The following is a 227,009-nucleotide window of genomic DNA, read 5'->3' on the forward strand; positions in this document are numbered from 1 at the left end:
CGTGATGCTCCCCGCCGGCAAGGCGTTGTTGGCTCCCGCTCGCTTGGCTTCTTCCGGAAGGGGGAATAACACGTTCTTCCCGTCCGGTCCGGTCAAGGGCGGTCCGAAGTGGGGGCGTCCTTTGGCGTCGAAAGTCACCGGCACCGCCACCGAGGGATAGTGCGTATTCGTGGGATCGGTGGGAGGACCGACTTGAGGTTTGCCGTATGAGTCCCCGAAGATCGCCACCTTTTTCCCGTTGGGCAGCGTAATGACCTCGCCGAGATCAGCTGCCTTTATTCCGGGGATGCCGGGTTTGCCGTCGGTGCCGGCGACCGGACCCCGGTTGCGCACCTCACCTGGTGCCAGGGGTCCATCGTTGGACACACCGAGCAAGTCCTCCAGCGAGGAGGCTGTGTGGACCGGACCCGGAAGGCCGGACGCCTTGGCGATCGCCCGAGCCACCTCGTCATCCACCGCGTCACCTTCATCGAGGACATCGGCGATGCGTGGCTCCACGTCTGCGACCTTCTGGGCAACCTCGGCTTTCGCTTCATCATCGAGGTAGTCGTAGCTGGGCGGAGGTGTCACCGTGTTGGTGCGGGTGTCCACGTCAACGGCGGGCTGCTCGGCGGCATAGTTGAGGACATCTTTGACCTTGTTCGCCAGAGCCCTCGGCATGCTGGTGGGCATTGTCCAGATCCGCAGCGCCTTGGCCTATCCGCTCCGCATGGTCGTCATGGTCGCCGATCGTCGCCCACATCGACGCGCGGGCGGTGTCACCCGCTTCGCCTTCCCATGTCGAGGCATTCACTACCCCTCGCAGGAACTCCGCTGAGTTGGCATGGTTGGACGCCGCATCATGGGCGGCTTTAGCCAGATCGCCGATTTCAGGAACCCAGTCCAGCAGTTCCTGCAACGTCATCGACACGGATCCACCTCACAGCGCGGACCCGGCGTCCTCGATCTGGTCAGCACCACGGTCATCGGCTTGGATGTACCTGTCGGCCGCTTCGCGGTGCCCGTCGGCGTGAAGGATGTGGCGTTCCTTGAAGCGAGTGCCGGAGTTGGCCCACTCGTCCAGCATCTGCGGCAACGCCGCGCGCGCCGCACCCGAGCCGATCGACACCTGAGACGCCCGCGAATGTGCTTGCTGATGTGCTGCCGAGAATTCATCAGCGTGTGCCTCCAGCTGCGTCGCGGTCAGGTGCAGCTCGGTTGGGTCGACCCGTAACTCAGCCACGCTGGCGTCCCTCTCGCCGGACACACGACTCCTGCGAGGAATTTTACCGTCGTCGCTGGTGGTGCATATGCACCAAATCACTACGGCGACCCTGGCGCTCTGCCATCGACACCGAGCCCGGCCGCGGTTGGTGGAGCTGGTCGATGCCCCGTTGGCTGCGTCTACCGACTGCTATGCGCCCACCTACCTCAACGGTTCCCGTCAATGCTGAGACACTCGAGGTCTATCGTACGCGCCTTCAATGAAATCCACTGCCGCACAACGGTTATCGGATGCTTTCCCGGCGAGACTCGTTGTATCAGCGTCACGTGGGTAGTACTCGAGCGTGCATCCGGCGGCTGGCGCGGATGGACGATGACTTCGGTTGGATTGCGCTCTCAGCCGAATCCACTAGCAGCACCGCCGGAAATGTCGGCCCCACCGCATAACCTCACGAAGCCTCCGGCCATCGATTTGTGCCGGACTCCGGATGACACCAATGGCCACCACGGCCGTAAGGAGGGCTCCATGAAGTTCATTTCGACCCGCATCATCACGGCCGACGTCAATCGGCTTGTCGAGTTCTATGAGATGGTCACCGAAATCTCCGCGGTGTGGGGAAACGAGCTGTTCGCTGAGATTCCGACGCCGGTTGGCACGCTGGCCATCGGTAGTGACAAGACCGTCCCGCTGTTCGGAGAAGGATCCGCCGAACCCGCAGCCAACCGCAGTGCGATTGTGGAGTTCATCGTCGAGGACGTGGATGCCGAGTACGAGCGACTTCGCGGACGGGTGGGCGAAGTGGTGACGGAGCCGACAACTATGCCGTGGGGGAACCGCGCGCTGTTATTTCGCGACCCCGACGGGAATCTCGTCAACCTGTTCACTCCGGTCACGGAGGAGGCTCGGGTCAAGTTCGGACTTTGACGATCGGCGAGCAGTTCTGAGCTTGGCGCAGGTCACGAGATCGACACTCCGCTGGCCCGGTCTGCCAGCCATAACCAGTCCGCATTCGGCCTGGACAACCGGGATGCAGCGCGCCGACGCCAGCCGCGACGCAAAGGCCCGGTCGTCTCCCGTGGGACCATGGTCGAAGGAAACATGGTCCAGGGGAGTATCAAGGGAGTTTCGTGTCGCCGGTGCGTTGGCTGCGGGCGGTTGCCGTCGTGGGGGCGACGGCGCTGCTGCTGGCATCGAGTTGCACCTGGCAGTTGGGCACACCGATTCCCAAGGGGGTGCCGCCGCCGGCGGGCGATCCGGTGCCGGCCGTGGACACCCACGCCAAAGGCCGGCCTGCCGATCAGCTCTACGAGTGGGCGGCCGAGCGCGCGTCGCGGCTGGAAATCCCGGTCGTCGCGCTCGAGGCCTACGCCTATGCGGCGCGGGTCGCCGAAGTCGAGAACCCCAACTGCCACATGTCGTGGACGACACTGGCCGGCATCGGTGAGATCGAGAGCCATCACGGCACCTATCGCCACGCGACGGTGGCGCCCAACGGCGATGTGCGTCCGCCGATCCGAGGCGTGCGCCTCGACGGCAGTGGCGGCACGTTGCATATCGTCGACAGTGAGGCCGGCGGCCTCGCCGACGACGACGGCACCGTTCGGGCCATGGGCCCCATGCAGTTCATTCCGGAAACCTGGCGCCTGTACGGGGTCGACGCCAACAACGACGGAATAGTCAGCGTCGACAACATCGACGACGCCGCCCTGTCTGCGGCCGGTTATTTATGTTGGCGCGGAAAGGATCTCGCCACACCGCGAGGGTGGATCACGGCGCTGCGGGCCTACAACAACTCTGACCAGTACGCCCGTGCGGTGCGCGATTGGGCCACCGCCTACGCGTCCGGCCGCCCCCTTTAGGCTCATGGTCGAGTCAGCTAGCAACGCAAGGAGAACCCAGTGCCCATAATCGAGCAGGTCGGGGCCCGCGAGATCCTCGATTCCCGCGGCAATCCGACTGTCGAGGTCGAGGTGGCCCTGATCGACGGGACATTCGCGCGGACAGCGGTGCCTTCCGGCGCGTCCACCGGCGAGCACGAGGCCGTGGAACTGCGCGACGGCGGCGACCGCTACGGCGGCAAGGGAGTGAAGAAGGCCGTGCAGGTGGTGCTCGACGAGATCGCCCCGGCCGTCATCGGGCTCAACGCCGACGACCAGCGGCTCGTCGACCAGGCCCTGGTGGACCTCGACGGCACCCCGGACAAGTCCCGGCTGGGCGCGAACGCGATCCTCGGTGTCTCGCTGGCCGTCGCCAAGGCGGCCGCCGACTCGGCGGAGTTGCCGCTGTTCCGCTACCTCGGCGGACCCAACGCGCACATCCTGCCGGTGCCGATGATGAACATCCTCAACGGCGGCGCGCACGCCGACACCGGCGTGGACATCCAGGAGTTCATGGTGGCCCCGATCGGCGCCCCGAGCTTCTCCGAGGCGCTGCGCTGGGGCGCAGAGGTCTACCACGCGCTCAAGGCGGAGCTGAAGAAGCAGGGCTTGTCCACCGGCTTGGGCGACGAGGGCGGCTTCGCCCCCGACGTGCCGGGCACCAAGGCGGCGCTGGACGTGATCAGCCTGGCGATCGAATCCGCGGGTTTCAAGCTCGGCGCCGACGTGGCACTGGCGCTCGACGCCGCCGCCACCGAGTTCTACGCCGACGGCACCGGCTACAACTTCGAGAACAACACCCGCAGCGCTGATGAGATGACCCGCTTCTACGCCGAGCTGCTCGACTCGTATCCGCTTGTGTCCATTGAGGATCCACTGTCCGAAGACGACTGGGACGGTTGGGTTGCGCTGACGACGGCGATCGGGGACCGGGTGCAGATTGTCGGCGACGACCTGTTCGTCACCAATCCCGAACGGCTGGAAGAGGGTATCGACAAAGGCGCGGCAAATGCGTTGCTGGTCAAGGTCAATCAGATCGGGACGTTGACCGAGACGCTGGACGCGGTGGTGCTGGCCCATCACAGCGGCTACCGCACGATGATGAGCCACCGCAGCGGCGAGACCGAGGACACCACGATCGCCGACCTGGCGGTGGCCGTCGGGTGCGGACAGATCAAGACCGGCGCGCCGGCGCGCAGCGAGCGGGTCGCCAAGTACAACCAATTGCTGCGCATCGAGGAAGCGCTCGGCGACGCCGCCCGCTACGCCGGCGACCTGGCATTCCCCCGATACGGCTTGGAAGCCAAGTAGCCGGCCGCTATGCCCGAAGCCAAACGGCCCGACCCCAAGCGGCGCTCACCGGCGCCGCGACCGGGTAAGGCCGGCGCTTCGGGCCAGGGCCGTCCACGTAAGTCGGCAGCCGGCCGTCGGGGCCCCAACGGGTCACGCGCCGCCCCCGAGCCCGCCGAACGACCGATCGTTGCGGCCGCCCAGGAAAAAGCCGAGGAGCGTTCCGAGCAGCGGCTGGGGCTGACCGCGCGCCGGGCCGCGATCCTCGCGGCAGTCGTCTGCGTGCTGACGCTGACCATCGCCGGGCCGGTGCGCACGTATTTCGCGCAGCGCACCGAGATGAAACAGCTGGCGGCGTCGGAAGCCGCGCTGCGGCGCCAGATCGCGGATCTCGAGCAGCAGAAGGCCAAGCTCGCCGATCCCGCTTACATTGCGGCGCAAGCCCGCGAGCGTCTCGGTTTCGTCATGCCCGGCGAGGTTCCCTATCAGGTGCAGCTGCCGCCGTCCGCGGCTGTGCCCACGCAGCCGGGCGCGCAAGGCCCGACCGCCGCGTCGGGGGATCCGTGGTATACGGCGTTGTGGCACACCATCGCCGACACCCCGCACGGGCCGCCGTCGCAGGCGCCGCCCGCGCCGCCGAGCCCCCCGCCGCCCGGTGGTTGACCGTGCCGACCTCGACGCGGTGGCGCGCCAGCTCGGCCGCGAACCGCGGGGAGTGCTCGAGATCGCGTACCGCTGTCCCAACGGTGAACCCGGTGTGGTGAAGACGGCGCCGAAACTCCCTGACGGCACACCGTTTCCGACGTTGTACTACCTGACCCATCCGGTGCTGACCGCCGCCGCGAGCCGGCTGGAGTCGTCGGGAATGATGCGGGAAATGACCGAGCGGCTGCGCCACGACCCCGATCTGGCGGCGGCGTACCGACGGGCCCACGATTCGTATCTGGCCGAGCGTGATGCGATCGAGCCGCTGGGCACCTCGTTTTCCGCCGGCGGCATGCCCGACCGGGTCAAATGCCTGCACGTGCTGATCGCGCACTCGCTGGCCAAGGGCCGCGGGGTGAATCCGCTCGGCGACGAGGCGCTGGCGGTGCTGGCCGACGAGCCGGCGATGGCCGGGATCCTGGTGGCGGAGCAGTGGCGATGACCCGGGTTGCGGCAATTGACTGCGGTACCAACTCGATTCGGCTGCTGATCGCTGAGCAGGTCGGCGCGCACCTGCGCGACGTGCATCGCGAGATGCGCATCGTGCGGCTGGGCCAAGGGGTCGACGCAACCGGCCGGTTCGCGCCCGACGCGCTGGAACGGACCCGCGCCGCGCTCGTCGACTACGCCGCGCTGTGCACCAAGCACGGCGCCGAGCGGGTGCGGATGGTCGCCACGTCGGCTGCCCGCGACGCCGCCAACCGCGACGTCTTTTTCGCGATGACCACTGAGGTGCTGGGTGTGAGCGCCGAAGTGATCAGCGGCGCCGAGGAAGCCGAGCTGTCCTTCCGCGGAGCCGTGGACGAATTGAATTCGGCCGGAGCGCCTTTCGTGGTGGTCGACCTCGGCGGCGGCTCCACGGAGATCGTGCTGGGCACCGACCGGGTAACCGCGAGCCATTCGGCGGACATCGGCTGCGTGCGGGTGACCGAACGCTGCCTGCACAGCGACCCGCCAACCCCCGACCAGGTAGCCGCCGCCCGTGAGTTGGTCCGCGAGCGGCTCGGCGAGGCGCTGCACGCCGTGCCTGTGCAGTCAGCCCGCACGTGGGTCGGCGTGGCCGGCACCATGACGACGCTGGCCGCGCTCGCCCATCGGATGACCACGTATGACTCTGCGGCCATTCATCTTTCGCGTGTCGGCATCGACCGGCTGCTGCAGGTATGCGACGGGTTGATCGCGATGACCCGCGCGCAGCGCGCCGCGTTGGGGCCGATGCACGAGGGCCGCGCCGACGTGATCGGGGCCGGGGCGATCGTGGTGGAGGAGTTGGCGTTGGCGCTGCGCGACCGTGCCGGCATCGAGGAGTTAGTCGTCAGCGAGCACGACATACTCGACGGGATCGCGCTCTCGCTATCGGGCCGGGTTGCGTAGCGCGTGCGGGGGGACGGTGGACGCCGCGAGTGATGGTGCATCGATGGTACGTGGCCGGTACCGAAGTGTGGGCAATCGACTTCTCATGACGCCGACCGGGTCGGCGAGGGGACCGGCGATGCCGGACAAGAAGGCCCACTCGTGCTCGTCGCTGCCGAAATACACGACACTGTGGAACGTTTCGGTGAAGTGCTGCCACGATCGATTCAAACCGTCGTTGCGCCAGATGGTGGGGCAGCCCGCCTGGCTCACGACGACGCCGCCGATGCTCTTGCATCGCCGCAGGAAATCGGCGCCGTAGAGCCGGTTGTGCTGAGCCGGTTCGGCGCCTTCGTCGGTACAGTCGAGCACCACGATGTCGTAGGGCTCGACGGTTTCCGCGACGAAGTCCCACCCGTCGCGGTAATGCATTTTGATCGGGCCGAGTCCGCGTTCGGCGCGCGACAACTCCGGCACGGTATATCCGTAGGGCAGATGCTCCGCGCACAGCCGCACCACCTCGCGATCGATGTCGACGTGATCGACATGGGTCGCGCCGGCGGCGACCGCGAGCTGGCTCACCACTCCTTCCCCTGAGCCGATGACCAGGACCCGTTGGAGCTGGGGTGCCAGCAGCAGCGCCGGCACCAGCAATGCCTCGTGATAGACGAGCTGGCTGACCTCGGTGCTTTGGCAGGCTCCGTCGATGAACAGCCCGATGCCCTGCGCTGTCTTGCCGATCATGACGTGCTGGAACTCGGTGTGCCGCTCGCACATGACGTCGGACAGTTGCCAATAGTGGGACAGGCCCGGCGCGATCGGGTCGAGCATCTGCTTGCCTGCACCACGAAATACCGTGCGGACGTTCGTCTTTGACGCGCCGACTCCCTGACCCAGCAATGCCACCGCACGTTCAGCGTCGGCGGTATCGCCGCAAGTGAAAACGTCGACGAACATTGCGCCGTACTCCGGATAGCTGTGAATCGACGCGTGTGATTCGGCAAGCAGCGCCAATATCGTCACCCCGTGAGGTTCAAAGCGCTTGTCGATCATGCCGCACACCGTGGCTCCGGAGCTCGTGAGGGCACCGGCCAGGATGTCGCGAAGCCGATCGGCATCGTCGGCGAGCGCTGGCTCGACCCCGCTGAATTCGGCCAGCACGTGGCGGCCGGCGAAGTGGCTACCCGGCCAGGTCTGCATCGGCCACTTCACACATCCTGGCGAGCGTCTCAGGCATCGCCGCAGACTACAGCGATCTGCCTGGTCACCGCCACAGCCGACACCTTGGAATTAGCTGCGTAATCGGCCGATTCGGCCATGTCGTCAGCGACCCAGGAGGCGGTCCTTTTGTCTGGTGAACTCCTCGTCGCTGAGCCTGCCCTCGTCGCGCAACCGGGCGAGCTGGCGTATGCGCGCCGCAATCCCGGTAACCACCGTTCGCGAATTTCGTTGCCCCGCCGAACCATTGCCGGCATTCGTTGCGGAGCAAGCCGTTGCCCGTTGACCGGTGGTCGTTTGGTCACCGCGCCCTTCCCGGCCGGTATCGGCGCCCAGCGTGTTGCCCATGGCCGGCCCCATCATCGCCGCCAGCCCCATCTGGCTGGTGCTGGAGCCGAATTTGACCGTGTCCGCCATCGCTGCTGCGGCGGTAGGGGTTTCGGGTAAGGGGGAAATCAGCGCGACCGGACGTAGCGCCGGTGCCTCGATAGTCCATGTCGGCGGCACGGATAACGCCCCGACTGCATTCGCCTGACCCAAACTCGCCGACATGGCCCGCGCGGACGTCGCGATAGGACCCGGGTTGGTGATGATCGCCGGGAACTCTTGTGGAGGCACCTGCGCTGTTCCCGGCCACGGCTCCACCCCGGCCCACCCGCTGACGTCGTCGTCGGTGTGCAGACCGGCCACGGTACCGACATAGTCGATGGGAAGGCTCACGGGCCCCGACAGGGTATCCAGCGGGAGCACACCGAACAAAAAGGTCGCGTTGGCGGGGCCGGTGAGAAAGACCGTGATGAGGTCGCTCAAAGTCCCCAGCGGGTCCGCGGGGTCCGCGGCGGCCGCCGGTGCGGCGGAGAACACTTGCGGCACAGTCGATACCGTGCTCTGCACGTTACCGGCATGAGTGCCGGCAGCCCGGCCGACTGCGACGGCTTGGGCGGCCGCCCCGCCCGGGTCGGTGTTCTGGCGGGGCGGGCGAAACGGTGTCAGCGCACTTGCCGATGCCGACGAACCCGCATAGCCGTACATTGCCGCGGCGTCCTGGGCCCACATTTCGGCATATTGGGCCTCGGTGGCCGCGATCGCCGGCGTGTTCTGCCCGAAGAAGTTCGTCGCCACCAGCGTCATCAGCAGGGTGCGGTTGGCGGCGATCACCGGCGGCGGCACCGTCATTGCGAACGCCGCCTCGTAGGCGGCAACTGCGGCGTTTGCTTGGGCCGCGGTCTGCTCAGCCTGTGCGGCGGTGGCGCCCAGCCATGTCACATAGGAAGCGGCCGCCGCCGCCATCGACGCCGAGGACGGACCCGACCACGGCCCGGCGGTCAGCCCTGCCACGACCGATTGATACGACGCGGCGGCGGTGTACAGCTCTTCGGCGAGTACATCCCAGGCACGTGCAGCGGCCAGCATCGGCCCGGCTCCCGGACCAGCATACATCCGGCCGGAGTTGATCTCCGGCGGATAAATCCCGAAATCCATTCCTGCCTCGTTTGGAAAGAACCGGCGGCCGCGTCGAAATGTGGTCTGAAATTTCAGCGCCCGAGCAGACGGTTTTTCTGTTCGGTGTATTCCTCGTCGGTCAGAATTCCCTCGTCGCGAAGTTTGGCGAATTCGCGTAGCTCGGCCGCGACGCCCGTCACCACGGTCCGGGGCTTGCTCTCCGATGCATCGGCGTCGATCACCGACCCCTCGCCCGAGCCCGCCGCGTCGGGGGGAGCCGGCTCGCGTGTGCCGCTGGTCTTGCCGCGGGTGCCGCCGGTGCCCAGCGTGCCGGCCATGGCTCGCCCGGCCATGCCTGCCAGCGCCATCTCACCGAGCGTGCTGCCCGAGCCAACCTCCGCGGCGGCCGCTGCGGGGATGGCGCCCACGCCGGCTTCCGGCAGCGCCGGCAACGTCACCGCCACGGGGCGTACTGCCGGCGTGGCGATGGTCCACGTCGGCGGTACAGACAACGCCCCAACGGTGTTGGCCTCACCCAGAGCCGCCGACGCGGCCGCCGCCGGGGCTGTTCCCGCAGGCGCGACGGGGCCGGTGATGATGCCTTTGAATTCGGTGGGAGGCCTCTCCCCGGTTCCCGGCCAGGGCTCTTGTCCGGCCCAGCCGCTGACGATCTCGTCGGTGTGTAAACCGGTCCCCGCGCCGATGATGCTCAAGGGAAGGGACACGACGCCCACCGTGCCGAGCGGTATGTCAGCAAAGAAGGTGGCGAGTGCGGCCGGTGCGTCGAGAAAGATACTGATCAGGTCGCTCAGCGTGCCCAGCGGGTCCGCAGGGGCGGCCGCCGGCGCGGCTAGGCTTTGCAGCGTGCCGGGCACTGCGGAAAACGCTTGCGGCACCGACGAAACGGTGCTTTGTACGTTGCCGGCCGACGTGCCCGCGGCATGAGCGACGGCGGCGGCTTGGCGCCCCGACGAGCCGGGGCTGGTGGTCTGCGGTGGATCGGTGAAGGGCGTCAGCGCTGTCGCGGACGCCGACGAACCCGCGTACCCGTACATCGCCGCGGCGTCCTGCGCCCACATCTCGGCGTACTGGGCCTCGGTGGCCGCGATCGCCGCGGTGTACTGCCCGAACACGTTCTTCGCCACCAGCGTCATCAGCCGGCTGCGGTTTGCCGCGATCAGTTGCGGCGGCACCGTCGATACATACGCCTCCTGGTAGGCGGCGACCGCCGCCTTGGCTTGTACGGCCGTCTCCTCGGCCTGCGCGGCGGTGGTCTGCAACCAGGTCACGTACGGGGCGGCTGCGGCTGCCATCGCAGCCGACGAAGGTCCAGACCATGGGCCGGCGGTCAATGCCGATATCACGGATCGATATGAACTGGCCGCCGAAGACAACTCGGCGGCCAGCGCATTCCAGGCCGTCGCAGCGGCCTGCAGCGATTTCGGCCCGGGGCCGGCATACATCCGGCCGGAATTGATCTCCGGCGGCAACATTGCGAAATCCATTGCGCACCAACTAATTAGCGTTGATTGTCGAGAGCTGCCGGTGAATGGTCACCAACAATAACAACGGGCTGCCTTTCCTCGATCCATTATCGGTGGGTGAATAAGGCTCCACGCGATCGTAACGGTTTTTTAACGCGACATTTTCCTGATCAACAGGAACGTCTCAGGGGGTCGGCAGGCAAGCCATTTACCGGCGGCTGGTTTCGAGTTCCTCGTCCTTGCGGGGGCGATTCTCGCCGGCACCCGTGCCTGCGGCGGGCGGTGGGGGCGGCTGGCCTTTGCGCAAGGTGGCCAGCAATTCGCGGTAGGGGCCCACAAGGTACACCGTGTCGCCGGCCCGAAGCCGCGCATCGCGGCGCGGGTGCAGAGTGACGGACTCGTCCGGCCGGGTGATCGCGATGACGCGGGTTTGGGTGGACATTTCGAACATCTGCAGACCGTCGAGCTCACTGCCCGCCGCGACGTGCATTCCGCCGACCATGAAGGAGCTCTGCCTGACCGAAAACGTGCCGAGCACCTGCAAGCCCATCGCCGCGCCGATAAACCACGGTGCCGCTAGGTCGACCGTCGAACGGACGTTGCGGAAATCGAACCGCTGCGCCACTGCCACGCCGAGCGCACGGTCGTAGACGCGCAGCACAATCGGGACCTCGAGCCAGCGGTTGACCTCGGGCATGAGCCGGGGGCCCAGCATCTCCCGCAGCACGATCCCGGTTTCAATGTTGACCATGTCATTGCGGGTCAGCACGGCCACCGCACGGGCAGTGTCCACGCGTGCCGATTCCAGGGTCTGGCGCAGTGTCGCATCCCCGAAGATCACCGGCACGTCGAGGTCGGCCACCGACTCCAGGAAGGGGTTGTTGTCGTCGCGTTCGATGACTGCGACGTCGCATCCGGCGGCGGTCAAGTCACTCACGACACGGCTGCCCAGCGCGCTCAGTCCCACGACGATGATGTGGTTACGCAGATGACGCACCCGGCGGCGTCCGGCTGACCGCACGAAGCGCCGCGACAGCAGCAGATCGGCGATGAACGCGACCAGCAGCGCGGTGGTGGTCACTCCCGCGAACATCATCATCGCGGCGAACAGCCGCAGCCAGACGGGCTGTTGCAGGAAGCTGTAGTCGCCGTAACCCGTGGTCGTGATGGTCTCGGTGCTGAAATACAACGCGTCGACCCAATTCATCCCCGGGCTTTGGTAGGTATAGCGCAACAACACCGTGGAGCTGACCAGCAGCACCAAAACGGCGACCATCGTGGGATAGAAAAGCGGGTTGAGCTCGTCGCGCAGGATCCGCACAGCGTCCAGCCCCCGCCGCAGCAAAGGCCGGCTGGCACGAGTTCCGGTCGGTCGCGGAACCTTGACGCCGCGAGCAGCCACCCCCTCGGCGGTGCCGACCATCGCTGTCCAGTCGCCGGCATGCACCCGCAGATCGCGGCCGGGGCAGACCACCACCTCGTCAGAATTGGCGGAGTTTTCGCCGCGAATCACGGCCACCGGGGCCAAGTCGTCGTAAAGCTCGCGCAGCGTTGCGTCACGCGAAGCCTCGGTGCCCGCGACCACGAATTCAATGCCGGCCGCTTCGAACGGATGCGTGGTCTGGGCCAGACACGCCTCGACGATCGCCGGCGCGGCAAGGTCGGCGACGGACAGGATTGCGCCGGGCCCGTTGTCGGTGGCCACCGCTTCGCGCAGCACGTCATTGGTCATCCGCGTGACGACCCGTGCCTCCGGGTTGGCTTTCCGCGCCAACAGCGCAATTTCGAGATTCGCCGCGTCGTCGTCTCCGGCGCAGACAACGGCGGCGGCTCGTGCCACCCCGGCGTTGGCGAGATTTGTCTCGGTGTTGGCGACGTTGACGCCGGCGAGCCTGACAATGGTCGCGCCGGCGCTTTTCAGCTCCTCGACAATTGTGGTGGCGAGCGCGTCGTCCCCACTGACAATGATGTGGTCCCGCATGCTTTCCTCCGTTACTCGGGAAAGCACAAACGCGATTGCGTCATCGAAATGCGTCGGTGCGCATGAGTGCCTTTGGTTCGGCCGTTCCGCTGTGGCGTGATGTCGTCCGGCATAATCGCCTACCTTTGCCGACGCTGATGTTCCCGTAACTATAAAGCGAGCAGCGAAAACGTGCCCGGTTTGCGCGACGGGAATGTCCGTCGCCGGGTCCGTCGCGGTTATGCCTCGAAGCGATAACCCATGCCGGCCTCGGTCAGCAAATGCCGGGGCCGCGACGGGTCGTCTTCGAGTTTGCGGCGCAGCTGCGCCAAATAGACCCGCAGATAATGGGTTTCGGTAGCGTATGCCGGCCCCCACACCTCTTTGAGCAGTTCCTCACGGCCGACCAGTTTGCCGCGGTTGCGGACGAGCACCTCGAGCATGCCCCATTCGGTCGGCGTCAGGTGGACTTCGCTGCCGTTCTTGGTGACCTTCTTGGCCGCCAAATCGACTGTGAACGACGGTGTTTCGATGACAGGCTCGCCGGCCTCGGATGCGGTATTGCGCCGCACCGCGGCCCGCAACCGGGCCAGGAACTCATCCATGCCGAACGGCTTTGTGACATAGTCGTCGGCGCCGGCGTCCAGCGCCTCCACCTTGTCCGACGAATCGGTTCGGGCCGACAGGACGATCACCGGCGCGTTGAGCCAGCCGCGCAGCCCGGCCAACACCTCGATGCCGGAAATGTCTGGCAGGCCCAGGTCGAGAATCACCACGTCCGGACGATGTTCGGCGGCAGCGCGCAGCGCACCGGCACCGGTGGCTGCGGTGGTGACCTCATAGCCGCGCACCGACAGGTTGATGCGCAGCGCCCGCAGGATGTGCGGCTCGTCGTCGATGACCAGTACCCGAGTCATTTGTTGCCCTCCGGCGCCGCCAAGTCCACGACGACGGTGAGCCCGCCGCCGGGCGTGTCGGTGGCCTGGATGGTGCCGCCCATCGCCTCGACGAAACCCCGCGCCACCGACAGTCCCAGGCCCACCCCGCTGGTGTTGTCGTGATCGCCCAGCCGCTGAAAGGCTTCGAAGAGTTGTTCCGCACTGCCATGCGGGATTCCGGGCCCTTCGTCGATGACGTTGATCAGTACCCGATCACCGACTTGTCCGGCATTGACTCGTATCACGCAGTTGGGCGCGTAGCGCAACGCGTTGTCGATGAGGTTGGCCAGCACACGCTCGAGTAATCCGGCGTCGGCCATCACCACCGTGCCGCCGACGTCGACCTTGACGCGGTCGAGCGCGGACCGGAAAAACCCGGTCGCGCCCTTCCCGATGCTGACCAGAGCGCGCTGCACGGTCTCCTCCAGGTACACCCGCCGCAACTCGGGCCGAACCACTCCGGCCGCCAGACGTGACGAGTCGAGAAGGTTGCCGACCAAGGCGGTGAGATGGTCGATCGACTCCTCGATGGTGGCCAGCAATTCGGCGGTGTCCTCGGGAGAAAAGTCGATGTCCTCGGCGCGCAGGCTTGACACCGCCACTTTGGCCGCCGCCAGCGGAGTGCGCAGGTCATGGCTGACCGCGGACAACAAGGACCGGCGCAACTCGTCGGCGCGCCCAATGGCCTCCGCCCGGCTGGCGTCTTCGGCGAGCTCGCGTTGGCGGATCAGCCCGGCGGCCTGCTTGGCCACGGCGGAGAGCACCCGGCGGTCGCGGGCGGCCAGCTTGCGGCCCGTCATCAGCATCCAGAACTCGTCGTCGCCGACCTCGATTGCGGTGTCCGCCGAATCGACTGTGGTGCAAGGGTCTTTGCCTACCGAGGCGACAATGCTCGACCGGAGCTGACCGTCCTCGCTTTGTTCGCGCAGAATGCTGACTGCACGCTGTGAGTAAGTTTCTCGCACCCGTTCGAGAAGTGTCTCGAGGTCCGCGCCGCGCAGGACCGAGCCCGCGAACAGCGTCAGCAGCTCTGCCTCCTGGGATGCGCGGCCGGCTTCTCGGGCTCGTTTGGCGGCACTGTCGACCAGAACCGCGACCGCCACCGCGACCACCAGCAGCACCAGTTCCGTGACGGCCGCGTCGGGTTCGGCGATGGTGAAGCTGTGCCGTGGCGCGGTCAGGTAGTAGTTCAACAGCAGTCCGGACAGCACCGCCGAAAGCGCCGCCGGGGCAACGCCTCCCAGCATCGCGACGGCCAGCACGCCGACGAAGAACATCGCGCTTTCCCCGCTGGTGTTGAGGACCCCGTCCAGCCAGGCCAGCGTGATCGCGCAGATCGCCGACGGGACCACGATCGCCGCCAGCCATGATCCGACGCGTCGCTGCCGGGGGGAGATCGGGTTTCGCCGGTATCCCCGGTTCGATTCACCATGGGTGACGATGTGCACGTCGATCTTGCCGGACCGCTGCACGATCCGCGCGCCGATGCCCTCGTCCACGATGCGTGCCCATCGTGATCGCCGAGAGGTCCCTATCACCAGCTGGGTGGCGTTGATTTCGCGGGCGAAATCGAGCAGCGCCGTGGCGACATCGTCGCCGACCACGATGTGCATGGAGGCGTCAAGGCTGGTCGCGAGTTCACGAACCTTGCCAATGCGTGGTGCAGACGCCCCGGACAGCCCGTCGCCGCGCAACACGTGCACCACCATCAATTCGGCGCTGGACTTCGTCGCGATCCGGGATGCCCGTCGCACCAACGTTTCCGATTCCGGTCCGCCGGTGACGGCGACGACGACTCGCTCGCGCGCCTCCCACGTATCGGTGATCCTTTTTTCCGCGCGGTATTTCGCCAGTGCGGCGTCGACTTGGTCGGCCAGCCACAGCAGCGCGAGTTCCCTTAGCGCGGTGAGGTTTCCGCTGCGGAAGTAGTTGGACAAGGCCGCGTCGATCTTCTCCGGCGCGTAGACATTGCCGTGGGAAAGCCTGCGTCGCAACGCCTCCGGGGTGATGTCGATGAGTTCGATCTGAGCGGCTTGCCGAACGACGGAATCCGGAACCGTTTCCTGCTGCACGATCCCGGTGATCTGCGCCACGACGTCGTTGAGGCTTTCCAGATGCTGGATGTTCACCGTGGAAATCACGGTGATACCGGCGTCTAGCAGCTCTTCGACGTCCTGCCAGCGTTTCTGGTTCTTGCTGCCGGGGACGTTGGTGTGCGCGAGCTCGTCGACCAATACCACCTGCGGGTTGCGGGCGAGCACGGCCGGGACGTCGAGCTCGGTGAAACGGCTGCCGCGATATTCGATGGTTCGGCGCGGAATGGTCTCGATACCTTCAAGGAGCTCAGCGACTTTGCGGCGCCCGTGCGTCTCGACCACGGCCGCCACCAGGTCGGTGCCGCGTTCCAGTCGGCGGTGCGCCTCGGACAGCATCGCGTACGTCTTGCCGACGCCGGGTGCCGCGCCGAGGTAGATACGCAGTTCTCCGCGTTTGCGCCGGTGGTCGACGACACTCACGTGATCATCATCCACCAGAGTTGTCATCGGATGACCGGATACTTGTGGTCGAGTTGCAGGTTGACAGCCAGCACGTTGACGCGAGGTTCACCGAAGAACCCGAGGTCGCGGCCACGGCAGTTCGCCCGCACGACCTCTCGGACCGCATCGGCACTGACGTGGCGCGCATGGGCGATCCGGGCCACCTGGATGTCGGCGTAGGCCTCGGAGATGTCGGGGTCCAGCCCGCTGCCGCTTGCGGTGACGGCGTCGGGCGGCACCCGCGGGCTACCCGGTGCGGCCCCGCGGATCGGCACTAGCTGGCCGAACGAGTAGTCCTCGCCGGACCGCGCGCACTCCACCCGAACCCCGTCGTAGCTGGTCAGGAAGGTCTGGGCCGTGCTCGAGCATGGCTCGTTGACGCTGACAACCCGCGTGGGGTGGACGACGTTGCCGCGTGCGTCGCGGGGACCGATCACCGACAGCACGGCGCCGACGCCGCCCGCGGTGCAGAACGGGCGCGACCCGTCCACACCCTCGCGCTCCCCGACGGCCTTGCTGCGCGAACACACCTGGGTGAGCAGGCTGGGTTTGTCCGGATCGTCGACGATGCTTTCCGGCCCGAGGTTGCCGGCGCCGCTGGCCGGGGGGTCATAACCGTCGCCGGCCGCCGACGGTCTGCTCTGGAGGTATTGCGGCAGCGGACGGCCGGCGGCGTCGGTGAACAACTGGCCGATCAGGCTGCTGCCGACCGGTTTGCCGTCGACCCGAACGATCGACCCTTGCGCCTTGTCGTGCAGGCCGGGCAGTTGCGCCACCGCCCAGATGAGCAGCGGGTAACCGGCGCCGAGGAGCACGGTGAAGACGAGCAGCGCCCGCAACGCGGCCCAGTGCTGGCGAACCAAATTCGCGAAGGTCATCTGTGCCGCTCCTCCCCATCGCTTCGTCCCCCTCGCCGCTGCGCGGCTGGGGGTGCCCCCACTGCATCGTCGCCGGCACGACTCATGTCAGCCCATCCCCGGGAGCAGTTGAACGATCAGGTCGATGAGTTTGATCCCGATGAACGGGCTGACGATCCCGCCCAGCCCGTAGACGTAGAGGTTGCGGCTGAGCAACTTCGCGGCGCTGCTCGGCGTGTAGCGAACACCGCGCAGCGCCAACGGAATCAGCGCGGCGATGATGATCGCGTTGAAGATGACCGCCGACAGGATCGCCGACTCGGGGCTGTGCAACCGCATCACGTTGACCAGGTCCAGCCCCGGGAAGATCGCGACGAACATCGCCGGGATGATCGCGAAATACTTGGCGATGTCGTTGGCGATCGAGAATGTCGTGAGCGCGCCGCGGGTGATCAACAGTTGCTTGCCGATCTCGACGATCTCGATGAGCTTGGTGGGATCGGAGTCCAGATCCACCATGTTGCCGGCTTCCTTGGCCGCGGTGGTTCCGGTGTTCATCGCCACCCCGACGTCGGCCTGGGCCAGCGCCGGCGCGTCGTTGGTGCCGTCTCCGGTCATCGCGACCAGCCGGCCGCCTTCCTGCTCGCGTTTGATCAGCACCATCTTGTCTTCGGGAGTGGCCTCGGCCAGGAAGTCGTCGACGCCGGCTTCCTCGGCAATCGCCTTGGCGGTCAACGGGTTATCGCCGGTGATCATCACCGTGCGGATGCCCATCCGGCGCATCGCGTCGAAGCGCTCACGCATGCCGTGCTTGACCACGTCCTTGAGGTAGATGACGCCCAGCACTTGGGCTTTCGTGCCGGCGGCGCCGTTGGATACCTGGCCCACCACCAACGGGGTGCCGCCGGCTGCGGCGATGCCGTCGACGATCTCGCCGAGGATGGCCGGAGGCGTCCCGCCGTTGAGCCGGATCCACTCCGCGACGGAGTTCGCCGCGCCCTTGCGCAGTTGCCGTCCCGCGATGTCCACCCCGGACATCCGGGTCACCGCAGTGAACTCCACCCAGGACGCGTTGGCCAGTTCGCCGGGCGTCCGCGCGCGCAATCCGTAAGCCTCTTTGGCGTAGACGACGACGGAGCGGCCCTCGGGTGTTTCGTCGGCGAGGCTGGACAGCTGAGCGGCGTCCGCAAGCTCCCGCTCGCTCACTCCGCTGACCGGAATGAACTCTGCCGCTTCGCGATTGCCGAGCGTGATCGTTCCGGTCTTGTCCAGCAGCAGGGTGTTGACGTCGCCGGCGGCCTCGACCGCACGCCCGGACATGGCTAATACGTTGCGCTGCACAAGCCGGTCCATGCCGGCGATCCCGATAGCCGACAGCAGCGCGCCGATGGTGGTGGGGATCAGGCAGACCAGCAACGCCACCAGCACGATGCCGGTGACCCCGTTGGTGTCCAGCGCCTGGGTGTCGGGCACACCGGGGTTGCCTGCCTTGGAGTAGATCGCCAGCGGCTGCAGTGTGGCCACCGCGAACACGAAGATGATCGTCAGCGCCGCCAGCAGGATGTTCAGCGCGAGTTCGTTCGGTGTCTTCTGCCGGTTGGCGCCCTCGACCAGTGCGATCATCCGGTCCACGAAGCTTTGGCCGGGCTTTTGCGTGATCCTGACGACGATGCGATCCGAGAGGACGGTGGTGCCGCCGGTCACTGCAGAGCGGTCGCCGCCGGACTCCCGGATCACCGGCGCCGACTCACCGGTGATGGCCGATTCGTCCACGGACGCAATGCCTTCCACGACGTCACCGTCGCCGGGGATGGTCTGGCCGGCCTCGACCACCACGATGTCGCCTTGTTGCAGCAGAGGTGCCGGCACCTTCTCCTCGACGCCGGGCGAGCCCGGGGTCCAATCCCGAAGGCGCCGCGCGACGGTGTCGGCTTTCGACTTGCGCAAGGCGTCGGCCTGGGCCTTGCCGCGCCCCTCGGCGACGGCCTCGGCCAGATTCGCGAAGAGCACCGTGAGCCACAGCCAGAACACGATCAGCCAGCCGAACCAACTCGGATCGCCGATCGCGAGCACGGTGGACCACGCGGCCCCGATTTCGACGATGAACATCACCGGGTTGCGCCACAGCGTGCGGGGATCGAGTTTTTTCAGCGCCCCGGGCAGCGACTTGCCCACCATCTTGGGGTCGAGCAGGCCGCCCTGGACCCGCTCCGCCGCTGCATGCGGTGTCCTGGCGAAATCCATTGCAGGCGAGACCATTTCAGTGGATCCCTTCGGCGAGCGGCCCCAGCGCCAGCGCAGGCAGGAAGGTGAGGGCAACCAGAATGAGGGTCACTCCCACCACCAGGCCGACGAATTGAGGCTTGTGGGTGGGCAGCGTGCCGGCCGATTCCGGCGTCATACCCTGCCGGGCCAGTGAGCCGGCCAGCGCAAGCAGCAGGATCATCGGCAGGAACCTGCCGAAGGCCATGGCCAGTCCCAAAGCCGTGTTATACCAGGTCGTATTGGCCGAAAGCCCGGCGAAGGCGGAGCCGTTGTTGTTGGCCGCCGAGGTGAATGCATACAACACCTCGGACAGGCCGTGTGGTCCGGTGTTGGCCATCCCTGCGCGCTCCGGCGGTAGCGCCATCGCGACCGCGGTGCCGAGCAGCACGATCAGCGGGGTCACCAAGAAGTAGCTTGCCGCGAACTTGATCTCACGCGGGGTGACCTTCTTGCCGAGGTATTCGGGGGTGCGGCCGACCATCAGCCCCGCCACGAACACGGTGATCACGGCGAGGACGAGGATGCCGTAGAGGCCCGATCCGGTGCCGCCGGGTGCGACCTCCCCGAGCTGCATGTTGAACATCGTCATCATGCCGCCGAGGCTGGTGTAGGAGTCGTGCGCGGAATCGACGGCGCCGGTTGACGTCAACGTCGTGGCGTCGGCGAAGATCGCGGAGTCGGCGACGCCGAACCGCTGCTCGACACCCTCCGACGCGGCGCCCGCCGCGGTGGGCACGGTTCCGTGGTGCTGCAACTGAACCAGCATCGTCACGGTGACGCTGATGGCGGCGATTACCCCCATCACCGCGGCTATCGCATAGCCCTGCTTTGTGTTGCCGACCATGCGGCCGAAGGTGCGCGGCAGCGAAAAGCTGATTACCACCAGCAGGAAGATCTCCACCCAGTTGGTCCACGTGGTCGGGTTCTCGAACGGGTGCGCGGAGGTGGCGTTGTAGAAGCCGCCGCCGTTGGTGCCCAGCAGCTTGATCGCTTCCTGGCTCGCGACCGGGCCGCCGGGAATGGTCTGCTGTGAGCCGGCCAGCGTGGTGACCACTTGGTCGTGCAGGTGGAAATTCTGGATGACGCCGCCTGCGACCAGCACCACCGCGCCGAGGATGGCGATCGGAAGCAGTATGCGCAGCGTGCCGCGGACCAGGTCCACCCAGAAGTTGCCGAGTTCACCGGTGCGGGTGCGGACGAATCCGCGGACGAATGCGACCGCGACCGCCATCCCGACCGCCGCGGACACGAAGTTCTGCACCGCCAAACCGGCCATCTGCACCAGATGTCCCTGGGTCGACTCGCCGGAGTAGGCCTGCCAATTCGTGTTGGTGACGAAGCTGACCGCGGTGTTCCAGGCCAGCGCCGGAGTCATCGGGGTCGCCGGATCGTGCAGGTGCAGCGGCAGCTTGCCCTGGATTAGCTGCAGGGCGAACAGGAACACGATGCTGACAGCGGAGAACGCGAGGACGCTGCGTGCATACCCTGGCCAGGACTGCTCGGAGCGCGGGTTGGCGCCGATCAGACGGTAGATGAATCGTTCGACGCGCCAATGCTTTTCCGCGCTGTAGACCCGGAACATGTAGTCGCCCAGCGGCACATGGACGAGCACCAGCGCCAGCACCAGAAGCGCAAGGAACAGCAGCCCGGCTGTGGTGGTGCTCATCAGAAACGTTCCGGAAAGAGCAGGGCCGCAACCAGTAACAGCGCGATGATGACGGCCAGTGCAAGGCCGATGGCGTTGGCGAGGTTCACAGCCCCTCGACTAGCTTGAGCACCATGCCGAGCACGGCGAAGACCGCCACCGTCAGCAGCAGATAGACCACTACAGACACACCATCTCCGTTTCACTACCCGCCCCGAGTCATGCTCGGTCGGCCGCGCAGCACCCACTGGGCCCTCGGGGATGAGGGCTGCAATGACGCTAAGCCCGTTCGGTATCCAGGGCAGCGGTCATTAACGCTTTCTTTACGGGTCGCGGTGCGGCCTTAACGGTCGGGCCGACAGTTAGCAGCCGCGCTGCGTGCGCCTTGCCGCGGTAGTACCGTTCGCCGTATGCGTGCCCAGGACATGGCCGAGGACTTCCCGGTTTTGACCACCGACTCCGCCGCACTCGAGGCGGTGCGCATGCTCGCTGAGCAACGCCTACCCGGCGTTTTGGTTGTTGACGCATCCGGCAGCCCGTACGCGGTGCTGCCGGCGTCGCAAGTGGTCCGTTTTATCGTGCCGGGTTACGTGCAGGACGACCCGCTGTTGTCGGGCGTACTCGAGGAATCGATGGCCGACCACGTCGCAGAGAGGTTGGAGGGCAAGACGGTCGGCGACATGCTGCCCGCGCACCTTTCCGACGTGCCGCCGGCCAACTTCGACGACACCATCATCGAGGTAGCCGCGGTAATGGCGCGGCTGCGAAGTCCGTTGGTCCCGGTCACCAAGGGTGGCAAATTGCTGGGTGTGATCACCGCATCACGCCTGCTGGCCGCGGTGCTCAAGTCTTGATCGCCCGCACGTGAACCTCTATGCGGTTATCGCAACCGCGATCTTCGTCATCGCCTACGCGTTGATCGCCAGCGACCGCGTCAACAAGACACTGGTAGCGCTCGGCGGCGCGGTCTTCGTCGTCATCTTGCCGGTGATCAACTCCGACGAGGTGTTCTTCTCGCGGGCGACCGGGATCGATTGGGACGTCATCTTTTTGCTGCTGGGCATGATGATCATTGTCAGCGTGGTACGCCAAACCGGCGTGTTCGAATACGTGGCGATCTGGGCGGCCAAGCGCGCCAACGGCTCACCGCTGCGCATCATGATCTTGCTGATGGGCGTCACCGCTGTTGCATCGGCCCTGCTGGACAACGTCACTACGGTGCTGTTGATCGCTCCGGTTACCCTGCTGGTGTGCGACCGTCTCCAGATCAGCCCGGCGCCATTCCTTATGGCCGAGGCGTTTTCGGCTAACATCGGTGGCACCGCCACGTTGGTCGGCGATCCGCCCAACATCATCATTGCGGACCGCGGCGGCGTGAGCTTCAACGACTTCCTGATTCACTTGGCACCGATCGTCGTCATCCTGATGGTCGTCCTCGCCGCGCTGCTCCCGCGCTTGTTCCCGGGCGCATTCACGGTCGACGGCGAACGGGTCGCCGATGTGATGGCATTGGACGAACGCGAAGCGATCCATGATCAACAGTTGCTGATCAAATGCGGGGCTGTGCTGGTGGCGGTGTTCGCCGGGTTCGTCGCGCATAAGGCAATTCACATGGAACCATCGCTGGTGGCGATGGTGGGCGCCGGTGTCCTCATCGTAATCTCCGGTCTGACAAGGGAATTCTATCTGCAGAGCGTGGAATGGGAGACGCTGCTGTTCTTCTCCGGGCTTTTCGTCATGGTCGGTGCGCTGGTGAGAACCGGGGTTATCGGGCAGTTGGCCAAGTTGGCGGGCCAAGCGACCGGTGGCAATGCGTTGGTGACGACGATGCTGGTCCTGGTGGTGTCCTTCGTCGCAAGCGGCTTCGTCAACAACGTGCCGTATGCCGCGACGATGACACCGATCGTCGCCGAGCTGATGTCATCCGTTCATCCACATCTCAACTCCGCGGTGCTGTGGTGGGCCTTGGCCTTGGGCACCGACCTCGGCGGCAACCTAACCGCCGTCGGAGCAAGCGCGAACGTCGTCGTCATCGGAATCGCCCAGCGCGCCGGCAGTCCCATCTCCTTTTGGGAGTTCACCCGCAAGGGTGTGGTGGTCAGCGCCGTCTCGCTGGTGCTGTGCGCCGGGTACCTTTCGCTACGCTATTTCGCCTGGGCTTGATTAGTGATTTAGTGGTGACCCGCCGCTCGGCCGGCTGTAACGACCGCAGCGCCGCGTTCGGACGTATCAGCGCCAATCAGCTTCCAGGGTAGGCCTGACCGTGCATTGGAAATCGTCAGCGTTCCTCGACGGGCAACAGCCGCGGCTCCATACCGCCGAATTGCGGTGCGGCCGTGTCCCCGAAGCCCTCGGGAGCCATCGGTGCTCTGCGGGACGTGACGTCGTACGGCACGATTATCGCGGTCGCGCCGGTAACCCGGCTGACCGCCCGGGCCATCTTGTCCGCGGTGCGGTCGTGAAGTAGCCGGCCCAGCAACGGCGAATATGTTCGGCGCGGCAACAGCACCGTGATTTTGGAGCCCGGATGATCCGTCAATTCCTTGAGGACCAGCTCCTGTGCGGCACGGCTGAGGTGACGATCCGGGCAGTCGACCACCCGCAGCCGGATGTCGTGATCGAAGTGCTCCCAGCGGTCCCGCAGTTCCGCGGCGTGATCCGCGTCCACCACGAAGTGCACCGCGATCAAGTAGTCGGCCTGTAGTCCCTTCGCGTAGCGCAGCGCCTCGATCTCGGCAAGATCGACCGAATCCACAAAGACGAAAACCCGAAGTCGCGCATGCCTGACCAATTCAGGATCATCGGGGCGAGACGCCTCGAGTACGGATGCCTCTGCGCGGTACTGCCGGTTGAGCCGCATCAAAGCGAATACCAGCACGGGGAACACCACGCCCACCAGCCAGGCACCCTGAGTGAACCTGGCCACGATGAAGATCCCCACCACGAGCGTCGACATGATCCCGGTGGCCAGGTTGATCCCCGCCTTGTATCGCCAGCCCCGGCCGCGATGCACGAAATGATGTTTGGTCATGCCGTATCCGGCCATCGCGAAGCCGGTGAACACACCGATCGCGAACAGCGGCACCAGTTCGTGGACCGAGCCGCCGGTCACCAGCAGCAGTGCCACCGCGAGCACAGCCAGTGCGATGATGCCGTTGGAGAACACCAATCGGTGACCGCGCTTGGTCAGTGGCCGTGGCAGAAATCGGTCCGTGGCAACGAAACTGGCCAGCGCGGGGAAACCGCCGAAGCCGGTATTGGCGCCGGCGAACAGAATCGCCGCGCTTGACGCCTGGACAAGAAAGTACAGGACGTTGCCGATCACCCCGTTGCCGAACACCGCCCGGGCGATTTCGGACAACATCGACGGATATTCCGCGACATACGGAGTGGCGCGGGTGACGTAGGCCAAGTAGGCGACACCCACCAGCAGGAACCCGAGGATGCAGGCCATCACCGTGAGGACGCGACGCGCATTGGGGCCTTGCGGCTCGCGAAAGACGTTGACGGTGTTGGAAATCGCTTCGACCCCGGTCAGCGATGAACCACCGTTGGCGAACCCGCGCAGCAACGCGAAAGCCGTGGCGCCCATCACCAGCGCACCACCCTGATGGATGGGCACCGCTCCGGCAATGTGCGCTGGATCGTATTTGGGTAAGCCCCAGAAGATTTCACGAACAACGCCGGTCGCAATGGTCAGCGTGATCATGCCCACGAAGGAGTACGTCGTGATCGCGAATGTCCGCCCCGACTGCCGCAATCCACGCAGGTTCGCATAACCGATGAGCACCACCGAGGCCACGGCTATTTCCAGACTGTAGGGACGAAGCGGGGGGAGTGCCGACACCACCGCCACCGTTCCGGCGGCAGTCTGCACGGCGACGGTGACCACATAGTCGATCAACAGTGCCGCGGCCGCGACCTGCGCCACTTTCAGCCCGAAGTTCTCCCGGGCGACCACATAAGAGCCGCCGGCCTGGGTATAGGCCATGACGACCTGCCGATACGACGCGGTGACCAGTGCAAGTATCAGCAGGACGACCCCGATGACAGGAAGCAACAAGGCGAATGCGGCCATCCCGACGCGCGGCAGCAAGGCGATCATGACCTGCTCGGGGCCGTAAGCGGTCGACGAGATCGCGTCCGGTGAAATCGCACCGAGCGCAACGGGATTCGACAGCCTTTCCGATGCCAGCTGCTCGCTGATCAGCGGTCGGCCCAGAGCGATCCGCTTACATACGTCTGAAGCGGACGGCGTTATCTTCTGCCCGCCAACCGATGTTGTCACGGCGCATCACTTCCCAGGCTTTTGTCAACCACATGACGGCGTGCGGGATGGACCATCGATGCGGGCCGGTCACCGTTCGGGGATGCGACCGTCGCGCTGCGCTGGTCCCGCGGGATCTGAGCTATCCGGGACTTGATGTCGTAGGGCACAATTTGCGCGCTCGCGCCCTCGATCCGGCTGATGACCTTGGCCATCTTGTCCGCGGTGCGGTCGTGAAGCAGCCGGCCCAGCAGCGGCGAATATGTTCTGCGCGGCAGCAGCACCGTCACCTTGGAGCTCGGATGGCGGTTCAACTCCTGCCTCACCAGCTCGTGTGCGGCCCGGCCGAGCTGTCGGTCGGGACAATCGATCACCCGCAATGGGGTGTCGTGATCGTAGCGCCCCCAACGCTTTTGCAACCGCGCGGCGTGCGCGGCGTCTATCACGAAGTGGACGGCGACCAACTGGTCGGCACGCAGCCCTTTCCCGTAGCGCAGTGCCTCGATCTCGGCGAGGTCGACCGAATCGACGAAGATGAACACCCGATGTCGTGCATGCCGGGCGAACTCGGGAGGTTCGGTGCGCGACATCTCGAGTGCGGAGGCCTCGTCGCGGTATTGCCGGTTGAGCCGCATCAGAGCGAACACCAGCACCGGGAAAATGACGACTACCAGCCAGGCTCCCTCGTTGAACTTCGCTACGGCGAAAATACCCACCACGACCGTCGACAAGATGCCCGCGGACAGGTTGATCGCCAGCTTGTACCGCCAGCCGGGTCCGCGGTGGGTGAGATGGTGTTTGGTCATGCCGCAACCGGCCATCGCGAATGCACTGAACACGCCCATCGCGAAAAGCGGCACCAGCGCATTGACCGAACCGCCGGTCACCAGCAGCAGTGCCAGCGCCAGCGCGGTGAGCGTGATGATGCCGTTGGAGAACACCAGCCGATGGCCGCGTTTCATCAGCGGCCGCGGCAGAAAGCGGTCCTCCGCAACGAAACTCGTCAGCGCCGGGAAACCGTTGAAGCTGGTATTCGCGCCGTTGAACAGGATGGCCGCGCTGGCCGTCTGGAGAAGCAGGTACAAGATGTTGCCGATCAGGCCGTTGCCGAATACCGCACGGCCGACCTCGGAAAGCATCGACGGATACCCCTCGACATAGGGGGTGGCGTGGGTGACATAGGTGAGCCACGCGACACCGGCCAACAAAAGCCCGAGAATGACCGACATTATGGTGAGTACCCGACGTGCGTTGGGGCCCACAGGTTTCCGGAACACGTTGACCGTGTTGGAGATGGCCTCCACTCCGGTCAGCGACGTGCCGCCGTTGGCGAATGCGCGCAGCAGCACGAGGATCGTCGCACCCATCACCAGCCCGCTGCCCTGGTGGACCGGCACCGCTCCGGCGATATGTGCCGGATCGTATTTCGGTAAACCCCAGAAGATTTCACGGACAATGCCCACTACGATCAGCAAAGTCAGCATAACGACGAACGAGTAGGTCGGCAGCGCGAACGAAATGCCCGCCTCCCGCATGCCGCGCAGGTTGCCGTAACAAAAGAGGAGCACCGCGGCTACGGTGATTTCCAAGTGGTAAGGGCCCAGCGAGGGTATCGCAGACACCACCGCCACCGTGCCGGCTGCGGTTTGCACTCCGACGGTGACCACATAGTCGATCAGCAGTGCGGCCGCGGCGATCTGCGCCACCCGGGGCCCGAAGTTGTCCCGCGCGACAATGTAGGAGCCGCCGACGCGGGTGTAGGCCATGACGACCTGGCGATACGACGCGGTCACCAAGACCAGGATCAGCAGGATGACGCCCGTGAGGGGAAGCAGCAGCGCGAACGCGGCCAGGCCGGCGGCCGGCAGCAGCTCGATCATGATCTGCTCGGGACCGTAGGCGGTCGACGAGATCGCGTCCGGTGAAATCGCGCCGAGCGCGACGGGATTCGACAATCGCTCGTGTTGGAGCTGGTTGGTGATCATCGGCTTGCCGAGAAAGGCGCGCTTGCACACGTCGCCAATCGACAGGGGGACGCTGAGCCGGCCGGCCGGTGATGTCATGGCCACGTTCCTTCGTCCGATTAGAGCGATATGCCCTTCTCGACCAGCCGATCGGATCGGTTGTCGACCGTGTGCAGGCATCCCGACTTGGCCCTCGACGGCGAAGGCTTGAAATGAAGGTAAGCGCGGGCTGGCGGGTTGCGCGTGTCGTTAACCCTTTCTTAACGACTGCCCAGCGACCGGTATGCGGGCTTGCGCTGCATAGTCACCCCGTGGTCGGATGCTCGAGCATCGGAAAACGCACGCGAAAGACCGTGCGTCCGTCGCCCGACTCCGCGGTGACCGAGCCGTGATGCGCCTTGACGATCGACGCGACGATCGGCAGGCCCAACCCGTTGCCCGTTGCGTTCGATCGCGCGGTGTCGCCCCGCACGAACCGCTCGAACAGATGTGGCAGCAGATCCGGCTCGATGTCGGGACCGTCGTCGGTCACGGTCAGCTCCACATACGGCCCGTCCTCGCCACCCGGGTGACGCGAGATCGCCGTCGTCACCGTCACGCCCGGCGGGGTATGCACGTGCGCGTTGCTCAAGAGGTTGCTGACCAGTTGGTGCAGCCGGTCGCGGTCGCCGCGCACCCACACCGGGTCCTCCGGCAGGTCGTTGACCCAATGGTGGGTCGGCGCCGCCACCGCCGCGTCGTTGACCGCGTTGATCACCACATCGGCCAGATCCACGTCCTCGGTGTCGAGATCCTCGCCTTCACCCAGCCGGGACAGCAGCAGTAACTCGTCGACCAGCGAGGTCATCCGCAACGCCTCGGACTCGATTCGGGCCAGCGCGTACTCGGTGGTCGGCGGCAGCGCAGAGCTGTCCTGGCGGGTGAGTTCGGCATAGCCCTGAATCGCGGCCAGCGGGGTGCGCAGTTCGTGGCTGGCGTCGGTCAGGAACTGCCGCATCCGCCGGTCGGATTCGGTGCGGTGGGCCAGCGCGCTGTCGACGTTGTCCAGCAACCGATTCAGCGTGTGCCCGACGATGCCGACCTCGTTGCCGGGATCGGTGTCGCCGGACCGCACGCGGGTGGTGATCCGGTGCTCGTCGCCGATCAGCGGCATGCCGGCGACTTCGGCGGCAGTCGCCGCCACGCGGCGCAGTGGACGCAGCGCGTAGCCGACCACCGTAATCGTGAGTGCCGCGGTCAGCAGCAGCGCGGCCACCAAAAGCACTGTGGCGGTGAGAGTTCGCCGCGCAATGGTCCGGTCCGCGAGCGCCAGCGAAACCCCGACCAGTAGCCGGTCCGATCCGGCGGCGCGGCTGTCCACCCGATAGGAGCCCAGGCTGCCCAGCACTTCGGTCCGGGGCGGCCCGTCGGTCCACGACCTCGATTGAATCGCGCGGACCACGTCGGAGGGAGCGGGCCGAGCTTCGTCCTCGGAGAAGACGGCCGAGCCCACCACCACACCGTCGTGCAGCACCGCGACGAGGTTGCCCGGTGTCTGGCCGGTGAACTCCAGCATCGCCTGCTCGATCGGTAAAGCGCTGTGCGAACTTTCGCCGGTGCGGTAGCGGCTATACGAATGCTCCAGTGCCTGAAGGGATTCGGCGACTTCGGCATCGTTCATCGTGGTGACGTACGCGCGCAGGCTCAGCACCGACACGACGTCGACCGCCACCAACACGACGCACACGACGGCACACACGCCCAGCACAAGCTGGCGGCGCAGGGATCGCGGCCACCACCGCGCGGCTCGGGGCGGGGTCATTCCGGCGGTCGCAGCATGTATCCGACACCTCGCACGGTGTGGATCATCGGGTCACGGCCCGCGTCGATCTTCTTCCGCAGATAGGAGATGTAGAGGTCGACGATGCTGGTGCGCCCCGCGAAGTCGTAATTCCAGACCCGGTCGAGTATTTCGGTGCGTGTCAGCGCCCGGCGTGGGTTGCGCATCAAGAAACGCAACAACTCGAACTCCGTCGACGTCAGCGACAGCGGCGTTCCGCCGCGGGTGACTTCGCGGCTAGTGCCGTCGAGGGTCAGATCGCCGACCCGCAGTTCTTCTTCGGCCGGGGGAGCAAGGTGATTGGAGCGGCGAAGCAGTCCGCGCAACCGGGCCACCAGTTCCTCGAGGCTGAACGGCTTGGTCATGTAGTCGTCGGCGCCGGCGGTCAAGCCGGTGACCCGGTCCATCACCGAGTCGCGGGCGGTGAGAAACAGCGTCGGGGTATAGGCGTCCGACTCGCGCACCCGTTGCAGAATCTGCAGGCCGTCCATGTCGGGCAGCATGATGTCGAGCACCAGCACGTCGGGGCCGACCTTGTCGAACTTGGCGACGGCCTCCCGGCCGTTGTGCGCGACGTCGACGACCCAGCCTTCGTAGTGCAGCGCCATCTTGACCAGGTTGGTCAGCGCCGGTTCGTCGTCGACCAGCAAAACCCGGATCGGTGATCCGTCGGCCCGGCTGATCCGGGGAAGTTGGCCGAGGATGGCCTGGCGTGGCCGCTGTTCGCGCGCGTAACCCGACCCATAACTCGACACAGCCGCCATATTCCTACATTTTCCCTGGCGCACATCGCCCTGTCATGAAGTTCATATCGTTCTCAAATGTTGCGGGCATCGGCCGAGGTGTCGCCCACACGATCAGATATGTGTTTTCTATGTAACTGATCAGCGAGCTTGATAGCGCTTTTGCTCGAAAAATATTGTGATACTTAGTCGTTGACCCGAGTTGGTGCTGCACACGAGATGTGCGCGTCTCAATACTCTTGTGTTTGAACAATTTTCGTCCACCGCGCAGTCCCGTCCGACGACAACGGTCGACGGCAGTGGCGTGGCTTCGATAAGCGGAAGGTAGGAGAAGGCAGTGACTTTCCCGACATTCGTCACGACGCATCCGGAGTTGCTCAGCGCCGCGGCCGGAGAGCTGGCGAGCATCGGTTCGGCAATGGCCGCCGGTAACGCGGCGGCGGCCGGACCGACCGGCGGCGTCGTCCCGGCGGCCGCAGACGAAGTGTCTGCCTTGACCGCGGCGCAGTTCGCCGCGCAGGCCGGCAGGTACCAGGCGATCAGCGCCCAGGCGGCGGCGGTCCACCAGCAGTTTGTGAGCACGATGGCGGCCAGCGCCGGTTCGTATGCGGCCACCGAGTCCGCCAACGCGATCGCGGCCGGTTAGGCGGAACGGATCATGTTGGACTTCGGACTGTTACCGCCGGAGGTCAACTCCGCGCGCATGTACGCCGGTGCCGGCCCCGGGTCGATGCTGGCGGCCGCGGCGGGCTGGGACGGGCTGGCAACCGAACTGCACTCCGGGGCGACGTCGTACCAATCGGTGGTGACCGGTCTGGTCACGGGACCGTGGCAGGGGCCGGCATCGGCGGCGATGGGCGCGGCGGCCGCACCTTACGTGGCCTGGTTGAGCGCGACCGCGGCCCAGTGCGAGCAGGTGGCCAACCAGGCCCGCGCAGCGGTGAGCGCCTATGAGGCCGCGTTCGCGATGACCGTGCCGCCGCCGGTGATCGCCGCCAACCGCGCGCAGCTGATGGCCTTGGTCGCCACCAACTTCCTGGGGCAGAACACTCCCGCGATCATGGCCACCGAGGCGCACTACGGCGAGATGTGGGCGCAGGACGCCGCGGCGATGTACGGCTACGCCGCCAGTTCGGCCGCCGCCGCAACGCTGGCCCCATTCAGTCCGCCGCCGCACAACACCAACCCGGCCGGGCTGGCCGGTCAGGCCGCGGCGGTGGCCCACTCCGCCGGCACCTCGGCGGGCAGCCACGCGCAGACCATGACGTCGTCGCTGTCGGCGGTGCCGCAGACACTGCAGAGCCTGGCATCGCCCACCGGGTCGGGGTCCGGGATGTCGCAGATGGTGATGGGCACGGGGACGTCAGCGGCGACGTCGGCGGCCTCCGCCCCGGCAAGCGCACTCACGGCCCTGACGGGCGCGTCGGGCAAGGGGGCGATCAAGGGTGCCAGCAAGACCGCCGACGTCGGCGGCGGCGCACTTTCCGGTCTGGCCGGCGCGTTTGGGGGCACCGAATCGCTGGGCCTGATCGAAGACACCGTCGGCCTCGAGATGGACGGCGTCGGGCTGGTCGGCCTGGACGGCGGCGGTGTCGGGCTGGACCTGATCGGCGTGGGCCTGGATTTCCTTGGCGCCGACGAGCTGACCGAGTCCGGAGGCCTGGGGCCGCTGGGCGGCCTGGGTGGCTTGGCGCCGCTGGGGGCGGGGCTGGGCCAGGTCGGTGGTTTGGGCGGTGCCGGCGCGTCGGCCAGCATCGGCCAGGCGGCGTCTCTCGGCGGGCTTTCGGTGCCGCAGAGCTGGGCCGCGTCGATGGGCCCGGCCAGCGCGATGCCGTTGCCTGGCACCGGCATGACTGCCGCGCCGACGATCTCGACCACTGCATCCGGGATGCCCAAGATCGCGTTCCCGAGCATGGCCATGCGTGAAGCCGATGGGGCTGTCAGGTCGGTCGGGTTGCGGTCCAGCGTGCTGCCGCACTCGCCCATGGCCGGGTAGGCCTCAACAATGTTGTGGCCCGCACACCGGGGGGTGTGCGGGCCACTGTTGGGATGGGGGGTTAGGCCCAGCTGGAGCCGACGGCGGAGTCGGTAGAGGCCATGTTGGATCCGGCGGTTTGGACTTTTTGGCCGTGGGCGTTGGCCTGCTCGTAGATCACCTGGAAGTTGCGGCCCAATTGGGTGATGAACTCCTGGCAGGCCGTCGAGCCGGCGCCGCCCCAAAAGTCGCCGGCGGCAAGGACATCGCGGATGATGGCCTGGTGCTCGGCCTCCAAAGAGGCGGCCTGGGCGCGAATCAGCGCGCCATGGGCGTCGACGTCGCCGAACTGGTAGTTGATGGTCATAGTCGTGTCTCCTAGGTTGTCTGGTCGGCGACCCGCTGCGCGCGGCTGCGCCGCGCTTGCGATCGCCTCTAGCTGGACAGGATCTGCTGGGAGGCCTGCTCTTGGGCCTCGTAGTTGTTGGCGTCGCGGATCAGCCCGTCGCGCACCCCGTGCAGCATGTTGACGATGTTGCGGAAGGCTTGATTCATCTGGCTCATGGTGTCGTAGGAGGTGGCCTGGGCGGTTCCGCTCCAGCCGGCTCCGGCGATGTTTTGGGACGAGGCCCACATCTTGCGGGCTTCGTCCTCCACGGTCTGGGCGTGCACGTCGAAACGGCCCGCCATGTCGCGCATCGCGTGCGGATCAGTCATAAACCGAGTAGGCATCGAACTCTCCTTCGTGGTTGACGGGTGGATGCTGCGCTGCTGTGCCTGGGTGACAGGTTACGACCTGCGTTTTAACAACCGGCTTCGAACATGTGACGAGTTATGTCCATTCCCCACCTAACCGGCCGCGATTGCGTTGGCGGCCTCGGTGGCCGCATACGATCCGGCGCTGGTGCCCAGTGTGTTGACGAACATTTCGTGGATTGCCTCGGCTTGGGCGCTGACCGACTGATACAGCGCAGCGTGCGCGGCGAACTGGGTTGCCGTTAGCGCCGAAACCTCGTCGGCGGCCGCGGGAACCACACCGGTGGTGGGCGCCGCCGCCGCAGCGTTTTGTGAGGCCATCACCGAGCCGATGCCCTGCAGGCTGGCGGCCGCAGCCGTCAGGTCCTCGGGCTGTGTGGTCACGAATGACATGGCTTCTCCTGGTGTCGCACTGCCGATTCCACACATCCACAGTGCCCCTGGACGGGGCCGGGTAGCACGCCGTTAACGGTTTCCTAACGCCGAGCCCCGAATTCTTGACGGAATGCTGCCTCGAAACGTGTTGTGGCCCGCACACCGGGGGGTGTGCGGGCCACTGTTGGGGTGTGGGGTTAGGCCCAGCTGGAGCCGACGGCGGAGTCGGTAGAGGCCATGTTGGAGCCGGCGGTTTGGACTTTTTGGCCGTGGGCGTTGGCCTGCTCGTAGATCACCTGGAAGTTGCGGCCCAATTGGGTGATGAACTCCTGGCAGGCCGTCGAGCCGGCGCCGCCCCAAAAGTCGCCGGCGGCAAGGACATCGCGGATGATGGCCTGGTGCTCGGCCTCCAAAGAGGCGGCCTGGGCGCGGATCAGCGCGCCGTGGGCGTCGACGTCGCCGAACTGGTAGCTGATCGTCATAGTCGTTTCGCTCCGTGTCTTTGTTAGCTGGACAGGATCTGCTGGGAGGCCTGCTCTTGGGCCTCGTAGTTGTTGGCGTCGCGGATCAGCCCGTCGCGCACCCCGTGCAGCATGTTGACGATGTTGCGGAAGGCTTGATTCATTTGGCTCATGGTGTCGTAGGAGGTGGCCTGGGCGGTTCCGCTCCAGCCGGCTCCGGCGATGTTTTGGGACGAGGCCCACATCTTGCGGGCCTCGTCCTCCACGGTCTGGGCGTGCACGTCGAAACGGCCCGCCATGTCCCGCATCGCGTGCGGATCAGTCATAAAGCGCGTGGTCATCGAAATCTCCTTCGTGGTTGACGGGGCGCGCTGCACTGGTCGCCTGGCGTACAGGCTACGACCTGCGTTTTAACAACCGGCTTCGAACATGTGACGAGTTGTGTCCAAAACTCGGCCTAACCGGCCACCACCGGCCGGCCCATCACGGTGGGCTTGAAGCCGTACCGCGGGGCGCCGAATCCGTAGCCACGGTTGGCGCCCGCATTGCCGATCGGCATGCCCGGCATCCCAGGGCTGCCCGGCGCGGCCTCCGGGGCGGCTGCCCAGCCGCTGGCCTGCAAGGCAGTGGTGCCGGTGCTTGCCGGCGTGGCCGAGGTCCAACTCGCCGGCACCGACAGGGCACCCACCGTGGATGCGTGGCCCATGGTGCCGGTGACCGCCGACGCGGCACTGGCCGCGCCGGTACTGGCGCCGCCCGCGATGCCGCCGCCCAATGCGCCGAGGTTGCCCAGTGGACCACCGGGGGCCAGCAGCGATCCCAAGCCGCTGCCGACCGTACCGCCGCCCGCGGCGTTGAAACCGGGACCGGCGAAGTAACCGATCATGCTCGGAATCAGCGTCGACGGGATATACATCACCGCCGTCGCGCCGCCGGACGAAATGCCGTTCAAAATCACCGACAGGTAGTCCGTCCCCGACCCCGCGCCGAGCGCGTTGGTGATTCCGCTGAGCGCCGACGACGCGGACGAGGCGGGCGCTAGCGGCGACGACATGCTCTGCAGCGCGCCGGGCACCGCCGACGTCAGTTGTGACAGCGCCGTCTGGGTGCCGCTGCCGCCCGCGGTACCGGCGGCGTTGGTGACCGCGGCGGCTTGCGCCGCCAGTCCACCCTCGTTGGTGTTTTTCGTCGGTGAGTTGAACGGCGTCAGCTGTGCGGCGACCGCCGAGGAGCCGGCGTACCCGTACATCGCCGCCGCGTCCTGGGCCCACATCTCGGAGTAGTGAGCCTCGGTGGCCATGATCGCCGGCGTGTTTTGCCCCAGCACGTTGGTCGCCACCAGTGCTGCCAGCTGAGCGCGGTTGGCCGCGATCACCGGCGGCGGCACCGTCATGGCATGAGCCGCCTCGTAGGCGGCGGCGGCCGCCTGGGCCTGGCTGGCCGCTTTCTGCGCTTGCGCGGCGGTGGTGTGCATCCACTCCACGTAGGGCGCGGCGGCGGTCGCCATCGACGCCGACGCCGGGCCCAGCCACTCCTCACCGGTCAGTTCCGCGATCACCGACTCATAGGCGGCGGCCGTCGAGCTCAACTCGGCGGCCAATGCATTCCACGCCGACGCGGCGGCCATCATCGGTCCCGATCCGGCGCCGGCATACATGCGCGCGGAGTTGACCTCCGGCGGTAACAGTCCGAAATCCAACATGATCCGTTCCGCCTAACCGGCCGCGATCGCGTTGGCGGCCTCGGTGGCCGCATACGATCCGGCGCTGGTGCCCAAAGTGTTGACGAACATCTCGTGAATCGCCTCGGCCTGGGCGCTGACCGACTGATACAAGGCGGCGTGCGCGGCGAACTGGGTTGCCGTGAGCGCCGAAACCTCGTCGGCGGCCGCGGGAACCACCCCAGTGGTGGGTCCGGCCGCGGCAGCGTTCTGTGAGGCCATCGCCGAGCCGATGCCCTGCAGGCTGGCGGCCGCAGCCGTCAACGCTTCGGGTTGAGTGGTCACGAATGACATGACTTCTCCTGGTGTCGCACTGCCGATTCCACGCATCCACAGTTGCCCAAAACAACACCGAAGTGATAGTTGGTTAACGGCTTCGTAACTGTTGGGCCGGAAGTCTTAACACGCTGCCGCTGCCGGATACACAGATGTCACGTGGCGAGCCGGCGAATAGTGGTTCCGGTACCGGCTGATCCGGCTGTGGCGTCGTCGCGCTACATTCGCCGCCGGGGCCCCCATAGCCCAATTGGCAGAGGCAGCGGACTTAAAATCCGTCCAGTGTCGGTTCGAATCCGACTGGGGGCACGAGCGAGGGTCGCGGTATTGCGTTGCAGCCGAAAGCATTCGGCGTGTGTGTAATCAGAGGTGTTCGGGGCAGTAAGCGCTCGCGGCTGTTATCGCAAACTTCGCGGCGTGCTCCACGGTGAATCCCGGGTTGGTGGTGTGTACCGCATTGACCGTGTCCATCGGGGAAAGTCCCTCGTCCATCAACTGGCACACCGCCCTGCCCGCCGCGACGGCCTGGCTGGCGCCGCGGTGGGTGATGCCCTGCTGGTCGAGCGCGGCAAGGAAGCTTGCATCGGCGCCGGAGGACTCGGCGTGCGCAGGCGCGGCGAGGCCGATGACGGCGGCGACGCCGGCTAGCGCGAGCACCACCTTCGGCGCGGTCACCGATTGACATCTCGCTGTGCGTGCGGGTTCCACGGATTCCAGCGTTACTCAACGCAGTTGAGAGGCCCACCCCATTAACGGCTTCTTTACGCCGGCACGCCAACTCTTAACACGTTGCGGCCGTTGGCCCGCCGGCAACGCAGAGCACCGCCCCTGACCAGCTCGGACCCAGGCACTGTTGCGCGTAACACCGAATTAACATTGTGTCGGACGACGCTAAAAACTCGGTAACACGTTCGTAACGGGTGCTGGGCAGCATAAGAGCCATGAAGCGCCTGCTCTTGCTGCTGGGTTTCGCCACCATGGTTGGTCTGGCTGCGCCGGCCCACGCCGACGAGACCAGCGGTGACGCGGCCTTCCTGGCCGCCCTCGACCAGCAGGGCATCACACACCGCGGCGCCAGCCAGGCCATCGCGGCCGGCAGGGCGGTGTGCGAGTTGATGGACGGCGGCCTGTCGCCCCTCGACACCGTCAACGCGGTGCGCAGCACCAACCCGGGATTCACCCCCGAGCACGCCGCACGATTCGCGGTGACGGCAGCGTCGGCGTACTGCCCTCAACACCTCTGACCAAGGGCCGCATCTCCGGCCAGGACACCCGATGGCAAGCGTCGTAAATGGTTGGGCACCAACAGGATTGCTCGGTACCTACCTAAAAAGCCTGACGCCGCAACGCATATGACACATCTGCCGGCCCGGTCCGACGTCGGCGACCCCTGCGCCGCCGACTAGCGGGAAACGGCGGGGATCGACCTGTTACGTGGTGCCCGGCCGACACGCCCGCGACAGAAAAAATGTGTGATGTTGACCGCTTTTGGTCGCCGAAGACTAAGAAATTCTTATTTTCGAACGGGATTGGACTCGGCGATTCCGGGTTAGCGGCTCATGGAAAGCCGCTGGACACACCAGCCGACCGGTTCGCTGTACCGGGAGCGGTCAAGGACGACGGGATCCTTGCCTAAGGGCAACCTGAGTTATTGACGTGATCTGCGCGGGTAGTTGACGAAAGACACACCTTTGGGTGCGAAACCCGCCACTAGACTCGGCCGGAAGCGCGCCCTAGGGTGCCGAATCCGATGATGTCGGGCTTGTGTTGCCACAGCAGGCCAACCGGCGTCCAGGTCCGGTCACTGCCGGACGAATGAGCAAAGGCAGGTGCCACTGTGGGCAGTGTTAACCGTGTCGACAGCGAGGTCGGCGTCGCGCCGGATTTCGCTGTCGTCGGCGAAATCGGCGTCCACCAGGGCGGCGTCAGCGGCATCGCGGTCAGCTCGGACGCCAACCGGCTGGTCGTGACGAATTGCGGAAGCGACAGCGTCTCGTCGATCGACACCCGCTCGGTTGCGCTGGAGCGCACCGTCGTCGGCATCTCCGAGCCGTTTGCCGTAGCGATCGCCGGGGACCGGGCCTACGTCAGCGCTGTGTCGACGGCCTATGACGTGATTCTGGCTCTTGACGTGGACACCAGCCGGGTCGTCGCAGTTCATCCGGTAGCCGAGAGCGTCTGCGACCTGGCAGTAAGCCCCGGCGGCCGGCACGTGTTTGCCGCCCGCACTGCGGCCGGCGGCGCCGACGTCGCGGTCCTGGACACCCGCACCGGCGAGGTCGACGGGATCACCATCGCCGCAACGCCGGGCACCGTCGCGGAATGTGTGCGCGCGCACGCGGATGGCAGCCGGCTGTACGTCGCGGCCAACAGTGCCGCCGGCGGAACGCTTGCCGTCGTCGACACCGAGCAGCGGCGTGTGGTCGGCAGCATCGAGATCGCCTCGCCGATCAGGGATATCGCGCTCAGCCCGAACGGCGGCACCGCGTATGTGGCCAGCTGCGGCCCGGACTTCGGCACGGTCCTCGACGTCGTCGACACCCGCACCAACGCGGTGGTCAGCACTCACAAGATCGCCGAGATCAGCGGTTTGCTCACCCAGCTGACGTTGAGCCGTGACGGTCGGCGCGCCTACCTGGTCGGCGACGACAGCGTCACCGTGCTGCGCACCGGGACCCACGAGGTCGTCGGCGCAATCAACGTGGGCCGTCAGCCGTCGTGCGTGATCGAAAGCCCACTGGGCAACTCGCTCTACATCGGCGACTACGCCGGTACCGTCACCGTCGTCTCCGTGGACATGGCGGACGACGAGCCCACCGCCCGGCACGAGTGGACCATGCCCGAGCTGTTTCGGCTCCAGCCGGCACTGACCTGAGCAGAACGCGCGGCGTCGCTGCGCTTGGAACCATAAGCTGTACGTCGATGTACAGCACAATGCAGAACTTCCCGCTGACGATCACCGCGATCCTGCGCCACGCCACCAGCGTGCACGGAGCCCGCCGGGTCACCACCGCTACCGGCAACGGCTACCGGCAGTGCAGCTACGCCGAACTGGGCCGACAAGCCGCGCAGCTGGCCCACGCCCTGCGCAAGCTGGGCATCACCGGAGACCAACGGGTCGGCACGTTCATGTGGAACAACGCCGAACACCTCGCCGCCTACATGGCGGTCCCGTCGATGGGCGCGGTGCTGCACACGCTGAACATCCGGCTTTTCCCCGAGCAGATCGTTTTCGTGACCAACGAAGCCGAAGACCAGGTGGTGCTGGTCGATATGTCGCTGGCCAAGCTGCTCGCCCCCGTCCTGGGCCGGCTAAAGACCGTGCACACACTCATCGCGGTGGGCGAGGGTGACACGGCGCCGCTGACCGAGTCGGGCAAGACCGTGCTGCGCTACGACGACGTACTGGGCGGCGAGCCGACCGAATTCGACTGGCCGGACGTCGACGAGAACTCGGCAGCCGCGATGTGCTACACCAGCGGCACCACCGGAAACCCCAAAGGCGTTGTCTACAGCCACCGTTCAAGCTATCTGCACACGATGGCGGCCTGTAGCAGCAACGGCATCGGCGTCGGGTCCAGCGATTGTGTGCTGCCGATCGTGCCGATGTTCCACGCCAACGCGTGGGGACTGCCGTACGCCGCGTTGATGGCCGGCGCCGACCTGGTGCTGCCCGACCGGCACCTGGACGCCAAGTCGTTGGTAGACATGGTCGAGAAGCTGCGGCCGACCGTGGCCGGCGCGGTGCCGACCATCTGGAACGACGTCCTGCACTACCTGGAGCGCGAGCCCGACCACGACATGTCGTCGCTGCGGCTGGTCGCCTGCGGCGGCTCGGCCGTCCCTGTGTCGCTGATGCGCACCTTCGAAGAAAAGCACGGCGTGCAGATCCGTCAGTTGTGGGGGATGACCGAGACATCGCCGATGGCCACCATGGCCTGGCCGCCGCCGGGAACGCCGGACGACCAGCATTGGCCGCTGCGAGCGACCCAGGGCCAGCCGGTGTGTGGCGTGGAAGCCCGGATCGTCGACGACGACAACAACGTGTTGCCCAACGACGGCGAGGCGGTGGGTGAGTTGGAGGTCCGCGGGCCGTGGATCACCGGCTCCTACTACCGCGGCGCCGACCAGTCGAAGTTCGAGTCGGGCTGGCTGCGCACCGGCGACGTGGGCCGTATCGACGAGCGCGGCTTCATCACGCTCACCGACCGCGCCAAGGACGTCATCAAGTCTGGTGGGGAATGGATCTCGTCGGTGGAGCTGGAGAACTGTCTGATCGCACACCCCGACGTCGTCGAGGCGGCGGTCGTCGGGGTGCCCGACGAGCGCTGGCAGGAGCGGCCGCTGGCCGTGGTCGTCCGCAAACAGGGCGCTTCGGTCGATGCGAGCGAGTTGCGAAACTACCTGTCCGACAAGGTTGCTCGCTGGTGGCTGCCCGAACGCTGGACATTTGTCGACGAGATTCCGCGGACCAGCGTCGGCAAATACGACAAGAAAACCATTCGCTCGCGATACGGCGAAAACCGCTACGAGGTCACCGAGGTGCGCGGCTAATGGGCTTGCGGGTCGTCCAATGGGCAACCGGGTCGGTGGGCGTGGCCGCGATCAAAGGCGTGCTCGAACATCCCGAACTCGAGCTCGCCGGATGCTGGGTGCATTCGGATGCCAAGAGCGGCAAGGACGTCGGCGAAATCATCGGCACACCGCCGCTGGGCGTGACCACCACCAACAGCATCGACGACATCCTGGCGCTCGACGCCGACGCGGTGATCTACGCACCGCTGCTGCCCAACGTCGAGGAGGTCGCCGCGCTCCTGCGCTCCGGCAAGAACGTCGTCAGCCCCGTGGGCTGGTTCTATCCCACCGAGAAGGAAGCCGCTCCGCTGGAGGTGGCCGCGCAGGCCGGCAACGCCACGCTGCACGGCGCCGGTATCGGGCCGGGCGCGGCCACCGAACTGTTTCCGCTGCTGCTGTCGGTGATGTCCACCGGCGTGACTTTCGTTCGCGCCGAGGAGTTTTCCGACCTTCGCACCTACGGAGCACCCGACGTGCTGCGCTATGTGATGGGGTTCGGCGGCACCCCGGACAACGCTCTGTCCGGGCCGATGCAGAAACTCCTCGACGGCGGCTTCATCCAGTCGGTTCGGCTGTGTGTCGACCGGTTGGGTTTCGCCGCCGATCCCGAGATCCGGTCCTGGCAGGAGGTGGCGGTGGCCACCGCGCCGATCGACTCGCCGATCGGTGTGATCGAACCCGGTCAGGTCGCGGGGCGTCGCTTCCACTGGGAGGCGACGGTTCGCGACACGCCCGTCGTGCGGATCACCGTCAACTGGCTGATGGGTGAGGAAAACCTCGACCCGCCATGGTCTTTCGGGCCCGCCGGAGAACGCTACGAGATCGAGGTGCGGGGTAACCCGGACACCTTCGTCACCGTCAAGGGCTGGCAACCCGAGACCGTGGACGAAGGCTTGAAGAGCAATCCGGGCATCGTCGCGACCGCGGCGCACTGCGTGAACGCGGTCCCGGCGACCTGCGCGGCGCCGGCCGGCATCCAGAGCTTCTTCGACCTGCCGCTGATCACCGCGCGCGCCGCGCCCCGGCTGAGCCGGTAACGTCGCACTCGATGTGCCGACTCTTTGCGCTGCATGCCGGGACCAATGTCATTACCGCCACGTTCTGGCTGCTGGATGCCCCGGACAACCTGGAGGCGCAGAGCCGGCGAAACCCGGACGGCACCGGGCTCGGTGTGTTCGACGGGCAGGGCCGCCCGCAGGTGCGCAAGCAGCCGATCGCGGCATGGCAGGACAACGAGTTCGCCATCGAAGCGCACGAGATGAGCGGCACCACGTTCGTCGCGCACGTCCGGTACGCGACCACCGGGTCGCACGACGTGGTCAACACCCATCCGTTTCTGCAGGACGGCCGGATCTTCGCGCACAACGGCGTGCTCGAGGGTCTCGACGTGCTCGACGACCGGTTGCGTGAGGTCGGCACCGCCGATTTGGTCGGCGGCCAGACCGATTCCGAGCGGGTGTTCGCGTTGATCACGGCCTCGATTCGGGCATGCGGTGGCGACGTGTCAACCGGACTTGTCGACGCCGTGCGATGGCTGGCCGACACCGTGCCGATCTACGCGGTCAACATATTGTTGAGCACTGCCACCGACGTGTGGGCGCTGCGCTACCCCGAGTCGCACGAGCTCTACATGCTGGACTGCCGCCAGGCCGGCCCGGAATTTCGCTTGCGCACCAATCGTATTCACGCTCACTCCGACCATCTGCGGTCCCGGCCGTCGGTGGTGTTCGCCAGTGAGCCGATGGACGACCGGCGATGGGAACCGATCGCACCCGGTGAGCTGGTGCACGTCGACGCCGACCTGCAGATCCATCGCGACGTGGTGCTGCCCGATCCGCCCAAACACCAGCTGCACCGCGAAGACCTGAGCGCGGCAGTCGAGGCCGCGCAGCACTCGTGACGGTCAAACGTGCGCTGGTGCTGGCCGGCGGGGGAGTCGTCGGGATCGCCTGGGAGACGGGCATTCTGTGCGGCATCGCCGACGAGTCGCCGGCGCTGGCCCAGGCGCTGCTTGACTCCGACGTGCTGGTGGGCACCTCGGCAGGCTCGACGGTCGCCGCGCAGATCAGCAGCGGGCGTAGCCTCGAGGATCTGTTTACCGCGCAGGTCGCCGAGACGTCCACCGAGATCGACCCCGGCGTCGGCGTCGACGACATCACCGACCTGTTCCTGGCCGCGATGGCCGAACCGGACACTGCGCGCAAACGGCAACGGATCGGCGCGGCCGCGCTGGTGGCCGAAACCGCGCCCGAGCCGGTGCGCCGCAAGGTGATTGCCCAACGGCTGCCGTCGCACGACTGGCCGGCGCGGGATCTGCGGATCACTGCCATCGACGTCGACACCGGGGAACTCGTTGTGTTCGACCGGGATTCGGGCGTGGACCTGGTGGACGCGGTGGCGGCCAGTTGTGCGGTGCCCGGCGCGTGGCCGCCGGTCACCATTGACGACCGGCGGTACATGGACGGTGGGATCGGCAGCACGATCAACCTGGAGGTGGCCGACGACTGCGACGCCGCGGTGGTGTTGGTGCCCGCCGGGGTGTCGGCGCCGTCGTCGTTCGGTGCCGGGCCTGCCGCGGAAATGGCGGCTTGGCCGTCGCGATCGCACGCGGTGTTCGCCGACGACGCATCGCTTGCGGCCTTCGGGTCCAACCCCCTTGACCCGCGTTGCCGCACCGCATCGGCACGGGCCGGCCGTGCGCAGGGCCGACGCGAGGCGGCGGCCGTCGCGGCATTTTTAGGACGCGGCTGAGGCGATCACGGACTCGAACTCGGCAATGACGTCGTCGAGCGGAGTTGTGGACCGTTGCAGCCGGCACAGGATGATCGCGCCCTCGAAGCTCGCGATCGCCATCGTCGCCAAGCGGTCGGCACGCCGCGCCTCTACGCCGTCGGCAATGATCGCCGTGACGAGTGCCTGGTGCCAACGTTGGAAGATCTCCGCCACAGCGGGCTGCAGATGCTGATCGTCGGGCGAGCCGCCGACGGCAACGGAGACGACGGGGCACCCGGCGTTGAAGTCTGAGTCGAGAAGGAGCTTCTTCCAAAACTTCCCGAAGCGGCGCAGCGCGGCGAGTGATCCCGCAGCGCTTGCCTGCTCAATGATGGAGCTGATTGTGTCGCCGGCAAGTGCGAGTGCCTCGGCCATGATCTCGCTACGGCCCCCTGGGAAGTGGTGGTAGACCGAGCCGCGCGGCGCTTGGCTCCGCGACAGCACGGCATCCACCGTTACCCCGCCCGCACCCCGCTCGCGTAGCAACTCGACTGAGCTGACCAGCATCTTCTGCCGGGTATCGGTACGGACTCCCATTGACCCTCCACATCGCTATGCTATGGTCCATAGCATAGCACCGGCGGAAGGGAAGCGCCGCAATGACAACTGACTGGCAGCAGAGCGCGTGCATCTTATGCGAATGCAATTGCGGCATCGTGGTGCAACTCGACGGCAGGACCCTGGCCAAAATCCGCGGCGACAAAGACCATCCGGCGTCGCGGGGCTACACCTGCAACAAGGCGTTGCGCCTCGATCACTACCAGAACAGCCGCAACCGGTTGACCTCACCGATGCGCCGGCGCCCTGACGGCGGCCACGAGGAAATCGACTGGGACACAGCGATTTCCGAGATCGCCACCGGTGTCGCTCACATCCGCGACACGTACGGCGGGGACAAGATCTTCTATTACGGGGGCGGAGGACAGGGCAATCATCTCGGCGGGGCGTACAGCGGCGCGTTCCTCAAGGCAATCGGCTCCCGCTACCGCTCGAATGCGTTGGCACAGGAGAAGACCGGCGAGGCCTGGGTCGACGCTCACCTGTACGGCGGCCACACCCGCGGCGAGTTCGAGCACGCCGAGGTGTCGGTGTTCGTGGGCAAGAACCCGTGGATGTCGCAGAGCTTTCCCCGGGCACGCACGGTGCTCAACGAGATCGCCAAAGACCCGCGACGCTCGATGATCGTCGTCGACCCGGTCCTCACCGACACCGCCAAGATGGCCGACTTTCATCTGCGGGTCCGGCCGGGCACCGACGCGTGGTGCCTGGCGGCGATGGCGGCGGTGCTGGTGCAGGAAAACCTGTGCAACGAGGAATTTCTGACGCACCACGTCACCGGCATCGACGCCGTTCGACAGACGTTAAGGGATGTCCCCGTCGACGACTACGCGGCGCGATGCGCCGTCGATCCCGAGCTGTTGCGTGCTGCCACCCGGCGCATAGCGGGTGCCGAGAGCGTCGCGGTGTTCGAGGATCTCGGCATCCAGCAGGCGCCCAACAGCACGGTGTGCTCGTATCTGAACAAGATGCTGTGGATTCTGACCGGCAGTTTCGCCAAGCGCGGTGGGCAGCACCTGCATTCCGGCTTCGGGCCGCTCATGCGTCATGGCACCGAGGTCGGGCGCACACCCGTGACCGGCGCTCCGTTGATCGGCGGTCTGGTGCCCAGCAACGTTGTGCCGCAAGAGATTTTATCGGATCATCCCGACCGCTTTCGCGCGATGTTTGTGGAGAGCAGTAATCCGGCACACTCCCTTGCCGACTCGACGGCTTGCCGGGCGGCGTTCGAATCGCTGGAACTCCTGGTGGTCATCGACGTCGCGATGACCGAAACCGCCCGGCTCGCCGACTATGTGCTGCCGGCGGCCAGCCAGTTCGAGAAGCCCGAGGCGACATTCTTCAATCTCGAGTTCCCGCACAACACCTTTCATTTGCGCCACCCGCTGCTGGAACCGTTGCCTGGCACCCTGCCCGAGCCCGAGATCTGGGCTCGGCTGGTGCGGGCCCTCGGTGTCGTCGACGACGGCGAGCTGCAACCGCTGCGGAACGCAGCCAAAGAGGGCCGCGACGCCTACGCAGTTGCGTTCAGGCAGGCCGTCGGTGAGAATCCGACATTCCGAAAAGTACTGCCGTACGTGCTGTATGAAACCCTCGGGCCCACCCTGCCGGACGGGCTGGCCGGTGCGGCGGCGCTGTGGGGCCTGGCCCAAAACGTTGCGCTGACCTATCCGGACGCCGTTCGTCGCGCAGGTCACCGCGACGGCAACGCGCTGTTCGACGCCATCCTGGAAAACCGCTCCGGCGTAACGTTCACCGTCCACGAATACGAAGACGACTTTGCGTTGATCCGGCACGCGGATCACAAGATTCACCTCGAAATACCCGAGTTGCTCGACGAAATCCGCAGACTGCCCGACGTCCCCGCCCGCTACACGACGCCGGAGTATCCGATTGTGCTGTCCGCGGGTGAGCGGCGCCCGTTCACCGCCAACGACATTTTTCGCGATCCCTCATGGCGCAAGCGTGACCCACAGGGCGCCCTGCGGGTCAGCGTGGAAGACGCTCAGAAACTGGGATTGGTCGACGGCGGCCGAGCCCGGATCACCACTGCGGCCGGCAGTGCCGAGGCGAGCGTCGAGATCAGCGAGGCTATGCTGCCCGGCCACGCGTCACTGCCCAACGGGTATGGCCTCGACTTCATCGACGACGATGGCGCCACGCTGATCCCGGGTGTCGCCCCGAACTCACTGACCTCGACCGACTGGCGCGACGAGTACGCGGGGACGCCGTGGCACAAGCATGTGCCGGCCCGCATCGAGGCGGTCCTCAGCGCGGGATCACCGGAATGAGCAGCCGGGGGTCGCGCTCCGGGCCCCAATGCAGCGTGCATCTGGTGCGCGGGCCGCGTTCGTAGGCGGCGGGGAACTGGCCCGTCAGCGGGTTGCGCGGCCACAGCCATCGACCCGCGACGACGAGCCGAAGCTGCTCACCGGCCCGAAACAATGTCGCCGACGGGCCCAGCGGAATGTCCACCTGCACAACCTGACCGGCCGGGAGCGGGTCGCGGGCATCGCATCTCGGCACCGGTTCGAACGGCCGGGACCGTGTCTCGTCGAGCGCTCGCATCGACGCCTTCAACCACCCGCAGGTTATGCGGTCGCGGCCGAAGCCATAAGCACCTTCAAATGGCACAAACGTTGTGCCACACCACTTTTCGATACCGACGAATAGGTCGACGTCGTCGCCACCCGCGACTTCGACGAACAGCCGCAGCGCCATCGGCCCCGTGATCTCGGTGTCCGCAGGCACCGTCCAACCGAATCGCGCACCGCCCGAACGGGTGTCGAAGGTGATCGAGCCGTCCCGCTCAGCCGGGTCGGTCCGCAGCCCGACATCGGTCAGGTGCAGCGCAGTCCACACGGTTGACTCAGGCGGCCAACTGGTTTCGTCCCGGACCTGCGCAATATGGTCGCGATCGTCGCGCACTTCCAGGCGCACCCGCGGCAGCGGCTCCCCGGGGACGTCGCGGAGATGACGATTGAGAAACGCCAGCTGCGTCTGCAACGCCGATTCGGAATAGAACGTGGTCCATTTGCCGCCGCGGTGGGTGTACAGGTGGCGCTCAGCCGAACCGATCTGCTCGAAACCGCGCATCGACCCGCGGCTGTGCAGGTTGTTGTCCGAGAAGCTGCCGCAGATCAGGGCGGGCACCTCGATCTTGGCCAGATCGGGCACCAGTGATCGCCAGAACTCGTCGCGCAGCGGCCGATTCGAAACCTCCTCGGAAAGCCGGTATTTCAGCCGCGCCGACTTCAGCCCGCGGCTCCAGATGCTGATGAAGCCGACCTCCCGGATCCCGCCGGGCCGGGCCAGGTCGCGGTAGGCGTCGGTGAATCCCTCCCACGGCACGATCGCCCGCAGATGTGGCGGACGCAGCGCGGCCGCCTTCCACTGCGAGATCGCCAGGTAAGAAACCCCGATCATGCCGACCGCGCCGGTGCTCCACGGTTGTTCGGCTGCCCACTCGACGAGGTCGTAGACGTCCTCGCCTTCTTGGTCGGACAGCAGCGAACCGATGCCGTCGGATTGGCCTGCCCCACGCAGATCGCAGTTCACCACCGCGAACCCGTGCGCGGTCCACCACGCCGGATCCGGCGCCTCCCAAGTGGTCAGCGTCGAAAACCGCAGCCGCGACGGTTGCCGCAGCAGGCGGTACTGAAACGGCACCGCGTAGCCACGTCCCCGCTTCTTGGGCAACTTGTCCTTGCCGTAGGGATGCGCACACAGCAGCACCGGAAACGGTCCCGCGTCCGGCGGCAGGTAAACATTCACCCGCAGCACGGTTCCGTCGCGGGTCGTCACCGCGACGTCGTCGTGCACCACGACGGCACCCGGCTCCGGGACGTAGACGTCGACTGGCGCACGCAGGAAACCCCGCAGGCGCGTTACTGCGTACCGGACGGCGCCGGGCCGTTTCCAGGGGCGATCGTGAGCCGGAGCGTCGGGTGAGGCCGATCGAGCCATGTCCGGTCCTAATTCATCATTGGATGAACTCATCGTATGATGAATATCCGCCGCCGAGTTCTCGCTGTCAAGGGGTCACGGGCAGCCTTCAATCAGCTTTCGGGGTTGGAAGATCGGACGGCTCGCCCTCAAGGGTGTCCAGCGTGCGGCTCGCCAGCGCGCGGCCGAAGTCGATCACCTCCGCGGCGCGGTGGAATTCCAGGCTGCGGCAGGCCGAACGCGGCACCTCGATCAGAAGGTCGGGGGGGTATGCGGCGAGAGTGTGGCGGGCCAGTGCGGCCTGGGCGATGTCGATCGTGCGGTTCATCACCTCGAAACGACCACCCAGTTTGGGTGCTTCCGCGGCTGGCTCGATCGGCTGCTCGACTTCGCCTGTCTCGCTTTCGATTTCGTCTTCGGGAACGGACGCGCCGAACCGGTTGAGCACGCCGTCGAACAGGGCGGTGGTATTGCGGACCATGCGGTTCAGCCACTCGGTTGCGGGATGCGATTCGGCTTCGCGCTCGGCTTCGGTTTCGTTGCCGCTCAAGCTGACCGCGATGGTCAGGTCGGCGTTGACCGCCGCGATCGGCGCCATCGGCAGCGGGTCGAGGATTCCCCCGTCGGCCAGTAGCCGGCCGTCGACGACGTGCGGGGCGATCATCCCGGGGATGGCGATCGATGCCCGGATGGCCTCGTCGACCGGGCCCCGCTGCAGCCACACCGACTTTCCGGCGATCAGGTCGGTCGTCACCGCGGTGTACGGGATCGGCAGCTCCTCGATGGACGCCTCGCCGAGAATGTCACGGACCGCGTCGAGGATCTTCTCGGCCCGCAGCACCCCCGCGGCGGTGATCGACGGGTCGAGAAGCCGCAACACCGCGCGCTGCGTCAAGTCCTTGGCCCAGGCGGCGAAGTCGTCGAGCCGCCCGGCGGCCTGCAGTCCACCGACGAGCGCGCCCATCGACGAGCCGGCGATCCCGACGATTTCGTAACCGCGGTCGCGCAGCTCGTTGATCACCCCGATGTGGGCGTAGCCGCGCGCCCCGCCGCTGCCCAGCGCCAACGCCACCCGCGCCCGTGCGGGACTGCCCGGGCGGCGCGCCTCAACCGGGGCGCGAAGGGCGTCGGTGTGGGCCATTCCTCCATTTTTTACACCGTGATCCGAACCAATCGCACTCGTCGCGGGCGGCTGCCGGCGCCCCGGCGGCCCCGGCACCAGCGCGAACCGTGCAACACTGGCGGGCATGACGGAGCTGACCGGATTTCGGGAGTGTTGTCGGCGCTGACCCGCCGCCGACCCTCTATCCGCGCCATCCGTTCTGGAGTCTTTCCATGGCTATCGCCAACCCTGTCCTGCCGCGCCCGTCGGTATCTGGTCCCACCCGGCTGCGGCTGCCCGACCTGCTGCATGCGACCGACCAGACCGCCGACGACGTGTTGTCCGGGCACTACGACTACCTGCTGCCGCCCGGCGGCGTTCCCGTCGACCGGCGCTGGTTCGTTCGGCTGCACGGCGACGACGAGCTCGACATCTGGCTGATCAGCTGGGTACCCGGGCAGCACACCGAATTACACGACCATGGCGGATCGATGGGTGCGCTGACGTTGCTGTCCGGCTCGGTGTACGAGTTCCGCTGGGACGGTCAGCGGCTGCGCCGCCGGCGGCTCGACGCCGGCGACCAGGCCGGGTTTCCGCTGGGCTGGGTGCACGACGTGGTGTGGGCGCCGAGCAGTGTTCCGGCCGGCCCGACGTTGAGCGTGCACGCGTATTCGCCGCCTCTGACCGTGATGTCGTATTACGAGGTCACCCGTCGCAACACGCTGCGCCGTCGGCGCACCGAACTGACCGACCAACCGGAGAAACCACAATGAGCCGCATCGATCGGATGCTCGCTGCTGCCCGCGAGCGGTTGCAGCGCCTGCCCGCCGACGAGGTGCCCGCGGCGCTGCGGCGCGGAGCGGTGCTGGTCGACATCCGGCCGCAGGCCCAGCGCGCGCAGGAAGGGGAGGTGCCGGGCGCGTTGCGGATCGAGCGCAACGTGCTGGAATGGCGCTGCGACCCGACCAGTGACGCCCGGCTGCCGCAAGCCGTGGACGACGACGTGGAGTGGGTGATCCTGTGCTCGGAGGGCTACACCTCCAGCCTCGCGGCCGCCGCGCTGCAGGATCTGGGTCTGCACCGCGCCACCGACGTCGTCGGCGGTTATCACGCGCTGGTGGCCGCCGGAGTGCTGGCCGCGCGTTAGCTCGTCTCAGCCCCCGCCGGCGCCGCCGCCTCCGCTGTCACCCCCATACACCCACCAGTCGACCGCCGGCGGTTGGCTCGGGGGAGGTGGGGGCGGAGTCGGTGCGTCGGTTGCGGGATCCGCCGGCGGCGGCGCCGGGAGCGCTGCGTAGCGAGCCGACGTGGCCGCCGTGCCAGTGGCATGCTCCGCGACGACTGCGCCGACAGTCGACGCTGCGACAAGGGTGCCCGCGGCCGCCATCGCGCGGACGCCAGGTGGTATTGCCCACGTCACCGGTTACTCCCTTCGCGGGCCCCCGAACCGCTCATATTGCCACCGGCTCGAGCTGAGCGACAGGGATTCGAACAGATGTAACGGCGCGGTGAGGTAACCGAAACAGTGGGGGACGCCGGCTAGCGGTGCGTGAAATTCGCGGGCCGCTTCTCGATGAATGCCGCCATGCCCTCCGACTGGTCCTCGGTTGCGAAAGCCGAATGGAACAGCCGTCTTTCGTAAAGCAGCCCTTCGGCCAGCGTGGATTCGAAGGCGCGGTTGACCGCCTCCTTGGCCATCCGGGTCGCCGATAGCGACATCCCTGCGATGGTGGTGGCGGCGGCCTTGGCCTCGGCGAGCAGGTCGTCGGCGGGCACCACTCGTGACACCAGTCCGCTGCGCTCGGCCTCGGCGGCGTCGATGGTGCGACCGGTCAGGATCAGGTCCATGGCCTTGGCCTTGCCGATAGCCCGGGTCAGCCGCTGCGAGCCGCCCATGCCGGGCAGCACGCCGAGTTTGATCTCGGGCTGGCCGAATTTCGCTGTGTCAGCGGCGATCAGCAGATCGCACATCATCGCCAGCTCGCAGCCGCCGCCCAGAGCATGCCCGGCCACCGCGGCGATCGTGGGAGTGCGCACGGCGGCCAGCTTCGCCCACGGGGCGAAGAAGTCGGCGTCGAAGACGTCGGCGAACGTCAGGCTCGACATTTCCTTGATGTCGGCGCCGGCGGCGAACGCCTTGGCCGAACCGGTGATGACAATCGCGCCGATCCCGGGATCGTTGTCGAATTCGGTTGCGGCCCTGGTGACTTCGTTCATCATCTGGCTGTTGAGCGCATTGAGCGCCTGCGGCCGGTTCAGCGTGATGAGGCCGACGCGCCCGTCGCGGTCGACCAGAATGGTCTCGTAACTCATCGTGTCTCCTCGAAAGTCAGATCGGGGTCTGCGGGTGCGAAATACGCCTCGACGTCTGCCGCGTTGACCTCGGCCAGCGACGCCGGTGACCACTGCGGGTTGCGGTCCTTGTCGACCAGCTGAGCGCGGATACCCTCCACCAGGTCGTGCGAACGCAGCGACCCGCACGACACTCGATATTCCTGCCGCAGAACGTCTTCGAGGGCGTCCAGCCTTGCGGCCCGGCGCACTGACTCCAGCGTCACCGACAACGCGATGGGAGAGCGGGTTGCGATCACGTTGGCGGCGTCGTTGGCTGCTCGGGCGTCGTGGCCGCGCAGCGCGGCGACGATGTCGGCGACGGTCTCGCCCCCGTAGCACTCGTCGATCCAATCCCGTTGTGCGACAAGCTCACTTTCAGGCGGGTCGACGGCGTGGGCGGCCAGCGCGCGTTGGACGCCGTCGGCGACGATCGCGCGGCGCAACTTGTCCAGCTGGTCGTGCGGCACGTAGTGATCGGCGAATCCCAACGCGATGGCGTCGGCGCCGGAAAACGGCGAACCAGTAAGCGCCACATGCAATCCCAGCGACCCGGGAGCACGCGAGAGCAGGTAGGTGCCGCCGACGTCGGGAACGAACCCGATGCCCACCTCGGGCATCGCCATCTTGGTGGTGTCGGTGACCACCCGGGTGTTGGCATGCGAGCCCACGCCGACGCCGCCGCCCATCACGATGCCGTCCATCAACGACACGTACGGCTTGGAAAACCGGCCGATCTGGGCGTTGAGCAAGTACTCGTCGTACCAGAACCGCCGCGCCGCCACTCCGTCCGCGCGAGCGCTGTGGTAGATGGCCACCACGTCGCCGCCGGCGCACAAACCGCGTTCGCCGGCACCGGACAGCACCACGGCGCGCACCGCGTCGTCGCGCTCCCAGTCGGCGAGCACCGCGGACAGCACGTTGACCATGTTCTGGTTCAACGAGTTGATCGCCTTGGGGCGGTTGAGGGTCACGAAGCCGATGCCGTCGTCGACGCGGGTCAGGATCTCGTCGGACTCGCCCGTCACGTGCGTGGTCTCCCCTCGCTGGAAGCTGGACAGCACTCGACGAGCAATCTAGATCGTTACCCGCGATACAGCGCCCGCGGGTAAGGTTTAGCTGCAGAGCGACCCTGCGCTGGGAACCCAACCGGGACCCAAGACGTTGACCTGGTGTTCGCAGAGCTCGAACCAGAAGCTAAGAGAGGATCCGACGGTGCGGGAGACTAGCAACCCGGTATTTCGCTCGCTGCCCAAGCAGCGAGGCGGATATGCCCAGTTCGGCACGGGCGTGGCCGGCGCCGCGACCCAATACGGGCATCAGACCGATCCATATGCGCCATACGTCGACCAGCGGGCCGGTGTTGCCCGGCCGCTGACCATCGACGACGTCGTCACCAAGACCGGAATCACGCTGGCGGTGCTGTCGGCGGTGGCCGCCGTCTCCTACTTCCTGGTGGCCGGCAACCTGGCGCTGGCCGCCCCGTTCACGTTCGTCGGCGCCTTCGGCGGCTTGGCGCTGGTGCTGATCGCTACGTTCGGCCGCAAGCAGGACAGCCCGGCAATCGTGCTGTCCTACGCCGCACTCGAGGGGCTGTTCCTCGGCGCCATCTCGTTCATCCTGGCCAACATCGCGGTCTCGACTACCAACGCCGGGGCGTTGATCGGGCAGGCGATTCTGGGCACGCTCGGGGTGTTCTTCGGGATGCTCGTCGTCTACAAGACCGGCGCCATCCGCGTCACGCCGAAGTTCTCCCGGATGATCGTTGCCGGCCTGTTCGGCGTGCTGGCACTGATGATCGGCAACCTCGTGATCGGGTTCTTCAACCACGGCGAGGGCATGGGCCTGCGCAACGGCGGGCCGCTGGCGATCATCTTCTCGCTGGTGTGCATCGCGCTGGCGGCATTCAGCTTCCTGATCGACTTCGACGCCGCCGACCAGATGATCCGCGCCGGCGCACCCTCGAAGGCGGCCTGGGGGATCGCGCTGGGCCTGACCGTGACGCTGGTCTGGCTCTACATCGAGATCCTGCGTCTGCTCAGTTATCTGCAGAACGACTAGCTCTTTGCGACTCAAAGCCCGGGCATACAAGGCCCGGGCTTTGTGCTGGGATTCATTCCGACTGTGAATCCGACGACGCGACACGCCGCGTAAGCGTCGTTATTTTCACAGTGGGTGACGGGCCGATCAGCTCAGCCGCTCGATCACCATCGCCATGCCCTGCCCGCCGCCGACGCACATGGTTTCCAGGCCGAACGTCTTGTCGTAGGTCTGCAGGTTGTTCAGCAGGGTGGCGGTGATGCGGGCGCCGGTCATGCCGAACGGGTGACCCAGCGCGATCGCGCCGCCGGAGACGTTCAGCTTGTCCTCGTCGATGCCCAGCTCGCGGGCCGAGCCGAGCACCTGCACCGCGAACGCCTCGTTGATCTCGAACAAGTCGATGTCGCGGATCGACATGCCGGCGTTGGCCAGCGCCTTCTTGGTCGCCTCGATCGGTCCCAGGCCCATGATCTCCGGGGAAAGTCCGGTCACTCCGGTGGACACGATGCGGGCCAGCGGGGTGAGGCCCAGTTCGCGCGCCTTGGCGTCGCTGGTGATGATCACCGCCGCGGCGCCGTCGTTGAGCGGGCAGGCGTTGCCGGCGGTCACCGTGCCGTTGGGCCGGAACACCGGCTTGAGTTGGCTGACCTTCTCATAGGTCGTGCCCGGCCGCGGGCCGTCGTCGACGCTGACCGTGGTGCCGTCGGGCAGGGTGACCGGTGAGATCTCCCGTTCGAAGTGGCCGTTCTTGATCGCCTCCTCGGCGCGGTTCTGGCTACGCACGCCCCAGTGGTCCTGGTCTTCGCGGCTGATCCCGGTCAGCAGCGCCACGTTCTCGGCGGTCTGGCCCATCGCGATGTAGATGTCGGGCAGCGTCCCGTCCTTGCGAGGGTCGTGCCATTCGTCGGCGCCCGCTGCGGCCGCCTCCGTGCGCCGCTGAGCCTCGTCGAACAGTGGGTTCTTGGTGTCCGGCATGCCGTCGGCGCTGCCTTTAGCGAATCGGGACACCGTTTCCACGCCGGCGGAGATGAACGCGTCGCCTTCGCCGGCTTTGATCGCATGGAAGGCCATCCGGGTGGTCTGCAGCGACGACGAGCAGTACCGGTTGACGGTGGTGCCCGGCAGGAAGTCATAGCCGAGTTCGACGGCGACCACCCGGGCGATGTTGTAACCGGACTCGCCGCCCGGCTGGCCGCAGCCCATGATCAGGTCGTCGATCTGGTGGGGGTTGAGCGCGGGCACCTTGTCGAGCGCGGCGCGCACCATCTGCGCGGCCAGGTCGTCCGGCCGCATGTTGACCAAGGATCCCTTGCCGGCGCGGCCAATTGGCGAGCGGGCAGTTGAGACGATGACGGCTTCCGGCACGATCGGCTCCCTCCAGGTAACGGGCAGACCGAATCTAACCCCTAGCCGCCTGTCGGGATGAAGACGGGTGCCGGCACCCCGGTGGTGTGCCGTCGCAGCAGCCGCGACACCACGTCTCGGGCGCGTCCCGGCCGGGTTTCGCTGCCCGTGTTCGCCGTCAGAAGCGCCGGGGTCAGGTCGCGGCTGGATTCGCCCAGCGCGTTGCACAACGCGGGCAGCAGCTGGTCGGCCACCAGCGCATAGCCGGCCGCCGAGGGATGGTACTGGTCGTCGGACAACAACAGGGCCGGCGAGTGGCGGAAGTTCGGCGCCAGCAGGTCGGCCAGCGGTACCGGCACACCGCCGGCCGCCCGTACCGCCGCGGCCTGGGCGCGGGCCAGTCGCAGACCGCGCGTGTGCGCCGCCCAGCGCAGCGGCTGCGGGATCGCCGTGATCACGCCGAAGTCGGGGCAGGTGGCGACGACGACCACCGCGCCGCTGGCGCACAGCCGCCGCACCGCCGCGCCGAGCCGCCGCGCCGACGGCCCGATGCCGTTGAGCGCGGTGACGTCGTTGGCGCCGATCATGATGACCGCCGCATCTGGTGGCGGTCCGGCCACGAACATCGCGTCGACCTGGCCGGACAACCCTTTCGACGTCGCCCCGACGATCGCCTTGGTGCTCAGCCGCACGCTTTTGCCGGTCTGCTCGGCAAGGCCGCGGGCCAGCAGCACGCCCGGCACTTCGTCGGCGTTGCGGCAGCCGTACCCGGTGGCGGTCGAGTCGCCGAACACCATCAGGTGCAGGTCGACCGGCGTTCCGCGCTGCCAGCGCTGCACGGGTCCGCCCCCGCGGGTGTAGATGCCGTCAGCGCGGGGCGGAATATCCCACGCCTTGGGGATCACGCTGCGGGCATGCTGTGCCTGGCTGATCAGCAGGCTGCGCGCGCCCAGGTAGGCCGTGCCCGTCGACGCCAGCGCACCTGCCGCAGCCAAAGCAACCGTTGATCGGCGCGGCACACGAATGTCCACGCCAACAGTTTAAGTCGGCGTCAGCGGATGGTCCGGCACTGCCGACACGGCTCGGTTACAGAGCGGCCCAAAACTGGTATCGAATAAGACTCTTTGATTGTTGAAACTTCTACAGCTGTCAAGCTAAGTTTGCGAGGTTGGCTGAGTGCCTGGGCGGGTACTCCCTTGTTGGGCAAGGGCTGAACCGGATGCTCTGCTACTTCGTCGACTGACTACAACGACGTAGGAAGTGGTGAGCATGACCGCACCGACCAAGGTTCCCGGCCCTTCCAGCAATCGTCTTCGCGCCCGCGGTCCGCTGCGGGCGCGCAGGTTTTCCGTCAGCGACGGCAGGCCCGTCGAGGTCATCGAGAGCGGCCCCAGTGTTCCTGCCCGGTTGATGTCGGTGGCGTGTTATCTGACCATCCGGCCGGTTCTAGCCGTCGGCAGCCATGTTCCCCACATGCCGTGGCCCTTCGGCCTGGTCGACTTCGCGTCCCGGGTGTTGCTGCCTGCCCCGGGCACCATCCGGGCGACGGTGGGGTTGCCGAATGCCACCGCTCAGCTGGTTCGCGCCCCCGGGGTGATGCCCGCCGACGGCACGCGCAGGGTGGTGCTCTATCTGCATGGCGGAGCCTTTCTCACCTGTGGCGTGCACTCGCACAGCAGGATCGTCAACGCGCTGTCGCGGTTCGCCGACTCGCCCGTGCTGGTGGTCAACTACCGGCTGATTCCCAAGCACTCCGTCGGCATGGCGCTCGACGATTGCTATGACGCCTACCGGTGGCTGCGGCTGCGTGGATACGAGCCGGACCAGATTGTGCTGGCCGGCGACTCCGCGGGTGGCTACCTTGCGCTTGCGCTTGCTCAGCGGCTGCAGGACGAGAACGAGGAACCCGCTGCGCTGGTGGCGATTTCGCCGCTGATGCAGCTGGCCAAGGAGCCCAAGCAGTCCCATCCCAACATCAAGACCGACGCGATGTTCCCGGCGAAGGCGTTCGACGCGTTGGTGGCATTGGTAGCCAGCGCCGCCGCCAAGAACATCGTCGACGGCAAGCCGGAAGAGCTTTACGAGCCGCTGGACCACATCGAAGCCGGACTGCCGCGGACGTTGATCCACGTGTCCGGTTCCGAAGTGCTGCTGTACGACGCGCAGCTGGCAGCCGCCAAGCTGGCGGCCGCTGGCGTGCCGGCCGAGGTGCGGATCTGGCCCGGCCAGATCCACGACTTCCAGCTCGCCGCGCCGCTGGTGCCGGAGGCGACGCGCTCGCTGCGCCAGATCGGTGAGTACATCCGCGAGGCCACCGGGTAACGCGACCTGAGACCATGAGTGCATGCGGATCGCGCGGCACATCAGTGAACTCATCGGCAATACCCCACTGGTTCAGCTGAACTCGGTGGTGCCGCCGGGAGCCGGCCGTGTCGTCGCCAAGATCGAGTACCTCAACCCCGGCCTCTCCAGCAAGGACCGCATCGCCGAGAAGATGATCGACGCCGCCGAGGCCAGCGGACAGCTCAAGCCGGGCGGCACCATCGTCGAACCGACCTCGGGCAACACCGGCGTCGGGTTGGCGCTGGTGGCCCAGCCCCGCGGCTACAAATGCATTTTCGTCTGCCCGGACAAGGTCAGCGAGGACAAGCAGAACGTGCTGCGCGCCTACGGCGCCGAGGTCGTGGTGTGCCCGACTGCGGTGCCGCCCGACCATCCCGACAGCTACTACAGCGTCTCCGACCGGCTCGTCACCGAGATCGACGGCGCCTGGAAGCCCGACCAATACTCCAACCCGCAGGGCCCGGCCAGCCACTACGAGACCACCGGACCGGAGATCTGGACCGACACCGACGGCCAGGTCACGCATTTCGTCGCCGGCATCGGCACCGGTGGAACGATCACCGGCGCCGGCCGCTACCTCAAGGAGGTATCCGGCGGGGCGGTGCGCGTCGTCGGCGCCGACCCGGAGGGCTCGGTCTATTCCGGCGGCACCGGGCGGCCCTATCTGGTCGAGGGCGTCGGCGAGGACTTCTGGCCGGCCGCCTACGACCCCCACGTGCCCGACCAGATCATCGCGGTGTCCGACGCCGACTCGTTCAACATGACCAGGCGGTTGGCCCGCGAGGAGGCGATGCTGGTCGGCGGATCCTGCGGGATGGCGGTGGTGGCCGCGGTGAAGGTGGCCGAGGAAGCCGGACCCGACGCGCTGGTGGTCGTGCTGCTGCCCGACGGGGGCCGCGGCTACATGTCGAAGATCTTCAACGACGCCTGGATGTCGTCGTACGGCTTTTTGCGCACCCCGCTCGACGGCTCGCTCGAACAGCCCACCGTTGGCGACGTGCTGCGCGGAAAGTCCGGGAAGCTACCGGATTTGGTGCATACTCACCCGTCGGAGACCGTGCGCGACGCGATCGGCATCCTGCGCGAGTACGGCGTGTCGCAGATGCCCGTCGTCGGCGCCGAACCGCCGGTGATGGCCGGCGAGGTCGCCGGCAGCGTGTCGGAACGCGAACTGCTCTCCGCCGTCTTCGAGGGCCGCGCCAAGCTGGCCGACGCCGTGGCGCTGCACATGAGCCCCGCGCTGCCGATGATCGGGGCCGGCGAGTTGGTCAGCGCGCTGGCCAAGGCGCTGCGGGACGCCGACGCGGTGATGGTGGTCGAGGAAGGCAAACCGGTGGGCGTGATCACCCGCCACGACTTGTTGGGATTTCTGTCCGAGGGACCGCGGCGAAAGTAGCGGGACGACGTTCCAGCAAATTACTTCGAAAAGGAAAGCATTGTGCCCAGCTGGGCGATGGTCGCACCGGGCACGTTACAGCATCGCAGTGCATCGTAACGAAGCTTTGCGACGGCGCGTCGCGTCGGCAGGTTCGCAGGTGGCACTCGGGTAGCCTGGTCCCGCCCCGTCCAGCTAACCCTGCGCAAGGGAGAGGCGTCGATGACCGATCAACCGCCCCCACCGCCACCGCCACCGGGCGGCTACCCGCCGCCGCCCCCGTCGTCCGGTGGATACGCGCCGCCACCGCCCGGCCCGGCCATCCGCGCCCTGCCGACGCAGGATTACACGCCCTGGTTCACCAGGGTGCTGGCGTTTCTCATCGACTATCTCCCGTACGCGGTCATCGTGGGCATCGGCTGGGTGATCTTGATGAGCACCGAGGAGGAGGAGTGCCTGGCCGACGTCACCCGCTACGGCATCGACGAGATCTGCGCAGTCGGCTACTCGTCGACCGGGGTGACGGTGTTCTGGCTGTCGCTGCTGGTGGGCCTGGCCTATCTGGTCTGGAACTACGGCTATCGGCAGGGCACCACCGGTTCGAGCATTGGTAAATCGGTGCTGAAGTTCAAAGTCCTCAGCGAGGAGACCGGCCGGCCCATCGGTTTCGGGGCGTCGGTGGTGCGCCAACTCGCGCACCTCGTCGACACGATCGTCTTCTGCATCGGGTATCTGTTTCCGCTGTGGGACGCCAAGCGGCAGACGCTGGCAGACAAGATCATGTCGACGGTTTGTCTGCCGGCGCAAGATCGCCCCGAGTAGATGACCGACAAGCGCACCCCAGGGCTTGCTACCAAGGCCATCCACGCCGGCTTCCACACCGATCCGGCCACCGGCGCGGTCAATCCGCCGATCTATACGGCCAGCACGTTCGCGCAGGACGGCGTCGGCAAGCTGCGCGCCGGGTTCGAGTACTCGCGCTCGGGCAACCCGACGCGGGCCGCGCTGGAGGCGTCGCTGGCCGCCATGGAGGAGGGCAGGTTCGGCCGCGCGTTCAGTTCCGGCATGGCGGCCAGCGACTGCGCGTTGCGGGCGATGCTGCGCCCCGGCGAGCATGTGGTGATTCCCGACGACGCCTACGGCGGCACGTTCCGATTGATCGACAAGGTGTTCACCGGCTGGGGCGTCGAGTACACGCCGGTCGGGCTGTCGGATCTCGATGCGGTGCGCGCCGCTCTCACTCCGCGCACCCGGCTGATCTGGGTGGAAACGCCGACCAATCCGCTGCTGTCGATCGCCGACATCGCCGCGATCGCCGGGCTGGCCGCCGAGCATTCCGTGAAAGTGTTGGTGGACAACACTTTTGCGTCGCCCGCGCTGCAGCAGCCGTTGACGCTGGGCGCCGACGTGGTGCTGCACTCGACCACCAAGTACATCGGCGGGCATTCCGACGTGGTGGGCGGGGCGCTGGTCACCGACGACGAGGAACTCGACGCCGCGTTCGGCTTCCTGCAGAACGGCGCCGGCGCGGTGCCCGGGCCGTTCGACGCGTACCTGACGATCCGCGGCCTCAAGACGCTGGTGTTGCGCATGCAGCGGCACAGCGAGAACGCCGCGGCCGTCGCAGAATTCCTCGCCGGGCATCCGGCTGTGTCCGCCGTGCTGTATCCGGGTCTGCCGGAGCATCCCGGCCACGACGTCGCCGCCCGGCAGATGCGCGGTTTCGGCGGAATGGTGTCGGTGCGGATGCGAGGCGGACGAGCGGCAGCCGAAAGCCTTTGTGCGCGAACCGAAGTGTTCATTCTTGCCGAGTCACTGGGCGGGGTCGAGTCGCTGATCGAGCATCCGGGCGCGATGACGCACGCCTCGACGGCCGGTTCGCAGTTGGAAGTTCCCGACGACCTGGTGCGCCTGTCGGTGGGCATCGAAGACGTCGCGGACCTGCTTGCCGACCTCGAGCAGGCGCTGGCCGAATAGCGCGAAAGCCCTTGGCTTTCAGGCGCTTTTGCGTCTCGCCACCAGGGCGGGACGGATCGCTGCCGTCGTGACCGCCAGGTTGACTTCGGGCAGGTCGGGCTCGGACTCGCTGACCCAGCTGCCGCTGGCGATGTCGGCGGCCCGGCTGTTCACCCACTCCCAGCCCCGGTCGTTGAGGCTGAACACCGCGCCCAGGCCGTCGACCATGTGCAGCAGCGAGATGATCGTCGCCGTCGTCGGGTCCGGGTTGTGCTCCTCGAACAGCGCGGTCATCAGAGCCGCGCGCGCATTCGCCACCCGCGTACGGTCGACCAGCGGCCAGGCGTATGTGCGTTTGAATCCGTTGCCCTGCAGGCGAACTTGCCGTATCTGACCGATGCGCTCCAGCTGAGTGAGCACCGCGGCGGGAGTTTCTCGCCGCAGCTTGGCGATCGCCGCGGCCGGGCTCATCGGACGGCGCAGCAGCAACTGCAGCGCGGGTTCCAGCACCGGGTCGGCCGGGTTGGGGCCGCTCAGTACCACCAGCCGCCCGGCCTCCACCGGCTCCCGGTCGACCGCGGGACGAATCCGGCACGCGTGCGCCAAATCGAGCAGCGCCGCCGCGGTCAGAACACGTTCGCGGCAGCCACGCTCCAGCCCCGGCTGCGCCGACGCGTTGTCGAGCAGCAGCAGGAGAAGATCCTCCGCAATGCGTGCCATGAGCGGACGCGGTCCCGCCCTGTTTCCCCGACCCCTGCCGCAGCTATGAGCGGTACGGCTCCGCGCTGACGAGCGTCACTTTGACGGTGTTGCCGTTGGGCACGGTGTAGGTGCGCGACTCGCCCACCTTGGCGTCGATCAGCGCGCCGCCGAGCGGTGAGTTCGGCGAGTACACCTCCAAATCGCCGTCGTTGATGCCCTCGCCGCGGGTGGCGATCAGGAATGTCTCGGTGTCCGACTTGTCATCGCCGTAGTACACGGTCACCACCGAACCGGGCAACGCAACCCCGGACTGCGTCGGCGCTTCACCGACCTTCGCGTTGTTCAGCAGATCCTGAAGCTGCCGGATCCGGGCCTCCTGCTGGCCCTGCTCCTCACGCGCGGCGTGGTATCCGCCGTTTTCGCGCAGGTCGCCCTCCTCGCGGCGGTCGTTGATTTCCGCGGCGATGATCGGACGGTTTGCGATCAACTGGTCGAGCTCGGCCTTGAGTCGGTCATGTGACTCCTGGGTCAACCAGGTCACCTGAGTGTCCGTCATCTCGTCGCGCTCCTCATGTAATCGGTCCCGCGTATCCGCGTGGCTATGGCTGTGGCTGCGGGGTGGTTCCCTCGCGTGACAACGCGTATACCCGCTAATGCAGCAATACACGGTCCCAGCCGGAACCGTGCATGCACATATCGTACCACTGCGGAGCGGTGCGACCACGACGTTTTCGCAGTTCGGCGTTCGGCCGCACCGCCGTTTGGTCAGGAAGCGCGCAGGTAGCCGGGCACATCGGTGCCGCAGCCGTAGACGTCGCCCATCACCGGCGGCTTGCTGGATTTGACGGTCGTCGTCACCTGGACCGTGGTGGCCGGCGACGGCGGGACCAGCACCTCCCGGCGTCCCGTCTCGCTGCCGTCCTTGGCGCGGACCCGCACGATGCAGTCCACCGGACGCGACGGGTCCGACCGCGTCACGCTGATCGTCACCGACACCGTCTCGTCGTCGATCAGCCGGTAGCCGGCCAGCGTGCCTTCCACGTCGCTGCGGCCCAGGCGCTGGTAGCCCACGACCGCGATCACGACGCCCGCGGCCACCACCAGCAGCGCCAGCACGGCGACGACGCCGCGCCGCGACGCGCGAGAGAGCCGCGGACGGCCATAGCGGGCAGTGTCGCTCATTCGCGCTGCGCTGCTCCTCCTCATCGCTCCGTCCCCAGCTTCGCGGGGGCCCCACTGCATCGTCGCAGCGCGCATTCGCCGGTTTCGGATTCGGATTGCCAGGATGGGACTATTAGGTTAAGGCTCGAACGGCAGCCGAGACAGGGGGCACGTGAGCGAACTGCGGTTGATGGCGGTGCACGCCCACCCGGACGACGAGTCCAGTAAGGGCGCCGCCACCCTTGCCCGCTACGCCGACGAGGGCCACCGCGTGCTGGTGGTGACGCTGACCGGCGGCGAGCGTGGCGAGATCCTCAACCCCGCCATGGACCTGCCCGACGTGCACGGTCGCATCGCCGACATCCGCCGCGACGAGATGGCCAAGGCCGCCGAGATCCTCGGCGTCGAACACACCTGGCTGGGCTTCGTCGACTCCGGGCTGCCCAAGGGCGACCCGCCGCCACCGCTGCCCGACGGCTGCTTCGCGCTGGCGCCGTTGGAAGTTGCCACCGAGGCGCTGGTGCGGGTGGTGCGCGAGTTTCGACCGCATGTCATGACGACCTACGACGAGCACGGCGGCTACCCACACCCCGACCACATTCGCTGCCATCACGTGTCGGTGGCCGCCTACGAGGCCGCCGGCGACTATCGGATGTTCCCGGATGCCGGCGAGCCGTGGACGGTCGCCAAGCTGTACTACAACCACGGCTTCCTGCGTCAGCGGATGCAGTTGCTGCAGGACGAGTTCGCCAAACACGGCCAGCAGGGCCCGTTCGAGAAATGGCTGGCGCACTGGGATCCCAAGCACGACGTGTTCGCCGACCGGGTGACCACCCGCGTGGAGTGCTCGGCGTATTTCAGCCAGCGCGACGACGCGCTGCGCGCGCACGCCACCCAGATCGACCCGAAGGGCGACTTCTTCGCCGCGCCCATCGAATGGCAGCAAAGGCTCTGGCCCACTGAGGAATTCGAGCTGGCCCGCTCGCGGGTGCCGGTGCGCTTACCCGAGACCGATCTGTTCGCCGGAATCGAGGCCGAATGATGCTTGTCAATGCACTTGTCCTGCTGGCCGATGACGCGCCCCGCAACAGCGGGCCCGATTTCGGCAAGGCCAGTCCGTTCGGTCTGCTGGTGATCGTGTTGCTGCTGATCGGGACGTTCTTGCTGGTGCGGTCGATGAACCGGCAGCTGAAGAAGGTGCCCGAGTCGTTCGACCCGGCACATCCCGAGCCGGATCAGGCCGCCGACGAGGGCACGGTGGAAACCGAACCGGATGACTAACGCGCTCGCCGAAGCAGCCAGCCCGTATCTGCGCCAGCACGCCGACAATCCGGTGCACTGGCAGGAGTGGACACCGCAGGCGCTGGCCGAGGCGGCCGCGCGCGACGTGCCGATCCTGCTGTCCGTCGGCTATGCCGCATGCCACTGGTGCCATGTGATGGCGCACGAGTCGTTCGAGGACGAGCAGGTGGCCGCTGCCATGAACGACGGGTTCGTCTGCGTCAAGGTCGACCGCGAGGAACGGCCCGACATCGACGCCGTCTACATGAACGCCACCGTGGCGCTCACCGGGCATGGCGGCTGGCCGATGACCTGCTTTCTGACGCCGGACGGGCGGCCGTTCTTCTGCGGCACCTACTACCCGAAAGCCGCTTTCCTGGAACTGCTTTCGGCCGTCGCCAACACCTGGCGAACCCGCCGCGACGAGGTCGAGCAGGTATCGGACCACATCGCCGCCGAGCTGCGCAACATGGCGTCCGGGCTGCCCGGCGGCGGACCGGAGATCGAGCCGGCGTTGTGCGACCACGCCGTGTCTGCGGTGTTGGAGGACGAGGACGTCGACGACGGCGGGTTCGGGGGCGCGCCGAAGTTCCCGCCGTCGGCACTGCTGGAAGCGCTGCTGCGGCACTACGAGCGCACCGGATCCCAGCCGGCGCTGCAGGCGGTGGAGCGCACCGGTGCCGCGATGGCCCGTGGCGGAATCTACGACCAGCTGGCTGGTGGATTTGCCCGCTACAGCGTCGACAATGCCTGGGTTATACCGCATTTCGAGAAGATGCTGTACGACAACGCCCTGCTGCTGCGCGTCTACGCCCACTGGGCACGGCGCACCGGAAACCCGCTGGCCCGCCGCGTCGCCGGCCAGACCGCCAAGTTCCTGCTTAACGACCTGGCCGACGGCGACATGTTCACCTCGTCGCTGGACGCCGACGCCGCGGGCGCCGAAGGCTCCACCTATGTGTGGACGCCCGCGCAACTGGCCGAAGTCCTCGGGCCCGACGACAGCCCTTGGGCCGCTTCGGTTTTCGGCGTCACCAACACCGGCACGTTCGAGCACGGCACGTCGGTGCTGCAGTTGCCCGCAGACCCGGACGATGCCGACCGCCTCGAGCGGGTCCGCACCGTGCTGCTGGCCACCCGCCTGACCCGGCCGCAGCCCGACCGCGACGACAAGGTGGTCACCTCCTGGAACGGCCTGGCCATCACGTCATTGGCGGAAGCCAGTGTGGCCCTTGATGATCCGGAGCTGCTGGCTGCTGCCCGGCGATGCGCGGCGGCGCTGGTGGATTTGCACCTGGTCGACGGCCGGCTGCGGCGGGCCAGCCTCGGCGGACGGGTCGGTGACAGCGCGGCGATCCTGGAAGACCACGCGATGCTGGCCACCGGTCTGCTGACCCTCTACCAGTTGACCGGCGAGGACCGCTGGCTGACGACGGCCACCGAACTGCTCGACATCGCGCTGGCGCACTTCGCCGACCCCGATCGGCCGGGCCGGTGGTTCGACGCCGCCGACGACGCCGAGCAACTGATGTTCCGGCCCGCCGATCCGCTGGACGGCGCCACGCCGTCGGGCGCCTCCTCGATCACCGAGGCGCTGCTGACCGCCGCACACCTGGCGGGTGGCGAGCGCGTCGCGAAGTACGGAGAGGCGGCGGCCGACGCGCTGCTGGCGCACTCTCCGCTGCTGGCCCGCGCGCCACGCTCGGCCGGCCACTGGCTAGCCGTCGCCGAGGCGGCGGTGCGCGGTCCGCTGCAGGTCGCGGTGGCCTGCGAGCCGTCCGAGTCGTCGCTGCTGGCCGCCGCGCGCAAACTCGCGCCGGGCGGGGCCATCATCGTCGGCGGCGCGACGGGCTCGTCGGAGCTACTGCTCGACCGCGGCCGGGTCGACGGCGCCGACGCCGCCTACGTCTGCCGCGGCCGAGTCTGCGATCTGCCCGTCACCACCACCGACGAATTGGCCGCCGCGCTCGAGCGGTAGCCTCCTGCCCATGCCGAGTGCGCAACACATCGCCGACACCGTCAACCGCTACATCAGCCTGGTCGCCAAGGGCGGCGCCGACGACATCGCCGAGCTGTACGCCGAGGACGCCACCGTCGAGGATCCGGTCGGCGGCGAGGTGCACATCGGCCGGCAGGCGATCCGCGGCTTCTACTCCGCGATCGAAAACTCCGAGCGCGAATGTGAATTGGTCACTCTGCGGGTCGCCGGCAACGAGGCGGCATTCCAGTTCCGGCTCACCGTCAAGGCCGGCGGCCCGCCCTCTTCAGGGATGGTGATCGAGCCCATCGATGTGATGGCGTTCGACGACGAGGGCAAGGTCGCCGCGATGAAGGCCTACTGGTCGGCCGAGAACGTCACCCAGCTCTAAGCCGGGTGGCCGACGTAGAACACGGCCAGCCACATCGCGATGTAGTGCAGGATCGCCGCCACCGCTGTGCAGGCGTGGAAAAACTCATGGTAGCCAAAGGTTTTCGGCCATGGGTCCGGCCAGCGCAGACCGTAGAGCACGCCGCCGATGCTGTAGAGCACGCCGCCGACGGCCAGCAGCACCATCGCGGCCACCCCGGCGGTGTGGATGATCGTCGGCGCATACCACACCGCCACCCAGCCCAGCAGCAGATAGAGCGGCACGCCGACCCAGCGGGGCGCCGTCGGCCAGAGCACCTTCAGCAGGATCCCGGCCGCCGCACCGCCCCACACGATGCACAGCACCAGCGTCCCGGTGTCGCGCGGCATGGCCAGCCGCGCGAACGGCGTGTAGCTGCCCGCGATGAAGATGAAGATCATCGAATGGTCGAGCCGCTTCATGCGCATCCGGGCGGCCACCGATTTCCACTCCACCCGGTGATAGGTGGCGCTGACGGCGAACATCGCCACCGTGGCAGCGGCGTAGATGAACGTCGCGAGGCCGGCCCGGGGCGAGGCCACCGCCCACGACACCGACACCAGGGTTGCGCCGCAGATGATCGCCAGCCACGCCGAGTAGAAGTGGATCCAGCCGCGCATCCGCGGCTTGGTGAGGATGTCGGTGGCACCCTCGACGACGTCCTCGACAACGCTGATCGGTCCGGACTGGTGCGACGCAGCGTTCGTCTGGCCCAATTTCCCTCCCTGACTTGTGCCGGGATCGCCGTTGATCGTGGCTCTCACAGTAGTCTGGATTTCCGTGGAGATTATCCCGCCGCGTCTCAAGGAACCGCTCTATCGCATCTATGAGCTGCGGTTACGGCAGGGCCTGGCGGCCTCCAAATCCGCGCTGCCCCGCCACATCGCCGTGCTGTGCGACGGCAACCGGCGCTGGGCTCGCGACGCCGGGTACGACGACGTCAGCTACGGCTACCGGATGGGCGCGGTCAAGATCGCCGAGATGCTGCGCTGGTGTGCCGAGGCCGGCATCGAAATGGCCACGGTGTACCTGCTTTCCACCGAAAACCTGCAACGCGACCCCGACGAACTGGCCGCGCTGATCGAGATCATCACCGACGTCGTCGAAGAAATCTGTGCACCGGCCAACAGGTGGAGCGTGCGCACCGTCGGGGACTTGGAGTTGATCGGCGAAGAGCCTGCCCGGCGGCTGCGTGAGGCCGTAGAAGGTACACCTTCGGATGCCGGCTTCCACGTCAACGTCGCCGTCGCCTACGGCGGCCGTCAGGAGATCGTCGACGCCGTGCGTGCCCTGCTGAACAAGGAACTCGCCAACGGCGCGAGCGCCGAGGAACTCGTCGACGCCGTCACCGTCGACGCCATCTCCGAAAACCTGTACACCTCAGGGCAACCCGATCCGGATCTGGTCATCCGCACGTCGGGGGAGCAGCGCCTGTCCGGCTTCCTGCTGTGGCAGAGCGCGTATTCGGAGATGTGGTTCACCGAGGCGCACTGGCCGGCGTTCCGGCGGGTCGACTTCCTGCGCGCGCTGCGCGATTACAGCCTGCGTCACCGCCGCTACGGCATCTAGCGCACACTGGACACATGGCTGCGCTGTCGGCAGTGGTGTTCACGCTGAGCTGGTGGCTGGGGCTGTACCTGTTGGCCCGCGACCCGCGCAAGCCCGTGCTCGTCCTGGCGGCCACGGGGCTGTGCGGCTTCGCTGTCGTGGTCGCGCTGGACGCCGTGCGCCTGGTGGCACACAGCGGGCTGCTCAGTCACGTCGAGATCTACCTGGTGGCCGTTCCGGGTGTGGCCTGGTTCGCGGTGCTCGCCGAGCTGTCCCGCCCGTGCGACAGCTGGCGGGCGCGGACCGGCGAGCTGCTGCTGATCGGTGGCGTCGCGACGCTCACGCTGATCGGCGCGGCGATGGCAGGCAGCGTCGACGGGCCACTGCGCTCCGGGCATTGGGTGATGTTCGCGGTGATCTCGCTGTCCACGCTCGGCGCAATGGCCAAGGCTTTGGTGCGGCCGGGCCAGCCGGTTCCGATGGTCGGACTGGTCGTGTTGGCGACGCTGTTCTTCGCGCTGAGCAACGCGATCCTGATCATTCCGCTCGGCTTGGTGCCCAGCTGGCTGGCGCTGGCGTCGACGGGCTGCGACGTGCTGGCGCTCGGCGTCGCGGTCGCGCTGTGGGATGCGTTCGACGAGGGCCAGGCGCTGCGCGCCGACATGCTGCGCTCGTTTGCCGGCAGCGTGGTGGTCGCGGTGCTCTTCGGCGGGCAAGTGCTGGTCGGCATCGCGGTGACCGGGCGCGAGAGCAGTGCCCAGCCGGCGCTGACCGTGCTGCTGTTCACCAGCGTCGCGATCGCGATCGCGGTCCAGGTGCTGGCCAACCCGTGGGCCGGGGCGTTGGACCGGATGGCGTTTTGGCGCTCACCGACACTGCGCGCCGACCGGGCCACGTTGCGGCGCACCGAATCCGCGCTGCCGCTGCGCTCGGCCGACCCGCTCGACGACATCGACGACGACACGTTCGCCCGACTGACCCGCCGCGCCCTCGGCCACTACGGCGACCTGTCGAAGCTGGTCGCCAGCCCGCTGACCGCGCTGCCCGAAATCGACGAGCGGCTGGCCGCCCGCGGCGCGCCCGACCAGCCGCTGGAGCGGGCCATCGAACTCAAGGCGTTGCTGGCCGATCGCATCGCGGCGCTCAAGCCGCGCGACGGCGGCGACTTCGGCACCACCGAACAATGGCGCTACTACAACTCGCTGTATTTCCCGTACGTCGTCGGGGTGCGGGCTTACGCGCAGAACGCCACCGCCGCCGGCCTGGACCCGATCGCCCGGCAGGCCTGGCAGTGGTTCGTCACCGAGGTGCCGCAGCGCTCGCTGCACAACTGGCAGAACGCCGCCGCTCGGCTGATCGCCGCCGATCTGCGTGGGCGGGTCGCGGTCTCCAGCTAGGGAATAGCGGCTCGGCACAACCCTGTTGACCTGCGCATGGCATCAGTTGGCAGTGCCATGCGTCGATCTGGCAGTCCCAGAGCGGCACGCTCAAAGGAGTCCGAGCACGTCACCCAAGGAGTTTTGACATGACCGCTACTGCCGGATTGGCCACCCGCCCGTTCGCCGACTCGACCGACTCGCTGCTGCGCTTCGCGATGCGCGCCGACGCCACGCTGACCGGGCTCGCCGGCCTGGCCGTCGCCGTGTTCGCCGACCCGATCTCGTCGATGACCGGGCTGACCTCTGTCCAGGAATACATTGCGGGCGCCCTGTGCGTGTTCTACGGGCTGGCGGTGTTCACCATCGCCGCGGCGCCCGATCTTCGCCGCGCCGGGATCGGCGTCGTGATCGCCAACGTCGTCTGCACCGTGGGGGCGGTCGCCGTGGTCGCCGCCGACGTGTTGCCACTGACAGCGACGGGTGTCGTCGCGACGTTGGCCACCGGGGTATACACCGCGCTGTTCGGCTACCTGCAATACCTCGGAGTGCGCCGGCTTCCGGCGTGACTCCTTCCCGTCGGTGCGGGGCGCCGCCGTTCGAGGTTTGCGGTGCGCGGCCCCGCACCGGCTTGCCGCAAGGGAGTTACAGCTTGCGCAGCCGCAGCCGGTTGATGGAGTGGTCGGCGTCCTTGCGTAACACCAGGGTGGCCCGCGGTCGGGTGGGCAGGATGTTCTCGACGAGGTTGGGCCGGTTGATCGAGCGCCAGATGTCGCGGGCCGCGGCAACGGCCTGCTTGTCGGTCAGCCCCGCGTAGTGGTGGAAGTGCGACGCCGGGTTGGCGAACGCGGTGGAGCGCATCGCCAAAAACCTGTCGACGTACCACTGTTCGATGTCCTCGATCCGCGCGTCCACATACAGCGAGAAGTCGAACAGGTCCGACACCATCAGCGTGGGCCCGGTCTGCAGCACGTTGAGGCCCTCGAGGATCAGGATGTCGGGGTGGCGCACCACATGTTTGGCGCCCGGCACACGGTCGTAGTGCAGGTGCGAATACACGGGCGCACACGCGTATGACGCGCCCGACTTCACCGAGGTGACGAACCGCATCAGCGCCCGCCGGTCGTAGCTTTCCGGGAAACCCTTGCGGTGCATGAGGTTTCGTCGCTCCAGTTCGGAGTTCGGGTACAGGAAGCCGTCGGTGGTGACCAGGTCGACACGTGGATGGTGGTCCCAGCGGGCCAGTAGTGCTTGCAGCAGACGGGCGGTGGTCGACTTACCCACCGCCACACTGCCGGCCACGCCGATAATGAACGGCACCGGCCGGTCGGGGTTCTGCTGCGGCTCGCCGAGGAACTCCGCGGTGGCGGCGAACAGCCGCTGGCGGGCCGCGACCTGTAGGTGCAGCAGACGGGCCAGCGGCAGGTACACCTCTTCCACCTCGAGCAGGTCCACCTGCTCACCGAGACCACGCAGAGCAACCACTTCGTCTTCGGTCAGCGGCAACGGCGTCGACATACGCAGCGCGCGCCACTGACTTCGGTCGAACTCCACATAGGGGCTCGGCTCGCTCAGCCGTGGCATGGCCCTCAGTCTTGCAGGGGCGGGGTCGATAGCGTTAACCGGTATGGAGCCCGCCAGCCTGATCCGCGAGTACCTGCTGCTGGGTTTGCGCTTCGACCGGATCGAGTCCGGATATGTCGACGCCTACACCGGCGATCCGGCGCTGCGGCGGCTTGTCGCCGACGAACCGGCGCCTGACCCGGCGACACTGGTCCGCCAGGCCGAACGTCTGATCGCCGCGCTGCCGGACGTGCCGCGCCGCAACGGATTTGACGAAACCCGCGCCGAGTATCTGCGCGTCCACCTGCGGGCGCTGGCGTGCGGTGCGCGCAAGTTCGACGGCCAGGACATCGGCTTCGTCGAGGAGGTGCGCGACTACTTCGACGTCGACATCCATGTGGGCGACGCCGACACCTACCGGCAGGCCCACGCGCGGCTCGACGAGCTACTCGGCGGATCCGGGCCGCTGGCCGAGCGGATGATCGCCTACCGCGCCGCCGAGGAGATTCCGCCGCAGCGGCTGGCCGAGTGCATCGAGGCGTTCTCCAGCGCTGCGCGACCGCGTGCGCGCCGACTATCCGCTACCGGAGACCGAAACCATCGAGTACCAGGTGGTCACGGACAAGCCGTGGTCGGGATTCAACTACTACCTGGGCAACTACCGCTCGACGGTGGCGGTCAACGCCGACCTCAAGCAGCTGATGTCCAACCTCCCGCGGCTGGTCGCCCACGAGTCCTATCCCGGCCATCACACCGAGCACTGTCGCAAGGAGGCGGGCCTGGTCAGGCGACACGGCCAGGCCGAGCAGACCATCTTCCTGGTCAACACCCCGCAGTGCCTGATCGCCGAGGGCCTGGCCGACCTGGCGCTGCATGTCGCGGTCGGTCCCGGATGGGGCCGCTGGGCGGCCGACGTGTATGCCGACCTGGGGTTGCGTTTCGACGGCGAGTGGGCCGAGGCGATCTCGGAGGCGACGGCGGCGCTGGCCGGCGTCCGCCAGGATGCGGCGCTGATGCTGCACGACGAGCACCGCGACGCCGACGAGGTGACGGATTTCCTGCGCCGTTGGCTGCTGGTCAGCGACGAGCGGGCCCGGCAGATGCTGCGGTTTCTGTCGTCGCCGCTGTGGCGCGCCTACACCAGCACCTACGTCGAAGGCTACCGGTTGCTGCGGCGCTGGCTGGACAACCGGCCCGCCGGGGTCAGTCTCGCCGAGCGGTTCGGCCGCCTGCTCGACGAGCCGCTGATCCCGTCGGCGCTTCGCGCCGATTGACCCCTTTTCTGCCGCGAGCGCACCCTCGCGGCAAAGGGAACACGCGACCGGCCCTAGGCTGACACCTATGCCTGCCGAATACGCCGACACCGCGAGCGCCGCCTACCGTGCCGCATTGCAGGTCGTCGAATCCGTCGAACCCCGCATCGCCGCCGCGACCCGCAAAGAGCTTGCCGACCAACGTGATTCGCTCAAGCTGATCGCCAGCGAGAACTACGCCTCGCCCGCGGTGCTGCTCACAATGGGCAGCTGGCTGTCGGACAAGTACGCCGAGGGCACCATTGGACACCGCTTCTATGCCGGCTGCCAAAACGTGGACACCGTCGAAAGCGTGGCCGCCGAGCACGCCCGCGAGCTGTTCGGCGCGCCCTACGCCTACGTCCAGCCGCACTCGGGCATCGACGCCAACCTGGTTGCCTACTGGGCCATTCTGGCCACCCGGGTCGAGGCGCCCGGCCTGGCGGAGGCAGGAGTCAAGCACGTCAACAACCTCTCCGAAGACGACTGGGAAGCGCTGCGCCACAAGCTGGGCAACCAGCGGCTGCTGGGCATGTCGCTGGACGCCGGCGGCCACCTCACCCACGGCTTCCGGCCCAACATCTCCGGCAAGATGTTTCACCAGCGCAGCTACGGCACCCACCCGGACACCGAGCTGCTCGACTACGACAAGGTCGCGGCGGCCGCACGGGAGTTCAAGCCGCTGATCCTGGTCGCCGGCTACTCGGCCTATCCGCGGCGGATCAACTTCGCCACCATGCGCGAGATCGCCGACGAGGTGGGCGCCACCCTGATGGTCGACATGGCGCACTTCGCCGGGCTTGTCGCGGGCAAGGTGTTCACCGGCGACGAGGACCCGGTGCCGCACGCGCACGTCACCACCACGACGACGCACAAGTCGCTGCGAGGCCCGCGCGGCGGGCTGATCCTGGCCCAGCCGGAGTACGCCGACGCCGTCGACAAGGGCTGCCCGATGGTGCTGGGCGGTCCGCTGGCGCACGTGATGGCCGCCAAGGCGGTCGCTCTGGCCGAGGCGCGCCAGCCGGCGTTCCAGACCTACGCCCAGCAGGTCGCCGACAACGCCAAAGCGCTGGCCGAGGGTTTCCTCACGCGGGGAGCGCGACTGGTGACCGGCGGCACCGACAACCACATCGTGCTACTCGACGTCACGTCGTTCGGACTGACCGGTCGTCAGGCCGAATCGGCGCTGCTGGACGCCGGCGTCGTCACCAATCGCAACTCGATCCCCGTCGACCCCAACGGCGCCTGGTACACCAGCGGCATCCGGTTCGGCACGCCGGCGCTCACCAGTCGCGGCTTCGGCCCCGACGACTTCGACCGGGTCGCCGAGCTGGTGGTCGACGTCCTGAAGAACACCACTGCCGAAGGCACGTCGAAGGCCAAGTACACGCTGGCCGACGGCACCGCCGAACGAGTGCGCGCCGCGTCCGCCGAGCTGCTGGACGCCAACCCGCTCTACCCAGGCTTGTCGGTGTGAAGTCGGCCTGGTTCGTCGCTGGCATCGCCGTCGCAATGCTGGCGCCGTCGCCGATCGCCGCCGCAGCACCGCCCGGATTTCCCGATGTGAATGCGTTCACTCCGGTGGATCCGCAGGCCTACCTGGGCGCCAGTCGCTACCTGGACAACGACGACAAAGACGTGGGCGTCTGGTTTTCGACCGCCGACGGCGTGGTCTGCAGCTGGACCTATTTCCCCAGGACCAGCCCGGCTGGATGGCCCGGCATCACGTGCATGGGCAATATCCCAGGCATCCCCGATTCGGTTCCCGACAATGGCGGCCCGGGATGCGCCAGGGTGTGGCCCAGCCGATCTCGTCGGACTTCGTTTTCGACCGGCATGGCGGTGCATGCCCGCCGTTTAACGCCGCTGCCTTGAACGCGGGGCAGAAGATCGAGACCGGTGATGTCACCTGTGCGGTCGGGGCGAACCAGTTGCTCGCGTGTATCGATCCCTCCCGCGACAAGGGATTCGTTCTGCAGCCGTCGGGCAGCTGGGTGTTCTGATCGCCGGGTGACCAGGCAGTTCCCCCTTTACGGCGACGCGCCGCACCGATTTCACGAAACCTGTGAACCCGGGTTACAGTTACTTTCATGGCCGTGAAACCCGTTGCTAATGCACTGACGCTTGAACTCGAGCCGGTGGTGGAGCAGCTCATGGACCACCACCTCAACACTGAGGATCTCTGGTTCGCGCACGACTACGTGCCTTTTGAGCAGGGCGAGAACTTCGCCTTCCTCGGCGGCCGCGACTGGGACCCGTCACAGGCGTCGCTGCCGCGAGTGATCACCGACGCCTGCGAGATCCTGCTGATCACCAAGGACAACCTGTCGGGCTACCACCGCGAGCTTGTCGAGCACTTCATCCTCGAAGACTGGTGGGGCCGCTTCCTGGGCCGCTGGACCGCCGAGGAGCACCTGCACGCGATCGCGCTGCGCGAATACCTCGTGGTGACCCGTGAGATCGACCCGACCGCCAACGAGCAGGTCCGCGTCGAGCATGTGATGAAGGGCTACCGGGCGGACCGCTACAGCCAGGTCGAGACGCTGGTGTTCATGGCGTTCTTCGAACGCGCCCACGCGGTGTTCTGCCGCAACCTGGCGGCCCAGATCGAAGAGCCCGTGCTGGCCGGGCTGATCACCCGGATCGCCAAAGACGAAGAGCGCCATGAGGACTTCTTCGCCAAGCTCGTCGCGCACTGCCTGGACTACACCCGCGACGAGACGATCGCGGCGATCGCCGCCCGGGCCGCGGAGCTCGGCGTCGTCGGCGGCGACATCGACGCGTACCAGGACAAGGTGCAGAAGGTGGCCGAGGCGGGAATTTTCGGCGAACCCCAGTTGCGCCAGGTGATCTCGGACCGCATCACCGCCTGGGGCTTGGCTGACCAGCCCGCACTGCAGCAGTTCGTCGTCAGCTAGCCCCCGGCGCGCCTGCACGGCGGGCATGCTCCGAGCGGAGTAGCGTCGCATTCGATGGCTAGCGACATGCTCTGCTGTCGAGACGGCACCTCTTGTCACGACTACCGCAGGACCGGCCCCGGTCCTGGTGCCGCCGCCCCGCCGAGTCACCCGCGCGGGGCCGCGCGGCATCAAGGAGCGCTCCGTGACTGAAACCCGGACGTATGTGCTGGACACCTCGGTGCTGTTGTCCGACCCGTGGGCGTGTACCCGGTTCGCCGAGCACAACGTGGTGGTGCCGCTGGTCGTGATCAGCGAACTGGAGGCCAAGCGCTATCACCACGAGCTGGGCTGGTTCGCCCGTCAGGCGCTGCGCTTGTTCGACGACCTTCGGCTGGAGCACGGACGACTCGATCAGCCCATTCCCGTTGGGACACAAGGCGGTACGCTGCACGTCGAGCTCAACCACAGTGATCCTTCCGTGCTGCCCGCGGGCTTTCGCACCGACAGCAACGATTCCCGGATTCTCTCCTGCGCCGCCAACCTTGCCGCCGAAGGCAAGCGAGTCACCTTGGTGTCCAAGGACATTCCGCTGCGGGTCAAGGCCGGCGCGGTCGGCCTGTCCGCCGACGAATACCACGCCCAGGATGTCGTCACGTCCGGATGGACCGGTATGGCAGAGGTCGAAGCCTCGTCCGACGACATCGACGTGCTGTTCGCCGACGGCGAAGTCGACCTGGCCGTGGCACGAGACCTGCCCTGCCACACCGGAATTCGGCTACTTGGCGGCAGTTCGCATGCACTCGGGCGGGTCAACGCCCACAAGCGTGTGCAGCTGGTGCGGGGCGATCGCGAGGTGTTCGGGCTGCGCGGACGCTCCGCCGAGCAGCGGGTGGCGCTGGACCTGCTGCTCGACGAGTCGGTGGGCATCGTGTCGCTGGGCGGCAAGGCCGGCACCGGCAAGTCGGCGCTGGCGTTGTGCGCGGGCCTGGAGGCGGTGCTGGAGCGGCGAACCCACCGCAAGGTGGTGGTGTTCCGCCCGCTCTATGCGGTCGGCGGCCAGGAACTGGGCTATCTGCCCGGCAGCGAGAGCGACAAGATGGGCCCCTGGGCGCAGGCGGTGTTCGACACCCTCGAGGGCCTGGCCAGCCCCGCCGTGCTCGACGAGGTGCTGTCCCGCGGCATGCTCGAGGTGCTGCCGCTCACGCACATTCGGGGCCGCTCGCTGCACGACTCCTTCGTGATCGTCGACGAGGCGCAATCCTTGGAGCGCAACGTGCTGCTGACCGTGCTGTCGCGGCTAGGCGCCGGGTCGCGCGTGGTACTGACCCACGACGTCGCTCAGCGCGACAACCTGCGGGTGGGCCGTCACGACGGGGTGGTGGCCGTGATCGAGAAGCTCAAGGGGCACCCGCTGTTCGCCCACATCACGTTGCTGCGCAGCGAGCGTTCGCCGATCGCCGCGCTGGTGACCGAGATGCTCGAGGAGATCAGCAGCGGCCCGCTGCCCTGATCGCGGCGACCAGTCCCTCCGTGTCGTCGACGGTCACGGTCAGCGCGGAGTGGTCCCGTACGCCGATCACCCTGCGCACGCGCGGCTCGAAGTGGATGCACACGCCTGCGGTCGCGTTGGTCCCGAACGTGAGCCCGTCGTCGGCAAACGACAGCCGCGGCCCGAGCGCCGTCCACCACCGGTAGGGCCCGGTGACATGCGCGTCGTGCACCTGGCTCAGCGGCACGTCGACCGTTAGCGGACCGTATCGGGCCACGAAGCGCCCGTCCGCGGTCAGCGTGACGCCTTGGCGTCCCGGCCACCGTCGAATCGGCAGCCACAACGGCGCCGGCTCGTAGCGGTAGGGGAAGAAACGGTCCTGGGCAGGCATGACTGTCACTATCCGGCATCGGGCCGACGGTTAGGCTGCCAGGGTGGGACGAGTCCGTGACAGCCAAGCCTGGCGGTACTGGCGTACCGTTCTCGGCGTCGTTGTGGCCGCCGCGGTGCTGGCGATCGGGGCTCTGACCGGGCACGTGCGGCGCGCCGACGCCGACAACGCGGACTGCGCGCGGGTCAAGTGCGTCGCGCTGACGTTCGACGACGGGCCCGGCCCGTTCACCGACCGGCTGCTGCGCATCTTGGCGGACAACGACGCCAAGGCCACGTTCTTTTTGATCGGCAACAAGGTCGCCGCCAACCCCGCCGGCGCCAAGCGCATCGCCGACGCCGGCATGGAAATCGGCAGCCACACGTGGGAACACCCCAACATGACGGCGATCCCGCCTGAAGACATCCCGAGCCAGCTGTCCAAGGCCAACGACGCGATCGTCGCGGCCACCGGCCGCGCGCCGACGCTGTACCGGCCGGCCGGCGGGCTGTCCAACGCTGCGGTACGCCAGGCCGCCGCCCGGCTCGGTCAGGCCGAAATCCTTTGGGACGTCATCCCTTTCGACTGGATCAACGACTCCAACACCGCCGCTACCCGAGCGGTGTTGATGAGCCAGATCAAGCCCGGCTCGGTGGTGCTGTTCCACGACACCTACTCGTCGACCGTCGACCTGGTCTACCAGTTCATTCCGGTGCTGAAGGCCAACGGCTATCACCTGGTGACGGTCAGCCAGTTGCTCGGGCCGCGGCCTGCGGGCAGCAGTTACGGCGGCCGCGAAAACGGTCCGCCCGCAAACGAACTGCGCGACATCCCGCCCGCCGAGATCCCGACGCTGCCCAACACACCGTCGCCCAAGCCCATGCCCAACTTTCCGATCACCGACATCCCCGGCGCCAACTCCGGTGGTCCCAACAACGGGACCTAGGCCTATTGACACGGTGACACAAATGTTTATTCTTTGTGTCAACCACTCGATGGGAGTCGGCATATGACCGCAGTCACCGACCAACCGGCCCGTACCTCCGGCGTCGCACCCGTGCGGCCGCGGGTGATGACGGAATTCCGAAAGCATTCCGGCAGTGTGTTCGGCGGACTGTTCGGCGCCGCTGCTTTCGACGAAGTGGCGCTGGTCCCGGTGGCCGCCGCCGTCGACAAGACCGGCCGTTTCGAACGCAACTTCGCCGACCGAGGGGTGCGCAGCGGATTCTCTGCGCTGCTGGCGATCTGGGGAGACGCCGACGACCGCGCGGCCGAAGGAGCGAGGCTCAAACGGTTACACCGCGACGTTCGTGGCCGTGGCAAGGGCGAATTCGCCGACGTCCGCTACAGCGCACTGAGTCCGCAGCTGTGGAATTGGATCGCGATCAGCGGGATCTTCGTCGTCCTGCATTCGTTTACACCGGCGACCGGAATCAGGTTGAACACTGCCGAGCAGGAGGCGGCCTACCGGCAGCTTGTGGAAGCGTTCAGCGCGATCGAGCTGAGCGGAAAGTCCGCGAAGTTGCCCGCCAGCTACGCCGAAGCGGTCGAATACTACGACCGGATGGTCGAAACCGAGCTTGCGGCCAACCCGTTCCTCGACCGGGTGACGGCCGATCTGACCCGGCTGCCGCTGCCGACGTTGCTGCTGCCGGCATCGGCCCGGCGCGCGCTGACCCCGCTGTGGTTGGCGGTGCGGCCGGCCGCGGGGCGGGTGGTCAAGGTGTGCTCGTTCGGGATCATGCACCCCGGCGTTCGAGAGCTGACCGGATTTCGTTGGCAGCCTTGGCATGACGTCGAGTTCGGCCTCTACACGCGGCTGGTGCAGCTGGCCTGGCGGGTGCTGCCGGACCGGCTGCTGCTCGTGCCCCTGGCCTACAACCGCCTGCAGTACGAAAAACTGGTCAAACTGCATCGATCGGTTGCGCTCGACTCGTTCGCGGCGCCCGGCTGATGCGACGCAACACCGCCAGCTCCAGCGCGCAGGAGGACGCCATCCTCAAGGCGGCCGCCGAAGAAGTCGCACTGGTCGGCGTGGGACGCGCCAGTCTGGACGTCATCGCCCGGCAGGCCGGTGTCAGCCGCAGCACGCTGTATCGCCGGTTTCCGAGCCGAGATGCGCTGATCACCGAGCTGGGGCGGCGCACCTTCGAGTTCGCGATGGCCCGGCTGCGTACCGTCGCGATGGATTCCGGCCCCAAAGACGCTGCGGTGGCGGCGTTCTGCGAGGGTTTGCGGCTTCTGACCACCGAGCCGGTGATGCGGAAGTTCCTGCGACTCGACGGCGATGCGTGGTCGGTGGCGGGCGCCTACGAGGAAGCCGAAGCGTTCCTGGAGCAAGCGTCGCGGGCGATGGCCAAGGCGTTGCGCGCAGCCGGCGCCACCATGCCAGACGACGAACTGGTTGCGGTGGCCGAATTGCATATCCGGCTGGCGGGCTCGCTGGCCCAGGTGCCGAGCAAGGTGCTCGACGCCGGCGACGACGACGCGGTGCGCGCCTATGCCCGCAAGCACTTGGCGCCGCTGGTCTGGTAGTCAGGGTTGCTGGCCCAGCAGTTCGCTGCGGCCGATCTGCGTCAAGAGGCTGGCGGAGTCGAAGTAGATGCGCTCGTTGACAATTCGATCGCCGTCGAAGAAGAACACCGCGATAATCGGTACCCGAAATGCCTTACCGGTTGGTGGCAGGCCGTAGAACTCGCCGAGATTGGTGCCGAGCAGGTCGAACTCGGTGATGACCGCGTCGTCGGCGACGTGGTATCGGACGTTGTCGTGACGTTGATCGGGGAACGCGGTCCGCGTGGTCCGGTAGTAGCCCATCACCTCGTCGTCGCCGTCGAAAACCTGGCCGGTGGCCATGATCTCGTAGCGCGGGTGCCCGTTGAACGTCGCCAGCGTGCGGTCGAACTCCTTGGTCACCTCGGTGTTCATGTGCTCTTCGACCCTCGCCAGACGGCGTCGCCGAAGTTCGTCGCTGATCATGCCGAGTCGTCGGTGACCTTGGCCATCGCGAGCACGTCGAGCCGGCGGTCGAGCTCCTCCTCGGAGAGCTTGTCGCCGATCAGCCCGCGGTCGATCACGGTCTGGCGAATCGTCTTGCGCTCCTTGAGCGCTTCCTTGGCCACCGCGGCAGCTTCCTCGTAGCCGATCGCCGAGTTCAGCGGTGTCACGATCGACGGCGACGACTCGGCCAGCTCGCGAAGGTGCTCGACGTTGGCGGCCAACCCGGCGATGCACCGCTCGGCGAACAGACGCGACACGTTGGTCAGCAGCTTGAACGACTCCAGCATGTTGCGCGCCATCATCGGGATGTAGACGTTGAGCTCGAAGGCGCCGTTGGCGCCGCCCCACGCGATCGCCGCGTCGTTGCCGACCACCTGAGCCGCGACCTGCGTCACCGCTTCCGGGATAACGGGATTCACCTTGCCCGGCATGATCGAGCTGCCCGGCTGCAAATCGGGCAGCTGGATCTCGGCCAGACCGGTCAGCGGGCCCGAGCCCATCCAGCGGATGTCGTTGGCGATCTTGGTCAGCGACACCGCGATCGTACGCAGCGCGCCGGACGCCTCGACCAGGCCGTCGCGGGCGGCCTGGGCTTCGAAAGAGTTGGTGGCGGTGCGCAATTCGGCCAAACCCGTCTTGGCCACCAGCACCTCGACCACCTTGGCGCCGAAGCCGTCGGGCGCGTTCAACCCGGTGCCGACTGCGGTGCCGCCGATCGCCAGCTCACCGAGCCGGGGCAGCGTCGCCTGCACTCGTTCGATGCCGGCTTCGATCTGGCGGGCGTAGCCGGAGAACTCCTGCCCGAGCGTCACCGGAACGGCGTCCATCAGATGTGTGCGGCCCGACTTCACCACCGTGCGCCACTCGCGAGCCTTGGCCGCCAGCGCTTCCTGCAGCACCTGCAGCGCCGGGATCAGGTGGCGCACAGCGGCTTCGGTAGCCGCAATGTGGGTGGCGGTCGGGAAGGTGTCATTGGACGACTGCGACATGTTGACGTCGTCGTTGGGGTGCACGGTCACCCCGTTGGCCGCGGCGATGCTCGCGATCACCTCGTTGGTGTTCATGTTGGAGCTGGTGCCCGACCCGGTCTGGAACACGTCGATGGGGAACTGGTCGTCGTGCTGGCCGTCGGCGATCTCGTTGGCAGCGGCGATGATCGCGTCCGCCTTCTCCGGGCTCAAAAGCCCGAGGTCCTTGTTGACTTGCGCGCACGCGCCTTTCAGCAGGCCCAGCGCCCGGATCTGGGTACGCTCCAACCCCCGCCCCGAAATAGGGAAGTTCTCTACCGCACGCTGAGTCTGGGCGCGCCACAACGCTTTTGCCGGCACCCGAACCTCGCCCATGGTGTCGTGTTCGATGCGGTAGTCGTCAGTCATGCGGATCCTTACAGTCGGTTACGGAAGTGGATATTGGGCGTTGGAATCGCCGGTGAAGTCGATGGCTGAGTACTCGTTGAGCTTCGAAAGCCGGTGGTAGGCCTCGATCATCCGCACGGTGCCCGACTTCGACCGCATCACGATCGACTGGGTGGTGCAGCCGCCGGGGTAGTAGCGCACGCCCTTGAGCAGGTCCCCGTCGGTGACACCGGTGGCGCAGAAGAACACGTTGTCGCCGGAGACCAGGTCTTCGGTGGTCAGCACGCGGTCCACGTCGTGGCCGGCGTCAATGGCCTTCTGGCGCTCAGCATCATCCTTGGGGGCGAGCCGCGCCTGGATCGCCCCACCCATGCATCGGATCGCCGCCGCGGCGATGATGCCTTCCGGGGTGCCGCCGATCCCGGCCAGCATGTCGGTGCCGGAGTTCGGGCGGCACGCCGAAATCGCGCCGGCCACGTCGCCGTCGGTGATCAGCCGGATCCGGGCCCCGGTGGCACGCACCTCGTGGATCAGCTGCTCGTGCCGCGGCCGCTCGAGGATGCACACCGTCATGTCGCGCACAGACAGGTCCTTGGCCTTGGCGACGGCGCGGATGTTGTCGGCGATTGGCGCGGTGATGTCCAGCACGTGCGCCGCTTCGGGCCCGACGGCGATCTTGTTCATGTAGAACACCGCCGAGGGGTCGAACATCGCGCCGCGGTCGGCGACCGCAAGCACCGAGATGGCGTTGGGCATGCCTTTGCTCATCAGCGTGGTGCCGTCGATCGGGTCGACGGCGAAGTCGCAGTCCGGGCCGTCGCCGTTGCCGACCTCCTCGCCGTTGTAGAGCATCGGCGCGTGGTCCTTCTCGCCCTCGCCGATGACGACCACCCCGCGCATCGACACCGAGTTGACCAGTTCGCGCATCGCGTCGACCGCTGCGCCGTCGCCGCCCTCCTTGTCGCCGCGGCCCACCCAGCGGCCCGCGGCCATGGCGCCGGCCTCGGTTACCCGCACCAGCTCCAGCGCCAGGTTGCGGTCGGGGGCTTCGCGGCGAGACGCCGTCCGCGACGACGAGCCGGGTTCCGGCGAGGAGGTAGCGGCGGAATCGGCAGAGGCGGTCATGGCGCCGATTGTCCCAGAAGCAGGTCGGCGGCCTAAAGCTGGGATACTCGGGATGTGACGACGCAGCCGCAGCCGACGCCCAAGCCGGCCAAGCCCCGGTTGCTGCAGGACGGGCGCGACATGTTCTGGTCGCTGCTACCGCTGGTGGTGGCCTGCATCGTGCTGGCCGGCCTGGTCGGGATGTGCACGTTTGCGCCCGGAGCGAGCAACCGCGGGCCGGTGCCGTCCTACGACGCGGCCGCCGCCTTGCGGGCCGACGCCCAGACGCTCGGCTTCCCGGTCCGGCTGCCCCGGCTGCCGGGGGGCTGGCAGGCCAATTCCGGCGCCCGCAGCGGGATCGAGGACGGCCGCACCGACCCGTCGACCGGTCAGCGGCTGCGGGCCGCGGTGTCGACCGTGGGCTACATCAGCCCGGCCGGCATGTATCTGAGCCTGAACCAGAGCAACGCCGACGAGGCCAAGCTGGTCGCATCGATCCACCCGTCCATGTACCCCAGCGGCACGGTCGACGTCGACACCACCCGCTGGATCGTCTACGAAGGCGACGGCGTCGAGCCGGTGTGGACCACCCGGCTGGGTCCCGCGCAGATCGCGATTACCGGTGCGGGCAGCCCCGACGAGTTCCGTACGCTGGCCGCAGCCACCCAGTCACAGCCGCCGTTAGCGGCGAGACGGCCGTAGAAAGAGGCAGCAGATGACCGCACCCGAAGCAGATCTGACCGGCTGGACTGCAGCGCCGTTCACGGGCGGCGGCTACACGCACGACGTCTACCGCAAGGGTGGGGGACCCGGCGTGGTGCTGATCCCCGAAATACCGGGCATCCATCCCGGTGTACTGGCGCTCGGTAATCACTTGGTGGACAACGGCTTCACGGTCGCGATCCCGTCGCTGTTCGGCGAGCCTGGCCGGGCGGTCACGATCGGTTACGGGGTATCCACCATCGCTCGCGCCTGTGTGGCAAGGGAATTCGCAGCGTTCGCGACCAACAAGAACAGGCCGGTGTCGCAATTCCTGCGGGCGCTGGCCCGTGACCTCAACGCGTCGACGCCCGGCAAGGGCGTCGGCGTGATCGGCCAATGCTTCACCGGCGGATTCGCGCTGGCCGCCGCCGTCGACGACAGCGTGTTGGCGCCCGTGCTCAGCCAGCCGTCGCTGCCGATACCGCTGACCCTGCGTCACCGACGCGATCCCGGCCTGTCCGAACCGGAGCTGAATCGCGTCGCCGAACGCGCTGCCAATGACGGCCTGTGCGCGATGGGTCTGCGCTTCAGCGAGGACTGGATGTCGCCGCGCGATCGTTTCGCCACGCTCAAAGAGCGGCTCGGCGACGCGTTCGAGGTGATCGAAATCCCTTCCGGCGCAGGCAACGAGCACGGCTTTTCCAAGATGGCGCATTCGGTGCTCACCGACGAGGTCCGCGAGGTCGAGGGGCACCCGGCCTACGAAGCGCGCAAGCGGGTGGTCGAATTCCTCACTGCTCGTCTGACGTAGCCGGCTCCTCCTCGTCGGCGCCTCGGTACGCCGCGAGATAGACCTCGATCGTGGTGACCACGACGATCATCAGCACCGGTCCGATGACGATGCCCCATGGGCCGAACATCGCGATCCCGGCGAACACCGCCAGCAGCATCAGCGCCGGGTTGAGCCGGGCATCGCGCGGCACCAGCACCGGCCGCAAGAAGTTGTCCAGGTTGGTCACCACGATCAGATGCCAGAGCACCACGAATGCGCCGCCAAAGATGTTGCCGAAGAACATCATTCCGATGCCGAACGGGATCGTGACGATGCCGCCGCCCAACGGGATGATCGACAGCGCAGTGAGCAGGATCGCGAAAATGAAGAAGCCGTGGTGGAATCCGGCGATGTAGATCGACGCGGCTCCGGCCACGCCCTGGCACAGTGCGATCACGAACTGGCCGCTGACCGTGCCGCGCACCATCGAGCCCATCTTGCGCAGGTAGAGGTCGGTGACTTCTTCGCCGAGCGGATTGAGCCTGCGGATCAACGTGGTCAGCTTTTCGCGATGGGTCAACAGCGCGACGAACACGTACAAGAAGATGATCGCCGACGTGACGGCGCCGAACACGTTTCCGGCGGTGTCCTGCAGAACGTGCAGAAACCATTGGCCGGCCTTCTGCGCAACCGTCACCATCGCCTTGCGCAGCGAATCCGCCGAGACCGTCGTGTGCACAAACGGCACCCGTGCCAGCAGGTCGTTGACGACGTGCAAACCCTTGTCGCCCAGCTGGTTCAGATCGGTGCGCTGGACCCACTCGGCGACGTGCACGACCATCCGGGAAATCTGCGCGATCGCCAGCAGCACCACCAGGGTCAGCGGAACGATGACGGCCAGCAGCGCCACCAGCAGCGTGCAGGTGGCCGCCAACCCGGTGGACAGCCGCCGGTCGAACCACTGGAAAAGCGGTGTGAACAAATACGCGCCGACGGCTGCGACCACGATCAGCACGAAATAACTGCGCAGGAAATACGCCGCGAACAGCAGGGCGATAAGCGTGAAGACGGCCAGCGCGCGTTTCTGGCTGGGGGTGAATTCGATGTCCATCACCCGCCCTCCACGTCGGTCCCGACGTGAACGTTAGCGCTGGGCGGCCGATCTGGCGGCTTGGCGCGCCCGTTGTGCGCTGATGAATCGGATCGACAACCGTTGCAGCAGACCGGGCGCCAGCCGCGCGAACAGCCACGAGGCGTACGCGCGCCTCGGCACCACCAGCAGCGCCTTGTTGCGCTCGATCGCCTTGAGCGTGTCACGGGCAAGCCGGTCGGGGTCGTAGGCGGACTTCATGCCCTGCCCGCGCAGGTAGTAGTCGCGGCCCACGAACCCGCCGATGGCGCCCTTGTCCAGGATCGGTGTCTCGACGGCCGCGGGGCAGATGGCCAGCACCCCCACACCGCGCGACACGGCCTCCGAGCGCAGCGCCAGCGACAGCCCGACAACCGCATGCTTGGTCATCACGTAGCTGGTGATCTGCCCGGCCGCGGTCAGCCCGGCCATCGACGCGGTGTTGACGATGTGCCCGTGGCCCTGTCGCAGCATCACCGGGTACGCCGCGGCCACGCCGTGCACCACACCGCGGATGTTGACGTCGATGATCGCATTCCACTGGTCGAGCGTCAGCAGTTCGGTGTCGCCGCCCCAGGTGATGCCGGCGTTGTTGAACATCAGGTCCAGCCGGCCCGCGCGGGCCACGACGTCGTCGACGGCGGCCTGCACGGCGGCCGGATCGGTGACGTCGAGAACCGCTGAGCGGGCATTACGCAGGCCCGCAACAGTTTTCGCGGCGGCATCGCCGTCGATGTCGGTGCATACGACGTCGGCGCCGGCGGCCGCCAGTGTCCGGCACAGCGCCGCGCCGATGCCCGAGCCGCCGCCGGTGACAATCGCCTGCTTGCCTTCGAAACTCATTGCTGCCCTGCCAACTTCATCACGTGCCCGTAGACGTCGGGGTAGCGCTTCAGGTGTGCGCCGCCGTTGAGGTCGAGCACCTCACCGGTCAGCCATGGCGCCTTGCACATGAACACCACCGCCTCGGCGACCTCCTCGGGCGTACCGCCTCGGCCCAGCGCCGTGTTCTCGAGGTAATCGTCGAGCACGCCTGGGATCTGGGTTACCGGCTCGGTGAGCGGGGTGTGCACGAACCCGGGCGCGACGGCATTGACCCGGATGCCGCGCGCCCCCAGCTCGAGGGCGGCGACCTGGGTCAGCATCGACAGCCCGGCCTTGGCCGCGCAGTAGGCGCTCATCGCCGCGGCGGGTTGCCGGGCGTTCAGCGAACTCAACGACACCAGCGCCCCGCCGTCGTGCAATTGCGGTGCGGCGTGCTTGATCACCAGGAAGGCGCCGGTGAGGCAGACGTCGACAACCGAACGGAAGTCCTCGACGGCCAGGTCGGTGATCAGCCCGACTCCGCCGAACCCCGCGGTATTGACGACGACGTCGAGCGGTCCGGTGTCGGCGAACAACCGCCGCACAGAATCCTCGTCGGTGACTTCGACATTCGCCGACACGTGCGGATCACCGAGCTCGGCGGCGACGGCCCGCGCACCGTCGGCGTTGCGGTCGGCGACAGTGACGCGGCAGCCGTCGGCGGCCAATGCATGCGCGACCGCGCGGCCGATGCCGGATGCGCCGCCGACGACAACAGCGCTACGAGTCATGCCCTGAAGTCTCCCCATTTGGCGGTGATCACACCCCACGGGTCGGCATAGCGCCCGGGGTAGCGGTAATACGGCGATCGACGCTTGAGTAACTCGTGTGCCAATGGGGCCGCGAGCCGTGCCGGGTAGCGCCGCCAGCCCGTCCGCTCGGCGGTGTCGATCAGCAGCTGTGGCCACGAAATCCGTTGGAAGTCAAGTACTTCCTGCGATCGCGTGGTGTCCATCCAGTCGGTGGCAAACCAATCGTCGTCGCTGTCGGGATTTCCCTTGCGGCCCAATGGAATTGCACCCGTCAGGCCCATGGCCGCCGCGGTGGCCGGCGCGAGATCACCCTGGGTCAGCCGGTGCGAGTCGTCGCCGCCGATCAGCAGGGTCTCGCCGACGGCGGGCGCGGTGGTAGCCGCCGCGAAGGCTCGGGCGACGTCGCGCACCTCGACGGTCTGGATACGGCCGTCGATCGGCAGCGACGCCTCGAAGTAGATGGTGTCCAGGTCGACGTCGAAGCGCGGCTCGGCGGTGAGCACACCGCCCAGTCGCAGGATCACGAAGTCGAGCCCGCAGTCGCGCACCAGCTGCTCGGCCTCCACCTTGTGGGCGCCGTAGATGTCCGACGGCCGCAGCGGGGTGTCGGCCGTCAGGAGGTTGGTGATGCGATACGGGTTGCGAGCGCCGTATGCGGCGACGCTGGAGGCTTGGACGAATCGGGGCGGCGACGCTAATCCCTTGGCGGACTTGAGCAATAGGCCGGTGGCATCGACGTTCACGGCGCGGGCCAGCGCCGGCCGGGCGTAGCACAGCGGCGGGATGATCGCGGCGAGGTGGATGATTGCCGCGGGGTTCACCGCGGCCAGCAGTGCATCGACGGCGGCCGGGTCGGTCAGATCGGCCCAGCGCACGTCGACGGCCCCGGGCAGCTTCTCGGCGGCCTTGCGGTTGGCGGGCACGTCGAGGTCGGTGGCGACGACGTGGCGGCCTTGGTCTACCAGCCGTCGCACCGTAGCAGAGCCGACCAGCCCGAATGCCCCAGTGACCAACACTGTCTCAGTCATGGCGCATTACGCTACACGTCGACGCGAAAATGATCAGCACTCGCATGTGGGCACCCGAAAGTGGCAGGCTAGTCACCGGAAGGTGATGGCAATGTACGACCGCAATTTGGACTACAACTGGCACGTCGACATCGAGTTCGACGAGGACGACACCCATACCCACGCCACTGTTCGCGCACAACGCGGTGACGGCAAGACGATGACAACCTTGGGCGATGCCTACCGCCACCCGGGGGACGCCAGCCAACCGATGATCGGTGAGGAGATCGCCGCCGCGCGGGGGCTGATCGCGTTGGGCACCGAGCTGCTGCAGGACGCCTCGCTGCGGATTGAGCAGGTCACGCACCAGCCGGTCCACCTCTACCGCTGACTCCGTGGCCCTGGCGGTTTGCCTGCTCTTCGACCGGCGATCCGAGCGGGCGATCCGCGGGTTGTGGGACCGAATCGAAGACCGGGGTGTGCCGAGCCTGCGTTCGCATACTCATGGCTGTCACGTGCCGCATGTGTCGTACGCGGTGCTGCGCAGCTGGGATCAGCCCGCGGTGACGGCGGCGCTGGCTGACTTGCGCGACGGCGGCCCGGTGGAACTCAGCTTCGACGGTGTGGGGTTGTTCCGGCGCGGGCGGACGTGGTTGGTGGCGGGGGTGAGCGCGGATTTCGTTGCGCGCCAAGCGCGGGTGGTCGAGGCCGTGACCGCGACCGGCGCGGAACTGCACAAGCACTACGTCCCGGGAATCTGGCTGCCGCACTGCTCGCTGGCGCCGCGCGCGATGCTGGCGCAGCTGCCGGAGGTGGTGGGCGCGGTGTTGGACGTGTTGCCGCTGCGGGCGCGGTTGGACCGCGCCGCACTGGTCAACAGCGCGACGGGTGAGGTCTGCCCGCTGCCGTGGCTACCGTGACCGGCGCCCGGCCAGGATGCCGGCGATCCAACGGGAATACTGCGTTTACGCTGCGGGCGGAGCGGTAGTGTCCGTCCATCGTGATCCGTCCCAATATCGTTGGATCTGCGCATTATTCGGGTCGGGGTACCAGCCTGCCGGAACAGATGGGGCCGGCGCGGGCTGCTGAAGTCCGTTATGTTCGGCAAGTTGCCGACGGCTGGCCATGTTCAGCGCGGTGGCGAACTGCCTCGCGGACGCGTCCGCGTTGCCACCGTACTTTGCGCTCACCGTCTTGGTGATTGCCGTATTCGGCCCTTCCACGATGAGGTGGACTTGGCGGTTGTCCTGGCTGTCGGTCGCTACGTTCCCGCTCCCGCCATATACCGATCCTCTTACGGTGGAGGTGACGCTGCCGCTGTTCTCGACCCGTGCCGTTAGCCCCGCGAGAGGATGGCGCGGCGCATTCTCCTTGTAGCCCTCGATCAACTCGGTCCGGGTCATGCGTATGCCGGCCCAGTCGGCGATCACCCCATCCCTAGCGTTGGCCTTGTTGGCACGAATTCGATAGACAACAACAAAAACAATTACCGCGACGAACATAAGAAATAAGAGTGACAACATGATTAGTTCCTTCCTCAGTTCTCCAGTGGAGGCATGGGCTGACCGCTCATCAGACTGTCGATGCATTGGGCGTGCCTGGTGGCCGAGTGATACATGGCGCACCGAGGGTCATTGGGGTTGACCTGAGGGGGAACCGACCCCGCCGGATCGATACAGGTACCAATTAGGAGGTCTGGTCGGCCCTGCAGGCCGAGGTTCGAGGTGCAGTCATTACAGGCTTGAGTAGGGGTGGGGTGGGCCGCTGAGCCGCACGGGTAGGCCGTGGCGACCGGGGCTGGGGCCACCGCCACGCCCCCCGCGATCAGCAGCGCGGTGAACAGGAGCTTTCTCACGGTAGGTCCTTACTGGTAGTTGCTGTGGTCGCAGGGCAGCACGGGCTGCTGTGGTGGGAAGCCCGGCAAGAAGTGCGGGTCCTTGCACGGCGGGCAACTGTTGTACCAATGACTGTTGCAGTTGTCGGCGTTCGCGGGCGCGAACTGGTTCGGGTCGTACGAACCTGTCGGGTCGGAGCACTCGGCATTGTGCGGGCCTGGTCCGGCGCACGACGGAGTGGCCGTTGCCGGCGACGTCGGGATGAGCAGCAACGGCGCGAGCGCAATGGCAGCCGCCGCTGCCAGGGTGAGTGGTGTGAATTTCATTGCGTTCCTTTCCTATGCGCCGCAGTCGTAACTGTTGGCCTTGGAGCCGTTGATCAACTTGCAGAACGGGAAACCCTGATCCGCGCCTGCAACGCTGAGGGTCAGGCCGCGGCCACCGTCAACAAGAGTGGCGGTGGCATAGCCGCCGTCCGGCTGATTGCCATAGGCCGTGATATCGGGCTGCGACGGTGGACCTTGCACATAGGTGAAACGGAAGGTCAGCGTGCGCGAACCGGTGACCTCGGTGGCGCTGCCATCGGCATCGATGGTCAGGCTCTCCCCGTGTGCCTGCCACTGGCCGACGAACGGGCTACCGGCCTGCGAGAACGGTTGGCCCAGGGCAGCCTGGCCTCCGGGGTCTGCCTGCACCAGCGGGGCGCACGCGATGCCCGCTGCCAGCACCGCGGGGACCATCATCAGCTTGTGGTTCATCGGCTTGCCCTAGTGAAGCGGCGCCAGCTGTACTTTTGCGACAGCTGGTTTGCTCTGAGTGCAAGTGTGTGACGTCGTCGATCCCAGCGCACGAGTAGTCGGCTACTCCAATTCAGCCGAGGAGTTGCTCCTTTTCAATAACGAAAATCGTCACGCGATCTCCGTTGCAGCTGCTTCCTCGGAGCGCTGGCCCTTGCCGTGACCGCCTACTCCGGCGGGGGAGCAGCGACGACGGACGCCAGCTGGGGCTGGGTGGCGGCCTTGACCTTCTCGAACAGCTCGCAGTAATAGGGCAGGCATTCGGCCATCGCTTGCTCGGTGGTGAACAACGGCTTATAGCCGAGGTCACGCTCCGCCTTGGCGACCGAGAAGTAGTTGTCGAGGTAAAGCCGTTCCACGGCAAGGGGTTCCAGTGGCGGCTGCGGCAGCGCGAACTTGAAGTGCAGCCGCTGCCATACCGACATGACATCACGCACCAGCCGACCCGACACCCGCACGCGCGGCCAGTGCACGCCGCACTCTTCGACGATCGGCCGGGCGAACTCGAACATGTTGATCGGCTCGGCGTCATTGATGAAGTACGCCTGCCCGGGCGCGGTGCCACCGGGCACCAGATGTTCGGCGGCCAGGATGAACCCGTGAATCAGGTTGTGTACGTAAGAGTTATCCAGCTTGGCGTTCTTGCTGCCGATGAGCACTTTGACATGGCCGGCGACAACACTTTCGAACAGCTTGCGAAACATCGTCTGGTCGCCGCGCCCCCAGATGCCGCTGGGCCGGATCGAACAGGTCAGCAGTCCGTCAATCCCGTTCTGCGACAACACGAACTTCTCGGCAACGACTTTGGTTTCGGTATAGAGGTCGTTGAACCGGTCGGTGTAGGGCAGGGTTTCGTCGCCGTTGGCGATGCGCTGGCCGCCCATCACGACGCTGTTCGACGCCGTGTAGACGAACCGTTTCGTCCCGGCCTTCTGCGCCGCGTGTACGAGGTTCTTGGTGCCGTCGACGTTGACCGCGAAACTGCGGCGGCGGTATTCGTCGGTGACCGACGCGCCCCCCATCAACTCGATGATCGCCGCGGTGTGGAACACCGTGTCGATGCCGTCGACCGCAGCAGCAACGACGGCCGGGTCGCAGATGTCGCCCTGTAGCACCTCCAGCCCCGGCTGCGCGGGCAGCGGCGACGGCGCGCGGTCGAACGAACGCACCTGGTAGCCGCGGTCGAGCAGCGTGGTCACCAGGTTCGCGCCGACGAATCCGGAGCCCCCCGTGACCAGGACGCGGCCGAGTTCAGTGGTCAGTGATGCATCACCCATGCGACCAGCATAACTGAAACGTGTTCCAATTCGGGATAGAAATCTGGGAACCGGTTGCCTTATCCACCTTCCTCGGCGTCGCTGGCAGCCAGCGCATCGGCCACTCGCTTGCGAGCTCCAGCTAAGTGCTCTTCACAGCGTTTAGCCAGCTGTTCGCCTCTTTCCCACAGCTTCAGCGACGCGTCTAGGTCTAGCCCGCCCTGCTCCAGCAGTCGGACGACTTCAATCAGCTCGTCGCGGCATTCCTCGTACCCGAGCTCACTAACAGGCCTAGTCTCCATCGGTCGGTCCTTCGCTCGTCGCCGCCACCGCGCCGTCGCCGACCCGTACCCGCAGCCTGGTTCCGGCCGGGGCGTCATGAACCGACCGCAGCACCGCCGCAGGACCGGACGGCGGAACCGTCTGCACCACGGCATAGCCGCGGGCGAGGGTGGCCGCCGGGCCCAACGTTGCCAGCCGTGCGGCCAGATGACCCACGCGGTCGCTCTCGGCTCCGATCAACCGGGTGATGTCGCGGCGCACCGCCGCCCGCGCGCGGTGGATCTCGTCGGCGCGCGCGGTCAACCCCGCCAACGGCTCGGCCAGCACCGGGCGGCTGCGCAACGAGGCCAGTGCGCGTTCTTCCCGAGACACCCAGTTGCGCAACGCCTGGGCGCTGCGCCGCCGCAGGTCGTCGATCAGATGCTGCTCGGCCGCGGTATCCGGCACGATCTTCTTCGCCGCATCGGTCGGGGTGGCGGCGCGCAGATCGGCAACCAAGTCGCACAACGGATTATCGGGTTCGTGACCCACCGCGCTGACCACCGGAGTGCGGCACGCCGCGATCGCGCGGCACAGCGTCTCGTCGGAAAACGGCAGCAGGTCCTCGACGCTGCCGCCGCCGCGGGCCACCACGATCACATCCACGTCCGGGTCGGCGTCCAATTCGCCTAACGCGTCGACGATCTGCGGGACGGCGTTGGGGCCCTGCACGGCGGTGTTGCGCACCGCGAAGCGTACCGCGGGCCAGCGCGCGGCGGCCACTGTCGTCACATCGTGCTCGGCGGCGCTGGCCCGGCCGGTGATCAGCCCAATAACACTGGGCAGGAATGGGATTGGCCGCTTGAGCCGCGGATCGAAGAGTCCTTCGGCGTCCAGCAGCCGGCGCAGCCGCTCGATGCGCGCGAGCAGCTCGCCGATACCCACCGCGCGAATTTCACTCAGCCGCAACGAGAATGTGCCCCGGCCGGTGTAGAAGGTGGGCTTGCCGCACACCACCACTTGGGTGCCCTCGGCCAGTTTGACCGGCGCACTCAGCACCAGATCACGTGGGCACGTCACCGTCAGCGACATGTCGGCGGCGGGGTCGCGCAGCACCATGAACACGGTCTTGGAGTCCGGCCGGATATTGATCTGAGTCAGCTGGCCTTCCACCCACACAGTGCCCAGCTTGTCGATCCAGCCCGCCACCCGGATGGCTACCGCGCGGACCGGGAAGGGGTTCTCGGCTGAATTCGGTTGCGCGGCTTGGGTCACTTCGCGGTCGCGCGGGTGATCCTGTTGGCCAGCAGCGTCTGGAACGGCGCGCGCGCCCGGGTGGCCTCTTCGTAGGCCAGCAACGCCTCGAGCTCGTCGACGTCCAAAGTGTTGAGCCGGGCCCGCAGCTGAGCCAGCGTCAGGGTCTCGTAGTCGAGCTCCTTGGCCACCGGCGGCGCGGGCGTGTCGGACGTCGGCTTCTTCTTGGCGTGCCTGGCTATCGGCGAATCGGCCGGCGCATCGGATGTCGAGTACAGCGCGAACCGCCCTTCGGCGCGGCGATCGCTGTCGGAGGCGTCGACGCCGACGGGCTGCTCCTCGTCCAGGTCCTCGTCGAACGTTGCCCACTCCGGCTGCTCGTCCTTCGGCGGGAAGATGGTCTCCAGGGTGGCGTCGCCCTTGATCACCAGATCGGCCATGTTCTGTTGGAAGCGCATCACGAGGTGCGCGGCTTGGCTGGCCAATGTCATCGGGTACATCAGGATGGTTTTCGGCAGCTTGATCGTCTCCTCGACGGCGACGGTCGCCGCCCCCACCAGCAGCCGAACCCCATACGGTGCAGTAGCCATGCGTCCCAGCCTGCCTTAAGCAGCGGTCAAGTCCAAGCTGGCGGCTGCATGTCGGCGGAAAGTACCCTGGTTGGCATGCCGCCGACCGTCAACATGGGGATTCCGGGTGCGTCCAGCTCGGTGGTCGAGCCTGCCACCGGCAAACGGGTGCTGCTGGCCGAGCCCCGCGGGTATTGCGCCGGCGTCGACCGCGCCGTCGAGACGGTCGAGCGGGCGCTCGAAAAGCACGGCCCGCCGGTCTATGTGCGCCACGAGATCGTGCACAACCGGCATGTGGTCGAGACGCTGGCCAAGGCGGGCGCGGTGTTCGTCGACGAGACCGACGAGGTTCCCGAGGGCGCCATCGTGGTGTTCTCCGCGCACGGCGTCGCGCCGACGGTGCACACCTCGGCCGCCGAACGCAAGCTGCAGGTCATCGACGCCACCTGCCCGCTGGTCACCAAGGTGCACAACGAAGCCAAACGGTTCGCCCGCGACGACTACGACATCCTGCTGATCGGTCATGAGGGCCATGAGGAAGTAATCGGCACCGCTGGCGAGGCGCCCGACCACGTGCAGCTGGTCGACGGGCCGAGCGCCGTCGAGCAGGTCACGGTCCGCGACGAGAACAAGGTCATCTGGCTCTCGCAGACCACGCTCTCCGTCGACGAGACCATGGAGACAGTCCAGCGCCTGCGGGAGCGCTTTCCGAAGCTGCAGGACCCGCCCAGCGACGACATCTGCTACGCCACCCAGAACCGCCAGGTAGCGGTCAAGGCGATGGCGCCCGAGTGCGAGCTGGTGATCGTCGTCGGCTCGGCCAACTCGTCGAACTCGGTGCGGCTGGTCGAGGTGGCGCTGGGTGCGGGTTCTCGCGCCGCGCACCTGGTGGACTGCGCCGACGACATCGACCCGGCATGGCTCGACGACGTCACCACCGTCGGCGTCACCTCCGGCGCTTCGGTGCCCGAAATCCTGGTGCGCGGTGTGTTGGAGCGGTTGGCCGAACACGGCTACGACGTGGTGCAGCCGGTGACGACGGCCAACGAGACGCTGGTGTTCGCGCTGCCGCGAGAAATCCGCCCCGCCCGTTCCTAGTGTTGCTAGGTCTGGTCGGGCGGAGCTGGGTTCCGGTAGCGAACCCGCGAGATCGGGTGATGCGTTGCCGTGGCGCCGGTCGGTGCGGGCCGGCGGCGCGGGGGCTCTGCAGGTTTTGCCGGCTCGTACGGCTCGATGGGGTCGTACGGGTCGAAGCGACTGCTGCGGCGGGTTGCCGCGCCGCTGCGACGGACATGCGGGTCGCGGCGGATCTCCCGCGGCGGCCGGCCGCGCAAATCCGGGTCGCGCGGCGTCCTGGTCCGTCGCGGTGGGTCGGGCAAATCGGCGTCGCGGGCGGGCGCCGGGCGTCGACGACGGGTGCGGTCGACCGCGGGGTCGTCATCCAGCGGCGGCCGCACATGGCGGGATCGCGAGGCGGCCGCGCGCCTCGCCGGTCGTTCACTGGTTGCCTTGGCCGATCTCGTCGAACGCTGGCTGCGTCGTGTCCGGGCCGTCGCGGTCTTGCTGGTGTGCTCGGGCTTGGCAGATTGGCGCCCGAGGAGCGACGCCAGCTTCGCGACGAGGCTGTCCTTGCGTTCGCTGGCCGTGTCGGCTTCGCCTGTCGCCGCCGAGCGCGCGGCCATGCCCAGATACCAGCGGACCATCCCGATCAGCAATACGGCCGCCGAGGTGAACAGCATCAGCGGGAAACGCTCGATCAGCGGATAGCCACAGTTGATCAGCAGGTCCTTGAGCCCGGCGATTTTGGCGCCGTGGAACAGCCAATACGCCCCCGGCACCGCGCAGAACAGGATCAGCGGCGGCTGGATGACCGCGGTGAACACGCCGGCCTGCCGCACCGCCAGTACTGCGGCCAGGCAGCCAATGACGTAGAGGGCGGAGAAGACGCCGGTCAGCTCCTTGTTTCCCGATCCGGCGTCGAACGCAAAACCCGCCGCCGTGGCGGTCACGCCGATGACGACAGCCGCCCACCATGGGACACCGGGCATGGTCGGGATGATCGAGCGGTGATCCGCCGCCACCGCCGATCTCGCCCGCTGTGCTGACACACGTTGACCGTACCGGCTCAGCGCCGAAAGGCGCGTAAAGACCTGCCCCTGGACTTGCGGGGTGATCCGCTTCGCCCGGCTTCGCCGCGCTTGCGATCACCTCGTCGTTTGGGGGGTGATCCGCTTCGCCCGGCTTCGCCGCGCTTGCGATCACCCCTACACTTGGCTCCCTGTGAGCTTGAGCCTGGGGATCGTGGGTTTGCCCAACGTCGGCAAGTCGACGCTGTTCAACGCGTTGACCAAAAACGACGTGGTGGCCGCCAACTACCCGTTCGCGACCATCGAACCCAACGAGGGCGTCGTCCCACTGCCCGATCCACGGCTACCCAAGCTGGCCGAGATGTTCGATTCGGAGCGGATTGTCCCGGCTCCGGTGACGTTCGTCGACATCGCCGGGCTCGTCGCGGGCGCTTCCGAAGGCGCCGGGCTGGGCAACAAGTTCCTGGCCAACATCCGCGAGTGCGACGCGATTTGCCAAGTGGTGCGGGTGTTTTCGGACGACGACGTGGCCCACGTCGCCGGGCAGGTCGACCCCAAATCCGATATCGAAGTCATCGAGACCGAGTTGATCCTGGCCGACCTGCAAACCCTGGAACGCGCCGTGCCGCGGCTGGAGAAAGAGGCCCGCAACAACAAGGACCGCAAGCCGGTCCACGAGGCCGCAGTGGCGGCCCAGCAGATCCTTGACGGCGGCAAGACGCTTTTCGCCGCGGGCCTGGACGCCTCGCCGCTGCGCGAGCTGAACCTGCTGACCACCAAGCCCTTCCTGTACGTGTTCAACGCCGACGAAGCCGTGTTGACCGACGCTGAGCGGGTCGCCGCGCTGCGCGAGCTCGTCGCGCCCGCCGATGCGGTGTTCCTGGACGCCAAGATCGAAGCGGAACTGGCCGAGCTCGACGACGAGTCGGCCGCCGAGCTACTGGAGTCCATTGGTCAGACCGAACGCGGCCTCGATGCGCTGGCCCGGGCCGGCTTTCACACACTGAAGCTGCAGACGTTCCTGACGGCCGGGCCCAAGGAGGCGCGGGCGTGGGTCATCCACCAGGGCGACACCGCGCCGAAAGCGGCCGGAGTAATCCACTCGGACTTCGAAAAGGGTTTCATCAAGGCCGAAATCGTGTCCTACGACGACTTGGTCGCCGCCGGGTCGATGGCGGCCGCCAAGGCTGCCGGCAAGGTACGGATGGAGGGCAAGGACTACGTGATGGCCGATGGCGACGTGGTGGAGTTCCGCTTCAACGTGTAATCGCCGAGCGTGGTGGTCCGCGTCATTCACATCACGCATCGGCGTGGTGGCGCGGTGTTAGTCACGTCGAGTTCGCGGTGTTGGACTATGACACCTCCATCGCGTTCTACGACGCGTTGTTCGGCTGGCTGGGATACAGCAGCTTCTCGTCGCTGAACATGGAGTACCAGTCGACGTACTACATGACGCGCTACGTCAACCCGCACAGTTACATCGGCATTCAGCCGGCCCGGACTGGGGGAAGGCTGACGCACAGCGACCAGGCGGTCGGCATCAACCACATTGCGCTGTGGGCACGGAACAGAAAGGAAGTCGACCGCTTTCATCGTGAATTCTTGATCGGGCGGGATGTTCCGGTCACTGACGAACCAAAGGAGTACCCGCAATACTGGCCCGGCTATTACGCAGTCTTCTTTGACGACCCGATCAATGGGATTCATTGGGAACTGGCCTGGATACCGAAAGTTCCCAGCCCTCGCCAGGTTTGGTCGTTCTATCGTACGATCCGTGGTTTTGCCCAGGCTCGGCCGGATCTCGCAAACACGGTGCTCGGCGTCACCTTTCAGGCAAGGCGACGCCTGCCGTCCTGATATCTCTACTTGCCTGGACCCCAGCCAAGGGGGAATCTCTAGCAGATGGCGACTCTAAAGCAAACGAGACGGTGGTCGGCGAGCGTGCTGGTGGCTTTGTCCGCTCTCGGACTGTCCGGCGGCATCGCTCAGGCGGCCCCTGGCCATCATTGGTGCCCGGGTAATTCTTGGGACCCGAGCTGGGGCACGGCCTACGACTGGGACTGGAGTCAATGCCACGACTGGCAAGGCGCAGCGGGTCCGGCGGGCTTCGGTCCCTGGGGACCCCCACCGACGTGGGCGCCGCCGCAGCCACCTCCACCGCCGTGGGCGCCTGGGGCGCACGTGATGTGGAAGACCACCGACAATGCTTGGGGTTTCTGGAACAACAAGGTTTGGACTCCCATCTAAGAAACCGTAGCGAGTGTAGCGACGCGTAGCACAATTCGCTACACTCGCTACATGGCGCATGTGATCGCGCAGCGCGAGTTGCGCAACCAGAACGCGAAAGTGATTGACGCCGTGGCAGCCGGCGAGTCCTTTATCGTCACGCGCAACGGCGAGCCGGTCGCCGAACTGCGACCGATCCGGACTGGCCGTCGCTCCTTCGTTCCGCGGGATGAGGTGGTTGCGCTGGCGGCGGCGGGCGTCCGAATCGATCGCCATCAGTTCCGCGAAGACCTTGATCGTGCGATCGATCAGCGCCTATGAACGCTGCGTCTGGACTGCTCGACACCTCGGTCGTCATCGACTGGCACGACCCGGATGTCATCAAGTCGTTGCCGGACCAGATGGCGATATCGGCCATTACCGCCGCCGAATTGGCTGCCGGACCGCAACTCGCCGCTACTGCCACCGAAGCGGCCAAGCGACAGCAACGGCTGCAAGAGATCGAGGCGAAGTTCGAGCCGCTTCCGTTCGACGGGGCGGCGGTACGCAGCTATGGACTTGTGGTCGCCGCCGTAGTCGGCGAAGGCCGCAAACCGCGAAGCCGGTTTGCGGACCTGCTGATCGCCGCCACAGCGCACGCCAACGGGCTAGATCTCTACACACGCAACGCCGAAGACTTTGCGGGGCTTGATGATCTGGTTCGCGTCGTAGCGATTTAACCCGGCGGGACGCTGACGGCGACTTCGTCGCCGAGCCGATAACCCGGCGCCAACGGCAACGTATCGCCGCTCCAAAACGAGCCGGGGTCAAACCAATTCGACGGCTTTTCGATGGCGAGCAATCCCATCTCCTGGTAGGTGATCGCGACCGTCTCGGCGCAGTAGGCGGTCTCCAGGCCGACGTCGTTCCGCTGCGCTCTGCGCCGTCGCGCGACGTCGCGAACCTTCTTGTCTACCAAAGGGATTCCTTCTACCCAGTCGTACGCGGTAGGGATCCGACCCAACAGCCAACGCCCGGTGAGTCGCGCCGCGGTGGGGAAGGGGGTGCCGTCCAGGCGGGCGATGACCCGCAGCATGCGGTCCTCCTGCTCGCGGTCGGCATACGGCGTCAGCTGACGCAGCCAGCAGCGCTGGTGATAGTGGTGCACCCACCGTTCGACGGCTTGGCGGGCGTCGTTGAGTTGCACGCCGCGGTGGTTGGTGCCCGTCCAGATGTCGGTCAACTTGTCGCCGAGCTCGGCATGCCAGATCAACGGCGGCAGGTCGTCGATGGCCACCGTCATCCCGACGTGGTTGACCGGGCTGTTCGACAGCGTCTGAATCGTGCGGTCGGGTCGGGAGCTGCCGCGAAACAGCCAGATGTCGCCGGTGCGGGTCTCCTCCAGCGCACGCTCCAGAGTCACGGTACTGGTGTCCACCAGAGCACCATAGGCAGACTTACCCCATGCGCAACGTGTGGAAGTGGCTCGGGGTGGCCGGTCTGGTCGGCGTCGCTGCCGGGGGAGTGCTGGTGGCCCGCGACCAGCGGCGGCGAAAGTCCTACACGCCCGACGAAATCCGGGCCCGGCTGCACCAGCGGCTGGCCGAATCCGAGACTAAGCGCTAACCGCGTAGAGCCGCTGGGTGCCGCTGAACCCCTTCAGCTCGACGTCGCGGCCGTCGTCGAACCCGATCCCGTCACAACCGTCGACGGCGTCGCGCACCGCCTCGCTGACCAGGATCTCCCCGCCGGCGGCCTGCGCCGCGACCCGGGCCGCCATCGCGACGTTGCGGCCGAACAGGTCGTCGCCGCGGCGCACCGAACGACCCATGTGAATCCCGATCCGCACCCGAAACCCGTTGCGCCGCTTGCGTTGAGCATCTCGGGCCAGCGCGCGCTGGATGTCGACACCACAGCGCACCGCATCCTCGGCGCGGGAGAAGGCGATCATGAAGCCGTCGCCCTGACTTTTCACGACATGCCCTGAGTAGTTCTTGACCAGCCGGCGCACCAGCTTGTCGTGGGCGTCGATCAACTTCACCCAGGCGCGATCGCCGATCCGTTCGTTGAGCGCGGTGGATTCCTCGATGTCGGAGAACAAGATCACCACACGCCCATCCGGGGTGACCCGGGCCAAGTCGGGCCGCTCGACTTCGGCCCAGTCGGCGAGGTCCTCGATCGAGCTGCGGACCGCGGCGCCGAGTCCTTCCTTGCGGACCAGGTTCGCGGTCTGCCACACCGTCTTGACCGCCTCGCGGCCCCCGGACAGCAGCCAGCTCCGGCTATCGGCACGGCGTCGCAGCGCCTGCGCCTCACGGCGGCTGCGGGTCAGCGCCGCCCACAGGAAGGCCAGCGCGGCGGCTTCGGCCACGGCGACACCCGCCAGGACGTAGACCGCGAGCATCAGCGGGTCACCCATGCCTGGCATCTTTCCCTTTTCTTCTCCGCGAAAGTGCAACTGCCGATGTGTTTACCGAGTGCACCCGTCGTGGAATGCACTTTCGCGGGTCTAGGGTTGAGCCTGTAGCCGATTTTGGGGGAGGGTCCGGTATTGGCCGAGCGCGGCGGTGGCTCCTCAGAGATGCTGGTGGTCTTCGGCATCACCGGAGACCTGGCGCGCAAGATGACTTTCCGGGCGCTGTACCGCCTGGAGCGCAGCAAGGCGCTGCAATGTCCGATCTTGGGAGTCGCCGCCGACGACATCACGACGCAGGAACTGGTCAAGCGGGCGCACAAAGCCATCACCGACACCGGCGAGACGATGGACGACGCGGTGTTCGACCGGCTTGCCGACCGGTTGTCTTACCTGCACGGCGACGTCACCGACTCGGCGCTGTACAAGGAGCTGGCCACGCAGATCGGCTCGGACCGCCATTGCCTGTTCTACCTCGAGATGCCGCCGTCGCTGTTTGCCCCGATCGTCGAGAACCTGGGCAAGGCGGGGCTGCTGCAGCAGTCGCGGGTCGCGGTGGAGAAGCCGTTCGGCCACGACCTGGCCTCGGCGCGCGAATTGAACGACGCGTTGCGCAGGGTACTTGCTGAGGAGCAGATCCTGCGTGTGGACCACTTCCTGGGCAAGCAACCCGTCGTCGAGCTGGAATATCTGCGGTTCGCCAACACGACCCTGGCCGAGCTGTGGGACCGCCGCACCATCTCCGAGATTCACATCACGATGGCCGAGAATTTCGGTGTCGAGGACCGGGGCAAGTTCTACGATGCCGTCGGCACGTTGCGCGACGTCGTGCAGAACCATCTGCTGCAGGTGCTCGCACTGGTCGCGATGGAGCCGCCAGTCGGTCCAAGCGCCGACGATCTCAACGACAAGAAGGCCGAGGTGTTCCGCGCGATGCCGGCGCTGGACCCGAAACATTATGTGCGAGGGCAGTATCGCGGCTACACCGACATCGATGGCGTGGCCAAGGACTCACAGACCGAGACGTTCGTGGCGCTACGGACGGAAATCGACAACTGGCGCTGGGCCGGGGTACCGATTTTTCTGCGTGCCGGCAAGTCGTTGCCCGAGAAGGTAACTGAGGTTCGCTTGTTCACTCGCCGCGTTCCCGCATTGGCGTTTCTGCCCAAGCGCGAACGGGCGTCGCGCAATCAAATCGTGCTGCGTATCGACCCGGACCCCGGCATGCGCTTGCAGCTGGTGGCCAAAGACGGTGACTCCTCCTGGCGCGACGTGCATCTCGACTCCTTGTTCGCTGCTGAGTTGGGAGAGCCACTGCAGCCGTATGAGCGGCTCCTGTCCGCCGGACTGAGCGGCGATCGGCAGCTGTTCGCCCGAGAAGACAGCATCGAGGAGACGTGGCGGATCGTGCAGCCGCTGCTGGACAATCCCGGCGACGTCCACGAATACGAGCCCGGCTCATGGGGTCCCGACGCCGCACGAGCGCTGCTGCGGGGCCATCACGGTTGGGAAGAGCCCTGGATGCCGAACAACCGCGCGTCGAAGTAAGGAGAACTGACGACATGCAGCTAGGAATGATCGGCCTTGGCCGGATGGGCGCGAACATCGTCCGGCGCGTGGTCAAAGACGGCCACGAATGTGTGGTGTACGACCGCAATCCGGACGCCGTCAAGGCGATGGCCGGCGAGGACAACGTCACCGGTGTGGCGTCGCTGGGCGAGCTCGCCGAGAAGCTCAGCACACCGCGGGTGGTGTGGGTGATGGTGCCGGCGGGCGACATCACCACCGAGGCGATCACTGCGCTGGCCAACGTGCTGCAGACCGGCGATATCGTGATCGACGGCGGCAACTCCTACTACCGCGACGATATGAAGCACGCAAAGCTGTTGTCCGAGCGAGGAATTCGGCTACTGGACTGCGGAACCAGCGGCGGCGTGTGGGGCCGCGAACGCGGCTACTGCCTGATGATCGGCGGCGACGACGACGCCTTCGCTCACGCCGAGCCCATCTTCGCCACTGTCGCGCCGGGCGTGGACGCGGCGCCACGCACGCCCGGTCGCGACGGCGAAGTCGCTCAAAGCGAGAAGGGCTACCTGCACTGCGGGCCGGCCGGGTCGGGGCACTTCGTGAAGATGGTGCACAACGGCATCGAGTACGGGATGATGGCATCCCTTGCCGAGGGCCTGAACATTCTGCGCAACGCCGACATCGGCACCCGCGCCCAGAAGGGGCAGGGCGACGCGGAGACCGCACCGCTGGCCAGCCCGGAGTACTACCAGTACAACATCAACATCCCTGAGGTCACCGAGCTGTGGCGCCGCGGCAGCGTGATCGAATCGTGGCTTCTGGATCTGACCGCGATCGCTTTGCACCAAGCGCCAGATCTGAAGGAGTTCGCCGGTCATGTCTCCGATTCCGGCGAGGGTCGCTGGACCTGCATCGCGGCGATCGACGAAGGGGTGCCCGCTCCGGTGCTGACGTCGGCGCTGTATTCGCGGTTTGCCTCACGGCGCCTCGACGAGTTCGCCGACAAGGCGCTCTCGGCGATGCGCAAGCAGTTCGGCGGCCACGACGAAAAGGCTGCTAGCGGCTGACAAACGACACGACGACGTCGCTGAAGGCGTCGTTGTCGTCGCCGGCGGCGGTGTGGCCGGCTTCGGACAGCTCGACGAACTCGGCGCCCGGCACGGTGGCCAGAAAGTGCTGCACTCCTTCCGGACTCACCACGTCGGAAAGCTTCCCGCGGATCAACAGCACCGGAATGGTCAGGCCCGCGGCGGCGAGCTCGAACTTCTCGGTGCGCAACTGAGGGTCGTCGCCGGGCTTGGTCATGAACGCCGGATCCCAGTGCCAGTACCAGCGGCCGTCGCGCAGCCGCAGGTTCTTCTTCAGCCCCTCCGGGCTGCGCGGCTTGGTCCGATGCGGCAGATAGGCGGCGACGGCGTCGGCGGCCTCTTCGAGCGTGTCGAACCCGTGCAGGCCGCTGACCATGAAGTCGCGGATGCGCGCGCTGCCCTGCTTTTCGAACCGCGGCACCACGTCCACCAGCACCAGTCGGGTGACGCGCTCCGGACCGGCGCGATCCGCGACCAGGATGCCGGTCAACCCGCCCATGCTCGCCCCGATCAGCACGACCGGCCGTGCGATCGCGTCGAGGACCTGCATGACGTCGGCGGTCAGTGTGTCGACGTCGTAGTCCGCGTCGGGTGCCCGATCGCTGTCCCCGTGGCCGCGGCTGTCGAGGGCCACCACGTGGAATCCCTCGTCGGCGAGGATCTGGCCGGTGTTCTTCCAGGAGAACCGGTTCTGGCCGCCGCCGTGCAGCATCAGCACACTCGGCCGGCCGTCTGCCGCGCCCCGGTTCCACTCGTCGGCAACCAGGGTGATCCCGTCGACGCCGGAGTACTCGACGGTCTGCGGTGTGCTGTTCATCGTCCTGACGTTACCTAGCTGGCTGGTGGCGACCCGCTGTGCCCGGCTTCGCCGCGCTTGCGATCGCCACGGACGGTCTATGTCTGCGCGCAGGTGCGATGAGTTTTCCCCGCCGCCTGGGTCGATCCCTATCGAAACGACGACTAGGAGGTGCCATGCCAGCGATCACACCGTCGCTGTGGTTCGACGACAACCTGGAGGAGGCCGCGCAGTTCTATACCTCGGTGTTCCCCAACTCGCACATCGAGGACTTCAAGCGGTATACCGAGGCCGGCCCGGGAGTGCCGGGTTCGGTGGCCTGGGGGAGCTTCGTGCTCGACGGCACGCGGTTCATCGGACTCAACGGTGGGCCGCATTTCCGGTTCACCGAGGCGGTGTCCTTCACCGTCGACTGCACCGACCAGGCCGAGGTCGACTACTACTGGGACCGGCTGACCGACGGTGGCGAGGAATCGCAGTGCGGCTGGTGCAAAGACCGCTACGGGCTGAGTTGGCAGATCGTGCCCCAGCGGCTCGTCGAGTTGGTCAGTGATCCCGATCCCGCGCGTGCCGCCGCGGCCACCCGGGCGATGCATGGCATGCGCAAGATCGTCATTGCGGACCTGGAAAAGGCTGTGGCGCAGGTCTAGCCGGTCAGTCTTAAATTTCGGCGCCCGCACCCGTCAGCGGCACGTAATTTGGAAGCCATGGCTGACGATGTTGCGAACCCTGACGAAAAGCCGGTCCAGGTACCGCAACGGGGCGCCACACGTGGACTCCCGGTCCATCGGATGTCACTGCTGGCCGGGTTGATTGGGATGGTGGTGCTGGCGGGGCTAGTCGGCTGGCTCGGTTTCCGGAGCTACGAGGCGCACGAGTCCGACGCGCGACGCGACCTGTTCGTACAAGCGGCGCGGCAGTCCGCAGTGAACCTGACCACGATCGACTACCAGCACATCGACGCGGACGTGCAACGCATCCTCGACGCATCGACGGGCAGCTTCCACGACAACTTCTCGCAGCGGTGGCGGCCGTTCGTCGATATCGTCAAGCGGGATCACTCGAGGCTGCAGGGCACCGTCGACGAGGCGGGGCTGGAATCGCAGCGCGGCGACGTGGGCCAGGTGCTGGTGGCGGTGACGGTGAAGTCCGCGAATCCCGCAGGGCCACAGCAGGAGCCGCAGGTGTGGCGGATGCGGATCACAGTGCAGAAGACGGGCGGCGTGGGCAAGATCTCCAACGTCGCATTCGTGTCATGACGCAGCCGTCGGAAGCGACCACCGCGCGTCGTGCCACGTGGGCAGATGTGCTCATCTACGGTGTGATCCCCGGTGTGGTGTTGCTGCTCGGGATGGCCGCCGGCTATCTGAAGTGGCAGGATTCGTCGATCCGCAACACCGACGTCGCCCGCATCCAATCAGTGCAGGCCGCAAAGGATTCCGCCGTCGTGTTGCTGTCGTTCCGGCCAGAGTCCGTCGACAAGGATGTCAGGGCCGCACAAGCTCGCTTGACGGGACGATTCCGCGACACCTACTCGCAGGTGACCCAGGATGTGCTGATCCCCAATGCCAAGGAACGGCACGTCTCGGCGGCCGCCAGGGTGCCCGCGGCGGCGTCGGTGTCCGCGTCCGAAAACCATGCGGTGGTGTTGGTGTTCGTCGACCAGACTGTCACGGTGGGTAGCGCGCCGCCGGCCGACGCGGCGTCGAGTGTGCGCGTCACCTTGGACAAAGTCGGCGAGCACTGGATGATCTCCGGATGGGATCCCATCGAACCGCCGGCATGAGAAGGATCAGGTGATGACTGGACCACGTTGGATCGACGTGCACGCCCCCGCGGTGGAACTGAAAGCACTGACGTGGGGGCCGTCCGACGGCCCAATCGCGCTGTGCCTGCATGGTTTTCCTGACACCGCATACAGTTGGCGCAATGTCGCTCCGAGGCTGGCCGAGTCGGGCTGGCGAGTGGTGGCGCCGTTCATGCGCGGCTACGTGCCGTCTGCGATTCCGTCTGACGGCAGTTATCACATCGGGGCATTGATGGACGACGCCCTGCGTGTACGGTCAGCGGCCGGCGGCAGCGACCGCGACGTGATCATCGGCCACGACTGGGGCGCCATTGCCGCGACCGGCTTGGCCGCGATGCCCGACAGCCCCTTCACCAAGGCGGTGATCATGTCGGTGCCGCCGGCGGCGGCGTTTCGGCCTCTGGGGCGAGTGGACGACCGGTTCCGGCTGCTGCGCGAGCTTCCGCGCCAGCTCATGCGCAGCTGGTACATCATGTATTTCCAATTGCCGTGGCTGCCAGAGCGTTCCGCCTCCTGGGTGTTGCCGCGGCTGTGGCGGCAGTGGTCGCCGGCCTATGACGCCGAGGAGGATCTGCGGCATGTCGACGCTGCGATCGGCACGCCGGAGAGCTGGCGCGCAGCGCTGGGCCCGTACCGGGCCACGATCCGTAACACGCGGCCACCCGCGCAGTACGCCGAGCTGCACCGGCATTGGACCGAAGCGCCGGCCTTGCCGAGCTTATATTTACATGGTCGCGACGACGGCTGCGCCACACCGGCTTTCGCGCATTGGACGCAGAAGGTGCTGCCCGCGGGCAGCGACGTGGCGATCGTCGAACACGCCGGACACTTTCTGCAACTTGACCAGCCGGAGGAGGTCGCCGAGTTGGTTCTCAGGTTCATCGGCTCGGCAAGCTAGCGCTACGGGTCGTCTTCGTCGTCGTCTGGCCGGAGGAGTTTGTCGGGGTGCCAGTAGTTGTTGGTGCGGGGTTGGCCGTGGTCGAGGTGTGGGGGTGGTATCCATTCGGTGTCGCCGTGGGTGTTTTTGCGGGTGGTCCAGCCGTCTTCGGTGATGGGGTGGTGCCCGCCGCAGCCTAGGGTGAGGTCGTTGACGTCGGTGGTGTGGCATTGGGCATACGGGGTGCAGTGGTGGGCTTCGCAGTGATAGCCCGGTACCGGGCAATTCGGGAACGTGCACCCGCGATCCTTCGCGTATAACACGATTCGCTGGGCGGGCGACGCTAAACGTTTGGTGTGGTACAGCGCCAGGGCTTTGCCTTTGTCGAAGATGGCTAGGTAGTGGTGGGCGTGGGAGGCGATCCGGATCACATCGGACATCGGCAGTAGTGTTCCGCCGCCGGTGAGGCCGTGTCCGGTGCCGGCTTCGATGTCTTGCAGGTTGGTGGTGACGATGATGCTGGCCGGTAGCCCGTTGTGCTGGCCGAGGTTTCCGGAGGCGATCAGTGCGCGCAGTCCGGCCAGCAGCCCGTCGTGGTTGCGCTGGCCGGTGCTGCGGGTGTCGCGTTGGGCTGTCTCCTCGCAAGGGGTGCCGTCGACGACGGGTGTCGTGTCGGCGGGGTTGCACATGCCGGGGGCGGCGAGTTTGGCCCACACGGCTTCGAGGGTGGCGCGCAGTTCCGGGGTGATCCAGCCGCTTAGGTGTGACATGAGATCGGGGCCTTGTTTGCCCAGGGTCAGGCCGCGTCGGCGCGCCCGCTCGTCGTCGGAAAAGTCGCCGTCGGGGTTGAGGCAGTCGGTGAGCCGCTGGGCCAACATGGCTAGGTCGTCGGGGCGATGCTGCCCGGCCAACTCGGCCAGGTGGGCCTCGGCGTGTGCGCGGGTTTCGGCGTCGACGAAGCCGGGCAGCCGGTGCATGAAACCACGGATCACCGCCACATGACCGGCGCCGATCTGCCCGCCGCGCTGGGCGGCGGCGGTCGCGGGCAACACCGGCGCCAACGGTTCGCCGGTCATCGCCTGGCGCGGCCCGAGGTCTTTGGCTTCGTGAATGCGCCGACTGGCCTCGGCCGGGGTGATGCGCAACCGCTCGGCCAGCGCAAACCGCAGCGTGCCGCCCAACTCAGTCTCGCTGGCCTGTTCGGCCAGCTGGTTGATCAGCGGATGCTCCACCGCCGGCAACCGCCGGCGGATGGTTTCACAGCGCTCCAACATGGCCAGGCATTCCGGGGTGGTCAACGTATCAAACGTCAGGTCCAGGGCGCGCTTCATGGCAGATTCGAGTGCGTCGAAGGCCTCGACGATCTCCTCACGGCTACTCGAACGCATGTTCGAATGGTATCACGGGCGCCGGACAGGCGCCACCACATTCCACAGGCAAAACTAAAGTGACACAAGTGGTTACAGTGGTTGATGGCGATGGACCGCCGCTCTCTGGTTCGCGTGGCCGCAGTTCCCACCTCGAGAGCCAGCAAAACAGGGCAACGGCGACTGCTACCCGTCGAGCGCCAGCTCCTCACCATCACCACCAGTAAGGCCGGACCCACCACCTAGACCCAAGCCGGCAAGCGCGCACGTTCACGTGAGGCAACGAATCGAGCTTCGCGCGCATCTTGCCATGCGGCAACAGGCCCATGACAACCTAGGCTGGGCAGCATGCCGGCCCGGATGGCGGCGGTCGACGCCCAGTTCTATTGGATGTCGGCCAAGATCCCCAATGACCAGTTCCTGCTCTACGCGTTCGCCGGTGAGCCGGCCGACTTCCAGCGTGCCGTGGACGAGGTCCGCGGCCGAGCAGCGGCTTGCCGAGGCTTGACGATCCGGGTCAGCGACGGGTGGCCGTTGACATATCCACAGTGGGTGCCGACGCCGGTCGAGCCGCCGCGCATCCACGACCTGGACGACGACAGCTGGAGCGGATGCCTCGACGCCGTGGTGCGGCTCACCAACGACCAACTCGACGCCCGCCGAAATCCGTGGCGGCTACACCTATTTGCGAAAGTAAACGACGTTCCTGGTAGCTCCGGCCCGGGCACAGTGGCGGTCCTGCAGGTCGCGCACGCACTGGCCGACGGCGCCCGCGCATCGGCGATGGCCGGCTGGCTGTTCGGCCGGGCGCAACCAGTGCCCGACGTCAACGCCCCGTCGCCGGGCTTCTTGCCGTCACGCGCCTTCATAGCGGCCCGCACCCACCGGCAACTGGTCCGGGATATGGAAGCGGGAGTGCTGGAAAACCCGCCCGGATCACGGCCGGCGCTGATCACCAATACCCGCCCGTCGGGTACGCGTGCGGTTCGCACTCTGGTGCGTCAACGCTCACAATTGCGGGGGCCTACCGTCACCGTCGCTGTGCTGGCCGCGGTGGCCAACGCGCTCTCCGCTTACCTGGGCGGCGTGGCCGGTTCGTTGGGAGCCGAGGTGCCGATGGTCAAACCCGGTGCCCGACGGGCAAACAACCACTTCCGCAACGTTACTGTGGGGCTGCATCCGGACCTTCCATGGGAAGCCCGAACGGAGCGGATTGTCGCGGAGCTGGCCAATGCCCGGCGCCGCGCCGAGCACCCGGCGGCCCGCGCCGCTGACCGGGCATTCGCCGCGGTGCCCGCCCCACTGCTGCGTTGGGGCGTAACGCAATTCGACATCGACGCCCGCCCGATGCAAGTATCCGGCAACACGGTCGTGTCCAGCGTCCATCGCGGCTCCGCCGACTTGCGCTTCGGCGATGCGCCCGTCCTTCTGACCGCCGGCTTCCCCGCGCTGTCGCCGGCGATGGGCCTCACCCACGGTGTGCACGGCATCGGCGACACGGTCGCGATCAGCGTGCATGCGGCCGAGTCGGCGATCCATGACATCGACGCCTACGTCGGCGCGTTGAACGCCACGCTGTAACTCACTGATCCTCAACGGATTCCCTGGTTCGGCCCGCGGCGAGGATCAGCTCCTCATGCAGCTCGAACCACACGGTGTGGTAGGAGTCGATCAGCGGCCGGGACAACCACTCGGTCTGGCCCGCATGGATCTTGTCGATGGCCGCCTGCAGTTTGCTCGAGTAGTGGCTCAGCCGGGGCAGCTGAAGCGCGGCCGTCGCAATGATCGGCACCACGCGCCGGTGTACCTCGTCAACACGGGCCAGCACCCCCGCGTCGTAAGCGGCGTCCTCGTGGGTATTGGGCTGCCCGTCTTTGACCTGCCAATCCGTGACAAGCGACTTGAATTCGGCGTTCACCCCACGAAAGTCGTCGTACACGGCGGCCATTGCACCCGCATCGACGGCCGCGCGGTCTTCGGCCAGCAACTCGGTCAGGCGGGTCCGCCCGTCGGGGCTGATTCTCACAGTCTTTCCGTCGATCAGCAGACCCGCCTGTGTCAGCTGCTGCACGGTCGCCACCACGTCGGCCGGATCCTCACCCAACGTGGCGGACAGGTCGGCCGGACTGATCCGGCCTTTGAACCGGACCGCCTGCAGCACAGTCAATTCGCTCATGATTGCCGTAGTGAGCTAAGCATGGCGGTCAGCGTCCCGTCGCGAAGCGGGCTGAATCGCCGTGCTATTTCGGCTAACTCGCGAAGTTCCGGCGAGTCGTCCTCGGACCACGCGGTGAGTTCCAGTGCGCCGTCGCGCACTTCGCCCTCGTTGCCGTCGACGGTGACCAGCCTGCCCGCCAGCGATTCAGTGACCCCGCCGCCGCAGCCCACCACCGCGACGCGGCCCAGCTCGCGGCTGACTACGGCCGCATGGCTGGTGGCGCCGCCGGTCTCGGTGACAACGCCGCGCGCAACCAGCATGCCGTGGATGTCGTCCGGGCTGGTGTGGTGGCGCACCAGGATCACGTCCTCGCCGCGGTCGGCGGCCTCCACTGCGGCGTCCACGTCGGTGTATGCCCGCCCGGTGGCCACACCCTGGCTGGCGGCCAGTCCTTTGGCCAAAAGTGGCGCCGCCAACCGGGTTTCCGGCTGCAACGACGGCTGCAACAGCGCCTCGACGTGAGCAGGGGTCACTCGGCGCAGCACCTCCGCGTCGTCGATCAGCCCGTCGCGGCGCAGGTGCAGCGCCAGTCGCACCGCGGCCTGCGCCGACCGCTTCGCCGACCGGGTCTGCAGCAGCCACAGCGTGCCGTCCTCGACCGTGAACTCGATCTCCTGCGCATCGGCGGTGAGCCGCTCCAAACTGCGGGCGGCCGACATCAACTCGTCGTAGACAACGGGCTGCTGGTCGCGCAGTGCGGTGATCGGTTTGACGTCGACGGTGCCCGACACGACGTCGTCGCCCTGACCGCCTGGCAGCCACTCGCCGAACTCGTCGTCGGCGCCGGTCATCGGATTACGGGAAAATACCACGCCTGCACCGGAATTGGCGTTCATGTTGCCGAACACCATCGCCTGCACAACCGCGGCCGTGCCACCACTGTTATCCAAGTCGTGGTGGGCGCGGTACGCAACGGCGCGCGGTGAGTTCCACGACCTGAACACCGCTTCGATCGCCGCGCGCAACTGCAGGTAGGGATCCTCGGGTACCCGATCCGCCACGACGCGCCGATACCCGTCAGTGAACCGCCGCCGGGTATCGTGCCCAAACGCGCCCAGCGCCTGTTCGACGTCGCCGCACATGCCCAGATCCAGCACCGTATCCATCATGCCGGGCATCGACACGGCCGCGCCGGAGCGCACGCTGACCAGCAGCGGACGCGGCCCGCGCCCGAACGTGCGCGACGTTGCGGCTTCCAGCCGGCGAATCCCGTCGAGCACGCCATCCCAGACGGCGTCCATCGTCACCTCGGGTTCGGCCAGATAGCGGGCACCCACCTCGGTGGTGAGGCAGAACGCGGGCGGTACCGGCAGTCCATGCCGTCGCATCGTGTCGATCCCGAATCCCTTGTGGCCCAGTATCTCCGGCGGGTATCGCGCATCGCCGTCGAGGAACACTACGGTGGCAGCAGGCATCGTCAGGACTGGCCGCGCAGCAACCCGAAGCCGAAGTTCGTGCCGAATCCGCGACGCAACGCCAGGTGGATCCACAACAGCGCGTACGGCTCGAGCAGCCGCGCCAGCCTCAGTTCGCCGACGTCGACGGTTTCGAAGCCCAACTCGGTGACCAGGCCCGCGGTCACCGACTTGGCCTGGTCGTCGTCACCGCAGACGAACATCACCGGTGTGCCGGACAGTTGCGGAGAATCCATCATCGGCGCGCCGATCTGGTTCATCGCCTTGCAGACCCGCGCGCCGGATGCCCACACCGCCACCTGCTCGGCACCGGATGTGGTGAGGCCGACTTCAAGCGCGGTGACGTCTGGAGTGAGCGGGTTGGTGCAATCGATGACGATCTTGCCGGAGAGGTCGCCGCAGCTTTGCACAGCCTGGTGGGTGCTCTGCCAAGGAGTGCACAAGGCCACGACATCGGCTGCGGCTGCAGCGGATTCGTTGGTCTGGACTGTGCCGAGCGATGCGTACTTCGGGTCGTCGGGGTTGCGAACCCCGAACGTGACATCGTGGCCGCGGTCGTGCCACGCGGTGCCCAGTGTGCGTCCGACGTTGCCGGCGCCAATGATCGCGATCTTGATGTGAGGCTCCTTAGGTGCTTGTTGGCGGGAGGCAGGATACTTCTGCCTACCCGATGATCTAGGTTTGCGTCTATGACTGCCTACGATGTCGGTTTACTGATCTTGCGCGTGGCGTTGGGCCTGACGCTCGCCGCCCACGGCTACAACAAGTTCTTCGGCGGCGGCCGCATCCCCGGAACCGCCCGCTGGTTCTCCAGCATCGGCATGAAGGCCGGCACCTTCCAGGCCCTGGTCGCGGCAAGCACCGAGGTCAGCGCCGGCCTGGGCCTGGCCGCCGGGCTGCTCACGCCGATCCCGGCCGCAGGCTTCGTCGCGCTGATGTTCGTCGCCGCGTGGACCGTACACCGGCCGCACGGGTTCTTCATCATCAACGAAGGCTGGGAGTACGTGATGGTGCTGGCGGTCGGCGCTGTCGCGGTGGCCACCTTGGGGCCCGGCCAGTACAGCCTCGACTGGCTGATCTTCGGGCACAACTGGCTCGACGGCTGGAAGGGCCTGGGGATATCGGTGCTGCTCGGCCTGGCCGGTGGAATCGGCCAGCTGCTGCTCTTCTACCGCCCGCCGGTCAAGCAGGAGCAGCAGTAGCCCGGCGTCAGCGCGTCAGCAGGGACAGCAGCTTCTTGCCCAATGACAGTGAGTTGCTTTCGCACGAGACGGTGACATGGCCGCCGACGCGTCGGTGCAGCTCCTGCTGAAACTTTTCGTACAGCGTCGAGGCGGCAGCCGGGCAACCGTCGCAGGAGCCAGACATCCGCACCGTGACCTGGTTGTCGGTTACCGAGACCAATTCGATGGACCCGCCGTGTGATTCGGCCAATGCGCCGATCGGCCCGGCCAGTAGTTCCGCCGCGACCTCTGCCAACTCAGCGGTGCTGTTATCGGAGCCCTCGACCTCCCAGCCGGCCGGGTCCAGCAGCGCCTCGCCGAGCGCGTCGCGCAGCTGATCGCCGAGATCGCGCCAACTCTGCCCGGCGCTCAGTGTGATCAGCACATCGGCGCCGCGCACCACCAGCTCGTCGATGACTCCACGCTCCAGCCAGGCGCCGAGCCGACCCGGGGCGTGCCGGACCCTGCCGGCAAGCGGCAATTTGGCGGGTGGCACCACCCAGCGCAGCTGCCGCGGGTTGGCAGTGGCGGTGGCATGCATCGGAATCATGCGCCGAGCCCTATCGCAATCGACCGGGCGGCAAACGCCATCACCCACGCCAGGACGAACATGTAACCGAACGCCAGCGCCGGCCAGCGCCACGAGTTGGTCTCTCGTCGCATCACCGCGATCGTGGACATGCACTGCAACGCGAACATGAAATACGCCAGCAGCGCGATCACGGTCGGCGCGGTGAACACCTTGTGGCCGTGATCGTCGGTCATTGCCACCAGCGACTCAGCCGGCTTGTCGGGATGTGTCGCCGCCGAAATCTCGCCCAGGGTGGACACGAACACCTCGCGCGCCGACAGCGAACCCACCAACGCGACATCGGTGCGCCAGTCGAAGCCGAGCGGCCGGAATATCGGCTCGATCGCCTTGCCGACGTCCGCGGCGTAGCTATGGTCCATCACGTATGCCGTCGCATCGGTCGCGGGCATGTTGGCGGTGTCCGCGCCTCGCGTCGGTAAGTTGAGCAGCGCCCACAACACCACGGAAACGGTCAGGATGATCGTGCCGGCCTTGCGCAGGAACATCCTTGTCGCGCTCCAGATCGCGACGAGAACCACTTTGGCAGAAGGGAATCGATAGGGCGGAAGCTCCATGGTGAACGGCACCAAGTCGCTGCGCAGGATCGTCGATTTGAACAACCCAGCGGCGATCAGCGCCGATGTGCCGCCGCCGAGATAGAGCAAAAACATCGTGATGCCCTGCGCGCTGAGCCCCCACCAACGGGTTTGCGGCGCAACCAGCAGACCGATCAGCAAGGTGTAGACCGGCAGCCGCGCCGAACACGTCATCAGCGGTGCGGTGAGGATGGTCGCGATTCGATCGCGCGACGACGGTAACGTGCGCGTCGCCATGATTCCCGGGATCGCGCAGGCGAACGACGACAACATCGCCACGAAGGCGCGGCCCTCGAGTCCGGTGGTGGCCATCACCCGGTCCATCAAGAACGCCGCCCGGGACATGTAGCCGATGTTCTCCAGCAGCGCGATCAGCAAGAACAGCAACACAATCTGTGGGATGAACTGCAGTACCGTGCCCACCCCGCCGATCAGTCCCCGGCCGAGCAGACCGCTGACGGCCGAGTTGCCGATGTGATCGCTGACCTCGCTGCCCAGCCACGTCAGCCCTTGAGCGATCCAATCCCGCAGCGGCGCAGCGACGGTGAACACGACCTGGAAGAACGCGAACATCACCGCGAAGAAGATCACGGTGCCCCACAACGGGTGCAGCACCAATCGGTCGATCCGACTGGTCCGTCGATCCGGTTGTGGCACAACATAATCAGCGGCGTCCAGGACCGACTTGCCCCAGGCCGCGATGCTGTCGCGGTCGGCCGGCGGGAGAATCGGCGGGCGTTGCCATCGGTCAACCGATCCCAGCCGGGTGCGCAGGCGGTCGAGCCCCGCCCCTTGGTGTCCGACGACCATTGCCACCGGGATGCCCAGCGCTGCAGACAACGCGTCGGCGTCGATCCGGCCGCCGCGGGCGCTCAGTTCGTCGCTCATGGTCAGCGCCAACAGGCACGGCAGATCCAGGCGCAGCACTTGGGCCACCAGAGGTATCGAGCGGTGCAGCGTGGTTGCGTCGGCGACCAGCACGATCGCATCGGGCCTGTCGACATCGCTGAGCTCACCGGTCAGCAGATCGACCACTACCTGTTCGTCGGGGCTGATCGGGTCGAGGCTGTAGGTGCCGGGCAAGTCTTCGATGGCTACCGTCACGTCGTCCACGAGGGTGGTGCCGACGCTGCGGCCGACCGTGACACCGGGATAGTTACCGGTTTTGGCGTGCAGCCCGGTCAGGTGGTTGAAGACACTGGTCTTGCCCGCGTTGGGGCTGCCCACCAAGGCGATGCGCCGGTGACCGGCGACTGCGACGGCACTGCCCCCGTCGGTGTGGCACGACGTCATCGGTCCGCTTCCGTGAGCACTTGGATCAGGCGCGCCTCCCGGCGGCGAATGCAGAGCTCGGTGTCTTGCACCCGGTAGATCGTCGGATCGCCCATCGGCGCGCGGCGGACCACATCCACCCGGGCGGTCGGCCGAAAACCCAGCTGCCATAACCGGCCGGCCACCGCCGAGTTCGCCTGCGGCATCATGCCGACGATGGTTGCCCGCTGGCCGGGCGCCAGCTGGGCAAGGACCATCACTTGACCTTGCATGACGTGCCTTCACGTTGGGTGCCGTTAACTGCCGAAGCTACACCGGCGACGGCGACCAGTGGCGGCCACGTTAAGTCGTCGGCGAATAGGGCAGGCTGCTGCCGGTGTTTTCGTCGACGACGACCTGCCCGCCGAGGTAGGGGAAGGCGCGCTGCGCGCAGTCCGGCCGGTTGCAGATCTTGCAGCCAGCGCCGATCGGCACCGCCGTGCCCGGGTCGTCGATCGCGACACCGGTGGAGTAGACGAGCTTGTGCGCGTGGACCAGGTCACAGCCCAATCCGATGGCAAAGCTCTTGTGCTGGCCCAGGTATCCGTGGCCTTCGGGCTCGGTGGTCTTGGCGATCCAGAAATATGAGCGGCCGTCGGGCATCTGAGCCACCTGGGTGATGATGCGCCCCGGCTGGGCGAACGCGTCGTGCACTACCCACAACGGGCAGCTCCCGCCGACCCGGCTGAAGTGAAAAGCGGTGGCCGACTGCCGCTTCGAGATGTTGCCCGCCTTGTCGGTGCGGACGAAGATGAACGGCACCCCGCGACGGTGTGGGCGTTGCAGCGTGGACAGCCGATGGCACACGGTTTCGAAGCCGACTTCGAACCGGCGGCCCAGCAGAGCGATGTCGTAACGCAATTCCTCAGCAGCGCGGTGGAATTGGCTATACGGCAGCAAAAATGCGCCGGCGAAGTAGTTGGCCAGTCCGATGCGGGCGACGCCGCGGGACTCAGAGCTGAGCTGGTGGTCGGTGGCCAAGATCGCCGAGATCAGCTCCGATTGGCTGATCAGCGCCAGCTGGGTGGCGATCTGGAAGGCGCGCTGGCCCGGCAGCAGCCAGTGCGCGACGCGAAGCACCCGGGTGGCCGGATCGAACCGGCGTTTGGCGATCTCGGGCAGATCGCCGTCAACGGCGACGGTGATTTCGAAGCGGTCCCGCATCAGCTCGGCGAGTTGGATGTCCAAGCCGCCGATCCGCATCCCGCTTTCGACGAACATCTGCTCGGCCGCGACGTCGAGTTCGCCGATGTAGTTGTTGCGGTCGTAGAAGAAGTCACGGACCTCTTCGAAGGGCATCGGGCGCTGGGGCGGCAGCGACGTCTCTGTGGTCGCCCGCGACCGATACGCTTCGAGCTCCTCGGTGGCGTCTCGCAGGCGGCGGTGCACCGAAACCAGGCTGCGCCCCACGTCGGGCATCCGGGCGACCAACTCCTCGACCTGGGTGCGGCTGATGTTTTCGGCGCCGGCGGCGGTGAAGACGTCGGACAGATCGGCGACCAGCCGGGCGTCCGACTCGGAAGAGAAATAGTACGCAGGCAGATCGAAGCGCTCGGTGAGCGCGAGCAGCACCGGTACGGTGATCGGCCGTTGGTCGTTCTCCAGCTGGTTGACGTAGCTGGTGGACAAGTCCAGGGTGCGGGCCAGCGCGGCCTGGGTCAGCCCGCGTTCCTCCCGCAACCGCCGCAGCCGGGCACCGGAGAACAACTTCGCCACGTCGACACCCTACTCCTGAGTATGTTCACAATGTTCGCAAACACCGTCGGACAAAGACGCAAAATTACGCATATCCTGGGGGTTTTATTCCTGGTCGGCTTTGCATAGTGTGCGGATATGATCATGCATCCGGTCAGAACCCGCCGTAGCGCCGACGAGTTTCCGATCACCGAGCACCTCGCCTACAAGATCGCCGAGGTGGCCGTCGACGAGGTCGAAGTCGAGCCGGCAACCGAGGCGATGGTGCTCAACCGGATCATCGACGACGCCGCGGTCAGCGCGGCGGCGGTGCTGCGGCAACCGGTCACCGTCGCTCGTCACCAAGCGCTGGCGCACCGGTCAACGCCTGGTGCAACGGTATTCGGTGTCGACGGCAGCTACTCGGCGGAATGGGCGGCCTGGGCCAACGGTGTCGCCGTGCGCGAACTCGACTTCCACGACACGTTTCTGGCCGCCGAGTACTCCCACCCGGGCGACAACATCCCGCCGCTGGTGGCCGTCGCCCAGCAGCTCGGGGTTAGCGGCGCCGACCTGATCCGCGGCATCGCGACCGCCTACGAGATCCAGATCGACCTGGCCCGCGGAATTTGCCTGCACGAGCACAAGATCGACCACGTCGCGCATCTCGGCCCGTCGGTGGCCGCCGGCATCGGCACCATGTTGCGACTGGACACCGAGACCATCTATCAAGCGATCGGGCAGGCGCTGCACCTGACGACCGCCACCCGCCAGTCCCGCAAGGGCTCGATCTCCAGCTGGAAGGCTTTCGCGCCCGCGCACGCCGCCAAGGTGGCCATCGAGGCCGTCGACCGGGCGATGCGCGGTGAGCGGTCGCCGGCGCCGATCTGGGAGGGCGAGGACGGCGTGATCGCCTGGCTGCTCTCGGGTCCCGAGCACACCTACCAGGTGCCGCTGCCCGCGCCCGGGGAGCCCAAGCGCGCGATCCTGGACAGCTTCACCAAGGAGCATTCGGCCGAATACCAAAGCCAGGCGCCCATCGACCTGGCCCGCCGGCTGCGGGACCGCATCGGCGACCTCGATCAGGTGGCCTCGATCGTGCTGCACACCAGCCACCACACCCACGTAGTTATCGGCACCGGGTCAGGCGACCCGCAGAAGTTCGACCCGGACGCGTCGCGGGAAACCCTCGACCACTCGCTGCCGTACATCTTTGCGGTCGCGCTGCAGGACGGCAGCTGGCACCACGAGCACTCCTACGCGCCGGAGCGGGCGCACCGGCCCGACACGATTGCGTTGTGGCACAAGATCTCCACGGTGGAGGACCCCGAGTGGACCCGTCGCTACCACTCGACCGACCCAGCCGAAAAAGCGTTCGGCGCCCGCGCGGAGGTTACGCTGAAGAGCGGCGAGGTGATCAGCGACGAACTCGCCGTCGCCGACGCCCATCCGCTGGGGGCGCGGCCGTTCGGGCGCGAGCAGTACGTCGCCAAATTCGGGCAACTCGCCGGCGGTGTCGTCAAACCCGCTGAGCAGCAACGGTTCCTGGCTACGGTCGACGGGCTTGCCGACATGAAGTCCGGCACGCTGGCTGGGCTCAACGTACTGGTCGACCCACGGGTGCTGGACAAGGCGCCGACCGTCTCGTCGGGAATATTCCAGTGACCGGGCTGCTGGCCGCGCAAACCAGCGCTGCGGACAAACGGGCGGCTTTGCGCGCCGGCCTGAATTCCGGGCGGCTGCAACGCCTTCCGGGAGCGTTCTCGCCGCTGGTTGCCAAGCTGGTCGCGGACATCGGTTTCGAGGGTGTGTACGTGTCCGGCGCGGCGCTGTCGGCCGACCTCGGTCTGCCCGACATCGGTTTGACGACGCTCTCCGAGGTCGCTGCACGCGGCGCACAGATCGCCGCGGCGACCAACCTGCCCACGCTCATCGACGCCGACACCGGATTCGGCGAACCTCTCAATGCCGCGCGGACCGTCACGATGCTCGAAGACGCCGGGCTGGCCGGCTGCCACTTCGAGGACCAGGTCAACCCGAAGCGCTGCGGACACCTGGACGGCAAGGCCGTCGTCCCGACAGCCGAGATGGTCAAGCGGATCCGGGCGGCCGTTGCGGCCCGGCGCGACCCCAACTTCGTCGTCTGCGCCCGCACCGACGCGGCCGCCGTCGAGGGAGTCTCCGCCGCGATCGAGCGGGCCCGTGCCTACGTCGACGCCGGCGCCGACCTGGTCTTCACCGAGGCACTCACGGACGCAGCCGACTTCGAGCGATTCCGCGCCGCAGTCGACGTGCCGCTGCTGGCCAACATGACCGAGTTCGGCAAGTCACCGCTGCTGAGTGCGCAGGAATTGGCCGACATCGGCTACAACGTCGTGATCTACCCGGTCACGACATTGCGGCTGGCGATGTTCGCCATCGAGGCGGGACTACACGAAATCAATGCCGCGGGAACGCAATCGGGACTGCTCGAGAAGATGCAGCACCGCAGCCGGCTCTACGAGTTGCTGCGCTACGCCGACTACACCGAGTTCGACAACGACATCGCGGGAGGCAAGCGATGATTCACAAGGGTCTGGCCGGTGTCGTCGTCGACACCACGGCCATCTCCAAGGTGGTGCCGGAGACGAACTCGCTCACCTACCGCGGCTACCCCGTTCAGGAGCTGGCCGCGCACTGTAGTTTCGAGCAGGTTGCCTATCTGCTTTGGCACGGCGAACTGCCCACCGACGCCGAGCTGGCGTTGTTTTGCCAACGCGAACGCGCCAGCCGTCGGCTGGACCGCTCGATGCTGTCACTGCTGACCAAGCTGCCCGACAACTGCCACCCGATGGACGTCGTGCGCACCACGATCAGCTACCTGGGCGCCGAGGATCCCGACGAGGACGACAGCGCCGAAGCGGCCAACTATGCCAAGGCATTACGGATGTTCGCGGTACTGCCGACGATCGTGGCCGCCGACATGCGCCGCCGCCGCGGCCTGGCGCCGATCGCGCCGGACAGCCACCTGGGCTATGCGGAAAACTTTCTGCGAATGTGCTTCGGCGAGGTGCCCGAACCAGTCGTCGTCTCCGCGTTCGAGCAGTCGATGATCCTCTACGCGGAGCACGGCTTCAACGCCTCCACCTTTGCGGCACGGGTGGTCACCTCGACGCAGTCCGACATCTATAGCGCGGTCACCGCGGCGATCGGCGCGCTCAAAGGCCGGCTGCACGGCGGCGCCAACGAGGCCGTCATGCACGACATGATAGAGATCGGCCATGCCGACAATGCGGCGAAATGGTTGCACGGCAAGCTTTCCCGCAAAGAAAAAGTCATGGGCTTCGGTCACCGCGTCTACAAGAACGGCGATTCGCGGGTGCCCACGATGAAACAGGCTCTGACCCGGGTAGCGGACGTCCGCGACGGGCGGCGCTGGCTGGACATCTACGACGTGCTGGAGACCGAGATGCTGGCGGCCACGGGGATCAAACCCAATCTCGACTTCCCGACCGGTCCGGCCTACTACCTGATGGGCTTCGACATCCCAATGTTCACACCGCTGTTCGTGATGAGCAGGATCACCGGATGGACCGCGCACATCATCGAGCAGGCCGGTTCCAACGCGCTGATCCGCCCGCTCTCCGAGTATTCGGGCCGGCCGCAGCGGGCGGTCAGCCTTCGACGGTGATGCGCAGCCGTGGCTTGCGGTCGTCGCCGGGCTCGGCGACCCGGTCCCACACCGTATCGACAAGCGGCTGTAACAACAGCTCGCCCATCTGCCGCAACAGCACACTCAGAATCTGAGTGGACTCGGGTCGTTGGGTGGAGGCTAGTCCGGAACCGCGCAGCGCCACGACTTCGCGACGGGTCAGGTCGACGAGGACGTCGAGCAGATGCATTCGGTCGTCGGCGGCCTCGAGGATCGCCCGGCGCACGTAATTCACCACCGGTGGGTTGGCGCGCAGCATCCGGGCCACGGCCTCGTCGCGTGCCGCAGCCACCTGCCGCGCGCTGCCCTTGGCGGGAACCTCGGCCAGTGCGTGTGCGAAGTAATCCACCACCAACTGGTCCACCGCGTCTCTCAGCCCGGCCTTGGTCTTGAAGTGATGTTGCACCAGGCCCAAGGTGACCCCGGCGGCAGAAGCAATGTCGCGCAACGACACTCGATCCTCGCCATGTAACGCGTAGAGGTCCAGCGCGGCGTTGCGGATCCGCGCCTTGGCGGTCAGGTCCTCGTCGGTCGCCCGCGGGTTCAGCATCTGCCCTCGCCTGTACAGGTGATATTTTTACGATACAAGTGTATCGTGACCCGCGTGTCGCAGTTGTTCCCCGATTACCGCCCGAGCTGGGAGACCGACCAGCACCGCGAGCTGCGCAAGCATGCCGCGGAGTTCTTCCGCAAGGAAGCCACCCCGAACCAGGAACGCTGGGTCGCCCAGCATGCGGTGGACCGCGAGTTCTGGAACAAGGCCGGCGCCGCTGGATTGTTAGGCCTGGACCTGCCCGAGGAATTCGGCGGGATGGGCGGCGACTTTGCCATGCAGGCGGTGGTGCAGGAAGAACTCGTGTACGCCCACGACCAGTGCTTCGGGTTCTCGGTCCACTCGCCGATCGTCGCGCATTACCTCTACGCCTACGGCAACGACGGGCAACGAAAGCGCTGGCTGCCCAAAGCCATCAGCGGCGACGCGGTGCTGGCGATCGCGATGACTGAGCCGGGCACCGGATCGGATCTGCAGTCGGTGCGTACCACCGCTTTCCGCGAAGGCGACACCTACGTCATCAACGGATCGAAGACGTTTATTTCCAACGGAACTCACTGCGACCTGCTGGTGATCGTGGCCAAGACTGATCCGTCCAAAGGGGCAGCCGGGGTGTCGCTGATCGTGGCGGAGACCAATGACCTCGCTGGGTTCGAGCGCGGACGCGTCCTGCAGAAAATCGGTCAGCACGGGCAAGACACCCGCGAACTGTTCTTCTCCGACATGCGGGTACCGGTGGCCAACCTGCTCGGAGCGCAGGAAGGGTTGGGCTTCTACCAGCTGATGGAACAGCTTGCCCGTGAACGGCTGATCATCGCCACCCTGTGCGCGGCGCTGGCAGAAGCGGCGGTGCTCGAGGCGATCAAGTACTCTAAAGAGCGAGAGGCGTTCGGTCGGCCGATCGGCAACTTCCAGAACACCAAATTCGTGCTGGCCGAATGCAAGACCGAGGCACTGGCGATCAAGACACTGGTCGACTATGCGATCGGGCAATACGTCGACGGCAACAACGACCCGATGACAGCGTCGATGGCCAAGTTGTTCGCCGCCGAGAAGTGCGATCAGGTGGTCGACAAGTGCCTACAGATCTTCGGCGGCTACGGGTACATGGCCGAGTACCCGATCGCGAACATGTACACCGGGTCGCGGGTGAACCGCATCTACGGTGGCACAAGCGAAATCATGAAGGAAATCATCAGCCGCTCGCTGTGAGCGAGAAGCGTCAGCACGCAGCGGGATTCGACTCGCAGTAAGGCGTCGTGCCCCGAAACCGGTAGCGATGCGTGGCCACCCATCGGTAGATCGCCTCTTCGACGAACCGGATACCCGGGATGCGATAGACCATCAGCGGCAGTCTGGTGCCGATCGCCGTCGACACCGCCGCGTTCATGGCCTCCGCGCCGGAGTACACCGCACCCGACGCGTCAAGCCATCGGTTGCACTCCAGTAGGTGCGACGGCTCAACGCCCAGCCGCTCCGCGACTCCCGGACCCTGCAGTGGTTCGGTCCGAAGTTCGCCCGTCCTGTTGTGCCTCATAATGAAATTTACTGCACGCGTACACATTCCGCAGGCGCCGTCAAAGAACAGGATTCCTGACACGGTTCACCTCCCTGATGCCTGCCAGCGCGAAGACGAGTCCGGTACCGATCTCGGTCAGCGCACTGAACCAGGAAAACCAGGTTACGTTGACGTGCGGCGGCGAGATGAAGCTGTCCTGGTAACCGGGGAACACTGTAGGCAACAGGTGCGCATAGGTGAACCCGACCGCGCTGCCGAACCCGACCAGCGTCGCCGCCAGCGGTGCACGCGTGCGATGCGTCAGGACCATCGCGACCGCTATCACGACGAACAGCGCCTGCACCATGCCGGCGGCCATGATGAACGGTGGTGACGCCGACATACCGCGGCGCAGATGGTCCAGGCCGTGTACCCCGAACCCGATTGCGAATGCGATTGCCGCCCAACGCAGATTGTCCCGTGGTTGCTCGATGTGGTTGATCATGCGATCACCGCCCGTTGATCAGGTGCCTAAGTGAGCCTCCACAACCGTTCTTACTACTACGGTCAGTAGTAGTCAAGGTCTTGACTCGGTACCGCGGTATCGGGTCGACGCTGGGGCAATGGACGATTTGCGCAAGACCATCGCCACAGTCATCCCGCACGACGTGGCACGGTTCATGGCTCCGATGGTTCGGGTGGTGGCCGAGGGCAGACCGGTGGCGCTGGAACGGCTGGCGGCTGTGTCGGGCGTTTCGGTCGAGGAGATCGGGTCGTGGCTGCGCGCGCAGCCGGGAACGGATTGGGACGACGACGGGCACTTGCTCGGGTTCGGGCTGACTCAGCGGCCGACCCGGCATCGCTATGTCGTCGACGGCCGGGTGTTGTTCACGTTCTGCGCTGCCGACGCCTTGATCTTCACTCCGATCCTCGGCCGACCTGCCCGCGTCGAATCAACCTGTCCCACAACGGGTCAGCCGATCCGACTGGAACTCACACCCGAGGCGGTTACCTCGGTCGATCCGCCGACAACCGTGGTTTCCCACGTCAACCTGTGTTGCGGCGGGGGTGATATTCGCGGCTTGTACTGCGATCAGGGGCATTTCTTCGCCTCGAAGGATGCTGCTCGAAAGTGGCGTCGTGCGCACCCCGACGGGGAAGTTCGCCCTGTCCGCGAGCTCTTCGCCGCCGCCCTCGATGTCTGCCGTGAACTGGGGTGGGCGGCAGCTTGACCCCGTACCGAGGTACAGGGTTTACCGTCGGCTATGCGCACAATGCAGGTGGCCCGCCAGGCCGGGGTGAACGCACAGACGCTGCGGTACTACGAGCGACGTGGCTTGCTGCCCGATCCACCGCGCACGGGCCGCGGGTATCGCGACTATGGGCCCGAGGTCGTCCGCCGAGTGCGGTTCGTCAAGCACGCCCAGGAACTCGGCTTTAGTCTGGCCGAGATCGACGTGCTGCTGCACCTGGCCGACGGCGGCCCGGAATCCTGCGATGCGGCGCGCGCGTTGGCCGAGCGCAAGGTCGCCGACCTGAATGCCAAAATCGGTGCCCTGCAAGCGATGCAGGCATCGCTTGGGAGGCTGATCGCCACCTGCGCCAGCCCGCCGGAAGAGCGGGTCTGCCCCCTACTGGACAGCTTGCAAACATGACTCATCCCATGCGAGTCCAGCTGCTGCATGTCCCCGACTGCCCGCTGCTGGGACCACTGCGCGACATCCTCGACGATTGCCTACGACACGTGCCGTTTGCGGTGTGGGTCGACGAACTCGAAGGGGCCTACCCGTCGCCGACACTGGTCATCGATGGCATCGACGTGGCCACCGGCGCTCCAGCGTCCGGCGAAATCTGCTGCCGATTCGACCTACCCACCTGCGCCCAGATCGCTGCCGCCTTGAACCGTGCTGCGAGGAACACCTGACGGGCTTCTAGAACACGTTCTAATCTGTCGGCCATGGGATTTCTCAAACAGGACACCCCGCAGATCGACTTCGAACAGTGGAGCAAGGGCACCCGCGCTGAGAAAATCATCCCGATGGCCCGGCACTGGGCCGAGGTCGGCTTCGGCACCCCGGTGCTGTTGCACCTGTTCTACGTCGTCAAGATCGGGCTCTACATCCTGGCGGCCTGGCTGATCGCGCTGACCACCACCGGGATCGACGGCTTCACCAACGTCGCGCACTGGTACGCCGAGCCGATCGTGTTCGAGAAGGTCGTGCTCTACACCATGCTGTTCGAGGTCGTCGGTCTCGGCTGCGGCTTCGGGCCGCTGAACAACCGGTTCTTCCCGCCGATGGGCTCGATCCTGTACTGGCTGCGGCCCGGCACCATCCGGCTGCCGCCGTGGCCAAATCGCATACCGCTGACCAGAGGCGACGAGCGCACTCCCGTCGACGCGTTGCTGTACGGCGCGCTGCTTGTGCTCCTCGTGATCGCGATCTTCTCCGACGGCTCCGGGCCGGTCCCGGCGCTTGGGACGACGGTCGGGGTGCTGCCGGTCTGGCAGATCTGGGCGGTGCTCGGCGTGCTGGCGGTGCTCGGGTTGCGCGACAAGGTCATCTTCCTGGCCGCCCGCGGCGAGGTGTACGCGTCGTTCACGGTCGCGTTCCTGTTCGTCGGCTATGGGGTGGACATGATCCTCGGCGCCAAACTCGTGTGCCTGGTCATCTGGCTGGGCGCGGCGACGTCGAAACTCAACAAGCACTTCCCGTTCGTCATCTCGACGATGATGAGCAACAACCCGCTGTTTCGGTCGCGATCGATCAAGCGCAAGTTCTTCGAACACTTCCCGGACGACCTGCGGCCGGGCCGGCGGTCGCGCTGGCTCGCGCACTTTTCCACTGCGGTCGAGGGACTTGTGCCGCTGGTGCTGTTCTTCAGCCACGGCGGCTGGCCCACCGCGATCGCCGCATTCGTCATGTTGTGCTTCCACTTCGGCATCCTGTCGGCGATTCCGATGGGGGTGCCGCTGGAGTGGAACGTGTTCATGATGTACAGCGTGCTGGCGCTATTCGTCGGGCAGGCCTCCGTCGGGCTTTCCGACCTGACGACACCGCTGCCGATACTCCTCTTCGGCGTCCTTGTAGGGACCGTCGCACTGGGAAACCTGTTCCCGCGCAAGATCTCTTTCCTGCCCGGGATGCGCTACTACGCCGGCAACTGGGACACAACGCTGTGGTGCATCAAGCCGTCCGCCGACCAGAAGATCGCCAACGGCATTGTCGCGATCGCCAGCATGCCCGCCGCGCAGCTGGAGAAGTTCTACGGCAGCAAGGAAGCCGCGCAGATCCCGATGTACATGGGATATGCGTTCCGCGCCTTCAACACTCACGGGCGGGCGCTGTTCACGCTGGCGCACCGCGCGATGGCCGGCCAGAACGAAGACGACTACGTCCTGACCGACGGCGAACGGATCACCAGCACCGCGATCGGGTGGAATTTCGGCGACGGGCACTTCAGCAACGAGCAGCTGGTGGCAGCACTGCAAAGGCACTGCCACTTCGACCCGGGTGAGGTGCGCATCGTGATGCTCGACGCGCAACCCATCCACCGCCAAACGCAGCAGTACCGCCTAGTCGACGCGGCCACCGGCGAATTCGAGCGTGGCTATGTCCGGGTCGCGGACATGGTGACCCGGCAGCCGTGGGACGACACCGTGCCGGTGCACGTGCAGGACGCCGAACGTGAAACTGTTGCGAAATCCAGGCGATTTTTTCGCAACAGCTTCACGCTCGGAGAAGCGTCCTAAGCCGAGGCCCGCACCTGTTTCGCCGCCGCGACCATGTGCTCCAGCGACGCCGTCACCTCGTCGACCGTACGGGTCTTGAGCCCGCAGTCCGGGTTGACCCAAAGCCGCTCAGCGGGAACGGCTTTCAAAGCTGCCCGCAACGACCTGGCGATCTCGTCGGTGCTCGGCACCCGCGGTGAGTGGATGTCGTAGACCCCCGGCCCCACACTGTTGGCGAACCCGACGGCGTTGAGGTCGTCGAGCACCTCCATGTGCGAGCGGGCCGCCTCGATCGAGGTGACGTCCGCATCCAGATCGGCGATCGCGCCGATCACCTCGCCGAACTCCGAATAGCACAGATGGGTGTGGATCTGGGTCGAGTCCGCGACCCCCGAGGTCGCCAAGCGGAACGCCCCGACCGCCCACTGCAGATAGTCGTCCTGGTCGGTGCGCCGCAGCGGCAGCAACTCCCGCAGCGCCGGCTCGTCGACCTGGATGACGCCGATACCCGCGGACTGCAGATCGACCGTCTCGTCGCGGATGGCCAGCGCGACCTGCCGAGCGGTGTCGGCCAGCGGCTGGTCGTCGCGCACGAACGACCACGCCAGGATCGTCACCGGACCGGTCAGCATGCCCTTGACCGGCTTGTCGGTCAGCGACTGCGCATAGGTGATCCAGTCGACGGTCATCGGCTGCGGCCGCGACACGTCGCCATAAAGGATCGGCGGGCGCACGCAGCGGCTGCCATAGGACTGCACCCAGCCGTTCTGGGTCGCGAAGAACCCGTCGAGCTGCTCGGCGAAGTACTGCACCATGTCGTTGCGTTCCGGCTCGCCGTGCACCAGCACGTCGAGGCCCAGCCGCTCCTGCAGCGCGATGACGTCGGCGATCTCGGCCTTCATCCGCCGCACGTACTCGTCCTGGTCGATCTCGCCGGACCGCAGCGCCGCGCGGGCCTTGCGGATCGCGGGGGTCTGCGGGTAGGAGCCGATCGTGGTGGTCGGCAGCAGCGGCAGCTGCAGCCGCTCCTGCTGGCTGGTCCGGCGTTCGGCCGACGGGCCGCGCTGGGTGCCGGAGGCGACGATCGAGTCGATGCGGGCGCGGATCTGCCCGTTGTGCAGCCGTGGGTCCGAGCGGCGCGACGCCACCGCGGCGTTGGAGGCCGCGATCTCGTCGGCGACCGCCTCGCGGCCGTCGCGCAATGCTCGCGCCAACGTGACCACTTCGTGCACCTTCTCGGCGCCGAAAGCCAGCCAGCTGCGCAAGTTGTCGTCCAGATCCGTCTCGGCGGCAAGCGAATACGGCACATGCAGCGTCGAGCACGACGTGGACACCGCGACATGTGCTGCCGCACCGAGCAGGGTTGTCAGCTTGCCCAGCGCCGCTTCGAGGTCGGTGCGCCAGACGTTGCGTCCGTTGACGATTCCGGCCACGAGCGTCTTGTTGGCCAGTTCCGGGACGGCGGCCACCGCGGTGTCGGGGGCGCGGACCAGGTCCACGCCGATCGCCTCGACGGGTGTGCGGGCCAGCGCCGGCAGGGCAGCGCCCGGGTCGCCGAAGTAGGTGGCGACGTGGATCGCCGGCCGCCTGCTCACCGAACCCAGCGCGGAGTAGACCTTTTCGGCCAGAGCCGGCGCGTCTTGCGAAATGTCGGTGACCAGGGCCGGCTCGTCGAGCTGCACCCATTCGGCGCCGTTGTCGGCCAGCAGCGACAGCAGCTCGGTGTACACCGGGATCAGCTCGTCGAGCCGCTCGATCGGCGCGCCGGCGCCGTCCACCGCCTTGCTCAGCAGCAGGAAGGTGATCGGCCCGATGACCACCGGACGCGCCGGAATGCCTTGGTCGCGAGCTTCTTTGAGCTCAGAGAGCACCTTGTCCGGGTTCAGCGTGAACCGGGTGCCGGGCGCAATTTCGGGCACCAGGTAGTGGTAGTTGGTGTCGAACCACTTGGTCATCTCCAGCGGAGCGATGTCGTCGGTGCCACGAGCCGCCGCGAAGTAGCGGTCCAGCTCGTCGGCGACGCCGTGTACGCGCTCTGGAAGCGCGCCGAGGAGCACCGCGGTGTCGAGCATCTGGTCGTAGTAGGAGAAGGTGTTGACCGGGACCGAGTCCAAGCCTGCGGCCGCCAGGTCCGACCAGGTATCGCGGCGCAGGGTGGCGGCGACGGACTCCAACTCGGATCGGCTGGTCCGGCCGCCCCAGTACCCTTCGGTCGCGCGTTTGAGTTCGCGGCGCGGGCCGATGCGCGGGGAGCCGGTGACGGTGGCGGTAAACGGTTGAGCAGTCACGTGTTCGTCCTTCACTCGACAGGGTGGTCATCGCCAGACGGACGCACGGCACTACAACCGTTGCGGCCGAACGCCCATTCCACGAGGCGATGAGCCGCCGGACGCGGCGCGCCCGGCACAGCCGGCAGGTCTTCGGACTCGCAGGCACGCACCGGAGGTGCTCCTACTGGCCGTCGCTTCCCGGTCTTTCGACCAGTGCTGTTGACGGCGGTCGTTCCTGCATACCGCTGCGGGACAGTCCCGGACTCTCACCGGGTTCCCTCTCGCGACGCATTCTCAACATCGCTCGACGCCGGCACCAGGGCCGGCGAACCGACTGCACAGTCGAGATTACCCGGCCGCTAATGCCTCGACGATCGGCACGTTTCCGGTGTTGAACTCGATCGTGCGGCGGATCGTCGAGTCGTCGTGCAGCGCCGCGGCCGCCACCAGCGCAACGTCTTCGCGGGGGACTTCGCGGCCGTGCGGCGCACCACCGACGGCGATCCTGCCGGTGGCCGGTTCGAGGGTGAGCCGGCCTGGTCCGAGAATCGTCCAGTCCAGGTCGCTCTCGCGCAGGTGGGCATCCGCTGCGGCCTTGGCCTCGGCATACGGGAAGAACGGGTCGTCTTGGGGGACACCGTGATCCGGCCCGGCGCCGAAGTACGACACCATCACGAATCGGCGCACCCCGGCCTGCCCGGCCGCGTCGATGACACGGATCGCGGCGTCGCGGTCGACGGCGTAGGTGCGTGCCGGGTTGCCGCCGCCGGCGCCGGCGGAGAACACGACGGCGTCGTGCCCGGCGAGCAGGCCGGCCAGCGTACCGGTGTCGAGCTGCTCGATATCGGCGACGACGGGCTTAGCGCCGGTCGCTGCCACGTCGTCGGCGTGGGCAGGATTGCGGAAAATCGACGCCACCTCGTCGCGGCGCCCGGTCAGGATGCGGGCCAGATGCAAGGCGACCTTGCCGTGGCCGCCGATGATCACGATCCGTGCCATGACGGGGACGCTACCCCCGCCGCGAGCCGTCCAACGGGTTGGTCAACAATCGAGGCACAACTCATGTTCAAAGGAGAGCGTCATGGCTGAAGCCGTCATCGTCGAGGCAGTTCGTTCACCGATCGGGAAGCGCAACGGTGGCCTGTCCGGCGTACACCCGGCCGACCTGTCCGCGCAGGTGCTCAACGGGCTCGCGCAAAAGGCCGGCATCGACCCGGAGATCGTCGACGACGTGATCTGGGGCTGCGTCATGCAGGCCGGCGAGCAGGCCCTCGACATCGCCCGCACCGCGCTGCTGACGGCCGGTTGGCCGGAGACCGTGCCCGGCGTCACCGTCGACCGTCAGTGCGGCTCCAGCCAGCAGTCGATCCACTTCGCCGCCGCCGGCGTGATCGCCGGGCACTACGACGTCGTCGTCGCCGGCGGGGTGGAGTCGATGTCACGCACGCCGATGGGCTCTTCGCTGGCCAACGGCGGGCGGCCCTTCTCCCAAGCGTTCCTCGACCGCTACGACGGCGCGATCCCCAACCAGGGCATCGGCGCCGAGATGATCGCCGAGCAGTGGGGATTCGACCGCACCACCCTTGACGAGTTCTCGCTCGGCTCCCACGAAAAGGCCGCGGCCGCACAGGATTCCGGTGCATTCGACGACCAGATCGTGCCGATCAAAGACCAGGACGGCAATCCGGTGCTCAAGGATGAGGGCATCCGTCGTGGTACGCCGATGGAGAAGATGGCCCAGCTCAAGCCTGCGTTCAAAGAAGACGGCGTGATTCACGCCGGCAACTCCAGCCAGATCTCCGACGGCGCGGCGGCGCTGCTGTTCATGTCGGCGGACAAGGCGAAGTCGTTGGGGCTCAAGCCGATTGCCAAGGTGCACACCGCGACACTGGCCGGTGCCAACCCGGTCATCATGCTGACCGCGCCGATCCCCGCGACTCAGAAGGCGCTCAAGAAATCCGGTCTCAAGCTGGAGGACATCGGGGTGTTCGAGGTCAACGAGGCGTTCGCGCCGGTACCGCTGGCCTGGCTGAAGGACATCGGCGCCGACGAGAAGAAGCTCAACCCCAACGGCGGGGCCATCGCATTGGGCCACCCGCTCGGCGGCTCGGGCGCGCGCATCATGACCACGATGCTCTACCACATGCGCGACCAGGGAATTCGCTACGGTCTGCAGACCATGTGCGAGGGCGGCGGCCAGGCCAACGCCACCATTGTGGAGCTGTTGTGAGCCAACCCGCGGTGCTCACCGAGCGCCGCGGCAATGTCCTGGTGATCACGATCAACCGCCCGGAAGCCCGCAACTGCGTCAACGGCGCCGTCAGTACCGGTGTCGGCGACGCGCTCGAGCAAGCCCAGCACGATCCCGAGGTGCGGGCGGTGGTCATCACCGGTGCCGGTGACAAATCCTTTTGCGCCGGAGCCGATCTCAAGGCGATCGCGCGTCGCGAGAACCTGTATCACCCCGACCACGGGGAGTGGGGCTTTGCCGGCTACGTGCACCACTTCATCGACAAGCCCACCATCGCCGCGGTCAACGGCACAGCGTTGGGCGGCGGCACCGAGCTGGCATTGGCCAGCGACCTGGTGGTGGCGGAGGAGCGCGCGTCGTTCGGGCTGCCGGAGGTGAAGGTTGGGCTGATCGCCGGCGCCGGCGGGGTGTTCCGGATCGTGCAGCAGTTGCCGCGCAAGGTGGGACTCGAGATGCTGTTCACCGGTGAGCCGATCAGTGCGGCGGATGCGCTGAAGTGGGGGCTGATCAACCAGGTCGTCCCGAACGGGACGGTGCTGGACGCCGCGCTGGCGCTGGCCGCCCGGGTCACGGTGAACGCGCCGCTGTCGATCCAGGCCAGCAAGCGGATCGCTTACGGCGCCGACGACGGGGTCATCCCCGATGAGGAACCCGGCTGGGCGCGCACCACAAGGGAATTCGCGACGCTGCTGAAATCCGAGGACGCCAAAGAAGGCCCGTTGGCGTTTGCGGAGAAGCGCCAACCGGTGTGGAAGGCACGCTGATTACCCAGCCAGCTGGTTCACCGCACGGCTGAACACTGCCGGAAGCGCCTGGGCCGCAGGCACAATCGCACGGCGTGCCGGGCGGGTGACGGTACCCAGCACCAGCGCGCGGGTCAGCAGCCGGTAGTCGCGGGTGATGCGCCGCCACTCGCGCTCATAGGACAACGGGGACTCGTCGACTATCGCGGTCACCGCTGCGGCGGCCTGCTTGACCGCCAGGCTGATGCCCTCGCCGGTCAGCGCGTCCTCGTATCCGGCTGCGTCGCCGACCAAGAGCACCCGCCCGGCGACACGGCGCGAGACCACCTGTCGCAGTGGGCCGCAGCCGCGAGCGCGTCCGCGGCTGGCATCCTGCAAGCAGTGCGCCAGCCGCGGGAACCAGGCAAGTTCGGGTGGGCGGGTGGACAGGATCGCCACGCCCACCAGATCCGGCTCGACCGGCGTCACGTACGCCTCGCCGAACGAAGACCAGTGCACCTCGACGAAATCCGACCAGGCCGGCACCGAAAAGTGCCAGCGCACCCCGTAGCGTCGCGGCCGACCGGCGACGGCCGTGATCCCGACGGCGCGGCGCACCGCGGAGTGGAGTCCGTCGGCGGCCACCAACCACTTCGCCCGCACGCCGGCCGCGGTCACGCCGGCGGCATCTTGTTCAACCCGAGTGACCCGAGTCGAGATCCATTCGGTGTCTTGCTCTTTGGCGCGCGCCGCCAACGCGGCATGCAGTGTCGTGCGCCGCACACCGCGGCCCGGGCCGCGGCGAAAGTGCGCCTCGGCTCGGCGGCGCCCACTCACGTACGCGATGCCGCGAAACGGCAGGCCGGCGGGGTCGACATCCAGCGAGGTCAGCTCGGCGAGACCACCGGGCATCAGGCCCTCGCCGCAGGCCTTGTCGATCGGATGTTCTCGCGGCTCGGCGACGATCACCGAAAGCCCAAGACGTCGAGCATGTAACGCGGCGGCCAGTCCACCCGGTCCGCCACCGGCGATCAGCAGGTCGGCGTCATACATAGCCCAGCGCTTCGTTCTCGACCCGGATCCGCACCCTCAGCAGCAGCGCGTTGGCCACGGTGAATCCGAGGGCGGTCAGCCATGCCGTGTGCACCAACGGCAGTGCCACACCTTCGGATACCACCGCCACATAGTTCGGGTGATGCAGCCACCGGTACGGACCCCGTCGCACCAAGGGCTCCTGCGGCAGCACGATCACCAGGGTGTTCCACCGGCGGCCCAGCGTGGTCACACACCACCAGCGCAGCGCCTGGCTCAGCGCCACCACGACCAGCATCGGCCAGCCGAGCCAGCCGAAGAACGGCCGGTGCAACGTCCACACCTCGACCACGCAGCCAATCAGCAGCGCGGCGTGCACGGCGACCATCACCGGATAGTGGCCGCGGCCAAACTCCTTGCCGCCGTGGGCGAGAGCCCATCGTGCGTTGCGCTTGGAGACGATCAGCTCAATCAGCCGTTCGATGCCAATCGCCAGGATCAGCAGGTAGTACACGCCTACCAGCCGAGCAGCACGAGTTCCGAGCAGAATGCCGGACCCATCGCGATCATCAACCCGAACGAGCCCGGCGGCGGCGGATCGGCCATGTTGGCCCGCAGCACGTCGAGAACCGACACCGACGACAGATTGCCGTTGTCGCGCAACGAGTTTCGGGTGTGATCAAGAGCATCGACAGGCAGGTCCAAGACGTTTTCGATCGAGTCGATGACCTTAGGCCCGCCGGGGTGACAGACCCACGTAGAGATGTCGTCGGTGGTCAGCCCGTGGTCGGCGAGGAAATTGCGGACGTCGTCGCCCAGGAATTTTTCGGCCACTGTGGTGACCTCGACCGACAAGACGATCTTGAAGCCCTCGCTGCCGATCCGCCAGCCCATGACGTCTTCGGTGTCCGGGTAGATGCGGCTTCGGGTGGCCAGCACCCTGGGCCCAGTGGGCGGTCGGTTGGCGCCCTTGGCGATCACGGCACCCGCGGCGTCGCCGAAGAGGCTGGAGGCAACCAGATTGGCCACCGAATGGTCGTCGCGCTGGATGGTCAGCGAGCACAGCTCGACCGCCAGCAGCGCCGCCACGTGATCGGGATAGGCGCGCAGGTAGTCGTACATGCGCGCGACGCCAGCGGCGCCGGCCACGCAACCCAGCCCGAACAACGGGAGACGTTTGACGTCGGGCCGCAGGCCGATCCGGGTGGCCAGTCGGGCTTCCAGTGTGGGCACCGCGAGACCGGTCACCGTCGTCGAGAAGATGATGTCGACCTCGGAGGGTTTGACCTTGGCGGCGTCGAAAGCCGATAGCAGCGCGCGTTCGCCGAGGTCCAGGGCGACGTCGACGAAGGCGTCGTTGGCCTCCGTGAACCCGCTCAGCTCGCCGTAGCGGTGCAGCGGCAGCGCGTGGTGTCGGTGCTTGACTCCACTGCTTGCGGTGAATCGTTGAAATTCTTCGCCACCGAAGCCGGTCACCGCCGAGGAGATGTCGTCTTGGCTGTTGTAGTGCGGCGGGAATTCGATGGTCGCCGCCGCGAGGGATGGGCTGGTTGCCGTGCGCAATCGCACGCCAGGGGGGGTCACCGGGCGCATCCTGTCATCGTATCCATGTAGGAAGGCACGCTCTTGGACCTTGGTTGGTTCAAATCGCACTGAGCTGAACGGCACGGCCGCACCCTTACGATTGCGGCCATGTCGTCGCCGCTCGTCGACCTGCGCAGCGCTTCGGCCAGCTAACAGATTCGCCCCCACGCGCCCGTCGCGCTCGATAGGTTGGGGGTGTGCGGATTCTTGTGACCGGCGCAACAGGCTACGTCGGATCCCGCCTGGTCACGGCATTACTTGCGGAGGGCCACGAGGTAGTCGTCGCCACCCGCAACCCGGAGAGGCTGGGCCGCTTGGGCTGGTGCGACGAGGTCTCGGCCGTCGTGCTCGACGCCACCGACCCGGCGTCTGCGCGCGCAGCGCTGACCGTCGCCGCGCCGCTCGACGTCGTCTACTACCTGGTGCACACCATCGGCCAGCCCGGCTTCCGCGGGGTGGACGAGGCAGCGGCGGCCAACCTCGCCGCGGCGGCCAAGAGCGCCGGGGTACACCGGATCGTCTACCTGGGCGGCTTCGTGCCGGACGACGACGCGCTGTCCGAGCACCTGACCAGCCGGGCCGAAGTGGCCGCCGCGCTGGCCGTCGACGGCGGCCCCGAGGTGGTGTGGCTGGGTGCGGCCATGATCCTGGGCGCCGGCTCGACGTCGTTCGAGATGCTGCGCTACGTCGGCGACCGGTTCCCGCTGATGCCGATACCGCCGTGGATGGACAACCCGGTGGACCCGATATCGATTCGCGACGTGCTGCACTATCTGCTGGCTGCCGCCGATTCCGGGCTGGTACCGCCGGGCGCGTACGACATCGCCGGCCCGGACACCACCTCATACAGCGGGCTGCTGAAAACCTATGCGCGCATTTCCGGTCAGTGGCATACCGGCCTGCCAGTGCGCGGAGTGGACACCTCGGTGGCGTCGCGGGTGACCGCGCTCGCGCTGCCGGTGCCCGACGGGCTGGCCGCCGATCTGGTGGAGTCGCTGGACCATCCGATGTGTGCCTCGGGCCCCGGCCTGCGTGATCTGGTGCCCGACCCGCCCGGCGGACTGATCGGCGTCGAGGAAGCGATCAGGCGGTCGCTGTCGAGCCGCCAACCCAAACCCGTCAACGAGCTGGCCGACCCGCATCACCTCGCCGACAGCGACCCGGTATGGGCCGGCGGCGACACGCTGCGCATCCGGCGGCTCGCCCAAGCCGTCACCCCGTCGATTGCACGGCCCGGTCTCGGGCTGGTCGACAGCGTCCCAGGCCCCATTGCCGGTGCACTGCGCACCGGACTCGACATGCTGATCACTCTGACCCCGAAGGTGCGTTCTGCATGACCGACCTCAGTACCCGTCCCCGGACCAGCGCGCTGGAGGAGATCCGCCGCGCGATCACGAATGTCGCTGTGCCACACCATGAACCACCGTCGGTGGTGCGACGGCGGCGTGTCGTCGTCGCCGTCGTGCTGGTACTCGGCGCGGTGCTGTTGGGCCTGTCGATGCGGCGCCATCCGGGCGAGGCGAGCTTCTACTGGCTCACGCTGGCGCTGAGTGCGGTGTGGCTGATCGGGGCGCTGACATCCGGGCCGCTGCATCTGGGCGGCATCTGCTGGCGTGGCCGCAATCAGCGTCCCGTCATCACCGGCAGCACCACGGGTCTGGTGCTGGGCGGGGTGTTCGTGCTCGGCGGGTTCATTGCCAAGCAGATCCCGCCGGTTGCCGAATTGATCACGCGCGTCATGCAATTCGCGGACCAGGGCTCGTGGCGGCTGACGCTGGCCATCGCGTTGCTCGGCGCGATCGCCGAGGAGTTGTTCTACCGCGGCGCGCTCTACACCGCGCTGGGGCGCCACCATCCGGTGCTCATCTCGACGACCATCTATGTGGTCGCCACGTTGGCCAGCCAAAACCTGATGCTCGGATTCGCCGCGATCATCCTCGGGACGGTGTGCGCGTTGGAGCGCCGCGCGACGGGCGGTGTCCTGGCGCCGATATTGACCCACTTCGTGTGGAGTCTGGTGGTGCTGCTGGCGCTGCCGCCGATGTTCGGGTTCTAGCGGTCGGTGAAGTTCGGCGTGCGCCGCTGCTGGAAAGCCGTTGCGCCCTCGAGGAAGTCGTGTGCGCGCAACAGCTTGGCCTGACCCTGCAACTCGCGGTGCAGCGCTGGCTCCAACTCGGTGAGGGTGGCGGCGTTGATGGCTTCCTTGGTTTTGGCGAACGCCACCGCGGGCCCGGCCAACAGCCCCGAGATCACCTTGTCCACTTCTGCTTCGAAGGTGTCGGCGGGGTAGACCGCGCTGATCAGCCCGGCGGCCAGCGCGTCGGCGGCGGGCAGGCGTTCGGCCAGCAGCGCCATCCGCATCGCGCGGGTGCGGCCGACCGCGGCGGCGACCAACGCCGACGCGCCGCCGTCGGGCATCAGCCCGATCTTGGTGAAGGCAAGCATGAAAAACGCTGCGTCCGAAGCCAATACGAGGTCGCAGGCCAACGCCAGCGACACCCCGACACCTGCGGCGGGGCCCTGGACGACGGCGACGACCGGGTGGGGGAGCGCCGTGATCGCCTGCACCGCACGATTGGCCTGCACGATGATCTCGGTTCCCGGGCCGCCACTGCCGGAGACGTCGTCGGCGCTCATCCCCGCGCCGGAGGAAAAGCCGCGCCCGGCCCCGCCGAGTCGCACCACCTTGACCCCCGGATCGGTTGCCGCGTACTCCATCGCCTCGGCGATGCCGGCCAACACCGGCGTCGTCAGCGAGTTGAGGCTGTCGGGGCGGTCGATGGTCACCGACAACACTTCGTCGGCGAGCGTGACGGACACGCCCGCGACGGGCGTCAGGGTGGCTGAATCCAACATGCGGATCACCATAAGTGACCGCGATGCGCGCGCTGCGGGCGCGGCTGCGAAGATGCGAACGGATGTTGTCGACAAGGAGGTCGGGAGATGGCGGGACCGCTCACAGGGCTACGGGTAATCGAGTTGGCCGGTATCGGGCCGGGCCCGCACGCCGCGATGATCCTCGGCGACCTCGGCGCCGACGTCGTCCGCGTCGACCGGCCAGGCGCCGGCGGCACCGACCCCATGCTGCGCAACCGCCGCTTCGTCACCGCCGACCTGAAGTCCGACGAGGGGCGCGACCTGGTGCTGGGGCTCGTCGCCAAGGCCGACGTGCTGATCGAGGGGTTCCGACCGGGCGTCACCGAGCGGCTGGGCCTGGGCCCTGACGACTGCGCGCGGGTCAACGACCGGCTGATCTACGCCCGGATGACCGGCTGGGGCCAGACCGGACCGCGCAGCAAGCAGGCAGGTCATGACATCAACTACATCTCGCTCAACGGCGTGCTGCATTCGATTGGACGCAAGGGCGAGCGGCCGGTCCCGCCGCTGAACCTGGTCGGCGACTTCGGCGGCGGGTCGATGTTCCTGCTGGTAGGCATCCTGTCCGCGCTGTGGGAGCGGCAGAGCTCCGGCAAGGGCCAGGTCATCGACGCGGCGATGATCGACGGCTCGTCGGTGCTAATCCAGATGATGTGGGGGATGCGCGCGCTGGGCATGTGGTCCGACGAGCGCGGCACCAACATGCTCGACACCGGCGCCCCGTACTACGACACCTACGAATGCGCCGACGGCCGCTACGTCGCCGTCGGCGCCATCGAGCCGCAGTTCTATGCCGAACTGCTCAAGGGCCTCGGCCTGGACGGCGCCGACCTGCCCGGCCAGAACGACCGCACCCGCTGGCCCGAGCTGCGGGCCCGGCTGACCGAGGTGTTCGCGTCGAAAGACCGCGACCACTGGGCCAAGGTGTTCGCCGATACCGACGCCTGCGTGACGCCGGTGCTGGCGTTCGGCGAGGTGGAAACCGAGCCGCACGTCACCGAGCGCAACACCTTCTACCAGGCCGACGGCGGGCTGCAGCCGCGGCCGGCGCCGCGGTTTTCTCGCAGCGTTCCCGACGATCCGCGACCGCCGCGGCGGCCGGGAGCCGACACCGAAGCGGTCCTGAGCGACTGGGTATAGTTCCCAACCAACCAGTAGGTCGGCCCACCGCGTCGGCCGGAGGAAAGGAAAGACCTGAGTGGAGATCAAAGACGCCGTAGCACTCGTCACCGGCGGTGCGTCGGGCCTGGGCCTGGCCACCACCAAGCGGCTGCTCGACGCGGGCGCCCAGGTGGTTGTGCTCGACCTCAAGGGTGAGGAAGTCGTGCGCGAGCTCGGCGACCGCGCGCGCTTCGCGCCCGCCGACGTCACCGACGAAGCCGCCGTCACGACCGCCCTCGACATCGCCGAGTCGCAGGGCCCGCTGCGCATCGTGGTCAACTGCGCCGGCACCGGCAACGCGATCCGGGTGCTGAGCAAGGACGGCGTCTTCCCGCTGGATGCGTTCCGCAAGATCGTCGACATCAACCTGATCGGAACCTTCAACGTGCTGCGGCTGGGCGCCGAGCGGATCGCCAAGACCGAGCCGGTCGGTGAGGAGCGCGGCGTCATCATCAACACCGCCTCGGTGGCGGCGTTCGACGGCCAGATCGGTCAGGCGGCCTACTCGGCGTCCAAGGGCGGCGTGGTCGGCATGACCCTGCCGATCGCCCGTGACCTGGCGAGCAAGCTCATCCGGGTGGTCACGATTGCGCCGGGCCTGTTCGACACCCCGCTGCTGGCCGGATTGCCCGAGCCCGCCAAGGAGTCGCTGGGCAAGCAGGTGCCGCACCCCAGCCGGCTGGGCAAGCCCGACGAGTACGGCGCGCTGGCCGTGCACATTGTCGAGAACCCGATGCTCAACGGCGAGGTGATCCGGCTGGACGGCGCGATCCGGATGGCGCCGCGCTGATGCTGACGACGAAGTTCACCGAGGCGTTCGGCGTTGAGCACCCCATTGTGCAGGGCGGCATGCAGTGGGTCGGCCGCGCCGAACTTGTCGCGGCCGTGGCGAACTCGGGCGCACTGGGTTTCCTGACAGCGTTGACGCAGCCCACCCCGCAAGACCTGGCCACCGAGATCGCCAAGACCCGCGAGCTCACCGACAAGCCGTTCGGGGTGAACCTGACCACTCTGCCGACGATCAACCCGCCGCCGTACGACGAGTACCGTCAGGTGATCGTCGACGCCGGCATCAAGATCGTCGAAACCGCTGGCTCCAACCCGGCGCCGCACCTGCCGATGTTCCACGACAACGGCATCAAGGTGCTGCACAAGTGCACCTCTGTCCGGCACGCGGTCAAGGCGCAAAGCCTCGGTGTGGACGGCATCAGCATCGACGGCTTCGAATGCGCCGGACATCCGGGCGAGGACGACATCCCCGGCCTTGTGCTGATCCCGGCGGCCGCCGCCAAGATCGACATCCCGATGATCGCGTCCGGCGGTTTCGCCGACGCCCGCGGGCTGGTCGCCGCGCTGGCGCTGGGCGCCGACGGCATCAACATGGGGTCGCGGTTCATGTGCACGGTCGAGTCGTGCATCCACCAGAACGTCAAGGAAGCCATCGTGGCCGGCGACGAGCGCGACACCGAGCTGATCTTCCGCCCGCTGCGCAACACCGCGCGGGTGGCCAGCAACGTGGTGTCGCGTGAGGTCGTCGAAATCCTGAACCGCGGCGGCCAATTCGCCGACGTCCAGGAGTTGGTGGCCGGCGTGCGGGGCCGCAAGGTGTTCGACGACGGCGACCTCGACGCCGGGATCTGGTCGGTGGGCACGGCGATGGGCCTCATCAACGACATCCCGACGGTCGGGGAGTTGGTGGCGCGGATCGTCGCCGAGGCCGAAGACCTGATCACCGGCCGGCTGGCCGACATGGTCGCCGAAGACGAGGAAGAAAAGATCCCCGCCTAACCTCAGCGGGGATCAAAGCAATAGGAACATCGAGCGGGGTCAAACTCAAAAGCGCGGACGCGGTAACAGCCGCGTCCGGATCAGCTCGCTGTGGGCAGCGGATGCCATTCGTCGAGCTGCTCCGAGGTCTCGCCTTCCACCAACACGTCGCCGTGGTAGAGAGCCTCGAAATCAACCTTGATGACGTCGGCACTTGAGTCGTCGATCCACATGTTCATGAGCGTATGGGTCACCATTAAGGAATCGTTGAGTTACGGTTCGGAAAATCGTGGCAATTCTTACCGCCGGGTAGGGTCGCATCTGCTGGTCCGGGGAGTAGACATTTTGTCCGGAAATCCGGAATGACGCTTATTTGTCAGGTGTGCAAGCTCTAAGCTCGGCGCCACGTCCTGATCGTGTCGGCGTTGCGGTGAACCATCCCGGGCGCCCCATCGTCTTAACCACCGGGCGACCAGGTCGTACCCACAACTTATCGCCGATAAGTTACCGCAGCTATTTTCCGGTGAGGGGACGCGCGCATGCTGCAGCGAACCGCTCGACTGGCCCTCGCCGCGCCGGGAAAGATCCTCGCGGTGGCAGCGCTCGTGCTGGTGGCGGCCGGGGTCTTCGGCGTCCCCGTCGCTAATAGCCTTGCCGCGGGAGGATTTCAGGATCCGGCGTCGGAGTCGTCGCGGGCGATTCAGCTGCTGACCGATAAGTTCGGTCAGAGCGACCAGACGATGTTGGTGGTGGTCACGACGCCGGCCGGTGCCGCCAGCGAACGTGCCCGCCGGGCCGGCACCGACATCGTTGAGCAGCTCAAGCAGTCGCCGTTGGTGTTCAACGTGACCTCACCGTGGACGTCGCCGCCGGCGGCCGCCGAGGGGCTGGTCAGCACCGACGGCAAGTCCGGCCTGATCGTGGCCAACCTCAAGGGCGGCGAAAACAACGCCCAGAAGTACGCCAAGACGCTGTCGGAGCAAGTCGTCCACGACCGCGACGGCGTCAGCGTGCGCGCCGGCGGAGTGGCCATGGTGTACGCCCAGATCAACGAGCAAAACGAGCGCGATCTACTGCTGATGGAGTCGATCGCTATTCCGCTGAGTTTCTTGGTGCTCGTCTGGGTGTTCGGTGGGCTACTTGCGGCGGCGCTGCCGATGGCGCTGGGCGCGCTTGCCATCGTCGGCTCCATGTCGGTACTGCGCCTGATCACGTTCAGCACCGACGTGTCGATCTTCGCGCTCAACCTGAGTACCGCGATGGGCCTGGCGCTGGCCATCGACTACACGTTGCTGATCATCAGCCGCTCCCGCGACGAGCTGGCCGATGGGACCCCGCGCGACGCGGCGCTGATCCGGACCATGGCCACCGCGGGACGCACGGTGCTGTTCTCGGCGACCACCGTCGCGTTGTCGATGGCGGTGATGGTGTTGTTCCCCGGCTACTTTTTGAAGTCGTTCGCCTACGCCGGCGTGGCCACCGTCGCGCTGGTGGCGGCCGCGGCGATCGTCGTGACCCCGGCGGCCATCGTGCTGCTGGGGCCGCGGCTCGATTCGCTGGACGTGCGCCGGCTGGTGCGTGGTGTGCTGCGTCGGCCGGCCCCTGCGCGCAAACCGGTGGATCAGCTCTTCTGGTACCGCAGCACCAAATACGTGATGCGCCGGGCCGTGCCGATCGGTCTGGCCGTCGTCGCGCTGCTGCTGCTGTTCGGCGTCCCATTCCTCGGGGTGAAGTTCGGCTCGCCCGACGACCGCGTGCTCCCGCGCTCGGCGTCGGCGCACGAGGTCGGTGACCAGTTACGCACCGACTTCGCCGACGACTCGGCGACCGCGGTGCCCGTCGTCGTACCCGACGCGCATGGCTTGTCTCCCGCCGAACTCGACCGCTATGCCGCCGACCTGTCGCGGGTGCCCGACGTGTCGGCGGTGACCGCGCCGACCGGGACCTTCGTGTCCGGGAAACTGACCGGTCCGCCCGCCGCGCCCACGGGGATCGCCGACGGCAGCGCGTTTTTGACGGTCGCCAGCACCGCGCCGTTGTTCTCGCAGGCTTCCGCCACCCAGCTCGACCGGTTACACCAAGTGCCCGGCCCCGCTGGGCGATCCGTCGAAATGGCCGGGCTCGCGCAGATCAACCGCGACAGCGTGGCCGCGATCATGACACGGCTTCCGCTGGTGCTCGGGCTGATCGCGGCGATCACCTTCGTCCTGTTGTTCTTGCTGACCGGCAGCGTGGTGTTGCCGCTGAAAGCGTTGGTGCTCAACGTGTTATCGCTGACGGCGGCGTTCGGTGCACTGGTCTGGATCTTCCAGGACGGCCACCTCGGCGCGCTGGGCACAACGTCAAGCGGCACGTTGGAGGCCAACATGCCGGTGCTGCTGTTCTGCATCGCGTTCGGGTTGTCGATGGACTACGAGGTGTTCCTGGTCTCCCGGATTCGCGAATACTGGCTGGCTTCACCGCGTACCCGGGCCGCCAACGACAACAGCGTCGCGCTGGGCCTGGCTCGCACCGGCCGGGTGATCACCGCCGCGGCGCTGGTGATGTCGATATCGTTTGCGGCGCTGATCGCCGCGCAGGTGTCGTTCATGCGGATGTTCGGCATCGGGCTCACACTCGCCGTGCTGGTGGATGCCACCCTGGTGCGGATGATGCTGGTGCCGGCGTTCATGCATGTGCTGGGACGCATGAGCTGGTGGGCGCCAAAACCGTTGGGGTGGCTGCATGAGCGGTTCGGGATCAGCGAGGCCGCTACCGCGACGTTGCCATCTGGCGCGGGGCGGCACCGCCGAAGCGCTCTGCCACTGGCCGGGCCGGCCGTACGTCATACCGATCACGCGTCGGTGACCGAAAATGGTTAGCGTGGCCGATGTTCGACGCCGCCGGGCGCGCCGTGGTTCGGGCGATCGGCTTCGCGAGGAAATCCTGGACGCGACGACTGAGCTGCTACTGGAAACCGGGCAAGCCAAGGCGGTGTCGATCCGCGCGGTGGCCCAGCGCGTCGGCGTGACGTCGCCGTCGATCTATTTGCATTTCGAGGACAAGGACGCGCTGCTGGATGCGGTGTGCGCGCGGTACTTCGCCAAGCTGGATCTGGAGATGCAGCAGGTGGCGGTGGGGCAGCCGTCCACCGCCGACGTGCTGCGGGCGCAGGGGCTGGCCTATGTCCGATTCGCCCTCCAGACGCCGGGGTTGTACCGGATCGCCACCATGGGCGAGTGGCGGTCGGGAAGCGACGTCGACGTCGCGCTGCGCAGTTCGGCTTTCGAACACATCTGCGGCACGGTGCAGACCTTGATGGACGAGGGCATCTACCCGCCCGGCGATCCGACCGCGGTTGCCCTGCAACTGTGGAGCGCCGCGCACGGCGTGGTGGCACTGCTGATCGCCAAGCCGCATCTGCCGTTCGGTGATGTGGAGGCGTTTGCCGACCGGGTGATGCGCGCGGTGTCGTGCGGGCATATCGTGGCGGGACTGGTCGGAGCAGACGCCACGCCGCAGCAGACGCTGGAGTGGCTGATGCCGGAGAGACGTTCGGAGGGCTCAGGTAGATGACATCAGCGACGACGGTCGACAACCCGTTCTTCGCCCGGATCTGGCCCACCATCGCCGCGCACGAAACCGAGCAGATCCGCGCGTTGCGGCGAGAGAACCTGGCGGGATTGTCGGGCCGGGTCCTGGAGGTCGGTGCCGGCGTGGGGACCAATTTCGCGTTCTACCCCGAATCCGTCGAACAGGTGGTGGCCGTCGAGCCTGAACCTCGACTGGCCGAGCGAGCCCGCGCCGCAGCGGCCGAGGCGCCCGTGCCGGTCCAGGTCACCGACGCGACGGTGGAGGACTTCGCCGCGGACGAGCCGTTCGATGCCGTGGTGTGCTCGCTGGTGCTGTGCTCAGTGGGCGACCCCGATTCGGTTCTGCGGCAACTACATTCGCGGCTTCGCCCCGGCGGGCAGCTGCGGTATCTCGAGCATGTGGCCAGCGATGGGTGGCGCGGCGGCCTGCAGCGGCTGGCCGACGCGACGTTCTGGCCGCGGCTGCTGGGGAACTGTCACACCCACCGCGACACCGAGCGGGCGATCGTCGGCGCCGGGTTCGAGGTGGACGACGCTCGCCGGGAGGCGACGTTTCCGGCGTGGGTGCCGCTGCCGGTAGCGGAGTTCGCGCTGGGCCGCGCGCGACGGCCTTAACTAGTCGAGCAGGGCCGACAGACGCTGCAGCAGCGTCGGCAATGCCTTGCTGGCGGATTCCCGCACGGTGAGCGTGGCGCTGGGCGACAGCGGCGTCGGCTCCGGATTGACCTCGATGACGACCGCGCCGCGGGCCAGCGCCACGTCCGGCAAGCCGGCGGCCGGGTAGACGATGCCGGAGGTGCCCACCACGACCAGCACATCGGCGGCTGCGGTCGCCTCGACTGCCCGCTGCCACGGTTCGTCAGGCAGCGGCTCACCGAACCACACGATGTCGGGCCGGATCAGCCCGCCACAGGAGCAGGTCGGCGGCTCGACTTCCAGGGCCGGCTCGGGCATCTCGGGAAGTACCCCGGTGTAGGGCTGTCCACAAGCGGCGCAACGGAATTCGAACAGACTGCCATGCAGGTGGTGGACTGGCTTACTGCCGGCGCGTTCGTGCAGATCATCGACGTTTTGGGTGACGACGGTGACCTCGGCGTGGTCCTGCCAGGCAGCGACGGCGCGATGTCCGGCGTTGGGTTCGACGCGGCTCACCAGGTAATGCCGCCACAAATACCATCCCCAGACCCGCTCGGGATTTTGTAGCCAGCCCTGCGTGCTGGACAGCTCATAGGGGTCGAACTTGGCCCACAGCCCGTTCTTGTCGTCGCGAAACGTCGGCACGCCGCTCTCGGCGGAGATTCCCGCCCCGCTGAGCACCGTTACTCGCACCCCCCCAACATAGCGGCGATCGCAAGCTCGGGTAACCGAGCGCTGCGGGTGGCGATCGCAAGCTCGGGTAACCCCGCGCTGCCGGTCGGCGCCGTCGGGCCGGCGTACTGCGCGATACTGGGCATCGTGCAGTTTCGGATCGACGAGCAAGCGGGCCGGCCGTTGTTCGACCAGATCAGGACGCAAATCATCGAGGCGATCCGAACCGGCACGTTACCGCCCGGCACCAGACTGCCCACCGTGCGTGAACTGGCGGGCGAGCTCGGCCTGGCCGTCAACACCGTGGCTCGCACCTACCGTGAGCTGGAAGCCGCCGGAGTCGTCGAAACCCGCGGGCGCTTCGGCACATTCGTCGCCCGTGCCGACCCGTCGGATAGCGCGATGGCCGCCGCGGCCAACGCTTACGCCGACGTGGCACGCGGGCTCGGACTAAGCAAGGATGAAGCGCTGCGCTACCTTGACGCCGCGTTCGACGATTAGCCGAAGTCCAGCAGCGTCAGCGTGGGACGCACTGATGCCAGGGGGCGGATCCGGTAGGTCATCGAGAGCAGCGAGTTGAACACCCGTCCGCGGCCCGGCGGCACATGCACGTCGCGCACTGCACGCACTCCGGGCACCCTGTTGACCAGTTCCGCGGCCTCTGCGACCGACATGTTGAACGGCATCGGCGGCATCTTGTAGTGCCACGAGCTCCAATGCCCGCGCCGGCTAAACCATGAGAACGCCGTCGCCGGCAGGTCGAACAGCATTTGGCCGCCGGGAAACCTCTTGGCGCACTCTCCGATAAGACCCAGCGCCTCCTCGGGTTGCAGGTACATCAGCAGGCCCTCGGCGGTGACGAACACCCCGCCGGACCCGTCCACGTGGTCTGCCCAGCTGTAGTCCAGCGCCGACTGGGCGCACACCGATATCCGGGATGATTGCGGCAGCAGCCGCGCGCGAAGGTCGACCACTGGCGGCAAATCAACTGTCAGCCAACGGAACTGCCCATCCGGGATGGCAGAGTCCAACCGCCAGAAACTGGTTTGCAAGCCCTCGGCCAGCGCCACCACCGTGGCCGACGGATGCTTCTCCAGATAGCTGCGAGTGTGGATGTCGAAGGCCAATGCGCGCAGCGCCATGCCCTGGTGGGGCCGGCCGAACTTGGCGAAGTCGCAGTCGATCGCATCTGCCAGCGAGACGGCCAGCGGGTCGTCAATGACGGCGTCGGCGCGGCGAGCCTCCCCGGCGCGTGCGTGCAGCGTCAGAAGCGCGGTCTCGGAAACACCGGTGAGGGAAGGGGTTAGCTTGGCGAGGCTCATCGACGCTGACCCTACCTGCCGCGGGTCACCGCAAAACGGTTTTGGCCAGCGTGCGCAGGTTGCGGGTGGTGGTCGACGACTTGTAGCGCTTTTTGCCCATCGTCTTGCCGATGGTGCTGTCTAAGGTGTCGCCCTTGGGGACCTGCCAGTAGATGACGCCGTCGCCGCGGGCGATCTTCTCGGTCGGCTCGGCCGGCAGCGCGGCCAGCTCGTCGAGCACGTCGGGTTCGGCGACCAGCGTGACGTAGGAGTGGTGTCCTTCCACTTCTGGTTCGAAGGGGTAGGCATCGATGATGGCGCGCACGGTGTCGGCGTCGTAGACCAGCACCCACGCGTCGTAGCCGAACCTCTTCCGCAGCGCGCTTTCGGCCGTCGCACGCACCGCCTCGGCGTCCTTGTCCGACTCCAGCAGGACGTTGCCGCTGGCCAGGATCGTGCGAACATTCGCCAGCCCGGCATCGGTCAGCGCCTTCGCCACCTGGGCCATCTTGAGGTTGACCCCTCCGACGTTGACCCCGCGCAGAAACGCCGCATACCGCGTCATGCGCGGCTCCCGAAAAGCGTGCAGCGGCAACGATGAACAGTGCTCACGCGGTGATGCTAGCCGAATCGGGGACCGTCGCCCGGTTGCGCGACTACGCTTTGGGCATGGGACGCCAAGTGTTCGACGACAAGTTGCTGGCCATGATCGCCGGGAACTCGATCGGGGTGCTGGCCACCATCAAGCGCGACGGGCGTCCCCAGCTGTCCAACGTGCAGTACTACTTTGACGCGCGGCGCAACGTTGTGCAGGTCTCGATCACCGAGCCGCGGGCCAAGACCCGCAACCTGCGCCGCGACCCACGAGCCTCGCTGCTGGTCAGTTCCGACGACGGGTGGTCGTATGCGGTCGCCGAGGGCACCGCGGAGCTGACACCGCAGGCGGCCGCACCCGACGACGACACCGTCGAGGGGCTGATCACCTTGTACCGCAACATCGCCGGCGAACACCCGGACTGGGACGAGTACCGCCAGGCGATGGTCACCGATCGTCGGGTGCTGCTGACGATGCCCATCGACCACGTCTACGGCATGCCGCCGGGCATGCGCTGATCGCGTAGGCTCCCAGTTATGGCCGAGGACGACACCAAACGCAAGTTCCGCGAAGCCCTGGACCGCAAGAACGCAAAGTCGGCCGGCGGGTCGGCGCACAAGGACGGCGGCGCCAAGCAGTCACGGGCCCACGGTCCGGTGGAGAGCCGACGGGAATTCCGTCGCAAGAGCGGTTAGCGCACAACGCTTTTCGCGCTGGCCCACACACGTACGCCGACCAAAGCGACCCGCGGTACGTATCCAAGACGCTGCTCGGCAGCGGCAGCTCAATCAGCGCGCCCCGACGAACTCGGTAAACTCGATGCTCGGCATCGGTAAGTGCGGCAAGTGTGGTGCCTCGCTGGCGCATCAGGTATCTCGGCGCGAGATCAAAGAATGCACGATTAACGTCCACCGTTACTACCGTTGCGGACGAACACCTTTGAGCTGCAATGGGTTAGCATCCTGGGCGACGGCAGCCTCAACCATCGAGCGGAGCAGCGCGCCGATATCGGGAACCTGATCACGCGCCTAGGCAATGCCACGTCGCTACCGACCGTCTTGGCCTTGGTCGTGGACTTGCTGGGCTTCGGGTCGCGGGCTGTCACCCGCCGGCAGGAAATCGCAAGCAAGTCGGATGCCCTAACTGCGTACTACCTGATGCAGCTACCTCCACGCGATTCGGCCTAATTAAGGCCTAGAAGGCGGCACCCTCTTTCGGGAGGGTGCCGTTCTTCCTTTCCTGCATTCTTTGATTTGATCTTCGGGCCCGCGCGGGGGCGTTGTGGCTTGGAAGCTGGAGCTACTCGCCGGCGAATCGAGACGTCATGCCGGATAAACGTAATGCTCGCGCACTTCCATTATCGAGGACCATTGCGGGAATCCCGCTATAATCTCAGCATCGGATAGCTCAGTCATATCTGGTGGCGCTTCACCTAATCCGTCGACATGTCCAAGGTAAATTTGGGCGCTCAGCGCTGACACCGCCAACGAACCAAACCCGACAATGTATTCGGGCAGTTTATTATTCGCGGGTTTATCTATTGGGGGCGCGGCAGTGGCTACATGAGAAGCATCTACGGCGTCGTGTGCCCATAGGGGCGAACCAGCCGTCCATGGTTGCGCTGGCTTGTTCCACACAGACGTCGTTGGTGTCCAATCGCCTCGGCGTGCGTACCACGGATGCTGTCGGGTGTCATCGCTAGTCCAACCCGCCTTGCCAACACCTGTTAAAACCAAGAGGGCGGTATTCGACCCCTCAAAACCGATTCCACGAATATCAAGGAGGACTCCGGCTCGTGAGCGCTGCGGCGAGAGGCGCATGTCGATAAATTCGGCCTCGTTAAGGGCTCCCTCTTCGGTCAGAGGATTTAGTCGCGAGGATGCCCGTAATTCAACCTTAGGGGCGAACTCGTAGAGTTCGTTGATCGAATAATGACTCACGCTGTCGATCCTATCATCGGTTTGGTAATGGTATGTGGGCGTACGGGTTCGAAGGCGGGACTGTCCTCCCGGTGAACGGGTCCACTTCTTGACCTATTCCATTCATATACGTCACATACCCGTTCGGGTATAAGCTCGTCGGCTCCATCACGCGAATGGATACGACACGGGGATCAATTCCTGGTTGCCCCTGGTGGAACGGGGTATATCCAACCCTCTCCACTATCTGCTGGGAGCTGCGAAACCAACCCGGGCGGAACTCCTGGCAGATTGGTTCCACCCGGACCAACAACGTTCGCGGGTGGATGCTGCGGAGGTAATACGGCTAGGTATTGCTGTTTCTCGTCGTTAAGCCGCTTAGTCTCATAGGCAAAATCGGCTCTCCGTGGATCATTGGGCGGCAGCGTCGAAATATAAGGTATTTCGGCGTTGTGCTCCTCGATCCTTGCATTTACATCTTTGAGCCCGGCAGCTGCTTGTCTGCGTGACATCGCCGGTGGCGCTCATCGGGCAAAGTCGGCCGTTCCGGCTTCGTCCCGAAGCCAGTCGCCCGGACGGTGTCGTCCGCCTTCGGGAACGTGCGCTTTTTGATGTCGTCGGCAAGCCGTTTATCGGTATCCTCGTATGCTTTGGCTGCTTTCCCCACATTCTCGGCGGTTCGAGCCGCTTCCTTTTGGACGCCCGGCAAGCCCTCGGATACTGGAGCCTCGACCTTGCTTGCCTGCGCTGCGATGGCCTGCGAGAGCGGATCGCTACCGGTAACGCCCTGCGGCGTTGGGGGTGTCGGTATTTCATTCGCCGCACCCAGCAACTGTTTAGCCGCAGCGGTCAACCTCTCGGTGTCGACTGCCAGCGGCTCCTGTGTCACTCCAAAATCGTAGCCAGAGCATCACTTGCGATTGGTCACCAATCTGTTGGCGCAGGAGCAGCTGATAAACGCGCCGAAAGTTTGGCCTTGCGGGTGGGGTGGTCCTGTGTGTTGAGTAGACCACGGTGAAAGGAGCGGCCGTTGCCGGTGAATCTCTGCCTGGCGCTGGAGCCAGAAGCAGACAAGCTGCTGTCTCAGAATCCGTTCGCACTATTGGTCGGCATGCTGCTCGACCAGCAGGTGCCGATGGAAACCGCGTTCGCGGGCCCGAAGAAGATTGCCGACCGGATGGGCGGGTTCGACGCCGCCGATATTGCCGACTACGACCCGGACAAGTTCGCCGCATTGTGTTCGGAAAAGCCTGCGGTGCACCGCTTTCCGGGATCGATGGCCAAACGCATCCAGGCCCTGGCGCAGATCATCGTCGACCGCTACAGCGGTGACGCGGCCGCGCTGTGGACCGCCGGCGACCCCGATGGAGCGGAGCTGCTGCGACGGCTCAAGGGCTTACCAGGATTCGGCGAGCAGAAGGCGCGCATCTTCCTAGCGCTGCTCGGCAAGCAGTACGGCGTGACACCGCCCGGCTGGCGGGAAGCGGCCGGCGACTACGGCAAGGCGGGCAGCCACATGTCGGTCGCCGACATCGTCGACGCCGGTTCGCTGGAGCAGGTTCGGTCCTACAAGAAGCAGATGAAGGGAAAGGCGGCGAAGTGAAGACACACCTGACGTGTCCGTGCGGAGAGGCCATCGTCGGCAAGGACGAAGACGAACTGGTCGAACTGACCCAGGCGCACCTGGCCAGCGTTCATCCCGGTCTGGAGTACGACCGCGACGCCATACTGTTCATGGCCTACTAATAGCGCGCCGAGTGGCTAGTTATGGCACGCGAGAGGGTGAAAAGCGTGTCAGAAGTAGCCACCCGGCATTATGCGGTTAGGGCACCACCGTCGAACCGATGGTGGGCATGAACTGGCACTGCTTGTCCTTGGTGGTGACCTGACCGAAGATCGTCGACATGATGCTGCCCGAACCGGTGTCGGCGATGGCGGTCAACGTCGTCGGCCCGTCGGGGTTGATGTCCGGCTGCGGCTTGAGCGTGGCGCTGCCCGACTTCCCGGTGGTCAGGTTCACCCACGTGACGTTCAACGGCAGCTTCTGCACGTCGGCCGGCCCGGGGGTGCCGACGGCCGTGAACACGTAGGCGGTCTGGCCGGGCTGAGGCCCGGGGGCCGGAATCTTGGCCGGCCCGGCGACCGAAAGGGCGGTCGCGATGACGTTACCGCCGTCGGCCGCGCAGCCCGTCCCGATCGAGGGGTACATGAAGTCCTGCGTGGGCGGCGTGTCCGGGTTGTAGGTGGGGGCAGCCGACGGAGCGGGCGGAGCCGGAGCCGGCACAGGTGCGGCGACCGGCGTGACAGCCGGCGTCGGGGCCGGCGCCGCCTCGGGTGCGGGGCCGGCGGCATGCGCGGGGTCGATACCCGTCGGCAGGTGTGCTTGAGCGCCCGGTTCCACCCCGACCGGCGGGACGTGCGCCGTCGGGTCCTGCACGAACTGATTCACCGACGAGGCAACGTTTTTCGACGCTTCGGGCGCCGTCGGACTGTGGCTGAACGCCGACGCGGCGGCCATCAACAGCTGCTGGGCCTGCTGCGGGTCGGCGGCGGCCTGCTGGATGATCGGGCTCAACTGGGTCAGTGCCGGCAGCCCAGGCATCTGCTGGGCGGGCAACGGCTGGGGTGCTGCGGGGTCTGCTGCAGCGTTCGGGCAAAGTCCGAACGCGACGGCTGCGACAGCGATGCCACTGACCAGATTCCAAGTGCGTACCACGGTGTTTCTCCCGATCGATGGTTTGTGGTCGGCCGGCCAACATGGGGTCGGCCGGCCGACCGTGGGTGTCAGGGCAGGGCGGAAAGCGGGAACAGCAACGGGTTGCTGGAAGCGCCCGACGCTATACCCGGTGCGGATACCGCCGTCGTACTCGGCTGGATGCCCCGCGGCACCGGAACACCGCCCGGGGCCAGCGACGCCAGGTCGCCGGGCAGCGACAGGTGCTGCGGCAGCGGCACCGGGCTGAACGGCACCTGCGGCAGGTTGAGTTGCGCCTGCGGCATCATCTGCGCGGGTCCCGTCGCCGGTGCGGTCGCCGGAACGGCGGGCGTAAGTCCCGGGAGCCCGGTTGTCCCCGGCGTGGTCGTACCCGAAACGGGAGTTGTCGCACCGGGAACCAGCGAGTTTGCGCCCGGGATGAGCGAGCTGGCCCCGGGAACGGAACTTGCGCCTGGTACCGATCCCGTCGGAGGCTGCGGCACCTGGATGCCGGCGCTGGCCAGCGGCGGCGGCGTGGGCGGCTGAGCCCCGAGCGCTGAAGCGACGCTTTGCAGCATTTGCGGGGCGTTGGCCGCCGTGCCGACGAGCTGTTGCCCGATGTCGGGAACCGGCACCGGCGCCGGGTCGGCATGGGCGATCCCGCCGGTCAACAACGCGGCCGACGAACCGACGACGACGGCGCCGGCACGTAACAGTGTCCAAATGGTTGGCATGACTCTCCCTGGTTCTCGACGACACATCCGCGGCTGATAGTTCGCGTGATGCCAGAGTGACTCAAGTGACACGTGTGGCGGTTATTCGATCGTTACGGCACCGAGCGGTGAAGGTGACCCGCCGCGGCGAGCGGAGCCGTCGCCACCGAAGCCTCGCTACAGTCGGGCAGGTAGACACGACCTCCGCCGCCCCGGCGGCACCGACCACCCGTCGGCGGGCGATTGCGCCGAACGCCGCCGGGCCGCTGCTGCTGGCGCTGTCGGTCGCCGCCCGGCTGGCTTGGACGTACTTGACTCCCAACGGCGCCAACTTCGTCGACCTGCACGTCTACATCGGCGGCGCCGCCGCCATCGACCATCCCGGCACGCTGTACAACTACGTCTACGCCGACCAGACGCCGGATTTCCCGCTGCCGTTCACGTATCCACCGTTCGCGGCGGTGGTGTTCTACCCGCTGCACCTGCTGCCGTTCGGCTTGGTCGCGTTGTGCTGGCAGGTCGGGACGATGGCCGCGCTGTATGGCGTCGTGCGTGTCAGCCAGCGACTGCTGGGCGTGGCGGCCGGCGAAGGCCATCGGGTCGCGATGCTCTGGACGGCCGTGGCGATCTGGATCGAGCCGCTGCGCAGCACCTTCGACTACGGGCAGGTCAACGTGCTGTTGGTGTTGGCCGGGCTGTACGCGGTCTACACCACCCGATGGTGGTTGTCCGGGTTGCTGGTCGGCACTGCCGCCGGGGTGAAGCTGACGCCGGCGATCACCGGCCTGTATTTCGTCGGCGTCCGGCGGTGGGGCGCCGCGGTGTTCTCGGCCGTCGTCTTCCTCGGCACGGTCGCGGTGTCGGCGCTGGTCGTCGGCGACCAGGTTCGCTATTACTTCATCGACCTATTGCGGGACACCAAACGCGTCGGGCCGATCGGAACGTCGTTCAACCAGTCCTGGCGCGGGGGGATCTCCCGGATCGTCGGCCACGACGCCGGCTACGGCCCGCTGGTGCTGGCCGGGATCGCCGTCACCGCGTTGCTGGCTGTCCTTGCCTGGCGCGCGCTGAACAACGACCGGCTCGGTCAGCTGCTGGTGGTCGAGTTGTTCGGCCTGTTGCTCTCGCCGATTTCCTGGACCCATCACTGGGTGTGGTTGGTGCCCTTGATGATCTGGCTGATCCATGGCCCGCTGTGCGCGCTTCGCGGTGCCCGCGTCCTCGGGTGGGGCTGGCTGGTGCTCACCCTTATCGGTGTCCCGTGGTTGCTCAGCTTCGCGCAGCCGACCATCTGGCAGAGCGACCGGCCGTGGTATCTGGCCTGGGCCGGGCTGGTGTACATCGTCGCGACGCTGGCGACCCTGGCCTGGATCGCAACAACCGGACGCCGGACTAGCCGATGATCCCGTTGATATCGCGCGCCATGTCGATGTCGTTTTGCGTGATGCCACCAGCCGAATGCGTTACTAACGCGAAAGTCACTGTCCGCCAACGGATATCGATATCAGGGTGATGATCCTTGGCTTCGGCGTGCTCGGCGACCCGGCGCACGGCGTCGATACCGGCCATAAACGACGGGAACTTGATCGACCGGCGCAGCGCGCCGTCCTCGCGCTTCCAACCATTGAGTTCGGGCAGTGCGGCGTCTACTTGCTCATCCGTTAACACAGCCATACACCGACGGTATACCGTCACGACGATGCCGAACCAGATCGTCGTGGCCGGTGCCGTCATCTCGGATGCGGCGGTGCTGGTGGCACAACGGCATCGGCCTGCGGAACTGGCCGGGCGCTGGGAACTGCCCGGCGGCAAAGTGATGGCGGGGGAGACCGAATCCGACGCGCTGGCCCGCGAACTGGCCGAGGAACTCGGCGTCGACGTCGCGGTCGGCGAACGGCTGGGCGGCGACGTAGCGCTGAATGCGACGACGGTCCTGCGGGCCTACCGGGTGAGTCTTTTGCGCGGCGAACCCCATCCGCACGACCATCGCGCGCTGCGCTGGGTCACTCTGGCCGACCTGCACGACGTCGATTGGGTGCCCGCCGACCGGGAATGGTTGCCGGCGCTGGTTCGTGCACTTCGGCCGCGGTGAGCCACAGCACCTGACGGGCAGCTGCCTTAGTCGCCTGGGTGTTGAGCCTGCGGTGCGTATGTCTCCAGATAGGCGGTGACGAGGCGTCGCGCTTCGTCGATTGTGGCGTCGTCGCCTTTGGGAGAGCGCCAGAATGCGACGTCAAAGAGTCGGTCGCCGGCCTCATAGGCGAGCTGTACGACGAATTGGGGGGTGTCGGCGCGGATGAGGTTGCGCTCGATGAGCAAACGCCAGAGCTGCTCTGCCTGCGATAGGTCGAATGCCTCGTCCAGTTCGCTCAGTGTCGAGCTACGGCCTTTGAACCACAGCTGGACGAGGCTGGGGTGCTCCCGGAAGTAGGCGAGCAGCGGGTCGACGGCCGCATCGATTGCGTCGCGCAAGGTGCGCACCGTGGGACTGCTCATAGAAGCGGCGACGCGCTCGTCGACCTCTCGCAGGTGGCGTCGCAGGACTTCGGCGTCGACCTGATGCCGGTCGGCGAAGTAGTGGTAGACGGACGCTGTCGGAATGCCCGCCCGCTCACCGATCGCCTTGAGGGTGGCAGCCTCGTAGCCCTGCTCGTCGAGCAACGCCTCGGCGGCGTCGAGGATGGCCTGCACACGCTCGACTCCGCGACGCTGCACCCCAGCCGAGCGTGCACGTGCTTGGGCTGTCGACGGGATCGACTGGCGGCTGGAGCTCTGAGGGGATGCGAGGCTGTTGGCCATACACCTCTCCGCTCTGTTTTGTCGCGTATGCGTAAGCGACTTTGGCAGCTGGGAGCTCAACTGAGCCGATCTCGAATCGTGCTCGAATTTACCAGCCGGCGAGACTTTCGGTGGCCGCCCGGTTGCTCACCGGCTGAGCGCCGAAGTCAAACTCTTCCGGATTGAACGCGCCAGATGTCGGAAGTAGCGATGTTGACGTTGCTCATGGTCGTTCGCAACGTGGGCGCAGGAACGCGTCGATGACGGGTGCTAATTCACTCGCGTTGTGCACGAGGTCGATGTGGCCGCCCGAATGCAAGTGCAACCGGGAGTGCGGCAGCAGTGCGTGCATGATGCGCGCGTTGATGACCGGGATGATCGGATCGTCGGTGCCCGCAACGATCAAGGTGTCCTGCCGGATGGCGGGCAAGGCGAACAGGCTCGTCCACACTGAACCGGCGAGCAGTTGGTGTAGATAGCCGATCTTGGATCCAGCGTGCAACTGCTGCGCATATAGCCGCGCCACATCCGCGCCGTGCGCGCGGACGGTCCCGCCGTAGAGCTCGCCGGCGATCGATGCGGCGTAGTCCGGATCGGAGAACCGGCGTGGGGTAAGCATTTTCGTCAGGACCCGCAGGCGGGCGGGCACCATCAGCACCCCGGTGCCCGTCGCCACAAGAACCAGACGCCGGCATCGCTTCGGGTTTTGGAAGGCGAACTGTTGCGCCAGCGCTCCACCCCAGGACAGCCCCAGCACGTCGACCACACCGATGTCCAGCGCGGACAGCACCCGGCCCAGCACCCACGCCAGATAGGGAAATCCGTAGGGCGCAACGGATGACGGCGATCCACCGGCGCCGGGAACGTCGAATCGCACAACAGTCGAGCTGGGATCGAGCTGCTCGATTAGAGGGTCGAATACTTCGAGGCTCGCGCCGATGCCGTTGCACAGCACCAGTGGAACGCCGGTTCCCTGTCGCAGGTTCACTCGGATGCGTTGGCCGCCAGCCGCGACGTAGTGGTCTTCGCCGAACTGGCTCAACGGCACCGCACGAAGACGGCGACGATGCACGCTCGATGCACCCATATCGTTCTTACTTTTCCATCACGTATGTGCCCGGTGCGGGACCCAGGGGCGGGAAGCCCTCCCCGCCAAGCGTTTTCGGAGCATCGACCTCGGGACCGCTGCGCTCGGCAAGCCAGGCCAGGTAGTGCGGCCACCACGAGTCGTTGAACTTCTGCGCGGTGTCCAGCCACTCTTGGGGGTCTTCGGCGTCCACTGCGCCAGTCCGATACGACGCTTTCGGGTTGCCGGGCGGGTTGACCAGCGCGGCGATGTGACCGCTGGTGGACAGGACGTACTGGTTGTCCTTGCTGCCGAGCAGACGCGCGCTGCGGTAGGTGGCCTGCCACGGCGAAATGTGGTCCGCGATGCCACCGATGACGTAAGCGTCCGCGGTGACCTTCGAGAGGTCCACCGGGCTGCCCAACATGCTCACCGCGCCAGGTGTGACCAGCGAATTGTGCACGCCCATCAGCACCATGTCGCGGTGCAGTGCTGCGGTCATCCGGGTGGTGTCGGCGTTCCAGAACAACACGTCGAACGGGGCGGGCGGCCTGCCCTGCACGTAGTTGTTGACCCAGTAGCGCCATACCAAATCGGTCGGCCGCAGCCAGGCGAACATCTCCGCCATCGCACGCCCGTCGAGATAACCCTTCTTGGCCGACGTGCGGATCGCCGCCTGCGCGGCCCGCTCACTCATTACCGCGGAGGCGAACCCCGCCCGGGTCTGATCGAGCACGGTGACCGCCAGGGTCAGCCCAGCGATCCGGTCTGCTTCGCCGATCTGGGCAAGATGCGAGGCGGTCATCGCCGCCAGAATCCCGCCCGAGCAGGTGGCCAGCAGATGTGCGCTGTCGGCCCCGGCGATCTTCTGCACCGCGTCCAGTGCCTCGATGATCGCCGAGCCGTAGGCATCGAAGCCCCAATCACGGTGCCGGGCTTGCGGATTGCGCCACGAGATCACGAACACCTGTTGGCCTTGCTGCACAAAGTACTCGATCAGGCTCCGCCCGGGCGCGATGTCGAGGACGTAGAACTTGTTGATCACCGGCGGCACGATCAGCAGCGGAATACTCCGCACAGTCGGCGTTTGCGGCGCGTACTGGATCAGTTCGAACATCGACGTTTGTGCCACCACCGCGCCTTTGGTGATCGCCACCGTCTCACCCACCGCGAACGCGTCGGGCTCGACCATCGCCGGCACTCGGGGTTTCGAAAGCATGTCGCGGACAAAGGCTCTCGCGCCGCGCACGGCGCTCAGCCCGCCGGTGTCGATCAGCGCCTTCCAGCCCAGCGGGCTGATCAGCGGGTTGTTGGTGGGCGCCAGTCCCTCCACCAGATTGTCGACGACGAAGCGCATCTTCTCCGCGTCGCGCCAATCCAGCCCGGCGTCGTCCAACAACCCATCGCCGGTCTCGGCAGCCGCCAAGTAGGCCTGCATGATCCGGTGCAGCAGCGGATTTCCTTGCCAGGCAGGATCACTGAAACGCTTGTCGGCCCGATCGGGCGCACGGTGGGATCGGCCCACCGCGATGCTCCCGAGCTCGCGGACGAGTGTCCCGGCCCGACCGGCCACCGCGCCGGGCTGTTTGGCCAGGTTCGCACCGAACCGGGCCCACACCGCGTTGGGCATCATGCGGCGGGCGAACGGCCGGGTGGCGCTGGTCAGCAGCAGATCTAACGGCGCGGCCAGTTCGTCGGGTTTGGTCGCGGTCATCGGATGCCCTCACTAGCGGGAGTAGTTATTTCGCGCTTGAGGATCTTGCCGGTCGGTCCCTTGGGCAGGGCGTCGACCAGCCAAACTTGGCGCGGATACCTGCAGGCGGCCGCGCGGGCTTTGACATACTCGCGCAGCTCGTTCAGGTTCTCACTGAGGCTGGTCACGATTAGCTTCCCGTTCGGTCCTTCGGGCTACTTTCCATCGTGATTTGCACCATGCGCAAAAGTCGATGTGTTTCCGCACATATCTTGATGGAAAGTCAAGGCGTACGTACATGTCGCAGCGGATGGTCCAGGCTTACGGTGAAACGCACCACGCCTTGCCAGACGGAGGCTCATGACCAGTACGAGTGCCAAGAAGCGCGTCGTCTTCATCGGCGCCGCGGGTGAGATGTGCCGATTGGCCATCGAGCGGTTCGTCGTTGCCGAGGGCGACTGGGAGCTGGCGCTCTACGACATTCGTCCCGAGCTCCTCGATCAGCTGATCAAGAAGCTGCCGCCCGGGCTGGCCACCGCCGCACGGTTGGACCTCTACGACGCCGCGGGGCTTCGCAAGGCGATCGAGGGGGCCGCGCTCGTCGTGCTCGGTGCCGGTCCCTACAACCGCACCGCCGGCCCCGTGATGGAGGCGTGCCTGGCGGCCAAAGTGCCATATCTCGATTTCGACGACGACATCGAGAGCACCCTGCACGCACTGAGTCTGCACGAAGACGCCGGGACGGCCGGAGTGCCGTTCTACGTCGGCTGCGGCGCTTCGCCGGGCATTACCAACGTCATGGTCGCCGACGCGGCCGGCGAACTGGACAGTGTCGAGAACATCGATGTGTATTGGGTGGTCGGCGACGAGCGCGGATCCATCGGCCGCGCGGTCCTCGACCACATGCTGCGCCTCACCGCCGGCCCCTGCATGACCTGGCAGAACGGCGGACCGGTGATGCACCAGTCGTGGCTGGAGACCCGCTGGACGGAGATGGGTGGCGGCCTCGGGCTGACCATGGTGCACGAGACCGCTCACCCGGAGCCGGTGACCTTGCCACGAAAATACCCGGATGCCAAGAACATTCGCTGCTTCGGCGGCCTGGATCCGGCACCTTACAACGGTCTTGTCCGCGGCGTGGGCCTGGCCGTGCAGAAGGGCGAGATGCCCATGGAGACGGCCATCGATTTCCTGGAGGCGCTGCTGACCAACAAGTTCGGCAGCGTGAAGGGCTGGCGCCACGCCCTTTCCGGGATGCGCAACCTCGTGCGCACCGGGGAGGCGACGCGCACCGAGCTGATCAAGTTCCTTGCGCTGGCGGCGGTCGGCCACACCTTCCCCTACAAATCGGGCCTGAAGGTCGAGGTGACCGGTCTCCGCAACGGCATACCCACGGTGGTCACCCGCCGTACCCCGGTGAGCGGTCCCGGCACCTACCTGTTCGCCGACATGGCAGCGGTGACGGGAACGGCGTGCGCCGCGTTCATGGTTGTCGCCCTCGACGACGGGCCCGAAGCCCGCGCAGGGGTGTTCACGCCCGAAGAATGGGCCGAGCCGCAGCGGTTCTACAAGGCACTCGAACGTGTCGGCACCCCGCGCGACGAAATCCTCGACGCCACGCAGTAGGTGTCATCAAGCCTCGACACAAAGGTTGACCATGGATCTCAAAACCGCACTGTTCGCACTCGCCGATATCTTCATGATCTTCGCCGGGCTTACCTACGGCTGGAAGTTCATCCGCGACTACAAGAACTACCTGCTCGGCCTCGAATGGATCATCGTGGGGTCTTCGGGGACCAATTTCCTGGCTTGGGGGCTCTTCAGCGGCAAGGAAACCAGTCCGATGTACTACCTGGCTTTCTTCTTGGACGCGTTCTCCCGGTCGATCGGAATCACTGTGATTCTCGTCCTGGGTCTGATGATGGTGACTCACGGGTTCAAGCCGTCGCTGCCCTTCGACGTCGGCGTCTTCGCGCTCGCCATCGCCGGGGGACTGGTCATGTTGTTCTTCGCCCACGACCTCGGGCTGAAGGCGGCAATCTTCTATGTCGTGATGAACGCGCTCACCACCGTGTTCCTGCTCTATTTCGCGTGGCGGCTGTGGAGAATCGGTGAATACCGCACCGCGATAGCCGTAACGCTCGCCACGGCAGCAGCGGCCGCGATCGCAGGGATGTACGACTTCTATCACATACCGGGCGACGATCAACACCACACGATCTTCTACATCTTGGCCCTCACCACGTGGGCCACCCAGCTGACCGTGTACTACTTCGGTTATCGCGCGCTGCACGAGAGCAACCAACGAACCTCGGCTGAGGTGCGCAAGCGGGCCATCGCCGCACAGGATTTGCGCAAATAGCACGCGACCAGAAGGTGGAGTGACATGGCCGGACTGGACCTGACCGGGCGCACCGCAATCATCACCGGCGCCTCCCGCGGCATCGGTCTGGCTGCGGCGCAAGCGATTGCGGCAGCGGGCGGTAACGTCGTCTTGACGGCGCGTCGACAGGAGTCCGCGGACGCCGGGGCGGACGAGGTATACGGCAACGCGATCGGCGTCGCGGCGCACGCCGTCGACGAGCAAGCCGCCCAACGCTGCATCGACGTGACGCTGGAACGTTTCGGCAGTGTCGACATATTGGTCAACAACGCGGGCACCAACCCGTCCTACGGCCCGCTCATCGACCAGGACCATGCCCGCTTCGCCAAGACCTTCGACGTGAACCTGTGGGCGCCGATCCTGTGGACGTCGCTGGCAACACGCGCATGGATGAGCGAGCACGGCGGGGTGGTGGTCAATATGGCTTCCATCGGTGGAATGGGTTTCGAAGCGAACCTCGGGCTGTACAACGCGTCGAAGGCGGCGTTGATCCACCTGACCAAGCAGCTGGCACTTGAGTTGTCGCCCAAGGTGCGGGTCAACGCGGTCGCCCCGGGTGTGGCGCGCACGAAACTGGCTGAGGCGCTGTGGAAAGAGCAAGAGAGCCAGTTGAATTCGGCCACCGCGTTGGCGCGGATCGGTGAACCCGAAGACATCGGCTCGGCCGTCGCGTTTCTCGTCTCCGATGCGGCGAGCTGGGTGACGGGGGAGACGTTCGTGATCGACGGCGGGCAGCGCCTCGGCGACGCCGCCCTCTTCCGGGCAAGTGCGTCTGTCCATGCCTGAGACGCAAGAGGTTGTCGGCGTCGACGTCGATGCGGTGTCACACTGGCTCGCGACACTGGGCATCGACTTCGTGCCTCCACTGCATTTTCAGCGGATCGGCCTCGGGCAATCGAACCTGACGTATCGCGCCGCCGACGCCGCTGGCCGCGCCTGGGTGCTGCGCCGCCCGCCGTTAGGTGATCTGCTGGCATCGGCCCACGATGTAATGCGCGAAGCGAAAATCATTGCAGCGCTGACTAACACCGACGTACCAGTCCCTCGAATCCTTGGTGTGACAGCGGATTCGGAATTCTCCGACGTGCCGCTGGTACTGATGGAGTTCGTCGACGGCATGGTTGTTGACACGATGGATGTCGCCGAGGCATTGCCACAGCACAAGCGTCGCCAGATCGCCCTGTCCCTGCCGACCACCTTGGCGAAGATCCACGCGGTCGACCTCACTACGGTGGGACTCGCGGATTTGGCCAGCCACAAGTCGTACGCGCAGCGCCAGCTCAAGCGGTGGGCGGGGCAGTGGGACATGTCCAAGACCCGGGAGTTGCCCGAACTGGACGATCTGACCCGCCGGCTTGCCGTTGCGGTTCCCGAGCAGCGCGAAATCAGTCTGGTACATGGCGACTTTCATCTGCGCAACCTGGTCATCTCATGGGAGACCGGCGAGGTGGCCGCAGTGCTGGACTGGGAGCTGTCCACACTGGGCGATCCGCTGGCAGACATGGGCAGCCTGCTCACCTACTGGCCGCAGCCCGGTGAGACGACGGGCGGTGACTTTGCCCCGTCGACGCTGCAGGGGTTTCCCGATCGCGCGGAAATGGCAAGGCTGTACCTGGAAGAGACCGGTCGCGACGCAGCCGCCTTGCAGTACTGGCACGCGCTCGGATTGTGGAAGCTGGCGATCATCGCCGAGGGCGTCATGCGCCGAGCGATGGAGCAGCCGCAAAACAAGGCAGCCGCAGGAACTCCCACCACCGCATGGATCGATACGCTGGTGCACAAGGCTCACGAAATCGCTGATGCCGCAGGGATATAAGTTTCGGATGGATGTGCGGGACTTCACACCAATGCGTTCGCGGTAGCGCACCGCGCCATCGACTGTGCATCCACGGCGGGATTTTTGCTCCGAGCCCTCCCTCAGTGCACGCTCGAATCCGTGAGTGCGCAGTCGATTTGGCGCATCGCCGTCAGGACCGGGTTGAGCACAATGTCGTAGTGCATCTTGGCCGCGGCGAGAAGCACGCTCATATGGCCGAGAATGGGATCAGTCTTTGCGGCGGTTGAACTGGTCGGCGATCCGGTCGCTCACCCAGAGGGCGCGCAACGCCGGAGCGCCGAAGACAGGAGCGGGAAAAAACCGCGGCCGCGGTCGCCAGACGGCGCACAGGTTGTCGTGCAGCGGGTCGCCGGCGATCCGGTCGGCGAGCAGCGTGCCGAGGTAGGGCGTCTGGGCGAGGCCATGGCCGTTGCACCCGATCGCGTAGAAAACGTTCTTCGTCGCCTCTCCAGCGACCGGCAGGAATGACGTCGTCATCGCGATCCACCCGCCCCACGCTTGCTGTACGCCGACGTCGCGAAGCGACGGGAATCTCTCGCGGAAGCCCCGGATCATGTCCGACACGACCGCCGGTGGCGGAGTGCGCGGGCCCAGTGGCGTGCGCGGCGCCGTCCGCAGCTGGCGGGTACCGAAGACGATTGTTCCGCGCCGCGTGAGCCGGTAATTCTCCAGGATGGTGCTCGCGGTCGCGATGCCGGCCCGGCTATGCCAGCCGAGCTCTGCCAGGCGGTCGGGTGCGATCGGCTCGGTCTCGGCCAGACTGGTCCACAACGGCGTGACCATCCGCTTCGGGGTAACGGCCAAATCGCGGGAATAGGCGTTGGTGGCGAGCAGGACCCGATCGGCGCGGACCCGACCGTCAGGCGTGCTAACGATGATGCCGGAACTCTCGGAGTTGACCGCCTGCACGGCGGTGTGTTCGAAGACGCGCGCACCGGATCCAAGGAGGGCAGCGCGGAGACCGAGCGCGAACTTTCCGGGATTCAGTAGCCCGCCGCCGCATTCGAAGATGCCGCCCGGGAACGCTTCGGGCAGACCGAAATCGCTGCCGTCGACGAACTCCGCTTCACCCCCCGCGTCTCGCACGATCTGTGCGCCTTTGCGTAACCGCCGAAGTTGTCCAGTGGACACGGCGGCCAAAACGTTGCCTGTCGGCTCGTAATCGCAATCTGTTCCGAGGCCCTTGATCAACCGCTCGGTGAAGTGGGCCGCGCTCTCGGCATAGCGAACGAGCCCGGGAAGCCGCCGGCGATAGAGCAGATGCAGGAGCCCGGGATCGCCCGCCAATCCGTTTGTCATTTGGCCCGCGTTGCGCGAACTCGCGCCGCAGCCGCAGAACCCGGACTCGAGGACGGCGACGTCGGCGCCGCGCTCGGCCAGCCTCAGCGCCGCCGCCATGCCCGTATAGCCACCGCCGATCACCGCCACATCGCACCGAATCTCGCCGTCGAGTGCGGGCGCGAAGTCGGTGGGTTCGTCAACCCACCCGGTGGATGTCAATGCCGAGTACGTCAAGGCTTTGCTTGCCATTGCTACTCCTTCGGCGCGGCGGCAGGCGCCGGCGTCAATGCGGTGCTGGGCGTGACCACTGCCTCGACGACCTCGTGGAGCGGCGCCCGGCCGGTGGCTGCAAGCGTCTTGTAGAACGTCTCCGGGTTGACCCAGTCCTCCGGCGCCAAGACCCCCGACTGTTCGCCCAGCTCGTCGAGGGCTAACACCATGAACGCCGCGGTGGCCGAACCAGTAAGTGACGCCATCGTGGTCCATGGCGTGCCGGGCCCGCTAACAGGCGCCCGACGCACCGAAACCACTTGCAGCCCATCGCGTTTGCCGGTCACCCGCACATAGTTGGTCCCGCGGAACGGGGGGTGCTTGCGAGCCGCCGACATCGCCAGGAACTTCGCCACCTCAGCCGCACTGATCTCGCCGCGGCGAATGGTGCCCCACAGCCCCGCCAACGCGTGCCGCCACACCTTGAGCGAGCCGGTTTTGTCGGTCACGAGGTCGTTGATGAAGTCGATGGCCTCGTCCATCGAGATCTTGCCCTGCTGCACGGCCACGGCGACGCCGCGCATGATGCCGTTGGTGGGGGGCGGGTCGAGCGCACCCAGCACCCGAATCCTGTCGGCGCCCGGCCAGCGCCGCGGCATCGTCACCGGCTCCGGGTGCGCACACTCCCAAAACCGGTAGGCGTCGCCGAGTGAGTTGCCGACGTCGAACACATCGGTCTCCAGGAACGTCTGGTGTTGAACGGCGCGGCCGTTCTCCCAGGTCTGACACGGCCCGGCGAAACCCCGGATCGCATGATCGAGCACCGCCCGTCCGAACGGGACCGGCCCCTCGTCACCGGTCACCCAGCAGATGTCAATGCGCTCAACAACATCCATATCGCGGGCCGCATCGGCCGTCATCACATTGGTGAATCCGGGCGACGCACCACAGCCGATGAGGATCGGCACGCCGGCGTCCTTCGCCTGGGCATCGAGTGCCAGCGCCGCGCGCGTGCTGGCCTCATCATCGTCGAGATCCAGATAGGGCACCTTCTTCTCGATGCACGCCTCCATGACCGGCTCGGCGGTGCGGATGTAGGGCCCAGCACCGAGCACGACGAGTGCGGCTCCCTCGATCGCGCTGCGAAGAGCGGGCCCGTCGAAGAGGTCAAATGAGCCGACGGTCGCCTTCCCGGCGGGCAGCTTCTTGACGAGGCCGTCGAGGGCTTCCGGCCGGATGTCGTACAACTCCAGCTTCCAGTCGACACCTGCTGCGGCCTCCGCGAAACGCTCGATCGCGAGGCAAGACATGTCGCCGGCCGCCCCGATGACGACAATTCTCTTAGTCATGGTCTTTGCCATCTCCTTTTGTTTCGGCTAAGAAGCCAGCCACGGCAACTTCAGAACCAGGTGGCCGGTTCGCATTGGCTCGGCGGCAGATCGAAGGTGAACGTCGGCTGCCCGTGCGGGATCGAGCACGCGGGTGAGGAACTCGAGTTGGTCCGCCAGCGCCTGCTTTTGCCACGGAACTCCGAAGACGTCCAAATGGTCGATGGGGTATTCCCGCAGCTGCGCCCAATATCCGGCCTTCTTGGCGGCGCGCCGCGCCGCACTGGGGGGTACGACCGCGTCGTTGGTGCCGACCTGCATGAGCATCGGGCACGCCAGACGGCTGGCAAACGTGGTGGGACGGTTCGCTGCCACCTGGAGCGCGTGGCGGGCGCAGACCTCGTTGCGCGCGGTCGGGCCGGCCATCGCGTAATAGGCCTCTTCGAGGCCGGGGGCGGTGATGATCGCCGTGGATCCAGGCTGCCCGACCACCGGCACGTCGTGCGGCGTGCGTTTGGTGAGGGCTCTGGCCATGTCGCACAATGCATGTCCGGTAAGCCGCGCCAGGAGACCGCCTTCTCCGCGGCGCACCATCCGGGCCAGCGTGGCCACCCCGTCGGTGGCCGGATTCATCGACACGATCGCCGCGACGCGCGGGTCCTGCGCGGCGACCGCGATGACATGCCCACCGGCATACGAGAATCCCCACAACGCGATCCGGTCTCGATCGACGCCGGGCAGGTGCCGGGCCGCCGCGATGGCCGCGTGGTAGTCCTCGCGCTGACGTCGGACCGAAACATCCTGGCGGGGCGTGCCTTCGGAGTCGCCGAATCCGCGGTAGTCGAACACGAGCGCGTCGATACCGGCGTCGGCGAAGGGCTTAGCAAAATCCAGCAGTCCGCTGTCGCGGGTGCCGCCGAAGCCGTGTGCCATGACCACGCACGGCCGGCCGGCTGCGTCGGCCAGCGCGTCGGTGCTGGCCGGGACATGCCAGGCGGCGCAGCTGATTCCGTGGCTGGGGAAAGTGAAGTCCTTCATGACCGCACCAGAACCGGCTTGACGCGGGTGAATTTCAGCGCATCGTCTTCGACCGGGCCCTCGCGCAGGCGTTCGGCATCGAGCTCGTAGGCGTGCTTAAACGCCCATGGGCCCTTGGTGCCTCCCCGCGGGAAGTTCGCGATTCCCCGCTGCACATAGCCCGAACTCATGTCCATCGCCGGCACCCGCTCCATGTCCGGATCGTCGAGCACCGGTTCGACGGTGCCGTAGCCGTGAGCGTCCATGTAGTCGAGCAGCCGGCAGAAGTGCTCGCAAACCAAGTCCACCTTGAGTGTCCAGGAGATGTTGGTGTAGCCGACCGCGAACGCCAGGTTGGGCACACCGGAGAGCATCATCGCCTTGTAGATCGTCGTATCCGGCAGATGCACCTGCTGTCCGTCGACGCTGAGCGCAATCTTGCCGAAGGGTGACATGTTGAGACCCGTTGCGGTCACGACGATGTCGGCAACCAACTCCTGGCCCGACTCCAGCAGGATGCCGGTCTTGGTGAACCGGGCGATGCGGTCGGTGACCACCGAAGCCTTTCCGGACGAGATCGCCTTGAACAGATCACCATTGGGCACCATGCACAGCCGCTGGTCCCACGGGTCGTAGCGCGGCGTGAAGTGGGTGTCGACGTCGAAGTGCTTGGGCAGCTGCCGGCGCACGTTGGCGATCAGCAGCCTGCGCATCAACTTTGGAGCGCGCTTGCACGCCTTGAACATGCCGCGGCTCATCGCGATGTTCTTGCGCCGGACAATCTTGTACGCGCGGTCATGGCCGAGCAGTCTGTTCAGGGTATTGGCGAGCGGGTCCTCGGCCGGAATCGAGAACACGTAGCTCGGCGAGCGTTGCAGCATCGTGATGTGGCCCACCTTGTCGGCCATCGACGGGATCAGCGTGACGGCTGTTGCGCCGCTACCGATCACGACCACGCGCTTGCCGGTGTAGTCCAAATCCGTCGGCCAGTGCTGCGGGTGGATCAGCTGGCCCTCAAAGTCCTCGACACCAGCGAACTCGGGGCGAAAACCCGCCTGGTGGTCGTAGTATCCGGTACCCAGGAACAGGAAGCGGGCGGTGAAAGTCGTTGTCTCACCGGTGCCGGACTGTTCGGCGGCGACCGTCCACCGTGCCTCGGCCGAGGAGAACTCCGCAGTGAGCACCCGGTAGCCGAACCGGATGTGCTCGCCCAGACCGTTTTCGGTGACGGTCTGCTGCAAGTAGTCCAGGATGATATGCCCATCGGCGATCGACTTGCGGTGTGTCCATGGCTTGAAGCTGTAGCCGAAGGTGGGCATGTCCGAGTCCGATCGAATACCGGGGTATCGGTGCAGCCACCACGTACCGCCGATCGAGTCGTGGGCCTCCAAGACCACAAACGACGTGCCCGGCCGGCGGGTCTTGAGGTGATAGGCCGCGCCGATACCCGAAATCCCGGCGCCGATGATCAACACGTCGAAGTCGGTGGTCTGCGTCTGGTCGGTGGTCGTGATCGTCACGAGCGTCTCCTGGCCGCGATAGGGCGGGGCTGTGTGTTTTCACGGTAAGCCGCAACCTGGCGTTTCGACATGTCTGCTCGCCTTGTATTAGCGCCAAAATATGTGTGGTCGCACACTCGCCGCTTCACGCGCGAGGAGACTATGCGCTGAGCTCGGGTGCCGTCTTGGTCGCCTTCAGGCAGACCGCGGTGTAGATCAATTCGACGACCGCGGTGGCCACCAACAGCAGCAACCCAATCGTGTAATTGTTGTGCACCGGATCATAGGTTGCACCCATCACCAGCGGCGGGAAATAACCGCCCAATCCGCCAGTGGCCGTGAAGATTCCGGTGACAGCGCCGATCGAGTGGGCCGGGGCGAGGTGTGCCACCCAGGCGCACACCCCGCCGGTGCCGATCCCGAGTGCAATGGCCAACGTGATGAACGTCGAACCCGACCACACATCCGGTGGCGGCTTGAACACCGCGATGAACGCCAACACCGCAACGCCTGACAGCGACGCCAGCACAACGTATTTCGGGGCGACGTGGTCGGCCAACGCTCCGCCGACGGGCCGGGCCAGTACCGCCGCCAGCGCAAAGCCGGCGGCGCGGGCCCCGGCATCGACCAGCGAGAATCCGTAGATCTTGTTGAGGTAGACGGGCAGGTAGTTGCTGAATGCCACGAACCCGCCGAACACCACTGCGTACAGCAGAGACATCTCCCAGCTGATCCGCAATCTCGCGGCGGCCTTGAGTGCCGGCATCACCGGGGCGGTGTTCGGTTGGAAGTCAGGTCCATTGCGCATCACCACGAAGCACACCGCGGCGGTCGCCGCCAGCGCCACCGCGACGATGATGTGCGTGGTGAGCAGACCGAACCAGCCCACAAACCGCGGGGTGAAAAACGCCGACGCCGCGGTGCCGATCATGCCCATCCCGAACACCCCCATGGCAAAGCCGCGGCGGGCAGGTTCGTACCAGTCGTTGACGAATGGGATACCGACCGCGAATACCGAGCCGGCCACTCCGAGGAACGCCGCAGCCGCCACAAGCAATGGATAGGACTTGGCCGCGCCCACGAAGCCGACGCCCAGCACCGGACCGATCGCGCTCACGGACACGGCGATGAACATGACGCGGCCGCCAAACCGGTCGGTCAGCGGTCCGCTAGCCAGCCGGCCCAGCGACCCCACCAGGATCGGGGTGGCCACCAACACCGATTGTTCAGTGACGGTCAGCGATATCTGCCCGGCGTATTTCGGCGCCAAGGGGCCGATCAAATTCCACGCCCAAAAGTTGATGACCGAGACCCAGGTGGCAAGCGCCAGGTTTACCCCTCGCCGCTCCCCGAGGCCAGGTCTGGCAGCGGTGATCACCCGCATATGCAAGGGCCGTGGACGTACCGCAATCGCGCTGCTATCCGGGCCGTGGGGTGACAGGCCGCGCCGAAACCACGAATTCGGGTGCGTTTGGTTGGTGGGCGTGATCGTCACCGGTGGTGTCTCCTGGCGCGGGAAGGCAAGAGCTGGACGGTGGTTCACGTTAGTGCCGGTGCAAGGCGCGCGATATGTCTATCCGCACCGTCTTTGTCGCTCGATGTGTGCAGTGAGACACCAAATTTCACCTGGAGCGCGCCGGTGACACCGGAGATCGTCTGGCTGATGGGCGATGTGGCGCCGACACGGTTGGGCTTGGTGCGCGACTTCGTCAGCGCTCATTGAGCTGGCCACGATTGCGCCCCAATGTATTTGCCTCGCAGCGAGGTGTTCCGGGCAGCCTGAGCCAAATCTGGACTATCAGCGGGTTTCAAGTTGTCTGGCTGGTGTAGCGCTCGGAATGCTATGCGCTCCCGTGGACCACGATGCCGCGAATGTTCTTGCCGTCGCGCAGATCCTGGTATCCCTGGTTGACGTCCTCGAGCCGGTAGCGGGCGGTCACCAGCTCGTCGAGTTTGAGCTGACCGGCATCATAGAGGCGCAGCAGACGCACGATGTCGTACTGCGGATTGGCGGAACCGAACAAGGTGCCCTTGATGGTCTTCTCCATCAGCGTCATCATCATGCCGGACACGTGGATGGTCAGCTTTTCCGGGTTGGCGAGGCCGGTGACGACGACGACACCGCCCTTGCCGACGATGTCGAACGCCGCCGAGATGACTTCCTCGTCTACGATGCCGGCGGTCACGATCGCCTGATCGGCGCCTTGGCCCCAGGACAGCTCGTTCACCTTTTCCGCCGCCTCGGCGGCGTTGGAGAACGCGTGTGTCGCACCGAATTTCAGTGCCGTCGCCCGTTTGAACGCCACCGGATCGACTACCACGACATATTTGGCGCCGGCATGCACCGCGCCCTGAACGGAGTTGATGCCGATCCCGCCGATACCGTAGATCACGGTGATATCACCCGCACGCACATTCCCGGCGTAGGTGGCGCTACCCCAGCCGGTCGGCACCCCGCATCCGACCAGAACCGCGGTCTCCAACGGCAGCCAGTCATCGATCTTGACCACCGAGTGTTCGGAGATGGTGGCACGCTCCGAGAAGGTGCCGAGCATGCACATGCCGCCGAAATCTTGTCCGCCGCCGTGAAATCGGAAGCTGCCGTCGGGCATGCACCCGTCGAGGATCGTCGCACCCATGTCGCAGAGGTTCTGCCGGCCGGTGGAACAGTAACGGCAGTGCCCGCAGCTGGGTATGAAGCTGCACACCACGTGATCGCCCGGCTTCACCTTGGTGACGCCGGGGCCGACCTCCTCGATGATGCCGGAGCCTTCGTGCCCGCCGACGATCGGATACCGTGGCGGGAGGTCACCATCGGTGAGATGCAGATCGGAATGGCAGAGTCCGGCGGCCACATAGCGGATTAGCACCTCGCCCGGGCCGGGGCCGTCGAGATCGAGTTCCATGATCTCGAACGGCTTTCCAGCATCCAGTAACACTGCTGCGGTTGTTTTCACGGGACTCTCCTTCAGAGCGCGACGTTGACGGACTTGGTCTGCAGATAGAGGTCGAGTGCGTTGGCGCCGAGTTCGCGGCCCCAGCCGGACTGCTTGTAGCCACCGAACGGCATCGCCGTGTCGAAGCCGTTGTACTGGTTGATCCACACCGACCCGGCCTTCAACTGCCGGGCGACGCGGTGGGCCTTGGAGATGTCTCGTGTCCAGATGCCCGCGGCCAGGCCGTAGGGGGAGTCGTTCGCGGCCTGGGCAACCGCGGTGATGCCGTCGTCGGCGTTGAACGGCAACGCGGCCACGACCGGGCCGAAGATCTCCTCGCGAACGATGCTGAATTGCGGTTGCACATCGACGAATACGGTCGGTTCGACGAAGAAGCCGGTGTCGCCGTGCCGCTTTCCGCCGGTCAGGGCGCGAGCACCGTCGGCCAGCCCGTCCCGGAGATAACCGGTGACCTTGTCGAACTGCTCTTGCGAGACCAGCGGGCCCAGTTCGGTGGCGGGATCGAGCCCGTGGCCGATCTTCACCTTCGACGCGGCGTCGGCGACCGCGTCGGTGAAGTCGCCGAAGATCTTGTCCTCCACGAACAGCCGGGTGCCCGCGACACAGCACTGACCGTGGTTGAACAGCCAGGCGTTGAGCGAACCGGCGACGGCGAGCTCGGAGTCGGCGTCGGCGAACACCACGTTGGGGCTCTTGCCGCCGAGTTCGAGCGACACCTTCTTCAGATTGCCGCGCGCGGCGTCGACGACGCGCTTGCCGACCTCGGTGGATCCGGTGAACGCAATCTTGTCGACCCCGTCGTGAGCGGCCAGCGCAGCGCCGGCTTCACCGAATCCGGTGACGATGTTAACCACCCCGGGCGGAAAGCCTGCCTCACAAAAGATCTCACCGAGCAGCAGCGCCGACAGCGGCGTCTGTTGGGCCGGCTTGAGGATCACGGTGTTTCCGGCGGCCAGCGCCGGCGCGAGCTTGAAAGCGGCCATCAGCAGCGGGAAGTTCCACGGCACAATCAGGCCGCACACCCCCACCGGCTCCCGCAGCGTGTACGCGTGGAACTGAGCGCCCGGCGCGAACGGCATGGACACGTTGATGGTCGCGCCCTGAACCTTGGTGGCCCAGCCGGCGTAGTAGCGGAAAATATCCGCGGACCAGCCCACGTCCACTGCCGTCGCGACGCCAGCCGACTTGCCGTTGTCCAGCGCCTCCAGTTCACCGAATTCGGCTGCTCGCTCGGAGATGAGGTCGCCGACTCGCCACAACAACCGCTCCCGCTCATTGGGTTTCATCCACTGCCACGGACCGTTGTCGAAAGCGTGGCGGGCCGCGCGTACCGCACGGTCGATGTCGGCGGCCTCCCCGTGGGCGACTTCCGCCAGGGTGGTCTCGGTGGCCGGATCGTGCGTGGCGAACGTGCGTCCCGATACCGCGTCCATCCAATCGCCACCGATGAGAAGCTGCTTGCGACGATCCAAGAAGGACCGAACCTCCGCGCGGATCGGAAACTCAAAGCCGACGGTCATCGAAACCTCCAAACATCTCGGCCCTGATGTACGACATAGTCTCCTGCCTCACCGGATCGCCCCCAGTCCAATGGAATTGGACAACCACAGCCGTCGATGTCGAGGCACGCATGCGGGTTACCCGGCGACACGGTAACGGGCTGGGCGTGATCGTTCGAGTGGGAGGGCGAGGCCGTGATGCGGTTCACGGTAACGCTGTCGCCAGGCGTGCAACATGTCTTCCAGCCTTGTCTTGGCGCCAAAATATGTGCGACGACACACTCGTGGCAGAGCCAATGCTGGCCGGGCTCGTCAGCTCGTCGCCGAGATGGGCACCGCCAAGCCGCACGGACGGCGCACCTGATCAATCCGCCCTGCCCGATGCCAGCCGTCACCGCTGAGCCAATGTCGCTCAGCGGATTAGTTATAGATTGTCGTCCACGGCGAACCCGGCGATCTCTGGTTGTGTGGTGACAAACGACATGCGCTTTCTCTTCTCGATGGTCGCTGGTTACTTACAGGCGCGACAGCAGATTCGGTTGCCGCGCTGCGGAAGTGTGTCGGTCACGGTGTCCCCTGATGCATCGCTTCCTTGATCAACAGGGCCGCCGAGCGCTTGAGCACGTCGCGTTCCTTGGTCACGTCAGCGATCGCCGTACGTAGCTGGTGGAGCTGCTCACGCTCGCTGAGCGGGGCCTGCCCATCTGGGGCAAACCCGTCGAAGTTCGCCCACCGACCGGGCGTCTCGTCGCCTGGCTGCCGCTTGGCTGCGCGATCGGCGCGATACCGCGGACGAGGCTCACCATTGCGGGGCGCGTTGACCACACTGCCGATCGGACCCACCATCGGCATGCCGCCGAACGAGCCGCCCAGCCCTGCTGTCGGCAATCCGTCCAGGCTTGCCATCGGCAATGCCCTAGCGGCAAGCTGGATTTCGGAAGCTGCGCTACCCCACGACTGGGGCACCGACAGCCCACCGACCGAGCTTGCCTCGCCCAGGCTCGCCGAGACCCCGGCACCAAGGCCCGCCGATTCGGACGTGCCCGCGAGGGCCGACCCCAGCGCTGCCTCGGGCAGCGCAGACACCTCAGCTGCCGGCGCCGCCGCTCCCGCCAACGCATAGCTTATGGCCGCGTTTTCAAACGGCGTCATGCAAAACAAAGCCCCGGATGCCATAAACGCCGGTCCGCCAAGGAGGGCTTGATAGCCCGCGGTTCCCGCCATCAGGCCTTCCCAGTCCTGGACGAGGGGGCTGTTCAGGAGATTCAGCAACCACTGGGAAGGGTCGGTGGATGCTCCTCCTGTGGCGAGTCCTTGTAGTGCCTGGGGTATTTGGGAAAGTGTCTGTGACACGCCGCCGGTGGCGGTTGAGGTGCTGGTGGCTTGGCTGACGGCGGCGCTTTGAGCGCCGGTGCTGGCGGGGTTGGTGTTTTGCGGCGCCGAGTTGAAGGGGGCCAATTGCGTTGCGGCGGCTGAGGTTCCGGCGTAGCCGTACATCGCGGCGGCGTCTTGGGCCCACATCTCGGCGTAGTGGGCCTCGGTGGCCGCAATCGCCGGGGTGTTTTGGCCGAGAATGTTGGTGGCTATCAACGTCATCAGCAGCGCTCGGTTGGCGGCGATCACCGGCGGGGGCACTGTCGCGGTGAATGCGGCTTCGTAGGCTGCGGCGGCTGCTCTGGCTTGGTTGGCGGTCTGTTCGGCTTGGGCGGCGGTGGTGTTCATCCACGCCACGTAGGGGGCGGCCGCGGCGGCCATCGACGACGACGCCGGGCCCAGCCACGGTCCGCCGGTGAGCCCGGAGACCACCGACTGATAAGACGTTGCCGCCGAACTCAACTCCGCAGCCAACCCGTCCCAGGCCGCCGCGGCGGCCATCATCGGCCCCGCACCGGCTCCGGCATACATCCGCCCGGAATTGATCTCCGGCGGCAACACCGCAAAATCGATCATGGCCGGATCGCCTCCTTGATCAACCTGGCAGCCGCATCGCGCTCCATCGCCAATTCGGCGAGCTCGTGGCGCAACTGGTCGAGCTCCGCGCGTTCGCGTTCGCTCAACGGGCCCTCGCCGACACGCGGACACCCGTGCGGCACCACGCTCCGACTCGGCGTGTCGTCGTGACCGCCGCGTTCCCCAGGCAATGTCGCGACCACCTTGGGGCGGGGGGCGTACCGGGAGCGCGGCTCGCCATTGCGTGGCGCGTTGACCACGCTGCCTACCGGCGGCACACCGCCCATGATGCCGCCTGGCCCACCTATCGCCCCAGCCTCGGGGACCCCGCCCAAACCCATGCCCGGCAACGCCTTAGCGGCAGAGGCCAGCCGGATTTCGGGGGCCGCGCTGCCCCATGACTGCGGCACCGAGAGCCCGCCGACCGACGCCGCCCGACCCAGGCCCGCCGACACTTCCGCACCGCCCACGCCCGCCGAACTTGCGCCCGACCCGGAGGAACTCATCAGGCCCGCTCCCAGCGCACCGTCAGCCGCCTCGGGTGCCGCAGTCGCCTGCGTCATAAGCCCCGCCGTGTACAGGGGATTCATCATGTACTCGACGCCGCTGGCCAGGAATGGCAGCGAACTAAAATAGGTAAAGGGCTGGCCGATACTGCCGGAAAAGGTATTTAGGGCTGTGCCCAGGGGGCTGTTCAACCAGTCCAGCAGCGACGCTATCGGGTCGGTGGATGCTCCTCCTGTGGCGAGTCCTTGTAGTGCCTGGGGTATTTGGGAAAGTGTCTGTGACACGCCGCCGGTGGCGGTTGAGGTGCTGGTGGCTTGGCTGACGGCGGCGCTTTGAGCGCCGGTGCCGGCGGGGTTGGTGTTTTGCGGCGCCGAGTTGAAGGGGGCCAATTGCGTTGCGGCGGCTGAGGTTCCGGCGTAGCCGTACATCGCGGCGGCGTCTTGGGCCCACATCTCGGCGTAGTGGGCCTCGGTGGCCGCAATCGCCGGGGTGTTTTGGCCGAGAATGTTGGTGGCTATCAACGTCATCAGCAGCGCTCGGTTGGCGGCGATCACCGGCGGGGGCACTGTCGCGGTGAATGCGGCTTCGTAGGCCGCGGCGGCTGCTCTGGCTTGGTTGGCGGTCTGTTCGGCTTGGGCGGCGGTGGTGTTCATCCACGCCACGTAGGGGGCGGCCGCGGCGGCCATCGACGACGACGCCGGGCCCAGCCACGGTCCGCCGGTGAGCCCGGAGACCACCGACTGATAAGACGTTGCCGCCGAACTCAACTCCGCAGCCAACCCGTCCCAGGCCGCCGCGGCGGCCATCATCGGCCCCGCACCGGCTCCGGCATACATCCGCCCGGAATTGATCTCCGGCGGCAACACCGCAAAATCCACCGCTACCACCCCTACTTAGCTGACCGGTGAAGCGGAGGTCCCATAGGACCTCATGTCGCGTTTGAATTTCGGCTGGTGCATGTCAGTCGTTGGCGTGCCTGTGGGCGACGTACTGCTCGGCGAAGGCCTGCAGGTCGTGCACGGTCCACATAAAGATGGGCGCGGCGGCCAGGAAGACGACGGTCGAGGTCATGTGTCCTTCTCCTGGAATACGGGGTTGTGATGTGGTGCACGGTAACGCCGCAACCGTGACCCGCGACACGTCTGCGCGCCCAGACCCTTGCTCGAAATATGTGCGATGACACACCCAATCGCCTGAGCGGCGAGACGCTGCGACCCGAGCTCATCGGCGACGTCCGCCGAGTCTGGTGCTGGCGCTGTTCATCTACCGCCGCCGCGAGACGGGGGACACCAACTCGTGTGAGCGGGCTACGAGGTCGACGACTACTCAGGTTCGACGCCGGCCACAACCGGCGAATACGCGCCCCGTCGTCACTGGGTCAGCCGCGCGGTGACCTGGATTTCGACCAGCGCGCCTGGAACGGCCAGCTCGGAAATCCCGATGGCGGTCCATGCGGGATAGGGAGCCGGTAGGAACTTGTCCTTCACAGCGCCGAACTCACGCACGTGCGCCTGCAGCCCGACGTGAAAGGTGTTCATTTCCACCACATTTGCGAACGTGAGTCCCGCTTCGGCCAACACTTCGCGCAGGTTCTCGAAGGCCAGGGCGAACTGTTCCGTCGGGTCCTCCGGAACACTCAGATCGGGACGGATGCCGATCACTCCCGAGCAGCGCAAGTAGTCGCCGTCGATGACCGCGGGCGCAAAGTGATGGATGTCGTACAGCGGCTGCATCGACGCCGGGATAACGACTTTCATGGCGGCTTCTCCCGCAGTCAGCGCAACTGGGCGAAATAGCTGGGGTGGTACGGCTCGCCCGGTGTCAGCGACGGGTCGTTGAGTCCGCTGATGTCATAGCTGAAATCCACGGGCCCGGTCGGCAGGGGGCGGTAGAACAGCTGGTCGCCGAAGAATCGAAATACCAGCGTGTGGCGATCCGGGCAGTCCGGGGTCACCGGAGCACCGCCATGCAGGGCGCCGGAGTGGAACACCAGCGCGTCACCGGGCTCCAGATCCCAGGAAATGACATCCCACGACGTCGGGTCGTTGGCGCGTTCAGCCTCGATGTCAGGCAATCGGGGCCAGTCGGTTTCGAGCCACAGCGGCTTGGTGTGGTCGGTGGCATCGCTGTAGCTCGTGCCGTTGTATTCGGTGCCGCGATGGGACCCCCGGACGATTTCGAGCACGTTCTTGCGGGGCAGCTTCTCGAAGCTGATCCAGATGTTGAGCAGGTGCGGCCCGTTCGCGGGCATGTACGCGGTGTCCTGGTGCCAGGGTGATCGGCCGGCCTTGCCGCCCTTCTTGATGAATAGTTCTTCACCGAGGAACCACACATGCTCGGAATCCCACAGTGCCGCAACGAAATCGGCGAGTCCCAACTCCTTGATCGTCGCGAGGTGCACCTCGCGGTTCTCGGGGTTGCCGTAATCGTTGAAGTGCTCGTCGTCGGTACCCGCGTAGGCCATGCCGTGCTGTGGGCTGGGGTGGGCGATCCCGTAGTCGAAAGACTCGCGGACCCGCGTCAATTGTTCACGCGTGAACAGGCCCCGTACGACGATGGCGCCGTCACTCGCCAGATCCCGCTTCATTTGGTCGGTCACCTCGATGTGCTCGGTCACCCGCATGTTCGTTCTCCTTTGCTCACTACGACGTCATAACAGTTGTGATGTTGATAACAAGTGTTATGTTTTACCCGCGCCGATGCACGTGTCAAGCCCGGAGTCCGCATGCCCACCAGAAAAACCACCTCGACCCCAACGCGGCACGACGAGGTCGTCGACGCGGCGGTGCGCGTCATTGCCCGCGACGGACTCTCCGGCGCTTCGCTGCGTTCGATCGCGCGCGAGATCGGCTACACGACGGGCGTCGTCATGCACTACTTCAAAGACAAGGAAGAGCTCCTGGTGGCGGCCGCGGAGGCGGTCTTCGGCCCGCACGAGGAACTGCTGTCGGAAGCCTTGCTGATGGAGGACACGTTCGAGGGCCTCCGGCGCATGTGCGTGATCCCACTGCCCACCACCGAGGCCAAGCAGGCCATTACCCGCATCTACGCGCAGGTGCTTGCCAGCACCGAGACCGAGCCGGCGTTCGCAGAGGCCTTTCGCACGCGATACGCCGCCATCCGCCAGGGCATCGAATCTCTGCTGGCCAATGGCCAGACCAACGGCTCCCTTCGGACAGACTTCGATCCTGCCGCGCAATGCGACGTCCTCTGCGCACTGATCGACGGGCTGGCCTTGCACGCGATCAGCGAACCGGCCAGGTTCCCGGCCGCGCGGCTTGTGGCCCTGGTGACCCAGGAACTGGAGAAGCTGCGGGCGTAGTTGTGCCGCGACCCCCATTGACACGGGAGGCCGTCGCCTTCATAAAATCGATATGGAATCGAGTTTGATTCTCGCATCGCTTCGTCGATCCTGATGACTGAGGACGTAGCACCATGGTTGAAGAGAATGCCCGCGAGCAGCACTGCGAGGTGGTGGTCGTCGGGGCGGGCGCTGCCGGGCTCGTCGGGGGTGCCACGCTCGCGCCAACGACCGACGTCGTCGTCCTCGAAGCCGCAACGAAGCCGGGCGGCCGCGTGGAATCGGTTCGCCACGGGGACTATTGGCTCAACATCGGCGCTCAGTTCACCGAGGGTGCTGGACCGCTCTTCGATGTCATCGACAAATACAAGATCAAGCTCGGATCCCTAGCGGACACTAGGGCGGGCCTCTACCTCAAAGGCCGGCTCGTGGCCGCGGACGACCCCATGGGGATCCTCGTGCGGTCCCGAATGTCGTTGGCCGCCAAAGTCGAACTGGCCTCTGTCGGACTGCGCCTTCGCCGCATCTTCAAGCGCCTGATGAACGAGAACCTCGACGAAGCGGCCAAGTACCAGGCATTCCTGGATACGCACTCGGGGTCCTGGCTCATGAGAGGCGTCAAGACGGACGAGATGCGTGCGATGTTCAACGCGTGGGCCGGACAGTGGATCGGCTGCAAACCGGAGGAGACGGCGGCAAGCCAGCTCGCGATATCCATCGGCTTTGCGCTCGAAAAGGCTGCCAATATCCCCAACTTCGCGCTGCCCGTCGGGGGCAACCAGACTTTTACGGATGCACTCGCCCACGAGCTCGGTGATCGATTGCGTCTGGGCGCAGAGGTGCAGTCGATCACCTGGACGGAGGACCGCGCGACGGTGCGCTACGTCGACGGGCAGGGTCCGGTGACGTTGGCTGCGCGGCGCGTCATCGTCGCCGTGCCGGCTGACCGGGCGCTGGCAATCATGCCCGACTTGCCCGACGAATATCGTGAGGCACTCCGCGTGACCAACTACGGCCGCTACATCCTCGCTGGCATTTTCACCAAGGAACATGGTCCGCAGCGCTGGGATGACTACTACGCGATTTCGACGCCGGACCTCCCGTCGTTTCAGGCGATCTTCAACCACGCGGCATCGCTGCGTCGCAGCGGTCCGCGGAAGCCCGGTGGCGCACTGGTATGCCTGGCAGGTGGGCCGCGCGCCGACGAATTGGACAAGCTCTCCGACGAGCAGATCGAGACGGCGTTTCTGCGCGACCTGTTCCGGATTCTCCCGGAGCTGGAGGGCAAAATCGACCGCGTGGTCGTCAAGCGACAGCCCAGGGTGGTGTCCTACTGGGCACCGGGAACGCGGTCTGCCCAGGAGATCCTCAGGAAGCCACTTGGCCCCATCCAGTTTGCCGGCGACCACCTCGCCGACCTGCCCTCGCTGGCCGGAGCTGTCGAATCCGGCCAAGGCGACGCTGAAAACATTCTTCAGGCATTGGTGTAGGCCCTACCGGCTCAGCACCCGCGGGCCGAGGTAATGCGCCAGCTCGAGTGCGAGCTCGACCGCCAAGCGGCGCTCCCCGGGCGCGTGCCCTAGGAGCTCGGTGGCGCGCGCAACGCGCTGGAGGACGGTGTTGCGGTGGGTGTGAAGGCGCGCAGCTGCTTGGGGCGCATTGTTGGCTTCGTTTAGGAACACACGCAGCGTTTCGCGGAGGCGCCCCGCGCTTTGCGTGTCGGCGCTGAGCGGGCCCAATGTTGTGGTGACGAACTCGGCGGCACGGTCGAGATCTTGCGCGGCCAGTGCGGTCACCTCGAGCTCGTGGTACAGCGCGAGCCGGTCGCCGTCGGCGTGTCCGGCAAGCATCCGTTGGACGGCTAGTGCACCGTCGTGGGATCGCCGGAAGCCGGTGATGCCGGATTTGGTCGGGCCCACGGCGACGCGCACGTTCGGTTGCGCTTGTGTGATCTCCTCACGCAGCGCGCCAGGCTTTAAGTCACCGTCGGTGCTAAGCCATGCCCACAGCGTCGACGTTCCCGCGGGAACCGTGAGCGGGCCGCGGGCGCCGACGGCCCGCGCCAGGAGCGTGGCGGCCGATTCCAGGGCGCCCTGGACATCGCCGGGCGGTTCGGCCCAGAGCACGAGCGCTGTGTTGCGGCGGGCGAGGTCATAGCCGAGCCGTTCGCTTGCGCGCCGACTCTCGATCGGGGCGCCGTCAAGGATCAGACGGATCGTCTCGGTCCGCCGTGCGAGGGCGCCGCCGAGGACCCGCTCACGCTCACGATGCGCCTCCTCAAGGACGCGACCAAGCACTCGGTCGGCGTAGTCGAATACCAGTCGCGAGGAGGCCTCGAGGAACTCCACGAGCTCGGGACCCGGTGGAACCACGCGCGCTGCGTTCGCCAGCCAGCGCCGCCAGGCGACGTACGTTCCGCGACGGTAAGCCTGGATGATGACGTCGAACTCGATTCCTCGACGGGCGACCGTCCGGGCGGCGTCTAGCGCCTCGGGCGGCACGTCGACGTCGACCGAGACGGGGCTGCCCTCGCTGCGCACGCACATGGTGAGGAAGCGCCGGACGACGGCGCGGTTGCTCGCCGACGTATCCGCCAGGATTGCGGCGTCCGCGCCGAGCGCGGGCGAGAGCTCGATCTCCGCGGCGTCCATCTCGTCGCCGACTTCATCGAGTTCGGCGAGCAACAGTTCGGCGACCTTGGCGATGCATTCGTCGATCGGGGGCGTGACGGTTTTACCGTCCATCTGGGCAGTGTGCCACCGCACGCATATTCACGCCAAGTGTGGGCAGATTGCTATACCCGCGAGGTACCTGCGATTCGTACTCTTTTCGAACTACAAGGGAGCCGCTCAGATCGAGCGCCTTTACGGCTTGCTACTGGCTACCGGTTGTGGAGAAAGGAGTGCTCATGTCGTTTGTGACTACACAGCCCGAGATGCTCAGCGCGGCTGCTGCTGATTTGCAGGGTGTCGGGTCTGTGGTGAGTTCGGCCAATGCGGCTGCGGCTGGCCCGACGACTGGGGTGGTGCCCGCGGCGGCCGACGAGGTGTCGGCGTTGACGGCAGCCCAGTTCGCCGCGCACGCGCAGGTGTATCAGGCGGTGAGTGCCCAGGCTGCGGGATTCACGAGATGTTTGTGCACACCCTGGCCACTAGTGCCGGTTCGTATGCGGTCACCGAGGCCGCCAACGCGGTCGCGGCCGGTTAACTGCAGGCACCCGTACGCGGTTGCGAGATAAGGAGATACCAAGATGACTGCTCGGTTTATGACTGATCCGCACGCGATGCGCGACATGGCGGGCCGTTTCGACGTGCACGCCCAGACCGTGGAGGACGAGGCCCGCAAGATGTGGGCGTCGAGCCAAAACATCGCCGGAGCCGGCTGGAGCGGAACCGCCCAGGCCACCTCCTACGACACCATGAGCCAGATGAATCAAGCCTTCCGCAACATCGTCAACATGCTGCACGGGGTGCGCGACGGGCTGATCCGCGACGCCAACAACTACGAGGCCCAAGAGCAGGCCTCCCAGCAGATCCTGTCCAGCTAGAGGCGATCGCAAGCGCGGCGCAGCCGCGCGCAGCGGGTCGCCGACCAGACAACCTAGGAGACACGACTATGACCATCAACTACCAGTTCGGCGACGTCGACGCCCACGGCGCGCTGATTCGCGCCCAGGCCGCCTCTTTGGAGGCCGAGCACCAGGCCATCATCCGCGATGTCCTTGCCGCCGGCGACTTTTGGGGCGGCGCCGGCTCGACCGCCTGCCAGGAGTTCATCACCCAGTTGGGCCGCAACTTTCAGGTGATCTACGAGCAGGCCAACGCCCACGGCCAAAAGGTGCAAACCGCCGGCTCCAACATGGCCAGCACCGACTCCGCCGTCGGCTCCAGCTGGGCCTAGCGCCAAACCTGGCCAGTTGCAAGGAGATCCGCGGTGAAAACGAAAGCAGCGGTCCTACACGCAGCCGGCAAGCCGCTCGAGATCGCCGAACTTGACCCGGATGGGCCGTGCGGGCTAGCGGGATCTCCGCGACGGGAAGAACATCCGCGCCGTGATCGTGCGCGCTCAATAATCAAGGCCGCCAAAAAAATTCACAGGCGATTCGCAGGAAAGCCACAGAACAGTCGAAGCCAGGCGCCGTCATTTTGTTTTTACAAAACTCAACGAAACATTAACCTTTAATTTTTGTGCTGGTAGTAGTCCAGATGCTTTCCTGTAACGCGTGGGAGCGGCGACCTCGCCGAATGTCGGAGCACGCGCGGGCAGGGATCGGGGGCGGCTATCAACACCCTCTCGGTCGACAGCGTGGTTGTGCCGATCCCTACGACCTATGCTGGGGGCCGGTTGCTGACCAGCGTGCGGGCCGCCGAGGGTGATGGCCACGCCGAGGCTGGTCGGACGGGTCGGCGAGATCATCGTCGAGTCGCTGACCAATCCGGGAGACACGACAACGGGGCACTGCGCCCACGGCCGAGCGACGAGGCGCGCCGCTACTTGTGAGGAGGTCCTCCTTGACTGTCACGCCCCACGTCGGAGGCCCTCTCGAGGAGTTGTTAGAGCGCAGCGGCCGCTTCTTCACCCCTGGCGAGTTCTCCGCCGACCTGCGCACGGTCACCCGCCGTGGCGGTCGGGAGGCTGACGTCTTCTACCGGGACCGCTGGAGCCACGACAAGGTGGTGCGCTCGACGCACGGCGTCAACTGCACCGGGTCGTGCTCGTGGAAGATCTACGTCAAAGACGGCATCATCACCTGGGAAACCCAGCAGACCGACTATCCATCGGTGGGTCCGGACCGGCCCGAATACGAGCCGCGGGGCTGTCCCCGCGGCGCCTCATTCTCCTGGTACAGCTACTCGCCGACCCGCGTTCGCTACCCGTACGCGCGCGGCGTGCTGGTCGAGATGTTCCGCGAAGCCAAGGCCCGGCTCGGCGACCCGGTGCTGGCCTGGGCCGACATCCAGGCCGACCCCGAACGCCGTCGGCGCTACCAGCGGGCCCGCGGCAAGGGTGGTCTGGTCCGGGTGTCCTGGGCCGAAGCCACCGAGATGATCGCCGCCGCCCACGTGCACACCATCAAGACCTACGGCCCGGACCGGGTCGCCGGCTTCTCACCGATCCCGGCCATGTCGATGGTCTCGTACGCCGCCGGCTCGCGGTTCTTCGAGCTGATCGGCGCCCCGATGACGTCGTTCTACGACTGGTACGCCGACCTGCCGGTGGCCTCACCGCAAGTCTTCGGTGACCAGACCGACGTGCCCGAGTCCGGCGACTGGTGGGACGCAGCGTATTTGATGATGTGGGGCTCCAACGTCCCGATCACCCGCACACCGGACGCGCACTGGATGGCCGAGGCCCGCTATCGCGGCACCAAGGTGGTCACGGTCAGCCCGGACTACGCCGACAACACCAAGTTCGCCGACGAGTGGATTCCCTGCGCCGCCGGGGCCGACGGGGCGCTGGCCATGGCGATGGGCCACGTCATCCTCTCGGAATGCTATGTGGCTCAGCAGGTTCCGTTCTTCCTCGACTACACCCGCCAATACACCGACCTGCCGTTCCTGATCAAGTTGGAACAGCGCGGCGACACGTTGGTGCCGGGCAAGAATCTGACCGCGGCCGACATCGGCGAGGCCGTCGAGAACGCGGCCCTCAAGCCGGCGCTGCTGGACGAGGCCACCGACACCGTGGTGGTGCCGCACGGCTCGTTGGGTTTCCGCTACGGCGAGGACGGCGTCGGCAAGTGGAACCTCGACCTCGGCACCGTCGCACCGGCGCTCACCGTGCAACATCCCGCCGCCACCAACGGAGAGCGGCGGACCGCCCTCGTCTCGCTGCCGAGCTTCGACACGATCAACGGCGAAGGCACCACCGTGCAACGCGGTGTGCCGGTACGCCAGGTCGGTAATCACTTGGTGTGCACGGTGTTCGACCTGATGCTGGCGCACTACGGAGTGGCGCGTCCCGGGCTGCCCGGCGAATGGCCCACCGGCTACGACGACGCCACCTATCCGAACACGCCGGCCTGGCAAGAGGCGATCACCGGGGTCTCGGCCGGGCAGGCCATCCGCGTCGCACGCGAATTCGCCCGCAGCGCCGAGGAATCCGGTGGCCGGTCGATGATCATCATGGGCAGCGGTATCTGTCAGTGGTTCCACGGCGACACGATCTACCGCGCGGTGCTGGCGCTGTTGATGCTGACCGGGTCGATGGGACGCAACGGCGGCGGCTGGGCCCACTACGTGGGCCAGGAGAAGGTGCGCCCGCTGACCGGCTGGCAGACCATGGCGATGGCCACCGACTGGGTGCGTCCGCCGCGGCAGGTGCCCGGCGCGTCGTACTGGTATGTGCACACCAACCAGTGGCGCTACGACGCCTACGGAGCCGACAAGTTGGCCAGCCCGCTGGGCCGGGGACGGTTCGCCGGCAAGCACACCATGGACCTGTTGGCGTCGTCGACGGCAATGGGCTGGAGCCCGTTCTATCCGCAGTTCGACCGCTCCAGCCTCGATGTCGCCGACGAGGCACGCGACGCAGGGCGCGACGTGAGCGAGTACGTGGCCGAACAGCTCGGTCAGCGGAAACTGAAGCTCGCCGTCACCGACCCGGACAATCCGGTGAACTGGCCTCGGGTGCTTACGGTTTGGCGGGCCAACCTGATCGGATCGTCGGGCAAGGGCGGCGAGTACTTCCTTAAGCATCTGTTGGGGACCGACTCCAACGTGCTGGGCGACCCACCGGCTGACGGGGTGCGGCCGGTCGATGTCGCGTGTGACCGGGAGATTCCGGAGGGCAAGCTCGACCTGCTGATGTCGATCGACTTCCGGATGACCTCGACGACATTGGTGTCCGATCTGGTGCTGCCGGCGGCGACGTGGTACGAGAAGGCCGACCTGTCCAGCACCGACATGCACCCGTACGTGCATTCGTTCAGCGCGGCCACCGATCCGCCGTGGGAGACCCGCACCGACTACGACGCGTTCGGCGCCATCGCGCGCGCCTTTTCCGCGATGGCCAAGAAGCATTTGGGCACACGCACCGACGTGGTACTCACCGCGCTGCAGCACGACACACCGGATGCGATGGCCTATCCCGATGGCACCGAACGCGATTGGCTGCACACCGGTGAGACGCCGGTGCCGGGCAAGACGATGGCCAAGCTCACCGTGGTGGAGCGCGACTACACCGCGATCTACGACAAGTGGCAGACGCTGGGTCCGCTGGTCGACAAATTCGGGTTGACCGTCAAGGGCTACACCGTGCATCCGCATCAAGAGGTCAAGGAACTGGCCGCGAAGTTCGGCGTGATGAATTCCGGTGCCGGCCAAGGCCGTCCGGCGATCACCACGGCCCAGCGGATGGCCGACGTGGTGCTGCTGCTCTCGGGCACCACCAACGGCCGACTGGCCGTGGAGGGCTTCCGCGAGCTGGAGAAGCGCACCGGTCAGCGGCTGGCCTACCTCGCCGAGGGCAGCGAGGAAAAACGCGTCACCTACGCCGACACCCAGGCCCGACCCGTTCCCGTGATCACCAGCCCGGAGTGGTCCGGCAGTGAGACGGGCGGGCGCCGCTACGCGCCGTTCACCGTCAACATCGAAAACCTCAAGCCGTTCCACACGCTCACCGGCCGGATGCACTTCTACTTGGCCCACGACTGGGTCGAGGAGCTGGGCGAACATCTGCCGGTGTTCCGCCCGCCGCTGGACATGACGCGGCTGTTCGGTCAGCCCGAGCTCGGCCCCACCGAAGACGGAATCGGTTTGACCGTGCGGTATCTGACCCCGCACTCGAAGTGGTCGTTCCACTCCACCTATCAGGACAACCTGTACATGCTGTCGCTGTCGCGGGGCGGCCCGACGATGTGGATGAGCCCCGGCGACGCGGCGAAAATCAATGTGCGCGACAACGATTGGGTGGAGGCCGTCAACACCAACGGTGTCTTCGTGTGCCGCGCGATCGTGTCGCACCGGATGCCCGACGGGGTGGTGTTCGTCTATCACGTCCAGGAGCGCACCGTCGACACACCGCGCAGCGAGACCACCGGCAAGCGCGGCGGTAACCACAACGCGCTGACCCGGGTGCGGATCAAACCCAGTCACCTGGCCGGTGGCTACGGCCAGCACGCGTTTGCGTTCAACTACATGGGCCCGACCGGAAACCAGCGCGACGAGGTGACGGTGGTGCGCCGGCGCAGTCAGGATGTGAAGTACTGATGAAGGTCATGGCGCAGTTGGCGATGGTGATGAACCTCGACAAGTGCATCGGCTGCCACACCTGCTCGGTGACCTGCAAGCAGGCCTGGACCAACCGCTCCGGTACCGAATACGTGTGGTTCAACAACGTCGAAACCCGTCCGGGCCAAGGCTATCCGCGTACCTATGAGGACCAGGAACGCTGGCGCGGCGGATGGATCCGCGACAAGAACGGCCGGTTGCGGCTGCGTGACGGCGGGCGGCTGGCCAAACTGTTGCGGATCTTCGCCAACCCCAAACTGCCGGGGATCGGCGACTACTACGAGCCGTGGACGTACGACTACGAGAACCTGACCTCGGCGCCGCTGGGCGACACGCTGCCCGTCGCCGCGCCGCGCAGCCAGATCACCGGCGAGCCGATGAAAATCGAGTGGGGGCCCAACTGGGACGACAACCTCGCCGGATCGTTGGAGACGCAGCAAAAAGACCCGATCCTGAAGAAGGTCAGCGACGAGGTCAAGGTCAAGCTCGAAGAGACCTTCATGTTCTACCTGCCGCGGATCTGCGAGCACTGCCTCAACCCGTCATGCGTGGCGTCGTGCCCGTCGGGCGCGATGTACAAGCGCAGCGAGGACGGCATCGTGCTGGTGGACCAGGACCGCTGCCGCGGCTGGCGGATGTGCGTGTCGGGATGCCCTTACAAGAAGGTCTATTTCAACCACCAGACCGGCAAGGCCGAAAAATGCACGCTGTGCTACCCGCGCATGGAGGTGGGCCTGCCCACGATCTGTTCGGAAACCTGCGTGGGCCGGCTGCGCTACCTGGGTTTGGTGCTCTACGACGCCGACAAGGTGCTGCAAGCGGCGTCGGTGGAAAACGACGCCGACCTCTACGAGGCACAGTGTGAAATCCTGCTGGACCCCAACGACCCCGAGGTGATCGCGGCCGCCAAAGCGGAAGGCATTTCCGACGACTGGCTCGAGGCCGCCCAGCGATCGCCGGTCTACGCGTTGATCAACACCTACAAGGTGGCGCTGCCGCTGCATCCGGAATACCGCACCATGCCGATGGTTTGGTACATCCCGCCACTGTCACCGGTGGTCGACGCGGTCAGCCGCGACGGCCACGACGGCGAAGACGTCGGCAACCTGTTCGGTGCCATCGAAGCGCTGCGCATCCCGATCGCCTACCTCGCCGAGCTGTTCACCGCCGGTGACACCAAGCCCGTCGACGACGTGCTGCGCCGGCTGGCCGCGATGCGCTCCTACATGCGCGACATCAACCTGGGCCGCGAGACGCAGCCACACATTCCGGCGTCCGTCGGCATGACCGAAGAGCAGATCTACGAGATGTACCGGCTGCTCGCCATCGCGAAATACGAAGAGCGCTACGTCATCCCGACCGCCTACACCGGCGAGATCCCTGCCGCCGCTCACGACCTGGAATGTTCGCTGTCGGGTGACGGCGGTCCGGGGATGTACGAGGCGGGTCCGTTCGCCAACCCGCCCGACGGCCCTGTGCCGGTCGCCGTCGAAAGCTTCCACGCGACACGTCCACGGTCGCGAACGAACCTGCTGAACTGGGATGGCGGCGACGTGCCGGCCGGGATGTTTCCCGAAGAGCAGAAGCAATGAAGCTGCTGAGCAGATCGCGGGGACCCGCGCTGGCCGACCGGTTGGTGTGGCAGGCGGCTTCTCTGCTGCTGGCCTATCCCGACGAGCACCGCGACCAGCGGCTCGACACCGTCGAGGGGCTGCTGAGCCACATCGACGGGCCGGCGCGAAAGCTGCTGGCGCGCACCGTCGCTGCGCTTCGGGCCGCCGATCCGCTGGCCGCCGCCGCTGACTATGTCGAAACCTTCGACATGCGCCGCCGCTCGACGATGTATCTGACCTACTGGACCGCCGGCGACACCCGCAACCGCGGCCGCGAAATGCTCGCGTTCGCGAGCACCTACCGCGAAGCGGGCGTCGAGCCGCCGAAAAGTGAAGCGCCGGACCACCTTCCGGTGGTGCTCGAGTTCGCCGCGACCGTCGACCCCGAGGCTGGCCGGCGGCTGCTGATCGAGCACCGGGTGCCCATCGACGTGCTTCTGCAGGCGCTGACCGAAGCGGACTCACCCTACGCTCATGCGATTGCCGCCGTGTGCGAGACGCTGCCGCCGGTCACCGATCAGGACGTGCAGCGGGCGCGCCGGCTCGCAGAATCCGGTCCGCCCGCCGAAGCCGTTGGGCTGCAACCGTTCACATTGACCGTGCCACCCAAGCGAACCGGCGGGAACTGAATTGGCCAATACCAAACTGCTCGAGGTCTTCTGGGACGTGGCGCCCTACGTCTCGCTGTCGATCGCCGGGGTCGGCACCTGGTGGCGCTACCACTACGACCAGTTCGGCTGGACCAGCCGCTCCTCACAGATCTACGAATCGCGGCTGCTGTCGATCGGCAGCCCGCTTTTCCATTTCGGCAGCCTGGTGGTGATCATGGGCCACGTCGTGGGCCTGTGCATTCCCGAGTGGGTGACCGAGGACATCGGGATGAGCGACCACTTCTACCACCTGCAGGCGCTGATTCTCGGCGTTCCCGCCGGCATCGCCGCGCTGATCGGGATCGGGTTGCTGATCTACCGGCGATGGCGCAGCGGACCGGTGCGCCTTGCCACCAGCCTGAGCGACAAGCTGATGTACCCGGTGCTGGTGGCCGCGATGGTGGCCGGTATGAGTTGCACGCTGATGGGCGCGACGCACTACGGCGAGCTACACGACTACCGCCAGAACGTGTCGATCTGGTTCCGGTCGATCTTCATCCTGGACCCACGTGGTGACCTGATGATCCAGGCGCCGCTGTATTTCCAGGTGCACGCGACGATCGCGCTGGCGCTGTTTGCGCTGTGGCCGTTCACCCGCCTCGTGCACGCCTTCAGTGCGCCGGTCGCCTACCTGTTCCGGCCCTACATCGTCTACCGCAGCCGCGACGCGGTTCGCGGCCGCGACCAGCTGGTGGGGTCCGCGCCGCGCCGCCGCGGCTGGTAGCTCGAGCGTCATATCGTGGCAGATATGGGTCTGCCCGACGACGTCTACGCACGGTTGCTGCGGCTACGGACCGAGTTGCGCCGGTTCGAGCGGTGGAGCGCCGAGCAGGCCCAGGCTGCCGGGCTGACACCCATGCAGCACCAGCTGCTGCTGGCGATCCGCGGCCATGCCGACCGGCGCGGGCCGACGATCGGGGATGTGGCGGAGTACCTGCTGCTGCGCCACCACAGCGCCGGTGAGCTGATCCAGCGGGCCGCGGCCGCCGGGCTGGTGGCGCGGGTGCGCGACAGCGACGATCACCGGGTGATCCGCCTGCAGCTCACCGATGACGGTGCCGAGCGCCTCGAGGCGCTGACCGCGATGCATGCCGAAGAGGTCGAACGGCTCAGCATCGGCCAGATTGGGCGAGAAGCCGGCAGCCTGGCAGAATCGCCCGGTGCAATTCCGTAACGTCGCCATCGTCGCGCACGTCGACCACGGCAAGACCACCCTGGTCGACGCCATGCTGCGGCAGTCGGGAGCGCTGCACGAACGAGGCGGCCTGACCGAACGCGTGATGGACACCGGCGACCTGGAGCGGGAAAAAGGCATCACGATCCTGGCCAAGAACACCGCCGTGCACCGCCATCACAGCGACGGGACGGTGACCGTGATCAACGTCATCGACACCCCCGGGCACGCCGACTTCGGCGGGGAGGTGGAGCGCGGCCTGTCGATGGTCGACGGGGTGCTGCTGCTGGTCGACGCCTCCGAGGGCCCGCTGCCGCAGACCCGGTTCGTGCTGCGCAAAGCGCTGGCCGCGCATCTGCCGGTGATTCTCGTCGTCAACAAGACCGACCGGCCCGACGCCCGGATCGCCGAAGTAGTCGAGGCCAGCCACGACCTGCTGCTCGACGTCGCCGCGGATCTCGACGACGAGGCCGCCAAGGCCGCCGAGGAAGCACTCGGGTTGCCGACGCTGTACGCGTCCGGGCGCGCGGGGGTGGCCAGCACGGCGCAGCCCGCCGACGGGCAGGTGCCCGACGGCGACAACCTCGATCCGCTGTTCGACGTTCTGCTGCAACACATTCCACCGCCGTCCGGTGACCCGGACGCACCGCTGCAGGCACTGGTGACCAACCTCGACGCGTCGGCGTTCCTGGGCCGGCTGGCGCTGGTCCGCATCTACAACGGCCGGCTGCGCAAGGGCCAGCAGGTGGCGTGGTTGCGTGAAATCGGCCCCGCCACTGCGAAGATCACCGAGCTGCTGGCCACCGAGGGCGTCGAGCGCTCACCGACCGAGGAGGCCATCGCCGGCGACATCGTCGCCGTCGCCGGCATCCCGGACATCATGATCGGCGACACGCTCGCCGACCTTGCGGAACCGAAAGCGTTGCCGCGCATAACTGTTGACGAGCCGGCCATCTCGGTCACCATCGGGACCAACACCTCGCCGCTGGCGGGCAAGGTGTCCGGGCACAAGCTGACCGCGCGAATGGTCAAGTCGCGGTTGGACACCGAGCTAGTAGGCAACGTCTCGATTCGGGTGCTCGACATCGGCCGCCCCGACGCCTGGGAGGTCCAGGGCCGTGGCGAGCTGGCGCTGGCCGTGCTCGTCGAGCAGATGCGCCGGGAGGGCTTCGAGCTCACGGTCGGCAAGCCGCAGGTGGTGACCAAGACCATCGACGGCAAGCTGCACGAGCCGTTCGAGGCGTTGACCATCGACTGCCCTGAGGAGTACGTCGGCGCGATCACCCAACTGATGGCCGCCCGCAAGGGCCGGATGGTGGAGATGGCCAACCACGCAACAGGTTGGGTACGAATGGATTTCGTGGTGCCCAGCCGCGGGCTGATCGGATGGCGCACCGACTTCCTCACCGAGACCCGCGGCACCGGCATCGGCAACGCGGTGTTCGACGGCTACAAGCCGTGGGCGGGTGAGATCCGGTCCCGGCATACCGGGTCGCTGGTCTCCGACCGCTCGGGCACCATCACGCCGTTCGCGCTGCTGCAGTTGGCCGATCGCGGGCAATTCTTCGTCGAGCCCGGGCAGGACACCTACGAGGGCATGGTCGTCGGCGTCAACCCGCGGCCCGAAGACCTCGACATCAACGTCACCCGCGAGAAGAAACTGACCAACATGCGCTCGTCGACCGCCGACGTCATCGAGACGCTGGCCAAGCCGATCGAGCTCGACCTCGAGCAGGCCATGGAGTTCTGCGGGCCCGACGAGTGCGTGGAGGTGACGCCGGAGGTGGTGCGCGTCCGCAAGGTCGAACTGGACGCCACCGCCCGGGCCCGCAGCCGCGCCCGCGCCAAGGCCCGGGCGTAGATGGGGCTATCGCCCCGACCGCATCCCGATACCCTGTGGGGCGTGCCGAAACCAGCCCGCCGCACCCGGTTCCGGATCGGCGCGCTGATCTCGTCGTTGGCGCTGCTGGTCTCGGGCTGCACGGTTAGCCCGCCGCCGGCGCCGCAGAGCACCGAGACGTCGAAGAGCACCGCTCCGCCGCCGCATCGGGTCACGCAGATCATCATGGGCATCGACTCGATTGGCGCCGGTTTCAATCCGCACCTGGTGTCCGATCTGTCAGCAGTCAACGCGGCGATCAGCGCGCTGGTGCTGCCAAGCGCGTTCCGGCCCGTGCCTGACCCGAACACCCCGACCGGGTCGCGCTGGGAGATGGACCCGACGCTGCTGGTATCGGCGGACGTGACCAACGACAACCCGTTCACGGTCACCTACAAGATCCGGCCCGAGGCGTCGTGGACCGACAACGCGCCGATCGCCGCCGACGACTTCTGGTACCTGTGGCGGCAGATGGTCGGCCAGCCCGGTGTGGTGGACCCGGCCGGCTACGACCTGATCACCGGCGTGCAGTCGATCGACGGCGGCAAGCAGGCCGTGGTCACGTTTTCCCGGCCGTATCCGGCCTGGCGGGAGCTGTTCAGCAACATCCTGCCGGCCCACATCGTCAAGGACGTGCCGGGCGGTTTCCCCGCCGGGCTGGTGCGTGCCCTGCCGGTCACCGGCGGACAGTTCAGGGTGGAAAACATCGACCCACAGCGCGACGAGATACTGCTCGCCCGCAACGACCGGTACTGGGGCCCGCCGGCCAAACCGGACCTGATCCTGTTCCGGCGGGCGGGGGCTCCGGCGGCGCTGGCCGACTCCATCCGCAACGGCGATACCCAGGTGGCCCAGGTGCACGGCGGTTCGGCGGCCTTCGCGCAGCTGTCGGCGATCCCGGACGTGCGGACCGCCCGGATCATGACACCGCGGGTCATGCAGCTCACGCTGCGCGCGAACGTGCCCAAGCTGGCGGATTCCCAAGTGCGCAAAGCGATTTTCGGGCTGCTCGACGTCGACCTGCTCGCCGCCGTGGGAGCCGGCAGCGACAACACCGTCACGCTGGACCAGGCGCAGATCCGCTCGCCGAGCGACCCCGGTTATGTGCCGACGGCGCCGCCGGCAATGAGCCAGGCAACCGCGCTGGGGCTGCTGCAGTCGGCCGGGTACCAGATCGAAAACGACACCTCCCCGGCGGTGGCGCCACCGGATGGCACCGCGCCGGCGAACACCGGGCCGCCGGAGGTCACCCGCGGCCGGATCAGCAAGGACGGAAATCAGCTGTCCCTGGTCATCGGTGTGGCGTCGAACGATCCGACCGCGGTCGCCGTCGCCAACACCGCCGCCGACCAGTTACGCAACGTCGGCATCGCCGCGACCGTGCTGGGGCTCGATCCGGTGGTGCTCTACCGCGACGCGCTGGTCGACAATCGGGTCGATGCCATCGTCGGGTGGCGCCAAGCCGGCGGAAACCTGGCGACGCTGCTGGCGTCGCGGTTCGGCTGTCCCGCGCTGGAGGCGACGGCGGTGTCGACGTCGGCGCCGGCGCCGGTCACCGCATCGGACACGTCGCCGACGTCCAAGCCGGCGCCGGCGCCCACCGCCGGAAGCCAGACGCCGACCACAGCGAGCCGCACACCGGAGCCCGGTGCGCTGGTGCAGGCGCCGTCGAACATCACCGGGATCTGCGACCACAGCATTCAGTCGAATATCGATGCCGCGCTGAACGGCACGAAGAACATCAACGACGTGATCAACGCCGTCGAGCCGCGACTGTGGAACATGTCGACGGTGCTGCCGATCCTGCAGGACACCACGATCGTTGCGGCCGGACCGAGCGTGCTCAATGTGAGCCTGTCCGGAGCGGTCCCGGTGGGTATCGTCGGCGACGCCGGACAGTGGGTGAAGACGGCGCAGTAACTGCTTTGCGGCGCAACGTAATTAGACGTGCGCCGGCGCCGAAAGCGGGATCACGGTATCGACGATGCGTAAGAGTTGACGCTTGTTCGGCGGGGCGCCGGTGAGCATCAGATGCTGGTTGATCAACGCCGGGCCCACCCGCGCCGTCAGCGGAGTCAGCGTCGCGGGGTCGATTTCGCCATTCTGCTCGCCCGCGCGCAGGATCGACTCGATGATCCGCAGGCGGGGCGTCACCACCGCGTCGGCGAAGATCGCGCGAAGCTCGGGTTCGTGAATGAGCTGGCCCATGATGGCCAGGCTGGGAAACGCCGTCTTGCCGGCCAGCACGTCGCAGTGCGCGGTGAACACGACGAGCAGGTTCTCCCGGGCCGACCGGTCCTCGCGCGGCTCGGGCAACGGCGGCAGCGCATACAGCAGCGCGTCCTGCACCAGCGCATACTTGCTCGGCCAACGGCGATATAGCGCAGCCTTGCCGGTGCGGGCCCGCGCGGCGATCCCCTCCATGGTCAGCCCGGCGTAGCCCACGGCGGTCAGTTCGGCCAGCGCAGCGTCGTACAGCGCGTGCTCGAGTTCTTTACCGCGCCGGCGGGTGCGGATCGTGCTGCTCTGCTGGCCCATTCCCTGATAGTAGTCGTTAGCGTTTCTTTTTGCGGACGGTTGGCGTCGGACTATGGCTGCGGCCCAAGCGTTTTGCACTGGGTATGGTGCCTGCATGCAGGAGACGCCGCGACTGTTGTTCGTGCACGCGCATCCCGACGACGAAACCCTGACCAACGGCGCCACCATCGCCCACTACGCCGCGCGCGGCGCCCAGGTGCACGTCGTCACCTGCACGCTCGGCGAGGAGGGTGAGGTCATCGGCGACCGCTGGGCGCAGCTGGCGGTCGATCACGCCGACCAGCTCGGCGGTTACCGCATTGGCGAGCTCACCGCAGCCTTGCAAGCCCTGGGCGTCGGCGAACCGATCTTCCTGGGCGGTGCGGGACGCTGGCGTGACTCCGGCATGGCCGGCACGCCGTCGCGCCGCCGGCAGCGTTTCGTCGACGCCGACGAACGCGAAGCCGTCGGCGCACTCGTCGCGCTCATTCGCCAGCTGCGCCCGCACATCGTGGTGACCTACGACCCCAACGGCGGATACGGTCACCCCGACCACATCCACGCCCATGTCGTCACCACGGCCGCGGTCGCGGCCGCCGGCACCGACGACTATCCGGGCGCGCCCTGGTCGGTGCCGAAGCTCTACTGGACCGTCATCGCCAGAAGTGCCTTCCTGGCGGGCTGGGCCGCGCTGACGCCCGACGATCTGCGGCCCGAATGGACGCTGCCGACCGGCGAAGTCTCGGACTTCGACGGTATGGGCTACGCCGACGAGGACATCGACGCCGTCGTCGACGCCGAGCACGCGCTCCCGGCCAAGCGGGCGGCGCTGGCCGCGCACGCCACCCAGGTGGTCGTCGGGCCGACCGGACGAGCGTGCGCGTTGTCGAACAATCTGGCCCTGCCCATCCTCGGCCAGGAGCACTACGTGCTGGCCGGTGGCGCCGCGGGAGCGCGCGACGAACGCGGCTGGGAAACCGATCTGCTCGCCGGACTCGGCCACGCGGTAGGCTGCTGACCAGGCAGCCGAGGAAGGACTTGGGATGGATCCTGATCTGGACTACAACCAGCAGCATTGGCAGGACCGACTCGACAGCTTCCAGTGGGTAATCGGATCGCTGGTCGCGCAACTGGACAGCATTCCCACCTGACCACCACCAAGCCGAGCGCCGGACCGGTCGACGACACCGGCGCGACGGATCCCGCCATTCGCCTCGTCGTCCTCACGTTGCTGGCCGTCGACGGCATTCTCTCCGCAATCGCCGGCGCGCTGCTGCTGCCCTCCTACATCGGCTCCGTTCCGTTTCCCGTCAGTGCGTTGATCAGTGGCCTGGTCAACGCGGCGCTGGTGTGGGCGGCCGAACGGTGGACCACGTCCGTGCGGGTGGCCGCGCTGCCGCTGTGGACGTGGTTGCTGACGGTTGCGGCGATGACGTTCGGCGGCCCCGGCGACGACGTCATCCTGGGCGGCCGCGGAGTCATGGCCTACGGCGCGCTGCTGCTGATCGTGCTCGGTGTGCTGCCACCCGGCTGGGTGCTGTGGCGGCGAAGGGCGCAGAGGTCGGGGGACCAGACCTAGCGGTGCGGCCCGGGATTACTGTTGGCCCCTATGGCAGGACTGCGGATGAAATTCGATCGGGCGGAAGTTACACCAACGTGCCGTTGACCCCGGATGACCTGCCGACCCCTGTGGTGCCGTCGTCTGCGCTGCGCCGAGTGTTGCGGCGGGCCCGCGACGGCGTCGCGCTGAACGTCGACGAAGCCGCAACCGCGATGACCGCACGCGGCGAAGATCTGGCCGACCTGTGCCACAGCGCCGCGCGGGTGCGCGACGCAGGGCTGGAATCGGCGGGACGGCGAGGCCCCGGTGGACGGCTGCCTATCAGCTACTCGCGCAAAGTGTTCATCCCGGTGACGCATCTGTGCCGGGACACGTGCCACTACTGCACGTTCGTGACCGTTCCGGGCAAGCTGCGGGCGCGGGGTGCCGGCATGTATCTGGAGCCCGACGAAATCCTCGACATCGCCCGGCGCGGCGGCGAACTCGGTTGCAAGGAAGCGTTATTCACGCTCGGTGACCGGCCCGAGGATCGCTGGCCCGAGGCGCGGGAATGGCTCGAGGAACGCGGCTACGACTCCACGCTGTCCTACGTGCGGGCGATGGCGATCCGGGTATTGGAGGAAACCGGCCTGCTGCCGCACCTGAATCCGGGCGTGATGAGCTGGGCTGAGCTGTCGCGGCTCAAGCCGGTAGCGCCGTCGATGGGCATGATGCTCGAGACGACGTCGCGGCGGCTGTTCGAGACTCGCGGGCTCGCCCACTACGGCAGTCCGGACAAAGACCCCGAGGTGCGGCTGCGCACATTGACCGATGCCGGGCGGCTCTCGATTCCGTTCACCACGGGCCTGCTGGTGGGCATCGGCGAAACGCTGGTTGAGCGAGCGGAGACGTTGCATGCGATCCGCAAGTCGCACAAGGAGTTCGGCCATGTCCAGGAAGTGATCGTGCAGAACTTCCGGGCCAAAGAACACACCGCGATGGCCGCGGTGCCCGACGCCGGCATCGACGACTTCGTTGCGACGGTGGCCGTCGCGCGACTGGTGCTCGGTCCTGGCATGCGCATCCAGGCGCCGCCGAACCTGGTGTCGCGCGAGGAGTGCCTGGCGCTGATCGCCGCCGGAGTCGACGACTGGGGCGGCGTCTCGCCGCTGACACCCGACCACGTCAACCCGGAACGGCCGTGGCCCGCGCTGGACGAGCTGGCCGCGGTGACGGCCGAGGCGGGCTACGAGCTGGTGCAGCGGCTGACCGCGCACCCCAAGTACGTGCAGGCCGGGGCCGCGTGGATCGACCCGCGGGTACGCGAACATGTTGCGGCGCTAGCCGATCCGGCCACGGGTTGGGCCCGCGACGTCAACCCGGTCGGCTTGCCGTGGCAGGAGCCCGACGACGTGGCGTCCACCGGCCGGGTGGATCTGCACGCGGCCATCGATGTGGCGGGCCGTGCTGCGGATGCCCGCAGTGACCTCGACAGTGCTTTCGGGGACTGGGATTCGATCCGCGCGCATGTGTACGAGCTGGCGGCCCGCGCCCCCGAACGCATCGACACCGATGTGTTGGCGGCGCTGCGCTCAGCCGAGCGCGACCCGGCCGGCCTCAGCGATGCGGAATACCTCGCGTTGGCTTGTGCGGATGGCCCCGCGCTGGACGCTGTTGCGGCGCTGGCGGATTCGCTGCGCCACGATGCGGTCGGCGACGACGTGACGTTCGTGGTGAACCGCAACATCAACTTCACCAACATCTGCTACACCGGTTGCCGGTTCTGCGCGTTCGCCCAGCGCAAGGGTGACGCCGACGCGTATTCGCTGTCGACGGCCGAGGTCGCCGACCGGGCGTGGGAGGCTCATGTCGCCGGGGCGACCGAGGTGTGCATGCAGGGCGGCATCGACCCGGAGTTGCCGGTCACCGGCTACGCCGATCTGGTGCGCGCCGTCAAGCAGCGGGTGCCGTCGATGCACGTGCATGCGTTCTCGCCGATGGAGATTGCCAATGGCGTTACCCGCAGCGGGCTTTCGATCAGGGAGTGGCTGATCAGCCTGCGCGAGGCCGGGCTGGACACCATCCCCGGCACCGCCGCCGAGATTCTCGACGACGAGGTGCGCTGGGTGCTCACCAAGGGCAAGCTGCCCACCTCGTTGTGGATCGAAATCGTGACCACCGCACACGAGGTGGGGCTGCGGTCGTCGTCGACCATGATGTACGGCCACGTCGACAACCCCCGGCATTGGGTGGGCCACCTCAACGTGCTGCGCGAAATCCAGGACCGCACCGGGGGTTTCACCGAATTCGTGCCGCTGCCGTTCGTGCATCAGAGTTCGCCGCTGTATCTGGCCGGTGCGTCGCGGCCGGGACCCAGCTACCGTGACAATCGGGCAGTGCATGCTCTGGCCCGGATAATGTTGCACGGCAGGATCTCTCACATCCAGACCAGCTGGGTCAAGCTCGGCGCCCAGGGCACCCAGGTCATGCTCAACGGCGGGGCCAACGACTTGGGCGGCACGCTGATGGAGGAGACCATCTCGCGGATGGCCGGCTCTGAACACGGCTCGGCCAAGACCGTCGCGGAGCTGGTCGCAATCGCCGAGGGCATCGGCCGTCCCGCCCGTCAGCGCACCACGACGTACGCCCCGCTGGCGGCATAGTCACCTTTCGGCCACATGTGCGCCCACCGGCGGCAAGGGGTATACCTCTGTCGTGCGCGCAAAGATCGACACTGACCGATTTCCGGAGTGGCAACCGTTCGTCGATGCCGTGCAGCAGCGCCGGCCCGACGCCGGCACGTGGTGCGAGGCCTGGACGGTGCGGGACATCGTCATCCATCAGGCCGGCAATGCCGAGGAACTGGCCCGGGTGCTGCGCGGGCACCTGGAAGGCCAGCCCGTCGGCACCCGCAGCTTCGAGGAACGCGAAGGACCGCTGCGCGCGATGAACGACGCGGATCTGTGGAACGCCCTGCAGGACCGGATGGCCACGCTCAACGAGGTCGCAGAAGCCGCCGACCGGGTTCCCGCCGACGCCGACGTGGCCTGGACCGGTCGAACGATGAAGGTGCCGTGGTTCGCCGAGCACATGCGCGAAGAACTCGCGCTGCACAGCTGGGACGTCACCGGCGACGACGCCGCGGCACAGGCCCGGCTGGGCGAACCCTGGATGACGACCCACAGTGTGATCGCGGTGGGAAAGCCGCTGCTGGTCAAGGGCGCCAAGCGGCTGGAGCCCGGGGAGCGCATCGAGGCCCGGCTGCGGGTACCCGGCACCGACGACGTCGTCGTCGCGGCCGAAAACGGTTCGGTCCGAATCGAACTCGCTGACCCCGACGGGCCGGCCACGCTGGAAACGGACGCGGCGGCCCGTGTCCTGCTGTTGTGGGGACGACGGCCTGCAGACCCGTCGCGGATCTGCAGCACCGTCGGGCCGAAAACGCTGGGTCGCGTGCGAAGTCTGCTGGCCGGGTACTAGGCCTTTACTCGCTACTGCCGAGCGGGTATACACACGGGGATGAGACCGGCGTTGGCCGCTCTTGCGGTGCTGATTCTGATGCTCCCCGGCTGCAGCGGAGCAAAAGAGAATCCGCAAAACCAGGTAACGACGCCCAAAGCCGCCAAGCTCGCGGTGAGCAGTCCCGCGTTCGCCGACAACACGCAGATTCCGAACGAATACTCCTGCAAGGGCCGCAATGTGCCGCCGCCGCTGCGGTGGCAGAACGTGCCGACCGGTGCCCAGTCGCTGGCCTTGGTCGTCGACGACCCCGACGCGCCGTCCGGCCTGTATGTCCACTGGGTGGTCACCGGCATTCCGGCGTCGACCACCGAGCTGGGGCCGCTGCCGCAGGGAGCAAGCGTCAGCCTGAACTCCGCCGGCAAGCCGGAGTATCTCGGGCCGTGCCCGCCGGCCGGCAGCGGGGTGCACCACTACCGGTTCCAGTTGTATGCCCTGAACAAACCATTGGCCTTGGCGCCGACCACTCCCGCGCAAGAAGCGACCAAGACGATCGCCGATGCGGCCATCGCCGAGGGCCGAACCGTGGGCCTGTTCAGCGGGTAGCGTCAGCTCGCGCGATAAGGGCGGCTACAGCCGGGCTGCCAGCTCGGTGCCCTGCCGGATCGCGCGCTTGGCGTCCAGCTCCACGGCCAGCGCCGCCCCGCCGATGATGTGCGGCTGAATTCCGTTGTGGCGCAAGCCCTCTTCGAGGTCGCGCACCGGCTCCTGGCCGGCGCAGATCACCACGTTGTCCACCGCGAGGAGTTGCCGCCGCGACCCGATGCTGATGTGCAGCCCGTCGTCGTCGATCCGTTCGTAGTTCACCCCGGAAAGCTGCTGCACGCCTTTGGCTTTCAACGATGCCCGGTGCACCCACCCGCTGGTCTTGCCCAGTCGCGTGCCCTGCGGGCCCTTGCTGCGCTGCAGCAGGTACACCTCGCGGGCCGGCGGCGACGGGATCGGCGCCACCAGCGCGCCGCGGGCTTCTTGCGGATCGGCCGCACCCCATTCGGCCTTCCACTCCTTGAGGTTCAGTGTCGGCGAGGACTCGGTCACCAGGAACTCGCTGACGTCGAATCCGATACCTCCGGCGCCGATCACGGCCACGCTCTTACCCACCGTCTTGACGCCGGTGATGGCTTCCGCGTAGGTCAGCACCATCGGGTGTTCGATCCCGGGGATCGACGGGATCCGCGGTGCCACACCGGTGGCCAGCACGACGTCGTCGTAGCCGCTCAGCTCTTCGACCGACACCCGGCTGCCCAGCCGCACAGTAACGCCGTGTTTGGCCAGCATCGTGGTGAAGTACCGGATCGTCTCGCTGAATTCCTCTTTGCCGGGAATCCTTCGGGCCAAGTCGAATTGGCCTCCGATGAAGTCATTGGCCTCGAACAGCGTGACGTGGTGGCCGCGTTGCGCGGCGCTGACCGCGGCGGCCAGGCCCGCCGGCCCGGCCCCCACTACCGCCACCGTGCGCGCACGCCGCGTCGGCGCGAGCACCAGCTGCGTCTCGCGGCCGGCCCGCGGGTTGAGCAGGCACGACACCGCCTTGTGCGCGAACGCATGGTCCAGACACGCCTGATTGCATGCGATGCACGTGTTGATCTCGTCGGCGCGGTCGGCGGCGGCTTTCAATACCCACTCCGGGTCGCTCAGCAGCGGGCGGGCCATCGAGATCAACGCGACATCGGTGTCGGCGAGGATTTGTTCGGCGGCCTGCGGCATGTTGATCCGGTTGGACGCCACCACCGGAATGCTCACGTGGCCGGCGACGGCGTGGCTGATGTCGACGAACGCGCCGCCCGGCACCGAGGTGACGATCGTCGGCACCCTCGCCTCATGCCAGCCGAACCCGGAGTTGATCAGCGTGGCCCCGGCGGCCTCGACTTCGGTTGCCAGCGCGACGACTTCGTCCCAGCTCTGGCCATCCTCGACATAGTCGGCCATCGACATCCGGTAGCTGATGATGAAATCCGGCCCGACGGCGGCACGGGTGCGGCGCACGATTTCGACCGGGAACCGCCGGCGGTTTTCCGGTGTGCCGCCCCAGGCGTCGGTGCGCTTGTTGGTGCGGGGCGCCAGGAACTGGTTGAGCAGATAGCCTTCGCTGCCCATGATTTCGACGCCGTCGTAGCCCGCCTCGCGGGCCAACGAGGCACAGCGGGCGAAATCGTCGATCGTGGTCTGCACACCGCGCGACGACAGCGCTCGCGGCCGAAACGGGTTGATCGGCGCCTTGATCGACGATGCGCTCACCGAAAACGGATGGTACGCATAACGACCGGCGTGCAAGATCTGCAGCAGGATCTTGCCGCCGGCGTCGTGCACGGCCCGGGTGATGCGCCGGTGCCGGCGCGCCTGAGCTGACGACACCAGCTCGGAGGCGAACGGCAGCAGCCAGCCGGTGCGGTTGGGCGCGTAGCCGCCGGTGATGATCAGCCCGACCCCGCTGCGGGCGCGTTCGGCGAAATACTCGGCCAGCCGGTCGATGTGGTGGGCGCGGTCTTCCAGCCCGGTGTGCATCGACCCCATCACCACCCGGTTGCGCAGCGTGGTGAACCCGAGGTCCAACGGCGACAACAGGTTTGGATACGTCATAGCGCGGCCAGCACTTCGTCGAGCCAATCGACCGCGCTCTCCTCGGCGCGGATGCCGCCGCGCAGCACCAGGTATTGATGCAGTGCAGCGCCGCGCAGCGTCGACGGATCGGGGAATTGTCTTTTCTCGAATCCCCGGTAGGTGTCCAGCAATTCGGCGTGTTCGGCACGCAAGGCCGCGACCTGGGTGCGCAGCGCGGCGACGTCGCCGTAAGCCGCGCCCCGCACCTTGACGGCCACGTCGCGGGTGCGGGTGTCGGCCAGCGCACTGCCCCGGCCGGTGAGCGGCTCGGCGATCCAGCGGGCCAACTCGGCGCGCCCGGCGTCGGACACGGTGTAGACCTTCTTGTCCGGGCGACCCTGTTGGACCACAGGTGTCGCCTGCACCCAGCCGTCGTCCTCCATCGCCCGCAGCGTGCGGTAGATCTGCTGATGGGTGGCGGTCCAGAAGTAGCCGATCGAGCGGTCGAATCGGTGGGCCAGCTCGTAGCCCGAGCCGGATTGCTCGGACAGCGAGACCAGGATCGCGTGGGTGAGGGCCACCCGGGCAGCCTACTATGCAACTAGTTGCATAGCCAGTGCGGTGTTTGCTTTTTGTCTGCAACGTCTAGTATCAGTAACCAACAGATCCGCGTCATTGAACAGCACTTGGAGGAGACCTTCGTGACGTACACGATCGCCGAACCCTGCGTCGACATCAAAGACAAGGCATGCATCGAAGAGTGCCCGGTCGACTGCATCTATGAGGGCGCTCGGATGCTGTACATCCACCCCGACGAATGCGTGGACTGCGGCGCCTGCGAGCCGGTCTGCCCCGTCGAGGCGATCTTCTACGAAGACGACGTGCCCGAGCAGTGGAGCCAGTACACCCAGATCAACGCGGACTTCTTCGCCGAGCTCGGCTCACCGGGCGGTGCGGCGAAGGTCGGCATGACCGAAAACGACCCGCAGGTGGTCAAGGACCTGCCGCCACAGGGCGAGGGCGACTGAGCGAGACAGTGATCCGCCGGTCGGCGGCCTCCGCTCTACTGCCGGTGTTCCCCTGGGACACCCTGAACGACGCACGCGCACTGGCCGATTCGCATCCTGGCGGCATCGTCGACCTGTCCGTCGGCACACCGGTGGACCCGGTTGCGCCGCTGATCCGCGAGGCGCTCGCCGCGGCCAGTGCCTCGCCGGGATACCCCACCACCGCCGGCACCCCCCGGTTGCGGGAGGCCGCCGTCAAGGCGCTGAGCCGCCGCTTCGGCGTCACCGGGCTTACCGAGACGGCGGTGCTACCGGTGATCGGCACCAAGGAGCTGATCGCGTGGCTGCCGACGCTGCTCGGACTGGGCGCCGCGGACCTGATCGTGGTGCCCGAGCTGGCCTACCCGACCTACGACGTCGGCGCGCGGCTGGCCGAGACGCAAACGCTGCACGCCGACTCACTTACCCAATTGGGGCCGCAGACCCCGGCGCTGGTGTATGTGAACTCGCCCAGCAACCCCACCGGGCGGGTGCTCGGTGTCGATCACCTGCGCAAGGTCGTCGGCTGGGCGCGCGAGCGCGGCGCGCTGGTGGCGTCGGACGAGTGCTACCTGGGGCTGGGCTGGGACGCCGAGCCGCTGTCGATCCTTGATCCGTCGGTCTGCGACGGCGACCACACCGGTCTGCTGGCCGTGCATTCGCTGTCGAAGAGCTCGTCGCTGGCCGGCTACCGCGCGGGGTTTGTCGCCGGTGATCCGCATGTGGTGGCCGAACTGCTGGCGGTGCGCAAGCACGCCGGGATGATGGTGCCCACCCCGGTGCAGGCCGCCATGGTCGCCGCGCTCGACGACGACGACCACGAGCGCGAGCAGCGCGAGCGCTACCGGCGTCGGCGTGAACTGTTGCTGCCCGCCTTCCGCTCCGCCGGTTTCAGCGTCGATCATTCCGAGGCCGGGCTGTATCTGTGGGTGACCCGCGGCGAGCCCTGCCGCGACACCGTCGGCTGGCTGGCGCAGCGGGGCATTCTGGTCGCGCCCGGCGAGTTTTACGGCCCCCGGGGCGCACGCCATGTGCGGGTGGCGCTGACCGCCACCGACGAACGGATCGCCGCGGCGGTGGCGCGGCTGTAATACCGTCGCAGGTGTGAGCGACTACGACGTCGAGGCGGTGGACCGGCTGCCCTTCGGCTCTCCGGAAAAATCCGAGCGCTACCGCACGCAGAACTACACCGGAGCCGTCGGGCTCAACTGGTATCGCACCGATCCGAGCCTGCAATTCGCGATGGCCTACTACCTGCGGCCCGACGAGCTGGCGGTGGCCGAGCCGCACCTGGACCGCATCGGCGAGCTGATGGGCGGGCCGGTGGCGCGATGGGCCGAGGAGACCGACCGCAACCCGGCGCGGCTCGAGCGCTACGACCGCTGGGGCCACGACGTCAGCCGCGTGGTGCAGCCGCCGTCGTTCACCGAATCCAAACGCGCGGTGCTCGACGCGCACAAGGCGCTCAAAGACGACGCTCGCAAAGCAGGCGTCAACCCGTCGATTCCGTTGTTCGCGGCTAACTATCTGCTGGACCAAGCCGACATCGGCATGGGCTGCGCGCTGGGGACCGGCGGCGGCATGGTCAAGTCGCTGGTCGCGGCCTACGCGCCGGCCGACGTGCGTGAGCATGTGCTGGCCAAGTTCGAGACCGGCGAGTGGGAGGGCGAGACCGCGCAGCTGCTCACCGAACGCACCGGCGGTTCGGATCTGGGCGCATTGGAGACGACGGCGACCCGCCACGGCGATGCGTGGCTTCTTAATGGGTTCAAGTGGTTTGCGTCCAACTGCGACGGCCAGGTGTTCGTGGTGTTGGCCAAGCCCGAAGGCGCGCCCGACTCCGGCCGCGGCGTGGCCACCTTCCTGGTGCTGCGGACGCGTCGCGACGGGTCCCGCAACGGGATTCGCATCCGTCGTCTCAAGGACAAGCTCGGCACCCGGTCGGTGGCCTCCGGTGAGGTGGAATTCGTTGACGCCGAAGCCTTCCTGCTCTCCGGTGAACCGTCCGATGAAGGCTCGCACGACGGCAAGGGCCTGGGCCGGATGATGGAGCTGACCAATGCCGCGCGGCTGGGTATCGCGCTGTTCGCGGTCGGCAACGCACGCCGCGCGCTGGCCGAGTCGCTGTGTTACGCGCAGCGGCGAGAAGCCTTCGGCGACAGGCTGATCGACAAACCGTTGATGCGGCGCAAGCTGGCCGAGATGATCGTCGACGTCGAAGCCGCCCTGGCGCTGGTGTTCGACGGCACCGGCTTGGCCAACCACCGTCAGCCCCGGGCGGTGCGTCAGCGCATCGCCGTGCCCGTCACCAAGCTCAAGGTGTGCCGGCTGGGCATCACGATGGCCTCGGACGCGATCGAGATCCACGGCGGCAACGGCTACATCGAAAACTGGCCGGTGGCACGTATATTGCGCGATGCGCAGGTGAACACCATCTGGGAGGGACCGGACAACATCCTGTGTCTGGACGTGCGCCGCGGTATCGAGAAGATCCAGGCCCACCAGCCGCTGCTGGAGCGGCTACACGATGCGGTGTCGGTGTCCGACGACGACGTGACGACACATCTGGTGAGCCGGCGCATCGGCGATCTGGATGCGGCGATCACCGCATGGACCAAGCTGGAGGGCGATGTGGCCGAAGCGCGGTTGTTCCCGCTCGCGCAATTCATGGGCGACGTGTACGCCGGTGCGTTGCTCACCGAGCAGGCCGCCTGGGAACGCGAAACACGAAGGGCTGAGCGCAAAGCGCTGGTCGCACGATTGTACGCACAGCGATATCTCGCCGACCGCGGGCCGCTACGGGGCATCGACATCGACAGCGACGAGGCGATCGAACGGTTCGACGAACTCGTCGACGGCGCGCTGGTCACCGCCTGATGACGTCGCCTGCCGGCCAGCCGCGCATACCGCTGTCGATCACCGACGTCTTCAAGCGGGTCTTCCTCGGCAAGCCGCTGATCACCGAGGAGTTGAGCACCGAACGGCTGTCGAACCCCGTTGCGCTGGGGGCGCTTTCACCCGATGCCATCTCGTCGACCGCCTACGGTCCCGAGCAGATCATGATCGAACTGCTGCCGCATGCGGGCCTGGCCGCGTTCGCGTTGCTGCTGCCGATCACCGGCGTCATTCTGTTGATCCTGGTGTTGGTGGCCGCCTCGTATCGGCAGGTGGTGATGGCCTACACCCGCGCCGGCGGATCGTATGTGGTTGCCCGGGAGAACTTCGGGCCCCGGGTGGCGCAGATCGCCGCCGCGGCACTGCTGATCGACTACGTGGTCACGGTGGCGGTGCAGTCGGCGGCCGGCACGGTGGCGGTGGTGTCGGCGATCCGACCGCTCGGGCCCTACAGCCTGGAAATCACCGTGGCCGTGGTACTTCTGATCTGTTACGCCAACCTGCGCGGGTTGCGGGAGGCGGGCCTGCCGTTCGCTATCTCGACCTACTCCTTCGTCGTCATGATCTCGGCGACGATCGTGGTTGGGGTGATCCGCCACCTTTTCTGGGGCTTACCGACATACGACCCGCAGCACATTCCCGGAGCGGTGCCGGTGCATCAGGGCAGTGGTCTGGTGATGGGCGCGACGATCCTGGTGTTGCTGCGCGCCTTCGCCAATGGAGGGTCGTCGCTGACCGGGGTGGAGGCCATCTCCAACACCGTCAATGTCTTCCGCAAGCCGCAGGGCGTCAACGCCCGTCGCGTCCTCACCACAATGGCCTGCATCCTGGGATTCCTGTTGGCCGGCGTGGCCTACCTCGCGCATGTCACCCACGCCACCCCGTATGTCGACGAGTACCCGTCGATGCTCTCTGAGATCGCCCGGGTGGTGTTCGGCCACGGAATCGTCGGCGACGCCTTGTATTTCCTGGTTCAGGCATCGACCGCGGCCATTTTGTTCACCGGCGCCAACACGAGCTTCAACGGTTTCCCGGCGTTGGCGAGCTTTGTTGCCGAGGACCGTTTTCTGCCGCGGCAGCTGACCAAGCGCGGGCATCGCCTGGTGTTCTCCAACGGCATCATCGCGCTTACCGCGCTGTCGGTGGCGCTGCTGATTGTCACCGGCGGCTCGGTCAACGCACTGGTGCCGTTCTACGCGATCGGCGTGTTCACCGGGTTCTCGATGGCCGGCTACGGAATGACCAAACACCATCTGACGCACCGCCAGCCGGGCTGGCGGCACAAGCTGGTGATCAACCTCTCCGCCGGGATCTTGTCGACGATCATCGTCGGCATCTTCGCGGTGGCGAAGTTCACCGAAGGCGCCTGGCTGGTGGTCGTGGTCTTCCCGTTGATGGTGCTGGCCTTGATGCGGCTGAACAAGGAATATCGCGCCGAGGCCGCGATTCTCGAGATGTTCCGAACCGACCGCCCCGAATTGGTCAAGTACGCGCGGCATCGGGTGTTCGTCTTCGTCAACTCCGTCGACCTCGCGGTGATCGAGGCGCTGCGCTACGGGAGAGGGCTGCGCGCCGACGAGTTGATCGCGGTGCATTTCATGGTGGACGCGGCCCACGCCGCGCAGTTGCGCAAGCGCTGGGACCGCTTCGAACTCGACACCCGGTTGCGCGTCGTCGACTGTCCGGATCGCCAGATCACCCGTGCGGCACAGGAACTGGTGCTTCGGGCGCTGAGCGAGCATCCCGACACCAACGTGACGGTGCTGCTGCCGCGTCGTACCTACGCGCCGCTGCTCGGGCGGCTGCTCCATGACCGCACGGCGGACAAGATCGCCCGGGCCGTCAGCCGGATACCGGACGCGGCCGCCACCATCGTGCCCTACGACGTGCAGTCCCGGATCGCCGAAGCGTTCCCCGATCTGTTCGAGCAGCGGGTCGCGCGCAAACTGGACAAGATCGAAGCGCGGATCTCGCGTGGTGAACAGCAGACTGTCGAACAATACGAGCACCCCGAGCGGGAGTCGGCGGTGATCCCGGTGGGCGGGCTCATCGAAGGCCAGCGGGCCACCGTCGAAGGACGGGTGAGCCAGATCGAGGACATCACCAAGCGCCGGCGGACATTTCGGTGGATCGTCGTCGGCGACGACACCGGAGAACTCCGCGTGACCTTCCACCCGGGTCGCGGCGACGACGTCCAGCCCGGCCAACTGCTGCGTGTCACCGGAAAGGTGCGCGGTGGCGGCAATCGCCCGATGTCGATGGTCGACCCGGCCTACCAGGTGATCGAAGAACCGGTGGAATCGGCGTAGCAAAGCCAAGACACCGTCGCCGGTGTGCGGCAAAGTTACTGACATGGCTACCAACCCAAAGGTTCCGAAACCTGGGGACATCAAATCCGCCGCTCAGGCCGCCGTGGAGACGGCGCAGTCAGTCGCGAGCGGCGTGATGCGCATTCCGCCGGCTTCTATTCAGATCGCCGCACAAATGCCGGATCTGTTGGAGAACCTCGCGACCGCGACCGAGCGTCTCAACACAACGATCGATCGGGCGGAACGCTACATCGCGCTTGCCGACCCCATGCTGCGAACCATGGACCGCTTACTGCCGCAGCTGGAGGCGCTGGTCGCGACCGGCAATGACGTGTTCAAGGCGCTGTCCAACATCCCGGGCGCTTCCACGCTGGGTCGACTGGCGGGCGGGCGGGCGTCGGACGAGAAGAGTACCGGCAAGCGCGGAAACAAGCCGGCACGCTGACCCGCCCGGTGGGACGCGTCAGATCGGGACATCGACCTCGACGGTCGTCCCGCCGCCGGATGTGGGCGACACGGTCAGCGTGCCTCCGATTTGAGCTACCCGCGCCCTCATCCCGCGCAACCCGAACCCTTCGGCGTGGTCGCCAGCCAAGCCAATACCGTTGTCCGACAAGGAAAGCCGAATACTGCCATCGGACGCCGTCAGCTCAACCCGTACCACGGTCGCCTGCGCATGCTTGCGAATATTGGTCAACCCCTCTTGCGCAGCGCGCAGTAGCACCACATCTTTGGCCATCTCCAACGCCGGCAGGTCCCGGTCGGCGGACATGCTCACTGCGATGCCGGTCTCGGCGCTGAGCTTGTCACATTGACGCTGGATCGCGGCGGCCAGCGAGCCCTCTTCCAGGGCGGCGGGCGTCAGATCCGCCACCATGCCCCGTGCCTCGGCAAGGTTTTCCCGGGCGGTCGTCCGGATCAGTTCGACGTGCCGGCTCGCAGCGGCGGGGTCGGATTCCAGTTCGGATTCGACGACCTGCGCCAAGGCGCCGATGCTGGTGAACCCCTGGGCCAGCGTGTCGTGGATCTCGCGCGCCAACCGCTCCCGTTCGGCTGAGATACCGGCCGCCCGCGACAACCGTTCGGCTTCGGCGCGGGTGGCTTCCAACTCGCTGACTAGGCCTGCCAGTTGTGCGCGTTGGCGGGTGGCCGTGACCACCATGATCCCGATCACCGAGCCGGCAAAGGCGCCAACCACTGTAATCGCGACGGCCACCGGGATGTCCGGTGAACTCGGCCCATCCATCACGAGGTCGATCGTCAGCGGGGCGAAGCCAACCGCGACGCTCGCCGCGATCGCGGTTCGCAGCGGCAAAGCCGAAAAGACAATCGGGTAGATCGCCGGTATCGCCGCGACGGCCACCCGCGAGAACCCGATCGCCCCAACCAGCAGCGCTACCGCGACGACAACGAATGTGATTGTGCGCCAGGTGAGTTCGCCCGAACGGGGCACACCGCGCCCGAAGGTCAGCGCCCAAGCCGCCAGCGCTGCCAGCAGCGCGGCGACAGTCGGTGCGTTGCCGGGGAAACGCTCGTTGAGCAGGAAGACGGCGGCGATGGCGGCGGCACAGACACCCGCGATGTAGGCCTCCCAGAGCCAATGCCATTCGCTGGGATGCGCGGCGCCGCCTTCCATTGGGCGATGTTAACCTCCGGCCGGTACCCAGTTGCCGTGAAATCCATTCGGTATTCGAGCCGGCAGGTGCACGGTGGCGATCGGCTCCAATGTCTGCGCGTCGAGCAGGACCAGATCGCTGCGGTCGGTGGTGCGGTCGTAGACGAAGCCCATCGCTACGCCGTCGTCTTCAGCGGCGTCCGGAGCGGACGGGACGAAGACGAATTCGCTTGGTTCGCGGCCGCTTCCGAATGACGCCGCCTGGGTAGAGCGGGTCACCACGTCGTGCTTGAGGATCGCGTCCGGCGCAGTGAGCGCAGCCCATCCCGGCGCATATCCGACTGCGTAGCCGTAGCGGTGGCGCCGGCCCACCAGTCGCTCGTCGACGCGGGGGAACTCCTGCGACGTGTCGTCGATGCGCTCCTCTCGCACTGTGCCGGTGGTGAGGTTCACGGTCCACCGATCCAGCGTCTGAGTGTCCGGGATGGGTTGGGCGGCGCTGGCGAACATCGTCGGATGGCGGACGACATCGAGGACCACAGTGTCGCCGTCGTCAAAAGCGTTGAGCGGGTGGAACACGTAGCACGGCTGTACCTCGAACCAGCGGACATCGGCCGCGGTTCCGGTTCTGGGCATGATCCCTACCCGGGCTTGGCGCTCAGGTGCCCAGCGATAAGGCAGCGGAAGGCTCGGTGGGCCGCCCCGCTCCGATCCCCGCATGGCGGTCCGCAGCAGAAAGTCCGGTGCGGGGTGGCGCTCGACGAACCGGGTCAGCCACCTGGCCACCGCCTTGGCCGGCTTGCGGGCCATCGCCGCGCTGAAATCCAACACCACCGGGAGGTCGTAGAGCACGACGTAGCGCTCGGTCAGCGAAAAGTCGTGCATCATGGTCTGCGCGTCGAGCCTGATGTCGACAGTGTGGCGCACCCTGCCGTCGACGCCGGTGACGGTGTAGCGAATCAGGCTGCCCTGCATGGGGTTGTATGAGACGGCATGCAACTCGCCGGTGGCGGGGTCCCGCTTGGGATGCGCGGTGTAGCCGGCGAAGAGCGTTCCGCAGAAATCCGACGGGCCGACGGTATCGAGCTCGTCGCTCAATTCGTATGGCCGCACACCCGCCTCGGTGAGCGCGAATGTCCGACCGGCGTGCCCGATGATGTTTGTATTGGCGGCGAAGTCGAAACCACCCAAATGTGGTCCGCCGGGCCATTGCTCGCCGAGCCGGCGAGCAACGTCGGCCGACCGCACCCAACGATTGCGGTACCACTGCGCCTTGCCGTCTCGCAGCCGCAGGCCGTGCGCCATGCCCTCGCCAAGGAATGGTTGATACCGGCATGGATCCGGATCACCGAGGGGATTGGGGCCGATGCGTAGGTAGCGGCCGTCCAGGAATTCGGGGATGTTGCCCGTCACCTCGAGATCGGTTGCGGTGATCTCCCGTTGCACCGGAGCCCAGTTGCCGCTCAGATACGGGTTGGCGGCGCTGTCCACTGCGGCGGCGAGTGTTGTCATGCGGTTGTCTCCTTCAGTTCGATGACGATCGGAATGCCGGTGTCGAACCAATAGCGGTGGAGTTCTTGGATTTTCGTGTGAGTAGGCAACCCGCGCAGATGAAGCGTGCACTCGGCATAGTCGACCGGGTTGACGGTGTCGCAGATCGCAGCCCGCGCAGTGGCCAGGTCGGCATCGGTGATCTCGTGCGCCACACCGTCGAACGTGCCGTCGGGGATCCTCAGCCGCACTGTCGGGTTGGCGCGGATATTCCGCACCCAGGCGTGAACGGCGTCAGGCGCAGTCACGGCGACGTGCGGCGGCCGAAGCGCAACCAGGTATGCGCGCTCGCCCCGGCGGATCACCCGGACGCACTTGCTTCTTGGCTTGCCGGACTTGCAGCCGGTCGTGGTCAGCACACCGAATCCGGCCGGTGGCGACCATCGCAGCAACGGCAGCATCAAGGCGCTGAGCACCCGACCGGAGCGGCCGGTGCGCAGCAGACGGCGGTGCTTGGCGATCTGTGCGGCGGCGGCTTCCCGCACTTGGTTGGAGTCCATGAGCCGATACTGCGGGACCACCTGAGGTTTCGCGACCTCCTGACGGCTGTATTGGCTATCCGTCAAACGGTGGACAGTTATTCGGCGCTCGGGGCTTCATAATCCTCGACGCGAGCCCGCTTAGGCATCGGCATGGCGGCTACCGTACCTGGACTGAGCGGCAGGGTGCCCGCACCGACACGACTTACGTAAGCAGCCCCAACGACATTGCAGTTGTCACCGCGGCCGTACGATCGGATACCCCCAGCTTATTGAATGCCCGCAGCAGATGGGTTTTCACCGTCGCCTCGCTGATGTGCAGTGCGCGCCCGATATCCGCGTTGGTCTTGGCCTTTGCGACAAGCGCGAGCACGTCGACCTCGCGGGCCGACAACGCCGGCGACGCCGGTTGGCGCACCCAACGCACCAGGCGGTCGGCCACCGACGGTGCGAGCACTGTCTTGCCGCGGCCCGCATCACGCACCGCCTCGGCCAACTCCGCGCGAGACGCGTCCTTCAACAAATAGCCGGCCGCACCCGCCTCGACGGCCCGCAGGATGTCGGCGTCGGACTCGTACGTGGTGACCACCAGTACCCGAGTATTCGGCAGCGCGGCGAGAATGCGCTCGGTCGCTGTCACGCCGTCGACGTCGGGCATGCGTAGATCCATCAAAATGACGTCCGGGCGCAATGATTCGGCCATCGCCACCGCTTCAGCGCCAGTGCCCGCTTCGCCGACGACGGTGAGATCGGTTTCGGCGTTGATCATTCCGCGCAGGCCCTCCCGAACCACCGGATGATCGTCGACCAGCAATACCGTCGTCATACAGGAACCTCAATTTCGATGCTGACTCCGCCGCCCGGGGTGCGGGAGACCCGCATCTTCCCGCCCACCTGCGCTACCCGTGCCTTCATGCCGCGCAGACCGAACCCGTCGGGGTGGTCGCTCGATAGCCCAATTCCGTTGTCCGCCAATGTCAGCCGAACACCGTTGGCCGCGGCCGACAGCTTGGCGCACACCGTGGTTGCCTGGGCGTGCTTACGGACGTTGGCGAGTGCTTCTTGCGTGGCGCGCAGCAGCACCACGTCGGCGGCCATGCCCAGCGCGGGCAGGTCGCGGTCGGCGGAGAACTTCACCGCGATGCCGGTCTCGGCGGTGAGTTTGTCGCATTGACGCCGAATCGCCGCGGCCAGTGAGCCTTCGCCGAGGACGGTCGGGGACAACCCCGCCACGATGGCCCGCGCTTCGGCCAGGTTTTCCCGTGCCGTGGTGCGGATCAACCCGAGGTGCCGGTCGGCGGCGGCACGATCGGAGTCCAGTTCGGCCTCGACGGCCTGGGCCAGCGCCACGATGCTGGTGAACCCCTGCGCGAGCGTGTCGTGAATTTCGCGGGCCAGCCGTTCGCGTTCGACCGCCGCACCGGCCTCGCTGGAAAGCCGCGCGCTCTCGGCGCGGCTCGCCGCCAACTCACGGACCATTGCGGCCATTCGCGCGCGTTGCCGGGTGGCCGTAGCCCCCAACGTGCCGATCACCGGGGCGGCGACCGCAGCGACCAGCGTCACGAAAATCACCAGCCGGATGTCCATCGATCCCGGCCGTCCGGCGATGAGCACGAACATCATCGGCGTGATCGTGACGGCGGTCGTCACCACCGGTGCGGCCCACATCGGCAACGATGCGTAAACGATCGGATACGTCGCCGGTACGGCCGCGATCGCCAGCGGCACCGCGGTATCGGCCACCGGCGTGGACCACATCGCCACCAGGGACGCCGCTGCCACCACACCGGCCAGCGCCCATGCCCGCCAGGTCGTCTCGCCGGAACGAAGCACTCGGCGACCGACTGTCAGGACGCAGACCACGATGACCGCCAGTGCCGCCGTCACGACGAGGGGATTGCCGGCGCGGCTGTTCGGTAGCAGTACCGCCGCGATCGTCGCAAAGCAAAGGACTACGACGTAGATCTCCCACGCCCAATGCCACTCGCCGGCAGTGCGTCCGGCTGTTCGCTGTCGGTGCGGGACAGCGCCGTCCATCACGTGAGGTTAGCCGTTTTTCCGCGTCACAATGTCGTGTTAGCGGCGCGCTCGCGGTGCGAGCATTCCCGGCGGTCCAGCAGTTCGGCCGTTTGCAAAGACGTGTCCGTGTCGGCACGCAGTGCCAGTGCCGGCCCAGCCGGCATCGACGACTCGCCGCGTGCCCATGCCACCAGCTCGGGTATCAGGATCAACACCGCAAGCCCGGCTACAGGCAGCACCCACGCGCGTCGGTGCGCTACGGCGCTCTTGCATTGGTCGACGTAATTGGTTGCGGCGTGCTGCGCCTGTTCTTGGTCGTCGAGCGTCGCCTGCAACAGCTGGCTGGAATAGCCGTTGCCGCAGTTGATCTGCATGCCGTACCTGTCATATGAGCCGAGATAGACCGGGAAGCACAGCGCGACCAGGGCGCCGACGAGCAGGGCCGCGCCGATCAGCATGTCCAACCAGCCGCGGGTGAGCACGTTCGCTGATTCGTCCATGCGCTCATCGTCGGCCGCCACGCCACGGGTGCGCGACGGCCTGACGGCTGAATTTGGGTGTCGGTCGAACGGTGGATAGCCGGTGGCAGCGCCGTCACGCCCGGGGTCGAAGCCCGTCGAGCAGGACGTCGACCAACTGCTCGGGCAGAGTCGCGGTCAAAGGCTCCCCGGTCAGGATCGTCCGCATGTGTAGCGGCGCGACGAGCATCTCCAGCACCAGCCGAGCGTCGGAGCGGTCCGGCAGTTCGCCACGCTCGACGGCCCGGTCGACCACCACCCGCATCGTGGCCAGGCGCGAGGCGAGGAAGTCGGCCCGACCGCGCGCGAGGGACTCATCCTCGACGTTGAGCGCCGCCATGCGGACCAATGCCCGGCCCAGCGGCACCGACAGGTATCCGATCACCAACCGGCACAGCTCGACCAGGTCGCCGCGCACCGATCCGGTGTCGGGGACCGGAATTTCGGCTGCGCTGCGCTCGAGGAGTGCGTCGACAATCAGGTCTTCCCTCGTGCGCCAACGCCGGTATACCGACGTCTCGTGTACGCCGGCGCTGGCCGCCACTGCGGCGACGCTCACCCCGTCGACGCCGTGCTCGACCAACTCGGCAAGTGTCGCGTCCAGCACCGCCGCGCGTACTGCCTCCCCGCGACGGCCCAACGAAGGCTTTGGTCTCGTCATCGCCCCAAAGTATCGCAGGGAGACTTGCGATAGCGAATAATGGTGACTACCGTATCGCAAGTAACCCTGCGTTAGGAGCCGCCATGACCATCCACCCACCGGTGCTCGACCTGCGCGGACCCGCGTCGGGATACCACACTTTCCACCCGGACCGCAGCTTGAACTTCCAGTGCAACCGCTGGTTGGAGTGGATCGGGCCGGAGGCCTACGCCGAGATCGCCGCGGCCGTACGCGATGTCGCCGACTACGAGGAGTGGATCGACGCATTTCTGGCGCTGGCGGATGCCAGATCGGCAATATCGGTGCATGCGTCCGCACGATCACATCCTGGGTTGACATGATGGCGCACAACGAAATTCAGTAGCCTCGCAACCGATGGTAGCCAGGTGTCACAACGTCGTGTCGTGGGCGGGCGGCCGGTGCGAACGGTAGCGGCGATCCAGCACGGCCGCTTCGTGGAATTCCTCTTCGGGGAGGGCGGGCGGCCGAGCACTCGCTGGTTCGGGCGAACCCGGCTCGGGGAGACTCGGTGAGTCGCCGCGCATCCACGCCACCAGTTCCCCGATGACGATCAGGGTGCCGGCGGCGGTCAACGGTACTGCCCAGATGCGTCGGTGCAGCAGGGCGCTCTTGCATTGGTCGACGTAGTTGGTGGCCGGCCTGGACTGCTGCGGGGGTTCTTGATCGCTGATGCTCGCCTGCAGCAACTGTGTGTAGTAGCCGTTGCCGCATTTGATCTGGATGCCCCACCGGTCGTGAGCGTCGAGGTAGACGGGCAAGCACAGCACGATCAGCCCGGCGGCGAGCAAGACGGTGCCGACGAGCATGGCCAACCGACCACGGGTTATCACCTTGGCTGATTCGTCCATGTCCCGATGATGCGCCCCGCGGCGGGGGGTTGCGCAAGCCTCGGCCGCACGGTTTTTCAGATAGTGAGGATGTAGTCGTCGTCGCGGGGCTGGGTCAGCATCCTGGTCAGCCGCTTGCGGTCAAAGGGCCACAGGTCGATGTGGTTGTCGTCGGCGAAGTACCAGGAGTTGCAGCCGGTATTCCAGACCGTCGGTCTCATTGCCTCGGCGACGTCGTCGGCGAAGCGGCTGGTGGCTTCCTCGGTGATTTCGACGGTGGTGATCTGGCCGTCGCGGAACCGTCGCAGCCATCCGGTGATGTAGTGGGCGGTCAGTTCGGCGACGTGCTGCAGTGACATCGAACCGGAGGGGGAGTTGGGGCCCAGAACGGTGAACAGATTTGGGAATCCGGGGATCGCGGTCATCGCCCAAGCGCGGGGACCCTTCGCCCAGGCGTCGTCGATCGACAGCCCGTCGCGGCCGCGCAGGTTCAGCGGACGCATGTAGTTGTGGGCTTGAAACCCGGTGGCGAGCACAATGACGTCGACCTCGTGGTGTGTGCCGTCGGCGGTTCGTATCCCGGCCGGGGTGATCTCGGTGATGGGCTCGGTAAGGAAGCTGGCGTTCGGCATGGCGATCCGGCGGTAGTAGCTGGCGGAGATCACCTGGCGTTTGCAGAACGGCTGATAACCCGGGGTGAGACGGGCACGAAGGTCCTTGTCGCGCACCTGTATTCGCAGGCACAGCCGCGCATAGTCCTGGGCCAGCCGTCGCCGCCAGGACGGTCGGGTGACCAGGTCGACCACGAGATCCGAGCCGATGCGCTGGCCGCGGTCCACGGTCCAGGCCAGGCCGGGCAATGCTCGCAGGAGCCACCCGACGATCCGCGGTTGGCGCAGTCCCATCGGCATCCACATCACCCACTGCGGCGTGCGGACGAAATGCGTGATATGCGCCGCGGCGGGCTGCAGAGCCGAGAACACTTGTACGCCAGTCGAACCCGTGCCAATCACCGCCACCCGTCGGCCTGCGGTGACGACGTCTGTCCAGCGGGCGGTGTGCACCACCGGTCCGGCGAACGAGTCCAGTCCGGGTATGTCCGGGATTGCGGGATGGTGCAATACCCCGGTGGCGGCGACCAGGAATTCGGCGTCGATCGTGTCACCGTCGGCGGTGGATACCCGCCATCGGTTGTCCGACCACACCGCCGAGGTGACTTCGCAGCCCAGCCGCAGATGCCGGTCCAGTTGGAGGCGGCCGACGAGATCGCGATGGTACTCCCGGATTTCCTCGCCGGTGGCCCAGATGTGTTTCCAGTCGGGTTTGGGCGCGAACGCGAATTGGTAAGTGTGCGATGGCACATCGCATCGCAGGCCAGGGTAGCGGTTCCAGTGCCAGACGCCGCCGACGTCGGATCCTTTTTCCAGAATCGTGAAGTTCTTGAACCCGGCTTGGCGGCAGGTGTGAGCGGCAGCGATGCCCGCCATGCCGGCGCCGACGATCACGATCCGCGGATCGCGTCGGTGGCTTTGGGAGGTTTCGACGGGCAGCGACCGAAGCCCGCGCAGTACCGGGCTGTTGATTCGCGTCGGTTCTGCAGTGGGAGCGAGGTGCGGTAGCCGACGCGCGAGCATTTCGATCGCGGCGCGACTTTCGATGCGGGCCAGCGCATTGCCGATGCAGAAGTGGATACCAGAGCCGAACGCGATGTGCTCGTTGGCATTCCGATCGAGGCGAAACTCGTCGGGGTCTTCCCAGTGGCGGGGATCGCGATTGGCGGAGCCGATCAGCGGCAGCACTCTGGCGCCGGCGGGGATCGTCGTACCGCCGATCGTCACGTCGGTGGTGGCAATCCGAAGAAGACCCTGGCCGGGGGCGTCGAAGCGCAATGTCTCTTCCACGGCGGACGCCGTCAGGGATGGATCGGCGGTGATCTGCTGCCACAGGTCGCGGCGCTGCAGCAGCGCCAGCATGGCGTTGGCGATGAGGTTGGTGGTCGTCTCGTTGCCGGCGACCAGCAGCAGCACGCAGAAGTTGATGAGTTCGACGAGGCTCAGGGCGTCGGTGTCGCCGGTGACCAGCAGGCTGACCAGGTCGTCGCCGGGATTGCGGCGCCGCTGGCGCACGGTTCGCGCGAAGAACCACGAGATTTCGCCCGCGCTGGCAAGCATTTTGGCTTTGCTGCCGCCGGTGAGAAGCCCGTTGACCAGGTTGTCCGACCAGCGTTTGAAGTCGTCGTGCCGATCGGCGGGGATGCCCATCATCTCGGCGATCACGATGGTGGGCAGCGGGGAGGCCAGGTCGGCGACCAAATCGATCGGCTTGTTTTTCGTGGCCATATCGTCGACGAGGCGTTCGGCGATTTGGCGAATCCGTGGCTCCCAGGCGGTGATTCGCCGTGGGGTGAACGCCCGGCTCACTTTGCGGCGCAGCACCGTGTGCTCGGGCGGGTCGCTGGTGAGCAGGGTACGAAGCGGCACAACGCGTCCGAGTGTCCCGGCGAAGCGGTGCGGGATCTTCATCGACGGGTTGAACGGGTTGTCGTCGAAGCGTGAGGCATTGCCGAGATCCGAGGAAAACCGCTGTGCATCGCGCACCGCGACCGTGACATCGTCGTGACGGCTGAGGATCCAGAGATCCGGATCGCTGCTGTGATACACCGGTGCCTCGTCGCGCAGCCGGGCGTAGTGCGGGTAGGGGTCGGCGATGACGGCCGGATCGTTCAAATCGAAGACAGTGTGGGTCATGTGGGCGCTCCGATCGCGGTCATCAGTGTGCGGACCCATTGGCGAATGAATCGGTCCTCGTCGATTCCCAGCGGACGATCATTGTGGATAGACGTTGCGATCCAATAGTTCTCGATCGCACCGAGCCAGATTGCGGTGATCGCTTCGAAGTCGCGGTCTACTGAATCGTCTTGCGGTGCTTTGTCTTGGAGCCACTTGGCCAGAAATTGCCGCGACCGGGCGAATAGCCGGTCGCGGGCGTCGGCCATCACCTCCGGGAACCGGTCGCCTTCCTTGGCCATCACGCGAATCAGGTTGCGCCAGTTGGTCATCAGCACCAGCGAGCCACGGGCAACCAGCGTCAGCTCGGCCTCGAGGTTGCCCAGCGACAGCATCGGCGCGAGCGTGAAACTCGCATCTGCGGTCTGAATAGCCCGCTCGACGGCGGCGGCCATGACCTGTTGCTTCGACCCGAAATGGGTGTACAGGGCTCCGGAGTGCGGCGACAGCCCGGCCGCTTCTTCGATCGAGGCGACCGACGTGCCGGCATAACCGTGTTCGGCGAACAGCCGCAGCGCTTCGTTCAGGATCCGATCGCGGGTGCTGTCGGCCACGGCGTCATCCAATCAAATGCTTGGGTATTCCAAGCATATGCTTGTGTGCTCGGACGCACAAGGCCTACGGGTCGTCGTCGTCTTCGTCGTCGTCTGGCCGGAGGAGTTTGTCGGGGTGCCAGTAGTTGTTGGTGCGGGGTTGGCCGTGGTCGAGGTGTGGGGGTGGTATCCATTCGGTGTCGCCGTGCGCGTTTTTCCGGGTGGTCCAGCCGTCTTCGGTGATGGGGTGGTGCCCGCCGCAGCCTAGGGTGAGGTCGTTGACGTCGGTGGTGTGGCATTGGGCATACGGGGTGCAGTGGTGGGCTTCGCAGTGATAGCCCGGTACCGGGCAATTCGGGAACGTGCACCCGCGATCCTTCGCGTATAACACGATTCGCTGGGCGGGCGACGCTAAACGTTTGGTGTGGTACAGCGCCAGGGCTTTGCCTTTGTCGAAGATGGCTAGGTAGTGGTGGGCGTGGGAGGCGATCCGGATCACATCGGACATCGGCAGTAGTGTTCCGCCGCCGGTGAGGCCGTGTCCGGTGCCGGCTTCGAGGTCTTGCAGGTTGGTGGTGACGATGATGCTGGCCGGTAGCCCGTTGTGCTGGCCGAGGTTTCCGGAGGCGATCAGTGCGCGCAGTCCGGCCAGCAGCCCGTCGTGGTTGCGCTGGCCGGTGCTGCGGGTGTCGCGTTGGGCTGTCTCCTCGCAAGGGGTGCCGTCGACGACGGGTGTCGTGTCGGCGGGGTTGCACATGCCGGGGGCGGCGAGTTTGGCCCACACGGCTTCGAGGGTGGCGCGCAGTTCCGGGGTGATCCAGCCGCTTAGGTGTGACATGAGATCGGGGCCTTGTTTGCCCAGGGTCAGGCCGCGTCGGCGCGCCCGCTCGTCGTCGGAAAAGTCGCCGTCGGGGTTGAGGCAGTCGGTGAGCCGCTGGGCCAACATGGCTAGGTCGTCGGGGCGATGCTGCCCGGCCAACTCGGCCAGGTGGGCCTCGGCGTGTGCGCGGGTTTCGGCGTCGACGAAGCCGGGCAGCCGGTGCATGAAACCACGGATCACCGCCACATGACCGGCGCCGATCTGCCCGCCGCGCTGGGCGGCGGCGGTCGCGGGCAACACCGGCGCCAACGGTTCGCCGGTCATCGCCTGGCGCGGCCCGAGGTCTTTGGCTTCGTGAATGCGCCGACTGGCCTCGGCCGGGGTGATGCGCAACCGCTCGGCCAGCGCAAACCGCAGCGTGCCGCCCAACTCAGTCTCGCTGGCCTGTTCGGCCAGCTGGTTGATCAGCGGATGCTCCACCGCCGGCAACCGCCGGCGGATGGTTTCACAGCGCTCCAACATGGCCAGGCATTCCGGGGTGGTCAACGTATCAAACGTCAGGTCCAGGGCGCGCTTCATGGCAGATTCGAGTGCGTCGAAGGCCTCGACGATCTCCTCACGGCTACTCGAACGCATGTTCGAATGATAACAGGCCAGCCCGGCGGCCGCCACCGATTTCCACAAGTAAAACTAAAGTGACAGAAGTGATTACAGTGGTTCAGGAGGTCGCGCGAGCCCGCGGTAACCCCGACGATCGATGACCGGACACGCGGATGGTTAAGTGACCGTCGTGAAGCAATTGACAGCTGTCTTGGGGTCCCTGACCGGGTTGGCGTTCACCGCCAACGGCTACCGCCCGCTGAGCAAGCGCGGCTACCCCTCGCTGTTCGTCTTCGCCTACGGCGTGTTCGCCTCGGAACTACCGCTGGAAGTCCTCGCCGGCCAATTCGCGACGTTGGCCGCGGTGACCCGGCGGCTGTCTCCGCGGGTGCGCTGGTTCAGCTGGCTGGTGTCGGCGCTGTCATGGCTGGGTCTATTAGGTCTGCATCGCATCGGCCGCCAATCCGACAGGCCGCTCACCGCAGCGCTGGATGTCGGGCTGGGCGCCGGCCGTCGTACCGAATCGGGCGATCTGTGGAAGCGGCCCGCGGGCGCCGGCACCGCCAAGACGCCAGGCGTTATCCGCATGATGCGGGTGTACGGCGACTATGCACACGACACCAATATCAGTTACGGCCCATACGGCTCGCGCAACTATCTCGACATCTGGCGGCGTCCCGATTTGGATCCCAACGGACAGGCCCCGGTGCTGCTGCAGGTTCCCGGCGGTGCATGGATGCTGGGAAGTAAACGCCACCAGGCGTATCCGTTGATGAGTCATCTGGCCGAGTTGGGCTGGGTTTGTGTCGCAATCAACTACCGGCTCAGCCCGCGTTCGACCTGGCCCGACCATATCGTCGACGTCAAACGTGCACTGGCCTGGACCAAGGAAAACATCGCCGAATACGGCGGGGACCCAGACTGGATTGCGATCACCGGCGGCTCAGCGGGCGGCCACTTGTGCGCATTGGCCGCGCTGACCGCGAATGATCCGCAATTCCAACCCGGTTTCGAGGACGCCGACATCAGCGTGCGAGCCGCGGTCCCGTTCTACGGCGTCTACGACTTCACCCATACCGATTCACTGCACCCACTGATGACGCCGACGCTGGGCAAATACGTGTTCAAGCTGTCACGCAACGAAACGGCCGAGGCTCTTTGCGCCGCCTCGCCGATCAGTCACGTCAGTTCCGATGCCCCACCGTTTTTCGTGCTGCATGGGCGTAATGACTCGCTCATCCCGGTCGAACAGGGCCGGGCTTTCGCGGCGCGCCTACGCGAAGTCAGCCACCAGCCAGTTGCCTACGCCGAATTACCCTACGCACAGCACGCTTTCGACATCTTCGGGTCCGCCCGCGCCGCGCACGCTGCGGTGGCCGTCGAACAGTTCTTGGCCGAGATCTACGTGCGCTCCAGGGTTACCTCAGCGACTTGACGTTTCGTCACCGCCGAACCCGACGCGCCGACTGTGCGGTTTGATACGGCCACATCGGCGTGTCGCGGATGAAACTGCACAATCGGCCGAAGATTAGGCGTCGATCACCACACGATCGCCCTTGGCCCGCGAGACGCAGACCAACATTTCGCCGTCGCCCTCGGCGGCGCGTCCTCTGCGCTCCACGTCGCCGGCCAGCACCTTCACCTTGCAGGTTCCGCAGAAACCCTGCTGACACGAATACGGGGTTGCCGGGTCGCGGTCGAGCATGACCGCCAGTGCCGAGCGGTTCGCCGGCACGCTGACCACCTGCCCAGACCGCGCGAGCTCCAGCTCGAAAGGAACACCGTCGATGACCGGCGGCGGACTGAACCGCTCGTAATGCAGTGGTGCATCGGCATGTTCGTCACGCGCCGCCCGCACCGACTCCAGCATGCCGGTCGGTCCGCACACGTAGACCGCCGTCGTCGGCCCCGCGTCGACAAGCAGGTCCTCGGCGGTGGGGATCCGGCCGCGCTCGTCGTCCGCCCACACAGTGACCCGGTCCGGCGCCACCGCCACCAGCTCGTCCAGCAGCGGCATGTACTGGCGGCTGCGGCCGGCATACACTGCGCGCCAATTGATTCCGTGCTGCTGTGCGACCTGAACCATGGGCAGGATCGGCGTTATCCCGATACCGCCGATCACGAACAACACCTCGCGCTCGTCCGTGACGAGGTAGAACGCGTTGCGCGGGCCTTCCAGCACCAGCGTGTCACCCACGTCGAAGGTATCGTGCATCTCGATCGAACCGCCACCGCCGTCGGCGATGCGGCGCACGGCGATGCGGTAGTCGGTGCGCCGGCCGGGCGGACCGCACAGAGAGTACTGCCGGCGACGGCCCGAAGGCAGCCGGACATCGATATGCGCGCCGGGTGTCCACGACGGCAGCAGACCGCCATCGGGATCGGCCAACGTCAACGCCACCACATCGGGGGCCAGCACTTCGCGTTTGGTGACCACCGCCGTGATCGTGCGCTGCACCGGCGCCACCCGCGACGGTGTCCACCGCGACGCGGACGCCAGGCCGCCGAACAGTGTGCCCACGCCGTACAGCGCGGTCAGCGCGCGGTCGCGCTTGCGCCGACCATACAAGTCGGCCGGTCTACTCGCCCAAATGCTTTGCTTCACAGTATCTCTCAGGTTGTTGTGCGGCGATCCGCTGCGCCCGGCTCCGCCGCGCTGGCGATCTCCGCGGTCTGTCGAAGGTCGAACCGCGCGAACAGCCGCACCAGCGAGGGGCTGAGGCGGCGCAGCGCATAGCCGATCCGGGACTCGGCCGCGACCGGCAGTACCGCCGGGCCGGTCCGGATCGCCTTGACGATCGCTTTCGCGACGGCTTCCGGGGTATAGTTACGACGCCGATACGCGGCATCGGCCTTCTGCCGGGCCCGCTCCTGCTGCTCGGCCGAAAAGCCAGCGTACACAGTGCTTTTGGCGATATTAGTATTGACGAAGCCGGGACACACCGCCGTCACCGTAATGCCCTCGTCGGCGAGGTCCGCGCGCAGCGATTCGCTCAATGCGAGCACGGCTGCCTTCGTGGTGCCGTAGGCGACCATGGATTTCGACGGCAAAAACGCTGCGGCCGACGCCACGTTGATGATCGTTCCGCCCTGGCCGCGCTCGACCATCTGCGCGCCGAACACCCGGCTGCCGTTGATGACGCCGCGCACGTTGACCCCGATGATGGTGTCCCAGTGCTCGGGCGTCGTCTCCAGGAACCGGCCCGCCATCCCGATGCCGGCGTTGTTGACCAGGATGTCGACGACGCCATGCTTTTCGTGCACTTGTGCGGCAAGGTCATTCATCGCGGCTTCGTCGCTGACGTCGACCTGGTAGACCGCGGCCTCGGCCCCGGCAGCACGCACGGCCTCCGCGGTTTCGTCCGCGCTGCCGGCATCGAGGTCGACCACCACGACGGTGGCGGCACCCTGACGGGCCAACTCCACCGCGGTGGCCCGGCCGATCCCGGCGCCCGCCCCGGTGACCAGCGCGAGTTTGCCTACCACATCACGGGATCCGGTGTTGACGACCGAACTGCCCGCTGCGCCCTCGGTGACCAGGTCCACCCACTCGCCGGTGAGCCGCGCGATGACGTCCGGACGCGACGTCACCACCCAGTGCCCGCCTTCGATCGGGACGATCCTGCCGCCCGGCGCGAGAGAGCCGGTGAACCGCTGCAGGGCGGGCGACACGAAATAGTCCTTGCGCGCAACCAGCACCTGCACCGGCACTCGTGTTTCCGGCAGCCGTGCCGGCGGCGCCAGGATCGGCGCAGGCATGTTGGCGCGGTAGAGGTTGAGCCCGTTGAGGTAGTCGTGGACCGACCGGTACGGCGCAGGGCGCCGGCTTCGGGTGCTGGACCGGCCGATACGTTCAACCGCCTCAAAGACTTTCACGGTCGCGCGGGACCGGATCGCCAGCTCCGGCACACCCGGGCACAAGAAGAACCAGATGTAGCTGGACGCCAGGACCTGTTTGGCGACGTCCGCCACGGCACGCGGCGTGCGCGGTGACCGCAGGAACTTGCCCGCATAGTTCAGGTGCGGCCCGGAGATCGACGTGAACGACGCGATCCGGCCCATCACCGAGTCGTCGGTGACCGCGGACCAGGCTTGAATCGAGCCCCAGTCGTGGGCCACCAGGTGAACCTCGTCGACCCCAAGGCTGTCGATCACCGCGGCGATGTCCGAAACCAGTTGGGGGAGGCGGTATCCCGACCGGTCGGCCGGCTTGGACGACTCACCGGCCCCGCGCACGTCATAGGCCGCGAAGTTGTACCGGTCGGCAAGCTGCTCCGCGACGCCGTCCCACACGTGGTGGTTGTCCGGATAGCCGTGGATCGCCAGGATGGTCGGTCGCCGCGCGTCGATTTCGCCGTACCGGTGCACGGCCAGGGTGACGCCGTCCGACGCGGTCACGAAAGAGGTGGTCATGGCTTAGTGCGCCGCGCGGGCAGCGGGGGAGCGGGCCAGGTACTCGACCGCGCGCCCGACCCCGCCCAGCTGCGACGGGTGGAAACCCGGCTTGTAGTAGGCGCCGATCACCCGCAGGAACTCGAACGGCCCGGGCACCAAGCCGCGGCGCGCCGCGTCGAAGTAATCCCGCCAGCGCGGTTTGGTTCCCGGCGGCAGGTGCGGGTCGACCGAGTACATGAACCGCACCCCGCGGGCGAATAACCACAGCATCGCCGGCGTCACCAGCAGCTGGGTGCGCACTTGGCGCCAGTACCCGGCCTGCAGGTGCTTCATGGTGTCGAAGGCGACCGCTTTGTGTTCGACTTCTTCCGCGCCGTGCCAGCGCAGCAGGTCCAGCATCACCGGGTCGGCGCCCAGGTCGTCGAGCTGCGGCGTGTCCAGAATCCACTCGCCGAGGATGGCGGTGTAGTGCTCGAGCGCGGCCACGATCGAGACCTGCTCGGCCAGCCAGCTCTGCCGTCGCCGCCTACTCCACCAGGGCCGGTCCCCGATGAGCTTGTCGAACATCCACCGGATCTGGCTGGTGAACGGCGTCATATCGACGCCCTTGGCCGTGAGGTGGTCCGCCACACCGGCGTGCGCCTGGGAATGCATCGCCTCCTGGCTGATGAACCCCTGCACATCCAGCCGCAGCTGGTCGTCGCGGATCAGCGGCAACGCCCTCTTGAAGACGTCGACGATCCACTCCTCGCCCGCCGGCAGCAACAGATGCAGGACATTGCAGAAGTGGGTGGCGAAGACCTCGTTGGGCACGTAGTAGAACGGCAGCTTCGCCCAGTCGAAGTCGACGTCGCGCGCCTGCAGGACGATCCGCTCATGATCGAGCGACTCGTCGTGCGGGCCCGCTGCCTTCTCATCGACGGTAAACATCGCTAACTCCCAGTCTAGTTACGCGCTGTACCGCGCTTCGCTCTCCGCCTCGGTGATCAGACGCTCGCGCCGTAGGAACCCGACGAGATCGTCGACCGTGTCGGCCAGCGCCGGCTCGTGCCGCCGAACCTTGGCCAGCGCCCGCGCCTGCCTGTACTGGCTGTTGTCGTAGCGCTTGTCCCGCATGGCCTGGATCTTGCCGGACGAGCGGGTGAGGAAATCGACCAGCGGGTAGAGCGCATCGCCCGGCGTGCACCGGTGGTTCACCTCGTCGGTGAAGGACGGGATGTCCAGGTAGTCAAAGCGGTAGCCGTGGCGTTCGGACAACAGCCGGGTGATGTCGGTGAGGTTGTAGTAGTCGTCGGCGGTCAAGTTGAACACCGTACCCGCCTGCATCGGAAGGCCCATCAGCGCGACGACGTGATCGGCGATCAAATCCGCCGGCAGCAGGCTGATCTGGTTGCGGGCGTCGACGGCCAGCCCGTGCTCGATCATGAACGCGGTGAGCCGCACCAGGATGTCGTCCTGGCTGCCGAAGCCCGCGTTGGTCGGGGAGATGAGCGACGGACGGTAGATACGCACATCAAGTCCCTGGCGCTGCGCTGCCAGCACCAGCTGCTCGGCGACCCATTTAGTCTGCGAGTAACCGAAGTCCAGGCCGCTCATCTCCTCGTTCGCATAATCTTCGCCGACCACCGGCATGGTGCTCCAGCCGTAGATGAACGTGCTGGAGACCAGGTGGAACGCCTTCCGGTGTGCGGTCATGGCCAGCCGCAGCAGTTCGTGCGTGCCGGCCACGTTGGTGGGCCGCAGGGCGTCGTAGGTGCGGACGTAGTTGACCAGGGCGCCGTTGTGCACGATCGCGTCGATGCTCTCGGCCAGTCGCTGGAACGCGGCCTCGCCGATGCCCAGGTTCGGCTCGGCCAGATCGCCGCAGATCACCCGCACCCGCGCGCGGACCTCGGCTTCCAGGCGCGGCGACCACAGGTGCGCCTGCCGCAACCCGGCAACGATCCGGTCCAGGCCGTGCGCCGCATCGGTGGCTCGCACCAGGGCGTGCACCGTGTAGGACGTCTGCGCCAGCAGGCTGCTGACCAGGAACGGCCCGAGGAATCCGGTGGCGCCGGTCAGCAGGATGTCGGTCGGCACGCCTTCACGCGCCGGCGGCAGGGCCGGCAGCGGCAGTTGCGCGTCGGCACGCATCTGCCGGGTCTCGTATTCCTCATACTCGGCAGCAATCTGGTCCAGTGTCTGCCGCAAGGTCTGGAGCGGCAGCTCGGCCCCCTCTCCGAACTGCCGCATGAGCCGGAAGAACTCGGCAACCGTCAGCCGCTGCAGCAACCGCGTGTTGACCTCTTTGGCCAGCTCGCCGGCGCCGTGCTCTCTTAGCAAGGCCTGCAAGTCGGTGTGGAGTTCCGCCAGGGCAAGCGAGTCGATGCCCAGATCGGCGAAGCTGCAGTCCTCCTGACCAGTCAGGTCGTAGCTCTCGATGAGGTAACGGAAACGGTCCAGCGGACCCGCGCCGGCACCCGGCGCTTCCGGCGCCTGGTGCGAGTGGGTCGCCAGCACGGGCAGCTTGCCGTCCAGCCACAGCTGACGGGTGTGCGCGCGCCGGATCTTCCCCGACGTGGTCTTGGGAATGCTGCGCGGCGGCGAGAACACGATGGTCTGCGGATCGATGTGGCAGTGCCGGCGGATCGCCCGCGCCAGCATCTTGGCGTCCGGCAGCGCGTCCTTGTCGCGCACCTCGGCGACCACGACCAGTGATTCCTGGTCGTCGCGCTCGACCGAGAAGGCGGCCACGCAGCCGCCGCGGACCTGTGCGGCCGAGCGTTCCACGACGGCCTCGATGTCCGACGGGTAGCAGTTGACGCCGCGCACGATGATCAGGTCCTTGCGCCGGCCGCAGACGAACAGCTCGCCCTCGTAGAGGAAGCCGAGATCGCCGGTTCGCAGATAGGTGTGGTCGTCGTCGCCGACGATGCGCGCCTCGAACGTCTCCGCGCTGAGTTCGGGACGGCGCCAGTAGCCGCCGCCCTTGGACGCGCCGTCCACCCAGACCTCGCCGATCCGGCCCTCGGCCAGGTCCTGCCGCGACTCGGGGTCGACGATGCGGATCACGTTTCCGGCGACGGGCTTGCCGGAGCTCACCAGCGGCGTCTGGTTGTTGTTTTCGGGCACGGCCTTTTCGACCCGCACCGCGTTCTGCTCCAGCGCTCGCTTGTTCACGGTCACGGTCTGGCGCCCCTTGAGCGTCACCGCCAGGGTGTTTTCGGCGAGACCGTACGCGCCGGTCAGCGCGTCGGGCCGCAGACCGTAGGGAGCGAAGCGCTCCCGGAAGCGGGCAAACGTCTTGTCGCGCAAAGGTTCTGCGCCGACCACGATGCTGTCCAGGCTGCTCAGGTCAAGGCCGGCCAGTTCGGCGGTGGGAAGCTTGTCCTCCCGCAGGCAGTACTCCAGGCCGAAGTTCGGCGCCGGCGTGTGGGTGCCGCGGACCTCGCTGATCAGCCGCAGCCAGGCAGAGGGCCGCTGGAGGAAGTCGGCCGGCGACATCCCGTGTGTGGTCCCGCCGAGCACGACGATGAACAAGTAGGCGGAGATCAGCCCCATGTCGTGGTGCTGCGGCAGCCAGCTGACCGCGACTTCCTTGCCGGTGAACGCCGAGGCGTTGGCGATGACGTTGGCGTGGCTGACGATCACGCCCTTGGGGTCGCTGGTGGAACCGGAGGTGTACTGCAGGAACAGCACCGGACCGGGGGTGTCCGCGACGGCAGCGCCACCGAAGTCCTGCGTGGCATCCGTGGCGAACCACGGCAACTCCGGCAGCTGCGCGACGTCGGCCCAGGGCAGCCCGCCTTGCTGGTTGCCCAGCAGCGAGCGGAAGTCGTACTCGAGTTGCTTGGTCGACAGCACGGCCTTGGCCTGGCAGTCCCGCGCGATGAAGCTGAGCTTGGCCAGCCCCGCTTCGAAGGACATCGGCAGGGGAGGGCTGACCGGAACGGCGATCACGCCGATGCGCGCGCAGGCGTAGAAGGCCGCGACCATCTCCAGGCCCGGGGGGTAGACCAGCAGCGCCCGGTCTCCCGGCCGCAGCCCGGCCTCCGTTGAAAGGTAGGCGGCCAGCTCACGCGTCCGCTCGGCGAAGCTCTGGTAGGTGTAGTGCTCGAGCTCGCGGCCCTCGATGTCGACGAACCGGTAGAGGGTCTGGTCCGGCTGCCGCGCTTCCCACTTCTCGAGGTAATCGATAAGCGTCTCCATCGTCCGGAGTCACTCTCCCTTCCAGGCTCGTCTTAACTGCAATCAATAGAACAACTTCGTTACTGGATACAGCCGATCGTAGCGCTGCTAAGCAATGTCTGGCAAAGTCTAATCAGGCTTTTTAGTGGCCATACACTGAACTCACAACAACTTCCCAGCTTTC

Annotated in this window: 221 protein-coding genes, 1 tRNA gene, 6 pseudogenes and 1 riboswitch (1 of these 229 only partly in view); of the genes and pseudogenes, 111 read left to right on the forward strand and 117 right to left on the reverse strand. The window is 66.7% G+C overall.

Annotation, left to right across the window (positions count from 1 at the left end; all coding sequences use genetic code 11):
* The 3 genes in view from G6N47_RS13280 to G6N47_RS13290 are tightly spaced (at most 9 nt apart) and all read right to left on the reverse strand, a layout consistent with a single transcriptional unit that may run on beyond the window.
* Nucleotides 1-660 carry the beginning of a DUF4185 domain-containing protein gene (locus tag G6N47_RS13280; protein WP_232080204.1) on the reverse strand. Its footprint begins 714 nt before the window's first position, so 660 of the gene's 1,374 nt are visible here — the first part of the coding sequence; it begins with the start codon at nt 658-660; the stop codon falls past the left edge of the window.
* The gene (locus tag G6N47_RS13285; RefSeq protein ID WP_169717260.1) at nt 593-910 is read right to left on the reverse strand and encodes a hypothetical protein; all 318 of its coding nucleotides are present in this window, start codon (nt 908-910) and stop codon (nt 593-595) included. The genes G6N47_RS13280 and G6N47_RS13285 overlap by 68 nt, the downstream gene beginning before the upstream one ends.
* A gap of 9 nt (nt 911-919) precedes the next feature.
* A complete protein-coding gene (locus G6N47_RS13290; RefSeq protein ID WP_139799476.1) occupies nt 920-1,222 on the reverse strand; it encodes a type VII secretion target in 303 nt (100 codons plus the stop codon).
* Between the two features lie 507 nt (nt 1,223-1,729).
* Here G6N47_RS13290 and G6N47_RS13295 point away from each other — a divergent pair.
* From G6N47_RS13295 to G6N47_RS13320, 6 genes are all read left to right on the forward strand, one after another.
* On the forward strand, nt 1,730-2,128 hold the full coding sequence (locus G6N47_RS13295; protein WP_083131671.1) for a VOC family protein: 399 nt from the start codon (nt 1,730-1,732) through the stop codon (nt 2,126-2,128).
* A 203-nt stretch (nt 2,129-2,331) separates the two neighbouring features.
* The gene (locus tag G6N47_RS13300; protein ID WP_083131672.1) at nt 2,332-3,063 is read left to right on the forward strand and encodes a lytic transglycosylase domain-containing protein; all 732 of its coding nucleotides are present in this window, start codon (nt 2,332-2,334) and stop codon (nt 3,061-3,063) included.
* A gap of 39 nt (nt 3,064-3,102) precedes the next feature.
* A complete protein-coding gene (eno, locus tag G6N47_RS13305; protein ID WP_083131673.1) occupies nt 3,103-4,392 on the forward strand; it encodes a phosphopyruvate hydratase in 1,290 nt (429 codons plus the stop codon).
* A 9-nt stretch (nt 4,393-4,401) separates the two neighbouring features.
* On the forward strand, nt 4,402-5,034 hold the full coding sequence (locus G6N47_RS13310; protein WP_083131674.1) for an FtsB family cell division protein: 633 nt from the start codon (nt 4,402-4,404) through the stop codon (nt 5,032-5,034).
* Nucleotides 5,027-5,518, forward strand: coding sequence for a DUF501 domain-containing protein (locus G6N47_RS13315; RefSeq protein WP_083131675.1), 492 nt, complete (start codon nt 5,027-5,029; stop codon nt 5,516-5,518). Before G6N47_RS13310 ends, G6N47_RS13315 begins: the two co-directional genes overlap by 8 nt.
* Nucleotides 5,509-6,450, forward strand: a complete 942-nt coding sequence (locus G6N47_RS13320; protein ID WP_139799477.1) for a Ppx/GppA phosphatase family protein — start codon at nt 5,509-5,511, stop codon at nt 6,448-6,450. Before G6N47_RS13315 ends, G6N47_RS13320 begins: the two co-directional genes overlap by 10 nt.
* On the opposite strand, the gene speD is transcribed toward G6N47_RS13320, so the two are convergent.
* The 10 genes from speD to G6N47_RS29680 all read right to left on the reverse strand — a co-directional run bounded on the left by speD (nt 6,430) and on the right by G6N47_RS29680 (nt 20,886).
* Nucleotides 6,430-7,641: an adenosylmethionine decarboxylase gene (gene speD / locus G6N47_RS13325; protein ID WP_308206278.1), complete on the reverse strand. Its 1,212-nt coding sequence runs from the start codon at nt 7,639-7,641 to the stop codon at nt 6,430-6,432. The two genes, G6N47_RS13320 and speD, sit on opposite strands and share 21 nt — an antisense overlap.
* Before the next feature lie 111 nt (nt 7,642-7,752).
* On the reverse strand, nt 7,753-9,129 hold the full coding sequence (locus G6N47_RS13330) for a PPE family protein, SVP subgroup (protein ID WP_083131676.1): 1,377 nt from the start codon (nt 9,127-9,129) through the stop codon (nt 7,753-7,755).
* Between the two features lie 53 nt (nt 9,130-9,182).
* Complete coding sequence (locus G6N47_RS13335) at nt 9,183-10,595, reverse strand: PPE family protein, SVP subgroup (protein ID WP_083131677.1); 1,413 nt, start codon at nt 10,593-10,595, stop codon at nt 9,183-9,185.
* A 187-nt stretch (nt 10,596-10,782) separates the two neighbouring features.
* On the reverse strand, nt 10,783-12,555 hold the full coding sequence (locus G6N47_RS13340; RefSeq protein ID WP_083131678.1) for a potassium channel protein: 1,773 nt from the start codon (nt 12,553-12,555) through the stop codon (nt 10,783-10,785).
* A gap of 218 nt (nt 12,556-12,773) precedes the next feature.
* A complete protein-coding gene (locus tag G6N47_RS13345; RefSeq protein ID WP_083131679.1) occupies nt 12,774-13,451 on the reverse strand; it encodes a response regulator in 678 nt (225 codons plus the stop codon).
* Nucleotides 13,448-16,015, reverse strand: coding sequence for a sensor histidine kinase (locus G6N47_RS13350; RefSeq protein ID WP_083131680.1), 2,568 nt, complete (start codon nt 16,013-16,015; stop codon nt 13,448-13,450). Before G6N47_RS13350 ends, G6N47_RS13345 begins: the two co-directional genes overlap by 4 nt.
* Nucleotides 16,012-16,887, reverse strand: coding sequence for a potassium-transporting ATPase subunit C (locus G6N47_RS13355; RefSeq protein ID WP_083131681.1), 876 nt, complete (start codon nt 16,885-16,887; stop codon nt 16,012-16,014). The genes G6N47_RS13350 and G6N47_RS13355 overlap by 4 nt, the downstream gene beginning before the upstream one ends.
* An 87-nt stretch (nt 16,888-16,974) precedes the next feature.
* The gene (kdpB, locus tag G6N47_RS13360; protein WP_083131682.1) at nt 16,975-19,125 is read right to left on the reverse strand and encodes a potassium-transporting ATPase subunit KdpB; all 2,151 of its coding nucleotides are present in this window, start codon (nt 19,123-19,125) and stop codon (nt 16,975-16,977) included.
* 1 nt (nt 19,126) lies between these two features.
* Nucleotides 19,127-20,797: a potassium-transporting ATPase subunit KdpA gene (gene kdpA, locus G6N47_RS13365; RefSeq protein WP_083131683.1), complete on the reverse strand. Its 1,671-nt coding sequence runs from the start codon at nt 20,795-20,797 to the stop codon at nt 19,127-19,129.
* Complete coding sequence (locus G6N47_RS29680) at nt 20,797-20,886, reverse strand: potassium-transporting ATPase subunit F (RefSeq protein WP_139799478.1); 90 nt, start codon at nt 20,884-20,886, stop codon at nt 20,797-20,799. The genes kdpA and G6N47_RS29680 overlap by 1 nt, the downstream gene beginning before the upstream one ends.
* A gap of 300 nt (nt 20,887-21,186) precedes the next feature.
* Between G6N47_RS29680 and G6N47_RS13375 the strand changes: the two genes are divergently transcribed.
* Both G6N47_RS13375 and G6N47_RS13380 read left to right on the forward strand, forming a co-directional pair.
* Nucleotides 21,187-21,630, forward strand: coding sequence for a CBS domain-containing protein (locus tag G6N47_RS13375; RefSeq protein WP_083131685.1), 444 nt, complete (start codon nt 21,187-21,189; stop codon nt 21,628-21,630).
* Nucleotides 21,631-21,640: 10 nt separating this feature from the next.
* Complete coding sequence (locus tag G6N47_RS13380) at nt 21,641-22,939, forward strand: ArsB/NhaD family transporter (protein ID WP_083131686.1); 1,299 nt, start codon at nt 21,641-21,643, stop codon at nt 22,937-22,939.
* Nucleotides 22,940-23,099: 160 nt separating this feature from the next.
* Here G6N47_RS13380 and G6N47_RS13385 read toward each other — a convergent pair.
* From G6N47_RS13385 to G6N47_RS13400, 4 genes and pseudogenes are all read right to left on the reverse strand, one after another.
* Nucleotides 23,100-25,064: pseudogene (locus tag G6N47_RS13385) on the reverse strand (APC family permease); the annotation flags it as partial.
* A gap of 83 nt (nt 25,065-25,147) precedes the next feature.
* Nucleotides 25,148-27,106, reverse strand: a pseudogene (locus tag G6N47_RS13390) (APC family permease); the annotation flags it as partial.
* Nucleotides 27,107-27,311: 205 nt separating this feature from the next.
* Nucleotides 27,312-28,808 carry a sensor histidine kinase gene (locus G6N47_RS13395; RefSeq protein ID WP_083131689.1) on the reverse strand — a complete coding sequence of 499 codons (1,497 nt, stop codon included), beginning with the start codon at nt 28,806-28,808 and terminating at the stop codon, nt 27,312-27,314.
* Complete coding sequence (locus tag G6N47_RS13400; RefSeq protein WP_083131690.1) at nt 28,805-29,590, reverse strand: response regulator transcription factor; 786 nt, start codon at nt 29,588-29,590, stop codon at nt 28,805-28,807. The genes G6N47_RS13395 and G6N47_RS13400 overlap by 4 nt, the downstream gene beginning before the upstream one ends.
* A gap of 316 nt (nt 29,591-29,906) precedes the next feature.
* On the opposite strand from G6N47_RS13400, the gene G6N47_RS13405 reads away from it, so the two are divergent.
* A complete protein-coding gene (locus G6N47_RS13405; RefSeq protein ID WP_083131691.1) occupies nt 29,907-30,215 on the forward strand; it encodes a PE family protein in 309 nt (102 codons plus the stop codon).
* A gap of 15 nt (nt 30,216-30,230) precedes the next feature.
* Nucleotides 30,231-31,565, forward strand: a complete 1,335-nt coding sequence (locus G6N47_RS13410) for a PPE family protein (RefSeq protein WP_083131815.1) — start codon at nt 30,231-30,233, stop codon at nt 31,563-31,565.
* Between the two features lie 61 nt (nt 31,566-31,626).
* Here G6N47_RS13410 and G6N47_RS13415 read toward each other — a convergent pair whose 3' ends face one another.
* The 7 genes from G6N47_RS13415 to G6N47_RS13445 all read right to left on the reverse strand — a co-directional run bounded on the left by G6N47_RS13415 (nt 31,627) and on the right by G6N47_RS13445 (nt 35,150).
* Nucleotides 31,627-31,911 carry a WXG100 family type VII secretion target gene (locus G6N47_RS13415; protein ID WP_045384667.1) on the reverse strand — a complete coding sequence of 95 codons (285 nt, stop codon included), beginning with the start codon at nt 31,909-31,911 and terminating at the stop codon, nt 31,627-31,629.
* A 68-nt stretch (nt 31,912-31,979) separates the two neighbouring features.
* Complete coding sequence (locus tag G6N47_RS13420; protein ID WP_163659645.1) at nt 31,980-32,276, reverse strand: WXG100 family type VII secretion target; 297 nt, start codon at nt 32,274-32,276, stop codon at nt 31,980-31,982.
* A gap of 117 nt (nt 32,277-32,393) precedes the next feature.
* The gene (locus G6N47_RS13425) at nt 32,394-32,693 is read right to left on the reverse strand and encodes a PE family protein (protein ID WP_083133104.1); all 300 of its coding nucleotides are present in this window, start codon (nt 32,691-32,693) and stop codon (nt 32,394-32,396) included.
* A 179-nt stretch (nt 32,694-32,872) separates the two neighbouring features.
* Complete coding sequence (locus tag G6N47_RS13430; RefSeq protein ID WP_083133102.1) at nt 32,873-33,157, reverse strand: WXG100 family type VII secretion target; 285 nt, start codon at nt 33,155-33,157, stop codon at nt 32,873-32,875.
* Nucleotides 33,158-33,180: 23 nt separating this feature from the next.
* A complete protein-coding gene (locus tag G6N47_RS13435; RefSeq protein ID WP_083133122.1) occupies nt 33,181-33,477 on the reverse strand; it encodes a WXG100 family type VII secretion target in 297 nt (98 codons plus the stop codon).
* Nucleotides 33,478-33,593: 116 nt separating this feature from the next.
* Complete coding sequence (locus G6N47_RS13440; protein ID WP_139799624.1) at nt 33,594-34,835, reverse strand: PPE family protein; 1,242 nt, start codon at nt 34,833-34,835, stop codon at nt 33,594-33,596.
* Nucleotides 34,836-34,850: 15 nt separating this feature from the next.
* Nucleotides 34,851-35,150: a PE family protein gene (locus G6N47_RS13445; protein ID WP_083133098.1), complete on the reverse strand. Its 300-nt coding sequence runs from the start codon at nt 35,148-35,150 to the stop codon at nt 34,851-34,853.
* Nucleotides 35,151-35,367: 217 nt separating this feature from the next.
* Here G6N47_RS13445 and G6N47_RS13450 point away from each other — a divergent pair.
* Nucleotides 35,368-35,441, forward strand: a tRNA-Leu gene (locus tag G6N47_RS13450).
* 54 nt (nt 35,442-35,495) lie between these two features.
* On the opposite strand, the gene G6N47_RS13455 is transcribed toward G6N47_RS13450, so the two are convergent.
* On the reverse strand, nt 35,496-35,807 hold the full coding sequence (locus G6N47_RS13455; RefSeq protein WP_197945476.1) for a DUF732 domain-containing protein: 312 nt from the start codon (nt 35,805-35,807) through the stop codon (nt 35,496-35,498).
* A gap of 266 nt (nt 35,808-36,073) precedes the next feature.
* Here G6N47_RS13455 and G6N47_RS13460 point away from each other — a divergent pair, with 266 nt between their 5' ends.
* The 6 genes from G6N47_RS13460 (at nt 36,074) to G6N47_RS13485 (ending at nt 42,458) form a co-directional block, all read left to right on the forward strand.
* Nucleotides 36,074-36,376 carry a DUF732 domain-containing protein gene (locus G6N47_RS13460; RefSeq protein ID WP_062540944.1) on the forward strand — a complete coding sequence of 101 codons (303 nt, stop codon included), beginning with the start codon at nt 36,074-36,076 and terminating at the stop codon, nt 36,374-36,376.
* Nucleotides 36,377-36,969: 593 nt separating this feature from the next.
* On the forward strand, nt 36,970-38,007 hold the full coding sequence (locus G6N47_RS13465; RefSeq protein WP_083133095.1) for a YncE family protein: 1,038 nt from the start codon (nt 36,970-36,972) through the stop codon (nt 38,005-38,007).
* Nucleotides 38,008-38,054: 47 nt separating this feature from the next.
* Nucleotides 38,055-39,686 carry a long-chain fatty acid--CoA ligase gene (locus tag G6N47_RS13470; protein ID WP_083133094.1) on the forward strand — a complete coding sequence of 544 codons (1,632 nt, stop codon included), beginning with the start codon at nt 38,055-38,057 and terminating at the stop codon, nt 39,684-39,686.
* Nucleotides 39,686-40,744, forward strand: a complete 1,059-nt coding sequence (locus G6N47_RS13475; protein ID WP_083133093.1) for an NAD(P)H-dependent amine dehydrogenase family protein — start codon at nt 39,686-39,688, stop codon at nt 40,742-40,744. Before G6N47_RS13470 ends, G6N47_RS13475 begins: the two co-directional genes overlap by 1 nt.
* A gap of 11 nt (nt 40,745-40,755) precedes the next feature.
* Nucleotides 40,756-41,607, forward strand: coding sequence for a class II glutamine amidotransferase (locus G6N47_RS13480; protein WP_083133092.1), 852 nt, complete (start codon nt 40,756-40,758; stop codon nt 41,605-41,607).
* Entirely contained in the window at nt 41,604-42,458 is an 855-nt protein-coding gene (locus G6N47_RS13485; protein WP_083133091.1) for a patatin-like phospholipase family protein, read from the forward strand. Before G6N47_RS13480 ends, G6N47_RS13485 begins: the two co-directional genes overlap by 4 nt.
* Here the strand turns inward: G6N47_RS13485 and G6N47_RS13490 are convergent.
* Nucleotides 42,444-43,016: a TetR/AcrR family transcriptional regulator gene (locus tag G6N47_RS13490; protein WP_232080205.1), complete on the reverse strand. Its 573-nt coding sequence runs from the start codon at nt 43,014-43,016 to the stop codon at nt 42,444-42,446. The two genes, G6N47_RS13485 and G6N47_RS13490, sit on opposite strands and share 15 nt — an antisense overlap.
* Nucleotides 43,017-43,078: 62 nt before the next feature.
* On the opposite strand from G6N47_RS13490, the gene G6N47_RS13495 reads away from it, so the two are divergent.
* Nucleotides 43,079-45,328 (forward strand): molybdopterin-dependent oxidoreductase, encoded by a 2,250-nt coding sequence (locus G6N47_RS13495; protein ID WP_083133089.1) that lies wholly within the window; start codon nt 43,079-43,081, stop codon nt 45,326-45,328.
* On the opposite strand, the gene G6N47_RS13500 is transcribed toward G6N47_RS13495, so the two are convergent.
* Both G6N47_RS13500 and G6N47_RS13505 read right to left on the reverse strand, forming a co-directional pair.
* On the reverse strand, nt 45,306-47,003 hold the full coding sequence (locus G6N47_RS13500; RefSeq protein ID WP_083133087.1) for a CocE/NonD family hydrolase: 1,698 nt from the start codon (nt 47,001-47,003) through the stop codon (nt 45,306-45,308). The genes G6N47_RS13495 and G6N47_RS13500 overlap by 23 nt on opposite strands.
* Before the next feature lie 88 nt (nt 47,004-47,091).
* Nucleotides 47,092-48,123 (reverse strand): patatin-like phospholipase family protein, encoded by a 1,032-nt coding sequence (locus tag G6N47_RS13505; protein WP_083133086.1) that lies wholly within the window; start codon nt 48,121-48,123, stop codon nt 47,092-47,094.
* Nucleotides 48,124-48,317: 194 nt separating this feature from the next.
* Here G6N47_RS13505 and G6N47_RS13510 point away from each other — a divergent pair, with 194 nt between their 5' ends.
* On the forward strand, nt 48,318-48,857 hold the full coding sequence (locus tag G6N47_RS13510; RefSeq protein WP_083133084.1) for a cysteine dioxygenase: 540 nt from the start codon (nt 48,318-48,320) through the stop codon (nt 48,855-48,857).
* Nucleotides 48,854-49,231, forward strand: a complete 378-nt coding sequence (locus G6N47_RS13515) for a rhodanese-like domain-containing protein (protein WP_083133082.1) — start codon at nt 48,854-48,856, stop codon at nt 49,229-49,231. The genes G6N47_RS13510 and G6N47_RS13515 overlap by 4 nt, the downstream gene beginning before the upstream one ends.
* Before the next feature lie 392 nt (nt 49,232-49,623).
* Here G6N47_RS13515 and G6N47_RS13520 read toward each other — a convergent pair whose 3' ends face one another.
* A complete protein-coding gene (locus G6N47_RS13520; RefSeq protein ID WP_083133080.1) occupies nt 49,624-50,397 on the reverse strand; it encodes an enoyl-CoA hydratase in 774 nt (257 codons plus the stop codon).
* Entirely contained in the window at nt 50,394-51,443 is a 1,050-nt protein-coding gene (locus tag G6N47_RS13525) for an enoyl-CoA hydratase/isomerase family protein (protein WP_083133121.1), read from the reverse strand. Before G6N47_RS13525 ends, G6N47_RS13520 begins: the two co-directional genes overlap by 4 nt.
* 187 nt (nt 51,444-51,630) lie before the next feature.
* Between G6N47_RS13525 and G6N47_RS13530 the strand changes: the two genes are divergently transcribed.
* Nucleotides 51,631-52,476, forward strand: a complete 846-nt coding sequence (locus tag G6N47_RS13530) for a Bax inhibitor-1/YccA family protein (RefSeq protein WP_083133078.1) — start codon at nt 51,631-51,633, stop codon at nt 52,474-52,476.
* Nucleotides 52,477-52,602: 126 nt separating this feature from the next.
* Here G6N47_RS13530 and G6N47_RS13535 read toward each other — a convergent pair whose 3' ends face one another.
* Both G6N47_RS13535 and G6N47_RS13540 read right to left on the reverse strand, forming a co-directional pair.
* Complete coding sequence (locus G6N47_RS13535) at nt 52,603-53,820, reverse strand: acetyl-CoA C-acetyltransferase (RefSeq protein WP_083133075.1); 1,218 nt, start codon at nt 53,818-53,820, stop codon at nt 52,603-52,605.
* 41 nt (nt 53,821-53,861) lie between these two features.
* Nucleotides 53,862-54,830: an SGNH/GDSL hydrolase family protein gene (locus G6N47_RS13540; protein ID WP_083133074.1), complete on the reverse strand. Its 969-nt coding sequence runs from the start codon at nt 54,828-54,830 to the stop codon at nt 53,862-53,864.
* Nucleotides 54,831-55,068: 238 nt separating this feature from the next.
* Between G6N47_RS13540 and G6N47_RS13545 the strand changes: the two genes are divergently transcribed.
* The 4 genes and pseudogenes from G6N47_RS13545 (at nt 55,069) to G6N47_RS13560 (ending at nt 59,494) form a co-directional block, all read left to right on the forward strand.
* Nucleotides 55,069-56,121, forward strand: a complete 1,053-nt coding sequence (locus G6N47_RS13545) for an alpha/beta hydrolase (protein WP_083133073.1) — start codon at nt 55,069-55,071, stop codon at nt 56,119-56,121.
* A gap of 22 nt (nt 56,122-56,143) precedes the next feature.
* A complete protein-coding gene (locus tag G6N47_RS13550) occupies nt 56,144-57,538 on the forward strand; it encodes a cystathionine beta-synthase (RefSeq protein WP_083133072.1) in 1,395 nt (464 codons plus the stop codon).
* A 216-nt stretch (nt 57,539-57,754) separates the two neighbouring features.
* A pseudogene (locus G6N47_RS13555) lies at nt 57,755-58,339 on the forward strand (RDD family protein); the annotation flags it as partial.
* Nucleotides 58,340-59,494 (forward strand): cystathionine gamma-synthase, encoded by a 1,155-nt coding sequence (locus G6N47_RS13560; RefSeq protein WP_083133070.1) that lies wholly within the window; start codon nt 58,340-58,342, stop codon nt 59,492-59,494.
* 18 nt (nt 59,495-59,512) lie between these two features.
* On the opposite strand, the gene G6N47_RS13565 is transcribed toward G6N47_RS13560, so the two are convergent.
* From G6N47_RS13565 to G6N47_RS13575, 3 genes are all read right to left on the reverse strand, one after another.
* Entirely contained in the window at nt 59,513-60,193 is a 681-nt protein-coding gene (locus G6N47_RS13565) for a GOLPH3/VPS74 family protein (RefSeq protein WP_083133069.1), read from the reverse strand.
* A gap of 43 nt (nt 60,194-60,236) precedes the next feature.
* Nucleotides 60,237-60,731, reverse strand: coding sequence for a transcription elongation factor GreA (gene greA / locus G6N47_RS13570; RefSeq protein WP_083133068.1), 495 nt, complete (start codon nt 60,729-60,731; stop codon nt 60,237-60,239).
* Between the two features lie 209 nt (nt 60,732-60,940).
* Entirely contained in the window at nt 60,941-61,357 is a 417-nt protein-coding gene (locus G6N47_RS13575) for a DUF4307 domain-containing protein (protein WP_083133067.1), read from the reverse strand.
* Between the two features lie 151 nt (nt 61,358-61,508).
* Here G6N47_RS13575 and mca point away from each other — a divergent pair, with 151 nt between their 5' ends.
* From mca to G6N47_RS13595, 4 genes are read left to right on the forward strand one after another with little or no spacing between them, the layout of a single operon-like run.
* Entirely contained in the window at nt 61,509-62,378 is an 870-nt protein-coding gene (gene mca, locus G6N47_RS13580; protein WP_083133065.1) for a mycothiol conjugate amidase Mca, read from the forward strand.
* Nucleotides 62,378-62,617: a hypothetical protein gene (locus G6N47_RS13585; RefSeq protein WP_083133120.1), complete on the forward strand. Its 240-nt coding sequence runs from the start codon at nt 62,378-62,380 to the stop codon at nt 62,615-62,617. The genes mca and G6N47_RS13585 overlap by 1 nt, the downstream gene beginning before the upstream one ends.
* Complete coding sequence (locus G6N47_RS13590; protein ID WP_083133063.1) at nt 62,610-64,595, forward strand: thioredoxin domain-containing protein; 1,986 nt, start codon at nt 62,610-62,612, stop codon at nt 64,593-64,595. Before G6N47_RS13585 ends, G6N47_RS13590 begins: the two co-directional genes overlap by 8 nt.
* A gap of 10 nt (nt 64,596-64,605) precedes the next feature.
* Nucleotides 64,606-64,986 carry a nuclear transport factor 2 family protein gene (locus G6N47_RS13595; protein WP_083133062.1) on the forward strand — a complete coding sequence of 127 codons (381 nt, stop codon included), beginning with the start codon at nt 64,606-64,608 and terminating at the stop codon, nt 64,984-64,986.
* Here G6N47_RS13595 and trhA read toward each other — a convergent pair.
* On the reverse strand, nt 64,983-65,720 hold the full coding sequence (gene trhA, locus G6N47_RS13600; RefSeq protein WP_179966383.1) for a PAQR family membrane homeostasis protein TrhA: 738 nt from the start codon (nt 65,718-65,720) through the stop codon (nt 64,983-64,985). The genes G6N47_RS13595 and trhA overlap by 4 nt on opposite strands.
* 64 nt (nt 65,721-65,784) lie before the next feature.
* Here trhA and G6N47_RS13605 point away from each other — a divergent pair, with 64 nt between their 5' ends.
* The 3 genes from G6N47_RS13605 to G6N47_RS13615 all read left to right on the forward strand — a co-directional run bounded on the left by G6N47_RS13605 (nt 65,785) and on the right by G6N47_RS13615 (nt 68,497).
* Nucleotides 65,785-66,573 carry a (2Z,6E)-farnesyl diphosphate synthase gene (locus G6N47_RS13605; protein WP_083133061.1) on the forward strand — a complete coding sequence of 263 codons (789 nt, stop codon included), beginning with the start codon at nt 65,785-65,787 and terminating at the stop codon, nt 66,571-66,573.
* Between the two features lie 14 nt (nt 66,574-66,587).
* A complete protein-coding gene (locus G6N47_RS13610; protein WP_083133060.1) occupies nt 66,588-67,949 on the forward strand; it encodes a hypothetical protein in 1,362 nt (453 codons plus the stop codon).
* Between the two features lie 128 nt (nt 67,950-68,077).
* Complete coding sequence (locus G6N47_RS13615; RefSeq protein ID WP_083133059.1) at nt 68,078-68,497, forward strand: hypothetical protein; 420 nt, start codon at nt 68,078-68,080, stop codon at nt 68,495-68,497.
* 76 nt (nt 68,498-68,573) lie between these two features.
* On the opposite strand, the gene coaA is transcribed toward G6N47_RS13615, so the two are convergent.
* On the reverse strand, nt 68,574-69,512 hold the full coding sequence (gene coaA, locus G6N47_RS13620) for a type I pantothenate kinase (RefSeq protein ID WP_083133058.1): 939 nt from the start codon (nt 69,510-69,512) through the stop codon (nt 68,574-68,576).
* 43 nt (nt 69,513-69,555) lie between these two features.
* Here coaA and G6N47_RS13625 point away from each other — a divergent pair.
* The 5 genes and pseudogenes from G6N47_RS13625 (at nt 69,556) to G6N47_RS13645 (ending at nt 75,193) form a co-directional block, all read left to right on the forward strand.
* Nucleotides 69,556-70,765: pseudogene (locus G6N47_RS13625) on the forward strand (DUF885 domain-containing protein).
* Between the two features lie 67 nt (nt 70,766-70,832).
* Nucleotides 70,833-72,260, forward strand: a complete 1,428-nt coding sequence (locus G6N47_RS13630; RefSeq protein WP_083133057.1) for a glycine hydroxymethyltransferase — start codon at nt 70,833-70,835, stop codon at nt 72,258-72,260.
* On the forward strand, nt 72,257-72,658 hold the full coding sequence (locus tag G6N47_RS13635) for a hypothetical protein (protein WP_083133056.1): 402 nt from the start codon (nt 72,257-72,259) through the stop codon (nt 72,656-72,658). Before G6N47_RS13630 ends, G6N47_RS13635 begins: the two co-directional genes overlap by 4 nt.
* Before the next feature lie 215 nt (nt 72,659-72,873).
* Nucleotides 72,874-73,701 carry an acyl-ACP desaturase gene (locus G6N47_RS13640; RefSeq protein WP_083133055.1) on the forward strand — a complete coding sequence of 276 codons (828 nt, stop codon included), beginning with the start codon at nt 72,874-72,876 and terminating at the stop codon, nt 73,699-73,701.
* Nucleotides 73,702-73,885: 184 nt separating this feature from the next.
* Nucleotides 73,886-75,193 (forward strand): PhoH family protein, encoded by a 1,308-nt coding sequence (locus G6N47_RS13645; protein ID WP_083133118.1) that lies wholly within the window; start codon nt 73,886-73,888, stop codon nt 75,191-75,193.
* Here G6N47_RS13645 and G6N47_RS13650 read toward each other — a convergent pair.
* Entirely contained in the window at nt 75,171-75,563 is a 393-nt protein-coding gene (locus G6N47_RS13650; protein ID WP_083133054.1) for a hypothetical protein, read from the reverse strand. The genes G6N47_RS13645 and G6N47_RS13650 overlap by 23 nt on opposite strands.
* Before the next feature lie 43 nt (nt 75,564-75,606).
* Here G6N47_RS13650 and G6N47_RS13655 point away from each other — a divergent pair, with 43 nt between their 5' ends.
* From G6N47_RS13655 to G6N47_RS13665, 3 genes are all read left to right on the forward strand, one after another.
* Nucleotides 75,607-76,488, forward strand: a complete 882-nt coding sequence (locus tag G6N47_RS13655; RefSeq protein WP_083133053.1) for a polysaccharide deacetylase family protein — start codon at nt 75,607-75,609, stop codon at nt 76,486-76,488.
* Between the two features lie 63 nt (nt 76,489-76,551).
* On the forward strand, nt 76,552-77,496 hold the full coding sequence (locus tag G6N47_RS13660) for an oxygenase MpaB family protein (RefSeq protein WP_083133052.1): 945 nt from the start codon (nt 76,552-76,554) through the stop codon (nt 77,494-77,496).
* Complete coding sequence (locus G6N47_RS13665; RefSeq protein WP_083133051.1) at nt 77,496-78,077, forward strand: TetR/AcrR family transcriptional regulator; 582 nt, start codon at nt 77,496-77,498, stop codon at nt 78,075-78,077. The genes G6N47_RS13660 and G6N47_RS13665 overlap by 1 nt, the downstream gene beginning before the upstream one ends.
* Here G6N47_RS13665 and G6N47_RS13670 read toward each other — a convergent pair whose 3' ends face one another.
* Genes G6N47_RS13670 through glpX form a run of 3 tightly spaced genes read right to left on the reverse strand, consistent with a single transcriptional unit; the run spans nt 78,078 to nt 81,022 of the window.
* Nucleotides 78,078-78,521 (reverse strand): ester cyclase, encoded by a 444-nt coding sequence (locus tag G6N47_RS13670; RefSeq protein WP_083133050.1) that lies wholly within the window; start codon nt 78,519-78,521, stop codon nt 78,078-78,080.
* Nucleotides 78,518-79,918 carry a class II fumarate hydratase gene (locus G6N47_RS13675; RefSeq protein WP_083133049.1) on the reverse strand — a complete coding sequence of 467 codons (1,401 nt, stop codon included), beginning with the start codon at nt 79,916-79,918 and terminating at the stop codon, nt 78,518-78,520. The genes G6N47_RS13670 and G6N47_RS13675 overlap by 4 nt, the downstream gene beginning before the upstream one ends.
* An 18-nt stretch (nt 79,919-79,936) precedes the next feature.
* Nucleotides 79,937-81,022 carry a class II fructose-bisphosphatase gene (gene glpX, locus G6N47_RS13680; RefSeq protein ID WP_083133048.1) on the reverse strand — a complete coding sequence of 362 codons (1,086 nt, stop codon included), beginning with the start codon at nt 81,020-81,022 and terminating at the stop codon, nt 79,937-79,939.
* Nucleotides 81,023-81,076: 54 nt separating this feature from the next.
* On the opposite strand from glpX, the gene G6N47_RS13685 reads away from it, so the two are divergent.
* Nucleotides 81,077-81,703, forward strand: coding sequence for a DUF4245 domain-containing protein (locus G6N47_RS13685; protein ID WP_083133047.1), 627 nt, complete (start codon nt 81,077-81,079; stop codon nt 81,701-81,703).
* Nucleotides 81,704-81,716: 13 nt separating this feature from the next.
* Nucleotides 81,717-82,514: a dienelactone hydrolase family protein gene (locus G6N47_RS13690; protein WP_083133046.1), complete on the forward strand. Its 798-nt coding sequence runs from the start codon at nt 81,717-81,719 to the stop codon at nt 82,512-82,514.
* Here G6N47_RS13690 and G6N47_RS13695 read toward each other — a convergent pair.
* Genes G6N47_RS13695 through G6N47_RS13710 form a run of 4 tightly spaced genes read right to left on the reverse strand, consistent with a single transcriptional unit; the run spans nt 82,495 to nt 86,248 of the window.
* Entirely contained in the window at nt 82,495-83,586 is a 1,092-nt protein-coding gene (locus G6N47_RS13695; protein ID WP_083133045.1) for an AI-2E family transporter, read from the reverse strand. The genes G6N47_RS13690 and G6N47_RS13695 overlap by 20 nt on opposite strands.
* 33 nt (nt 83,587-83,619) lie before the next feature.
* On the reverse strand, nt 83,620-84,447 hold the full coding sequence (locus G6N47_RS13700; protein WP_083133044.1) for an SDR family NAD(P)-dependent oxidoreductase: 828 nt from the start codon (nt 84,445-84,447) through the stop codon (nt 83,620-83,622).
* Complete coding sequence (locus G6N47_RS13705) at nt 84,444-85,199, reverse strand: SDR family NAD(P)-dependent oxidoreductase (protein ID WP_083133043.1); 756 nt, start codon at nt 85,197-85,199, stop codon at nt 84,444-84,446. Before G6N47_RS13705 ends, G6N47_RS13700 begins: the two co-directional genes overlap by 4 nt.
* Nucleotides 85,196-86,248: an NAD-dependent epimerase/dehydratase family protein gene (locus tag G6N47_RS13710; RefSeq protein ID WP_083133042.1), complete on the reverse strand. Its 1,053-nt coding sequence runs from the start codon at nt 86,246-86,248 to the stop codon at nt 85,196-85,198. The genes G6N47_RS13705 and G6N47_RS13710 overlap by 4 nt, the downstream gene beginning before the upstream one ends.
* A gap of 91 nt (nt 86,249-86,339) precedes the next feature.
* On the opposite strand from G6N47_RS13710, the gene G6N47_RS13715 reads away from it, so the two are divergent.
* The gene (locus tag G6N47_RS13715; protein ID WP_045382195.1) at nt 86,340-86,618 is read left to right on the forward strand and encodes a DUF1876 domain-containing protein; all 279 of its coding nucleotides are present in this window, start codon (nt 86,340-86,342) and stop codon (nt 86,616-86,618) included.
* A 4-nt stretch (nt 86,619-86,622) separates the two neighbouring features.
* Nucleotides 86,623-87,147, forward strand: coding sequence for a 2'-5' RNA ligase family protein (locus tag G6N47_RS13720; RefSeq protein WP_083133041.1), 525 nt, complete (start codon nt 86,623-86,625; stop codon nt 87,145-87,147).
* 45 nt (nt 87,148-87,192) lie between these two features.
* Here the strand turns inward: G6N47_RS13720 and G6N47_RS29420 are convergent, their stop codons facing one another.
* The 7 genes from G6N47_RS29420 to G6N47_RS13755 form a co-directional block, all read right to left on the reverse strand.
* The gene (locus G6N47_RS29420) at nt 87,193-87,750 is read right to left on the reverse strand and encodes a DUF2510 domain-containing protein (protein WP_197945477.1); all 558 of its coding nucleotides are present in this window, start codon (nt 87,748-87,750) and stop codon (nt 87,193-87,195) included.
* A gap of 341 nt (nt 87,751-88,091) precedes the next feature.
* Nucleotides 88,092-88,388: a hypothetical protein gene (locus G6N47_RS13730; protein WP_083133040.1), complete on the reverse strand. Its 297-nt coding sequence runs from the start codon at nt 88,386-88,388 to the stop codon at nt 88,092-88,094.
* 12 nt (nt 88,389-88,400) lie between these two features.
* Nucleotides 88,401-88,820, reverse strand: a complete 420-nt coding sequence (locus tag G6N47_RS13735) for a hypothetical protein (protein WP_083133039.1) — start codon at nt 88,818-88,820, stop codon at nt 88,401-88,403.
* A gap of 206 nt (nt 88,821-89,026) precedes the next feature.
* Nucleotides 89,027-90,136: a 3-beta-hydroxysteroid dehydrogenase gene (locus G6N47_RS13740; protein WP_083133038.1), complete on the reverse strand. Its 1,110-nt coding sequence runs from the start codon at nt 90,134-90,136 to the stop codon at nt 89,027-89,029.
* Between the two features lie 59 nt (nt 90,137-90,195).
* A complete protein-coding gene (locus G6N47_RS13745) occupies nt 90,196-90,417 on the reverse strand; it encodes an exodeoxyribonuclease VII small subunit (protein WP_083133037.1) in 222 nt (73 codons plus the stop codon).
* On the reverse strand, nt 90,407-91,651 hold the full coding sequence (gene xseA, locus G6N47_RS13750; RefSeq protein WP_083133036.1) for an exodeoxyribonuclease VII large subunit: 1,245 nt from the start codon (nt 91,649-91,651) through the stop codon (nt 90,407-90,409). Before xseA ends, G6N47_RS13745 begins: the two co-directional genes overlap by 11 nt.
* A complete protein-coding gene (locus tag G6N47_RS13755) occupies nt 91,648-92,220 on the reverse strand; it encodes a lipid droplet-associated protein (RefSeq protein ID WP_083133035.1) in 573 nt (190 codons plus the stop codon). The genes xseA and G6N47_RS13755 overlap by 4 nt, the downstream gene beginning before the upstream one ends.
* 75 nt (nt 92,221-92,295) lie before the next feature.
* Between G6N47_RS13755 and G6N47_RS13760 the strand changes: the two genes are divergently transcribed.
* A complete protein-coding gene (locus tag G6N47_RS13760) occupies nt 92,296-93,297 on the forward strand; it encodes a 4-hydroxy-3-methylbut-2-enyl diphosphate reductase (RefSeq protein WP_083133034.1) in 1,002 nt (333 codons plus the stop codon).
* 5 nt (nt 93,298-93,302) lie between these two features.
* Here the strand turns inward: G6N47_RS13760 and G6N47_RS13765 are convergent, their stop codons facing one another.
* The gene (locus G6N47_RS13765; RefSeq protein WP_139799620.1) at nt 93,303-94,307 is read right to left on the reverse strand and encodes a DUF6542 domain-containing protein; all 1,005 of its coding nucleotides are present in this window, start codon (nt 94,305-94,307) and stop codon (nt 93,303-93,305) included.
* 172 nt (nt 94,308-94,479) lie between these two features.
* Between G6N47_RS13765 and ychF the strand changes: the two genes are divergently transcribed.
* The 4 genes from ychF to G6N47_RS13790 all read left to right on the forward strand — a co-directional run bounded on the left by ychF (nt 94,480) and on the right by G6N47_RS13790 (nt 97,231).
* Nucleotides 94,480-95,553, forward strand: a complete 1,074-nt coding sequence (ychF, locus tag G6N47_RS13775) for a redox-regulated ATPase YchF (RefSeq protein ID WP_083133032.1) — start codon at nt 94,480-94,482, stop codon at nt 95,551-95,553.
* A gap of 77 nt (nt 95,554-95,630) precedes the next feature.
* Nucleotides 95,631-96,143, forward strand: coding sequence for a VOC family protein (locus tag G6N47_RS13780; RefSeq protein ID WP_232080207.1), 513 nt, complete (start codon nt 95,631-95,633; stop codon nt 96,141-96,143).
* 441 nt (nt 96,144-96,584) lie between these two features.
* On the forward strand, nt 96,585-96,833 hold the full coding sequence (locus tag G6N47_RS13785) for a type II toxin-antitoxin system Phd/YefM family antitoxin (protein ID WP_083133030.1): 249 nt from the start codon (nt 96,585-96,587) through the stop codon (nt 96,831-96,833).
* Complete coding sequence (locus G6N47_RS13790) at nt 96,830-97,231, forward strand: type II toxin-antitoxin system VapC family toxin (protein WP_083133029.1); 402 nt, start codon at nt 96,830-96,832, stop codon at nt 97,229-97,231. The genes G6N47_RS13785 and G6N47_RS13790 overlap by 4 nt, the downstream gene beginning before the upstream one ends.
* On the opposite strand, the gene G6N47_RS13795 is transcribed toward G6N47_RS13790, so the two are convergent.
* Complete coding sequence (locus G6N47_RS13795; RefSeq protein ID WP_083133028.1) at nt 97,228-97,929, reverse strand: guanylate cyclase; 702 nt, start codon at nt 97,927-97,929, stop codon at nt 97,228-97,230. The two genes, G6N47_RS13790 and G6N47_RS13795, sit on opposite strands and share 4 nt — an antisense overlap.
* Nucleotides 97,930-97,955: 26 nt before the next feature.
* On the opposite strand from G6N47_RS13795, the gene G6N47_RS29195 reads away from it, so the two are divergent.
* Nucleotides 97,956-98,117: a hypothetical protein gene (locus tag G6N47_RS29195; RefSeq protein ID WP_139799619.1), complete on the forward strand. Its 162-nt coding sequence runs from the start codon at nt 97,956-97,958 to the stop codon at nt 98,115-98,117.
* Here G6N47_RS29195 and G6N47_RS13800 read toward each other — a convergent pair.
* Entirely contained in the window at nt 98,107-98,919 is an 813-nt protein-coding gene (locus G6N47_RS13800) for an adenylate/guanylate cyclase domain-containing protein (RefSeq protein ID WP_083133027.1), read from the reverse strand. The genes G6N47_RS29195 and G6N47_RS13800 overlap by 11 nt on opposite strands.
* Before the next feature lie 123 nt (nt 98,920-99,042).
* On the opposite strand from G6N47_RS13800, the gene G6N47_RS13805 reads away from it, so the two are divergent.
* Entirely contained in the window at nt 99,043-100,452 is a 1,410-nt protein-coding gene (locus tag G6N47_RS13805) for a glucose-6-phosphate dehydrogenase (protein WP_083133026.1), read from the forward strand.
* The gene (gnd, locus tag G6N47_RS13810; RefSeq protein ID WP_232080208.1) at nt 100,365-101,498 is read left to right on the forward strand and encodes a phosphogluconate dehydrogenase (NAD(+)-dependent, decarboxylating); all 1,134 of its coding nucleotides are present in this window, start codon (nt 100,365-100,367) and stop codon (nt 101,496-101,498) included. The genes G6N47_RS13805 and gnd overlap by 88 nt, the downstream gene beginning before the upstream one ends.
* Here gnd and G6N47_RS13815 read toward each other — a convergent pair.
* Nucleotides 101,488-102,336 carry an alpha/beta fold hydrolase gene (locus G6N47_RS13815; protein ID WP_083133024.1) on the reverse strand — a complete coding sequence of 283 codons (849 nt, stop codon included), beginning with the start codon at nt 102,334-102,336 and terminating at the stop codon, nt 101,488-101,490. The two genes, gnd and G6N47_RS13815, sit on opposite strands and share 11 nt — an antisense overlap.
* Nucleotides 102,337-102,491: 155 nt before the next feature.
* Here G6N47_RS13815 and G6N47_RS13820 point away from each other — a divergent pair, with 155 nt between their 5' ends.
* From G6N47_RS13820 to G6N47_RS13835, 4 genes are read left to right on the forward strand one after another with little or no spacing between them, the layout of a single operon-like run.
* Nucleotides 102,492-102,965, forward strand: a complete 474-nt coding sequence (locus tag G6N47_RS13820) for a VOC family protein (protein ID WP_083133023.1) — start codon at nt 102,492-102,494, stop codon at nt 102,963-102,965.
* Nucleotides 102,966-103,022: 57 nt separating this feature from the next.
* Nucleotides 103,023-103,574, forward strand: coding sequence for a mammalian cell entry protein (locus G6N47_RS13825; RefSeq protein WP_139799618.1), 552 nt, complete (start codon nt 103,023-103,025; stop codon nt 103,572-103,574).
* Entirely contained in the window at nt 103,571-104,101 is a 531-nt protein-coding gene (locus tag G6N47_RS13830; protein WP_083133021.1) for a hypothetical protein, read from the forward strand. Before G6N47_RS13825 ends, G6N47_RS13830 begins: the two co-directional genes overlap by 4 nt.
* Before the next feature lie 13 nt (nt 104,102-104,114).
* A complete protein-coding gene (locus G6N47_RS13835; protein ID WP_083133020.1) occupies nt 104,115-105,020 on the forward strand; it encodes an alpha/beta fold hydrolase in 906 nt (301 codons plus the stop codon).
* Between the two features lie 2 nt (nt 105,021-105,022).
* Here G6N47_RS13835 and G6N47_RS13840 read toward each other — a convergent pair whose 3' ends face one another.
* Nucleotides 105,023-106,387 carry a 13E12 repeat family protein gene (locus G6N47_RS13840; RefSeq protein WP_083133019.1) on the reverse strand — a complete coding sequence of 455 codons (1,365 nt, stop codon included), beginning with the start codon at nt 106,385-106,387 and terminating at the stop codon, nt 105,023-105,025.
* A gap of 327 nt (nt 106,388-106,714) precedes the next feature.
* On the opposite strand from G6N47_RS13840, the gene G6N47_RS13845 reads away from it, so the two are divergent.
* Nucleotides 106,715-107,947, forward strand: a complete 1,233-nt coding sequence (locus G6N47_RS13845) for a WS/DGAT domain-containing protein (protein ID WP_232080209.1) — start codon at nt 106,715-106,717, stop codon at nt 107,945-107,947.
* Between the two features lies 1 nt (nt 107,948).
* Here G6N47_RS13845 and G6N47_RS13850 read toward each other — a convergent pair whose 3' ends face one another.
* Genes G6N47_RS13850 through G6N47_RS13860 form a run of 3 tightly spaced genes read right to left on the reverse strand, consistent with a single transcriptional unit; the run spans nt 107,949 to nt 110,703 of the window.
* Nucleotides 107,949-108,542 (reverse strand): MarR family transcriptional regulator, encoded by a 594-nt coding sequence (locus G6N47_RS13850; protein WP_083133018.1) that lies wholly within the window; start codon nt 108,540-108,542, stop codon nt 107,949-107,951.
* Nucleotides 108,539-109,999, reverse strand: coding sequence for a pyruvate, phosphate dikinase (locus G6N47_RS13855; RefSeq protein ID WP_083133017.1), 1,461 nt, complete (start codon nt 109,997-109,999; stop codon nt 108,539-108,541). Before G6N47_RS13855 ends, G6N47_RS13850 begins: the two co-directional genes overlap by 4 nt.
* Nucleotides 110,000-110,001: 2 nt before the next feature.
* Complete coding sequence (locus G6N47_RS13860; protein ID WP_308206284.1) at nt 110,002-110,703, reverse strand: NADPH-dependent F420 reductase; 702 nt, start codon at nt 110,701-110,703, stop codon at nt 110,002-110,004.
* Here G6N47_RS13860 and G6N47_RS13865 point away from each other — a divergent pair.
* Entirely contained in the window at nt 110,689-111,201 is a 513-nt protein-coding gene (locus tag G6N47_RS13865; RefSeq protein WP_083133015.1) for a DoxX family protein, read from the forward strand. The two genes, G6N47_RS13860 and G6N47_RS13865, sit on opposite strands and share 15 nt — an antisense overlap.
* Nucleotides 111,202-111,208: 7 nt before the next feature.
* Here G6N47_RS13865 and G6N47_RS13870 read toward each other — a convergent pair whose 3' ends face one another.
* The 4 genes from G6N47_RS13870 to G6N47_RS13885 all read right to left on the reverse strand — a co-directional run bounded on the left by G6N47_RS13870 (nt 111,209) and on the right by G6N47_RS13885 (nt 115,416).
* Complete coding sequence (locus G6N47_RS13870; protein ID WP_083133014.1) at nt 111,209-111,772, reverse strand: NifU family protein; 564 nt, start codon at nt 111,770-111,772, stop codon at nt 111,209-111,211.
* On the reverse strand, nt 111,769-113,682 hold the full coding sequence (gene feoB / locus G6N47_RS13875) for a ferrous iron transporter B (protein WP_083133013.1): 1,914 nt from the start codon (nt 113,680-113,682) through the stop codon (nt 111,769-111,771). The genes G6N47_RS13870 and feoB overlap by 4 nt, the downstream gene beginning before the upstream one ends.
* Complete coding sequence (locus G6N47_RS13880) at nt 113,679-113,918, reverse strand: FeoA family protein (RefSeq protein ID WP_197945478.1); 240 nt, start codon at nt 113,916-113,918, stop codon at nt 113,679-113,681. Before G6N47_RS13880 ends, feoB begins: the two co-directional genes overlap by 4 nt.
* An 85-nt stretch (nt 113,919-114,003) precedes the next feature.
* Entirely contained in the window at nt 114,004-115,416 is a 1,413-nt protein-coding gene (locus G6N47_RS13885; RefSeq protein ID WP_083133011.1) for a short-chain fatty acyl-CoA regulator family protein, read from the reverse strand.
* A gap of 117 nt (nt 115,417-115,533) precedes the next feature.
* Here G6N47_RS13885 and prpD point away from each other — a divergent pair, with 117 nt between their 5' ends.
* The 3 genes from prpD to G6N47_RS13900 are packed head-to-tail and all read left to right on the forward strand — an operon-like array spanning nt 115,534 to nt 119,044.
* A complete protein-coding gene (gene prpD, locus G6N47_RS13890; protein WP_083133010.1) occupies nt 115,534-117,039 on the forward strand; it encodes a 2-methylcitrate dehydratase PrpD in 1,506 nt (501 codons plus the stop codon).
* Complete coding sequence (prpB, locus tag G6N47_RS13895; RefSeq protein WP_083133009.1) at nt 117,036-117,938, forward strand: methylisocitrate lyase; 903 nt, start codon at nt 117,036-117,038, stop codon at nt 117,936-117,938. The genes prpD and prpB overlap by 4 nt, the downstream gene beginning before the upstream one ends.
* Complete coding sequence (locus G6N47_RS13900; protein WP_083133008.1) at nt 117,935-119,044, forward strand: bifunctional 2-methylcitrate synthase/citrate synthase; 1,110 nt, start codon at nt 117,935-117,937, stop codon at nt 119,042-119,044. The genes prpB and G6N47_RS13900 overlap by 4 nt, the downstream gene beginning before the upstream one ends.
* Here the strand turns inward: G6N47_RS13900 and G6N47_RS13905 are convergent.
* Complete coding sequence (locus G6N47_RS13905; RefSeq protein WP_083133007.1) at nt 119,028-119,615, reverse strand: TetR/AcrR family transcriptional regulator; 588 nt, start codon at nt 119,613-119,615, stop codon at nt 119,028-119,030. The two genes, G6N47_RS13900 and G6N47_RS13905, sit on opposite strands and share 17 nt — an antisense overlap.
* A gap of 54 nt (nt 119,616-119,669) precedes the next feature.
* Here G6N47_RS13905 and G6N47_RS13910 point away from each other — a divergent pair, with 54 nt between their 5' ends.
* Nucleotides 119,670-120,830, forward strand: a complete 1,161-nt coding sequence (locus G6N47_RS13910) for an acyl-CoA dehydrogenase family protein (protein ID WP_083133114.1) — start codon at nt 119,670-119,672, stop codon at nt 120,828-120,830.
* 10 nt (nt 120,831-120,840) lie between these two features.
* Here the strand turns inward: G6N47_RS13910 and G6N47_RS13915 are convergent, their stop codons facing one another.
* Nucleotides 120,841-121,155, reverse strand: coding sequence for a thiol-disulfide oxidoreductase DCC family protein (locus tag G6N47_RS13915; RefSeq protein WP_308206283.1), 315 nt, complete (start codon nt 121,153-121,155; stop codon nt 120,841-120,843).
* A 40-nt stretch (nt 121,156-121,195) separates the two neighbouring features.
* Nucleotides 121,196-121,621, reverse strand: a complete 426-nt coding sequence (locus tag G6N47_RS13920; protein ID WP_083133005.1) for a hypothetical protein — start codon at nt 121,619-121,621, stop codon at nt 121,196-121,198.
* A 118-nt stretch (nt 121,622-121,739) separates the two neighbouring features.
* On the opposite strand from G6N47_RS13920, the gene merB reads away from it, so the two are divergent.
* Genes merB through G6N47_RS13940 form a run of 4 tightly spaced genes read left to right on the forward strand, consistent with a single transcriptional unit; the run spans nt 121,740 to nt 124,867 of the window.
* Nucleotides 121,740-122,348, forward strand: a complete 609-nt coding sequence (merB, locus tag G6N47_RS13925; RefSeq protein ID WP_083133004.1) for an alkylmercury lyase MerB — start codon at nt 121,740-121,742, stop codon at nt 122,346-122,348.
* A gap of 33 nt (nt 122,349-122,381) precedes the next feature.
* A complete protein-coding gene (locus tag G6N47_RS13930; RefSeq protein WP_083133003.1) occupies nt 122,382-122,771 on the forward strand; it encodes a MerR family transcriptional regulator in 390 nt (129 codons plus the stop codon).
* Nucleotides 122,768-123,040, forward strand: coding sequence for an alkylmercury lyase (locus G6N47_RS13935; protein WP_139799617.1), 273 nt, complete (start codon nt 122,768-122,770; stop codon nt 123,038-123,040). Before G6N47_RS13930 ends, G6N47_RS13935 begins: the two co-directional genes overlap by 4 nt.
* Before the next feature lie 33 nt (nt 123,041-123,073).
* Nucleotides 123,074-124,867 (forward strand): DUF3556 domain-containing protein, encoded by a 1,794-nt coding sequence (locus G6N47_RS13940; protein WP_083133001.1) that lies wholly within the window; start codon nt 123,074-123,076, stop codon nt 124,865-124,867.
* Here G6N47_RS13940 and metE read toward each other — a convergent pair.
* Both metE and G6N47_RS13950 read right to left on the reverse strand, forming a co-directional pair.
* The gene (metE, locus tag G6N47_RS13945; protein WP_083133113.1) at nt 124,864-127,134 is read right to left on the reverse strand and encodes a 5-methyltetrahydropteroyltriglutamate--homocysteine S-methyltransferase; all 2,271 of its coding nucleotides are present in this window, start codon (nt 127,132-127,134) and stop codon (nt 124,864-124,866) included. The genes G6N47_RS13940 and metE overlap by 4 nt on opposite strands.
* 106 nt (nt 127,135-127,240) lie before the next feature.
* A riboswitch (cobalamin riboswitch) is annotated at nt 127,241-127,466 on the reverse strand.
* A complete protein-coding gene (locus G6N47_RS13950) occupies nt 127,465-128,115 on the reverse strand; it encodes an SDR family oxidoreductase (protein WP_083133000.1) in 651 nt (216 codons plus the stop codon). It overlaps the preceding riboswitch by 2 nt.
* An 82-nt stretch (nt 128,116-128,197) precedes the next feature.
* Here G6N47_RS13950 and G6N47_RS13955 point away from each other — a divergent pair, with 82 nt between their 5' ends.
* Nucleotides 128,198-129,346 (forward strand): thiolase family protein, encoded by a 1,149-nt coding sequence (locus tag G6N47_RS13955; RefSeq protein WP_083132999.1) that lies wholly within the window; start codon nt 128,198-128,200, stop codon nt 129,344-129,346.
* Nucleotides 129,343-130,131: a crotonase/enoyl-CoA hydratase family protein gene (locus tag G6N47_RS13960; protein WP_083132998.1), complete on the forward strand. Its 789-nt coding sequence runs from the start codon at nt 129,343-129,345 to the stop codon at nt 130,129-130,131. Before G6N47_RS13955 ends, G6N47_RS13960 begins: the two co-directional genes overlap by 4 nt.
* Here G6N47_RS13960 and G6N47_RS13965 read toward each other — a convergent pair whose 3' ends face one another.
* The 3 genes from G6N47_RS13965 to G6N47_RS13975 are packed head-to-tail and all read right to left on the reverse strand — an operon-like array spanning nt 130,132 to nt 132,714.
* Nucleotides 130,132-131,142 carry an NAD(P)/FAD-dependent oxidoreductase gene (locus tag G6N47_RS13965; protein ID WP_083132997.1) on the reverse strand — a complete coding sequence of 337 codons (1,011 nt, stop codon included), beginning with the start codon at nt 131,140-131,142 and terminating at the stop codon, nt 130,132-130,134.
* Nucleotides 131,135-131,635: an isoprenylcysteine carboxyl methyltransferase family protein gene (locus G6N47_RS13970; RefSeq protein ID WP_083132996.1), complete on the reverse strand. Its 501-nt coding sequence runs from the start codon at nt 131,633-131,635 to the stop codon at nt 131,135-131,137. Before G6N47_RS13970 ends, G6N47_RS13965 begins: the two co-directional genes overlap by 8 nt.
* A gap of 2 nt (nt 131,636-131,637) precedes the next feature.
* On the reverse strand, nt 131,638-132,714 hold the full coding sequence (locus G6N47_RS13975; RefSeq protein WP_083132995.1) for a type III polyketide synthase: 1,077 nt from the start codon (nt 132,712-132,714) through the stop codon (nt 131,638-131,640).
* Between the two features lie 188 nt (nt 132,715-132,902).
* Here G6N47_RS13975 and G6N47_RS13980 point away from each other — a divergent pair, with 188 nt between their 5' ends.
* Both G6N47_RS13980 and G6N47_RS13985 read left to right on the forward strand, forming a co-directional pair.
* Nucleotides 132,903-134,042, forward strand: a complete 1,140-nt coding sequence (locus G6N47_RS13980; protein WP_083132994.1) for an NAD(P)H-binding protein — start codon at nt 132,903-132,905, stop codon at nt 134,040-134,042.
* Complete coding sequence (locus G6N47_RS13985; protein WP_083132993.1) at nt 134,039-134,761, forward strand: CPBP family intramembrane glutamic endopeptidase; 723 nt, start codon at nt 134,039-134,041, stop codon at nt 134,759-134,761. The genes G6N47_RS13980 and G6N47_RS13985 overlap by 4 nt, the downstream gene beginning before the upstream one ends.
* On the opposite strand, the gene G6N47_RS13990 is transcribed toward G6N47_RS13985, so the two are convergent.
* A complete protein-coding gene (locus tag G6N47_RS13990) occupies nt 134,758-135,561 on the reverse strand; it encodes an enoyl-CoA hydratase (RefSeq protein WP_083133112.1) in 804 nt (267 codons plus the stop codon). The genes G6N47_RS13985 and G6N47_RS13990 overlap by 4 nt on opposite strands.
* A gap of 87 nt (nt 135,562-135,648) precedes the next feature.
* Between G6N47_RS13990 and G6N47_RS13995 the strand changes: the two genes are divergently transcribed.
* Genes G6N47_RS13995 through G6N47_RS14005 form a run of 3 tightly spaced genes read left to right on the forward strand, consistent with a single transcriptional unit; the run spans nt 135,649 to nt 138,531 of the window.
* Nucleotides 135,649-136,722: a CaiB/BaiF CoA transferase family protein gene (locus G6N47_RS13995; RefSeq protein ID WP_083132992.1), complete on the forward strand. Its 1,074-nt coding sequence runs from the start codon at nt 135,649-135,651 to the stop codon at nt 136,720-136,722.
* A 58-nt stretch (nt 136,723-136,780) separates the two neighbouring features.
* Entirely contained in the window at nt 136,781-137,533 is a 753-nt protein-coding gene (locus G6N47_RS14000; RefSeq protein WP_083132991.1) for a 3-hydroxyacyl-CoA dehydrogenase, read from the forward strand.
* Complete coding sequence (locus G6N47_RS14005) at nt 137,530-138,531, forward strand: NAD(P)H-dependent flavin oxidoreductase (protein ID WP_083132990.1); 1,002 nt, start codon at nt 137,530-137,532, stop codon at nt 138,529-138,531. The genes G6N47_RS14000 and G6N47_RS14005 overlap by 4 nt, the downstream gene beginning before the upstream one ends.
* An 80-nt stretch (nt 138,532-138,611) precedes the next feature.
* On the opposite strand, the gene G6N47_RS30070 is transcribed toward G6N47_RS14005, so the two are convergent.
* Nucleotides 138,612-138,743, reverse strand: a complete 132-nt coding sequence (locus G6N47_RS30070) for a hypothetical protein (RefSeq protein WP_116373965.1) — start codon at nt 138,741-138,743, stop codon at nt 138,612-138,614.
* 306 nt (nt 138,744-139,049) lie between these two features.
* On the opposite strand from G6N47_RS30070, the gene G6N47_RS14010 reads away from it, so the two are divergent.
* Genes G6N47_RS14010 through G6N47_RS14020 form a run of 3 tightly spaced genes read left to right on the forward strand, consistent with a single transcriptional unit; the run spans nt 139,050 to nt 142,697 of the window.
* Entirely contained in the window at nt 139,050-141,371 is a 2,322-nt protein-coding gene (locus G6N47_RS14010) for an MMPL family transporter (RefSeq protein WP_083132989.1), read from the forward strand.
* Nucleotides 141,364-142,065, forward strand: a complete 702-nt coding sequence (locus tag G6N47_RS14015; protein ID WP_083132988.1) for a TetR/AcrR family transcriptional regulator — start codon at nt 141,364-141,366, stop codon at nt 142,063-142,065. Before G6N47_RS14010 ends, G6N47_RS14015 begins: the two co-directional genes overlap by 8 nt.
* Nucleotides 142,062-142,697, forward strand: a complete 636-nt coding sequence (locus G6N47_RS14020) for a class I SAM-dependent methyltransferase (RefSeq protein ID WP_083132987.1) — start codon at nt 142,062-142,064, stop codon at nt 142,695-142,697. The genes G6N47_RS14015 and G6N47_RS14020 overlap by 4 nt, the downstream gene beginning before the upstream one ends.
* On the opposite strand, the gene G6N47_RS14025 is transcribed toward G6N47_RS14020, so the two are convergent.
* Entirely contained in the window at nt 142,698-143,411 is a 714-nt protein-coding gene (locus G6N47_RS14025; RefSeq protein WP_083132986.1) for an NAD-dependent deacylase, read from the reverse strand. It abuts the gene before it with no gap.
* Nucleotides 143,412-143,525: 114 nt separating this feature from the next.
* Between G6N47_RS14025 and G6N47_RS14030 the strand changes: the two genes are divergently transcribed.
* On the forward strand, nt 143,526-143,891 hold the full coding sequence (locus tag G6N47_RS14030) for a GntR family transcriptional regulator (RefSeq protein ID WP_083133111.1): 366 nt from the start codon (nt 143,526-143,528) through the stop codon (nt 143,889-143,891).
* Here G6N47_RS14030 and G6N47_RS14035 read toward each other — a convergent pair.
* Both G6N47_RS14035 and G6N47_RS14040 read right to left on the reverse strand, forming a co-directional pair.
* Complete coding sequence (locus G6N47_RS14035) at nt 143,888-144,712, reverse strand: class I SAM-dependent methyltransferase (RefSeq protein WP_083132985.1); 825 nt, start codon at nt 144,710-144,712, stop codon at nt 143,888-143,890. The two genes, G6N47_RS14030 and G6N47_RS14035, sit on opposite strands and share 4 nt — an antisense overlap.
* 25 nt (nt 144,713-144,737) lie before the next feature.
* Nucleotides 144,738-145,256, reverse strand: coding sequence for a DUF1697 domain-containing protein (locus G6N47_RS14040; RefSeq protein ID WP_083132984.1), 519 nt, complete (start codon nt 145,254-145,256; stop codon nt 144,738-144,740).
* A 104-nt stretch (nt 145,257-145,360) separates the two neighbouring features.
* Between G6N47_RS14040 and G6N47_RS14045 the strand changes: the two genes are divergently transcribed.
* Both G6N47_RS14045 and G6N47_RS14050 read left to right on the forward strand, forming a co-directional pair.
* Nucleotides 145,361-145,804, forward strand: a complete 444-nt coding sequence (locus tag G6N47_RS14045; RefSeq protein ID WP_083133110.1) for a PPOX class F420-dependent oxidoreductase — start codon at nt 145,361-145,363, stop codon at nt 145,802-145,804.
* Nucleotides 145,805-145,822: 18 nt separating this feature from the next.
* On the forward strand, nt 145,823-145,981 hold the full coding sequence (locus tag G6N47_RS14050) for a DUF5302 domain-containing protein (RefSeq protein ID WP_158089902.1): 159 nt from the start codon (nt 145,823-145,825) through the stop codon (nt 145,979-145,981).
* A gap of 627 nt (nt 145,982-146,608) precedes the next feature.
* Here the strand turns inward: G6N47_RS14050 and G6N47_RS14055 are convergent.
* Together G6N47_RS14055 and G6N47_RS14060 are read right to left on the reverse strand one after the other, a co-directional pair.
* Nucleotides 146,609-147,226, reverse strand: a complete 618-nt coding sequence (locus tag G6N47_RS14055) for a hypothetical protein (RefSeq protein WP_139799616.1) — start codon at nt 147,224-147,226, stop codon at nt 146,609-146,611.
* Between the two features lie 451 nt (nt 147,227-147,677).
* Nucleotides 147,678-148,094, reverse strand: coding sequence for a WXG100 family type VII secretion target (locus G6N47_RS14060; protein ID WP_083132982.1), 417 nt, complete (start codon nt 148,092-148,094; stop codon nt 147,678-147,680).
* Between the two features lie 147 nt (nt 148,095-148,241).
* On the opposite strand from G6N47_RS14060, the gene G6N47_RS14065 reads away from it, so the two are divergent.
* Together G6N47_RS14065 and G6N47_RS14070 are read left to right on the forward strand one after the other, a co-directional pair.
* Nucleotides 148,242-148,808, forward strand: coding sequence for an HhH-GPD-type base excision DNA repair protein (locus G6N47_RS14065; protein ID WP_372517554.1), 567 nt, complete (start codon nt 148,242-148,244; stop codon nt 148,806-148,808).
* Nucleotides 148,805-148,951 (forward strand): hypothetical protein, encoded by a 147-nt coding sequence (locus G6N47_RS14070; protein ID WP_007169078.1) that lies wholly within the window; start codon nt 148,805-148,807, stop codon nt 148,949-148,951. Before G6N47_RS14065 ends, G6N47_RS14070 begins: the two co-directional genes overlap by 4 nt.
* 76 nt (nt 148,952-149,027) lie before the next feature.
* Here the strand turns inward: G6N47_RS14070 and G6N47_RS14075 are convergent, their stop codons facing one another.
* Both G6N47_RS14075 and G6N47_RS14080 read right to left on the reverse strand, forming a co-directional pair.
* Complete coding sequence (locus tag G6N47_RS14075; protein ID WP_139799622.1) at nt 149,028-149,936, reverse strand: Rv1157c family protein; 909 nt, start codon at nt 149,934-149,936, stop codon at nt 149,028-149,030.
* A gap of 53 nt (nt 149,937-149,989) precedes the next feature.
* Nucleotides 149,990-150,634, reverse strand: coding sequence for a hypothetical protein (locus tag G6N47_RS14080; protein ID WP_083132979.1), 645 nt, complete (start codon nt 150,632-150,634; stop codon nt 149,990-149,992).
* A 113-nt stretch (nt 150,635-150,747) separates the two neighbouring features.
* On the opposite strand from G6N47_RS14080, the gene G6N47_RS14085 reads away from it, so the two are divergent.
* Nucleotides 150,748-152,016 (forward strand): mannosyltransferase, encoded by a 1,269-nt coding sequence (locus tag G6N47_RS14085; RefSeq protein ID WP_083133109.1) that lies wholly within the window; start codon nt 150,748-150,750, stop codon nt 152,014-152,016.
* Here the strand turns inward: G6N47_RS14085 and G6N47_RS14090 are convergent.
* Nucleotides 152,006-152,287: a 4a-hydroxytetrahydrobiopterin dehydratase gene (locus G6N47_RS14090; protein ID WP_083132978.1), complete on the reverse strand. Its 282-nt coding sequence runs from the start codon at nt 152,285-152,287 to the stop codon at nt 152,006-152,008. The two genes, G6N47_RS14085 and G6N47_RS14090, sit on opposite strands and share 11 nt — an antisense overlap.
* Nucleotides 152,288-152,312: 25 nt before the next feature.
* On the opposite strand from G6N47_RS14090, the gene G6N47_RS14095 reads away from it, so the two are divergent.
* Nucleotides 152,313-152,705 carry a (deoxy)nucleoside triphosphate pyrophosphohydrolase gene (locus tag G6N47_RS14095; RefSeq protein WP_083132977.1) on the forward strand — a complete coding sequence of 131 codons (393 nt, stop codon included), beginning with the start codon at nt 152,313-152,315 and terminating at the stop codon, nt 152,703-152,705.
* A gap of 26 nt (nt 152,706-152,731) precedes the next feature.
* Here the strand turns inward: G6N47_RS14095 and G6N47_RS14100 are convergent, their stop codons facing one another.
* From G6N47_RS14100 to G6N47_RS14115, 4 genes are all read right to left on the reverse strand, one after another.
* Nucleotides 152,732-153,412, reverse strand: coding sequence for a TetR/AcrR family transcriptional regulator (locus tag G6N47_RS14100; RefSeq protein ID WP_083132976.1), 681 nt, complete (start codon nt 153,410-153,412; stop codon nt 152,732-152,734).
* A gap of 202 nt (nt 153,413-153,614) precedes the next feature.
* On the reverse strand, nt 153,615-154,478 hold the full coding sequence (phaZ, locus tag G6N47_RS14105) for a poly(3-hydroxyalkanoate) depolymerase (RefSeq protein WP_083132975.1): 864 nt from the start codon (nt 154,476-154,478) through the stop codon (nt 153,615-153,617).
* A 7-nt stretch (nt 154,479-154,485) separates the two neighbouring features.
* Nucleotides 154,486-156,171, reverse strand: a complete 1,686-nt coding sequence (locus tag G6N47_RS14110; RefSeq protein ID WP_083132974.1) for a PHA/PHB synthase family protein — start codon at nt 156,169-156,171, stop codon at nt 154,486-154,488.
* Complete coding sequence (locus G6N47_RS14115; RefSeq protein WP_163659454.1) at nt 156,168-156,338, reverse strand: hypothetical protein; 171 nt, start codon at nt 156,336-156,338, stop codon at nt 156,168-156,170. The genes G6N47_RS14110 and G6N47_RS14115 overlap by 4 nt, the downstream gene beginning before the upstream one ends.
* Before the next feature lie 172 nt (nt 156,339-156,510).
* Between G6N47_RS14115 and G6N47_RS14120 the strand changes: the two genes are divergently transcribed.
* The 4 genes from G6N47_RS14120 to G6N47_RS14135 are packed head-to-tail and all read left to right on the forward strand — an operon-like array spanning nt 156,511 to nt 160,349.
* Complete coding sequence (locus tag G6N47_RS14120) at nt 156,511-157,776, forward strand: saccharopine dehydrogenase family protein (protein ID WP_083132973.1); 1,266 nt, start codon at nt 156,511-156,513, stop codon at nt 157,774-157,776.
* Nucleotides 157,777-157,807: 31 nt separating this feature from the next.
* Nucleotides 157,808-158,512: a transporter gene (locus G6N47_RS14125; RefSeq protein ID WP_083132972.1), complete on the forward strand. Its 705-nt coding sequence runs from the start codon at nt 157,808-157,810 to the stop codon at nt 158,510-158,512.
* Nucleotides 158,513-158,536: 24 nt separating this feature from the next.
* On the forward strand, nt 158,537-159,319 hold the full coding sequence (locus tag G6N47_RS14130) for an SDR family oxidoreductase (RefSeq protein WP_083132971.1): 783 nt from the start codon (nt 158,537-158,539) through the stop codon (nt 159,317-159,319).
* On the forward strand, nt 159,312-160,349 hold the full coding sequence (locus G6N47_RS14135) for a phosphotransferase family protein (protein WP_083132970.1): 1,038 nt from the start codon (nt 159,312-159,314) through the stop codon (nt 160,347-160,349). Before G6N47_RS14130 ends, G6N47_RS14135 begins: the two co-directional genes overlap by 8 nt.
* Nucleotides 160,350-160,577: 228 nt before the next feature.
* On the opposite strand, the gene G6N47_RS14140 is transcribed toward G6N47_RS14135, so the two are convergent.
* From G6N47_RS14140 to G6N47_RS14190, 11 genes are all read right to left on the reverse strand, one after another.
* A complete protein-coding gene (locus G6N47_RS14140) occupies nt 160,578-161,900 on the reverse strand; it encodes an NAD(P)/FAD-dependent oxidoreductase (protein WP_083132969.1) in 1,323 nt (440 codons plus the stop codon).
* 2 nt (nt 161,901-161,902) lie between these two features.
* Complete coding sequence (locus G6N47_RS14145; RefSeq protein WP_083133108.1) at nt 161,903-163,210, reverse strand: saccharopine dehydrogenase family protein; 1,308 nt, start codon at nt 163,208-163,210, stop codon at nt 161,903-161,905.
* Between the two features lie 27 nt (nt 163,211-163,237).
* On the reverse strand, nt 163,238-164,227 hold the full coding sequence (locus G6N47_RS14150) for an alpha/beta hydrolase (RefSeq protein WP_083132968.1): 990 nt from the start codon (nt 164,225-164,227) through the stop codon (nt 163,238-163,240).
* Nucleotides 164,224-165,726 carry a flavin-containing monooxygenase gene (locus tag G6N47_RS14155; protein WP_083132967.1) on the reverse strand — a complete coding sequence of 501 codons (1,503 nt, stop codon included), beginning with the start codon at nt 165,724-165,726 and terminating at the stop codon, nt 164,224-164,226. Before G6N47_RS14155 ends, G6N47_RS14150 begins: the two co-directional genes overlap by 4 nt.
* Nucleotides 165,727-165,865: 139 nt before the next feature.
* Nucleotides 165,866-167,089 carry an MFS transporter gene (locus G6N47_RS14160; protein WP_083132966.1) on the reverse strand — a complete coding sequence of 408 codons (1,224 nt, stop codon included), beginning with the start codon at nt 167,087-167,089 and terminating at the stop codon, nt 165,866-165,868.
* 457 nt (nt 167,090-167,546) lie between these two features.
* Nucleotides 167,547-168,662: an NDMA-dependent alcohol dehydrogenase gene (locus tag G6N47_RS14165; protein WP_083132965.1), complete on the reverse strand. Its 1,116-nt coding sequence runs from the start codon at nt 168,660-168,662 to the stop codon at nt 167,547-167,549.
* 11 nt (nt 168,663-168,673) lie between these two features.
* Nucleotides 168,674-170,095, reverse strand: coding sequence for an aldehyde dehydrogenase family protein (locus tag G6N47_RS14170; protein ID WP_372517555.1), 1,422 nt, complete (start codon nt 170,093-170,095; stop codon nt 168,674-168,676).
* Between the two features lie 630 nt (nt 170,096-170,725).
* Nucleotides 170,726-172,108 (reverse strand): PPE family protein, encoded by a 1,383-nt coding sequence (locus G6N47_RS14175; protein WP_139799621.1) that lies wholly within the window; start codon nt 172,106-172,108, stop codon nt 170,726-170,728.
* Entirely contained in the window at nt 172,108-173,496 is a 1,389-nt protein-coding gene (locus tag G6N47_RS14180) for a PPE family protein (RefSeq protein WP_083132962.1), read from the reverse strand. The genes G6N47_RS14175 and G6N47_RS14180 overlap by 1 nt, the downstream gene beginning before the upstream one ends.
* A 492-nt stretch (nt 173,497-173,988) precedes the next feature.
* Entirely contained in the window at nt 173,989-174,375 is a 387-nt protein-coding gene (locus tag G6N47_RS14185; protein ID WP_083132961.1) for a RidA family protein, read from the reverse strand.
* A 17-nt stretch (nt 174,376-174,392) separates the two neighbouring features.
* Nucleotides 174,393-175,241: a phytanoyl-CoA dioxygenase family protein gene (locus tag G6N47_RS14190; protein ID WP_197945480.1), complete on the reverse strand. Its 849-nt coding sequence runs from the start codon at nt 175,239-175,241 to the stop codon at nt 174,393-174,395.
* A 102-nt stretch (nt 175,242-175,343) separates the two neighbouring features.
* Between G6N47_RS14190 and G6N47_RS14195 the strand changes: the two genes are divergently transcribed.
* Together G6N47_RS14195 and G6N47_RS14200 are read left to right on the forward strand one after the other, a co-directional pair.
* Entirely contained in the window at nt 175,344-175,940 is a 597-nt protein-coding gene (locus G6N47_RS14195; RefSeq protein ID WP_083132960.1) for a TetR/AcrR family transcriptional regulator, read from the forward strand.
* A gap of 149 nt (nt 175,941-176,089) precedes the next feature.
* A complete protein-coding gene (locus G6N47_RS14200; RefSeq protein WP_232080211.1) occupies nt 176,090-177,409 on the forward strand; it encodes a flavin monoamine oxidase family protein in 1,320 nt (439 codons plus the stop codon).
* Nucleotides 177,410-177,412: 3 nt separating this feature from the next.
* Here G6N47_RS14200 and G6N47_RS14205 read toward each other — a convergent pair whose 3' ends face one another.
* Nucleotides 177,413-178,663 (reverse strand): PucR family transcriptional regulator, encoded by a 1,251-nt coding sequence (locus tag G6N47_RS14205; RefSeq protein ID WP_083132958.1) that lies wholly within the window; start codon nt 178,661-178,663, stop codon nt 177,413-177,415.
* A 164-nt stretch (nt 178,664-178,827) separates the two neighbouring features.
* Here G6N47_RS14205 and G6N47_RS14210 point away from each other — a divergent pair.
* From G6N47_RS14210 to G6N47_RS14255, 10 genes and pseudogenes are all read left to right on the forward strand, one after another.
* Nucleotides 178,828-179,126 (forward strand): annotated as a pseudogene (locus tag G6N47_RS14210) (PE family protein).
* Between the two features lie 43 nt (nt 179,127-179,169).
* The gene (locus G6N47_RS14215; RefSeq protein WP_083131693.1) at nt 179,170-179,466 is read left to right on the forward strand and encodes a WXG100 family type VII secretion target; all 297 of its coding nucleotides are present in this window, start codon (nt 179,170-179,172) and stop codon (nt 179,464-179,466) included.
* A gap of 68 nt (nt 179,467-179,534) precedes the next feature.
* Nucleotides 179,535-179,819, forward strand: a complete 285-nt coding sequence (locus G6N47_RS14220; protein ID WP_045384667.1) for a WXG100 family type VII secretion target — start codon at nt 179,535-179,537, stop codon at nt 179,817-179,819.
* A 611-nt stretch (nt 179,820-180,430) separates the two neighbouring features.
* Nucleotides 180,431-184,129, forward strand: coding sequence for a nitrate reductase subunit alpha (locus G6N47_RS14225; RefSeq protein WP_083134727.1), 3,699 nt, complete (start codon nt 180,431-180,433; stop codon nt 184,127-184,129).
* Nucleotides 184,129-185,742, forward strand: a complete 1,614-nt coding sequence (gene narH / locus G6N47_RS14230; RefSeq protein ID WP_083134726.1) for a nitrate reductase subunit beta — start codon at nt 184,129-184,131, stop codon at nt 185,740-185,742. The genes G6N47_RS14225 and narH overlap by 1 nt, the downstream gene beginning before the upstream one ends.
* The gene (narJ, locus tag G6N47_RS14235; RefSeq protein WP_083134725.1) at nt 185,739-186,392 is read left to right on the forward strand and encodes a nitrate reductase molybdenum cofactor assembly chaperone; all 654 of its coding nucleotides are present in this window, start codon (nt 185,739-185,741) and stop codon (nt 186,390-186,392) included. The genes narH and narJ overlap by 4 nt, the downstream gene beginning before the upstream one ends.
* A 1-nt stretch (nt 186,393) precedes the next feature.
* A complete protein-coding gene (gene narI, locus G6N47_RS14240) occupies nt 186,394-187,137 on the forward strand; it encodes a respiratory nitrate reductase subunit gamma (protein ID WP_083134724.1) in 744 nt (247 codons plus the stop codon).
* Nucleotides 187,138-187,161: 24 nt separating this feature from the next.
* Nucleotides 187,162-187,587, forward strand: a complete 426-nt coding sequence (locus tag G6N47_RS14245) for a MarR family winged helix-turn-helix transcriptional regulator (RefSeq protein WP_083134723.1) — start codon at nt 187,162-187,164, stop codon at nt 187,585-187,587.
* Nucleotides 187,574-189,448, forward strand: a complete 1,875-nt coding sequence (gene typA, locus G6N47_RS14250) for a translational GTPase TypA (protein ID WP_083134722.1) — start codon at nt 187,574-187,576, stop codon at nt 189,446-189,448. The genes G6N47_RS14245 and typA overlap by 14 nt, the downstream gene beginning before the upstream one ends.
* Nucleotides 189,449-191,386, forward strand: coding sequence for an ABC transporter family substrate-binding protein (locus tag G6N47_RS14255; protein WP_083134721.1), 1,938 nt, complete (start codon nt 189,449-189,451; stop codon nt 191,384-191,386).
* A gap of 21 nt (nt 191,387-191,407) precedes the next feature.
* Here the strand turns inward: G6N47_RS14255 and G6N47_RS14260 are convergent, their stop codons facing one another.
* Nucleotides 191,408-192,004, reverse strand: coding sequence for a TetR/AcrR family transcriptional regulator (locus G6N47_RS14260; protein WP_083134720.1), 597 nt, complete (start codon nt 192,002-192,004; stop codon nt 191,408-191,410).
* Nucleotides 192,005-192,098: 94 nt separating this feature from the next.
* On the opposite strand from G6N47_RS14260, the gene mshB reads away from it, so the two are divergent.
* The 5 genes from mshB to G6N47_RS14285 all read left to right on the forward strand — a co-directional run bounded on the left by mshB (nt 192,099) and on the right by G6N47_RS14285 (nt 197,588).
* Nucleotides 192,099-193,001, forward strand: a complete 903-nt coding sequence (gene mshB / locus G6N47_RS14265) for an N-acetyl-1-D-myo-inositol-2-amino-2-deoxy-alpha-D-glucopyranoside deacetylase (RefSeq protein ID WP_083134719.1) — start codon at nt 192,099-192,101, stop codon at nt 192,999-193,001.
* Between the two features lie 129 nt (nt 193,002-193,130).
* Nucleotides 193,131-193,562: a hypothetical protein gene (locus G6N47_RS14270; RefSeq protein ID WP_083134731.1), complete on the forward strand. Its 432-nt coding sequence runs from the start codon at nt 193,131-193,133 to the stop codon at nt 193,560-193,562.
* Between the two features lie 77 nt (nt 193,563-193,639).
* Nucleotides 193,640-196,186 (forward strand): bifunctional FO biosynthesis protein CofGH, encoded by a 2,547-nt coding sequence (locus tag G6N47_RS14275; protein WP_083134718.1) that lies wholly within the window; start codon nt 193,640-193,642, stop codon nt 196,184-196,186.
* A 52-nt stretch (nt 196,187-196,238) separates the two neighbouring features.
* Nucleotides 196,239-197,003, forward strand: coding sequence for a maleylpyruvate isomerase N-terminal domain-containing protein (locus G6N47_RS14280; protein WP_083134717.1), 765 nt, complete (start codon nt 196,239-196,241; stop codon nt 197,001-197,003).
* Nucleotides 197,004-197,042: 39 nt separating this feature from the next.
* A complete protein-coding gene (locus G6N47_RS14285; RefSeq protein WP_083134716.1) occupies nt 197,043-197,588 on the forward strand; it encodes a YbhB/YbcL family Raf kinase inhibitor-like protein in 546 nt (181 codons plus the stop codon).
* A 24-nt stretch (nt 197,589-197,612) separates the two neighbouring features.
* Here G6N47_RS14285 and G6N47_RS14290 read toward each other — a convergent pair whose 3' ends face one another.
* On the reverse strand, nt 197,613-199,622 hold the full coding sequence (locus tag G6N47_RS14290) for an NADPH-dependent 2,4-dienoyl-CoA reductase (RefSeq protein ID WP_083134715.1): 2,010 nt from the start codon (nt 199,620-199,622) through the stop codon (nt 197,613-197,615).
* A complete protein-coding gene (locus G6N47_RS14295) occupies nt 199,619-200,164 on the reverse strand; it encodes a PadR family transcriptional regulator (RefSeq protein ID WP_083134714.1) in 546 nt (181 codons plus the stop codon). Before G6N47_RS14295 ends, G6N47_RS14290 begins: the two co-directional genes overlap by 4 nt.
* Before the next feature lie 120 nt (nt 200,165-200,284).
* Between G6N47_RS14295 and fdxA the strand changes: the two genes are divergently transcribed.
* From fdxA to G6N47_RS14320, 5 genes are read left to right on the forward strand one after another with little or no spacing between them, the layout of a single operon-like run.
* Nucleotides 200,285-200,611: a ferredoxin gene (fdxA, locus tag G6N47_RS14300; protein ID WP_045380648.1), complete on the forward strand. Its 327-nt coding sequence runs from the start codon at nt 200,285-200,287 to the stop codon at nt 200,609-200,611.
* 11 nt (nt 200,612-200,622) lie between these two features.
* Nucleotides 200,623-201,720, forward strand: coding sequence for a succinyldiaminopimelate transaminase (gene dapC / locus G6N47_RS14305; RefSeq protein WP_083134730.1), 1,098 nt, complete (start codon nt 200,623-200,625; stop codon nt 201,718-201,720).
* A gap of 13 nt (nt 201,721-201,733) precedes the next feature.
* On the forward strand, nt 201,734-203,506 hold the full coding sequence (locus G6N47_RS14310) for an acyl-CoA dehydrogenase family protein (protein ID WP_083134713.1): 1,773 nt from the start codon (nt 201,734-201,736) through the stop codon (nt 203,504-203,506).
* Nucleotides 203,506-205,833, forward strand: coding sequence for an APC family permease (locus tag G6N47_RS14315; RefSeq protein WP_083134712.1), 2,328 nt, complete (start codon nt 203,506-203,508; stop codon nt 205,831-205,833). The genes G6N47_RS14310 and G6N47_RS14315 overlap by 1 nt, the downstream gene beginning before the upstream one ends.
* A gap of 43 nt (nt 205,834-205,876) precedes the next feature.
* The gene (locus G6N47_RS14320) at nt 205,877-206,278 is read left to right on the forward strand and encodes a hypothetical protein (protein WP_083134711.1); all 402 of its coding nucleotides are present in this window, start codon (nt 205,877-205,879) and stop codon (nt 206,276-206,278) included.
* An 18-nt stretch (nt 206,279-206,296) separates the two neighbouring features.
* Here G6N47_RS14320 and G6N47_RS14325 read toward each other — a convergent pair whose 3' ends face one another.
* From G6N47_RS14325 to G6N47_RS14355, 7 genes are all read right to left on the reverse strand, one after another.
* Nucleotides 206,297-207,469, reverse strand: a complete 1,173-nt coding sequence (locus G6N47_RS14325) for a sensor histidine kinase (RefSeq protein WP_083134710.1) — start codon at nt 207,467-207,469, stop codon at nt 206,297-206,299.
* Nucleotides 207,470-207,478: 9 nt separating this feature from the next.
* Nucleotides 207,479-208,960: a carotenoid oxygenase family protein gene (locus G6N47_RS14330; protein WP_083134709.1), complete on the reverse strand. Its 1,482-nt coding sequence runs from the start codon at nt 208,958-208,960 to the stop codon at nt 207,479-207,481.
* Complete coding sequence (locus G6N47_RS14335; RefSeq protein WP_083134708.1) at nt 208,957-209,499, reverse strand: nitroreductase family deazaflavin-dependent oxidoreductase; 543 nt, start codon at nt 209,497-209,499, stop codon at nt 208,957-208,959. Before G6N47_RS14335 ends, G6N47_RS14330 begins: the two co-directional genes overlap by 4 nt.
* Nucleotides 209,500-209,683: 184 nt before the next feature.
* Nucleotides 209,684-210,304: a response regulator gene (locus G6N47_RS14340; protein WP_083134707.1), complete on the reverse strand. Its 621-nt coding sequence runs from the start codon at nt 210,302-210,304 to the stop codon at nt 209,684-209,686.
* Nucleotides 210,301-211,515, reverse strand: coding sequence for a sensor histidine kinase (locus G6N47_RS14345; protein ID WP_083134706.1), 1,215 nt, complete (start codon nt 211,513-211,515; stop codon nt 210,301-210,303). Before G6N47_RS14345 ends, G6N47_RS14340 begins: the two co-directional genes overlap by 4 nt.
* 26 nt (nt 211,516-211,541) lie before the next feature.
* Nucleotides 211,542-211,997, reverse strand: coding sequence for a hypothetical protein (locus tag G6N47_RS14350; protein WP_139799770.1), 456 nt, complete (start codon nt 211,995-211,997; stop codon nt 211,542-211,544).
* A gap of 94 nt (nt 211,998-212,091) precedes the next feature.
* On the reverse strand, nt 212,092-212,676 hold the full coding sequence (locus tag G6N47_RS14355; RefSeq protein WP_083134704.1) for a TetR-like C-terminal domain-containing protein: 585 nt from the start codon (nt 212,674-212,676) through the stop codon (nt 212,092-212,094).
* An 83-nt stretch (nt 212,677-212,759) separates the two neighbouring features.
* Between G6N47_RS14355 and G6N47_RS14360 the strand changes: the two genes are divergently transcribed.
* Nucleotides 212,760-213,017 (forward strand): hypothetical protein, encoded by a 258-nt coding sequence (locus tag G6N47_RS14360; RefSeq protein WP_083134703.1) that lies wholly within the window; start codon nt 212,760-212,762, stop codon nt 213,015-213,017.
* Between the two features lie 48 nt (nt 213,018-213,065).
* On the opposite strand, the gene G6N47_RS14365 is transcribed toward G6N47_RS14360, so the two are convergent.
* From G6N47_RS14365 to G6N47_RS14380, 5 genes and pseudogenes are all read right to left on the reverse strand, one after another.
* On the reverse strand, nt 213,066-213,545 hold the full coding sequence (locus G6N47_RS14365) for a hypothetical protein (RefSeq protein ID WP_139799769.1): 480 nt from the start codon (nt 213,543-213,545) through the stop codon (nt 213,066-213,068).
* Nucleotides 213,546-213,601: 56 nt separating this feature from the next.
* Nucleotides 213,602-215,074, reverse strand: a complete 1,473-nt coding sequence (locus tag G6N47_RS29685) for a flavin-containing monooxygenase (protein ID WP_264007145.1) — start codon at nt 215,072-215,074, stop codon at nt 213,602-213,604.
* Nucleotides 215,075-215,137: 63 nt separating this feature from the next.
* Nucleotides 215,138-216,310, reverse strand: a pseudogene (locus tag G6N47_RS29690) (cytochrome P450); the annotation flags it as partial.
* Entirely contained in the window at nt 216,268-216,864 is a 597-nt protein-coding gene (locus tag G6N47_RS14375) for a TetR/AcrR family transcriptional regulator (RefSeq protein WP_062539311.1), read from the reverse strand. The gene G6N47_RS14375 and the pseudogene G6N47_RS29690, both read right to left, overlap by 43 nt.
* Nucleotides 216,865-216,928: 64 nt before the next feature.
* Complete coding sequence (locus tag G6N47_RS14380) at nt 216,929-218,299, reverse strand: 13E12 repeat family protein (protein ID WP_163659650.1); 1,371 nt, start codon at nt 218,297-218,299, stop codon at nt 216,929-216,931.
* A gap of 145 nt (nt 218,300-218,444) precedes the next feature.
* On the opposite strand from G6N47_RS14380, the gene G6N47_RS14385 reads away from it, so the two are divergent.
* Nucleotides 218,445-219,698 carry an alpha/beta hydrolase gene (locus G6N47_RS14385; RefSeq protein WP_083134404.1) on the forward strand — a complete coding sequence of 418 codons (1,254 nt, stop codon included), beginning with the start codon at nt 218,445-218,447 and terminating at the stop codon, nt 219,696-219,698.
* 93 nt (nt 219,699-219,791) lie between these two features.
* On the opposite strand, the gene G6N47_RS14390 is transcribed toward G6N47_RS14385, so the two are convergent.
* The 4 genes from G6N47_RS14390 to G6N47_RS14405 are packed head-to-tail and all read right to left on the reverse strand — an operon-like array spanning nt 219,792 to nt 226,846.
* Nucleotides 219,792-220,868 (reverse strand): PDR/VanB family oxidoreductase, encoded by a 1,077-nt coding sequence (locus tag G6N47_RS14390; protein WP_083134403.1) that lies wholly within the window; start codon nt 220,866-220,868, stop codon nt 219,792-219,794.
* A gap of 8 nt (nt 220,869-220,876) precedes the next feature.
* Nucleotides 220,877-222,676: an SDR family oxidoreductase gene (locus tag G6N47_RS14395; RefSeq protein ID WP_083134402.1), complete on the reverse strand. Its 1,800-nt coding sequence runs from the start codon at nt 222,674-222,676 to the stop codon at nt 220,877-220,879.
* 3 nt (nt 222,677-222,679) lie between these two features.
* Entirely contained in the window at nt 222,680-223,588 is a 909-nt protein-coding gene (locus tag G6N47_RS14400; protein WP_083134401.1) for a metal-dependent hydrolase, read from the reverse strand.
* Between the two features lie 18 nt (nt 223,589-223,606).
* Nucleotides 223,607-226,846 (reverse strand): fatty acyl-AMP ligase, encoded by a 3,240-nt coding sequence (locus tag G6N47_RS14405; protein ID WP_083134400.1) that lies wholly within the window; start codon nt 226,844-226,846, stop codon nt 223,607-223,609.
* Nucleotides 226,847-227,009 lie beyond the last annotated feature (163 nt).

The organism is Mycobacterium branderi (assembly GCF_010728725.1).
GTDB lineage: Bacteria > Actinomycetota > Actinomycetes > Mycobacteriales > Mycobacteriaceae > Mycobacterium > Mycobacterium branderi.

Excerpts from the sequence above, each read along its gene's own strand:
- G6N47_RS13350 (WP_083131680.1), bottom strand. The coding sequence starts at position 16,015 with ATGACAACTCTGGTGGATGATGATCACGTGAGTGTCGTCGACCACCGG.
- G6N47_RS13695 (WP_083133045.1), bottom strand. The coding sequence starts at position 83,586 with ATGGACATCGAATTCACCCCCAGCCAGAAACGCGCGCTGGCCGTCTTC.
- glpX (WP_083133048.1), bottom strand. The coding sequence starts at position 81,022 with ATGACCGCCTCTGCCGATTCCGCCGCTACCTCCTCGCCGGAACCCGGC.
- G6N47_RS13330 (WP_083131676.1), bottom strand. The coding sequence starts at position 9,129 with ATGGATTTCGGGATTTATCCGCCGGAGATCAACTCCGGCCGGATGTAT.
- G6N47_RS13415 (WP_045384667.1), bottom strand. The coding sequence starts at position 31,911 with ATGACCATCAACTACCAGTTCGGCGACGTCGACGCCCATGGCGCGCTG.
- G6N47_RS13430 (WP_083133102.1), bottom strand. The coding sequence starts at position 33,157 with ATGACGATCAGCTACCAGTTCGGCGACGTCGACGCCCACGGCGCGCTG.
- G6N47_RS13575 (WP_083133067.1), bottom strand. The coding sequence starts at position 61,357 with ATGAGCGACACTGCCCGCTATGGCCGTCCGCGGCTCTCTCGCGCGTCG.
- G6N47_RS13445 (WP_083133098.1), bottom strand. The coding sequence starts at position 35,150 with ATGTCATTCGTGACCACTCAACCCGAAGCGTTGACGGCTGCGGCCGCC.
- G6N47_RS14315 (WP_083134712.1), top strand. The coding sequence starts at position 203,506 with ATGACGTCGCCTGCCGGCCAGCCGCGCATACCGCTGTCGATCACCGAC.
- G6N47_RS14350 (WP_139799770.1), bottom strand. The coding sequence starts at position 211,997 with ATGGACGAATCAGCGAACGTGCTCACCCGCGGCTGGTTGGACATGCTG.
- G6N47_RS13640 (WP_083133055.1), top strand. The coding sequence starts at position 72,874 with ATGGCCGTGAAACCCGTTGCTAATGCACTGACGCTTGAACTCGAGCCG.
- G6N47_RS13500 (WP_083133087.1), bottom strand. The coding sequence starts at position 47,003 with ATGGCTCGATCGGCCTCACCCGACGCTCCGGCTCACGATCGCCCCTGG.
- prpD (WP_083133010.1), top strand. The coding sequence starts at position 115,534 with ATGATCATGCATCCGGTCAGAACCCGCCGTAGCGCCGACGAGTTTCCG.
- narH (WP_083134726.1), top strand. The coding sequence starts at position 184,129 with ATGAAGGTCATGGCGCAGTTGGCGATGGTGATGAACCTCGACAAGTGC.
- G6N47_RS13425 (WP_083133104.1), bottom strand. The coding sequence starts at position 32,693 with ATGTCATTCGTGACCACACAGCCCGAGGACCTGACGGCTGCGGCCGCC.
- G6N47_RS13790 (WP_083133029.1), top strand. The coding sequence starts at position 96,830 with ATGAACGCTGCGTCTGGACTGCTCGACACCTCGGTCGTCATCGACTGG.
- G6N47_RS13740 (WP_083133038.1), bottom strand. The coding sequence starts at position 90,136 with ATGGGTGATGCATCACTGACCACTGAACTCGGCCGCGTCCTGGTCACG.
- G6N47_RS14380 (WP_163659650.1), bottom strand. The coding sequence starts at position 218,299 with ATGCGTTCGAGTAGCCGTGAGGAGATCGTCGAGGCCTTCGACGCACTC.
- G6N47_RS13800 (WP_083133027.1), bottom strand. The coding sequence starts at position 98,919 with ATGCCAGGCATGGGTGACCCGCTGATGCTCGCGGTCTACGTCCTGGCG.
- G6N47_RS13715 (WP_045382195.1), top strand. The coding sequence starts at position 86,340 with ATGTACGACCGCAATTTGGACTACAACTGGCACGTCGACATCGAGTTC.
- G6N47_RS13495 (WP_083133089.1), top strand. The coding sequence starts at position 43,079 with ATGACAACTGACTGGCAGCAGAGCGCGTGCATCTTATGCGAATGCAAT.
- G6N47_RS13670 (WP_083133050.1), bottom strand. The coding sequence starts at position 78,521 with ATGATCAGCGACGAACTTCGGCGACGCCGTCTGGCGAGGGTCGAAGAG.
- G6N47_RS13995 (WP_083132992.1), top strand. The coding sequence starts at position 135,649 with ATGGCGGGACCGCTCACAGGGCTACGGGTAATCGAGTTGGCCGGTATC.
- G6N47_RS13745 (WP_083133037.1), bottom strand. The coding sequence starts at position 90,417 with ATGGAGACTAGGCCTGTTAGTGAGCTCGGGTACGAGGAATGCCGCGAC.
- G6N47_RS13920 (WP_083133005.1), bottom strand. The coding sequence starts at position 121,621 with ATGATCAACCACATCGAGCAACCACGGGACAATCTGCGTTGGGCGGCA.
- G6N47_RS13730 (WP_083133040.1), bottom strand. The coding sequence starts at position 88,388 with ATGAAATTCACACCACTCACCCTGGCAGCGGCGGCTGCCATTGCGCTC.
- G6N47_RS13710 (WP_083133042.1), bottom strand. The coding sequence starts at position 86,248 with ATGACTGAGACAGTGTTGGTCACTGGGGCATTCGGGCTGGTCGGCTCT.
- G6N47_RS13490 (WP_232080205.1), bottom strand. The coding sequence starts at position 43,016 with ATGGGAGTCCGTACCGATACCCGGCAGAAGATGCTGGTCAGCTCAGTC.
- G6N47_RS13905 (WP_083133007.1), bottom strand. The coding sequence starts at position 119,615 with ATGCTGAACCCGCGGGCGACCGACGAGGACCTGACCGCCAAGGCGCGG.
- G6N47_RS14360 (WP_083134703.1), top strand. The coding sequence starts at position 212,760 with ATGACCATCCACCCACCGGTGCTCGACCTGCGCGGACCCGCGTCGGGA.
- G6N47_RS13520 (WP_083133080.1), bottom strand. The coding sequence starts at position 50,397 with ATGAGTTACGAGACCATTCTGGTCGACCGCGACGGGCGCGTCGGCCTC.
- G6N47_RS13820 (WP_083133023.1), top strand. The coding sequence starts at position 102,492 with ATGCCAGCGATCACACCGTCGCTGTGGTTCGACGACAACCTGGAGGAG.
- G6N47_RS13480 (WP_083133092.1), top strand. The coding sequence starts at position 40,756 with ATGTGCCGACTCTTTGCGCTGCATGCCGGGACCAATGTCATTACCGCC.
- G6N47_RS14320 (WP_083134711.1), top strand. The coding sequence starts at position 205,877 with ATGGCTACCAACCCAAAGGTTCCGAAACCTGGGGACATCAAATCCGCC.
- G6N47_RS13965 (WP_083132997.1), bottom strand. The coding sequence starts at position 131,142 with ATGTATGACGCCGACCTGCTGATCGCCGGTGGCGGACCGGGTGGACTG.
- G6N47_RS13515 (WP_083133082.1), top strand. The coding sequence starts at position 48,854 with ATGAGCCGCATCGATCGGATGCTCGCTGCTGCCCGCGAGCGGTTGCAG.
- G6N47_RS13435 (WP_083133122.1), bottom strand. The coding sequence starts at position 33,477 with ATGACCACGCGCTTTATGACTGATCCGCACGCGATGCGGGACATGGCG.
- G6N47_RS14160 (WP_083132966.1), bottom strand. The coding sequence starts at position 167,089 with ATGCGGGTGATCACCGCTGCCAGACCTGGCCTCGGGGAGCGGCGAGGG.
- G6N47_RS14035 (WP_083132985.1), bottom strand. The coding sequence starts at position 144,712 with ATGAGCCTCGCCAAGCTAACCCCTTCCCTCACCGGTGTTTCCGAGACC.
- G6N47_RS14195 (WP_083132960.1), top strand. The coding sequence starts at position 175,344 with ATGCCCACCAGAAAAACCACCTCGACCCCAACGCGGCACGACGAGGTC.
- G6N47_RS13545 (WP_083133073.1), top strand. The coding sequence starts at position 55,069 with ATGACCGCACCGACCAAGGTTCCCGGCCCTTCCAGCAATCGTCTTCGC.
- G6N47_RS13755 (WP_083133035.1), bottom strand. The coding sequence starts at position 92,220 with ATGGCTACTGCACCGTATGGGGTTCGGCTGCTGGTGGGGGCGGCGACC.
- G6N47_RS30070 (WP_116373965.1), bottom strand. The coding sequence starts at position 138,743 with ATGTGGATCGACGACTCAAGTGCCGACGTCATCAAGGTTGATTTCGAG.
- G6N47_RS14340 (WP_083134707.1), bottom strand. The coding sequence starts at position 210,304 with ATGACGACGGTATTGCTGGTCGACGATCATCCGGTGGTTCGGGAGGGC.
- G6N47_RS13815 (WP_083133024.1), bottom strand. The coding sequence starts at position 102,336 with ATGAACAGCACACCGCAGACCGTCGAGTACTCCGGCGTCGACGGGATC.
- G6N47_RS13760 (WP_083133034.1), top strand. The coding sequence starts at position 92,296 with ATGCCGCCGACCGTCAACATGGGGATTCCGGGTGCGTCCAGCTCGGTG.
- G6N47_RS13785 (WP_083133030.1), top strand. The coding sequence starts at position 96,585 with ATGGCGCATGTGATCGCGCAGCGCGAGTTGCGCAACCAGAACGCGAAA.
- G6N47_RS13510 (WP_083133084.1), top strand. The coding sequence starts at position 48,318 with ATGGCTATCGCCAACCCTGTCCTGCCGCGCCCGTCGGTATCTGGTCCC.
- G6N47_RS14100 (WP_083132976.1), bottom strand. The coding sequence starts at position 153,412 with ATGGCCAACAGCCTCGCATCCCCTCAGAGCTCCAGCCGCCAGTCGATC.
- G6N47_RS14090 (WP_083132978.1), bottom strand. The coding sequence starts at position 152,287 with ATGGCTGTGTTAACGGATGAGCAAGTAGACGCCGCACTGCCCGAACTC.
- G6N47_RS14050 (WP_158089902.1), top strand. The coding sequence starts at position 145,823 with ATGGCCGAGGACGACACCAAACGCAAGTTCCGCGAAGCCCTGGACCGC.
- G6N47_RS14290 (WP_083134715.1), bottom strand. The coding sequence starts at position 199,622 with ATGACGTATCCAAACCTGTTGTCGCCGTTGGACCTCGGGTTCACCACG.
- G6N47_RS14395 (WP_083134402.1), bottom strand. The coding sequence starts at position 222,676 with ATGACCACCTCTTTCGTGACCGCGTCGGACGGCGTCACCCTGGCCGTG.
- G6N47_RS13975 (WP_083132995.1), bottom strand. The coding sequence starts at position 132,714 with ATGCGCCCGGTGACCCCCCCTGGCGTGCGATTGCGCACGGCAACCAGC.
- G6N47_RS29420 (WP_197945477.1), bottom strand. The coding sequence starts at position 87,750 with ATGTTGTCACTCTTATTTCTTATGTTCGTCGCGGTAATTGTTTTTGTT.
- G6N47_RS13650 (WP_083133054.1), bottom strand. The coding sequence starts at position 75,563 with ATGCCTGCCCAGGACCGTTTCTTCCCCTACCGCTACGAGCCGGCGCCG.
- G6N47_RS14140 (WP_083132969.1), bottom strand. The coding sequence starts at position 161,900 with ATGGCAAGCAAAGCCTTGACGTACTCGGCATTGACATCCACCGGGTGG.
- G6N47_RS14015 (WP_083132988.1), top strand. The coding sequence starts at position 141,364 with ATGGTTAGCGTGGCCGATGTTCGACGCCGCCGGGCGCGCCGTGGTTCG.
- G6N47_RS14365 (WP_139799769.1), bottom strand. The coding sequence starts at position 213,545 with ATGGACGAATCAGCCAAGGTGATAACCCGTGGTCGGTTGGCCATGCTC.
- G6N47_RS13310 (WP_083131674.1), top strand. The coding sequence starts at position 4,402 with ATGCCCGAAGCCAAACGGCCCGACCCCAAGCGGCGCTCACCGGCGCCG.
- G6N47_RS14170 (WP_372517555.1), bottom strand. The coding sequence starts at position 170,095 with ATGGACGCGGTATCGGGACGCACGTTCGCCACGCACGATCCGGCCACC.
- G6N47_RS13400 (WP_083131690.1), bottom strand. The coding sequence starts at position 29,590 with ATGGCGGCTGTGTCGAGTTATGGGTCGGGTTACGCGCGCGAACAGCGG.
- G6N47_RS13665 (WP_083133051.1), top strand. The coding sequence starts at position 77,496 with ATGCGACGCAACACCGCCAGCTCCAGCGCGCAGGAGGACGCCATCCTC.
- G6N47_RS14080 (WP_083132979.1), bottom strand. The coding sequence starts at position 150,634 with ATGCCAACCATTTGGACACTGTTACGTGCCGGCGCCGTCGTCGTCGGT.
- G6N47_RS14150 (WP_083132968.1), bottom strand. The coding sequence starts at position 164,227 with ATGAAGGACTTCACTTTCCCCAGCCACGGAATCAGCTGCGCCGCCTGG.
- G6N47_RS13830 (WP_083133021.1), top strand. The coding sequence starts at position 103,571 with ATGACGCAGCCGTCGGAAGCGACCACCGCGCGTCGTGCCACGTGGGCA.
- G6N47_RS14330 (WP_083134709.1), bottom strand. The coding sequence starts at position 208,960 with ATGACAACACTCGCCGCCGCAGTGGACAGCGCCGCCAACCCGTATCTG.
- G6N47_RS14095 (WP_083132977.1), top strand. The coding sequence starts at position 152,313 with ATGCCGAACCAGATCGTCGTGGCCGGTGCCGTCATCTCGGATGCGGCG.
- G6N47_RS13870 (WP_083133014.1), bottom strand. The coding sequence starts at position 111,772 with ATGATTCCGATGCATGCCACCGCCACTGCCAACCCGCGGCAGCTGCGC.
- G6N47_RS13340 (WP_083131678.1), bottom strand. The coding sequence starts at position 12,555 with ATGCGGGACCACATCATTGTCAGTGGGGACGACGCGCTCGCCACCACA.
- G6N47_RS13705 (WP_083133043.1), bottom strand. The coding sequence starts at position 85,199 with ATGACTCGTAGCGCTGTTGTCGTCGGCGGCGCATCCGGCATCGGCCGC.
- feoB (WP_083133013.1), bottom strand. The coding sequence starts at position 113,682 with ATGACGTCGTGCCACACCGACGGGGGCAGTGCCGTCGCAGTCGCCGGT.
- G6N47_RS13615 (WP_083133059.1), top strand. The coding sequence starts at position 68,078 with ATGACCGCTACTGCCGGATTGGCCACCCGCCCGTTCGCCGACTCGACC.
- G6N47_RS14400 (WP_083134401.1), bottom strand. The coding sequence starts at position 223,588 with ATGTTTACCGTCGATGAGAAGGCAGCGGGCCCGCACGACGAGTCGCTC.
- G6N47_RS13735 (WP_083133039.1), bottom strand. The coding sequence starts at position 88,820 with ATGAACCACAAGCTGATGATGGTCCCCGCGGTGCTGGCAGCGGGCATC.
- G6N47_RS29195 (WP_139799619.1), top strand. The coding sequence starts at position 97,956 with ATGCGCAACGTGTGGAAGTGGCTCGGGGTGGCCGGTCTGGTCGGCGTC.
- G6N47_RS13990 (WP_083133112.1), bottom strand. The coding sequence starts at position 135,561 with ATGTTGGATTCAGCCACCCTGACGCCCGTCGCGGGCGTGTCCGTCACG.
- G6N47_RS13940 (WP_083133001.1), top strand. The coding sequence starts at position 123,074 with ATGGGATTTCTCAAACAGGACACCCCGCAGATCGACTTCGAACAGTGG.
- G6N47_RS13845 (WP_232080209.1), top strand. The coding sequence starts at position 106,715 with ATGCCGGCCCGGATGGCGGCGGTCGACGCCCAGTTCTATTGGATGTCG.
- G6N47_RS14325 (WP_083134710.1), bottom strand. The coding sequence starts at position 207,469 with ATGGAAGGCGGCGCCGCGCATCCCAGCGAATGGCATTGGCTCTGGGAG.
- G6N47_RS13460 (WP_062540944.1), top strand. The coding sequence starts at position 36,074 with ATGAAGCGCCTGCTCTTGCTGCTGGGTTTCGCCACCATGGTTGGTCTG.
- mshB (WP_083134719.1), top strand. The coding sequence starts at position 192,099 with ATGCAGGAGACGCCGCGACTGTTGTTCGTGCACGCGCATCCCGACGAC.
- G6N47_RS14205 (WP_083132958.1), bottom strand. The coding sequence starts at position 178,663 with ATGGACGGTAAAACCGTCACGCCCCCGATCGACGAATGCATCGCCAAG.
- G6N47_RS14405 (WP_083134400.1), bottom strand. The coding sequence starts at position 226,846 with ATGGAGACGCTTATCGATTACCTCGAGAAGTGGGAAGCGCGGCAGCCG.
- G6N47_RS14010 (WP_083132989.1), top strand. The coding sequence starts at position 139,050 with ATGCTGCAGCGAACCGCTCGACTGGCCCTCGCCGCGCCGGGAAAGATC.
- merB (WP_083133004.1), top strand. The coding sequence starts at position 121,740 with ATGGACGATTTGCGCAAGACCATCGCCACAGTCATCCCGCACGACGTG.
- G6N47_RS13470 (WP_083133094.1), top strand. The coding sequence starts at position 38,055 with ATGTACAGCACAATGCAGAACTTCCCGCTGACGATCACCGCGATCCTG.
- G6N47_RS13505 (WP_083133086.1), bottom strand. The coding sequence starts at position 48,123 with ATGGCCCACACCGACGCCCTTCGCGCCCCGGTTGAGGCGCGCCGCCCG.
- G6N47_RS13690 (WP_083133046.1), top strand. The coding sequence starts at position 81,717 with ATGACCGCACCCGAAGCAGATCTGACCGGCTGGACTGCAGCGCCGTTC.
- G6N47_RS13900 (WP_083133008.1), top strand. The coding sequence starts at position 117,935 with ATGATTCACAAGGGTCTGGCCGGTGTCGTCGTCGACACCACGGCCATC.
- G6N47_RS13560 (WP_083133070.1), top strand. The coding sequence starts at position 58,340 with ATGACCGACAAGCGCACCCCAGGGCTTGCTACCAAGGCCATCCACGCC.
- G6N47_RS13850 (WP_083133018.1), bottom strand. The coding sequence starts at position 108,542 with ATGAGCGAATTGACTGTGCTGCAGGCGGTCCGGTTCAAAGGCCGGATC.
- G6N47_RS14190 (WP_197945480.1), bottom strand. The coding sequence starts at position 175,241 with ATGCGGGTGACCGAGCACATCGAGGTGACCGACCAAATGAAGCGGGAT.
- G6N47_RS14255 (WP_083134721.1), top strand. The coding sequence starts at position 189,449 with ATGGGGCTATCGCCCCGACCGCATCCCGATACCCTGTGGGGCGTGCCG.
- G6N47_RS13955 (WP_083132999.1), top strand. The coding sequence starts at position 128,198 with ATGGCTGAAGCCGTCATCGTCGAGGCAGTTCGTTCACCGATCGGGAAG.
- narJ (WP_083134725.1), top strand. The coding sequence starts at position 185,739 with ATGAAGCTGCTGAGCAGATCGCGGGGACCCGCGCTGGCCGACCGGTTG.
- G6N47_RS13630 (WP_083133057.1), top strand. The coding sequence starts at position 70,833 with ATGCCTGCCGAATACGCCGACACCGCGAGCGCCGCCTACCGTGCCGCA.
- kdpB (WP_083131682.1), bottom strand. The coding sequence starts at position 19,125 with ATGGTCTCGCCTGCAATGGATTTCGCCAGGACACCGCATGCAGCGGCG.
- G6N47_RS13475 (WP_083133093.1), top strand. The coding sequence starts at position 39,686 with ATGGGCTTGCGGGTCGTCCAATGGGCAACCGGGTCGGTGGGCGTGGCC.
- G6N47_RS13550 (WP_083133072.1), top strand. The coding sequence starts at position 56,144 with ATGCGGATCGCGCGGCACATCAGTGAACTCATCGGCAATACCCCACTG.
- G6N47_RS13565 (WP_083133069.1), bottom strand. The coding sequence starts at position 60,193 with ATGGCACGCATTGCGGAGGATCTTCTCCTGCTGCTGCTCGACAACGCG.
- G6N47_RS14215 (WP_083131693.1), top strand. The coding sequence starts at position 179,170 with ATGACTGCTCGGTTTATGACTGATCCGCACGCGATGCGCGACATGGCG.
- G6N47_RS14130 (WP_083132971.1), top strand. The coding sequence starts at position 158,537 with ATGGCCGGACTGGACCTGACCGGGCGCACCGCAATCATCACCGGCGCC.
- G6N47_RS14220 (WP_045384667.1), top strand. The coding sequence starts at position 179,535 with ATGACCATCAACTACCAGTTCGGCGACGTCGACGCCCACGGCGCGCTG.
- coaA (WP_083133058.1), bottom strand. The coding sequence starts at position 69,512 with ATGCCACGGCTGAGCGAGCCGAGCCCCTATGTGGAGTTCGACCGAAGT.
- G6N47_RS13295 (WP_083131671.1), top strand. The coding sequence starts at position 1,730 with ATGAAGTTCATTTCGACCCGCATCATCACGGCCGACGTCAATCGGCTT.
- G6N47_RS13345 (WP_083131679.1), bottom strand. The coding sequence starts at position 13,451 with ATGACTCGGGTACTGGTCATCGACGACGAGCCGCACATCCTGCGGGCG.
- G6N47_RS14245 (WP_083134723.1), top strand. The coding sequence starts at position 187,162 with ATGGGTCTGCCCGACGACGTCTACGCACGGTTGCTGCGGCTACGGACC.
- G6N47_RS13335 (WP_083131677.1), bottom strand. The coding sequence starts at position 10,595 with ATGGATTTCGCAATGTTGCCGCCGGAGATCAATTCCGGCCGGATGTAT.
- G6N47_RS13355 (WP_083131681.1), bottom strand. The coding sequence starts at position 16,887 with ATGACCTTCGCGAATTTGGTTCGCCAGCACTGGGCCGCGTTGCGGGCG.
- phaZ (WP_083132975.1), bottom strand. The coding sequence starts at position 154,478 with ATGGGTGCATCGAGCGTGCATCGTCGCCGTCTTCGTGCGGTGCCGTTG.
- G6N47_RS14110 (WP_083132974.1), bottom strand. The coding sequence starts at position 156,171 with ATGACCGCGACCAAACCCGACGAACTGGCCGCGCCGTTAGATCTGCTG.
- G6N47_RS14040 (WP_083132984.1), bottom strand. The coding sequence starts at position 145,256 with ATGACGCGGTATGCGGCGTTTCTGCGCGGGGTCAACGTCGGAGGGGTC.
- G6N47_RS13935 (WP_139799617.1), top strand. The coding sequence starts at position 122,768 with ATGACTCATCCCATGCGAGTCCAGCTGCTGCATGTCCCCGACTGCCCG.
- G6N47_RS14125 (WP_083132972.1), top strand. The coding sequence starts at position 157,808 with ATGGATCTCAAAACCGCACTGTTCGCACTCGCCGATATCTTCATGATC.
- gnd (WP_232080208.1), top strand. The coding sequence starts at position 100,365 with ATGGGGTCCCGACGCCGCACGAGCGCTGCTGCGGGGCCATCACGGTTG.
- G6N47_RS14335 (WP_083134708.1), bottom strand. The coding sequence starts at position 209,499 with ATGGACTCCAACCAAGTGCGGGAAGCCGCCGCCGCACAGATCGCCAAG.
- G6N47_RS13375 (WP_083131685.1), top strand. The coding sequence starts at position 21,187 with ATGCGTGCCCAGGACATGGCCGAGGACTTCCCGGTTTTGACCACCGAC.
- G6N47_RS13675 (WP_083133049.1), bottom strand. The coding sequence starts at position 79,918 with ATGACTGACGACTACCGCATCGAACACGACACCATGGGCGAGGTTCGG.
- G6N47_RS13825 (WP_139799618.1), top strand. The coding sequence starts at position 103,023 with ATGGCTGACGATGTTGCGAACCCTGACGAAAAGCCGGTCCAGGTACCG.
- G6N47_RS14260 (WP_083134720.1), bottom strand. The coding sequence starts at position 192,004 with ATGGGCCAGCAGAGCAGCACGATCCGCACCCGCCGGCGCGGTAAAGAA.
- G6N47_RS14185 (WP_083132961.1), bottom strand. The coding sequence starts at position 174,375 with ATGAAAGTCGTTATCCCGGCGTCGATGCAGCCGCTGTACGACATCCAT.
- G6N47_RS13985 (WP_083132993.1), top strand. The coding sequence starts at position 134,039 with ATGACCGACCTCAGTACCCGTCCCCGGACCAGCGCGCTGGAGGAGATC.
- G6N47_RS14345 (WP_083134706.1), bottom strand. The coding sequence starts at position 211,515 with ATGGACGGCGCTGTCCCGCACCGACAGCGAACAGCCGGACGCACTGCC.
- G6N47_RS13660 (WP_083133052.1), top strand. The coding sequence starts at position 76,552 with ATGACCGCAGTCACCGACCAACCGGCCCGTACCTCCGGCGTCGCACCC.
- G6N47_RS13595 (WP_083133062.1), top strand. The coding sequence starts at position 64,606 with ATGCCGAGTGCGCAACACATCGCCGACACCGTCAACCGCTACATCAGC.
- G6N47_RS13840 (WP_083133019.1), bottom strand. The coding sequence starts at position 106,387 with ATGCGTTCGAGTAGCCGTGAGGAGATCGTCGAGGCCTTCGACGCACTC.
- G6N47_RS13915 (WP_308206283.1), bottom strand. The coding sequence starts at position 121,155 with ATGAGGCACAACAGGACGGGCGAACTTCGGACCGAACCACTGCAGGGT.
- G6N47_RS14355 (WP_083134704.1), bottom strand. The coding sequence starts at position 212,676 with ATGACGAGACCAAAGCCTTCGTTGGGCCGTCGCGGGGAGGCAGTACGC.
- G6N47_RS13610 (WP_083133060.1), top strand. The coding sequence starts at position 66,588 with ATGGCTGCGCTGTCGGCAGTGGTGTTCACGCTGAGCTGGTGGCTGGGG.
- G6N47_RS14020 (WP_083132987.1), top strand. The coding sequence starts at position 142,062 with ATGACATCAGCGACGACGGTCGACAACCCGTTCTTCGCCCGGATCTGG.
- G6N47_RS13930 (WP_083133003.1), top strand. The coding sequence starts at position 122,382 with ATGCGCACAATGCAGGTGGCCCGCCAGGCCGGGGTGAACGCACAGACG.
- kdpA (WP_083131683.1), bottom strand. The coding sequence starts at position 20,797 with ATGAGCACCACCACAGCCGGGCTGCTGTTCCTTGCGCTTCTGGTGCTG.
- G6N47_RS14135 (WP_083132970.1), top strand. The coding sequence starts at position 159,312 with ATGCCTGAGACGCAAGAGGTTGTCGGCGTCGACGTCGATGCGGTGTCA.
- G6N47_RS13880 (WP_197945478.1), bottom strand. The coding sequence starts at position 113,918 with ATGGTCCTTGCCCAGCTGGCGCCCGGCCAGCGGGCAACCATCGTCGGC.
- G6N47_RS14285 (WP_083134716.1), top strand. The coding sequence starts at position 197,043 with ATGAGACCGGCGTTGGCCGCTCTTGCGGTGCTGATTCTGATGCTCCCC.
- G6N47_RS14045 (WP_083133110.1), top strand. The coding sequence starts at position 145,361 with ATGGGACGCCAAGTGTTCGACGACAAGTTGCTGGCCATGATCGCCGGG.
- G6N47_RS13420 (WP_163659645.1), bottom strand. The coding sequence starts at position 32,276 with ATGCCTACTCGGTTTATGACTGATCCGCACGCGATGCGCGACATGGCG.
- G6N47_RS14120 (WP_083132973.1), top strand. The coding sequence starts at position 156,511 with ATGACCAGTACGAGTGCCAAGAAGCGCGTCGTCTTCATCGGCGCCGCG.
- G6N47_RS13395 (WP_083131689.1), bottom strand. The coding sequence starts at position 28,808 with ATGACCCCGCCCCGAGCCGCGCGGTGGTGGCCGCGATCCCTGCGCCGC.
- G6N47_RS13835 (WP_083133020.1), top strand. The coding sequence starts at position 104,115 with ATGACTGGACCACGTTGGATCGACGTGCACGCCCCCGCGGTGGAACTG.
- G6N47_RS13865 (WP_083133015.1), top strand. The coding sequence starts at position 110,689 with ATGACTGCCTACGATGTCGGTTTACTGATCTTGCGCGTGGCGTTGGGC.
- greA (WP_083133068.1), bottom strand. The coding sequence starts at position 60,731 with ATGACGGACACTCAGGTGACCTGGTTGACCCAGGAGTCACATGACCGA.
- G6N47_RS13950 (WP_083133000.1), bottom strand. The coding sequence starts at position 128,115 with ATGGCACGGATCGTGATCATCGGCGGCCACGGCAAGGTCGCCTTGCAT.
- G6N47_RS13590 (WP_083133063.1), top strand. The coding sequence starts at position 62,610 with ATGACTAACGCGCTCGCCGAAGCAGCCAGCCCGTATCTGCGCCAGCAC.
- G6N47_RS13855 (WP_083133017.1), bottom strand. The coding sequence starts at position 109,999 with ATGCCTGCTGCCACCGTAGTGTTCCTCGACGGCGATGCGCGATACCCG.
- G6N47_RS13585 (WP_083133120.1), top strand. The coding sequence starts at position 62,378 with ATGCTTGTCAATGCACTTGTCCTGCTGGCCGATGACGCGCCCCGCAAC.
- G6N47_RS13700 (WP_083133044.1), bottom strand. The coding sequence starts at position 84,447 with ATGAGTTTCGAAGGCAAGCAGGCGATTGTCACCGGCGGCGGCTCGGGC.
- G6N47_RS14145 (WP_083133108.1), bottom strand. The coding sequence starts at position 163,210 with ATGACTAAGAGAATTGTCGTCATCGGGGCGGCCGGCGACATGTCTTGC.